Source organism: Cupriavidus alkaliphilus, from assembly GCF_014191175.1.
GTDB lineage: Bacteria > Pseudomonadota > Gammaproteobacteria > Burkholderiales > Burkholderiaceae > Cupriavidus > Cupriavidus alkaliphilus.
The window spans coordinates 286386-512630 of the sequence record NZ_JACHWE010000005.1 but is presented as its reverse complement, the minus strand read 5'-3'; the positions used below and the strand labels follow the sequence as shown (position 1 = coordinate 512630).

Here is a 226245-nt window from a genome sequence, read left to right as displayed (position 1 = left end):
GCGGTCGCGTACAAGGCCAATTTCAACGGCATCGTGGTCGGCGCCACCTACAGCTTCGGGCGCGATGCGGTCAACGCCGGCCCCAGCCCCGCCGGCACCAACTGCGCCGGCGAGAACCCGGCCGACAAGAAGGCATGCCGCGAATGGTCGGCCATGATCGGCTACGACAACAAGAGCTGGGGCGTGATCGCGGCCTATGACTCGCAGCGCGGCGGCCCCGGCGCCTTCGGCGGCCTGACCGGCAGCAACCTGACCGACGACCGCCTGTCGCTGGGCGGCTACATGCTGCTGAAGAACACCAAGCTCGGCGCCGGCTGGATCCGCCGCGACAACGAGGGCAGCCCGACGCCGGTCAGCGACCTGTACTACGCCGGCGTCTCGCACGACATCACGCCGGCGGTCAACCTGGCCGGGCAGGTGTACTTCCTGAACTACCACGGCAGCGACAACCAGGCCATGCTGTACGCGCTGCGCGCGACCTACAGTTTCAGCAAGCGCACCTCGGTCTATGCCACCGCGGGCTTTATCAACAACGGCGGCCAGCTGGCGATGTCGGTCAGCGGCGGCTCGCCCGGTTCCGCTCCGCGCCCGGGCGAGAACCAGTGGGGCTCGATGCTCGGCATCAAGCACATCTTCTGAGTCCGTCCGATCCATCCGAGCCGCCGACGCGCGCCGGTTCCACGCAACGCGGCACCGCCCCCTGGGCCGGTGCCCGGTTTTACCGAGGTCTGAAGATCATGAAGTCCGCACGACGCCACCTCCTGGCCACGCTGGCCGCCGCCATGCTCGCTCCCGCCGCCCTGCTGGGCGCCGGCAGCGCGCTGGCACAGGGTTCGTACCCGAGCAAGACCGTCACCATCGTCGTCGCCTACCCCGCCGGCGGCGACGTCGACGTGCTGGCGCGCATGCTGGCCGAGAAGCTGGCCCCGCGCCTGAAGCAATCCGTGGTGGTGGAAAACCGCACCGGCGCCGCCGGCACCATCGGCAGCGCCTACGTGGCGCGCGCCAACCCGGACGGCCACACGCTGCTGCTCGCGCCCAACACCGTCGCGATCGCGCCGCTGGTGCTGCGCGCCGGCACCGGCGCCAGCTACGACGTGCAGCAGGACTTCACGCCGATCAGCCAGATCGGCACGCAGTCGCTGTTCGTAGTGGTGAACAAGGGCACCGGCATCACCAAGGTCAGCGACCTGGTGGCGCGCGCCAAGGCCGGCAAGGTCGAGACCTATGCCACCCCGGGCAACGGCTCGCCGATGCACATCATGGGCGAGCTGTTCAACAAGTCCGCCGGCATCAAGATCAGCCAGGTGCCATACCGTGGTCTGGCGCCCGCCATCGTCGACGTGATCGGCGGCCAGGTGCCCGTCACCTACATCACCTATGGCGCGATCTCGCAGTACGTCGGCAACGGCAGCCTGGTGCCGCTGGCGGTGGCCGACCAGAAGCGCTCGCCGTTCGCGCCCAACGTGCCGACGCTGGCCGAACTGGGCTACAAGGATGTCGAGATCGGTGCCTGGCAGGCACTGCTGGGGCCGAAGAACATGCCGGCCGAGGTGGTGCGCACGCTCAACGCGCACGTCAACGAGATCCTGAAGATGCCCGACGTGGTCGCGCGCATGGCCACCATCGCCGTCACGCCTTCCGGCGGCGAGCCGGCGGTGCTGTCCAGGCTGATTGCCAGCGATACCTCGCGCTATACCAAGGTCGTGAAGGAGTTCGGCATCCAGGCCGACTGACCGTGGTTTGCAGGCACGGCCAGCGTGGCCGGTCCGTGCCTGTAAGAATTACCATTCGATACCTGCGATATAGCGGCGCCGGCGCCACGGCGCGGCCCCTCCATGCTGTGCTGCGGCTGGCAAGAAAGTTGCGGCGTTGCCGGCATGGACTTTTCGATCGACTGGCGCGAAGCGCTCTTCTTCACCGTCTCGCCGCTCGAAACCATCGTGCGCGGCACGGTCATGTACTGGTCGCTGTTCCTGCTGTTCCGCTTCGTGGTGCGGCGCGACATCGGCTCGATGGGAATCGCCGACCTGCTGCTGATCGTGATCGTCGCCGACGCGGCGCAGAACGGCATGGCGGGCAAGGGCGAAGGCGTGGCCGACGCCGTGCTGCTGGTGATCACGCTGATCGTCTGGAACCGGCTGATCGACTTCCTGGCTTACAAATACCCCGGCTTCCAGCGCTTCGCCGAAGCGAGGAAGGTGCTGCTGGTGCGCGACGGGGTCAAGCTGCACGAGAACATGCGGCGCGAGAACATCACCGACGAGGAACTCGAAGCCAAGTACCGCCAGCATGGCGTCGATTCGATCGAAAGCGTCAAGGCGCTTTATCTGGAAGCCGACGGCAAGATCAGCGTGATCAAGAAGGAATAAGCGTCCGGGCTGGCACCGTCGGAAAAAAGCCCGCCGGGTTGCGGCGGGCTTTTGTCTTGCTGCGGCGGGCGTCAGTTCACCTGCCGGTTCATGCCCTCCCAGAAGGGCTCGCGCAGCTTGCGGCGCAGCAGCTTGCCCGACGGGTTGCGCGGCAGGGCGTCGACGAAGTCGATGCTCTTCGGCACCTTGAAACCGGCCACGCGCTGGCGCGTCCAGGCGAGGATGGCATCGCGGTCGGCCGCCTGCCCCGCTTTGAGCACCACGATGGCCTTGACCGCCTCGCCCCACTTCTCGTCCGGCACCCCGATCACGGCCACGTCGGCCACCTGCGGATGGCCGTAGATGGCGCTCTCGACCTCGGCCGGATAGACGTTCTCGCCGCCGCTGATGATCATGTCCTTGACGCGGTCATGGATGTACAGGTAGCCGTCGGCATCCATGTAGCCCGCGTCGCCGGTGCGCAGCCAGCCATCGGCATCGATGGTACGCGCGGTCTCTTCGGGCTGCTTCCAGTAGCCGGCCATGTTGTGCTGCGAGCGCACCACCACTTCGCCCACTTCACCCGGTGCCAGCTGGCGTCCTTCGTAATCGACCACCTTCAGCTCGACCCCCGGCAGCGCCTTGCCCGCCGCGCGCATGCGCGGCACCTCGTCGGTGGTGTGGTCCTCGGGCGGCAGCGCAACGATGGTGCCGGTGGTCTCGGTCATGCCGTACTGCTGCACGAAGCCGCAGCCGAACACTTCGATGCCTTCGCGCAGCAGCGCCGCGGGAATCGGCGCGGCGCCGTACAGCAGGTACTTCAGGCGCGAGTAGTCGACCTGGGGCGCGCGCGGGTCGCGCAGCACGATCTGCATCGCGGCCGGCACCAGGAACAGCTTGCTGACGCGCTCCTTCTCGATGAAGTCGAGTACCGCGCGCGGATCGAACTCGCGCGCGACCACGCCCTTGGCGCCGGACAGCAGGTTGCGCAGGCCCCAGCCGGAACCGCCGATATGCGCCACCGGCATCGCCACCAGCGAAATATCGTCGGGCACCCAGTGCGACCAGGCCAGCTGTTCGCGCTCGCTGACCTCGGTGCCGATGGTCAGGTTGCGGTGCGTCAGCATCGCCCCCTTGGGCCGGCCGGTGGTGCCCGACGTGTACAGCTGCAGCACCACGTCGTGCGCGGCCGGCTCATGCGCCGGCGGCGTGGCCGGATGCGCGTCGCGCCAGTCGGTGTAGCAAGGCCAGTCGCCCTGGCCGTCGCAAGGCTCCATCACCACCACCTTGCGCACCAGCGGCAGCGCCGGCAGCAGGTTGCGCGCCAGCGCCGCCGACTCGGCGCCGACAAACAGCACCACGGCATCGCAATGCGCGAGGATGAATTCCACCTCGGGCGGCGCCAGGCGCCAGCTGGCCGGCGCCATCACCGCGCCGGTCTTGGCCGCGCCCAGCAGCAGCTCGAAATAGTGGTCGCTGTTCTTGCCGATATAGCCGATGCGATCGCCCGCGCGCACGCCTTCGGCCAGCAAGGCCTGCGCCACGCAGTCCGTGTTGCGCTCGAACCCGGCGTAGGTGGTCTGCCGGCCTTCGAACGAATACGCCACCGCCTCGGGCCGCAGGCGCGCGAAATGGCGCACCGCGTGAGGCAGCGTCGTCAGATAGCTGAAATCCATCCGCGTCTCCCAAAGATTTCATGCCAGGTGCGGACGCGCGTGACGCGCGTGCGCACCCGGCGACTGGCCGGTGGTGAGTTCAGCGCGGCGCCATGCGGATGGCGCCATCCAGGCGCACCGACTCGCCGTTGAAATAGCCGTTGCGGCACATCTCGACCGCCAGCGAGGCAAACTCTTCCGGCTGCCCCAGGCGCTTCGGGAACGGCACCGACGCGGCCAGCGCGGCCTTGACGTTTTCGGCCGCGCCCTGCAGCAGCGGCGTATTGAAGATGCCCGGCAGGATGGTGTTGACGCGGATGCCCTCGCCCGCCAGGTCGCGCGCGATCGGCAGCGTCATGCCGACTACGCCGGCCTTCGACGCCGAGTACGCCGCCTGCCCCATCTGCCCGTCCTGCGCCGCCACCGAGGCGGTGTTGATGATCACGCCGCGCTCGCCGCCGGCGGTGTCCAGCGTCAGCATGCCGGCGGCCGAACGCGCGATGCAGCGGAAGGTGCCGATCAGGTTGATCTGGATGATGCGCTCGAAGGCATCGGACGGGAAATGCTTGATCTGGTCCGGCGCCTCCTTGGCGCGCGAGGCGGTCTTGATGGCGTTGCCGGTGCCGGCGCAGTTGACCAGGATGCGCTCCTGGCCGATGGCGGCGCGCGCCCTGGCAAAGCCCGCCTCGACCTCGGCCTCGGAGGTCACGTTGACCTGGCAGAACACGCCGCCGAGTTCACGCGCCAGCGCTTCGCCCTTCTCGGCGTTCAGGTCGAACAGGGCCACGCGCACGCCCTGTGCCGCCAGTGCCCGCGCCGTCGCCGCGCCCAGCCCGGAAGCGCCACCCGTCACCACTGCCGATACCGATGCATTGAGTTCCATGCCGTCTTTCCTTTGTCTCTTGTGCCGTGTGGCCGGCGTTGCGCGGCCGCGTTCTGGTTGAAGTCGGGTTGAAGCCGGCAGGCGCGCAAACGCCGGTACCGGAGTGGGTTCGAGATTCGGGGATCGGGGCCGCCGATGCATCGTCTGAAGCGACGAATGCGACGATTGCGCCCAATGCGCGCGCCAGGGCGCCCGCCCGGCACACCGCGCGACCGATGCGTTACAGTGGCGCGATCGATGGCCATTCCGGCGCCGGTGCCAGCCGGCAGACGTTCTCCCGCCATGCGCAAACCCGACCCTCACGCCTTCGCCCGACGCCGCCCGCCAGCCGCCCTGGCCACGGCACTGGCCTTGCTGGCCAGCCTGCTGGCGTTGCTGTGCGCCATGCCGGTGCGCGCCACCCCCGCCGGTCCGCTCGCCGAGCTGCTGGCGCCGGCGGAAAAACAAGGGGCGCCCGCCAGCGGCGCTGCCGCCAGCATGCCGCTGGCGCAGTCGCTGGACCAGGTCATCACCACGCTGCAGGACGACGGCGAGCGGCGCGCGCTGGTGCGCCAGCTGCAAACCCTGCGGCAAGGTCTGGCGGCGTCCGCGGCCACGGCGGCGCCGGCCGCCGCTTCGGCGCCAGGGCTGATCGGCGCCGTGGCGCAGGTGCTGGACGAAGTCGACTCGCACCTGCGCGAAGACCGTGGCCCGTGGCAGTACTGGGGCTGGCGCACGCGCTTCGCGGCCGAGGAATGGCGCGCCGCGCTGACGCAGGGCGGCACGCGCCCGGCACTGGACTCGCTGCGCGAGTTCGCGCTGGTGCTGGCGGCATGGGGTGTTTGCGGCTGGCTGCTGCGCGAGGCCGGACATCGGCTGCGGCGGCGGCGCACGGCCGGCGCCGCGCACGTGCCGCGCGGCAAGCTGCCCGACCTGCCGTCGTGGGTCGACGTCGGCACCTACATGCTGCGCCATATCGGGCCGTGGGTGGTGGCGTTCGGGCTGACGCTGCTGCTGGCGCGGCAGCTGTTCGCGCAATCGCCGGCCAGCGTCGCCGCCGTGCTGCTGGCCTACGCCATCGTCGCCGGCGCGGTCGCGGCGGCGGTGTGCCAGGTCATCTTCGCGCTGTTCCGGACTGCGCACCGGCAACTGGCGGTGCGGCAATTGCTGGCGCGTTCGCCGTGGCTGCTGTTCTGCACCGGCGCGCTGGCCGCGCTGGGCAACGGCGCCGCCGACGGCCGCGTGGTCGCGGTGCTGGGCGGCAACCTGTGCGCGCTGGTCGCGACCCTGGCCAATATTGCCGCGGCGCTGGGCATCGGCGCGTTCGCGCTGGGTTTTCGCCGCCAGGTCGGCCAGCTGATCAGCCAGCGGCCGCTGGCCTTCCGCCAGGCCCATCCCGCCGTGACCGACCTGCTGCGCCTGGCCGGCCACGCCTGGCACCTGCCGGTGCTGGCCGTGGTGGTGGCATCGGTGATCGGCACGGTGCTGGCCACCGGCCATGCCGATGTGTTCCTGCGCCGCACCGTGGCGTCGGTGGCGCTGTTCGTCGCCGCGCTGCTGCTGACCATGGTGCTGGGGCGCTCGCCCAAGGCCGGCGCGCGCGCGCCGCGCATCCGCGACCGCCGCCGCTCGGCCTACCTGCAGCGCTTCGGGCGCTTCGCGCTGGCGCTGGTGCGGGTGCTGGTGTGGGCGGTGTTCGTTGAAATGGTCATGCGCGTGTGGGGCTCGTCGCTGGTGCGGCTGGCCGAATCGTCCGCCGTCGGGCGCCACCTGACCGAGACCGCGTTCCGCGTCACCAGCACCGTGCTGCTGGCCTGGCTGGTCTGGCTGCTGATCGACACCGCCATCATGCAGTCCCTGTCGCCGGCGCACGCGCGCGCGGCGCAGCCCAGCCTGCGGGCCCGCACCATCCTGCCGCTGGTGCGCAATGCGTCGTTCATCGGCCTGCTGGTGCTGACCGTGATCGCGGTGCTGGCCAACCTGGGCGTCAACGTGACGCCGCTGCTGGCCGGCGCCGGCGTGGTCGGCCTGGCGATCGGCTTCGGCGCGCAAAGCCTGGTGCAGGACCTGATCACCGGCCTGTTTATCGTGGTCGAGGATTCCATCGCCATCGGCGACTCGATCGAGCTGCCCGACCACGCCGGCGTGGTCGAGGCCATGACCATCCGCACCGTCAAGCTGCGCGACGGCCGCGGCGCGCTGCACACGCTGCCGTACAGCCAGATCAAGGCGGTCAAGAACCTGTCGCGCGGCTACGGCTACGCCGTGCTCAGCATCGGCATCAGCTACCAGAGCGACCTGGACCAGGCCCTGGAACTGATCCGCACCACCGGCGCCGAGCTGGCGCGCGACCATCGCTACGGCCGCAAGCTGATGTCCGGGCTCGAGATCCTGGGCCTGGACCGCTTCGACCCGAGCGGGCCCGTGGTGATGGCGCAGATCAAGACCCGGCCGCTGATGCAGGCGGAAATCACGCGCGCCTTCAATGCCCGGCTCAAGCGCAATTTCGACGCCAGCGGCATCCGCATGGCGTCGCCGAACCTGACCATCCAGGTCGATGGCGGCACGGTGGAGTTGCCCGCCGGGGCACTGGCGCCAAAGGCCGCGCCCCGGTGACCGCCTGCTATCCGGCCGAGCGGCCGAGGTTGCCTTGGGCCAGCGCGTATCCGTCTCCGACAGCGCCGCTACCTAAGGCCTGATGAGAATTTTTTGCGCCGCACAATCGGGGGTTTCCCCCCCCAACACGGGGTATAAAACATACAACATTGTTTGGCATGATTGCGGCACGGCAAGCGCGACCGACGAGGCGCTGCCGGCAGCAGCCGTATCGGCGCCACTACAGAACGCCAGAACGGAACCGATAATACGAAGGGATGTGGCCACTTGCCGTGGCGCAGAGCAAGAGGCGTTTGCCACCGGGGGGATCTGAACATGGGCGAACACCCGACAACGGACGAGGACTTCCATCGTCTGGTCGACTCCATCTATGAGTCCGCGCTGGACGTCGCGGCCATGCCCGCCGCCCTCGACCTGTTTTCACGCTACACCTGCACCGTCAGCCCGCGCTACCTGATCTGGGACAAGCTGGCCGGCCATGCCCGGCTCGGCGTGACCCCGCACGGCTGCTTCACCGGCGGTGCCAGCCTGCCGGATCGCCTGCCCGGGACGCTCGACGGCGCCTGCCACGGTGCCGGCCCGGCCCTGCTCGATGCGGCCGCGATGTGCTGCGACGGCGCCGCGACCGCCGCGAGCGCCGCGACCGATGCCGCGGCGCTGGCTTGCAGCGAGCTGGAGCAAGGCATCCGCCTGGTCGAGAACGCCGAAGTCTGCGTGCTGATGAGCGGCACCAATGCCGGCAGCATCAGCACCGGCCAGCGCGAACGGCGCCTGTCCCACGTCATGCCGCACTGGGTGCGCGCCGCGCGCATGCAGCAGCGCAACTTCGAACTGAGCGGGCTGGCCAGCCTGGGCCTGGCCGGGCTCGATACCCTGGACTTCGGCGTAATGGTGCTGCAGGCCGACCTGCGCGTGCGCTACGCCAACAGCTGGGCCGAAGCGCTGGTGCGGGCCGACAGCCACCTGTCACTGCAGGACGGCGTGCTGCGCGCCCACAGCGACACACTGCAGGCGGTGCTGCGCAAGCTGCTCGACGGCGCCATGCGCGGCCGCGGCGCCGAGGCCGCGTCGGGCTCGTGGATGCATATCACCTCGGGCGGGCAGCCGGTGCCGCTCATCGTCACGCCGCTGGTCTCGCGCCAGCCGGTGGAGGGGCCGTGGCAGCTGCCGGCGGCGATGCTGCTGCTGGGCAACTCCGAATCGCGCTCGGTGCTCGATGCGGGCGTGCTGACGTCGCTGTTCGGGCTGTCGCGCAAGGAGAGCATCATTGCCATCCGGCTCGCCGCCGGTGAAACCCTGAACGAGATCGCCGAGCGCGAGTTCCTCTCGCCCCATACCGTGCGCGTGCATATCCGCGACACGCTGCGCAAGACCGGCACGCACCGCCAGTCCGAACTGGTGCGGCTGCTGCACCTGCTGCCCGGCGTCAACCTGGAGCGAGCCGGCGTGACTCCGGCGATCCGGCCGCGCGCTCCGCGCCCCCGCGCCGCCTGACGCCGCCCGGCTACTGCACCGCGGCCTGCGCCGCCGCCAGGAAGCGCTGCACCTGGCGGTCGCCGTCATCGGGCCGCGCCGCCAGCGCGATGCCGATGCGGCCCGCCGGCCGCGGGCTCGACAACGGCAGGAAGCGCACGCGCCGGTTGGCGTAGCGCGCCGCCACGCTCGGCACCAGCGCCACGCCCAATCCGCTTTCCACCAGGCTCACCTGGGTCTGCACCTGCACCGCCTCCTGCGTGACGCGCGGCACGAAGCCCGCCTGCTGGCACAGCATCATCGCCACGGCATGCAGGTTGGGCACCTGCGCCGCCGGATACATGATGAAGGGCTCATCGGCCAGCGTGCGCAGCGCGATCGCGTCCGCGCGCGCCAGGGGGCTGTCGGCCGGCACCGCGGCGACAAAGACATCATTCTCCAGCGGCGTCAGCGCATAGCCGCCGCTGCTCAGGATCGGGAAGCGCACCAGTCCGGCATCGATCTGGTGCTTCTCCAGCCGGTCGAGGATCGCGGCGGTGGTGGATTCGTGCAGGATCAGCTCGATGCCGGGATGCGCGGCGCGGAACGCCGGGATCAGCTTGGGCAGCAGCGCATAAGTGGCCGAGCCGATAAAGCCGATGCGCAACGCGCCGCGCTCGCCCTGCCCCGCCGCCATCGCCGCGGCGCGCGCCTGCTGCGCGTGAAACAGCGCCCGGCGCGCGTCATGCAGCGCGGCCTCGCCCGCCTGCGTCAGCCGCACCCCGCGCGAGGTGCGCACGAACAGCGCCGTGCCGAGCTGCTCCTCGAGCTTGCGGATGGAGATCGAAAGCGGCGGCTGCGCCATGTGCAGCCGCTCGGCGGCGCGGTGGAAGTTGCCGGTCTCGGCCAGGGCGACGAACTGCTGCAGTTGGCGCAGGTCCATGGTCTGCAATATCCAATGAATATCAATTGCTAAAAAACTAATATTAGACCAGCCCGCCCCCCCTGATCTACCCTGTGGCCCACAGTACAAAAGATCGGAGACACTATGCTGCCGCTTGCAGGCATCCGCGTGGTCGACCTGTCCACGGTGGTGATGGGGCCGTATGCCAGCCAGTGGCTGGCCGACCTGGGCGCCGAGGTGATCAAGGTCGAGCCGCCCGAGGGCGATTCCACGCGCCGCACCGGGCCCGCCGCCGAACCCGGCATGGCGGCGATCTTCCTGGGGGTCAACCGCGGCAAGCGCAGCGTGGTGCTGGACCTGAAGCAGCCCGCGGCGCAGGCCGCGCTGGAGCGCGTGCTGGAGCGCGCCGACGTGCTGATGCACAGCATGCGCCCGCAGAAGCTGGCGGCGCTCGGACTGGACCCCGACGCGGCGCGGGCGCGCCATCCGGACCTGGTCTTCGTCAGCCTGCTGGGCTTTGCCGGGGACGGGCCCTACGGCGGCCGGCCGGCCTACGACGACATCATCCAGGGCCTGTCGGGCAATGCCGCGCTGATGGCGGCGCAGACCGGCGACAGCCGCTACTTCCCCACCATCGCCGCGGACAAGACCAGCGGGCTGGTGGCGGCGCTGTCGGTGTGCGCGGCACTGGCCGGGCGCGCGCGGCGCCAGGCCGATGGCCGCGCCGGCGCTGGCACGCTGGTCGAGGTGCCGATGTTCGAATCGATGGTGGCGTTCAACCTGGTCGAGCACTTCTACGGCCACCACTTCGAGCCGCCGCGCGGCCCGAGCGGCTATCCGCGCGTGCTGGCGCCATTGCGCCGCCCCTACCGCAGCGCCGACGGCCACGTCTGCATGATGCCGTACACCGATGCGCACTGGCGCGACTTCTTCCATGCCGCCGGACGGCCCGAGCTGGCTGCCGATGCGCGCTTTGCCGACATCGCCGCCCGCACCGAGCATATCGAGACCCTGTACGAGCTGACCGGCGAGATCGTGCAGGCGCACAGCACCGCGCACTGGGTGGCGCTGTGCGAACGGCTGCAGATCCCGGTGGCGCGCATCAACGCACTGGAAGACCTGCCGCACGATCCGCACCTGGTCGCCACCGGCTTCTTCGAGACCGCCGACGATCCAGCCATGGGCAAGCTGCGTTTTCCCGGCGCGCCGGTGCGTTTCGACGGCCAGCGCGCGCCGCTGGCGCTGCCGCCGCGGCTGGGCGAGCACACCCGCGAGGTGCTGGCCGAGGCCGGCCTCGCTGACGAACAGATCGCACAACTGCAACAGAGCGGCGCCGCGCGCTGCGCCGCCTGCACGGAGACACCATGACGCATGCCGAACTGCCCCGCCTGGGCCAGGGCTTCTACTGGCAAGACCTGCACGAGGGCCAGGCCTTCCGCACCTTCGCCCGCACCGTGACCGAGACCGACCTGGTCAACTTCATCTCGGTCACCGGCATGGTCGAGGCCATCTTCATTGAAGCCGGCTACGACGGCGGCGCGATCCAGGGCCGGCCGGTGCCGGCGGCGCTGACCTATACGCTGATCGAGGGCTTCATCCTGCAGACCATGATCCAGGGCACGGGGCTGGCGATGCTGGAGCTGACGCAGCAGATCCACGGCCCGGTGCTGGTCGGCGACACCATCCACGCCACCGTGACCGTGACCGGCATCCGCCCGACCTCGCGCAGCGGCCGCGCCGTGGTGGATTCGCGCATCGAGGTGTTCAACCAGCGCGGGGAGCAGGTCATGACCTATACCGCGCGCCGGCTGCTGGCAGGACGGTGACGCCGCGCGGCATCCATGGAGGAGACAGAAAAATGAAGGCAAAGACTTTCATCGCCACATTGGCCGCGGCAGCGGCCACGGTGCTGCTGGCGCAACCGGCGGCGGCGGCCGATGCCGCCGATGCCGCTTACCCCGCGCGGCCAATCCGCCTGGTGGTGCCGTTCCCGCCAGGCGGCCCGACCGACCTAGTCTCGCGCGTGATCGCACGGCGCATGAGCGACGAACTGGGCCAGCCGGTGCTGGTCGACAACCGGCCCGGCGCCAATGGCAATATCGGCGCCGAAATCGTCGCCAAGGCGCCCGCCGACGGCTATACCGTGCTGTACAACACTTCATCGATCGCGTTGAGTCCCGCGCTCTACCGCAAGCTCGGCTATGACGTGACGCGGGATTTCGCGCCGGTGGCGCTGACGGCGATGGTGCCGCTGGTGCTGGAAGTCAACGCACAACTGCCGGTGCATGACGTGAAGGCCTTTATCCAGTACCTGAAGGCCAACCCGGACAAGCTCACCTACGGCTCGGCCGGCAACGGCAACGTGACCCACCTGGCGGCGTTCATGTTCCTGCAGGCGCACGGGCTGTCGGCGGTGCATGCGCCCTACAAGGGCAGCGCGCCGGCGCTGACCGACCTGGCCAGCGGCCAGGTGCAGTTCATGGCCGACACCATCAATTCCTCGCTGCCATTCATCCGAGACAAGCGCATGCGCGCGCTCGCCGTCACCAGCGCCACCCGCAGCGCCCTGTTGCCGGACGTGCCGACGCTGGCCGAGACCGTGCAGCCGGGCTTCGAGGTCGGCGCCTGGCAGGGGATGATGGTGCCGGCCAGGACACCGCCCGAGCTCGTGCGCAAGCTCAACGCCGCCGCCCTCAAGGCCCTGGCGCACCCCGATACCCGCGCCAGCCTGGCCGCCCAGGGCGCCGAGCCGCGCGGCTCCACGCCCGAGGCCTACGGCGCCTACCTTGGCGCGGAAATGACGCGCTGGCGCAAGGTGGTCAAGGACTCGGGCGCGACGCTGGACTGAATCCAATCAAGCGACAGGACGCTATCGTGACCGCATTGCTCTCCACCTTCCGCCTCACCACACTGCCGCCGCACGCCCTCGCGTTCCGCGCCGAGGTGCGGGCCTTCCTCGATCAACACCTGCCGGCGCTGCCGCCGGAAACGCGGGCGCGCTCGTGGATGGGGTTCGATGCCGGCTTCAGCCGGGCGCTGGCCGCGCGCGGCTGGGTCGGCATCACCTTGCCCGCGCAATACGGCGGCGCGGGGCTGGATCCGTTCTCGCGCTTCGTGCTGGTGGAAGAGTTGCTGGCCTGCGGCGCGCCGGTGTCGGCGCACTGGATCGCCGACCGCCAGAGCGGCCCGCTGATCCTGCGCTACGGCAACGACGCGCAGAAGGCGCGCTACCTGCCCGCGATCAGCCGCGGCGAGGCCTTTTTCTGCATCGGCATGAGCGAGCCCAATTCCGGCTCGGACCTGGCCAGCGTGGCCACGCGCGCGGTGCTTCAGCCGGATGGCAGCTGGCGCCTGAACGGGCGCAAGATCTGGACCACCAACGCCGACCGCTGCCACTTCATGATTGCGCTGGTGCGCACCTCGGGCACCCCGCAGGACCGTCAGGCCGGGCTGTCGCAGTTCATCGTCGACCTGCATGCGCCGGGCGTCACGGTGCGGCCGATCCGCGACCTGGCCGGCGATGCGCACTTCTCGGAAGTGACCTTCGACGACGTGGCGCTGGCCGCGGATGCGCTGGTCGGCAACGAAGGCAGCGGCTGGGAGCAGGTCAACGCCGAGCTGGCGTTCGAGCGCAGCGGCCCGGAACGGCTGTATTCCAGCGTGGTGCTGTTCGACACCTGGCTCGACGCCCTGCGCCGCCTGCCGCCGGCGCGGCGCGACACCGTCACCGCGGGCCGCCTCGCCGGCCACCTGGCGGTGCTGCGCGCGATGTCGCTGGCGGTCACGGCGCGCCTGGCCGCGGGCGAAAGCCCGGTGGTCGAGGCCGCGCTGGTGAAGGACCTGGGCACCACCTTCGAGCAGTCGGTGCCTGCGCTGGTGGAAGCCGCGCTCGGCGACGAACCGGCACTCGCGGCCGATGGCGCGCTGTACCGCACCCTGGCCTATGTGACGCAGATCGCGCCGTCGTACTCGCTGCGCGGCGGCACCCGCGAAATCCTGCGCGGCATGATCGCGCGCGGGCTGGGCCTGCGCTGATCCGACCCCGCCGACCGCCATCCTGAACGAGATTGCCCATGCATAACGCCTACTCCGATGCCCTCGACGCGCTGCTGCGCGACTGCTGCACGCCCGCCACGGTGCGCGCGCTGGAACAGCAGGCCGACCCGCAGCCGCTCTGGCAAGCGCTGCAAGACAGTGGCTTCGCCGACTGCCTGTTGCCCGAATCCGCCGGCGGCGCCGCGCTGCCGCTGCGCGAGCTGGCGCCGGTGTTGTTTGTCACCGGCCGCCACGCCCTGCCGCTGCCGCTGGCGCAGACCGTTTTTGCGCGCGCGCTGCTGCATGCCAACGGCGTCGCGCTGCCAGACGGCCCGATCGCGCTGGCAAGCCTTGACGACGGCGCCGCCGCCACGCTGGTGGCGGACGCCCGTCATGCGCAGTGGTTCCTGGTGCAGGACGGCGAGCGCTGCCTGCTGCTGTCCGCCGCGGCGGCGCGCGCCGAGGCCACCGGCGCGCACGGCGACCTGACCCTGCGCGTGCCGCGACCGGACGCCGCCGCGCCCGCGGCATTCCAGCTGCCGGCCGGCACCGTGCGCACGCTGGGCGCGTGCCTGCATGCGGCGCAACTGGCCGGGGCCCTGTCGCATGTGCTTGACGTTACGCTGCAATACGCCAACGACCGCCAGCAGTTCGGCCGCGCCATCGGCAAGTTCCAGGCGATCCAGCACCAGGTCAGCGAGATGGCCGAGCAGGTCGCCGCGGCGCGGGTGGCGGCGCAGCTGGCCTGCGACAGCGACGGCGCCACGCCCGACCCGCTGCGCGCGGCGATCGGCAAGCTGCGCGCCAGCGACGCGGTCACGCCGGTGGCCGCGACCGCGCATGCCGTGCACGGCGCCATCGGCATTACCGAGGAATATGACCTGCAGCTCTATACCCGCCGGCTGCATGCGTGGCGTGTGGCGGACGGGTCGGAACGCTGGTGGAGCCGGGTGCTGGGCGAAGCGGTGCGCGCCGTCGACGGCCGCAAGGCGGTGGAACTGGTGCGCGACTGGTGCGAGCCGGCGCCCGCCGCCTGAAGCGGCGGGGCCAGGGACGCCGCCTGCCGGTCAGGCGGCCAGGCTCAGCCCGCTGCCGTGCGGGCGGCGGTGGCGGCGCTCAGGCTTGCATTCGTACTTGAGCTCGGTGCGGCCGTCTTCATAGGCCACTTCCAGCCGCACGGTAAAGCCCCACAGCCGGGTTACGTGCCGCACCACCTCATCGAAGTTGTGCGCCAGCGGACGCCGGTCGTTCTGCAGGTGGCGCAGCGTCAGCGAGCGGTCGCCGCCGACATCGACGTTGGTGACCTGGATGTTGGGCTCCATGCTGGACAGGTCATACTGCGCCGCCATCAGCTGGCGGATCGCGCGGTAGCCCTCGTCGTCATGGATCGCGGTCACGCGCAGCTTGCCCTCGCGGTCATCGTCCAGCACCGAGAACAGCTTGAGCTCGCGGATCACGCGCGGCGACAGGAACTGCAGCAGGAAGCTCTCGTCCTTGAAGTTGCGCATGGCGAAGTCCAGCGTCTTGCGCCAGTCGGTACCGGCGATCTCGGGCGCCCAGCGATAGTCCTCGTCGGTCGGGTTCTCGCACATGCGGCGCAGGTCCTGGAACATCAGGAAGCCTACCGTGTAGGGGTTCATGCCACTGTAGTAGGGGCTGTGATACGGCGGCTGGTAGATGACGTTGGTGTGCGCCTGCAGCAGCTCCATCATGAAGGCGTCGTTGACCAGCTTTTCCTCGTACAGCTGATTGATGATGGTGTAGTGCCAGAACGTGGCCCAGCCTTCGTTCATGACCTTGGTCTGGCGCTGCGGGTAGAAGTACTGGGCAATCTTGCGCACGATGCGCACGATCTCGCGCTGCCACGGCGCCAGCTTGGGCGCGTTCTTCTCGATGAAGTAGAGCAGGTTCTCCTGCGGCTCGGGCGGGAACGGCACATCCGGCTCGGCCGTTTCGTCTTCCGACGCCAGCGCGTGCGGGCGGTGCTTGGGCAGCGTGCGCCACAGGTCGTTGACCTGCATCTGCAGGTAGTTCTCGCGGTCGGCCTGGCGCGCCTTCTCCTCGGTGATCGACAGCTTCTTGGGCCGCTTGTAGCGGTCCACGCCGTAGTTCTGCAGCGCGTGGCAGGAATCCAGCAGCAGCTCCACCTCCTGCTCGCCGTAGCGCTGCTCGCACTCGGCCACGTAGTTCTTGGCGAACAGCAGGTAGTCGACGATGGCGTCGGCGTTGGTCCAGGTGCGGAACAGGTAGTTGCCCTTGAAGAAGGAGTTGTGGCCGTAGCAGGCATGCGCGATCGTCAGCGCCTGCATCGGCATGGTGTTCTCCTCCATCAGGTAGGCGATGCAGGGATTGGAGTTGATGACGATCTCGTAGGCCAGCCCCATGTGCCCGCGCTGGTAGCTGCGCTCCGATGCCAGGAAGTGCTTGCCGTAGGACCAGTGGCTGTAGCCCACCGGCAACCCCGCCGACGCATAAGCGTCGAGCATCTGCTCCGCCGTGATGATCTCGATCTGGTTGGGATAGGTATCCAGGCCGAATTCGCCGGCGATGCGGGAAATCTCGCGGTCATACCGGTTGATCAGCTCGAAGGTCCATTCCGAACCCGTGGACAGATAAGCCATCTTCGCCCCTTTCGTCCGCGCAAGCCAGGCAGGCCGGTGCTTGCGGCACGGGCGCGCCGCCAGGTCCCCTGTCTTGCCAAAATTGCCCTTCTTCACCGCGGCTTGCCGGCGATCGGCCGGCCAGCACTGATTATGCCGCGCGTTTCTGGAACAGGTCGTGCAGCACCGGGTAGATCTCGTCCGCGCCGATGATGCGCTGCATCGCAAAGTGATCGAACTGGCTCTTCACCGTCAGATACTCTTCCCAGAGGTTCTGCGGCTCTTCCGATGCTACCTCCACATAGGCGTAATACTGCACCAGCGGCAGGATCGACTCGCGCAGCAGCCGCCCGCACAGCTCGGAATCGCCGGCCCAGTTGTCCCCGTCGGAGGCCTGCGCGCAATAGATGTTCCACTGGCTGGGCGGGTAGCGGTCGTGGATGACCTCCACCATCAGCTTCAGCGCGCTCGACACCACGGTGCCGCCGGACTCGCGCGAGTGGAAGAAATCTTCCTCTTCGACTTCCTTCGCCACGGTGTGATGGCGGATGAACACCACGTCGATGCGCTCGTAGTTGCGCTTCAGGAACAGGTACAGCAGCATGAAGAAGCGCTTGGCCAGGTCCTTGCGGCTCTCGTCCATCGAGCCGGACACGTCCATCAGGCAGAACATCACCGCCTGCGCCTGCGGGCGCTTCTTCAGCACGCGGTTGTTGTAGCGCAGGTCGAGCTTCTCGATAAAGGGAACGCGGTCGATGCAGGCGCGCAGGTGCCGCATCTTCTCCATCAGCTCGAGCGTGCCCTCGGCGTACGGTCCGTCCTTCTCCAGTGCCTCGGCATAGGCCAGCTCCAGCTGGCGCAGGCGCTTCTGGTAGGGGCTGGACAAGGCGATGCGCCGTCCCAGCGAACTGCGCATGGTGCGCAGGATCGACAGGTTGGACGGGGTGCCGTCGATGGAATAGCCGGCGCGCACCTTGCGCACCTCGGCAATCTTGGCGAGGTGGCGCTTGGCCAGGTCCGGCAGCGCCATGTCCTCGAAGAAGAAATTGAGGAAGTCCTCGCGCGACAGCGTGAAGACGAAATCGTCCTCGCCCTCGCCGCTGTCGCTGGCCCGCGAACCGGTCCCGCCGCCGCCCTGCTGCTGGCGGTCGAAGGAATCACCCTTGACGAACTTCTTGTTGCCGGGGTGAATCCACTCGCGCCGCCCGCCCGGGCCGTGGTGGAAGATCGGTTCGCTGATGTCCTTGACCGGAATGGACACCTGTCCGCTCTGCTCGATGTCCATGATCTTCCGGCCGGACACCGCCTTTGCCACCGCTTGCCGGATCTGCTCGCGGTAGCGCTTGATGAAGCGTTGCTGGTTGACGGCACTCTTGTTGCCGCCGTTTTCGCGCCGATCGATGACCGTAGCCATATGTTGCCCTCGTTGAGAGACCCGTTCCGCGGCGCCGTTACGATGACTTTCTTACGCGCAGATACCACTCCACCAACAGTCTCACTTGCTTGGGCGTGTACCCCTTCTCGACCATGCGGTTGACGAAGTTCTCGTGCTTGTCCTGGTCTTCGCGGGAAGACTTGGCGTTGAACGAGATCACCGGCAGCAGGTCCTCCGTGGTGGAGAACATGCGCTTCTCGATCACCATCCGCAGCTTTTCATAGCTGGTCCAGACCGGGTTCTTGCCACCGTTGTTGGCCCGCGCCCGCAGCACGAAGTTGACGATCTCGTTGCGGAAGTCCTTGGGGTTCGAGATACCCGCGGGCTTTTCCACTTTCTCGAGCTCGTCGTTCAGCGCGTTGCGGTCGAGGATTTCGCCGGTGTTGGGATCGCGGTACTCCTGGTCCTGGATCCACAGGTCGGCGAACACCACATAGCGGTCGAAGATGTTCTGCCCGTATTCCGAATACGACTCCAGGTAGGCGGTCTGGATCTCCTTGCCGATGAACTCCACGAACGGCGTGGTCAGGTACTCCTTGATATACGACAGCAGCTTGGCTTCCTGTTCCGGCGGGAACTGCTCGCGCTCGATCTGCTGCTCGAGCACGTACAGCAGGTGCACCGGGTTGGCCGCCACTTCGGTGTTGTCGAAGTTGAAGACCTTGGACAGGACCTTGAACGCGAAGCGCGTCGACAGCCCGTTCATGCCCTCGTCGATGCCGGCGTAGTCGCGGTATTCCTGGTACGACTTCGCCTTCGGGTCCACGTCCTTCAGGCTCTCGCCGTCGTAGACGCGCATCTTCGAGAAGATGTTGGAGTTCTCGGGCTCCTTGATGCGCGTGAGCACCGCGAACTGCGCCATCATCTTCAGCGTGTTGGGCGCGCACGGGGCGGCCGACAGCGAACTGCTGCGCAACAGCTTGTCGTAGATCTTGACTTCGTCGGACACGCGCAGGCAGTACGGCACCTTGACGATATAGATCCGGTCGAGGAAAGCCTCGTTGTTCTTGTCCGCCTTGAAGGTCTGCCACTCGGCCTCGTTCGAGTGCGCCAGGATGACGCCGTCGAACGGGATCGCGCCGAAGCCTTCCGTGCCCTTGTAGTTGCCTTCCTGGGTCGCGGTCAGCAGCGGGTGCAGTACCTTGATCGGCGCCTTGAACATTTCGACGAACTCGAGCAGGCCGCGGTTGGCCAGGCACAGGCCGCCGGAATACGAGTACGCGTCCGGGTCGTCCTGCGGGAAGTCCTCGAGCTTGCGGATATCAACCTTGCCCACCAGCGACGAGATGTCCTGGTTGTTCTCGTCGCCCGGCTCGGTCTTCGAGATCGCGATCTGCGACAGCACCGACGGGCGCAGCTTCACCACCTTGAACCTGGTGATGTCGCCGTTGAACTCGTGCAGGCGCTTCACTGCCCATGGCGAGGCAATGGTATTGAGATAGCGCAGCGGGATGCCGTAATCCTCTTCGAGGATCTTGCCGTCTTCTTCCGGGGAGAACAGACCCAGGGGCGACTCGTGGATGGGCGAACCCTTCAGCGCGTAGATGGGGATCTGTTCCATCAGCGCCTTGAGCTTCTCCGCGAGCGAGGACTTGCCGCCGCCGGGAGGCCCGAGCAGATACAGGATCTGCTTGCGCTCTTCCAGGCCCTGCGCGGCGTGCTTGAAGAACGAGACGATCTGCTCGATCGTGTCCTCCATGCCGTAGAAGTCGCGGAAGGCCGGATAGATGCGAATGACCTTGTTGAAGAACAGGCGGGACAGCCTGGGATCATGGTGGGTATCCACCAGCTCAGGCTGACCGATCGCGGCGAGCATGCGTTCGGCAGCGGTCGCGTAGGCAGTCGGATCCTTCTTGCAGATCTCCAGGTATTCCTGGATGCTGTATTCCTCTTCCTTGCGAGCTTCGAACCGCGTAGCGTAATGGCCAAAAATGTCCATACCTCACTCCCGTCAGAGTTCACGTCCGAGGCGTAGGTAGTGCTACCCCAAAGGCTTCGCGCAACGTTCGCGGTACACCACCCCGGCCTGGCGACCTGTCATGTTGCGAAGTCTTTACTTCATCATAGTCAAATAACGGCGATGGTGGAGTCCGAGTTGACGACGCTGGCATCGATGCAACGGATGTTTCGGTGCTGCCTTCCCGCTGCATTTCCTCCGGATGTTGCTGTCAGCTTTTGGCTGATTTTGACTCGGGCTTCGCCCCCGCGCGCGACGGGCCATTGACCATGCTTGTGACAAACCTTACACCTTTCCCGCGATCCGTGCACATCCGGTTTTGTAACCATAAGCACAAAAGCCGGAACGGGTGCCGGCCTTCATTTTTGGGCAGGTTCTTATGCGTTTTGCACGGCTTGCGCGCACTAGCACACAGACAGTGCTGATAGCGCAGCGCCGGTGCAGGCGGCTCAGAGCGTGCGCGCGACCAGCTCTTTCATGATCTCGTTGGAGCCGCCGAAGATCTTGCTGACGCGTGCGTTCGCATACATGCGCGCGATCGGGTATTCCAGCATGTAGCCATAGCCGCCGTGCAACTGCAGGCACTCGTCGATGACCTGGCAGTTCTGTTGGGTACACCACCATTTGGCCATTGCCGCGGTCGCCGCGTCGAGCTGGCCGTCCATCAGGCGCTGCATGCAGTCATCGACGAAGGTGGCGGCAATGGTGGCGACGGTCTTGCATTCGGCCAGCTTGAAGCGGGTGTTCTGCAGGTCGCCGAGCGGCTGGCCGAACACCTTGCGCTGGCGCACGTAGTCGGCGGTCAGTTCGATCGCGCGCTGCATGGTGGCGACCGCGCCCAGCGCAATGATCATGCGCTCCTGCGGCAGCTGCTGCATCAGCTGGTAGAAGCCCTGGCCCTCCTGCGTGCCGAGCAGGTTGTCGCACGGCACCAGCACGTCGTCGAAGAACAGCTCGGCGGTGTCCTGGCCCTTCTGCCCGATCTTCTCGAGGATGCGGCCGCGCCGGAAGCCCGGCAGGTCGCGGGTTTCCACCATGACCAGCGACACCCCGCGCGAGCCGGCTTCCGGATCGGTCTTGGCCACCACGCAGATCAGGTCGGCGTGGTAACCGTTCGTAATAAAAGTCTTGGCGCCGTTGATGCGATAGCACTCTCCGTCGGGGGTCTGTTCCCGCAGCGCGCGGGTGCGTATCGCTTTGAGGTCGGAACCGGCGCCGGGTTCCGACATGGCGATGGCAGCCACCAGTTCGCCGCTGGCCATCTGCGGCAGCCACTTCTGCTTCTGCGCTTCGGTGCCGTAGCGCAGCAGGTAATGCGCCACGATGCCGCTGTGCACGTTGTTGCCAAGGCTGGTGCAGACCGCGCGCGACATCTCCTGGGTGATGATGGCCTCGTGGGCAAAGGTGCCGCCGCCGCCGCCGTATTCCTCGGGGATGCTGGCGCACAGCAGGCCGATCTGGCCGGCGCGGCGCCACACGTCGCGGTCAATGTAGCCTTGCCCGGCCCAGCGGGCCTCGTGGGGCGCGAGTTCGCGCTCGACGAAACGGCGCACGGTGTCCTGGAACATTTCCAGCTCTTCGTTCATCCAGGGGGTCTGGCGGGCGGCAGGCGCCGCGTATTGGTCTTGGGATCCCATAAGTCGTGCTGGTATCAGGGTAAACGTGAAGAATGAAGCGGCAGGCTTCGGCCGATGCCGGACACCTGCCTATATAAGTAAGGGCCAACGCCGGGGGCGGTGCCGATGCTGCAGGGCAGCACGCGCCGCCGCGCCCGTCAGTCCGGCCAGCGGTAGCGCAGCGGCTGCTTGGCCATGAAGCGGTCGGCGGCCTCGCGGCGGTAGCCGGTGGAGAAGGCGATGCCCTGCGCGTCGGCCTCCATCGCCAGCATCGTGCCCAGGTCCTGGCCCAGCGATGCGTTCAGCGCCTGCTTGGTCAGGCTGAGCGCCACCGGCGAGGCCTCGGTGAACGCCTGCGCGAGCGCCCGCGCGCGTGCCTGCAGGCCGTCGGCCGGGACGATTTCCATGACGATGCCAAGGTCTTGCGCGGCCTGGGCGTTGAGCTCGCGCATCGAGAACATCAGCGCCTTGGCCCGCTGCAGGCCGATCATCCGCGGCAGCGTGTAGAACACGCCACAGTCCGGCACCAGGCCCATGCGCAGGAACGGCAGCCCGAAGCGCGCACGCGGCGTGGCCAGGATGATGTCGGCCGTCAGCGCCAGGCTGAAGCCTGCGCCATAGGCCGCCCCGTCGACCGCGGCGATGACCGGCACGTCCAGCTGGATCAGGTCTTCGAGCCAGCCGTGGAGCTTGCGCAGGCGCTTGCGGCCCTGCCCGGCGCTGATCTCGACCTGCATCGAGCTGATGTCGCCGCCCGACGAGAAATCGGTGCCGGCCGCGGTCAGGACCAGGACGCGCACGCTGTCGTCGTCCCGTATCCGGCGAATCACTTCGCCGATCTCCTCGCGCATCGGCAGCGACAGCGCGTTCTTGCGCGCCGGCGCGTCCAGCGTCAGCGTGGCGACGCCGTCCTCGACGGCAAAGCGGATGGTTTCCATGACGAGGCCTCCGGTGCGGTGTCAGTCCAGCTGGATGTTGGCGTCGCGCACGATCTTCGCCCACTTGGGCGCGTCGCCCGCCACCACGGCAGCCAGTTCCTGCGGCGTGGACCCGACCGGCTGCAAACCCATGCCCGCCAGCTTCTGCGTCACCTCGGGCAGGCGCACGATGCGCGCGGTCTCGGCGGCCAGCTTTGCCGTCACGTCCCTGGGTGCGTTGCCCGGCAGGAACAGCCCGAACCAGCCATTGGGCTCGAACCCCGCCAGGCCCAGCTCGGCGAAGGTCGGCACATTGGGCAGCGCCTTGTAGCGCTGGGTCCCGGTGATGCCCAGGATCCTGAACTTGTTGCTGCCGAGGTGGGGATTGGCCGAGGTCACGTCGACAAAGGCGCTGTCCACCTGGCCGCCCAGCAGGTCGCTCATCAGCGGCGCCGCGCCCTTGTACGGGATATGCGCGATCTCGATGCCGGCCTGCTGCCGCAGCAGTTCGCCGTGCAGGTGCGACGAGGTGCCGTTGCCGTACGAGCCGTAGCTGAGCTTGCCGGCCTTGGCCAGCGCCAGGAACTCGCGCATGGTGCTGGCGGGCACGCGGTTGGGCACCACGAACAGGTCGGACGACTTGGCGATCAGCGAGACCGGGGTGAAGTCTTTGGCCACGTCGTAGGGGGTGCGCTTGTACAGCGCCGGCGACTGGATCAGCGCGGTGATCGCCAGCAGCACGGTGTAGCCGTCGGCCGGCGCCTTGGCGACAGTGTCGTTGCCGAGCATGCCGCTGGCGCCGGGCTTGTTTTCGACGACCACCGGCTGGCCCAGGCTTTCGGCCAGGCGCTGGCCGATCAGGCGGCCCACGGTGTCGGTGCCGCCGCCGGCCGGATACGGCACGATCATGCGGATCGGCTTGGCGGGGTACGGCTGCTGGGCGAAGGCCTGGCCCATGCCGCCGAGGACGGCCGCGCCGGCCAGGGTGCCGGCCTGCGCCAGCCAGTTGCGTCTGCTTTGCTGCATGCTGTCTCTCTCTTTGCTGAAGGTCCCGCCGGCGTCAGGCGCGCGGGTTGCTTGCCTGCATCTCGCGCTCTTGCAGGGCGCGCCACAGGATCTTGCCGGTGGCCGACTTGGGCAGCGCGTCGACCACGTCGACGATGCGCGGCACCTTGTACGCCGCCATGTGCTCGCGGCACCAGGCCATGATGCGTTCGGGCTCGGCTTCGGCCGTGCCGCGCGCGCCGGGGCGCAGCGCCACCACCGCCTTGACGGTTTCGCCGCGGCGCTCGTCGCGCGCCGCGATCACGCAGGCCTCGTGGATGGCCGGGTGGCCGTACAGCATGTTTTCCACCTCGGCCGGCCAGACCTTGTAGCCCGATGCGTTGATCATGCGCTTGAGGCGGTCGCGCATGAAGAAGTAGCCCTCTTCGTCCATGAAGCCGAGGTCGCCGGTGCGCAGGAAGCGCTTGCCGTCGAGCTCGATGAAGGTGGCGGCGTTGGCGTCTTCGTTGTGCCAGTAGCCCTGCATCACCTGGCCGCCGTGGACCACGATCTCGCCGGTCTCGCCGTGGGGCAGTTCGCGCAGCGTCTCGGGGTCGACCACGCGCGCGTCCACGCCGAAGGTGGCGATGCCCAGGCATTCGCGCTTGGGCTGGTTGCGCGGGTTCGACAGGATGAAGGCCGCGGTCTCGGTCATGCCGTAGGCCTCGACATAAGGCAGGCCGAAGCGCTCCTGCAGCATGTTGGCCACCGCTTCGGGCATGGCCGCGCCGCCGCCGCCGACGTAGGCCAGGCTGGACAGGTCGCGCGCCTCGATGCCGGGCTGCGAGAAGAAGTCCACCATCATCGCCGGCGGCGCGCCCCACACCGAGACGCGGTAGCGCTCGATCAGGTCGGCGGCCAGCGCCCGCTCCCAGCGCGGCATCAGCACCACCGTCGCGCCCAGGTAGAGCGGCGAATTCATGCAGTTCTGCATGCCCAGCAGGTGGAACATCGGCGCCACCGCCAGCACCACCGATTCGGGCGTGGCGCCGCGCCAGATCACCGAGCCGGCGGCCGCGGTCATCAGCGTGCCATGGGTATGCATGCAGCCCTTGGGATTGCCGGTGGTGCCGGAGGTATAGGCCAGCATGCACAGCGTGTCGTAGCCGGCCTGGTGCGGCTGCGGCCGGTGTCCGGCGTGGCTGGCCGCGTCCCAGGCCACCGGCATCGCGCCCGAGGGTGCGGCCTGCGTTGCGGGCGGCGCGGGCGGCGGCTCGCGCAGCCAGTCCGGCACCGGCAGGCCGCCGTCGTCGCGCAGCATGCCCGCGTAGTCGTGCAGGATCACGTGGCGCAGCGCCGGACCGTGCAGCGGCGCCATGCGCGGGTACAGCTCGCTGCCGGCGAAGGCCGCGACCGCGCCGCTGTCCTGCACCACGTGAGCCAGTTCGGCTTCCAGCCACATCGGGTTGGCGGGCACCACCACGCCTTCGGCGCGAAGGATGGCGTAATAGGCAATGATGAACTGCGGGCAGTTCTGGCTGAACAGCACCACCCGGTCGCCCGGCTGGATGCCGCAGGCCTGCTGCAGGTAGCCCGCCATCCGTTCGATCTCGTCGCGCAGCTCGCCATACGAGATCGCGGTGCCGAAATACTGGATCGCGGTCTTGTCCGGATAGCGCTGCGCCGCGACCTCGACGTTGTAGAACAGGCTGGTGCGCGGCGTATGCAGCGTGGCAGGCAGGCCGGGCGGCCAGGCGGGCGAACGGAACGGCTGGGTGGTGCGTGTGGCAGGCGTCATTGCAGCAATTGGTGGGTCGAATGCGAGTTCAGATACAGGCCAAGCGAAGAAGGCTCAGTCCAGGCGGATATTGCGCGTGCGGATCACCTTGCCCCAGCGCACGTAGTCGGCCTGGATGGTCTGGGCAAACGCATCCGGCGTGCTGCCGGTCAGGATCACGCCAAGGTCGTTCATGCGCTTGCGCACGTCGGGCTGGGCCAGCACGCGGTTGACGTCGGCGGAAAACTTCTCGACGATCGGGCGCGGCGTGGCGGCCGGCAGCAGCAGGCCGAACCAGCCCATCGCGTCCATGCCCTCGATGCCGGCCTCGCGGAAGGTCGGCACGTCCGGCAATTGCGGCGCGCGCGCGGGTCCGGTCACCGCCAGCGCGCGCAGGCGGCCGGTGGCGACATGGGGCTTGGCCCCCATCACCGAGATCACCGCGGCCGGCACCTGGCCGCCGAGCAGGTCGTTCAGTTCCGGCGCCTCGCCCTTGTACGAGACATGGAGCATGTCGATCTTGGCGGCGTCGTTGAAGACCTCGCCATACAGGTGGCCGCTGGAGCCCGCGCCAAACGAGCCATAGGAGAACTGCCTGGGCTTGGTGCGCACCAGCGCGATGAAGTCCTTCAGGTTGGTGGCCGGCACGGCGCTGGTATTGACCGCGAACACCAGGTTGGTGGTGCCGAGCTCCGACACGGCGGCAAAGTCCTTTACCGGGTCGTACGGCGCGCGGGCGTACAGGCTGGGCGCCTGCACCAGCGGCGTGATCGTCAGCAGCGCGGTATGGCCGTCGGCCTCGGCACGGGCGACCACTTCGGCGCCCAGCATGCCGCTGGCGCCCGGGCGGTTTTCCACCACCACCGGGCGCTTCCACTGCTTGCCCAGGCCCTCGGCCAGGGCGCGCGCCAGTACGTCGGTGGCGCCGCCGGCCGGGAACGGCACCACCATGCGCACGGTGCGTGCCGGGAATTCCTGCGCGTGCGCCATGCCCGCGCCGAGCATGCCGGCGGCCAACCCGCTCCACGCCAGCAACCCCGCGCCCAGGCGGCCGAGGGTACGGCGACGCGGACTACGCTCCCCACTACGACGATCTGCCTGCATGTGCTGTCTCCTTTGGTTTTTCCCGTGGGCGGGCACGGGCTTTTTGCCGCGTTGCCTGATCCGCCCGGGCCGGTGGGCCGGCCTTGTAGAGGTGCTTGCCGGAGAGTGCGCGATGCTGCGGTGCGTGGACAATGACCAGACGCGCCAAAATGATTGGCCGAATCGCTCAGGCGGAAGGCAGGCTTTGGCAAATCCCGATTGTGCGGCGCCGCGCGGGCTTGCTAAGGTGGCGCCATGATGTGGCCAGAGGCCCGCAACAGCCGGCAAGCGCTTGGAAAAAGCGGCACCGGCGCGTCGCCGTGACGAGGAGACCCATGCAAACAGCCGTTCTGCCATCGCTGCGCCCGCCGATGCCGGGCAAGCCGCACATTTCCGGCCACGCGCTGCCGGGGGCGCGCCTGCGCGACGCCGGCAGCCGGGGCGCGTCGGGCACCTCGGGCATGTCGGTTGAGTCCGCCTCGCCCGCGCCGGCCCGGCACACCATCGCTATCCAGCATGTGACCCACATCCTGCAGGGCGCGCGGCGGCTCGGCTACGACATCGATGCGCTGCTGCGCCGCGCCGACATCTCGCCGGCGCTGCCGGCCTCGCCCAGCGCGCGCGTGACGCAGGGCCAGTACGCGGCGCTGATCCGCACGCTGCGCCGGGTCACGCGCGATGAACTGTGGGGCCTGCTGGACCGGCCCGTGCCCCCCGGCGTGTTTGCGCAGGTGTGCCGCAGCCTGGTCCATTGCGCCACGCTCGAGGACGCCATCCGCACCGGGCTGCGCCTGTACCGGCAGCATATCGACGCCTTTGCGCCGCGCCTGCATGTGGGCGCCGACGGCAAGACCGCGGCGGTGGTGCTGCATCCGCGCGCGCCCGCGTCGGCGTGCCGCAGCTTTGCCGAATCCACCTTCGTGTTCCATGCCTATGCACTGGTCAGCTGGCTGGTCGCCGGGCAGATCCCGCTCGCGCGGGTTGACCTGAGCGCCGCCGCGTCGCCGGGCCGCACCGATACCGAGCGCGTGTTCCAGGCCGCGGTCAGCTACGGCCAGCCCGTCACCGCCCTGCACTTCGACGCCGCCTCGCTGCGCCTGCCGGTGATGCAGGACGCCGCCAGCCTGCGCGACTTCCTGCGCGAGACCCCGCGCAACCTGCTGATCCGCTACCGCGACAACAGCTGCCTGGCGGAACGCATCCGGCAGCACCTGCGCTCGCACCTGGACGACGAGCTGCCGTCGCTCGAGCAGATGGCGCAGTGGCTGCGGCTCACGCCCCAGACCCTGCGCCGCCGCTTGCGCGACGAGGGCCGCGGCTACCAGAGCATCAAGGACAGCCTGCGGCGCGACGTGGCCATCGGCATGATGGAGCGCCCCGGCATGACGCTGCAGGACGTGGCGCTGCGGCTCGGCTTTTCCGAGCCGAGCACGTTCCACCGCGCGTTCAAGAAATGGACCGGCGTGGCGCCGGGAGAATACCGGATGCGCGGCATGCGCAAGGACGGCGCGCCGGCGGCGTAGCCGGCGTGGTGCCGCCGCCGGCTTACTCGAGCCGGATCTCGCCGTCGAAGCGCGCCTGCAGCTTCACCGCCGCCAGCTCCAGCGTCACCGACACCGGCAGGTGTTCGTTGCCGGCCAGCGTACCGTCGGCCACGGCCCGGGCGATGGCCTGCTCGATCTCGCGCTGGGAATTCACGCCGACCACCTTCAGGAACTTGCGGATGCTGAGGTTGAAGGTTTCTTCGTCCATGGCTGTCTCCGGGAAGAATGCGGCATGCGGCCGCTACCCGGACAGCCTACGCCAGTGGCGGCATCCGTGCAGCGGCGCTGGGCCGCCACGTCATCCACGCGCTTGAATCAGTTTTCCCCCGCAAGCGGGAGAGACCAAAGCACGTTTGTACGTGCCGACTTCCCTTCCAGTAACCGTGGGTTGTCGTCCCCGCGCAAGCGGGGACCCAGTGGCTCTACGTCCCCCTTCGGGGGACTTCAAAGACGCTGGATTCCCGCCTGCGCGGGAATGACGGTGAAATTTGATACTCCGGTGGTGCTAACAAAACCAATCCGTTAGCAACGGTTACTGGGTAGGGGCGCAAACCAGCGGGAAAAAAAAGCCTTTGGGCTGTCCCGATCGCCCTTAAATGACGCCCTGCTCGCGCATCTGTTCAATGCGCTCGGCCGACAGCCCCAGCACCGTCTGCAGCACCTGCTCGGTATGCTGGCCCAGCCGCGGCGGCGGCGCATCGTATTGCACCGGGGTGGCCGACAGCCGCAGCGGGCTCTTGACGGTCGGGCACAGGCTGCCGTCTTCGCGCACCAGGTCGACCTGCAGCTCGCGATGCCGCACCTGCGGATCTTCCAGCACCTGGCCGTAGTCGTTGATCGGCCCGCACGGAATGCCCTGCGCTTCCAGCGCCTGCACCCAGTGCGCGGTCGGCCGCGTGCGCATATGCGCTTCGAGCAGCGGCACCAGCGTGTCGCGGTGGATGATGCGGCCGGGGCCGGTGGCGAAGCGTTCGTCGGCGGCCAGGTCGGGACGCTCGACGCCGCGGCAATACGCCTGCCACTGCCCGTCATTGCCGGCCGCGACGATCATGTAGCCGTCGGCGGTGGCGAACACATGGTAGGGCACCATGTTGGCGTGCGCGTTGCCGTAGCGCGGCATGGCCTGGCCGGTGACGCGCTGCGCGATGATGGGGGTGGCGCCGACCGCCACCACCGCATCGAGCAGCGCCATGTCGATATGCTGGCCCTCGCCGGTGCGTTCGGCATGGCGCAGCGCGGCCAGCACGGCCACGGTGGCGTACATGCCGGTCAGCATGTCGACCACCGCCACGCCCACCTTCTGCGGCCCGCCGCCGGGCAGGTCGTCGCGCTCGCCGGTGACGCTCATCAGGCCGCCCAGGCCCTGGAAGATGAAGTCATAGCCCGGCTTGTGCGCGCTCGGTCCGGTCTGGCCATAGCCCGTGATCGAGCAATAGACCAGCGCCGGGTTGACGGCCTTCAGGCTGTCATAGTCCAGCCCGTAGCGCTTGAGGTCGCCGACCTTGTAGTTCTCCAGCACGATCTGCGACTTCGCGGCCAGCTCGCGCACGATCTGCTGCCCCTGCGGGCTGGCGATATCCAGCGTGACCGACTGCTTGCCGCGGTTGGCACCGGCAAAGTAGGTGGCGTCGCGCGACGGCTGGCCGTCCGCGCCAGGCAGCCACGGCGGCCCCCACGAACGGGTATCGTCGCCGGCGCCGGGGCGCTCCACCTTGATCACCTCGGCGCCCAGGTCCGCCAGGTTCTGCGCGCACCACGGGCCGGCCAGGATGCGCGACAGGTCCAGCACGCGCACGCCGGCAAGCGCGCCGCGCGCCGGGGCTTGGCCGCCCGTCATCAGATCGGGTCCCAGCTGATCACGTCGGGCGAGCGCTCCAGCTTGAAGAAGCTGCTGCGCATCGCCGGCATGGCGACCTCGCCCACCGACTCCGGCGTCCAGCCTTCGCTCATGTGGACCGAGCGCACCGGACGCGGCTGGCTCATCAGGATGATCTCGTTGGCGCGCACCGCGAAGATCTGGCCGTTGACTTCGCTCGCCGCCGGGCTGGCCAGGTAGACCGCGACCGGCCCGATCTTGCCGGCTTCCATCTTCTGCAGCTTGGCCACGCGCGCCTTTTCTTCCGGGGTCTCGGCCGGAATCGAGCTGGTCATGCGGCTCCACGCGAACGGTGCGATGCAGTTCGAGCGCACGTTGAAGCGCTGCATGTCCAGCGCGATCGACTTCGACAGCGCGGCGATGCCCAGCTTGGCCGCCGAATAATTGGCCTGGCCCAGGTTGCCGATCAGGCCCGAGGTGGAGGTCATGTGCACGTAGGCGCCGCTCTCCTGGTCCTTGAAGTAGTTGGCCGCGGCGCGGCTGACGAAGAAGGTACCGTTCAGGTGCACGTCGATCACCGAGCGCCATTCTTCCTCGTTCATCTTGAAGAACATGCGGTCGCGCAGGTTGCCGGCGTTGTTGACCACGGCGTCGATGCGGCCGAAGTTGTCGAGCGCGCATTGCACGATGGCGTTGGCGCCGGCCCAGGTCGACACGCTGTCGGTGTTGGCCACGGCTTCGCCGCCGGCGGCGCGGATTTCCTCGACCACGCGCTGCGCGGGGCCGGCGTCGCCGCCCTCGCCGGACATCGACACGCCCAGGTCATTGACCACCACCCTGGCACCGGCGGCCGCCATGGCCAGCGCGATGCCGCGTCCGATCCCACCCCCGGCGCCCGTCACCAGCGCAACCTTGCCTGCCATCAAACCGCTCATTGCATGTCTCCTCTGAATACATTTTGTGCGGTCACCGACCGCAAACCCGGTGAAGCAGCCCCCGCGCAGCGGGCAACGCCCGCCGGTGCGGTCAATCCGGATGTCCACGCCGCAGCGGATACGATAAATTGACACCCGACCCTTTGGAATTCACGAATCACAAAACTGGCCTTTGGCCTGACAGAAGCCCATGCATTACGACCTGACCGACCTCCGCCTCTTTCTGAATGTCGGCGAGACGGAGAACCTGACCCGTGCCGCCGAGCGCAGCTTTCTGTCGCTGCCCGCCGCCAGCACGCGGATCAAGCAGCTGGAAGAGGCGTTCCAGACACAATTGCTGATCCGCCAGGTCAAGGGCGTGCGGCTCACGCCGGCGGGCGACGCGCTGCTGCGGCACGCGCGCGAGGTCTTCCGCGAACTCGAATGCCTGCACGCGGACCTGCGGCCGTATGCCAAGGGCGTGAAGGGCCGCGTGCGGCTGCTGGCCAACACCACCGCGACCAACTCGTTCCTTGCCACCGGCGTGTCGCGCTTCCTCAGCGAGAACCCGGACGTGGACATCGAGCTGGAAGAGCACCTGTCGCAGGAGATCGTGTCGGCGATCAGCGCCGGCGCGGCGGACCTCGGCATCGTCGCCGGCGAGGTCGCCACGCAGGACCTGGATGCGATGCACCTGTGCAGCGACGCGCTGATCGTGATCGCTCCCGTCAACCATCCGCTGCCGACCTTCAAGCGGCTGCATTTCGCCGACCTGCTCGATACCTGCCGCTTTGTCGGGCTGAACCAGTTCAGCGCGATCCAGTCCTTCCTCGACCGCATTGCCGCCGGCATGGGCAAGCGCATCAGCCTGCGCATCCAGGTGGGCAGCTTCGATGCGGTCTGCCGCATGGTCGAGGCCGGCGCGGGCATCGCCATCGTGCCCAACAGCTGCGCGCGCCGCTATGCCAGCCGCAAGGTGCTGCGCTTTATCCCGCTGGAAGACGAATGGGCCAGGCGCGAGCTGCGCCTGGTACGCCGGCCGGGGCGCGAGCTGCCGCAGTTCGCCGAAACCCTGATCCAGTACCTGGTCGACGCCGCGCGCGAGCCCGTGTAGCGCGGCGCGCGGATTTCAGCCGGCGCCCGGCGCGCCGCCCTGGACCATCAGCGCCGCCAGCGGACGCAGCGACACCACCATCACCAGCAGCAGCAACCCCATGGCAAAGACGCCCGGCCAGCTGGTGCGGCCGCGGCGCTCCAGCGAGTCGTTCACCAGTTCGGGCGAGTAGTGGTACTCGCGCACATGCCGGATGGTGGCCTCGGCGTGCCAGCGGTACAGCTCGTTGCCGTAGAGCCCGAGCAGCAGCGCCATCGCATACAGCAGCGGCCGGCCCGCCATCGGCAACTGCAGGCCGAACCACGCGTGCAACAACGGTTCGGTGCCGACGATCAGCGCATAGACGCCCACCTGCCAGTACATGCGCCGGTACGCCATCCAGAATGGCCCCAGCAGGCACGCCGCCCAGTTCCACGAGATGCCGCCGTGGGTTTCCGCCGCCGACCAGCGCTCGCCGTAGTACGGAAATCGCGGCCCCACGAATGCGGCCAGCGCCGCGTCGTCACGGATCGATGCATGCATGCCAACCTCCCCTCTGCTGCGTCGGCAGCGCCCTGGCTTCCCGGCGCGGCCTGAACCACAGCATAGGGCGCGCGGGGCCCTGGCTGTGTGCGCCGGCGCGCATTCGGCGCGCGTTGGCCCCACCAACGCCAAGGAAAAGGGGTGGATTGGCGCGCAAGGGCACAGACCGGCGCACCGGTCCGGGTCCCGGCGACGCTACTTCCAGCGCTGCAGGATCTGCAGGATGACCAGCGTGAACACCGTGGCGATCACCGCCGTGGTGTCGCGCCCGAGCCCGGCCGCCACGCCGATGGCCGCCACCATCCAGATGCTGGCCGCGGTGGTCAGGCCCTTGATATGGGCCTCGTCGTTCTGCTTGAGGATGGCGCCCGCGCCAAGGAAACCGATGCCGGCGATCAGCCCCTGCAACACCCGGCTCATGTCGGCCAGGGGCACGCCCGCCTGCAGCGGCACCAGCACGAACAGCGCCGAGCCCAGCGCCACCAGCATATGGGTGCGCAGCCCCGCCGCCTTGCCGGAAGACTCGCGCTCATAGCCGATCAGGCCGCCGAGCAGCACCGCCATGCACAGCCGCACCATGATGCGGGTTGCCTCGGCCGCGTCCGGCACATCGGCAAATTCCGCGCGAAAGGTACGAAAGATATCGGTCCAGACAGACTCCATCGCCAGCCTCCGGGGACTAGGGTGCAGGCCTGAGCGTAGCACGCCACACCTGGACCGCGGCAAGACTCGTGCGCCACATCGGCGGGCCGTCCGGCCTGCGCGGGGCCTGTGCGGCGGCGTCCTACACGGCAAGCGGAAGCTCCCCGACAGTCCCGCCGGCGCGGCATTCCTATATTGGAATCACCAACCACAGTCCTCCATGGAGTTGCACCATGCCCTATATCCTCGCCTGGCTACTTGGTGTTCCGGCCTTTGTCCTGGTCCTGATCTGGCTCTTCGTCCACTGACGGCAGACGGTGCCATGGCACCGGCCCACCCTCCACCGGCGCCCCGCGCGCCACCCCTGCACGCCCGGTTCGCCGGGCGTCTTGCATGATGGCACGGCCCCGCTGCGACGCTTGCTGCCCACCTAAGCCGCCCCTAAGCCGCTCTTTCGCAAATCCGAATTTCGGCGTGCAGGGGGCTCGGGAATAATGGCCTCCAGTTCCAATCGACCCGGCGACCATGCACGCAGACCAGGATCCCGACCAGCTGTACCCCGAAATCCGCGAGGCCGTGCGCAGCCTGTGCGCGGGCTTCGATTCGGCGTACTGGCAACGGGTGGAAGAGCAGGAAGCCTTTCCCGAGAGCTTTGTCCAGGCGCTGACGCAGGCGGGCTGGCTGTCGGCGCTGATCCCGGAAGCCTATGGCGGCTCGGGGCTGTCGCTGACCGCGGCCTCGGTCATCATGGAAGAAATCAACCGCAGTGGCGGCAATTCCGGCGCCTGCCACGGGCAGATGTACGTAATGGGCTGCCTGCTGCGCCATGGCTCCGACGCGCAGAAGCAGCGCTGGCTGCCGGCGATCGCGTCGGGCGAACTGCGCATGCAGTCGATGGCCGTGACCGAGCCCACCACCGGCACCGACACCACCAAGCTCAAGACCACCGCGGTGCGCCACGGCGACAAGTACATCGTCAATGGCCAGAAGGTCTGGATTTCGCGCGTGCAGCACTCGGACCTGATGCTGCTGCTGGCGCGCACCACGCCGCTGGACCAGGTCAAGCGCAAATCGGAAGGCCTGTCGGTATTCGTGGTCGACCTGCGCGATGCCATCGGCAAGGGCCTGACGGTCAAGCCGATCCGCAACATGGTCAACCACGAGACCAACGAGCTGTTCTTCGACAACCTGGAAGTCCCCGCCGATAACCTGATCGGCGAGGAAGGCAAGGGCCTGAAGTACATCCTCGACGGCCTCAACGCCGAGCGCATCCTGATCGCCGCCGAGTGCATCGGCGACGGCTACTGGTTCGTCGAGCGCGCCGGCAACTACGCGCGCGACCGCATCGTGTTCGACCGCCCGATCGGCCAGAACCAGGCCGTGCAGTTTCCGATCGCGCGCGCATACGTCAACGTCGAGGCCGCCAGCCTGATGCGCTACAAGGCGGCGCGGCTGTTCGACGCGGGCAGGCCGTGCGGCAAGGAAGCCAATATCGCCAAGCTGCTGGCCGCCGACGCCTCGTGGGAAGCCGCCAACGTCTGCCTGCAGACGCACGGCGGCTTCGGCTTCGCCGCCGAATACGACATCGAGCGCAAGTTCCGCGAGACCCGCCTGTACCAGGTGGCGCCGATCTCCACCAACCTGATCCTGTCCTACGTGGCCGAGCACGTGCTCGAGTTGCCGCGTTCGTTCTGAGAACCTTACATGTCTCACTCCTCCCAAGGCATCCGCCCGCTCGACGGCATCCGCGTGGTCTCGCTCGAGCACGCCGTGGCCGCGCCCTTCGCCACGCGCCAGCTGGCCGACCTGGGCGCGCGCGTGATCAAGGTCGAGCGGCCCGGCGTGGGCGACTTCGCGCGCGGCTATGACCAGTCCGTGCACGGCCAGGCCTCTTACTTCGTCTGGCTCAACCGGGGCAAGGAAAGCCTGGCGCTGGACCTGAAGGACAATGAAGCGCAGGCCATCCTGCACCGGCTGCTGGCCGACGCCGACGTGCTGGTGCAGAACCTCGCCCCCGGCGCCGCCGCCCGCATGGGCCTGGATTTCGACACCCTGCACGGCAAGTACCAGAAGCTGATCGTGTGCGACATCTCCGGCTACGGCGATTCGGGCCCCTATCGCGACAAGAAGGCCTACGACCTGCTGATCCAGGCCGCCGCGGGCCTGGTGGGCCTGACCGGCGGCCCCAACGAGCCGTCGCGCGCCGGGGTGTCGATCGCCGACATCTCGGCCGGCATGTACGCGTACAGCGGGATCCTGTCGGCGCTGCTGCAGCGCGGCCGCACCGGCAAGGGCCTGCGCGTGCAGGTAACCATGTTCGAGGCAATGGCGGAGTGGATGAACCAGGTGCTCTATTTCGGCCACTACGGCGGCACGACGCCGGCGCGCGTCGGCGCCTCGCACCCGACCATCGCCCCGTATGGCGTGCATCGCACCAGCAATGGCAGCGTGATCTTCAGCGTGCAGAACGAACGCGAGTTCGCCAATTTCTGCGAGATCGTGCTGGGCGACCGCGCGCTGGCGCAGGACGAGCGCTATTCCAGCAATACCGCGCGCGTGCGCAACCGCCCCGAACTGACCGCGCTGATCGAAGCCCGCTTTGCTGCGCTGACGGTGGCGCAGGCCGAGGCGCTGCTGGACCAGGCGCAGATCGCCAATGCGCCGATGAACGACATCGAAGCCGTCTGGAACCATCCGCAGCTGCAGGCACGCCAGCGCTGGCGCGAAGTCAATACGCCGAACGGCCCGATCGGCGCGCTGCTGCCGCCGGCCAACCTGTCGGGCGTGGAACCCGTTATGGGCGACGTGCCGGCGCTGGGCGCGCACAGCCGCAGCATCCTGGCCGAACTGGGCTACGGCGCGGGCGATATCGACGCCCTGGCGGCCAAGCGCACCATCTGAACCCGACCCCAGCGTCCGGGCACACCGGGCGCCATTCTCTTTCCGCAAGCACTGTTCAATCTCCGGAGCCGGCATGAGCCAAGCCGCAGACACCACTTACCCGACCCGCCAGCTTTGCGAATTCCTGGCCAACCTCAAGCTGGCCGACGTGCCCGTGCCCGTGATCGAGCGCACCAAGGACCTGTTTCTCGACTGGATCGCCTCGGCCATCGCCGGCAAGGACGCCCCGGCCGTGCGCAAGCTGCAGGAATTCGCCGCGGCCATGGGCCCGTCGGACGGCGGCGCCGAAGTGCTGGTCGACCGCCGCCGTACCTCGCCCTACTTCGCCGCGCTGATCAACGGCGCGTCTTCGCACGTGGTCGAGCAGGACGACGTGCACAACGGCTCGGTGCTGCATCCGGCCGCGGTGGTATTCCCCGCCGTGGTCGCGGCCGCGCAGGCCGAGGGCAAGACCGGTGCCGAGGTGCTGCTTGCCTCGATCGCCGGCTATGAAGCCGGCATCCGCATCGGCGAATTCATGGGCCGCTCGCACTACCGCGTGTTCCACACCACCGGCACCGTCGGCACGCTGGCCGCCGCCGCGGCGGTGGCCAAGCTGTTCGGCCTCGATGCCGAAGGCATCAACCAGGCACTGGGCTCGGCCGGCACGCAGGCCGCCGGCCTGTGGGAGTTCCTGCGCGACGCCGCCGACTCCAAGCAGCTGCACACCGCCAAGGCCGCCGCCGACGGCCTGCAGTCGGCCTGGCTGGCGCGCGCCGGCTTTACCGGCGCGAAGCAGATCCTCGAAGGCGCCCAGGGCATGGCCGCCGGCATGTCGAGCGATGCCAATCCCGCCTGCCTGACCGACGGCCTGGGCACGCGCTGGGCCACCGCCGAGACCTCGTTCAAGTTCTTTGCCTCGTGCCGCCACACCCACCCGGCCGCCGATGCGCTGAAGGCACTGATGCAGCGGGAAGGCGTTGCCGCCGACCAGATCGCCAGCGTCACCACGCACGTGCACCAGGGCGCCATCGACGTGCTCGGCCCCGTGGTCAATCCCGCCACCATCCACCAGGCCAAGTTCTCGATGGGCACGGTGCTGGGACTGGTGGCCGTGCATGGCCATGCCGGCCTGGGCGAATTCGAGCAGCATGCGCTGCAGGACCCCGCGGTGGCCGCGTTCCGTGGCAAGGTCGACATGGAACTGGATGCCGAGGTCAACGCCGCCTACCCGCGCCAGTGGATCGGCCGCGTGACCGCCACAACCACCGACGGCCGCACGCTGGCCGCGCGCGTGGACGTGCCCAAGGGCGATCCCGACAACACCCTGTCGCGCCCGGAACTGGAAGCCAAGGCGCTGCAGCTGGGCGCGTTCCGCCAAGGCGCGAGCGAGACCGAGATGCGCGCCATCATCGCGCGCGTGTGGTCGCTGGAGCAGGCGCCCAACGTCAACAACTGGCTGCCCGCCGCGCGCTGAGGATTCCCATGTCAACTGCCGTCACTTACCTGTTCGTGCCGGGCGACCGGCCCGAGCGCTTCGACAAGGCCGCCGCCGCCGGCCCCGATGTGATGATCCTCGACCTCGAGGACGCAGTCCATCCGGACGCCAAGGCCGCCGCGCGCGCAGCCATCGCCGCATGGCTGGCCGGCCGGCCCGGCGCCCACGCCTTCGTGCGCATCAACGACAGCGCCTCGCCCGCCTTTGCCGCGGACCTGGCCTGGCTGCGGGCCTTGCCTGCCGGCACGGCGCTGGCCGGGCTGCTGGTGCCCAAGGCCGAGGATGCCGCCGCGCTGAGCACCATCGCGCAAGCCCTGCAGGCGATCAACCCGCGGGGCGAGCTGGTCGCCATCATCGAGACCGCGCTCGGCCTGCACCAGGTCGATGCCGTGGCATCGGCCGATGGCGTGGCGCGCCTGGCGTTCGGCTCGCTCGACTATGCGGTCGACCTGGGCTGCAGCCATACCCGCGACGCGCTGGCGTTCGCGCGCGCGCGCATCGTGCTGGCCTCGCGCGTGGCCGGGCTGCCGCCGCCGGTAGACGGCGTGACCACCGCGTTGAAGGATGAAGCCGTGCTGGCCAGCGACGTCGCCTACGCACGCGAACTCGGCTTTGCCGGCAAGCTGTGCATCCATCCAGCGCAGCTGGGCGCGGTGCGCGCCGGCTTCCTGCCCGGCGAGGAACAGCTGGACTGGGCCCGCCGCGTGCTCGACGCCACCGCCAGCGGCAGCCATGCCGTGCAGGTCGACGGCAAGATGGTCGACCGGCCCGTGATCGAGCAGGCCAGGCGCCTGCTGGCGCTGGCGCAATAGCACGGCATCCGACTCCCCTCATGCATCCGAAGGCCACCTGCCATGACTGACGCAAACCCTGAACTCGAACGCCTGCGCGGCTGGATCGGCCGCAGCGAATCGCGCACCGAAACGCTGTCGCCGGAACCGGTGATCGGCCTTGCCGCCACCTTCGACCTCGACGCCGAGGCCATTGCCGCGGGCCCGCTGCCGCCGCTGTGGCACTGGCTCTATTTCCTGCCGCGCGCCCCGCAGCACGAACTGGGCCGCGACGGCCACCCCACGCTCGGCGGCTTCATGCCGCCGGTGCCGCTGCCGCGCCGCATGTGGGCCGGCAGCGAGCTGAGCTTCAGCCATCCGCTGCATATCGGCGATACCGTCACGCGTACCTCCACCATCGCCGACGTGCAGTACAAGACCGGCCGCAGCGGCGAACTGTGGTTCGTTGCCGTCGACCATGAACTGACCGTCAACGGCAAGACCGCCGTCAACGAGCGCCACGACATCGTCTACCGCGCCATGCCGGACCCGTCCAAGCCGCAGCCGCCGCGCCCGCGCCTGGAACACACCGCGCAATGGCAACGCACGCTGCAGGCCGACCCCGTCATGCTGTTCCGCTATTCCGCGCTGACCTTCAACGGCCACCGCATCCACTACGACCGCAGCTATACCCGCGATGTCGAAGGCTATCCCGGGCTGGTGGTGCATGGCCCGATGCAGGCCATGCTGATGCTGGACCTGGTGGCGCGCGAGCAGCCGCAGGCGCGCGTGAAGCGCTTTGGGTTCCGGGGGCTGGCGCCGCTGTTTGATCAGGACACCATCACTGTTGGTGGCGCCGCCGATTCGGCGCAGCCGGGGCGGTTGGTGCTGTGGACGGGGGATGATGCTGGCGGGCAGGCGATGCAGGGGTGGGCGGAGGTGGAGGGGTAAAGCCAAGGGCGGCCAGGGATGCTGCGGGCGGACTCATGCATCCGTTTGCCAGCTTTGCGCCGCCTCGCTAATGCGCGCCCCAGGCTTACGTTATTGCCCGATCGCCAGGCGAACGGGCTTGCCAATACGGCTCAACATCTCGACCAGTGTGTCGATGGTGAACTTGGACGCCTTTCGGTTCACCACGTCCGACACGCGCGGACGAGACACCATCAGGATTTCGGCAGCGTCCGCCTGTTTCAGCTGATGCTGCTCTATCCATGCCGCCAGCTCGTCCATGAGCTGTTCCTTCAGCTGCTTGGTGTCGTTGATCTGCTTTTTCGACGCAGCCTGCAGCCGCTTGGCTTCCGCGGGCGGAAAACCAAGTTCCAGGAACAGGTTGGCGCCCGGCTTGGTGACGTGGCGGATCTGGGTGTCGATCTTCATGGTTTGCCTTTCCTCGCGTTGGCGATAGCTCGAATCCGCGGCCCGCTTCATGCCGGGCGGCACGAAGCCTCGTGGGCCGCGATTGATTAACCGACCATCGCCTCCTCAATTCCCTCCGCGACGTCTTCTACCCTGTCGGCCAGCAGTCCAAGGGAGGCCCGACAGAGCTCTCGCAAGACATCCAACGTAGCCGCCTGCAAGGCTACGCTTCCCTCTTCCTGTGCATCGCATTCGCTGTGGGTCACCAACGTCAGCATGCATGCAGTCCCTCGCGCAATCGCATCGGCCTGGTCCAACAGATTCAACAACAAGAGTTGCCGGGGAACAGGCAGCGCGTCCTCGCGCGCTGCACGGCGGGTTTCGGGACTGAACCGGGAGAGGGAATCATCAAGTCGAGGCGGGATGAAGACGTCGGATTCGATGTTGGACTGATGCATTGCTGACCTCCGTATCGTAGATGTGGAGGCCCGCCGCTCATTCTCACCTGAGGTGGCGGGCCAGACAACGGGGGTGAGAAAACCGGACGATACGGCCGGCCCAGCCGAAGCTAGCCCCGCCCGGCCCGCCGTAAAGTGAAGGCGCACACAAGCGTAACGGACTTGAAAATTGCCGCTTGCGCGACCGTCCGCTGTATCGTGAACCGGGTTCTCACGCCCGACTCCTGTTGATCAGGAGCCAAGCCAGTCTAGAGAACCCTGTCGTTCACAATCAAGGAGCAGATTGTGAAGGATGGATACGTCGAGTCAATCGTAGAAGTTGGCAAACTTCACGTAGCGCTCAGAGAAATCCGGGTTCCAATCCTGCCAGCCAAGGCCACGTGCATACCTCGAGCACCGTTGGCCGATTGTCCAACAACTGTTGGACAATCGCGGGGTCGGGCCAGTCATGTCAATCGCTTAAGAAATTTCGCGCGGGACGGGCTTCGCGAACCGGACGGCTTTACTTTGTTGAAGCTCCGGCCCTCTCCCCCGCCCCTCTCCCGCAAGCGGGAGAGGGGAGCAAACCGGCAGCGGCAGCAATCTCTCAGCGCGTTCATTTGCCTCCGGCTTTCAAACTCCCACTTGCGTACTCCCTCTCCCGCAAGCGGGAGAGGGGAGCAAACCGGCGGCGGCAAGCAAGCGCTCAGCGCGTTCATTTGCTCCGACTTTCCAACTCCCGCTTGCGTACTCCCTCTCCCGCTTGCGGGAGAGGGTTGGGGAGAGGGCGGGAGTATCAACGAAGTGAAGGCTATCGCTATTGCCACTGCTTTCAGCGGCAGCAGCGCTACGAAATGCGACCAGTCAATTGTCGTGACAGCGTCACGACAATTGTCTCTTGCGTAATCACGGACAAGCTGCGTAGCCCGCAACCGTCTCCGAAAACGAAAAAGCCGGCGTTTCGCCGGCCCTTCCGCAACATCCACAAGCGTTCAATCCGCCTGTATCCCCGCCTTCTTCACCACCCCACCCCACAACGCCAGCTCCCGCTGAATCCGGTCCCCAAGGGCCTTGGGCGTACTGATGTTGACGTCATAACCGCCGGCCGTCATCCGCTGCCGGAAGGCAGCATCCTCCCCCACCGCCTTCTGCGCCTTGACCAGCTTGTCGACCACATCGGCCGGCAGCTTCTGCGGACCCACCAGCGCATACCAGCCGGTCAGGTCATAGTCCTTCTGCCCGGACTCGATCATGGTCGGCACCGTGGGCAGCGCGGGATTGCGGGTCTTCGAGGTGACCGCCAGCGCGCGCACCTTGCCGCCGTTGATATGGCCGATGGCCGTGCCGGTGATATCGAACATGAAGGTGACCTTGCCGCTCATCACGTCGGCCATCGCGGGCGCGTTGCCCTTGTACGGCACGTGCAGCATCTTCACGTTGTTCATCTGCGCCAGCAATTCCGCCGACAGGTGGTTGGACGCGCCCACGCCCGCTGAGCCGAACGACACGCCTTCAGGATTCTTGCGCGCGTAGGCAACCAGCTCGCCCACGTTCTTCGCCGGGAAATCCTTGTTCACCAGCAGCACGTTGGTGTAGTCGGTGATCAGCCCGATGTAGGTGAAATCCTTGGCCGGATTGAAGTTGACCGAGTGCTGGATCAGCGGCGTCATGGTCATGGTGGGGCTGGCGACGAAATACAGCGTGTAGCCGTCCGGCGCCGCCTTGGCGGTCATGTCGGCGGCGATCGCGCCGCTGGCGCCGGCGCGGTTGTCGACCACCACCGGTTGCTTGAGCACGCGGCCGAGCTGCTCGGCGTAGATGCGCGCGGCGGTGTCGACCGGGCCGCCGGGGGCGTAGCCCACCAGAAGCTTGACCGGGCGCGACGGATAAGCGTCGGCGGCCCATGCCGCGCCTTGCAGCAACAGCGTGGCGGTCAGCGCCGCCAGCGTCTTCCATGTTTTCATTTGTGTTCTCCTCCAGAATGGCTGTGATTCCCGGGGCAGCGTGCCCCCGGGGGCTTTAGTCGAGCATGGCGCGCAGCGGCTGCTTGAGCAGCTTGCCGCTCGCCGTGGTCGGAATCACGTCGACGGTGCGGACTTCGGCGGGCCGCTTGTACGGCGCGAGGCTCTCGCGCAGGTAGGTGTCCAGCGCCTTGCGGTCAAGCTCGGCGCCTTCCTGCAGTTCGATGAAGGCCACTACCTCTTCGTTGCCGTCGCCCGTGGTGCGCCCCACCACCGCGGACTGGCGCACGCCGGCAAAGGCGTTGATGACCGACTCCACCTCGATCGGGTACACGTTGAAGCCGGAACGGATGATCAGGTCCTTGGAGCGGCCGGAAATAAACAGCGCGCCATCGGCGTCGAGATAGCCGAGGTCGCCGGTATTGAGCCAGCCGCCGGGCAGCAGCGCCTCGGCCGTCTGTTCGGGATTGCGGTAGTAGCCGACCATGACGCCCGGGCCGCGCACGCGGATCTGGCCGCGTTCGCCCGCGGGCAGCGGCTTGCCTTCGGCGTCGGTGATGGCGATCTCCACGCCTTCGACGATATAGCCGGCCGAGCAATCCGCGCGCGGCGCGTCCATGCGCGTGATGAAGAGCGAGCCGGCGTATTCGGTAATGCCGTAGCCGTGGTGCAGCGGCTGGCCGAACAGCGTTTCGACGTCGCGCTTGAGCGTGGGATCGAGCGGCGCGCCGCCGGTATAGAGGTAGCGCAGGCGCGGATAGGCGCCGGGCTTCGCGCCCAGCGCGGGCGCCACCGCCATGATGCGCGTGAACATGGTCGGCACGCCCTGCAGGATGGTGACGCCCGGCGCAGCCAGGGCCTCGAACACTTCATTGGCGTCGAAGCGCGGGCGCAGGAACAGGCCGGCGCCGGCGTACAGCGTGGCCATCAGCACCGTGGCGATGCCGAAGATATGCGACATCGGCAGCGCGCCGTAGGCCACATCGGCCGGGCCCATGTCGCGCGAGGTGGCAGAGATGCGCGCGAACTGGGTCAGGCCGGCGTGCGGCACCATCACGCCCTTGGGCGCGCCGGTGGTGCCCGAGGTATAGATCAGCGTGGCGACGCGGCGCGCCAGTTCGGCAGGCTCGCGCTGCGGCGCAGTAGCTGCAAGGCAGGCGACCATGCCATCGTCATAGACCGCGCAGCCGGTGGCCTGCGCGCCCAGCCGCTCGCCGTGCACCGCGGCCACGTCGGAAACATGGCCGGTGAACAGCACCAGCGCCGGCTGCGCGTGGTCGCGGATATTGTCGATCTCGCGCGCGGACAGGCGCGCGTTGACGTTGATCGGCCAGGCGTGCAGCAGGCTGCAGGCGAACAGCGTCACCACCATCTCGTTGCAGTTCTCGCCCACGACCATCACACGGTCGCCCTCGCCTACGCCCTGTCCCGCCAGCCAGTCACGCGCGGCTTCGATGCGCCGCCACAAATCGCCATAGCTGATGACGGTGCCGTTCTCGTACAGGCATGGTGCCTGCGGTGTCTGCGCCGCCCAGTGGGCGGGGATCTCGTGGATGAATTGGGGGCGGAAGGAAGACATGGTGCTGGGGGGTTTCTCGAATGCGAGCTGAGTCGGATATGCGGCGGAATGCACCCCGCCACACCAAAACTGGCTGCATCAGTTTGCGGCAAGCCCCGCGCCGCAGCCATTTGGAATTCACTAAGGTCGTGTTCGTCCACGCCGCGGTCCGCACGCTGGCGCCCATGGCAGGCGTTGCCGGGTGCGGCTGGTTCCACCTGCGCGAAGGACGCCTTCCGGATTGATAAAGCAACGAATCCCGGCCCGCCAATACAATCGGCCGGCACAGCAAGGGCTTGCGCCATGACGCGCCGCACCACCCGGCAACACCGCCGGTTCGCGCGCCGGCACCGCGCAGCCCGCGTACCACAGGGGACATTCAGATGGATTTGCGTTTCACCGCCGAGGAACAGGCCTTCCGCGAGGAAGTCCGCGCTTTCGTGCAGGCCAACCTGCCGGAAGACATCCGCAACAAGGTGCTCAACCACCAGCGCGTGGAGAAGGACGACTACGTCCGCTGGCACCGCATCCTGCAGGCGCAGGGCTGGGGCGCCCCGACCTGGCCGAAGCAGTGGGGCGGCACCGGCTGGACCGCGCTGCAGCGCCTGATCTTCGAGATCGAGACCTTCCGCGCCGGCGCGCCGCGGCTGCTGCCGTTCGGGCTGACCATGATCGGCCCGGTGCTGATGAAGTACGCCAGCCCCGAGATGCAGCAGCGCTTCCTGCCGCGCATCCCGGGCGTGGAAGACTTCTGGTGCCAGGGCTATTCCGAGCCGGGCTCGGGTTCCGACCTGGCCTCGCTGAAGACGCGCGCGGTACGCAAGGGCGACAAGTACATCGTCAACGGCCAGAAGACCTGGACCACGATGGCCCACTTTGCCGACTGGATCTTCTGCCTGGTGCGGACCGATCCCGAGGCCAAGGCGCAGGAAGGCATCTCGATGCTGCTGATCGACATGAAGTCGCCCGGCGTGACGGTGCGCCCGATCACCACGCTCGACGGCGGCCACGACGTCAACGAGACCTGGTTCGAGGACGTCGAAGTGCCGGTCGAGAACCTGGTCGGCGAAGAGAACCGTGCCTGGACCTATGCCAAGTACCTGCTCGGCCATGAGCGCACCGGCATCGCCGGCATCGGCCATTGCCACCGCGAGCTGCGCCAGCTCAAGCACTACGCCGCGCAAGCCACCGATGGTGCCGGCCGCCCGCTGATCGAGGACGTGCGCATGCGCGACAAGATCGCGCGCGTCGAGATGGACATCATGGCGCTGGAAATGCTGCTGCTGCGCGTGGCCACGCAGGCCGCCGGCACGCCCGGGCCCGAGGCGTCGATCGTCAAGATCCGCGGTTCGGAAGTGCAGCAGGACCTGGGCATGCTGATGATGGAAGTGGCCGGCCCCAACGCCTGGCCGTACTCGCCGGACTGGCTCGAGCCCGGCGCGACGCAGCCGGTTTCGGGACCGGAGTGGGCCGCACCGGCCGCCTCCACCTACTACGACATGCGCAAGACCTCGATCTACGGCGGCGCGACCGAAGTGCAGAAGAACATCATCTCCAAGATGATCCTGGGTTTCTGAAGGGATAGCTGACATGGACTTCACCTACAGCGAAGAGCAACAGATGCTGGCGGACAGCCTGCGCCGCTTCATCGATACCGAATACACCTTCGAGGCCCGCCGCAAGAGCGCGCGCCAGGGCGAAAGCCTGGACCGCGGCGTGTGGAACAAGCTGGCAGAGATGGGCGTGCTGGGCCTGACCGTGCCGGCCGACTTCGGCGGCTTCGGCGAAGGCCCGGCCAGCCAGCTGGTGGTGCAGCGCGAGCTGGGCCGCGGCCTGGTGCTGGAGCCGGTCACGCCCAGCGGCGTGATGGCGGCCGCCGTCCTGTCGGCCCACGGCAGCGATGCGCAAAAGCAGGAATGGCTGCCGGCGATCGCCTCGGGCGAGCGCATCGTCACGCTGGCCTACCTGGAGCCGACCACGCGCTACCGCCCGGAATCGGCCCGCGCCAGCGCCGAGCGCAGCGGCGACGGCTACGTGATCAGCGGCACCAAGAGCGTGGTCTGGCACGGCGCCGCCGCCGACGCCTACCTGCTGACCGCGCGCGTATCGGGCAGCAACGAGATCGCGCTGTTCCTGGTGCCGCGCGACAGCAAGGGCCTGGGCGTGACCGCCTACCCGACCATCGACGGCCTGCGCGCCGCCGACCTGTCGCTGCAGAACGTTGCCGTGCCGGCCAGCGCGCTGGTGGGCCAGCCCGCCGACGGCCTGGCGGCGCTGGGTGTCGGTTTGGAGCATGGCATCGCCGCGCTGTGCGCCGAGGGCGCGGGCGCGATGGAAAAGCTGATCCAGATCACCGGCGAATACCTGGGCACGCGCCAGCAGTTCGGCAAGCCGCTGGCCAGCTTCCAGGCGCTGCAGCACCGCATGGCCGACATGCTGGTGCAGAAGGAGCTGGCGCTGTCGATGGCCTACGTCGCCGCGCAGGCGCTGGACGAAACCGACCCCGCCGCGCGCCGCCGCATGCTGTCGGCCGCCAAGGTGACGGTGGCCCGCGCCGGCCGCTTTGTCGGCCAGCAGGCGGTGCAGCTGCACGGCGGCATGGGCATGACCGACGAGCTGTCGGTGGGCGACTACTTCAAGCGCCTGACCATGCTGGACCAGTTGCTGGGCGACAGCGACTACCACCTGCAGCGTTTTGGCGAAGTGATGGAAGCCTGAGCCTGACAAAGGCCGATTGTTGTCTCCCCTCTCCCATTTATGGGAGAGGGGAGCAAACCCGCGACACACGACAAGCTGTCAGAACTCCGGAGGCCGGGCACTTGCCCGGCCTTTTTTTTGCCTGCTCAGTAGCCTAGGGGAAATCCACTAGTCCGTTCCAACGATTCCCGGCCGCGGCGCCGTCACTACCCTGTGTCCACAGGCACGGACGTCGCCGGCCATTCCCAAGGAGCGAGACTGCAATGACATCCACTACACATCGACTGCTGCGCGGCGGCCTGCTGGTGACCAGCATGGCACTGGCCGCAGCATCGTGGGCGAAGGTCACACCCGAAGAACTCAAGCAGCTTGACGGCAACCTCACGCCGATGGGCGCCGAGCGCGCCGCCAGCAAGGACGGCGATGTGCCGGCGTGGAGCGGCAAGTGGCTGGGTGCGCCGCCCCACGTCAAGTATCAGCGCGGTGACCGCTATCCGGACCCGTATGCCGACGAGAAGCCGCTGTTCGTCATCACCGCGCAGAACATGGCGCAGTATGCCGAGCGGCTGACCGAAGGCCAGAAGGCGCTGTTCAAGAAGTACCCCGACACCTTCAAGATGCCGGTGTACCCCAGCCATCGCGACTTCCGCTTCGAGGACGCCGCCTACAAGGACATCCGCACCTACGCCACCACCGTCAGCATGACGAGCGATGGCAACGGCCTGAAGGACGCCGGGCCCCAGGTCCCCTACCCGATCCCGAAGACCGCCATGGAGTTGCTGTGGAACCAGCGCTTCTCGGCGGCCATCGGCACCGAGAAGGCGCAGTACGACCAGGCCGTGGTCTATCCGAACGGCTCGATCGCCTGGGGGCGCGTCTCCTACAGCATCTTCTCGCCGCGCAACCACGGCAAGTTCGAGCCCAACAACCCCCTCAACGAGCGGACCTTCTTCCGCACCGCCACCGACCTGCCCCTGCGTGACCGCGGCCAGGTGATCGTCGGGTATGCCGTCTGGGACCAGGAAGGCTCGGATACCAACCGCACGTGGATCTACAACCCGGGCACCCGGCGCGTGCGCCAGGCGCCGGAATTCGGCTTCGACCAGCCCCAGGGCCCCGGCGGCTTCCGCACGGTGGATGACGACCGCCTGTTCAACGGCTCCGGCGAGCGCTACAACTGGAAGATCGTCGGCAAGAAGGAGTTCTACGTCCCGTACCACAGCTACAAGCTGATGAGCGCAGCGGTCAAGTACAAGGACCTGCTGACCAACGGGCACGCCAATCCGGACGTCATGCGCTACGAACTCCATCGGGTATGGATCCTGGAGGCCACGCTGAAACCCGGCTTCCGCCACCAGTATGCGAAGCGCGTGCTGTATCTCGACGAAGACACCTGGCAATCGGTTGCCGCCGACAATTACGACGGCCGCGGCCAGCTGTGGCGCACCAACCTGCAGGCGCTGGTCTACGCCTACGATGCGCGCCGCTTCTCCGCCGCTACGGTGTTCTACCATGACCTGATCTCGGGCGCCTACCTGGCAGACCGCCTGACCAACGAAGGGCCGATGGCAAAGCTGAACAACAGCCCCGAGTTCAACGAGGCCTTCTTCTCGCCCGACGCGGCGCGTGGGTCTGGAACCTGATTGGATCGCAACGGGAAGGGGCGCTCCTTTGGGGCGCCCTTTTTTTTGGTTCTTTTCGGTTTCAATGCCGCCCACATCAAGGAGCCGGCAAATCCTCCTCCACCCGTTCCAACTTCGTGGATGCGCTGGCCCTCACCCCCGCCCCTCTCCCGCACGCGGGAGAGGGGGGAGCACACAGGCGGGAGAGAAAAGCCGTTGGGCAGGCCCGCGACAGCGCCGTGCGAGCGCAGCGACGCACTCCGCGCCAGAGCAGTAGACCTGAGATTGGGAGCGCGCGCAGCGCAGCCGTAGGCGTCCCACCAATAACGTCGTTAGCAGGCTGCCACCGACCTAAAGTCGGGTTCGTCCATCCGACCCCGAACGCCAGGCACATCCAGGTAGCGTCAGCAGGGTGGAACCACCGACCGCCTGACCGTGAGTCACCACCGCGGGAATCACCAACGCCGCCTTAGCCAGCCGCTCAGGCGACGCGTTTTTTGGTTACTTTTTGGCGCTCGGCCAAAAAGTGACTCGCCGGCTGCGCCGGCGAAACAGCCACGCCAGTCAAGCATGACAACCGACCGCAGTGCTGAAGCCCCCCGCAAGAAACCGTTCCAGAACCGCCTACCCGCAAGCCTCACCGCAAATCAAGCAGAACCCTATCAATACGCCCGCCGGTAAAAGCATAACCAGGCATCGCCTCGGCAGGATATTCCCCCGCCGCCGAGCCGTGATCGATGCCGACATCGAAGGTCTCATCGATGGTGTAGAAGCCCGGCGGGCTCGCCGGCAAGCGATCCCGGCCAACCGCTTTGCCATCCACCAGCAACCGCACCGCGGCGCCCTTGCCGTAGCCGCCGCCGTCATAGTCGAAATCGAAGCGCAGCTCATGGCGCCCGGCCGTCAGCGGCGCCGGTCCGCGCAGCGTCACGGTCTTCAGGTTGAACAGGCGGTAGCTGAACACCGGAACGCCAGCGCCATCCAGGTAGAGCGACCATCCCGCGCTGTGGCCGCCCAGCGTGGCGATCACGCCCCGCGCCCGCTCGTCGGTATCGACGATGGCCGACACGCTCCAGGAGCGGTTATAGGTCTTGGGCAATGCCGACTCGGGCACGCCGACAGCGCCGTGCCTGAAGGTCATGCTGGTGCGGCCCGCGGACAATGACGGCAGTGCCGCGGCCTGGGCCGGCGACATATTGCGCAGCGGCAGCACCTGATTGCGCTGCGCCTCTTGCAGGAACAATGCCTGCATCCGCGCCAGCCGCGCCGGCTCGCGTTGTGCCAGGTCATGGGCCTGCGAGAAATCGCTGTTCAGGTCATAGAGTTCCCAGGCGTCGTCCTCGAACTTCTTCTGGCCATAATCGATCACGGTCCACGGACGCCGGCTATGGAAGGCCGACGCCATCCAGCCGTCCTGGTAAAGCGCGCGATGGCCGAATACCTCGAAGTATTGCGTGGTATGGCGCGTGGCCGCGCTGCCATCGGCGAAGCTGTAGAGCAGGCTCACGCCATCGATTGGCTTCTGCGCGACGCCGTTGACCACGGCGGGCGACGGGATCTGCGCGGCTTCCAGGATGGTGGGAACGATGTCGTTGACGTGGCCGAACTGGCTGCGCAGCTCGCCGCGCGGCGTGGCGTGCTTCGGCCACGTCACCACCATCGGATTGCGCGTGCCGCCCAGGTGAGACGCCACCGCCTTGGTCCATTTGAACGGCGTGTCCAGCGCCCACGCCCAGCCGGCCGGATAGTGCGGATAGGTGCCGGGCCCGCCCAGCGCATCGAGCTGCGCCAGCCGCGTGGCATCGCTTTCCGGCAGTCCCTGCACCGGCGCGAAATAGCTCGCGCTGCCCAGCAGGCCGCCTTCGGCGCTGGCACCGTTGTCGCCGACGATGTAGAAGAACATCGTATTGTCGAACTGCCCGTTCGCCTTCAGCGCCTCGATCAGCCTGCCGACCTGTGCGTCGGCGTGCGCCAGGAAGCCGGCATAGACTTCCATCAGCCGCGACGCGACCCGCTTCTGCTCCGCCGTCAGCGTGTCCCATGCCGGCAGGTCCGGCATGCGCGCGGTCAGCTGCGTATTGGACGGGATCACGCCCAGTGCCTTCTGCCGGGCGAAGATCTCTTCGCGCAGCTTGTCCCAGCCCTGGTCGAACTTGCCGCGGTACGCCTCGATCCAGGCCTTCGGTGCCTGCAGCGGCGCATGGGCGGCCCCCGGGGCAAAGTACAGGAACACCGGCTTGTCCGGCGTGACCGCGCGCTGCACGCGCAGCCAGTCGATCGCCTTGTCGGCGAGGTCCGCGGTCAGGTGGTAGCCGCGCCCCGGCGGCCGCATCACCGGCGTCGTGCCGTCATAGAGGGAGGGCTCGTACTGGTCCGTCTCGCCGCCATGGAACCCATAGAAGCGCTCGAACCCTTCCCCGGTCGGCCAGCGGTCGAACGGGCCGCTTGGCGACAGCTCCCAGTCCGGCGTCTGGTGCCATTTGCCGAACGCCGCCGTGTTGTAGCCGTTCTGGCGCAGCACCTCGGCGATGCTGGCGGTGTCCTTGGTGTGGAAACTGCTGTATCCCGGGCGCTCGTCCGCGACGTTCGCCACCGAACCGATTCCGGTCGCGTGCGCATTGCGGCCGGTCAGCAGGGCCGAGCGCGTGGGCGAGCAGATCGCCGTGGTATGGAAGTTGTTGTAGCGCAGCCCCTCGCGCGCCAGCGACTCCAGCACCGGCGTCTGCACCGGCCCGCCGAAGGTAGAGGCCGCCCCGAAGCCGACATCGTCGAGCAGCACGATCACCACGTTGGGGGCGCCCGCCGGTGCCTTGACCTGGTAGGCCGGCCGGTCTGCAGCGCCGGCAACGGCCGGGCCCTGCTGCGTGGATGCCGGCATGGCGGCTAGCGCCAGGCATGTGACGATGAGCTTGCGGGTCAATTGCATGGGCGTCCTGCGATATCGGTGGGCCGGCGCGGCGGCATGTCCCTGGCGCCCCGCATTGTTTCCATGACGCCGCGCCGCGGGCATCGTCCGCGCGGACTATCCGGTCCGGGCGGATCAGCGCCGGCCGGGATGCCGCTAGGGCTCTGCCGGCGTGACGTCGCCCAGCTGCCATTTGCCCCCGTACAACGCCTCGGTAGGCGCGTACAGGCGGTAGAGCAAGAAGAAGCCGCGCCCCGCCACGGTCTGGATCCAGTTCGAGGCCATGCCCGCGGGAGCCCTGGGGCCGAAATACAGGTCGACGGAACCATCGGCGTTCCGCTTCAGGTCTTTGAGCGAAGACAGCGACGGACGGCGCTGGTCGGCCTGCACGAAGCTGAAGGTGTCTGCGTCGTAGGCCGATACCGACCAATAGTCCTGGACGGGCACATTGGCCGGCACGTGCAGGCGATAGGTGGCGGAACCGTTCAGGAAACTTCCGCCGGCATCGCGATAAGTGGTCGCATAAACCGCACCTTTCCCTACCAGCGGCTTGTAGCCCGGGGCAAGGAACTTGTGCATGCCGAAGCCGAACCGGAACAGTGCCGCGCGTTCGTCGATCTGCGTGCGCGTGCCCAGTTCCTGGGTGTAGTGCGACATGCCCGTCGCCGCTCGCCACTGCGTGTCCTTGAACATCCGGCCGCGCGGCGTGCGCGGATTGAATTCCAGGTTCGCGACCATCAGGCGTCCGGTGCGTGCGGCGCGCTCCAGGATGGCGGACAGCCGCGCGTCCGGCGCGAACGGCTTGCCTGGCTCGATGCCCAGCGTGGCCAGCATGCCGAGCATCACGCGGTCGCGCTCCTCGCCCGGCTCCTCCGCCACACGCTGCGCCAGCAGCCGGAAGAAGTCCAGGCCATGGGGCGTGAGGCCGTCATAGTCATCCAGGCCCATGCGCCGCATGCGCAGCGGCGGTGGCGCGGCGTGTGCCGCGTAGGGGTAGAGATTCGCCTTTGCGAGCCGCGCCACCGCAGCTTCGACGGGTTCGCCGGGCCTGCGCACCGCACGCAGGAACAGCATGCCGTGGTGGGTCGGCGACCGGCGCACCAGATACCCGTGTGCCGGCAATTCACCGCGATAGCCGGGCGGCACCAGCAGGTAGCGGCCGCCATTGCCGGCGTCCGGCCCGATCCGGCCGACATCCTCGATGGGCCGCTGCCACGCATCCAGCATCACGCCGTACTGGTTGCCGGCCGGAATCTCCACCACTAGCGGGCCGCTGTCGCGCAGGTTGAAGTAGCTGAACGAATAGACCACGTCGTCGTTGCCCGTCTGCAGCCGCTGGTTGACCTGTTCCAGCTGATCGAACACAAACAGCTCCATCGGCCGGACCCCGATCCGGCGCGCGCCCTCGGCCATGGCACCGAGCCCGACCAGCGGCTGTCCCCAGATATAAGCCTGCACAGCGCGCTGGTAATCGAGCTCGTCATAAAGCCGTATTGCCGTGTCGCCCTCGGGATAGTGGGAGGCCGCGAAGGCCAATGCGCTATCCGGCATGGCCGCGGTGGCGCCGGCTGCCTGGGCAAGGCCGCTCGCACCGGCAAGCATGGCTGCCGCCCACGGCGCTGATATTTGCCATCTCATTGCCATCTCCTCAGTCCTGCCGCACCAGCTGCGGCATGGCGTAAGTGCCGTCGACCAGCGGTGCGGTCGGCCCATAGAAACGTGCCGCCAGCCGGAATGGCCCGTTGGCGGGCAGCGGCATCCAGTTGCGCGCGTGCGCCGCGTCGGACGGCTTGTCGCGCTGGAAATACAGTGTGAGCTTGCCGTCCTTCACCGCGAACTGGCCGGCCGCGACCTGGTAGCTAGTCACGCTGTAGCGATCGATCGGGTTATCGACGAAATAGCCGCTGTCGTCGTAGACCGGCAGCTCCCAGAACTCGGTGACCGGCGGCAGATTCTTCAGGTCCAGCGTCATGGTGTAGCGCCGGGCGCTGTCCAGCGGCTTGCCATGCGCGTCCGTCATGGCGTAAGCGATCGTATGCGACTGGTATGGCACAGGGCTGCCCCAGGCGATGTCCGCGGCGCCGGCCCTGACCTTGTAGTCGTTGCGGTCGTAGAACAGGCTGCTCTGCAGCTTCCAGCCGCTCATATCGACCTGTGCGGCGCTGAATGCCGCGCGTGCCTCGGCGCGCGCGGCGTCGAAGCCCTGGTGCACGGCGCGGCGCTGCGCGGGCGTGAGCCGCTGCGGATCGAACTGCACGCCCTTGCGCAGGCCCAGCGGCGCCAGCGCGCGCAGCGTGTCGCGCTCGGTCACCGAGTCCCTGCGCTGGGTCAGGGTGTCGTCATTGATCACCAGGCTGGCCAGTTGCAGGTAGTCGGTCGCCGTCATCGAATTGGCCACATCCGGGATCTGCGCCATGCGCGCAAAGGTGCGGTAGTTGGCCGGCTGCCTGGGCACCTCGGCCAGCGGCACCGGCTTGCCGCCGTTGCGCTGCCAGCGCTCCAGCGGCTCGACGCTGACGCCGTCCATCAGCCGGTGCGCGGCCGCGAAGTCGGCATGGTCGCGCGTGGTGACCGCCACGCGCAGCGTGATCGAGAACGCGTTGGAAGGCGCCCGCACCACCTCCGTGCCGCGGAATCCCACAGGCAGGGTGCCCTTCCAGTCCGGCCCGACGATCAGGTAGCGCTGCGCCGCGTTGCCGGTGAACTGGCTGCCCACCATGAAAAACCAGTCGGCGTACTGGTCCAGCGCCTGGATGCTCCAGTAGCGGCCATCGTCGACCTTGGGCGAGGTGACCACCACCGGCTGTTGCGACAAGTCGAAGAAGCCGCCCGAGTACAGCGTCGAGGCGTTCGGGGTGGTGGCAAAGCGCTCCCTCGCGGTGAAGAGCTGGCGGTTCTGCGCCAGGCGGTTGATGCCGCGGTAGGCCGGCATCTGCTGCGCCTGCGTGAAGACGTAGCGCAGCTCGTAGAAGCCGGTCTGCTGCAGGCCCCAGAAGTAGGCCTGCCGCGTCAGCGCTTCGATCTGTGCCGGCGTCAGCCGCGCATCGATGCCCACGGGCGCGAGCGGCGCCGGCTGGGCGTGTGCCTGCAGGCAGGCCGCGCCTAGCGCGGCGGCAAGGACAGCGGTGCGGACATGCCGCCACCGGTTGGCATTCATTGACGTGCTCCCTGTGTTCTGGCAGGCGGCACGATGCGCCTGCCATGCACGTCAGTGTCCCGGCCCTGCCGGGTGCCGGCATCGTCTGGCCAGGTAACCACGGCCTACTCCAAATATGGGTGGCGCCGCGGTGCGATGGCTGTCCGGCTCAACTGAGCGGCAGCACGCTGTTGAGCAGCGTGCGCACCAGCTCCGCCTGCCGCGTGACGCCCGCTTTCTGGAAAATGGCGCGCAGGTGGGCGCGCACGGTGTTGCTCTTGACCTTCAGCGAGCGCGCCGCGTCTTCCAGCGACGAACCGTTGGCCATCAGCAGCGCCAGCGAGGCCTCGGTCGGCGTGAAGTCGAACAGCTGGCGCAATACCTCGACCGAGGTCTGTGCGCTGCAGGCGGGGTCGCGGATCACCACCACGCAGGCCGGGCACCACTTGTTCTCGTCCGACCACTCGCGCATGGGGATGGCGCGGATCAGCACCTCGAGCCGGCCGGTGCCAGAAGGCCTGGCCAGCGACATCGCTTCTACCATTGGCGCGGCAGCCCCGTCGTCCATCGCGATCGAATCGATCGAGCGCCGCAGCAGTTCGCGGAAGCGGCTGCGGTCGCGCGTGTCCGCCAGCTCGAACCTGCCGCCGCGCAGGCGGATGCCGTCGTCCTCGCCCAGCAGCGTGCGCGCCGCGGTATTGGCCTTGAGCACCATGCCCTGGTCGTCCAGCACCACCATGCCGATCAGCATGCGGTCTACCGCATGTTCGTAGAGGCTGCGTTCGGATTCGGCCACGTCGATGCGGGAATACAGGTCTACCGCGCGCTTGATATGCGGCAGCAGCGCCAGGCAGATGGCCAGATCCCGCTCCGAGAAGTCGTGCGCGTCATGGCCCCGGCACAGGCGGAAGCGGCACACCACGCCGTCCGCGGTCTGAATATCCGCGCCGAGCACATAGCGCATGTCCAGGCCCTTGAGCAGTTCCTGGTAGATGGGGCTGCGGCACCATGCCTCCGAGCCGACGAACCTGTCCACCGTGGTCACCATGCCTGGCGGAATATCGACGAAAGGGTCCAGCGAATGGTAGTGGCTGTTGTAGGTGACGCCGGTGCGCCCAAAGGTTTCGCGCGGCGGCATGTTGAACATCGCGCCGGGACGGTCGAGCGTGGGCGGGCGCAGGATCAGCGTGGCGACGCAGGCACCGAGCAGCACGCGCAGGGATTCCAGCGCGCCCGACCATGGCGATGCCTCGAGCGGCCCGCGATAGATGCCATCCAGCAGTTCGCCAAACTGCGCAACGGTAAAACCCGCCAATGCATAGATGGAAGGCTCCACCAGATGCCCGGATGCCGCCATCGATCCATCCCTTTCGTAGCCCGGCTAAAATCGCCGGCCGCATTGTTCCATGCGCGCCGGCGCGGGCGCTATTGGCGTTCACCCGAAGCCAGGGAGCATCGGCGCATCGTACACCTGCGCGATGGCCGACTTCAGAAGTTCAGCGGCCGCTGCGCGGCATCCAGCCCGCCGTCGATGAACAGCACGCTGCCATGCAGGTAAGCCGCCTGCGGCCCACACAGGAAAGCGATCAGCGCAGCCACCTCCTGCGCCTGCGCACGGCGCCCCAGCGGCGGCAGGAATTGGCGGATGGCATCGCCGTAGCGCGGGTCCGCCAGCCCCGCCTGCAGCAGCGGCGTTTCCACCGCGCCCGGGGCCACCACGTTGAGGCGCACGCCAGCCTGGCCCCAGGCGGCGGCACGCTGCCGGGCCGCCGCCGTCACCGCATGCTTGGAGCTGGCGTAGGCGATGTATCCGGCCTGCTCGCGCGTGGCTTCGGCCTGCGCGGCAGCGGCCAGCATGGCCAGCACCCCGGCCTCGTCATTGGCGAGGTAGGCATCGCGCAGCGGACTGCCCTCCCATGACTGCAGCGTCGCCGAGCTGGAAGACACCACCACGGCGCACGGCTCGGCGCCCTGGCCCAACGCATCGAACAAGCCATCCAGCAACGCCACCACGCCGAAGTAGTTGACCGACGCCACCAGCGTGGCGGGATCGACATGCGGGCCCAGCCCGGCGCAGCAGACCAGCTGGTCGATGCGGCCGCCCGACTGCGACAGCACGGCAGCGATCGCCGCGGCGCGGCCCTGCGCGGTGGACAGATCCGCCAGGACGTCCGCGTCGCGCAGGTCGACGCCGATCACGCGGCAGCCGTCGGCCAGCATGCGCTGGCGCACCGCCGCGCCCATGCCGGACGCGGCGCCGGTCACGACCACGGTTCTCATGGTCAGTCCTCGAACACGTGGCGCAGCACCGGCGCCTCGATGTTGGCGACGTTCATCTCGACCACGCGCCGCGCCACGCTGGACGGGCGCACCTGCTCCACGTCGGTATAGAACTGCTGGTACCAGTCGCGCATCTGGTACATCGGCCCGTCGCCTTCGCACAGCAGCGGGTTGTCGATGCGGATCTTGCTGTCCCAGATCGCCACGTCCTCGTAGAACGCGGCGCGGGCCTGGTCCACATAGGCTTGCGCCATGGCCCGGTTTTGTTCATCGGACAGCCCGGGCACCTTCTTCACCAGCACGCCGTAGCGCAGCACGAAGCTGTTCAGGTCGATCGGCACGTGGCAGTTCAGCAGCACCGAGTGGATCTCCTGGTCGCCCATGCGGCCGCTCATGTCGGTGATGTGGTAGGCCGGCCCGAAGTACGTCGACAGCGCCGTCAGCTGCGAGTCGCCGGAGAGCCGGGCGCTGCGCCCGATCATCAGCTGCGTGGCCTTGTGGTCTTCGAACAGGTTGGCGAAGTAGTCCACCGGCGCGCCATGGACCACGCCGAAGTGCGCCATGTCGGAGATGTTGTCGACCAGCTCGCGGCAGTTGGTGCGGATCACCATCTCGTCCATGGCCCAGTCGGACCACTCGTCCGAGAAGCAGGCATCAATGCGCGGAATGGCCACTTCCGGCGGCGCCGGCCGGCCTTCGGGATCGTGCCAGATAAACAGCAGGCGGTTCTGCTCGCAGGTCTCCCAGGCGCCGATGCGCGCCTTGGGCGGCACCCGCTTGCAATAGGGGATGGACTTGCAGGCACCGTCGCCGCCCCATTGCCAGCCGTGGAACGGGCACACCAGGTTGTCGCCCTGCACGGTGCCGGTGCTGAGGTCGGCGCCCATGTGCGGACAGTGGCCGTCGATCACGCGAATCGCGCCGGTCGAGTCGGCAAACGCCGCCAGGCGCCTGCCGAAGATGTCCAGCGTGTGCGGCATGCCGTCGCGGTAGCTGTCGGCCAGACCCAGGCAATGCCAGCCGCGCGCGTAGCGGGCCTCGGGCGGGCGCGATTCGATCTTGTAGCCTTGTACGCTCATGGCGTCTGTCTCCTTGAAATCCCGTGGGACCTTCAAGATAGGGGCGTCCGGCTCGGGCCTCATCGTCCCATCGGACTACTGCAGCGCAACCATGCGGGTCAGTGCCGGGTCGTTGCCCGGGCCGTGCACGCAGCTGACGCCGGCGGGATCGTAGATGCGCGCCACGCAGCCGTTGCAGCTGTCACAGGCCGAACGCTGCAGCGTGCCGGCGCGCCAGCCTGCGACCAGCGCCGGGTCATGGATCAGCGCACGCGCCAAAGCCACGGCGTCGAAGCCCTCCCCCATCAGCTGCGCCACGTTGCCGAGCGACTTGACCCCGCCGATATAGGCCAGCGGCATCCGCACCGCCTGGCGCACCACGCGCGAGGCTTCGAGGAAATACAGTTCGCGGAAGGCCAGGTCGCGCGGCGTGCGCCGTTCCAGCAGGGCGATGCCCAGGCGCGCCAGCGCGGTCGGCGCGGCGGCCTTCATCTGCGCGGTCGGCATCGGGCTGCCGAACAGCGCCCATGGGCTTTCCACGTTGCGCCCGCCGCTGAGCGTCAGCAGGTCGGCGCCCTCGGCTTCCAGCAGGCGCGCGGTCAGCGCCGAGTCGGCGGCCTGGTTGCCGCCCGGCACGCCGTCGCTGACGCTGAGCTTGCAGCACACCGCAAGCCCGGCGCCGACCGCGTCCTTGACCCGGCGCAGCACCGCGGCCGGAAAGCGGGTCCGGTTCTCCACGCTGCCGCCGAAGGCATCGCGCCGCCGGTTGCTCAGCGGCGACAGGAACTGGTTGAGCAGGTAGCCGTGGCCCATGTGGATTTCCACCGCGTCGAAGCCGGCGTCGCGCGCCAGCCGCGCCGCCGCGGCAAACTGGCCGGCCACGCGCTCCATGTCGGGCGCGCGCATGGCGCGCTGGAAATACACGCCGTGCATCATGCCGAAGGCATTGAGGCCCGACGAGGCACTGCCCGGCGCCCGGCTGCCGCCGTGGCGCATGGTGGTGAACGAGCCCGCGTGCGTGATCTGCAGGCAGGCCGCCGCGCCTTCGCGATGGACCGCGTCGGTCAGCACGCGCAGGTGCGGCACCTGCTCGGCGCGCATGCTGAGCTGGTGCGCGAAGGTCAGCCCGTCGTCGGCGACCGCCGCGTAGGCCACCGTGGTCATGCCCACGCCGCCCGCGGCCAGGTCGCGATGATGCTCGACCAGCGCCCGGGTCGGCAGGCCCTGCGGCGTCATGCCTTCATTCGCGCCGGCCTTGATAAAGCGGTTGCGCAGCGTCAGCGGGCCGATGCGAAGCGGCGTGAAGGCCGGCGCGGCGGAGGTCTGGATCGCGGGCATGCGTTCTCTCCGGCAGCGAGGTTCAGGCCGTGTCGGACTTCAGGCCGTGCGTCACCGGGCTCGGCTCGGCCCCGGCGGCAGCCCCGGCCGGCCGCGCGGCAGCGCCGCGGGCGCGGGCGCGCTCTTCCTGCTCCACGCCCAGCCAGGCCGCCAGCGCCGGCAGCAGCGACACCGCGCCGAACAGGTTCACCAGGAACATGAACGCCAGCAGGATGCCCATGTCGGCCTGGAACTTGAGCGCGGCAAAGGCCCACGTGCCCACGCCGATGCACATCGTCAGGGCGGTGAACAGCGCCGCCGAGCCGCGCTGGCGCATGGCCTCGGCAAAGGCCTGCGGCAGCGCCTGCCCTTCCTCGCGGATCTGGTGCTGGATGCGCTCGTACAGGTAGATGCCGTAGTCCACGCCCACGCCCACGCCGAGCGTGATCACCGGCAGCGTCGACACCTTCAGGCCGATGCCCAGGCGCGCCATCAGCGCATTGCACAGTACCGACACCAGCGTCAGCGGTACGATGATGCACAGCACCGCGCGCCACGAGCGGAACGTCAGCAGGCACAGCAGCGTGATCGCGCCGAAGATCGCCAGCAGCATCGCCACTTCGGCCTCTTCCACCGCCTCGTTGGTCGCCGCCATCACGCCGATATTGCCGCCGGCCAGGCGGAAGGCCACGTTCGGGGTCTTGTCGCTGGCATTGAAGCGGCGGATCTCGCGGATGATGTGGGCGATGGTCGCGCCTTCGTGGTTGGCGGTGTAGATCAGCACCTGGATCGCCTGGCAGTTCGGCGTATTCATGCCGTTGTCCGGGTCGAAGGCCTTGGCGCCCTGGCTCAGGCCGGCGCTGTTGCGCGGCAGTGCCTCCCAGCGCGGGTTGCCCTCGTTGTACGCGCCGATCACCACCTTGGCCAGCGACGACACGCTCACCACCGACTGCACGCCGGACACGCCGCGCATATGCATCTCGAAGCGCTCCACCGCGCTCATCACCGGATAGTGCAGGCAGCCGTCGTCGAAGCCGGTGGGCTCGACCACCACGGTCAGCGCATCCGAACCGATGTTGTACTGGCTGACGATGCTGGCGCTGTCGCGGTTATAGCGCGAATCCGCGCGCAGCTCCGGCGCGCCGGTGCCGACATCGCCGATCTTCAGGTCGCGCGACTCGATCGCGCCGAAGGCCAGCAGCGCCAGCGCCGCGACGAACACGCCCAGCGCCGGCGCCGGGCGCGCCAGCGCGCCGAACTTGTGCCACAGGCTTCCCTGGCCCCTGGCGTGCGCTGCACGCGACGCGCGCGCCAGCGCCGACGGCTCCAGCCGCGTGTACGACAGCAGGATCGGCAGGAACACCTTGTTGGTCACGATCATCAGCAGCACGCCCAGGCAGGCGGTGATGCCGAGCTCGCGCACGATATCGATCTCGATGCGCATGATCACCATGAAACCCAGCGCATTGGTCAGCAGCGCCACGGTACCGGGAATGAACAGCTTGCGGAACGCCGCGCTGGCGCTGTCGGCCGGGCCATGCCCCTGCGCCACCTCCTGCTTCCACGCATTGGTCATCTGCACCGCATGCGAGACCCCGATCGAGAAGATCAGGAACGGCACCAGGATCGACATCGGGTCGATGCCGTAGCCAAGCAGCGGCAGCAGCCCCAGCAGCCAGCCCACCGGCAGCAGCGCCACCACCAGCGCCAGCGCGGTGATGCGCAGCGAGCGCGTGTACAGCCACAGCAGCAGCGCGGTGACGGCGAAGGCCAGCGCGAAGAAGCCCATCACGCCGGCGATGCCTGCCTCGACATCGCCCACCAGCTTGGCGAAGCCGACGATATTGACTTCGACATCGGTGCCGCCGAACTGCGCGCGGATCTTCTCGAGCTGGCGTGCCACCGAGCCGTAGTCGATGGTCTTGCCGGTGGCCGGATCGGTCTCGCGCAGTTCCGCGCGGATCAGCGCGGACTTCAGGTCATTGCTGACCAGGCGGCCGATCTGGCCGGAACGGGCCACGTTGCGCCGCACCTTGTCGAGCTCGTCCGGCGCGCCGGAAAAGCGGCCCGGCACTACCACGTCGCCGCGGAAGCCGGCTTCGGTGACCTCGGTGTAGCGCACGTTGGGCGTGAACAGCGAGAACACGCGCGAGCGGTCCACGCCGGGGATGAAGAACACTTCATCGGTGGCGTGGCGCAGCTTGTCCATGAAGGCGGCGTTGTAGATGTCGCCGTCGCCCTTCCAGCGCAGGCTCACCAGCACGGTATTGGCACCGGAGAAGGTGCTGGCGTACTTGGTGAACACCTGCATGTACGGGTGCTGCAGCGGGATCATCTTGTTGAAGCCGGGATCGAGCCGCAGGCGCGTGGCGGAAAAGCCCAGCGCCACGGTCACGGCCAGGCACAGCAACAGCAGCAGGCGACGCCTGCGCATCAGCACGCCGGCGCAGGCATCGACGAAGTGGCCCAGGCGGCCGGAGGATTGGGGGCGGGTCATGATGGTTCGCGTCCGGTCGGTCGAATTCAGTGATTGGCGGCAAGCGTGGCGCCGGCCAGGCCGCCGTTGCCGCCGAGCGCCAGCGTGTCCTTGCCGGTGGCCGCCAGCGCGGCCAGGGTCTGCGGGCTGCCCGCCGGCAGCACCGCGAAGCGGCGCCCGCCGTCGGCGGACATCACCAGCACGCCGCCCTGCCCGGCCAGCACTATACGGCCATCGGCAAGCTCGGCGGCGCCGAAGAACGAGGTCCTGAGGCCGGTCTCCGCCGCGCGCCAGGTGGTGCCGAAGTCTTCGCTGCGCAGGGCGTTGCCGCGCATGCCGTAGGCCAGCCAGGCGCCGTCGCGCAGCGGCAGCACGCCGTAGAGCGAGCCTTCATAAGGGGTCTTGACCGGCTCCCACTGGCTGCCGCCGTCGGTCGAGCGCAGCACCAGCCCGGCCTCGCCGACCAGCATCAGCCGCCCCTGCCCGTCGCTGGCGATGGCGTTGAGGTGGCGGTCCTGCATGGCCTTGCCGCCGGCTTCTTCCCAGTGCCGGCCCTGGTCGCGCGACACCAGGAAACGGCCGAAGCTACCCACCGCGAACCACGGTCCGCTGGCCTGCGCCAGCGCTCCGAGCAGCGGATCCGACGATTCCGGATCGAACGCGACCTGCTGCCAGTGCGCGCCGCCGTCTTCGGTGCGCAGGATCTGGCCGCTGTGCCCGACCGCGATGCCCCGGCGGCTGTCGGCAAAGGCGACCTGCGTCAGCGTGGCGCCTTGCGGCTTGTCCACCGCAGCCGGGCGCCAGTTGCGCCCCAGGTCATCGCTGAACAGGATCTTGCCGCGCTCGCCGACGGCGACCAGGCGCTCGCCGGCGCGGGCGATGCCGTTGACCTGCAGGCCGTCCGGGCGCAGCGCGGTGGCCGGGAACGGCGGCAGCGGACGCGGCGCGAAGGCCCATACCGCGGTGGCCAGCACGGCCAGCGACATGGCAATGCCGATCAGTCGTTTCATGATGTCTCCTCCGTTTTGGAGTGATGTTGTTTGTCTGCTCCGCTCTGCCGCTTGCGGCAGAGCGGAGCAGACCAGCGGCTCTTACAGGACGTCGAACAGCGCCGCCGCCCCCATGCCGCCCCCGATACACATCGTCACCACCGCCTGCTGCACGCCGCGGCGGCGGCCTTCGATCAGCGCGTGCGCGGTCATGCGCGCGCCCGACATGCCGAACGGATGGCCGATCGAAATGGCGCCGCCGTTGACGTTCAGCCGCGCATCGGCAATGCCCAGCTTCTGCTGGCAGTACAGCACCTGGCAGGCAAAGGCCTCGTTCAGCTCCCACAGGCCCACGTCCGCCACCGTCATGCCATGGCGCGCCAGCAGCTTCGGTACCGCGAACACAGGGCCGATGCCCATCTCGTCCGGCGCGCAGCCCGTCACCGCCATGCCGCGGTAGCGCCCCAGCGGCCGCAGGCCGCGGCGGCGCGCCTCGTCGGCGCTCATCAGCAGCACCGCGGCGGCGCCGTCGGACAGCTGCGAGGCATTGCCCGCGGTGATGTGCTCGCCCGCGGCGACGGCCTGCCCACCGCTCCAGACCGGCTTGAGCGCCTCCAGGCTGGCAGCCGTGGTGTCGGGCCGGTTGCATTCATCCTGCGCCAGCCGCACGGTCTCGTGGCCGGTCAGCGCGCCGGCCTTGTCGAACAGCGCGCGGCGCGTTTCCAGCGGCACGATCTCGTCATCGAAGGCGCCGCGCCGCTGCGCCTCGGCGGTGCGCTGCTGGCTGCGCCAGGCGTAGGCGTCCTGCTCGGCGCGGCTGATGCCATAGCGGCGCGCCACCACCTCGGCGGTCTCGATCATCGCCATGTAGGCGGCCGGCTGGCGCGCCAGCACCGCTTCGGACTGGGCGCGATAGCTGTTCTTATGCTTGTTCTGCGTCAGCGAGATCGACTCCGCGCCGCCGGCGACGATGATGTCGGCCTCGCCGCACTGAATCGCGCGCGCGCCCGCCGCGATCGTCATCAGGCCGGAGCCGCACATGCGGTCCATGGTCATGCCGGGGACGCTGTCGGGCAGGCCCGCCGCCACCGCGCACAGGCGGCCCAGGTTGTAGCCCTGGGTGCCCTGCTGTGCGGCCGCGCCGATCAGCACATCGTCGACCTCGGCCGGGTCCACGCCGGCGCGCTCCACCACCGCGCGCACCACGTGGCCGCCCAGCACCGGGGCTTCGGTATCGTTGAAGGCGCCGCGAAAGGCCTTGCCGATGGGGGTGCGCGCGACGGCGACGATGACTGCGTCTTTCATGCTGTGTGTTCCTGTTCAGAAGTAGTAGCGGCTGATGGTTTCAGCCACGCAGGCGGGCTTGGGCTCGCCTTCGATTTCCACGGTCATGCGCACCACCGACTGCACGCCGCCATCCAGGGTCTCGGCGCGCACCACCTCTCCCACGCCGCGCACGCGTGCCCCGACACGCACCGGCGCCGGGAAGCGCACCTTGTCGCAGCCGTAGTTGACGCCGAACTTCATGCCTTCGACGGCGACCAGCTCGGGCAGGAACTGGTTGACCAGCGCCAGCGTCAGGTAGCCGTGCGCGATGCAGGCGCCGTAGGGGCCCTGCGCGGCGCGTTCGGGGTCGACGTGCAGCCACTGGTGGTCGCCGGTGGCATGGGCAAACTGGTCGACCTGTTGCTGGGTGATGCGGGTCCAGGCGCTGGCGCCGAGGTGTTGGCCGACGGCGGCGTGGATGTCTTCGGCGCAGCGGAAGATTGTTGGCATGGTTTTTCCTGTGATGCCTGTGCCCATTGGCGCGGGGACATACCGACAACTTCCCCGATCCCACTTGCTTGCTCCCCTCTCCCGCTTGCGGGAGAGGGGCCGGGGGAGAGGGCAGGCATTCGCAATCGCGACGCCCTTCACTTCGTGGAAGCTCCGGCCCTCTCCCCCACCCCTCTCCCACTTCGCGGGAGAGGGGAGCGAATGCGAAGGGGTGGTGGCAAGCACCAGCGCATTCGCATATCGCAGGCCCCTCAAGCCCGCTGACTACTCACTGGCAACACCTCCCCGGTCATATACGACGCATAATCGCTGGCCAGGAACACCATCACATTGGCCACCTCCCACACCTCCGCCGCGCGCCCGAAGGCCTCGCGCTCGCTCAGTTGCCGCAGCAGATCCGCCGGCGCCGACTTCTTCAGGAAGTCGTGCAGCGCAATGCTCGGCGCCACCGCGTTGATGCGCACGCCAAACTCGGCGGCCTCCATCGCGCTGCAGCGCGTCAGCGCCATCACCCCGGCCTTGGCCGCGGCATAGTGCGACTGCTCCTTCTGCGCCCGCCAGCCCAGCACCGAGGCGTTGTTGACGATGGCGCCGCGGCGGCGCGCCTGCATGTGCGGCAGCATCGCGCGCGTCATGCGGAAGGTGCCGGTGAGGGAAATATCGATGACGCGCGACCACTCGGCATCGTCCATATCAACTAGGCGGCGCGAGCCGCCCAGGCCGGCGTTGTTGATCAGCACGTCGGTGCCGCCGAGTGCCTCCTCCGCCGCGGCCACGAGTGCGCGCACCTGCGCTTCGTCGGACACATCGCACCGCTGGCCATGGATGGCCTGCAGCCCGGTTTCCGCGCGCAGGCGCTCGACCGCCTCGTCCAGCCGCTTGGGATGGATGTCGGAGATCATCAGCGCGCGGCAGCCTTCCTCGGCGCAGCGGCGCGCGGCGGCAAAGCCGATGCCGGCGCCGGCGGCGGCGGTGATCAGCACGCTCCTGCCGGCGAGCAGTTGGTGACCCGGCACATAGGCCGGGGCGCTGGGGATTTCTGCATGAAGGGTCATAACTGTCCTCGGGCCTCGCGCGGCATGCCCAGCCCGCGTTCGGCGATGATGTTGAGCTGGATTTCGTTGGTGCCGGCGTAGATGGTGTCGGCGCGCGAGAACAGCGCCATCTGCTGCAGCCGCGTGCGGCGCGTGTCGGCCGGGTCCAGCACGTTGGCGAGCGGGCCCAGCACGTCCAGCGCCAGTTGCCCGAGGTCGCGGTGCCAGTTGGACCAGTAGTACTTGTAGATCAGCGCCTCGCGCTGCAAGGCAGTGCCGCCGTCCTGGCCGGCCTGCGCGGCGCCGGCCAGCATGCGCAAGGCGTTGGCGCGCATCACGCGCAGGCCCGCCCAGGCGCGCGCGATGCGCTGGCGCACCAGCGCGTCGCGGCTGCTGCCGTTGTCGCGCGCGGCCTGCGCCACCCATTCCAGCTCATGCGTGAACTGCATCTGCTGGCCCAGCGTGGAGATGCCACGCTCGAAGCCGAGCAGCGCCATGGCGATGCGCCAGCCGTCGCCGGGCTCGCCCAGCACGTCGGCAGCCGCGGCGCGCGCGCCGTCGAAGAAGACCTCGTTGAACTCCGCACCGCCGCCCATCTGGCGGATCGGGCGGATTTCGATGCCGGGCTGGTCCAGCGGCAGCATCAGGAAAATCAAACCCTTGCTGCCGCGCGAGCCGGGCTCGCAGCGCGCCAGCACGAAGATCCAGTCGGATTCGTGCGCCAGCGAGGTCCAGACCTTCTGCCCGCTGACCAGCCAGTCGCCGCTGGCGGCATCGCGCACCGCGCGCGTGCGTACGTTGGCCAGGTCCGAGCCCGCCCCGGGTTCCGAATAGCCCTGGCACCAGAACGTGGTGCCGTTAAGGATGCCGGGCAGCAGCCGCGCCTTCTGGTCCTCGGTGCCGAAGGCGATCAGGGTCGGGCCGATCAGCCCCTCGCCGATATGCCCCATGCGGCCCGGGCCGCCGGCACGCGCGTATTCCTCGTGGAAGATCACCTGCTGCATCACCGGCAGCTCGCGCCCGCCATGCGCGCGCGGCCAGCCCAGCCCGGTCCAGCCGCCTTCGGCCAGCCGCCGCTCCCACGCCTTGCGCAGCTCGGGATAGGCTTCTTCGTCGCCGGGGCCGCCGCGGTGTTTGAGGCATTCGAATTCGCCAGCCAGGTTCCCGGCCAGCCACCCCGCCACCTCGGCGCGGAATGCCGACTCGTCATTCGCTTTCATGCTGTCCTCCATGCCTGCGGGCCATTGGCGGCAACGTAGGCAAGCGCGGCACCGGCACCGCCGAGCCACTGGCCGGCGGCCTGCGCGCGCTTGAAATAGAGTTGGGGGTCGTATTCCCAGGTGAAGCCGACCCCGCCATGCAGCTGGATGGCTTCCTGCGCGCAGAAGCGCAGGGCGTCGTCGGCGGCGACGGCGGCAGCGCAGATCTCGAGCCGCGCGTCGGCGACAGCCGCCGCCTCCCACGCCTGCGCCGCGCCATACACGGCCGAGCGCGCCGCCTCGACCAGCACCATCATTTGCGCGCAGCGATGCTTGACCGCCTGGAACGAGCCGACGGCGCGGCCGAACTGGATCCGCTCCGAGGCATAGGCAACGGTCAGGTCCAGGCATTGCTGAGCCGCGCCGAGCTGCTCGGCCGCCAGCATCAGCTTGCCGTGCCACCACGCCTGGGCCAGGCCCTGGACGGCGGCGTTGCCTCGCGCCAGGCAGGCGCCTGCGGCAACGGCCAGGCCGTCGAGCCGCAGCGACGCCAGTGGCCGCGTGCGGTCGAGCGTATCCAGCGGCGCGATAACGAAGCGCGCGTCCTGCGCCAGCGCGGGCGGCTCCAGCAGGAACAGCGCCGGCTCGCCGTCATCGAGCCGCGCCGGCACCAGCAGCCAGTCGGTGCCGGCGACATCGGCCACCTGGGCGGCGCTGCCGCGCAGCACGAAGCCGTCTGCGCCGGCCCGCGCAGTGATCGGGACACTGTCGTAGTGCCAGCCGCCATCGTCCGGCAGCACCGCCGCGGCGCGGCACTCGCCCGTGGCCAGCCGCTCCAGCCACGGCCCGCTGTGGCCGACGCTGCCTTGCAGCCACGGCGCCACCACGCATGCCGTCGACCAGAACGGCACGCACGCCAGGCGCTGGCCCAGTTGCTCCTGCAGCAGCACCAGACCGGGCGCGCCCAGGCCGGCACCGCCCACGGCTTCGGGCAGCGCGATGCCGCACCAGCCAAGCTCGCCCGCGATCGCACGCCACAGCGCGTCGTCGTGAGCCGGCCCGGCCTCGGTCACGCGCCGCACCGCCGCCGAATCGCTGTGCGCGCCGAGGTAGTCGCACGCGCTGTCGCGGACCATCTGGTGTTCGACTGAAAGGGAAAAATCCATGGCCGTCGCGCTCAGCTGCCGTACACCGCCTGGGGCGGCTGCGCCTGTGCCAGCAGCCCCGCCACTGCCGCGCCGACTTCAGCCGGTTGCCAGCGCCCGCCCTTGTCGGCCTTGGGGCCGGTGCGCCAGCCGTCTGCCACCGACACCATGCCGCCGGCCGCCTCGAACATGCGCCCGTTGACCTGCGCGGAGCCGGCGCTGCCCAGCCACACCACCAGTGGCGCGACATTGGCCGGGTCGTAATAGTCGAAACCGCCCTCCGGCGCCTTCATCATGTCGGCGAACACGTCTTCGGTCATGCCGGTGCGTGCGGCCGGCGCGAGGGCATTGGCGGTGATGCCGTAGCGGCCCAGTTCCGCGGCCTGCACCAGCGTCAGCGCGGCGATGCCGGCCTTGGCGGCGGCGTAGTTCGACTGCCCCACCGAGCCCTGCAGGCCCGCGCCGGAGCTGGTGTTGATGATGCGCGCGTCGACCGCGCGGCCTGCCTTGGCCGCATCGCGCCAGCGCCGCGCCAGCAGGTTGGCCAGGCAGAAGTGGCCGCGCAGGTGCACGCGCATGACCTCGTCCCAGTCCGACTCGGTCAGGCTGACGAACATGCGGTCGCGGCAGATCCCGGCGTTGTTGACCAGCACATGCACTTCGCCATAGGCCGCGACCGCGGCATCGACGATGCGCTGCGCGGTGGCCAGCGTGGTGATGTCGTCATCGCTCGCCAGCGCATTGCCGCCGGCGGCGCGGATCTCCGCGCAGACCGCCTCGGCCGCGTCGCGCCGGATGTCGTTGACGACCACGTTGGCGCCCTCGGCGCCGAAGGCCAGCGCATAGGCACGGCCCAGCCCGCCGCCGGCGCCGGTGATGATGACGGTGCGTCCGTCGCAAATGCCCATGATGTGCTCCTTACAACCGTTCGATGATGGTGACGTTGGCCAGCCCGCCGCCTTCGCACATGGTCTGCAGGCCGTAGCGGCCGCCGGTGCGCTCCAGTTCGTGCAGCAGCGTGGTCATCAGGCGCGCGCCGGTGGCGCCGAGCGGGTGGCCCAGCGCGATGGCGCCGCCGTTGGGGTTGGTGCGCTCGGGTGCGTAACCGGTCTCGGCCAGCCATGCCATCGCCACCGAGGCGAAGGCCTCGTTGATCTCGACCACGTCGATATCGGCCAGGCGCAGGCCGCTGCGCTCCAGCGCGCGCTTCGTTGCCGGAATCGGCGCGGTCAGCATCCACAGCGGGTCGTCGCCCAGCACGCTCATATGCGCGATGCGCGCGCGCGGCGTCAGGCCGTAGCGCTTGAGCGCGTCCTCGGACACGATCAGCAGCGCGGCGGCGGCATCGGCGGTCTGGCTGGACACGGCAGCGGTCAGCGAACTGCCCGGCATCAGCGGTTCGAGTGCGGCCATCCTGGCCAGCGTGGTATCGGGACGCGGGGTTTCGTCCCGGGTCACGCCTTCGCACGGCACGATCTCGCGCGCGAAGCGGCCGCCCTCGATCGCCGCGGCCGCGCGCTGGTGGCTCTCCAGCGCATAGGCCTCCATGGCCTCGCGCGACAGCTTCCAGTGCTCGGCAATGCGCTGCGCCGCGTGGAACTGCGACACCAGCGCATCGCCGAAGCGCGCCTGCCAGCCCTTGCTGCCCGAGAACGGGTCGGCAAAGCCGAGCGCCTGCCCGGCCAGCATCGCCGACGAGATCGGGATCTGGGTCATGGTCTGCACGCCGCCGGCGATCACCACGTCCTGCGTGCCGCTCATCACCGCCTGCGCGGCGAAGTGCACGGCCTGCTGCGACGAGCCGCACTGGCGGTCCACCGTCACCCCCGGCACCGTCAGCGGCAGCCCGGCCGCCAGCCACGCGCTGCGCGCGATATTGCCGGCCAGCGGGCCAATGGTGTCGACGCAGCCGAACACCACGTCGTCATAGTCTTCTGCGGGGATGCCGTTGCGGCGCACCAGCTCGGCCAGCACGAAGCCGCCCAGGTCGGCGCCGTGCAGGTGCGACAGTCCACCCTTGCGGCGCCCGGTGGGGGTGCGCAGGGCATCAACGATATAGGCGTTGTTCATGGTCTTGGTTCTCCTTGGGATCGGGCGATTCAGGCAAAGGTGGCGCCGGCGCCGATCGCGTGCTCGCCGTCCAGGATGTGCGCGCCCAGGCGTGCCTTGTGGAAGGCGCGGTCGCCCCAGCTTCCCGCCAGGGCCCAGGCGCGCTTGGTGAAGATCTGCAGGTCCAGCTCCCAGGTGTAGCCCATCGCGCCATGCACCTGGATCGCCTGGCGCGCCGCGCTCCACGCGCAACGCGCGGCGGCGACCCGGGCATGCGAGACATGCAGCCCCGCCTGCGGCAGGTTGTGTGCCAATGCGGCAGCGGCGCGCAGCAGCACCGGCTTGGCAAACTCCAGCTGGATCGCCACGTCCGCCAGCAGGTGCTTGACCGCCTGGTAGGCGCCGATGGCCTTGCCGAACTGCTTGCGCTGCGCGCTGTAGTCGATCGCCAGGTCGAGCATGCGCTGGGTCAGGCCCAGCTGCTGCGCGGCCACGCCGAGCGCGCCGCGGTTCAGCGCCGCGTCCCACAGGCCAGCGCCGGCCGCCACCGGGACCAGCCGGTTCTCGGCGCCCGGCGTCCACGCCAGCTCGAACAGCCGGCGCGACGGATCCAGGCCCGTGCGCGCGGTCAACCTCGCCTGGTCCGGCCGCAGCAGGTGCACGGCCCCGTCATGCGCGCACAGGACGGCGTCGGCGACATGGGCGTCCGCCACCAGCCGGTCCTGCGGGTGCGCGACCGCCACGCGCGCCTCGCCGGCGGCGATGCGTTCCAGCAGCGCAGCGCAGCGCTCGCGCGTCGCGGCGTCGGCCGCGGCATCGAGTGCATCGCGCAGCAGCCCGGCCGCCACCAGCGCGGTGTCGAGCAGCGGCTCAGGCAGCGCGAAATAGCCGCACGCCTGCGCCAGCGGCGCCCATTCGAGCTCGGCCAGCCCGAGCCCGCCCTGCTCCGCCGGCACCATCACGGCGGTCATGCCCTGGTCGGCCAGTTGCCGCCACAGCGCATCGGAGCGGCCGGTCTCGGTCGCCCACAGCTCGCGCGTCAGCTCCGGCGTCATCTCGGTCATCAGGAAGCGCCGGATCGCCTCGGCAAACTGTTCCTGCTCTTCGGTCAATGCGAAATCCATGTGTATTCCCCGGGTGCCGTCATGCGCGCGGCATGCCGAGCAGGCGCTCGGCGACGATGTTGCGCTGGATCTCGTTGGTGCCGGCGTAGATCGGCCCGGCCTGCGAGAACAGGAAGCCATCCAGCCAGTGGCCGAGCGAACCCGGCGGCTGGCCGGCGGGCGCGACTTCGGCGGCCTGCCCCAGGATGGCCAGCGCGGTATCGTGCATATGGATGTCCAGCTCGGACCAGAACACCTTGTTGGTGCTCGATTCCGCGCCGATGTGGCCGCCCTTTACCAGCCGGCTCGCGGTGGCGTAGGTCGACAGCGTGTAGGCCTCGGCATCCATCCACGCGCGCAGCACCGCTTCGCGCAGCGACGGGTCGCGGTCCGCGGCCTCGCGGTTGGCCTGGTACAGCCGCACCAGCGCGCGCGCGGTTTCCTGGAAACGCGCGGGCGAGCGCAGCATCAGGCCACGCTCGAAGCCGGCGGTGGCCATCGCCACCTGCCAGCCGGCGCCTTCGGCGGCCAGGCGGTTTTCCACCGGCACGCGCACGTCGTCGAAGAAGATCTCGGCAAAGCCGGTCTGGCCGTTGAGCTGGCGGATCGGGCGCACGGTGATGCCGGGCGTGTCGAGCGGCACCAGCACGAAGGTCAGCCCGTGGTGGCGCGTCGACGCCGGGTCGGTGCGGAACAGCCCGAACAGCCAGTCGGCCCACACCGCGCGCGTCGACCAGATCTTCTGGCCGTTGATCACATAGTCATCGCCGTCGCGGATCGCACTGCAGCGGATCGCGGCCATGTCGGAGCCGGCGTTGGGCTCGGACCAGCCCTGCGCCCAGATATGCTCGCCGGCGGCCATGCGCGGCAGGAAGCGCGCTTTCTGCGCCTCGGTGCCGAATTCCATCAGCGTGGGGCCGAGGAGGAAGATGCCGTTCTGGTTCACGCGCATCGGCGCGCCGGCGCGCCAGTACTCTTCCTCGAAGATCAGCCATTCGATCAGGTCGCAGCCGCGCCCGCCCAGTTCTGCGGGCCACGTGACCATGCTCCAGCGGCCCCGGTTGAGGGTGGCCTCCCAGGCGCGGTGCTGGGCAAAGCCGGCTTCCGTGTCGAAGCTTTCCAGCGGCGTGCGCGGCACGTGCGCGGCCATCCAGTCGCGTACCTCGGCGCGGAAGGCGCGCTGGGCGTCGGTATATTCAAGCTGCATCGCGTGCTCCCTGCGCAAAGGAAGCTTCGCGGCCTTCGACGAACGCGGCGCGCGCCTCGCCAGAGTCGGCGCTCATGTACGCCTGCAGCGTGAAGCCTTGCTCCCAGCGGTACTTGTCTTCCAGGTTGCCGTCTTCCACGCCGTTGAGCGCTTCCTTGGCCAGCTGCAGCATGGCCGGGCTCTTGGCCGCGATCTGGCGCGCCAGCGCCATGGCGGCATCGCGCAGTCCGGCGCGCGGCACCACGCGCTCGACCGCGCCCAGGCGATAGGCTTCGGCGGCGTCGATCATCTCGCCCGTGAAGTACATGGCCCTGACCTTCTGCACGCCGAACATGCGCTGCAGGTGCGCGCCGCCGCCCATGGCGCCGCGGTCGATCTCGGGCACGCCAAAGCGCGCGCACGCCGACGCGACGATGATGTCGGCCGCGCCGCAGATGCCGATGCCACCGCCCAGCACGAAGCCGTGCACGGCGACGATGACCGGCTTGGGATTGCGGTGCACGGCACGGAAGGTCGCGTAGTTGCCGGCGTTGACGTCGACGATGCGTTCCGGGTGCGCCGACAGTTCCTTGATATCGACGCCCGCGCAGAAGCCGCGGCCTTCGCCGCGCAGCACGATCACGCGCACGGCGGGATCGGTGCCGAGGCGGTCGATGGCCGCGGCCAGCGCATGCCAGCCGGCGTTGTCGAGCGCGTTGACGGGCGGGTGGTCGATCACCAGTTCGGCGATGCCGTCGGCGGTGTCGATGCGGAAGGGTTGGTGCGTCGGTTTCATGGTGGGTTGGCTTGTCATGGTTGTTTGTGCGTTGGGTCGGCTTTCCAAGGCTCGCTGCGATGGAAACGCCGGCCCTCTCCCCGGCCCTCTCCCGCGTGCGGGAGAAGGGCTGGGGGAGAGGGCGGGCGCGTCAACGAAGTCCGGCCTCCCGCATAGCCAGCGCCTCCATCCGCGCCAGCGCTTGCCTGGCCATCCCCGCCACGATCTGCTCGCACGACTCGATCGCCCCGATCGCCGCGGCCGCCTGCCCGCTGGGCAGCACCCCTTCATCCGGGCACCCCTCCACCATCGCGCGCTGGATCAGCACTGGCGCATTGGCGGCCATCAGCGTCTGCGCGGCGCTGTAGTCCTGCTCGCGCATCGCGCGCCAGGCCGTCGCCAGCAGCTGCATGCTGCGCATGCCGGTGCGCGCCTGCCATTTGCGCGCGGCCGCCAGCGCCAGCCAGGTGCGCCGCAACGGGCCGGCCTTCTCCAGCCCGACCAGCAGGTCGTTGTCGATCATTCGCTGCGGCAGCCCGTCAATGGCCAGCGACACCCGGATCTGCCCGGGGTCGCGCACCTTGACGTAGCGCTCCAGCGTCTGCGCCGGCACCGGCGACTCGGCCGACATCAGGAAGCGCGTGCCCATGGCCACGCCGGCCGCGCCGTAGGCCAGTGCCGCGGCCAGCCCGCGGCCATCGAAGAAGCCGCCCGCCGCCACCACCGGCACGCTGACGCTGTCCAGCACCTGCGGCAGCAGCAGCGTGGTCGGCGTGCCGCCGGTATGGCCGCCGCCCTCGCCGCCTTGCACCGTGACCACGTCCGCGCCCATCTCCACGGCCTTGGCCGCATGCTTGGCCGCGCCCACCGTCGGCATGCAGACCACGCCCGCGGCCTTGAGCCGGCCGACCATCTTCGCGTCCGGCCCGCGCCCGTAGCTGACCGCGCGCAGCCGGTGGCGGATCGCCATCTCGATGACCTCGTCGGCGTTGGGCTGGAACATGTGGAAGTTGATGCCGAACGGCCGGTCGCTGAGCGCCTTCACGCGCAGGATCTCCTGTTCGACCTCGCCGGGCGGAATGGTCGCGCCGGCAAGAAAGCCGAAGGCCCCGGCGTTGCCGCTGGCAGCGACCAGCTTCGCGTCCGCCACCCAGCCCATCGCCGTCTGCACGATCGGGTAGCGGCAACCCAGCAGGTCGCACAGCACTGTGTGCAGGCTCGCGTTGCTCATGCCTTGTCCTCGCCGCCGGTGCGTTGCGACGCCGCCATCGCGCGCGCGTCGTAGCCGCCCAGCTTGTCGCCGCTGACCAGCTCGTTGTGCGCGTGGGCAAAGTGGTGCCAGGCAAAGACCGCATCCATCGCGGTGCGCTTGCCCTGCAGGTCCTCCACATGGTTGACGGCCTGCTTGGTCAGCGTCAGGCCCAGCCGCGGCATCTGCGCGACCTTGCTGGCCATGCCGTAGACGGTGTCCTCCAGCGCCTCGCGCGGCACCACGCGGTTGACCATGCCCATGCGCTCGGCGCGCTCGGCGCCCATGCGCTCGCCCAGGAACAGGAATTCCTTGGCGATGCGCGGGTGCAGCTCATACGCATGCGCGAAGTACTCGACGCCGGGAATCCCCATGCGCACCACCGGATCGGCAAAGAAGGCATCGTCGGAGGCCACGATCAGGTCGCACACCCAGGCCAGCATCAGGCCGCCGGCGATGCAGGCGCCGTGCACCATGGCGATGGTGGGCTTGGGCAGCTCGCGCCAGCGCCGGCACATGCCCAGGTAGACCTCCTGCTCGCGCGCATAGAGGAACTCGCCGCCGGGCTTGTTGACGTGGTCATACCAGAGCGAGGCGCGCTCGAAGGTCTCGTTGATATCGCGCCCCGGCGTGCCGATGTCGTGCCCGGCCGAGAAATGCTTGCCGGCGCCGCGCAGCACGATCACCTTGACCGCGTCATCGGCGGCGGCGCGCCGGTAGGCCTCGTCCAGCGCATACGTCATCTTCGAGTTCTGCGCGTTGTGGAACTGCGGCCGGTTCATGGTCACGGTGGCAATGCCGTCCGCGACCTGGTAGAGCACTTCGGCGTTGGGGCCCAGTTCGATGGCTTCGGTAGCTGGCGATGTCATGGCTTGGATCTCCGTGTCACGCGCGTCCGGCAGGATTGCCGCGCACGATCGTGGCGCGCAGGTTGTGCGGATCGAGCTGCGCGATCAGCCGCAACTCTTCCGGCGTCGGCGCCGCCGTCTCCGGCAGCGCTTCACCGGGCGCGTTGGCCAGCGCGAAACCGGTGGCGGCCTGCACCTGGTCCAGGCTCACGCCGGAGTGCAGCGAACGCACGCGGATGGCATGTTCCGGCCCGCCGAAGTCCATCACGCACAGGTCGGTGACGATCACGCGCAGGTCGACGAAGCTGCGCATGCCCTCGATCCGGCGCGCCGGGTTGTAGCCGACGCTGCAGACCATGTCGACTTCGCCGGCGACAAAGGCGCGCGTGCTGTGGCCGGGCACGAAGAAGGAATTGGCGTGGTGAATGCTGTTGCCGGGGAAGCCACGGGCGCCGAGCAACTGCGTCTTGGGCTGCGCATGGGTGCCGCCCAGGCAGGAGATATTGGCCTGGCCGAAGCGGTCGATCTGCGTCGGCATCACCAGCGCGTGGCGGCGCCCGCCCCACAGGCAGTCGAACACGCGCGCATAGCCCATCCAGCCGCTCGCGCGCACCTGGTAGTCCGGTTCGCGCGGGCCCAGCGGCACCGGCGTTTCGACCAGGTAGGCCTCGCCGTCGGTCAGCAGCAGGCCGGGGTTGTGCGCAAGCCGCGCCAGGCCGGCGGCGATGCGCGGGCCGGTGCCGATGCCGGTGGCCAGCACCTCGCCGTCGTCGCGCCAGGCGCGGGCGGCGACGGCAATCATCAGCTCGGCGCGGGTGAATTCATAAGTGGCGCTCACAGTCGCTCCTTGGTGATCAAAGTACGGGCAGCGGCAGGTCGTGCACGTGGCCAAGGCCGCCGATGCACGCCAGGTAGTGCGCCTCGCTGTCGCCCACCACCTCGTCGCGGTAGGCGCGGAATCCGTCTTCCGCGTCGGCGCTGGCGCAGTAGGACTTCAGCGCCGGCAGGTCCCAGCCATAGGCCGGCGCGCACGAAGTGGGATGGGCTCCCGCCGGCGCGTGTACCACGCCGCTCACCAGCGCGCGCTCGAACGGGTTGTTGCGGGCGCGCGCCAGGTCGGTGTCTTCGAGGCGCGGGTGCAGCGTTTCGCAGCTGACATAGCAGCGCTGCGCGGCGCGCGCGAACCACTCATCGAAGAACGGATCGGGGCCATCGATGCGGGTGTTGCCCAGCACATCGCTTTCATTCACGTGCAGCAGCGCCGCATCCAGCGGGATCGCCGGCATCGCCAGCAGGACTTCGCCATCGTCGTACGGCGAACGCACGGTCTTCAGGTGCGGGTTGCGGTCCAGCACATCGGTGCCCAGCGCGGCGCGCGTCGGCAGGAACGGCAGGCGCGCCGCCGCGGCGCGCAGGCCCAGTTGCAGCATGCCTTCGTCCAGCTCGGTCACCGCCAGCAGGCCGCGCTCGCGCGCCTGGCGGAAGTACGGCTCGAGCGGGATCACGTCGAGCGAGACAAAGCCGAACACCAGCCGGCGCACCTTGCCGGCGGCGCACAGCATGCCCACCTCGGGGCCACCGTAGGCGACCACCGTCAGGTCTTTCAGCGGCGAGCGCAGGATCTCGCGCACCAGCGCCATGGGCTTGCGGCGCGGGCCCCAGCCGCCGATGCCGATGGTCATGCCGTCGGCGAGCTGGCCGACCACGTCGGCCGTGCTCATGGTCTTGTCGATCGTCTTGGTCATAGGTCTGTGCCGCGCTTAGCGGTATCCGATGCTGAAGTCATGGCCCCACAGGCTTACCCGCGTGGCCTCGTAGGCGGCGTGCTGGCTCCAGTCCACCGCCAGCCCGCCGTGCCCGAACTCGAGGTCGAAGCCGCCGGGGGTCTTCATGTAGAAGGAAGTCATGCGGTCATTGCAGTGCTGTCCCAGCGTGGCCGACAGCTTCACGCCGTGCTGCTGCACGCGGTCCAGCGCGCGGCCCACCTCGGCCATGTCGGGCACCTCGGCCATGACGTGGATGCAGCCGGCTTCGGACGGCATCTCGAAGATCGCCAGGCTGTGGTGGCGGGCGTTGGCGCAGTGCAGGAAGTGGATGCGCTTTTCCGGCTCGTTGGGGTCGCTGGTGAAGCGCACGCGGAAGATGTCGGACAGGCCGAAGCCCATCACGTCGCGCAGGAAGGCATAGGTCTGGTCGAAGGCCGGTGCCGGCAGCACGGTATGCCCCGCCCCCATCGGGTCGGTGATGAAGCGCGGCACGCCGACCGGCGAGACGAAGCGCAGGAAGTCGGAGCGCATGCCCCACGAGACCTCGTGGCGGTTGCCGGACGGATCGGCAAACCACGCCATCGCCTGCACCCGGCGCTGCGCCAGTTCCGCGGAGCTGGCGGGCACGACTTCGACGTTGGCCTGGCGCAGCGTCTCGAGCGCATGGCGATAGGCGGGCTCGTCGGCCAGCTCCCAGCCCGATGCCAGGTAGCGATCGCGCGCACCGGGCACCACCAGGTAGCGGTAGTCGCGCTCGTCCATCTTCACGTACAGCGCACCGCCGGGCGCGCCGGAACAGGCCATGCCGAGCACTTGTTCGGCATAGCCTCGCCACTGCCCGATGTCGGTGGACTCGACCACGATGTAGCCAAGCGCACGAATATCCAACATGCCGGTCTCCTCAGGTTCGATGTGGGTGTCGAAAGCGGCTGCGGCGCGGCTGCAGCCTGTCGATGGGACCGATTCTTTCGTGTACGGGCACTTGCTGCATCGTCCTGGCGGACTAGCCGGTATCGCCACGCGGGCCTTGCCGGCCGGCCCGCGGGCGCGGCCCGGGGTAGTCCGAACGAGTGATGTGCGGGCGGTGCGCTGGCCGCACCCTCTGCGCGGGACAGACCCCTACACAGAGGAGCAAAGATGACGGAATCAGGACAAGCCTGCGTCGCCGTGGTGACCGGCGCATCGCGCGGCGCCGGCCGCGGCATTGCGCTGGCGCTGGGTGCGGCCGGCGCCACGGTGTATGTCACCGGCCGCACCGAACAGGAAGGCAGCGCGCCGCTGCCCGGCACCATCCACGCCACCGCGCGCGAGATCGATGCCCTCGGCGGGCGCGGCATCGCGGTCGCCTGCGACCACGGCGACGACGCCCAGGTCGCTGCGCTGTACCGCCGCGTGCGCGAAGAGGCCGGGCGCTTGGACATCCTGGTCAACAACGCCACCTTCCTGCATGACCAGCTGATCCAGCCGGGGCCGTTCTGGGAGAAGCCGCTGGAGATGGCCGGCATCCTCGACGTGGGGCTGCGTTCCGGCTACGTGGCCAGCTGGCACGCCGCGCCGCTCATGGCCGCGCAGGGGCGCGGGCTGGTCGTGTTCACCTCGTCCTTCGGCGCCAACTGCTATATGCATGGGCCGGCCTACGGCGCGCAGAAGGCCGGCATCGACAAGTTCGCGCACGACATGGCGGTGGACCTGCGGCCTTACGGCGTGGCCGCGGTGTCGCTATGGATGGGACCGCTGCGCACCGCGCGCACGCTGCGGGTATGGGAGGAGCATCCGGACAAGTACGCGGCATTCGCGCCGGTGGCGGAAACGCCGGAGTTCACGGGGCGCATCATCGACGCGCTGTACCGGGACCCGGCGATGATGGACAAGTCCGGGCAGGTACTGATCGGGGCGGAAGCGGCGCTGGCCTATGGCATCGTCGACGCGGAAGGCGTGCAGCCGCCGTCGTACCGGCAGGCGCTGGGCGGCCCGCCGGCGGTGCATCCGGCGATTGTGGAATAGGGTTGAACTAGCCATCACCCTTCGAATACGCTCCCCTCTCCCGCTTGCGGGAGAGGGGAGCAAACCGCGCGCGGCATCATTTCCTCGAGCTTCCAAACTCCCGCTTGCGTACTCCCTCTCCCGCTTGCGGGAGAGGGTTGGGTAGAGGGCCAGAGCATCAACGAAGTGAAGGCCGTCGCTATTGCAAACGCCCGCCCTCACCCCCGCCCCTCTCCCGCAAGCGGGAGAGGGGAGCAAACCCGCAGGGTCAAGATTCGCCCCAGGTCTTCCAAACTCCCGATTGCGTACTCCCTCTCCCGCTTGCGGGAGAGGGTTGGGGAGAGGGCCAGAGCATCAACGGAGTGAAGGCCGTCGCTATTGCAAACGCCCGCCCTCACCCCCGCCCCTCTCCCGCAAGCGGGATAGGGGAGAAAACCCGCAGGGTCAAGATTCGCCCCAGGTCGTCCAAACTCCCGCTTGCCTACTCCCTCTCCCGCTTGCGGGAGAGGGTTGGGTAGAGGGCCAGAGCATCAACGAAGTGAAGGCCGTCGCTATTGCAAACGCCCGCCCTCACCCCCGCCCCTCTCCCGCAAGCGGGAGAGGGGAGCAAACCCGCAGGGTCAAGATTCGCCCCAGGTCGTCCAAACTCCCGCTTGCGTACTCCCTCTACCGCTTGCGGGAGAGGGTTGGGGAGAGGGCCAGAGCATCAACGGAGTGAAGGCCGTCGCTATTGCAAACGCCCGCCCTCACCCCCGCCCCTCTCCCGCAAGCGGGAGAGGGGCGAAAACCCGCAGGGTCAAGATTCGCCCCAGGTCTTCCAAACTCCCGCTTGCCTACTCCCTCTCCCGCTTGCGGGAGAGGGTTGGGGTGAGGGCCAGAGCATCAACGGAGTGAAGGCCGTCGCTATTGCACGCGCCTGCCTTCTCCCCCGGCCCCTCTCCCGCAAGCGGGAGAGGGGAGCAAACCCGCAGGGTCAAGATTCGCCCCAGGTCTTCCAAACTCCCGCTTGCGTACTCCCTCTCCCGCTCGCGGGAGAGGGTTGGGGTGAGGGCCAGCGCCTCAACGAAGTGCAGACCATCCCCCGTCACGAAGCCCGCAACTGATACTTCAGCACCTTGCCCGCCGCACTGACCGGCAGCGACGTCACGAACAGCACCTCGCGCGGCACCTTGTAGTTGGCCATGTGCCGGCGCGCCCAGGCGATCAGCGTGTCGGCGTCGACGCGCGCGCCGTGGCGCAGCACCACGTACGCGCGGCCGACCTCGCCGAGGCGGTCGTGCGGCATGCCCACCACCGCCACCTGGGCCACCGCCGGATGCGCCACCAGCAGCTTTTCCACCTCGGCCGGGTAGCAGTTGAAGCCGCCGACGATAAACATGTCCTTGATGCGGTCGGTAATGCGCAGGTAGCCGCGCGCATCGAGCGTGCCGATGTCGCCGGTATGCAGCCAGCCGTCGCTGTCGACCGCTTCGGCGGTGGCTTCCGGCAGGCCGAAATAGCCCTGCATCACGTTGTAGCCGCGCACCAGCACTTCGCCCGGTTCGCCGGTGGCCACCGGCTGGCCCTGCGCGTCGATGCAGCGGATCTCGATGCCCGGCATCGCGCGGCCGGAGGTGCCGGCAACGGTCTCGGCGTCGTCGCCGGCGCGCGTGAGCGTGGCGAAGCCGCACGACTCGGTCAGGCCGTAGCCGGTGATGATGGTGTCGAAGCCCAGTTCGTCGCGCATGCGCTGGATCAGCGCCGGGGCGATCGCGGAGGCGCCGGTCACCGCCACGCGCAGCGAGGACAGGTCGAACTCGCGCAGGCGCGGCGCATTGAGCAGGGTCTGGTACAGCGTAGGCGGACCGGGCAGCACCGTGATGCCTTCGTTCTCCACGCGCGTCATCACGGCCTCGGCGTCGAACACCAGGTGGGGCAGCACCGTGGCGCCGCGCGACAGCGCCGCCAGCCATCCGGCCTTGTAGCCGAAGGTATGGAAGAACGGATTGACGATCAGGTAGCGGTCCCCTGCCCGCACCCCGGTGATGGCGGCCCAGCCGTCGATGGCGCGCAGGTTCTGCGCGTGCGCGGTCATCACGCCCTTGGGCCGGCCGGTGGTGCCCGAGGTGAACATGATGTCCATCGGCGTGTCGCCGCGCACGCCGGCTTCGCGCGCGGCAAATGCCGCCGGCTCGGTGCGCGACGCCAGCGCCAGGAAATCGTCCCATGTCAGTTCGTCCGCGCCGGCGGCCCGGCCCTGTCCCGGGCGCAGGATCACCAGCCGCTCCAGCGTGCCGGGGCGATGCGGCGCCAGCATCTGCGGATAGCTTTCGCCGAGGAAGCCGTCGACGCAGAACAGCAAGCGCGCGCCGCTGTCGGCCAGCACCGCGCCGGCTTCGGCCCCTTTCATGCGCGTATTGAGCGGCACCAGCGCCGCGCCCACGCTGTGCGTGGCCAGCGCCGCGATGATCCATTCGGAGAAGTTCGGCGCCCACAGGGCCACGCGGTCGCCGGGCTGCACGCCGAGCGCCATCAGCGCGTGCGCCGCCCGGATGCGGCTGTCGTCGAGCGCGGCGTAGCTCAGGCGCAGCCCGTCTTCCTGGATGGCGATGCGCTCGCCGTGGCGGCTGGCAGCGCGCCGCAGCAGCTCGGGAATGGTCTCGGCGATGCTGTCGTTTGCCGCGGCTTCGATGCCGGCCGGTGCCACAATGGCGTCGAGGGTGTCAGATGGAGTCATGTCAATCCGGGAACTTCAGGTGGATCTCGCTGCTGGCCGGGCGCGCCTGGCAGGCCAGGGTCCAGCCCGCCTCCAGGTCGGCGCGGTCGAGCACATGGTTTTCGCCGAGCGTCACGTCGCCCTGCGTCACCTGGCACATGCAGGCGCCGCACAAGCCGGCGCGGCAGGAGTTGGGCGCGGCCACGCCGGCGCGCTGCAGCGCGTCGAGCACGGTTTCGTCGGACGCCACGCCAACCTGGTGGGTCGCGCCGTCCAGCTGCACGGTGAGGGCCGCGCCGCGCATCGCAGGCGCGCGGACGGCAGGTTCGGTCACGGCCACGCTGGCTGGCGCCGTCGCCGCCGGCGCATCGGGCAACGAGACGAAGCGCTCCACGTGCAGCTGGCCGCGCGGGACGCCCAGCGCCTGCAGTGCGGCCTGGGCGCCGTCCATGAACGGCCCGGGACCGCAGACAAAGCACTGCGCCATGCTCCACGGCCGCACCAGTTCCTCGATCTGGCGCTGCGTGGGCGGGCCCTGCACGCTGTCCAGCCAGTGGATCACGCGCAGGCGGCCGGGATGGCTGCGCGCCAGTTCCGCCAGCGCCTCGCGAAAGATGATGGAGCGTTCGTCGCGGTTGGCATACACCAGCGTGACCGCACCGCGCCCGTGCCGCAGCGCCGCCTTGGCGATCGACAGCACCGGCGTGATGCCGCTGCCGCCCGCCAGCAGCAGGAAATCGCCCTGCAGCGCTGGCGGCGTGAACACGCCGGCGGGCGGCATGGCCTCGACCGTATCGCCGGCGCCGAGATGGTCGCAGATCCAGTTGGAGACGCGCCCGCTCTGCACGCGCTTGACGGTCACGCGCAGCGCGCCGTCAACGCCCGGCGAGCTGGACAGCGAATAGCAGCGCTGCAGCGGCACGCCGTCGACGGGCACGCGCAACGTCAGGAACTGGCCCGGCCGGTAGGCGAAGGTCTCGCGCAGCCCCTCCGGCAGCGCGAAAACCAGTGAATGCGCCTGGTCCGTCTCCGCGACCACTTCGGCAATCTGCAGCCGATGGAATTGCACTGGCGCCATGATGTCCTTCTCTGCGGTGAGCGCGCTCAGGCCACGCCCATGATGGTCTGGGCGTTGTCGATGCGCAGTTCCGCACCGTTGATGAAGCGCGACTCGTCCGACGCCAGGAACAGCACCAGGTTGGCCACGTCGCGCGGATGGCACATGCGCTGCATCGGCTCGGCGCCGCCGACTTCCTCGGGCAGCGCGGTGGCGCCGCCGGGCAGGAAGGCCGCGGTCATCGGCGTCAGGATGCCGTCCGGATGGATCGAATTGCAGCGGATGCGGTAGCCGCTCTGCTTGCAATGGCCCGCCACGGCGCGCGTCAGCGCGGCCACCGCGCCCTTGCTGGCGCTATAGGCGCAGAACGCGCCCATGCCGCCCAGCGCCGCCACCGACGACATATTGACGATGCTGCCGCCGCCCGCCTTCATCGCCGCCACGCCGTACTTGCAGCCCAGGAAGTAGCCGTCGGCGTTGATGCGCATCACGCGCTGCCACTGCTCGAGCGTGGCTTCCTCGACCGTCCCCAGCATCAGGATGGCGGCGTTGTTGACCAGCACGCTGGGTGCGCCGAAGCGCTGCTCGGTGCGCGCCATCACCTGTTGCCAGCCGGCTTCGCTGGCGATGTCGTGCGGCACGAACAGCGCGGTCTCGCCGATCTCGCGCGCCAGCGCATGGCCCGCTTCCTCGTTCACATCGGTCAGCACCACGCGCGCGCCTTCGCGCGCCAGCAGCAAGGCGTCTTCCTTGCCGACGCCGCTGGCGGCTCCGGTGACGATCGCAATCTTTCCTTCAGTACGTCGGCTCATGGGTAGTCTCCTGGTGGGTATGCGCCTGCCGTCCGTCAGCAGGCTGTTGTGCGAGATGGCGGCCCGCGTTGCGCCCCGACCAGATGCAGTCGGCAAGCGACAGGCCGCTTACGTAGTGATTGGATGCGATGCCGACGGCCGTGCGGCCCACCGCATAGAGGCCCGGTATCGGCGCGTCGCCCGCGGCCGCCAGCACCCGGCCGCTGGATTCCTCCACCGCCAGCCCGCCCAGCGTGATCGCCGGACACGGGAAGACCCGGCTGCCGGCCGAGATGTCGATGGCCAGCCACGGGCCGGCCTCGAGCGACGCGCACATGGCCGCTGACTTGCCGGCCGGATCGGGCCTTTCGCCACGCGCCGCGGCGTTATAGGCGTCGAGGGTCGAGCGCAGCGCCTGCCCGGGCATGCCGAGCTTGCCGGCCAGCGCCTCGATGCTGGCGGCGCGGCGTGCACCGGCCAGCATCAGCAATGCCGCGGGCAAGGCCTGGAACGCCCACAGCCGGCCGCCCAGGCATTCGCGCAGGGCTTCGCGCGCCAGCGCGCGGTTCAGCACCAGCCAGGCGCGCCCGCCGTGCCGCTCGCAGATGGCGTGGCCGAGGGTGGCGCCATAGGTTTCCTCGTTGCCGATGCGTGTGCCGTGCGCATCGACCACGCAGCCGCGCGCCCACGCGAACGGCGGATTGATAAAGCGCCACGCCGACACGCGCTCCAGGTGCCGGGTGGCGCCGCCGGCCGACTCGCCGAGGCGGATGCCGCTGCCGTCGCAACCGGTCGCGCCCAGGCGCCAGGCCTGCTGGTACTTGCCGGCATGGCGCGCCACCATGGCACGGTTGAAGATAAAGCCGCCGGTGGCCAGCACCACCGCGCCGGTGCGCACCGCCACCGGTTGCGCGTGGCGCAGCTCCAGCTGCAGCACCTGCGCGCGCAGCCGGTCGGCCAGCGCCGGCATGGCGTTGTGCAGGCGCTCGGCCAGGCGCGCCAGGCGCGCATGCCGCTTCTGGTGACGGCCCGGCGGCAGCTGCCACAGTTCGACGCCGACGACCGCGCCGTCGCGGTCCACGATCAGCCGCCGCGCCGCGCACTGGCGCATCACCGTGATCTGCCGGTTGTCTTCCACGGCGCGGCGCAGCACGCCATACAGGGTGCGGCCGGACATGCCGGGGCCCTTGACGCGGTGCCCGCGCGGTGCGGGCGCGGCATGCTGCGCGTAGGCGGGCACCGCTTCATTGCCGGAGTAGTACAGGTAGTAGGGCTGCGCCGGATACGAGGTCTTGCGCGGCGGCACGGTGGCGGCAAAGCGCACGCCCAGCGCCTCCAGCCAGCCGAGCATCGCGCGGCTGTTCTCGCAGAAGTCCTGCAGCGTGGCGTCGCTGACCACCCCTCCGGTTTCCTGGCGCAGGTAGCCGGCCATGGCCTGCGGGGTATCGTCATAGCCCGCGGCGCGCTGGTAGGGCGTGCCGCCGCCGGCATAGACCACGCCGCCGCTTCTGGTGCTGGCGCCGCCGCCTTCGAAGCGTTCCGCCACGATCACGCGCGCGCCGCCAAGTGCGGCTTCCAGCGCGGCGCAGGCGCCGGCGGCGCCGAAGCCGACCACCACGGCATCGCAGGCGGCCTGCCAGGGATGCGCGTCGGGATCATCGAGCCGCAACGGGGCGTGGACGGGGGTGACGGCGTCTTGAGCCATGCTGGCGCTTGCTCCGGGTCAGGCCGAACACAGCGCGCCCAGCGGCGCGGAGGTGGTATAGGCGCCGTCGACGTAGACCAGCGGCGAGACCTCGCCCGCCAGCCTGACCTCGCGCAGCCGGCCGATAAAGACCGCATGGGTGCCGTAGTCGAAGCGGCCGTCCTGCTGGCAGAACAGGTTGGCCTGGGCATCGCGCAGGGACGGCACGCCCAGCAGGTCGTCTTCCCACTCGCCGCTGGTGAAGCGCGCTTCGCCCTTGAGCCGGCCGCTGCAGTCGACCGCGATATCGCGATGGTCGGCGGCGAGCAGGTTGATGCAGAAGTCCGCGCCGGCATCGAGCGGCGGGTAGATCGACGCATTGCGGTTGATGCAGATCAGCAGCGAAGGCGGATCGGCCGACAGCGAATCGACCGCGGTCACCGACATCGAATAGCGGCGCTCGCCGTGGCGGCAGCTGATCACGGCGACGGAGCGGGCCATGCGGCGCATCGCCTTCAGCATGTCATCGCGCAGCGCGCCAACGGCTTCGGCGCTAGGTTCGGGTCTGGCGCTCATAGAGCCTCCTGTACAGGTTGAGCGGGGTGCGTGGCGGCGGGTTGCCGCGCATGCTGCGAAATCACGTCCGCGGCGATCATGCCGAAGGTCATCGCCGGGCCCAGCGTGGAGCCGGCGCCGGGATAGCTGGTGCCCATCACCGCGGCACTGGTATTGCCGATGGCGAACAGGCCGGCGATGGCGCTGCCGTCATCGCGCAGCACGCGCGCGCTGGCGTCGGTCACCAGTCCGCCCTTGGTGCCGATATCGCCGGCGTCGAGCCGCACCGCGTAGAACGGGGCCTTGCCGATCGGCGCCAGGCAGGGATTGGGCCGTACCGCCGGGTCGCTGTAATAGGTGTCGAACAGGTTGTCGCCCTTGCCGAACTCCGCGTCCACGCCGGTGGCGGCGTAGTCGTTCATGCGCGCGACACTGGCGGCCAGGCCATCGGCATCCACGCCGATCTTCTGCGCCAGCTGCGCGAGCGTGTCGGCGCGCACCAGGATGCCCGACAGGCTGGCGGGGATGCTGCGGTCCGGCATCACCGAGCCGGGCAGGATCGGCCCGCATGGGTACTTGTGGCGGAAGGTGGCGTCGAACACCATCCAGGCCGGCACGCTGCATCCGGTCTGTTCGTGGTCGCGGTACATCGCCGGCACGAACTCGGAATACGGCGCGGCCTCGTTGACGAAGCGCCGGCCCTGCCCGTTCACCACCAGGCAGCCCGGCATGGCGCGCTCGATAAACAGCGCGCGCTGTTTTTCCTCGCCCTGCACCTGCACCGTGGGCGCGCCCCAGACGTGGGACATCAGCGCCACACCGGCGCCGGCCGCCTGCGCGGCGCGGATGGCGTCGCCGGTATTGTTGGGCGGCGTCGCGCTCCAGGCGGCACGGGTGGGCTGCGGCAGGTATTGTTCGCGCATGGCCTGGTTGCGCTCGAAGCCGCCCGCGGCAAGGATCACGCCGCGCAGCGCGCGGATCTCCACCACGCGTCCCTCCTGCACGGCGCGCACGCCGCGCACCGTGCCGTCCTCGACGATCAGGTCCTGCAAGGCGGTATCGAGCCACAACGGGATCGCACGATCCATCATCGCGCGCCGCAGGCCGCCCACCAGGCTGTTGCCGAGCGTGAGGCGGCGGTCCCGCCGGGTCTTGCGGCGCCAGCCCAGGTCGAGCCAGTATCGGGCGAACTGGCGCACCGCCAGCCCGAGCCAGCCGGGCGAGCGGCACAGCAGCGCGTGCGCCTCGCCGGAGGTGACGGCCACGCGGCCGCCCACCAGCGTGCCCGGTGAGGGCGGACGCAGCCGGTCGAACTCCTCGCGCAGCTGCGCGCCGTCGAACGGCATCGGGTCGAGCGCGCGGTAGCCCGGCATCGCCCCCGGCAGCTTCTGGAAGTAGTCGGCGTAGCGCGGCAGCGTGTAGTAGTGCACGCCGGCCTGCTGCTCCAGGTACTGCAGCATGCGCGGCGCCTGTTCGAGATAGGCGCGGATGCGCTGCGGGTCGCCGTGCTCGCCGGTGCAGGCGAGGATGTATTCCAGCGCGCTGGCGTAGTCGTCGTGCCCGCCCGCCGGCGCGATATGGTGGTTCAGCGGAATCCAGATGCCGCCGCCGGACACCGCCGAGGTGCCGCCATACTGGCTGCTCTTCTCCAGCACCACCACCGACAGGCCGCGATCGGCGGCGCGGCAGGCGGCCAGCATGCCGCCGGCGCCGGAGCCAACCACCACCACGTCAAACTCGCCGGGCTGCATGCGCGCTCTGCTCTGGCTCATGTTGGTTCCTCGTTGCCAGCGCGGCTCAGATAAAGAAGTCCGTATTGGCGCGGCCCATCATCACGCCGCCCAGGTTCTGGCCAAAGCGGTCCAGGTTGTTGGCGTAGTGGGCGCGCGCCGCGTGCAGGTCGAGGAAACGGCGCACCATCGGGTTGCTGCGGTAGATGCCGTTGCCGCCGGCATAGCGCAGCAGGCCGTTGGCCAGCTCCGCGCAGCGCTGCGCCACCTGCGCCGACTGGAAGCGGAAATGCAGCCGGCGCGGCGTGTCGACCTGGCCGCCGTCGCGCGCTACCGCCAGCAGCTCGTCGAAGTTGCGCTCCAGGATGGCCCGCATCTCGTCGATGGCCACCTGCGCGCTGGCGCACGCCATCTGCGCGCCGCCGTCTTCGGCGGTCTTGCCGCCGCCATTGCTGCTGACGCGGCCGTCGGCGTAGGCGACGAAGTCGTCCAGCGTGCCTTCGAGCGCGCCGATGCAGGCGGTACAGACCGCGCGCACGAAGATCTGCGCGAACGGCAGCCGGTACAGCGGCACGTCATTGACGGCCAGCCCCGGGCTGGTGCCCATGGCGCCATCGACGGCGCGATGGGTGCGGTAGTCCGGCACGAACACGTCGTCGACCACGATGTCGTGGCTGCCGGTCGCGCGCAGGCCCAGCACGTCCCAGTTGCGCACGATCTTGTAGTCCGAGCGCGGCAGCAGGAAGGTGCGGTAGTCATAGGCACCGCCGGGCTCGGCGGGGGGAACCAGGCCGCCTAGGAAGATCCAGTCGCACAGCTCGCTGCCGCTGGAGAACTTCCAGTGGCCGGAGAAGCGGTAGCCGCCTTCCACCGGCGTGACCTTGCCGACCGGCATGTAGGTCGAGGCGATCAGCGTGGCGGGATCGTTGCCCCACACTTCCTGTTGCGCGCGTTCGTCGAACAGCGCCAGCTGCCAGTTGTGCACGCCGACCACGCCGTAGACCCAGGCGGTGGACATGCAGCCGCGGGCCAGGGCCATCTGGATGCGGAAGAAGGTCTGCGGGTCCAGCTCATAGCCGCCGTGGCGGCGCGGCTGCAGCACCTTGAAGAAGCCCGCGGCCTGCATCTCGGCAATGGTCTCGGCGGGAATGCGCCCGTCGGCCTCGGCCTGCGCGGCGCGCTGGGCCAGGGCCGGGATCATCTGCTCGGCACGCGCGATCAGGCGCGCGGCCAGTTCCTTGGGATTGTTGTCGTGATGCACCGCGGTCTCCTTGTTGGCCTGGTTTTGTGGCTGGCATCGATGTTTGCACCGGCGCGGCGGCGTGCCATCGTCTGTTGGGACTAGCTGCTTTGCTCGCGATCTGGCGTGCCGCACTTCCTGGATGCGCCGGCCCTCTCCCCCGGCCCCTCTCCCGCAAGCGGGAGAGGGGAGCACCCCCCAGGCAAGCCAGTGCCATCTCGACTCAGGCCAGCGCCCGCAGCTTCCTGCCCTGCTTGCGGAAATGCGGAATCACGTGCTCGCCGATATTGCGGATGGTCTCCAGCTGCGCCCACTGCGGCACCGTGCCCATCTGGCAGATGAACAGGATTTCATCGGCGCCGGCATCGATCAGCCGCTGCACGTAGCCGATGCAGTCGTCCACCGTGCCGTAGGCGTGGTTCGGGTTCAGCATCATCATCGACGGATCGCTGAAGTCCACCGACACCTTCTCCGACGCAAACTTCGTGTTGATCACCGCCTTGCCCTGCGCATCGGTTGCCGTGACATGCTCGTCGTCCCAGGCCGACGGATCGGGACGCTCGCCGCCGGCATACCAGTACGACAGCGACTCCATGAAATAGCGCTGCCCCTTGATGCCGATCTTGCGTGCGGCCAGGCCGTCTTCCAGCACGATGGTCGGGCACAGCGCCGCCAGGTGCTGGTGCGGGCGGAAGCCGACCTGGTCTTCCGGCTTGCGCGTTTCCCAGGCGGCGCGGTAGATCTCGTTCTTCTTGGCCACATCCTCCGGTCCGCCGAAGCCGAGCACCAGCGCGCCCATGCCGCGCGCGCCCGCGCGCTGCAGCGTGTCGGCGTTGGTGCAGGCCAGGTACATCAGCGGGTGCGGATCCTGGCGCGGCTTGGGATGGATCGGGCGGCGCGGGATCTTGATGAACTCGCCGTCGTGCTCGATCTCGTCCTGCGTCATGATCTTCGGGATCAGGTACATCGATTCGTCGATCATCGGGTGCAGGCTGTTCAGGTCGTAGCCGAAGGTGCCGGCCTCCTGCTGGGTGCCGCCCTTGCCGACGCCGAAGTGCACGCGGCCGCCGGACAGGATGTCGAGCGTGGCGATGCGCTCGGCCACCTTCACCGGATGGTTCATCGCCGGCGGCAAGCACACCACGCCGTGGCCGATGCCGATGCGCTGGGTGCGCCCGGCGACGAAGGCCAGGAAGGTTTCCGGCGCGCTCATGTGCGCGTAGTTGGTCAGCGCGGTGTGCTCGACCGCCCATACCACGTCGAAGCCCATGTCCTCGGCCAGCACCACCTGTTCCATGATTTCATCGAACACCTTGTGGTCGCCGGCGCGCGAGGCATCGACGGTCTGGGCTTCATAGATCAACGAAAAACGCATTGCAGTCCCCTCTCGCTTGGTCGGTACAAGACCGCATCCGGGGCACTGCGAGGCGCTGCGCCTTGGGCCGGAAGCGGCCTGCGTGATCGCAGTGTGGTCGGCGCAAGACGTCGCAACATCGTCTGATTGGATTATGAGCCGCGCCGGGCGCGTCCCTATCATGGGCACCGGGCAATCCGCCCGCGCCTATCGAAAGGAACTGACACCATGCAAGCCAGGCTGCTGCTTTACCCCGTTGCGGACATCGACGCCGCGCTGCCGTTCTTCACCGAAGCACTGGGACTGCCGGTCAAGTTCCGCGACGCCGACCGCTATTGCGCGCTCGACGCGGGCGCGCTGACGCTGGCGCTGGTGGCCGGCGAGGAACGGCTGGTGGACCAGCCGGCGCTGGCCTTCAAGGTGGACGAGGGAGTCGGGATTGCCGCGGCGATGGCGCGGCTGGTGGCGGCTGGCGCCAGCGTGGCGCAGCCCGCGGCGCAGGGACCGCACGAGACGCGCGCGGTATTGCGCACGCCCGAGGGCTTTGCGCTGGTGCTCAGCGCAAAGCCCTGACGCCTTGCCTTAGCCCAGCGAAATCACGCTGCTCAGCAGCATGCGCACCAGCGTGGCCTGGCGGGTCACGCCGGTCTTGGAGAAGATCGCGCGCAGGTGCGCGCGTGCCGTGTTCTTGCTGATGCCGAGCTCGTCCGCGGCTTCATCGAGCGTGAGGCCGTTGGCCAGCTGCAGCGCGAGCTGGGTCTCGGCGGGGGTGAAGTCAAACAGCTGGCGCACCACCTCGTGCGAGGCCTGCGAGCGGCGCTCGGGGTCGCGGATGAAGACCACGCAGGCGGGGCGCTTGCGGTTGTCCTCGGACCACTCGCTCAGCGGGATGGTGCGGATCAGCACGCCCAGCCTGGCGCTGCCGGACGGGCGCGTGATCGACATCGCTTCCATCAGCGCCGGCGCGGTGCCGAGGTGGCCCATCATGGCCTGGCGCAGCAGGCGCTGGAACTTGCGGTTCTCCTGGCCGTACTCGACATCCAGGCCACCCTTGGCGACACGGATACCATCCTTGGCGCCGAGGATCTCGTCGGCGGCGGCATTGGTCTTGATGATGGTGCCCGACTCGTCCAGGATCACCATGCCCACCAGCATGCGGTCGATGGCGCTGGCGTAGACGGTGCGCTCCGACTCGACCACATCCAGGCGCGAGTGCAAATCCACCGCGCGCTTCAGGTGCGGCAGCAGCGAGGTGCACAGCGCCTTGTCCGCGGCGGAGAAGTCGGGGCCGTCATGGTCGCGGCACACGCGGAAGCGGCATTCCACGCCGTCGTCGGTGCGCAGGTCGGCGCCCAGGATGTAGCGGATGCCGACATCCTTGAGGAACTGCAGGTACAGCTCGCTCTTGCACCATATGCCGGGGCCGAGATGCTCGTCGATGGTGACCACCCGGTCCGACGGCAGCCCGATGAACGGATCCAGCGCGTAGTAGTAGTTGTTGTAGGAGGTCTCGCCCGGCAGCGTCGAGCCATGCTCGGAGGCGTTGATCATCAGCCCGGGACGATCGGTGGCCGGCGAGCGCAGGATCAGCGTGGCGTAATTGGCATTGAGCTGGCGCCGGATCTGCTCCAGCGCCTTGCCCCATGGCACCTGCTCCATCGGGCCCTGGTAGATATTGCCCAGCAATGCGCTGAACTCCGACAGCGACACCGTCGCCTGCGCGAACAGGTGTGCGGCCGCCTGGCTCTGGCTAACCTCCATCAGCATTTTCCTCTGTCTCCATTGTGGCGTGCTCAGCGCTCCGGGCGAGCCGGGCCGCTGGCTTGTGCGGGCTCTGTGGCCCTTTTTTTGTGCCCCGATTATAGGGACGGCTAAGGGGTCGCGGCTTGCCCCCCGCCTTCATGGTTTGCCCTAGGCAGCCTGGCCGCGCAGGTGGGTCGCACAGGTGGGTCGCACATGCGGGCCACACATGCCGGCCGGACTAGTCCCGCGGGACAGGCCCATCGTCACGCGGCGGCGGCGCAAACACATACTCCAAACAGACTAAGGACAGACCCATGCCCGCCCGCCAAGGGCAAACCCCTATGCAACCGGTAGCGCAGGCGCGTCCTACCCAAACAGACGATGCCCGCGCGCCGCGCCGCCGCTACAAGAAGCCATGCGCGGCGATCGGCGCCGCCGTTTTCAGGAGACTTCCACCATGGCGGCAAACCCGCGGCAGCAGGCCGCAGTCATCACCGGGGCAGCCGGCGGCATCGGGCTGGGGCTGGCCCACGCGCTGGCCGCGCAAGGCTACGCGCTGGCGCTGGCCGATATCGATGCCGATGCGCTCGAAGCCGCACGCGCGGCGCTGGCACGCGACGGCGCCACCGTCATCGCCGTGCCTACCGACGTAGGCGACGCGCGGCAGATCGCGCACCTTTGCGACGAGAGCTTCCGCCAACTGGGCCGTGTCGACCTGCTGTTCAACAACGCCGGCGTGCTTGCCACCGGCCGCTGCTGGGAATTGCCGCCCGAAGTGTTCGACAAGGTCATGCGCGTCAACCTGTGGAGCGTGCTGCATGCGCTGCGCTGCTTCGTGCCGCGCATGGTGGCACAGGGCTCGGGGCATATCGTCAACGTGGCCTCGATGGCGGGGCTGGCCGTGGGACCCTGGCTGGCGCCTTACACCCTGTCCAAGCAGGGCGTGGTGGCGCTGAGCGAAGGGCTGGCGCTGGAGCTGCAGGCCGCGGGCCTGCCGATCAAGGTGTCGGTGGTCTGCCCCGGCCCGGTTGCCACCGGCATCGCGGCGGACCTGGACGGCGCCGCGCCGCAGGAGGTGCACCAGATGAACGGCGCATTGCGCACGGGCATCGCCGCCGGCCTTGCGCCGGACCAGGCCGCGCGCGCGATCCTGGAGGGCGTGTCGGCCGGCCGGTTCTGGATCCTGCCGCACGAACAGGCCGCGCACGCGGCGCTGGCGCGCGCGCAGGGCATTGCCGCCGGCAGCGCGCCGTCGTTTGCGATGCAGCTTTGATCGCCCGCCTGATTTTTGCCTGAATTTTTCGCCTGAATTTTTTGCCTGATACCCCCCGCCATCCAGGAGACACCATGCCGCTCGATCCCCAGGCCCGTGCCATGCTTGATGCCATGGCAGCCATGCCCAGCCCCGACTTCTCCACGCTGCGCGCCGCCGACTACCGCGCCGCGCTGGCGGCCATGCCCGGCTTCGCCCCCGGCGATGCCGTCGCCGCGCAGCAAGACCTCACCCTGGACGGCCCGGCCGGCCCGCTGCAGGCACGCTTGTACCGGCCCGATGCGCCCAGCCAGGGCCAGGGCAACGTGGCGCTGCCGCTAGTGATCTTTTTCCACGGCGGCGGCTTCGTGTTGTGCGGCCTCGATTCGCACGACAACATCTGCCGCAGCCTGGCGCGCCGCAGCGGCGCGCTGGTGCTGTCGGTCGACTACCGCCTCGCGCCCGAGGCGCGCTTCCCGGCCGCCGCCGACGACGCCGTCGCCGCGGTGCGTTGGGCCGCCGCGCATGCGGCACAACTGGGCGCCGACCCGTCGCGGCTGGCGGTGGCCGGCGACAGCGCCGGCGGCAACCTGGCCGCCGTGGTGTGCCAGCAGCTGCGCGGCAGCGGCATCGCGCTGCGGCACCAGTTGCTGCTCTATCCCTGGGTGGACTGCAGCGATGCCGCCGCGGGCAGCGCCAGCTACCGGGAATGCGCGCAGGGCTATTTCCTCGGCGTCGCGGAACTGGCGTGGTATCGCGCCCAGTACCTGGCCACGCCCGCCGACGCCGGCGATGTCCGCGCCAGCCCGCTGCACCAGCGCGATCTGCGCGGACTGCCGCCGGCCACCATCATCACCGCCGAATTCGATCCGCTGCGCGACCAGGGCGAGGCCTACGGCGAAGCGCTGCAGCGCGCCGGCGGCAACGCGGCCGTGCGCCGCTGGCCCGGCCAGATCCATGGCTTCGCCAGCATGCAAGGGGTGATGGATGCCGCGAGCCATGTGCTGGACGCGGCCGCGGCGGCGCTGCGCCAGGCGTTCGGCGCAAGCAGCCGGCAGGAGGCAGCATGAGCGCGGCCAGCCTGCTGGCGCCGATGGCCGAGGTGCTGGCTGCGCTCGCCGCGGGCGAGCGCGTGGTGGTGCTCGAAGATGAGAGCGCGGAAGCCACCGGCTGCGTGCTGGTGGCCGCCGAGCGCGCCACCGAGGCCGACGTCAACTTTATGGCCGCCGAGGCGCGCGGCCTGGTGTGCATGGCCATCACCGAGGCGCGCCGCGCGCTGCTGCAGCTGCCGCCGATGGCCGCCAGCCAGCGCCAGCGCGAGCGCTACACCGTGTCGATCGAGGCCGCCAGCGGCGTCAGCACCGGCATCTCCGCCGCCGACCGCGCGCTGACGCTGCGCGTCGCGGCGGCGCCGCGCGCCCGGCCGCATGAGCTGGTCCAGCCAGGCCATGTCTTCCCGGTGGTGGCGCAGCCGGACGGGGTGCTGCGCCGCGCCGGCTTTGCCGAAGCATGTTCCGACCTGCCCCGGCTGGCGGGACGCGTAGCGGCCGGGGCCTATGCGCTGGTGCTCGACGACGACGGCGAGCTGATGCGCGGACCGGCCCTGCTCGACTTCGCCAGACGCCACGGGCTGCCGGCCGTCTCGGTCAGCGCACTGATCCACCACCGCCTGCTGACCGAGGGCGCGCTGCGCCGCACCCGTTCGACCGAACTGGCGACGCCGTTCGGGCGCTTCACCGTGCACGCCTACCATGACGCGCCGGTGGACGCGCTGCACCTGGCGCTGGTGCTGGGCCAGCCCGACCCGCACACGCCCGTGCTGACGCGCGTGCAGGCGGTGGAGATGCAGCGCGACGTGCTGGCCTTCGGCACACCCGCGCAGCCGGCGTGGAACCTGGAGCGCTCGCTGGAGAAAATCGGTGCCGAGGGTTGCGGCGTGCTGGTGCTGCTGGACGAACGCGAATCGCCGCAGCAACGGCTGGAGCGGCTGGCCGCTGCGGCCGCCGCCGCGCCCGCGCCGGCTTTCGCGCAGCGCGCGCTCGGCGTCGGGGCGCAGATCCTGCGCGACGTGGGCGCCCACAAGCTGCGCCTACTGAGCCATCCGGTGCCCTACCGCGCCGTCACCGGCTTCGACCTGGAGGTGACGGAGTTTGTCCCGCCGGGCTGAGCGGCGCGCCGAAGCAGTCGGCAAAGCTGCGCGTAAAGCGCTCCACGTCGGCGTCGGGCAGGTGGTTGATGCCGCCGGCCAGGCGCCGGCCGCCACCGGTCTCGAAAGCGCGGCAGAAATCGGCCGCGCCGGTAGCACTGTGCGCCGGCACCCGCACGCTGACCGCAAAGCCGCCGCCGGACCTGGGCGACAGCAGGCCGATCGCATCGCCGGGACGCCCGCGCACCAGCTCGTTGGCGAGCACGCCGATCGCGCGCCGTGCCCACGGTGCGTCGGGCAGCACCAGCAGCGCGGCGCCGGGCACTTCATGCAGGGGCGAAAGGCGGCGCGCCCGGGCCATGTCGTCGTCGTAGCCGTCGCACAGCAGCGCGTAGGTGGCGCACTGCGCGGCGAAGTCCAGCGGGTCGGAAAACGGCAGCATGTGCTGCGCCAGCGCGGCGGGGTCGCAATGCAGGTCGGCCACGCACTCGCCGTACGCGTTGTAGTTCAGGCAGGTGCCGAGCCGTTCCAGCACCGCGGTCTGGCCTGCATCCAGCCCGAGCTGCGCCGCCATCGCGCGCGCCACGTCGCCGAGGTTGTCGCCAAAGGCTGCGGTGACCGCCCAGCGCCGGTGGCGTCCGTCGAGGTGGCGGTCGACCAGGATGCTGGTGCAGACCTGCGCCGCCTCGTCGATATGCGCGCGCAGGCCGGCATGCGCCGGCACGTCGCCGGCGTGGTGGTGGTCGAAGTAGTGCACCTCCACCCCGGCGTCGAGCAGCCGCAGCAGCCCGTCGCGGTTCTGCTCGAGCGAGATGTCGAGCGCCGTCACGATATCGCCGGCGCGAGCGTCGATGCGCTCGAGCAGCCGGATATCGCGCTTGACGCCGGTAACCAGCGTGGCGTCGCCCGGGTGCAAGCGATGGGCCAGGCGCAGCTGCTGCAGGGCGCACAGGCCGTCGGCGTCGCCGTTGAAGGCAAAGTAGCGTGTCATGGCATGCGGTGCTGTGGGCTCAGGGCATGAAATCGCCACCGTTGGCGTCCAGCGAGGCGCCGGTGATGGCCCTGGCGTAGTCTGACACGAGAAACAGCGCTGCGCGCGCGCAGTCGTCGTCGGTCGGCATGCGGCCCAGCGCGATCTGCGCCGTAACCGGCGCGATCACCGCGTCTTCGCTCACGCCCTGCCCGGCGGCGGCGTGGCGCACATAGCCCTGCACCGGCGCACCCCACATCCAGCCCATGAAGATGCTGTTGGCGCGGATGCCATGCGGCCCCAGTTCGCGCGCCAGGTACTTGACCGCCACCGCCAGCGCACCTTTGGACGCGGCGTAGCCGGATTCGCCCGGCATCGGCTTGCGCGTGGCCTGGGTGTTGATCATCACGATGGCGCCGCCGCCCTGCGGCTTCATCAGCGCCGCCACCTCCTGCGTCAGCGTCATGGTGCCGAAGACATTGGTGTCGAACACCTGGCGCCACACGTCCAGGTCCGCCGCTTCCACCGGCTCGGGGAAATTGCCGTGCTGGAAGGCGCTGTTGACCAGCGCGTCGATGCGGCCGAAGCGGCGCAGGGTCTCGCTGGCAAGGTGGCGCGACTGGGCGCGGTCGGTGATGTCGGTCACCACCTTCAGCACCTCGCAATCGGCGCCCAGGGCATCGATGCGGGCCTGCGCCTCGTCCAGCTTCGCCTCGGTGCGCGCGGCGATGGCCACGGCGCGGGCGCCCTCGCGAGCGGCCTCAACGGCCAGCTTGATGCCCAGACCCGGGCCGATGCCGGATACGATGACGATCTTGTCTTTCAGCAGCATGGGGTGGTCTCCTGTTTTCGATTTATTGAGAGCCGGTCAGAAAGGCCGAGTGATTGCTCCCCTCTCCCGCATGCGGGAGCTGGAAAGCCTGAGGTGATTGATGGCGCCGCCGATCATTCCGCTGCCTTGCGCTCCCGGATGTGCCGCGCGCGGTAACCGGCGAAATCGCGCTCCAGCTGCGCCTGGCTCAGCCCGAACCGTTCAGGCGTATAGGCGTGCGCCGCGCGCTGGTTGCGCGGATTGCTTTCCATCCAGGCCCACATGCCGGCGCGCGCGGCCTCGGTCAGCGGCATGCCGGCGAAGCGGTAGACCGCCTGCGCCACGCCGAAGGGATCGCGCACCGTGTCCTCGAAGCGCACGTCGAGGAAGCGCCCGGCGGGCATGGCGTCGCGCACGGCCATGGCGTGCTCGGTACCGCGCCGCATCTGTTCGCTCCACTGGCGGCCCACCGCAAGCGGATCCGGGTCTTCGGCGTACAGCTTCCACAGCGTATGCGCCATGCTCGCCATCGACGGGATGGTCTGGACCGGATCGCGGTGGGTCAGCACCACCTGCGCGCCTGGGAACACCCGGAACAGCACCTCCAGCGTATGCAGGTGCTGCGGGGTCTTCAGCACCCAGCGTTGTGCCGGCAGCGTCGAGGTCTCACCGTGCTGGCGCTTTTGCCACTGCAGGAACTGCAGCATGGTCTTCAGGCAGGCATAGACCTCGGTGTGGTCCTGCTGCGCCAGCCAGCCGGTGTAGGCCGGCACATTGGCGTAGGAATCCATCGCGCACAGGAACGAATGCTCCATCAGCATGAATTCCTCGTCGGCGGCCATCGCGTCGAGCGGGTGGATGGCGAGGATGTCCGGGATGAGCTGGATCATCTGCGCCACTTCCTCGCGCGCCGCGGCGATGCGCCGGCCGGGGTCGCGCACGTCCTCGCCCGGCAGCGGGGCCGGATAGCGGGTCTCCCACCACGCCGCCGAGCTGAAGCGCGCGTCGGTGGCCAGCATGCGCTGCAGCAGCGTGGTGCCGGTGCGCGGCAGGCCGACGATGACCAGCGGGTCTTCCACGCGCTCCTGCAGGATCTCCGGATGGCGCCGGCAGTAGTCCTGGATCACCAGCCGGTTCACCAGCTGGGCCTGCAGCTTGCCTTCCAGCATGTGCGCGCCTTGCGGCGACAGGTTGGCCTCGCGTGCCAGCGAGTCCGACAGCACCCGCAGCGCCTCGCGATAGTTGCCCGGGCCGAAGTCAGCCAGGCCGCCGGCGCGCTCGCTCGCCTGCGCCAGCAGGCGTTCCACGTTGATGGCATTCATGCGTTGTTCTCCGCGAGGGGTGCACTGAGCGATGCAAGCTTGACCACGCGCGTGCGCGGATGCGAGGGCTGCGCCGCGCCGACCCAGCGCCAGCACATGGTGCCGTTGTGATGGCCCGCGGTTTCCAGCCAGTTGGGCAGGCCCGGGTCGTGCGCGCTGAGGATCACGGTGACGCCTCCGCCGGCGTTGAGCCGGGCACCGTGCTGGTTGAGGCAGATGTCGTGGTAGCGGTAGTCGAGCGATTCCATCCAGTAGTTGTTGATCTGGAAGTTCCAGAACTCGCACTCCGGCACCCGGTCGACCTCGACCACCAGCGCCTCGTCGTCCGCGAGCCGCCAGCAGGAGTGGTAGTAGTAGATGTTGGGATCGCCGCCGGCCGCCTGGCAAACCGCCTGGTCCGCTGGCGGCAGGGCGTTGACGTGGCCGCCGTAACCCTGGGCCCAGTCGGCAAAGATGCGCGCGGTGCCCTCGACAAAACCAGCGGCGCGCAGCAGGCCGGCGTGCAGGCGCTCCGCGCTCAGCGCCGGCGGCTTGCCGTTGGCGTCGATGCGCTCGATCTGCAGTTCGGCGGGCGTCTCCGCCTTGCGGTCGAGAAAGGTCTGGCGCACCACCAGGGCATTGGTGGCCGGCTCCATGCGCACCCAGTTTCCCGGTTGCGGCTGGGCGCTGAGCGTGATCTCGAAACTGCCGTCCGGTTCCACGGCAAGCTTGTTGCTGTCGATAAAGCCGGTCTGGACCATGCGCCCGTCGGTTTCGTAGCCGCCCTTCTGCGTGCCGAAGCTCAGGTACGCCACCGTGCCGCGCCGTCCGCGGATGCGGTACGCCGCGCTGCCGTCCAGCCGCGCGTAGCGGTACAGGTTGTCCGGATTGTCGGCGCCGATCTTGGCGGTCTCGTGCGACGGCGCGAACAAGCCGGGGAACGCCGGATCGGCAAATTCCACGTGCATTTCCAGCGCAATGCGCAGCAAGCGGCTCAGGTAGCGGAAGCCCTCGGCGCGCGTGAGCGCGTCGGTCGGCGCTTCCGGGCGCAGGATCTGCTGCCCGCTGCGCTTGAGCACGTCACAAAACTCGGCCCAGGTCTGGCCGCTCAGCAATTGGTCTTCGGCGGATATCGCCATCTGCCTGCTCCCGTGGTTGGTCGGCGCAGCAACGATACCCAGCGCAGGGCGGCGCCTTCCTCGTCCGGGTGGACTAGGAAATGCGCGCCGCGGCCCGCGATTTCTTAGTCCGCCCGGACGAAGTGGCGCGGGCCCCCGGCTCGCTACCTTCTGTCCCATGCCGGATGGCCGCGACAACCCTGCGCGGCACCGGCAAACCCAGAAGACCAAGCGTAAAAAGGAGACCCCGATGTTGACCCACCTGGAGCAACTGGAGGCCGAGAGCATCCACATCATGCGGGAGGTGGTGGCGGAATGCGAGAACCCCGTCATGCTCTATTCGATCGGCAAGGACAGCGCGGTGATGCTGCACCTGGCGATGAAGGCCTTCCATCCCGCGCGGCCGCCGTTCCCGCTGCTGCATGTCGATACCACCTGGAAGTTCCGCGAGATGATCGCGTTCCGCGACCAGACCGCAGCCCGGCTGGGCCTGGACCTGCGCGTGCACATCAACCCCGAAGGGCTGGCGCGCAATATCAGCCCGCACGAGCATGGCTCGGCCGTCCACACCGACGTGTGGAAGACGCAAGGCCTGAAGCAGGCGCTGGACCACTACGGCTTTGACGCGGCCTTCGGCGGCGCACGCCGCGATGAAGAGAAATCCCGCGCCAAGGAGCGCGTGTTCTCGGTACGCACCGCGCAGCACCGCTGGGACCCCAAGATGCAGCGCCCCGAACTCTGGCGCCAGTACAACACGCGCAAGCGCAAGGGCGAGAGCCTGCGCGTGTTCCCGTTGTCGAACTGGACCGAGCTCGATATCTGGCAATACATCTACCTGAACGAGATCCCGATCGTGCCGCTGTACTTCGCCAGGGTACGTCCGGTGGTGGAGCGCGACGGCACCTTGATCATGGTCGACGACGAGCGCCTGCCGCTGCGTCCGGGCGAAACCCCGCAACTGCGCAAGGTGCGATTCCGCACGCTGGGCTGCTACCCGCTCACCGGCGCGATCGAGAGCGACGCCGACACGCTCGGCGGCATCATCCAGGAAATGCTGCGGGCGACCACGTCGGAGCGCCAGGGACGGCTGATCGACAGCGATTCGGCCGGTTCAATGGAAAAGAAGAAGCAGGAGGGATACTTCTGATGGAAACCCTGATCGACAACGCGCCGGCGACGGCGCAACCCGCGGGCGCGCAGAACGAGATCGCCCGGTATCTTCGTGCCCAGCAAAGCAAGAGCCTGCTGCGCTTTATCACCTGCGGCAGCGTCGACGACGGCAAGAGCACGCTGATCGGCCGGCTGCTGTATGAATCGAAGATGCTGTTCGAAGACCAGCTGGCGCAGCTCGAGGCCGACTCGAAGAAGATGGGCACGCAGGGCGAGGACCTGGACTTCGCCCTGCTGGTGGACGGCCTGGCCGCCGAGCGCGAACAGGGCATCACCATCGACGTGGCCTACCGCTTTTTCGCCACCGACAAGCGCAAGTTCATCGTCGCCGACACGCCGGGCCACGAGCAGTACACCCGCAACATGGTCACCGGCGCCTCCACCGCCGACCTGGCCATCCTGCTGGTCGATGCGCGGCGCGGCGTGCAGACGCAGACGCGGCGCCACAGCTACCTGGTGGCCACGCTGGGTATCCGGCGCGTGGTGCTGGCCGTCAACAAGCTCGACATGGTGGACTACTCGCGCGACGTCCATACGCGCATCGAGAAGGAATACCGCGAGTTCGCGCGGCAGATCGGCCTGACCGATATCGTCTGCATCCCGATGTCCGCGCTGCGCGGCGACAATATCACCGAACCCAGCGCCAATACGCCGTGGTACCAGGGTCCGACGCTGATGGACCATCTGGAGAGCGTGCCGATCGACCACGCGCCCGCGCAGGACGAGGCGTTCCGGCTGCCGGTGCAATGGGTCAACCGCCCCAACCTGGATTTCCGCGGCTTTGCCGGCACGGTCGGCGCCGGCGTGGTCCGGCGTGGCGACCGCGTGCGCGCGCTGCCCTCCGGCCGCGAAAGCCGCGTGACCGCCATCGTCGGCGCGGGCGGCGAATGCGAGCAGGCCATGCGCGGCCAGGCGGTGACGCTGACCCTGGCCGACGAGATCGACATCAGCCGCGGCGACGTGCTGGCCTGCGCCGAAGACCCGCCCGCGGTGGCCGACCAGTTCGAAGCGACGCTGGTATGGATGAACGAGGACGCCATGCTGCCCGGGCGCCCCTACCTGCTCAAGCTCGGCACGCGCACCGTGGGCGTGACCGTGGCGCAGCCAAAGTACAAGGTCAACGTCAATACGCTGGAGCACCTGGCCGCGCGCACGCTGGAGCTGAACGAGATCGGCGTGTGCAACCTGCACCTGGACCAGGCGGTGGCCTTCGACCCGTACGCGCGCAACCGCGAACTGGGCGGATTTATCCTGATCGACCGCCTGACCAACAACACGGTCGGCGCCGGCATGCTGCACTTTGCGCTGCGCCGGGCGCAGAACGTGCACTGGCAGGCCATCGACGTCGACCGCCGCGCCCATGCCGCGCTCAAGCACCAGTCACCGCGCATCGTCTGGTTCACCGGCCTGTCCGGCGCGGGCAAGTCCACCATCACCAACCTGGTGGAAAAGCGCCTGCACGCGCTCGGCCACCACACCTACCTGCTCGACGGCGACAACGTGCGCCACGGCCTGAACAAGGACCTGGGTTTCTCCGAAGCGGACCGCATCGAGAATATCCGGCGCGTGGCCGAAGTCGCCAGGCTGATGCTGGATGCGGGGCTGATCGTGCTGGTATCGTTCATCTCCCCCTTCCGCTCCGAACGCGAGATGGCGCGCGCGCTGGCCGGCGACGGCGAGTTCATCGAAGTCTTCATCGACACGCCGCTGGCCGTGGCCGAGCAGCGCGACCCCAAGGGCCTGTACCGCAAGGCGCGCCGTGGCGAACTGAAGAACTTCACCGGCATCGACTCGCCCTACGAGCCGCCCGAGCATCCGGAAATCCGCATCGACACCACCGGCGACACCGCCGAGCAGGCGGCAGAGAGGATCGTGGCCTGGCTGCGGGACAGGCCTTAGGCCGAATGGACGATGAGGCGGCGGCGGGGGTAGGTACGATGGGCAAGACCGGCATTCTGCCGGCCCTGCCCCAGGCCAACGCGCTTCCACGACCGGCGGCGTACTCCCTCTCCCGCAAGCGGGAGAGGGGAGCAAACCGGCAGTCCACTGAAACGCCTCGATCATGCTGCCAGCTTCCCTCCCTGCCGCCGAGCTTAGCGCCCTGCTCGCCCAGCTCTACCAGGGTCCCACCGAAACCGTCCCCTGGGCCGGCTTCCTCGAAAGCCTCCGCCAGCGACTGGCCGCCACGTTCGTCACGCTGGTGCTGCGCCACCCCGCCACCGACCGCCCGGGCCTGATCGTCAACGCTTCCGGCTACGGCCCCCACCTGCCCGGCGAGCCGTCATACAGCGAGCAATACTATGCGCTGTGCCCCTTCCTGGACCTGCACCCCGACCGGCTCTTCAGCGCCGACGAACTGTTCGGCGAACCCGGCTGGCTGGCGCATCCGTTCTACGTGCAATACCTGCAGCCGCTCGGCTTGCGCTACATCCTGGCAGCGAACCTGGTCACGCCGGATGGCGTCGAATGCGCGCTGTTCATCAGCCGCACCGCGGCCGGACAAGACTTCACCAACCCCGACAAGGCGCTGCTGCTCGACTTGCTGCCCCACCTGAAACGCGCCGTCGACCTGCATGCCGCGCTCGACGTGCTGGCCTCCGAACGGTCGCTCTACGCCGATGCGGTCGACCGCATGCAAGTGGGCACGGTCATACTGGACGAGCACGGCCGCTGCATCCGCAGCAACGACGTCGCCGGCCGCCTGCTGCGTGCCCACGACGGCCTCTACCTGGCGGACGGCGCGCTGCACGCGCACTGCCCGATGGAAAACCGCAGGTTCCGCAAGATTCTGGAGAGCGCCGCACAGGCCCATGCGCTGGCCACGCCACGCAGCGAAGTCACCACGCTCAGCCGGCCCGCCGCGCCCACGCCGCTGAGCGTGCTGGTCCGGCCCATCCCGCTCAGCTACCGCAGCGAGGACAAGGCCCGCCGCCCCGCGGTGGCGGTCTTCATCCGCGATCCCGCCGGTTCGCCGCGCAACACCCACGCCAGCCTGCGCAAGCTGTTCCAACTGACCCCCACCGAGATCGAACTGGCCCTGCTGATGGTCGACGGACTGACCCTGGATGAGGCCGCGGCGCGGCTGGGCGTGAAGAAGAACACGGCGCGGGCGCATTTGCGGGGAATTTTTGCGAAGACGGGGGCAACGCGGCAGGCGGTGTTGGTGAAGATGTTGCTGTCCAGTGTGGTGGGAATGGGGTGAGGCAGGTGCGGGGCCTTCGCGCGTCCACGGCCCAGCGTTTCCGTCAGCGTGATTCCCGCCTGCCTTGCGGGATCACGTCGCCGGCACGGCGCCTGCTGTCAGGGTGCCATACAACGCCTGCGCGGCAGGCTGCAATGGCCGGTCATGGCGCCGTATCAGGCCAAGGACCCGGTCTACGGAAGGATCCACCAGCGTCACGCCGCAAAGCCGGGGATGATCGTGCGGCAGCGCCATGCCGGGCAGCACTGCCATGCCCAGGCCGGCCTCGACCAGCGCCAGCACCCCGACCACGTGGTTGGCTTCGTAGTGGATGGTCGGGCGTCGCCTGAGGTGGGCGATGGCATTCTCGATCAAGGCGCGGTTGCCGCTTTGCTTTGAGACGCCCACCATCCGCTGCCCTGCTAGTTCATCCCAGGCGATGGCATCCCGCCCCGACCAGGGATGGTCGCGCGGCATCACCAGCCGGTAGGGCTCGGCGCGGATTGCGCGAAATTCGATGTTCGGCTCCTGGGCACCCATGAAATTGAGCCCGAAATCGGACTCCCCGGACATCACGCTGGCCAGCACGTCGTTGGCGTTTTCGTCGATCACCCGCACGCGCACCCCGGGGTGCCGGGAGCCGAACTCATGAATGGCGTCGGGCAGGAAATGCAGCACCGACGACGGTATCGCGGCCACGGTCACAAGGCCGCGCTGGAGCGTGACCTCGTCACCGAGCCGCAGCACCGCGCTGTCGAGGATGGCCAGCGCTCCACGAGCCTCCTCCAGGAACTGCCGGCCAATGTTGGTCACCTGCACGCGTCGCGTAGTCCGTTCAAGCAGGCGGGAGCCAAGCGTCCTTTCCAGTTTGTCGATGCGCCGGCTCAGGGCGGGCTGGGAAATGTGCAGCGCCTCCGCGGCCATGCGGAAGCTGCCTTGTTCCGCGGTGGCGACAAAGGCCTGCAGATCTTCCAGTCCGAAATTAATGCGCGGCATGCATCAGCTCTTGAATAAGTTGCAATTCACAGATTAATACGCTGCCCATATGCTGGCAATGCCTCGACGAGGCGCCATGACGTGCAGTGAAGCGCATAAATCCAGAGCCAGCCTTGGCCAGGGAGACGATATGAAATCCGCAACCTCTGCCGCCCGGCATACCGTTCTGATCTTGTTGCTAGGGTTGGGTGGTCCAGCCTGGGCGGATGACATCCGTGTCATTACCTCGGGCGGATTTACGGCGGCCTACCAGAAACTCGTCCCGCTTTACGAGGCCGCCACGCAGGATCGCGTCATCACCGCCTACGGCGCATCGATGGGTAATGCGCCGGACTCCATCCCGAGCCGGCTGGCGCGCGGCGAGACCTTCGACGTGGTCATTCTGGCGGATGCCGGACTCGAGAAACTGGCCGCCGAAGGCAAGGTTCTGCCCGGCAGCCGCGTCGACCTCGCGCGTTCGCTGATCGGCATGTCGGTGCGCAAGGGGACGCCCCGGCCGGATATCAGCAACACCGCCGCCTTCAGGCAGACGCTGCTCAACGCCCGGACGATCGCCTACTCCGCCAGCGCCAGTGGAACCTATTTGTCCAACGAGCTGTTTCCCCGGCTCGGCGTCGCGGACCAGATCAAGGACAAGGCCCACAAGATCTACAGTGAGCGCGTCGGCGCCGTGGTGGCGCGCGGCGATGCGGAAATCGGCTTCCAGCAGGTCAGCGAACTGCTGCCATTCCAGGAACTGGATTACGTCGGCCCCTTGCCTGACGAGCTGCAGCAGAAAGTCTTCTTTTCGGCCGGGACGATTGCAGGCCGGCAAACAGCGGCCACCTCGCGTTTCGTTGGTTTCCTGGCCTCGCCTGCCGCGGCTGCAATCGTGAGCAGCACCGGACTGGAACCGGTGGCGACGCCACTGCCGCCACCGGCACCGCCGAAGCTGGGGCAACCGGCGAAACCCTGATGCCGGGCTTTGATTACAACTTTGCAACGATCAAGGGTGGCGGTCTGGGCCGCGCTGGCAAATCAAAGACCGACCGGTCGGGCTAACAAGCCATGGGGGATAGCGCTCTGCCAATTTGCTCGGGCACCGCATCAGAGCCGATGGGACCCATGCAGAAAATACTGCAGACCGTCGACAAGGACATTGAAGCCCCGGTGATGGGCACCTAAGATGGAGTTTCTGGCGCGAGCGGCAAGCCTGCCGTCGCCAGGATGTGGTCTGCGATGACTGGACCCTCCGATCCAGGCGGACCTGCGGTGTAGTGTAGTCCCGTAGCAAGAATAGACCTATAGCTTGGGAGACAACTGTGCTGAGTCATCATGAAATCGCCACGCTGGTCCTCGTGAACGACCACTCGGACGCCATCGAGCTGGACGACGCAGACATGCAGGCACTGCTCGAGAAGCAGTTCGTCACGCTCGAACGCCTTGGGCCAACCGTTGCGCAGCCGCGCGTCACGATTCAAGGCTACGCCTTTCTCAAAGCGGTCGGTCGTGTTCGCGCAAGCGACGGCAAGGCACGCCAGCAAACCGCCTGCAGGACCTTGCTTTAAGCCCTTCGGTACCTGTCGACTTCTCCGGCCTGCTTTCGCGGCAAGCGGCAGCCGGCATTGCCAATGTGGGCATGGCAATCGTCGTGCCTTGACCCTCCGCTCCGCGCAGCACGGGTCTCGCGACCGTTGCGCGGGGCGGAACTTATCTGGAGACGCAAAATGACAAAGTGGTCGCCTGAGCAAATCAGCAAGCTTCAGATTACCGGCATCGACGCCTGGGCGGGGCTGGCCAGCAAGTCGCTGGAATGCATCGCCAGGTTGGTGGACCTGAATCTCCAGACCATGAAAACAACCCTGGAAGACGGGCAGGAGTGCGCCAGGAAGGCGTTGTCGACCAAAGACCCGCAAGAACTCGCTGAGCTGCAAGCGGACTTGTTCCAACCCACGGCCGAAGCGATGTTGGCGTATCGACGCCGTGTGCAGGACATCGTTGCCGATGCACAAGCCAACGTCGAGAAGGTGCTGGAGGTGCAGTACGCCGCCGGCAAGCGCGAGGTACAGGGATTCATGGAAACCGCGCTGAGCAACGCCCCGACCACCTCGATGACGCCTTTTGTCGCCTGGCAGGAGGCGCTTAACGCCACGACCGCGCTCTTCGACTCCATGCAAGCGACGGCAAAGCAGGCGATGCAGATGGCCGGGAGCAGCCTGGATTCCGCCGCCGAAGCCACATCCAAGGGCGTACGACGCCGCCCCGCACCCGCCCAGCACACGGCGGAGTAATACCGCCGGCCGCGTTTGTCGGCGCCGGCGGCAGGCCGCTTGCCGTACCGATGCGGGACAACGCCCGGAGCCGTGGCGTAGTCGACCCGGCGCCTGTCCCGCATATCTCAGACACAGGGGATCGCAGACATGACAAATAAAATCGCCATCGTGACAGGTGGCATGGGCGGGCTTGGCGAAGCGATCAGCATCCGACTACAGGACGCAGGTTGCACCGTCGCGGTCACGCATTCGCATGGCAACAGCGGCGTCGACGCCTGGCTGGCGAGAATGGAAGAAGGCGGGAGAAAATTCCATGCCTATCCCGTAGACGTTGCCGACTACGCGTCCTGCCAGCTGTGTGTTGCAGCCATTCACGAGGAACTGGGCGCCACTGACATTCTGGTCAACAACGCCGGTATCACACGCGATGCCAGTTTCAGGAAGCTGGACAAGGTCGATTGGGACGCGGTCATGCGCACCAACCTCGACTCGGTATTCAACATGACCAAGCCGGTGTGCGAAGGCATGGTCAAGCGCGGCTGGGGCCGCATCATCAATATCTCGTCGATCATTGGTTCCAAGGGCGGCTTCGGACAGAGCAATTACGCAGCGGCCAAGGCCGGCATGCATGGATTCACCAAATCGCTGGCGCTCGAAGTGGCCAGGAGCGGCGTGACGGTCAATACCGTGTCGCCGGGCTTTATCGCCACCAAGATGGTAACGGCGATCCCGCAAGAGATCCTCGACACCAAGATCATTCCGCATATCCCCGTCGGCCGCCTGGGACAGCCGGACGAAGTGGCGGCGCTGGTCGCCTATCTTTGCTCGCATGAAGCCGGCTTCTTGACCGGCGCGAACATTGCGATCAACGGCGGACAGCATTTGCAGTGAAGCCGCGCTGCTCCGGCCGGCGCGATGTTGACGCAGCAATGCGTGGGCATCGCGTGGCGGGTCGCAGCGTCGGCGCATGAGCAAGACGGAAGCTCCGTGCCGGGGCGGCGTGCTAGCATGAACGCCTCCGCTCTCCTCCGCCCCGCTTCCCATGACCACGCTCTACGCGACGCTTGGCGTACAGGCCGATGCCACCCTGGATGAGATCAAGCTTGCCTATCGCCGTGCGGCAATGAAATGGCATCCGGACCGCAATCCCGGTCGCGAAGCCGAAAGCCATGCCGCGTTCCAGCAGATTCGCGATGCCTATGCGATCCTGTCCGACGCCGAGCAGCGCCAGGTCTACGACGACGTCTTCGAACGCGAAATGCGCAGGTGGGAAGCCGAGCACGCAGCACAAGAGGCCGAGCAACGCCAGGCCCAGGAGCAGGCGAGACGCGTCGCGCAGGAGCATTACGAGAAGATGGTTGCCATCGCGATGCGCTTTGCCGACGAAGGGCATTCGCGCGACGTCCTGTTCGGCATCCTGTTGGGCAAGGACTGCGAGACGGAACTCGCCGGACGAATTGCCGACAGCGTTTATGCACTGCACGAGTCGCGCCACGCATGCGCCGAGGGCGAGGCCGTAGCGCCGGCACATGCCGGCACGGCGCGCACCGAGATACCCGTCAGCCCGTTCGACGCATTCTGGCAAGGACTGTTCAGGTTTCGCTAGCAGGCGATTCCACACCCCCACTTTGGTGGGGTGTTGGCGCTGCAAAATTGAATCTCCGTTAACCGCCGTTTGATATAGATTGTAAAGACATTTAGAGCCACCGGTTCGCATAGCAGGGCCTGGCCGCAGTTCATCTTTGGTATCAGCCGTCGGCGAAGACCACGATCTGGTGGTGACCGCCGGCGAGCCGGGGGGAGACAATCTTGCGCCTGGTGCTTGCGCGCATGCGGAGCCCGCTTGGACGCCTTGGGTCGCGTTCCATCACGGCGGGCACGGTGCTTCTTGGAGCGCTGACGACGGCTGTCGTCTATGCGTTCTGCACCGATCTGCTGGAACGGGATGTGCGGCTGCGCTTCGAGAGCGATACCGGCGACGTGGTCCAGCAGATCGATACGCGGATCCGGCTCTATACCGACGTGCTGGTCACGATGCAGGCGCTGTTCGGTGCCAGCGGCGATGTCTCGCGCGGCGAGTTTCGCGACTTTGTCGTCGGCCTGAACCTGCCGCAGCGCTACCCCGGTTTCCAGACCCTGAACTACGCGCCCTACGTGCCGGCGCCGGAGGTCGATGCGTTTATCGCCCGGCAGCGCAATGATCCGATCCTGCGCGAGGCCGGCGTAACGTTCAGCATCCGGCCTCCCGGCCCGCGGCCGGGCTACTTCGTCCTGACCTATGTCGAGCCGCTCGACACCAACCTGCGGTCCATCGGCGTCGACATGGGTGCCGAACCGCGCCGTCTCGCCGCGCTGGAGCGCGCCCGCGATACCGGGCACCCGGTGAGCAGCGGCCGGCTGATCTTCAGCGACGCCAAGGATCCTCATGTGGGGATTGCCCTGCGCCTGCCGGTATATCGCAGGGCGCTGAACCTGGATTCCGTGGAGGCGCGCCGCGCCGCTTACGTCGGATCGGTCGGTGCCGGCATTCGCGTGGCGGATTTGCTCAAGGACCTGGTCAACAACCAGAACCTGCGCCCGATCCGCTTTCGCGTCTATGATGCCGGCGACATCTCGGCGCCAGCCGATGCCCTGTCCGCCAACAACCTCCTTTACGACAGCCGCACGGGGTTGGCGACGCCGCGGCCGGGCCGTGCCGCGCAAGGCCGCGCAGCGCCTCGCGCGGGCACGCCGGCGGCCGAACCGGCGGCCAGCCGGGACGACCTGGCCAAGAGCGTGGAGCGCAACTTCGGCGGACGGCGCTGGGTCATTGCCTTCGCCGCCGACTCGACCGCAAGCGGCGGCCCGCAACGCTATCTGCCGACGCTGGTGATCATTTCCGGGATGATCATCACCGTGCTGCTGGGCTGGCTGGCCTACGCCTTGTCCAGTTCGCGTGCACGGGCCGTAGCCGTAGCCGACCAGATGACGCACAGCCTGCGCGACAGCCAGGCCGCGCTGGCCGAGGCGCAGCAGATAGCCCAGCTCGGCGACTGGCGCATCGACCTGGGCAAGGACGTCGCCCACTTTTCACGGGAGATGGGTCGCCTGCTGGGCTGGCGCGGCCACAGGCCGACACCGGACACGCTGTTCCAGGCGATCGAGCCCAGCCATCGCGCGGTGTTGCGGGAACGGATGGAAAAAGCCGCGCGGGACCTTCAGCCGTTCGAGCTCGAGTGCCCTTACCGTTCGCAACGTGGACAGCGCGGCTGGTTGCACCTGATCTGCCACGCGCAGGGTCCGGCGGGCAGCAGTACTGCCTTGCGCGGCACGGCGCAGGATATCAGCCAGCGCAAGTCGGCCGAACAGGCCCGCGCGCAAGAGCACCAGATCGCCCTGCACCTGGCCACGGCCGACAGTGAAGCCGAAGTGCTCGAGGACATCGTCCACACGCTGCTGGAAGGCATGGAATGGGAGGCCGGGGCATTCTGGCCGGCCGACGAGGGCCATGGCAACAAGCTGCCGCAGGTACGCCTGAGCCGCGCCAAGGCGCTCGAGCCATGGCTCGCGTCGCGCCCTGCCCGTGCGCCGGATGCCACGGCCATCACGGCGCCACAATGGTATGCGGGGCTCCATGACGTGGCCAGCCATGCGCAAGCCGGTTGGCTCGCAAGTGGTGGCATCCGCACGGTATTCGCCTTTCCGCTGAGCCGGGGTCACGTCACCCTTGGCGTGGTCGAACTCTATTCCCGCACCCGGCGCAGCGTCGATGTCCATGCGCTGGCGATGGCCCGCGGCATTGCCAGCCAGACCGGGCATTTCCTGCTGCGGCGGCAGGCCGAGGAAAACCTGCGTTTCATCGCCAATCACGATGCCCTGACCGGCCTGCCCAACCGGCTGATGTTCAAGGCCGAGTTCGAAAAGGCCCTGGCACGCGCCCGCGCCGGCGGGCAGGCGCTGCACGTGATTTTCGTCGACCTGGACGAATTCAAGGTGGTCAATGACACCATCGGCCACAACGCCGGAGATGCCGTGCTCCGCGAAATGGCCGAGCGGCTTCGCCAGGGCCTGCCCGAGGTGGAGCTGATTACACGCTTCGGCGGCGACGAGTTTGTCGTGCTGCTCGACCCCAAAGGCGATTCGGCGATTCTCGCCCGGACCATCTCGCAGCTACAGGCCGTGCTCACACCCGCCTTTGTCATCAATGATTCCGAAATGCGGATGACCGCCAGCATCGGCATCAGCTCGTTCCCCGAAGACGGCGACGACTGGCAAACCCTGCTCAAGCATGCCGACCTGGCCATGTACGGCGCCAAGCAGCTGGGCAAGAACGGCTATCAGTTCTATTGCCGCGGCATGAGCACGACCTTGCAGCGGCGCATCGACATGGAGTCGCACCTGCACCGGGCGCTCGAGAATGATGAGTTCGTGCTCTATTACCAGCCGCGTATCGCGCTGGCATCCGGAACCTGCACCGCAGTCGAGGCACTGATCCGCTGGCGCCACCCGGAGCTGGGCCTGGTCATGCCCGCCGACTTCATTCCCTTCGCCGAGCAAAGCGGCGCCATCGTAGAGATCGGGGCGTGGGCGTTGCGCGAAGCGTGCCGCCAGAATGCCACGTGGCTGGCCCAGGGCCTGCCGCCGGTCAGGGTCTCGGTCAATCTCTCCGCCCGGCAGTTCGCCGACAAAGCGCTCAGGCTGACCATCATCGATGCGCTGCGCCAGGCGGCCCTGCCAGGCAACCTGCTGGAGCTGGAGCTGACCGAAAGCATGGTCATGCGCGATGCCGAACAGGCGTCGAACTGGTTGTCGCGCCTGAAGCGAACCGGCGTGCGCCTGGCCATCGATGATTTCGGTACCGGTTATTCCTCGCTCGCCTACCTGAGCCGCTTCCCCATCGATACGGTCAAGATCGACCGCAGCTTTGTCCGCTATGTCCCGGAGAGCCGCAGCGACACGCAGATCACCAGCGCGGTGATCGGCCTGGGCCACCGGCTCGGCCTCGAGGTCGTCGCCGAGGGCGTGGAGAACGAGGCACAGCTTGAGTTCCTGCGCCGCGAAGGCTGCGACGAAGTGCAGGGCTACTACTTCAGCCATCCCTTGCCGCCGGCGAAGATCACTGCCTTCCTCGCCAGCCGCATGGAGCATGGCCCCGATTTCGCACGGGGCCAGGAACCGATGCGCGCCTGACCGAGGCCAGGCGCGCGTTCGTGTCGTCGCAATGCAGGCAGTCCAAGACCAGCAAAAAGAGAGGAAACTGAATCATGCATGAACGTACTGTGCAAGCCATGTGGCAAGACATCGATGCCCTCGATTTCTCGAGGATGAAGGCCAAGCTGCTGCACCAGCAGCATCGGGACTGGACCCCGGCGTCCCTGGAGCAGGCCGAGGACGGCTACCGCCAGTTCCTGAAGCTGGCTGCGAAGTATCCGGAAACACCGGCCGTGCCCAGCGAGCTGGTCGATGCCTTCTGGCACGCCCACATCCTGGATACCCGGCGCTATGCCGACGACTGCGTGCGCATCTTCGGCCGCGTCCTGCATCACGATCCCTACGTCGGCATCGATGGCCCGGAAGACGAGGCGCGCCTGATGGCGATGGCCGCCTCGAGCGATGCGCTGAACCTGCGCGAGTTCGGCAACCCGCTCACCTCCGCGGCGTACTGCGCCCGCGCTGCAACCGACAACGCCGCGTATTGCGCGCGCATGAGCGAAAAGCAGGATGCCGCGTACTGTGCGCGGCTGGCTGAAAGCAAGGATGCCGCCTACTGTGCTCGCCTGGCGATGGACAAGGCTGCCTATTGCGCGCGGGAAGCGGAAAGCGGGCTGGGACGAGTGCACTCGGCCACTGCGAAGCCCGCATATTGCGCGGTGACTTCGTCGCGTGGTGTTGCTTGACATCGGATGAGAGGGCACTCATCACATTAGCCCGAGGGTACATATAGCGACCACTGGTACGACCTGCAGATTGCTCCCCGTTATCTGTCAGGTGATTGTCAATGCGCGGCTCTGCCGCGCATTTTTTTCAATCAGTCGGCGAAATCCATGGCTTCGGACTGGTCATGTCTTCAGGGCAGCGCCACGCTCATGCCCCCGTCCGCCATGACAACGGCGCCGACCATGAAACTAGCCTTTTCCGAGGCAAGAAATGCGATCACCTCGGCAATTTCCCTCGGCTGGGCTGCGCGGCGGATGGGCGCCTTCTTGCCGTGCTCCGCAAGGAATGCCTGGCCGTCGGCATGGATGTGGTTGGTAATGTTGGTGATGACATCGCCGGAGCCCACCGCGTTGACGCGAATGCCATGTTCGATGGCTTCCAGCGAGAGCGCTCGCGTCAACTGCGCCAGTGCGCCCTTGGACGCCGCATAGGCCGCGATCAGCGGAAACGCCTGATAACACGCGTAGGAGCCCACGTTGACGATGGCGCCAGTCTTTGCCGGCACCATCGCGCGCATGGCTTCTCGCGAAAACAGGAACGCGCCCGTGGCGTTGACGGCCTGGATGCCATTCCAATCCTCTAGCGACATATCCACGAGCGGCTTGTTGATGATGACCGCCGCGTTGTTGACCAGGATGTCGAGCTTGCCAAACCGCTCGATCGCGGTGGCCACGGCCTGCACGGCGCTTTCCTCGCGCGCCACATCGGCGACGACGGGAACGAGACCGGGACGAGCCAGCGCTTCCACCTTGCTGCTGCGCTCAACGGCAATTACATTCGCGCCTTCGGCGTGGAGCAGTTCCGTCGTGGCCAGGCCAATGCCACTGGCCGCACCGGTAACGATGGCGACCTTGCCTGCGAAAGCGCCACTGGCTGGGTTGCGTGATGTCATGAGGTTCTCCTTGATCGGGTTGCGTAGTACGTATCGGTTGGGTCAGTACGGGCTGGCGGTGGGGCGTACGACGATCTCGCTGACGTCGACGTCGGCGGGCTGCCCGACCGCGTAAGCAATGGCGCGGGCGATGGCGTCGGGCGTGATGGCGATGCGGCGGAACTCCTGCATCGCCGTGCGCGCGGTGTCGTCGGAGATCGTGTCGGCCAGTTCGGATTCCACAACGCCCGGGCAGATCACTGTCACGCGGATCTTGTCGGTTTCCTGGCGCAGCCCGTCCGAGATGGCGCGAACGGCAAACTTGGTGGCGCAGTAGACCGCGGCAGTCGGCGACACGGAAAGGCCGCCAATCGAAGAAATATTGATGATCTGGCCGTGACCTTGCGCTTCCATCGCCGGCAGCACCGCCGCAATGCCGTGCAGCACGCCGCGGACGTTCACATCGATCATCCGGTTCCACTCCCCTATCTTGAGGGCGTTGAGCGGCGAAAGCGGCATCACGCCTGCGTTGTTGATCAGCACGTCGATGCGGCCGAAAGCGTCGAGCGCGAAGCGCGCGAATGCCGCCACGTCATCAGCCGAAGTCACGTCGAGTTCGCGATAGCGAACCATGCCCCCGGACGCTGCAATCGATTGCGTCAGCCCGGCGAGCCTGTCGGTGCGGCGCGCGCCAATCACGAGGCGGTGTCCTTGCGCGGCAAGCAAACGGGCCGCGCCCTCGCCAATGCCGCTGCTGGCGCCGGTGATCAGAATGACTTTCGATTCGCTGGATGTGTTTGCCATCTTGCATACTCCTATTGCTGGTTCGGATCGGGCCGCCGGTGTCCACGCTTTTCCGCGGCACCTTCCCTGCCCGGTTACGGCTCTCAATGATGCGAAATGGTTCGTCGGCCGGTGAGTGAATGATAGGGATGACGGGTCTTCAGGCGAAGACACGGATCGATGCCGTTATTGCCTATTCCTATCAAGTGCACTGGCACCTCTCGCGAGGCAGGGCTACAATGGCGCCTGTAGCGAACAACAGGAGACTGCGGTGTCGAAGTTCCGCTCCCCCGCTTCCGTCAGGATGGTCCGCCTTATCGAGACGCTGGCGCCTAACGAGGGATACACCCAGTCGGCGCTGGAAAGTGTCCGGCTGATGCGTTCCGACCGGCCGCTCGGGCGCACGCCGGTGCTGTACGAGCCGAGCATCGTGATCGTTTGCCAGGGCCGCAAGCTGGGCTTTCTGGGCAATCAGGTCTATGTCTACGACGCACAGCACTATCTCGTGCTCTCCGTACCGCTGCCGTTTTCGACGGAAACCCAGGCCTCGCCAGAGGAACCCATGCTCGCGGTGTCCATCCGCCTCGACCTCATCGAACTCAGCGAGCTGATCACGCAGATCGGTGCAGTGGGTCATCTTCCTGACGAGCCGCCCAATGGCATGGTGTCTACCCGGCTTGACGAGAATCTGGCCGGCGCAACAGTCCGGTTGCTGGAGGCCTTGACGGTGCCAATGGATGCGCAGATCCTGGGCCCGAGCCTGGTGCGGGAGATCTGCTACCGCGTACTGACGGGCGCGCAGGGCGGCGCGATGCGTGCCGCGCTTGCCCACCACGGACGTTTCGGTCGCGTCGCGAAGGCGCTGAAGCGGATTCACACCGACTATGCGACGCCACTCAATGTGACGTGCCTGGCCGAAGAAGCCGGCATGAGCGTGCCGGCATTCCACGCCAACTTCCGCACCGTGACGCAAACTTCGCCGATCCAGTACATCAAGTCCACCCGCCTTCACCAGGCGCGGCTGATGATGATTCGCGACGGCGTCACCGCCGCGGCAGCTGCGGGACGCGTCGGCTACGAAAGCACCTCGCAGTTCAGCAGGGAGTTCAAGCGCCTTTTCGGGAGGACGCCGGTTGAGGAGGCGCGCGACATGCGCGAGTCGTTCACCCTTTCGCCGGCGGTTCGCTTCGGAGGCTAGGCAAGCCCTACCGGCCCACGTCCACGACGACCTTGCCTCTCACGTGGCCTCCCATGCTGTGGCCAAGCGCCTGGCCAGCGGCTGGAAGAGAAAAGACCGAATCGATGTGGGTGCGCAGGTCGCCCGATGCGTGGAGCGCTGCCAGCTTCTCAAGCAGCGGCCCATCGCTACGGGTCGCAAAATGTCTGCCGACCGCCTGCGCATTCCTGGCACGTGCCGCGTCAGGTGGGGCCACGGTCGAAACCAGCGTGCCGCCGGATTTCAGTACCGACCATGACCTCTGCTGGGTTTCGCCACCGATCAGGTCCAGCACCAGGTCTACCCTCGGGACATGCCTGGCGAAATCCTCGGCACGGTAATCAATGAACGCATCCGCGCCAAGGCTTCCCACATAGTCGCGATTCCCGGCCGAGCCGGTGCCGATCACACGGGCGCCGGCCAGCCTGGCGAGCTGCACGGCTGCACTGCCCACGCCGCCCGCCGCACCGTGTATCAGGACGGATTGACCGGCTTGCAGGTTCCCATGCTCTTGCAGCGCCTGCCATGCCGTCAGCGACGCTGCGGGGATCGCAGCGGCCTGCGCGAAAGTCAGGGACGCAGGCTTGCGCGCCAGACGGGCCGCTTCCACGACAGCGCGGGTGGCGAAGGCTCCGACGATGCCGATGAAGCCCATTACTTCATCCCCCGGCTTCAGTGTGGTCACGTTGCGCCCCACCGCAATGACAGTCCCTGCGGCATCCACACCGGGCGTAAATGGCAGGGCAAGGGGAATGAAGGCCTGCATGGCGCCGCTGACGATCTTCCAGTCGATGGGATTTACCGAGGCCGCCGCAACCTCGATCAATACGTCATTGTCGCCGGGCACCGGGTCGTCCATCTCGACCAGAGTCAGGCGCTCGGGGCTGCCATAGTCAGTCACTCGAATGGCTTTCATCAAATGCTCCTGGAAGAGACGCCCACCACAGGGGCATCGAGGGCAAGCGCGGCCTGGACGGGGTCGAAATACTCGCGCAGATGCAAGATCCGGCCGTCACGGGCGGTCAGGAACACGACATACTCCTGGCGGTAAGTGCGGCCAGTCGCGGCAATCGTGCCCTCTCCACGGACCCGTGCGATCGCATGCAGGGGGTCGTCGGTCGCCGTCACGATGGCATCGAAGAAGTGAAAGTTCCTGACCGCCCCCGCGAACCAGCTCGCGTGCCGCAGAACGGATTCGCGGCCTTCGAGCCTTAGCGGATGGCCCAGGCTGGGGGCATAGGGCAGGTCCCATACGATGTTCTCGGCGATCAATTCCTGCCATTGCTGCGGCTCGTCCACCAGCCATTGGAGGTGTTGCTGCAGAAGCGTTGTTGCGATGGTCATGAGGTTGTCTCCGTTAATGCAATCGTCAGGCGACCGCACGCCCGGACGGCGCGCGACGGTTGTCAAGGCTGAAGGCCCCCGGGCCAAATGCGACCACCTGCAAGAGGCCACCTGCCATCGCCAGGTTCTTCAGGAAATGGAACATCTGGTTCTGGTCGGCGAGAGCGTGGTGAAAGATCAGCGCGGTTGCGACAGCGTAGACAGCAAGCAGGAGTGCAGCCAGGCGCGTCTTGTAGCCGACGACCAGCAGCGTGGCGCCCGCCAGCTCCAGCGTCAGTGCGCCAATCAGTCCGAGCATTGGTGCGGGCAGACCAAGCGATCCGATATAGGCCATCGTCGCGCCGGGGGCCAGGATCTTGCCGATGCCGCTAATGAAGAAGATGGCTGCAATGAGCGCCCGGCCAGCGGCCGCAAGCGCCGGGTTCGCGTTTAGTGAGGCGTTGAGGTTCGAGTTCATGGTGATCATCCTTTCAAGAGAGTGGATGACCGGAGATTAGGGCCTTGACATGTATCAAGGAAGCCTATATTTCTAGATACAATCCATCTATTCCATAGATACATGCTCGACGCCGTCTCGCTGGACCAGCTTCGCACCTTCATTGCCGCCGCCGACGAAGGCAGCTTCTCCGCCGCTGGCCGCAAACTGCGACGCGCACAGTCAGTGGTCAGCCATACGCTGGCCAACCTGGAGGGCCAGATCGGCGTACAGCTCTTCGATCGGACCGGACGCTACCCGCGGCTGACCGACGAAGGCGCAGCCTTGCTCGCGCAGGCGCGCCTGGTGGTAAGCGGCATGGACGGTTTCAAGGCCAAGGCGCGCGTGATATCCGATGGACTCGAACCCGAACTGTCCGTGGTGGTGGACGTGATGTATCCGATGGCGTCGTTGACCGACGCCGTAGGCGCGTTCCGAACCGAATTTCCGCACACGCCATTGCGGCTTTACGTCGAGGCGCTTGGCGCCGTCATGCAGCCTGTACTTGCGCAGGCGTGCCGGCTCGGCATCAGCGGCTCGATGCCATCGGTGCCGGAGATTCTCGATGCCGAGAAATTGCTGGATGTGCCAATGATCACGGTCACCGCGCCGTCACACCCCCTGGCATCAAAGAAGGGGATCATCCGGCCGGCGGATCTCAAGGGACATGTGCAACTGGTGCTGACCGACCGCACCGCACTGACGGAAGGCAAGACTTTCGGCGTCTTCTCTCCACAGATATGGCGACTTGCCGATCTGGGCGCCAAGCATGCATTTCTACGCGCCGGATTCGGATGGGGCCATATGCCGGTGGCAATGGTCCAGGATGACCTCGACTCCGGAAACCTCGTGCCCTTGCGGCTCGAAGCCTTCCATCCGTACACACCCCCTATCGCCATGTTCGCTGTGTATCGGAAAGACACGCCGCCGGGTCCCGCCGGCCGCTGGTTCCTTAAACGGCTTAAGACCGCGCGCGATGTCGACTAGCGTTGACTGTCTGGTTCGCGTCTTGTTCTCACCGTTTTCTGGTCACAGACAGTAATGACGCGATAGACCGATATGGACGAGGCAGCGCCGACCGGCGCCCCTCACGCCCCGCCTGTCGCCCGTCCAGCGCCAATTGTTGCGGTTCGCTCAACATACTGACGGCCTTCGCGACGCTACTGGCAATCGCTCCCCCTGCCTAGAATCGGTTGCAACGATGGTCGCACGGAACGCGCGACGGTCGAGAAGGATGTCCGCGCAACGCTGCGGAACACGCCTGCCGCCCAGTGCGGTTTTCCCACCCATTGACAGGACCCCGATCATGAGCGAAACAATCCGCAATGTGCAGCCGGTTACCGCCAACCTTGGCAAAGACAGTGCCGGCGAACTCGTGCCCTCCCGCTACGCCGTGCGCGTGGGCGACGTCGATGTCGTGCTGATCAGCGATGGCATTCTGCCGCTGCCGACCTCGACCATGTCCACCAACGTGAGCCCGGCGGACCGCAACGAATGGTTCGATGGCCGCTTCCTGCAACGCGACACGTTCGACTGGGCGCTGAACATCGCGCTCGTGCGCAGCGGCGAACGCCTGATCCTGATCGACTCGGGCGTGGGCGACGGCTTCGAGTACTTCACGCGCGCCGGCCGGTCGGTGATGCGCCTGGAATCGGCGGGCATCGACCTGGCTGCGATCACCGATATCGTGATCACGCATATGCATATGGACCACGTCGGCGGACTGAACGTAGATGGCGTCAAGGCCAAGCTGCGGCCGGACGTGCGCATTCACGTAGCGGCCACGGAACTGGAGTTCTGGAAAAATCCGGACTTCAGCAAGACGGTCATGCCGGAAGCGGTGCCTCCCGCGCTCCGCAAGGCGGCTGCAAAGTTTGCGCAAAGTTACAGCGAGAACATCGTGCCGTTCGATCAGACCGTGGACATCGCGGCGGGCGTGTCGGCACGCGTGACCGGCGGCCACACGCCGGGTCACTGCGTCGTGGATGTTGCATCGAAGGGCGAGAAGCTGACCTTCGTCGGCGACGCGATCTTCGAAGTCGGCTTCGAGCGGCCCGAGTGGCAGAATGGCTTCGAGCACGATCCCGAAACCGCCACGGACGTGCGTATCGCGCTGCTCAACGAGGCCGCGGAAACCGGCGCCCTGCTGGCCGCGGCGCATGTCGCGTTCCCGTCGATCGGGCATGTTGCGAAGCACGGCGCAGGCTTCCGGTTCGTGCCGGTGACATGGGACTATTGATCCAGGGTCGACTATCGGCAGTAGTCGTATAGATTGCACTGGCCAGCCCGTCGCCGCCCTGCCGACGGGCATCAACGCCCTTGCGCTTCCGTAACCTCCCGCTGCGCCGCAGCCATTTTCCGGGGCCAGGTACTTTTGATATACGCCAGCACGGCAACGATGTCTTCGTCGGACAGCGATTGCCCGAATGCCGGCATATCGCTGACATACCCCTCCGGAGCCGTCACTCCGGCTACCAGCCCATTCTTGGTAATCGCGAACAGCACGGCGTCGGGATGATGCCAGGTATGGCCGGAAGCATCATGCGGGGGTGCCGGCATCCGGCCGTTCGGTAGCCGCTCGCGCCAGTTGGGCTGGCCTTCCAGGTTGGCACCATGGCATGCGGCGCATTGCTGTGCGTAGATCTTGCGACCTTGCGCGACGCTGGCCGCATCGGTGGCATCGATGCGCAGCTGCCGCAGATCGCGTGTCTTGCCGGCATCGGAGGGCGTATCAAGGTACCGCCTGGTCTGCAGTGCAACGGCGGTGGCAATCACCCCGCCGAGCACAAGCAGCACCACGATCCGCCAGCGTGGCTTGCCTGATTTGTTCATGTCGTGCCTGCACCAATAAGCTTCATCACTACACCTGACTCCCGACAAACTAAAAGGGTCACCCCGTATCCACCCGTTTCCGCCTTACGAAGCAGCGCCCGAAGTCGCCAGCCTGGACCTTCCCATCGTTGTCAGGTCAAGCGCAACGGGGCAGTATTGGTCTCTTTCAGATTGCCGGGCCGGGGAACTCGTCTCTCACCAGAACATTACGCAACCATTACATCCCGGTAAGCTGGAACCCTGGACGTCATCCCTGGCGCGAAATGCCCACGCGGCGATGATGACGGACGGATGTACCGCAGGATGCCCCCCAACCGGCATATGCCGCAAGAAGTCAAACGCTGCTACCATTCCCGCAACCTGTGCCTCTCCCGTGCGTACTTCTTTCCGTCGGCTCTGGCTTGCCGCATTCCTGCTGAGCGCTTTCCTGACAGTACAACTGGCAGCGGCGGCGTATGCCTGCGACGGCAGCCGGTATTCGTTAGGCGCGACGGAAGAAATGGCGGGCATGACCGAAGCTTGCCCCGACATGGCAAGCGAACACGCCGGGGCGGGCGTACATGATGGTCTTTGCCAGGAACATTGCCAGCTCGGCTCGAAGTCGGCCGACCATGCCACGCCTCAGATTCCCGCGTTTCATCCGGTGCTGGTCAATGTCGTGGTGCCCGCGCCGATACCGGTACTCGCGCATCGCATAGCCACGCCCCGCGATGCGATTCCCCGGGCCCCGCCACGCCCCCTCCCCATCCTTAACTGCTGTTTCCGAACGTAGCCTCCGAAGCAACGCCTGTTGTCCTGCCCTGAGCCATGGTCTCCAGGGTGGTCGTTGCTTTGCGGAGGCTTTATGCATTTGCGCTTATCCCCCCAGTGCGGGCGCCGGCTGGCGCTCGCCCTTACGCTGCTTGCCGTGATCCGTCCGGCATGGACGCAGCCCGCGCCGGCCCTTTCCTTGCAGGAAGCGCTCGCGCTCGCCACGTCGCGTTCGGCCGATGCCGAGACCTCGCGCTCGGCAGTAGAGTCGGCCATCGAGATGGCAGTGGCTGGCAGGCAGATGCCGGATCCGGTGCTGAAGGTCGGCGTCAACAACGTCCCGGCGAATGGCCCGGACCGGTTCTCGCTGGGCACGGATTCGATGACCATGAGGTCGATCAGCCTCATGCAGGAATTCACACGCCCGGCGAAGCGCCAGGCCCGCGCAGAGCGCTTCGAGGCCGAGGCGTCGTCGGCCGGGGCCCAACGTATGGTGGCGCTGGCCAACGTCCAGCGCGGCACCGCCACGGCGTGGCTGGAGCGCTGGTACGCTGAGCGCGCGCACGCGGTGCTTGCCGAACAGGCGCAATCGATCAAGCTGATGATCGATGCGGCACAGGCTGCCTACCGCGGCAACCGCGGCTCACGCGCCGAGATCCTGGCCGCCCAGATCGAATGGCAGCAACTGCAGGATCGCGAAGACGAAGCCCGCGCCGCGGTCGCCTCGTCCCGGGCGACGCTGCGTCGGTGGGTCGGCGAGGCTGCAGCGCTGCCGCTGGCCGAGCGCCCCGAATTCGATGCGCCGGCCTGGCTCGAGACCCTGGATGTTGCCGGGGCTACGCAATTGCCCGATGTCGTGGCCGCGCAGGCGCAAGCCGGCGTGGCCGAGGCCGAGAGCCGCGTCGCGCGCGCGAACAAGGTGCCGGATGTCAGCGTCGAGCTGATGTACAGCCAGCGCGGCCCCGCCTACTCGAACATGGTGTCGCTGAACGTCTCGCTGCCGGTGCCCTGGGACCAGGGCAACCGCCAGGACCGCGAACTGTCCGCCAGGGTGGCGCAGGCCGATGCCGCGCGGGCGCAGGCCGAATCGGTACGCCGTGGCCTGATCGGACAGCTGCGCGGCAAGCAGGCCGAACTGCAACTCGGCCAGACGCGCCTGGACCGCTATCGCAACACCACGTTGCCACTGGCGAAGGCACAAACCGAGGCGGCCCTGGCCGCCTATCGCACCGGTGCCGGCAGCCTGGCAGCCGTGGCGGACGCCAGCCGCAAGGCGCTCGAGCTGTCGCTCGAACGGCTCAGGCTGGAGGCTGCGACCGCCAGGCTCTGGGCCGAGCTCACGTTCCTGATGCCGTTGCCGACCGCCGCGCAAGCCATCCCGCCGCAAGGAGCCCGACCATGAAGCAGACCACGATTGCACGGACCCTGGTGGTTCTGCTCGTGCTGGCGAGCGCAGGTTCAGCCTACTATCTCGGCCATCAACAGGGGCGGCGGCAGATCACCGCGTCGGACACGCCGGCCAGCGGCACCGGTGGGGCGAACCTGAAGGCCGGCGATATCGATCCGGGCACAGGCAAGCGCATCCTCTACTGGCATGATCCGATGGTGCCGGGCCAGCGCTTCGACAAGCCCGGCAAGTCGCCCTTCATGGATATGCCCTTGTCGCCCGTGTACGAGGAAGCCGGCGGCGGCGCAACCGTGACGGTTGACAGCCGCGTGGCGCAGAACCTTGGCGTCCGCACGGCGGAGGTGAAGGCGGGCCGGCTGGCCTCCGCATTCGAAGTCCCGGGCAATGTTGCGATCAACGAGCGCGGCATCGCAGTGCTGCAGGCCCGTACCAGCGGGTTCGTCGAGCACGCGTATGCCAGGACCACGCTGGATCCGGTTCGCAAGGGCCAGCCGCTGGCGCAGATCTACTCGCCGGAATGGGTCACCGCGCAAGAGGAATACCTGGCGGTGGTCCGCACCGGCGCGAGCCTGCAGGGCGATTTGCGCGAGGCCGCGATCGCCCGCATGCGGCAGGCCGGCATGACCGACAGCCACATCCGCCTGGTGCAGGACACCGGCAAACTGCAGCCGCGGCTTGTCATCACCAGTCCCGTGGACGGGATCGTCACCGAGATCGGTGCGCGCGACGGCATGACGGTCTCGCCCGGCACGACACTCTTTCGGCTTGCCAGCCTGGCGACGGTATGGATACTGGCCGAAGTGCCGGAGACCCATGTCGCACGGCTACGGCAGGGACAGGCGGTGTCAGCGGTCGCGGCCGCGCTGCCGGGACAAACGCTGAGCGGCAGGGTCGACGCCATCCTGCCGGACATCAACTCCGGCACCCGTACGGTCAGAGTGCGGATCGAACTGCAGAACAAGGGCCGCCAGTTGATGCCGGGCATGTTCGTGACTGCCCGCTTCGATGCCGCGCCTGGCCCGGACCGGTTGCTGGTCCCGACCGAGTCGCTGATCCGCACCGGAACGCGCACCCTCGTCATGGTGGAAACCGGCCCCGGTGGGTTCCGACCGGTCGAGGTCAGCACCGGCGCCACCTCGGGCGGCCAGACCGAAGTGACCGAAGGCCTCGAGGCCGGACAGAAGGTCGTGGTCTCCGGCCAGTTCCTGCTCGATTCCGAAGCCAGCCTGCGCGGCACCGCACAGCGCATGGCCGCGGCGCCGGCCGCGCCGGCGGCCGCCGCCGCCGGGCCCGAGCACGAAGGCAGCGGACGCGTGGAGGCGGTCAGCGCGGAAAGCATGACGATTTCCCACGAGCCGATCCCGTCCGCCAATTGGGGCGCCATGACCATGGACTTTGCCGCACCCCCTTCCGGCATGCCGCAAGGATTCACGCCTGGCGACCGTATCCGCTTCCGCTTCCACCTGGACCGCGACGGTGCGGCAACACTGTCATCGGTGGAACGCGCAGCCCCTGCAGCGGGAGCCAGGCCATGATCGCGCGGCTTATCCTGGCTTCGATCCGCAACCGCTTTCTGGTGCTGCTGGCCACGGTCATGCTGACCGCGTGGGGCTTGTGGGCCGCGCACAGCACGCCGCTCGACGCGCTTCCGGACCTGTCCGACGTGCAGGTGATCATCCGCACGCCGTTTCCCGGCCAGGCCCCGCAGATCGTCGAAAACCAGGTCACCTACCCCCTGACCACGACGATGCTGTCCGTGCCCGGTGCCAGGACCGTGCGCGGCTATTCGTTCTTCGGTGACTCCTATGTCTATGTGTTGTTCGAGGACGGCACCGATCTCTACTGGGCGCGCTCGCGCGTGCTGGAATACCTGAACCAGGTGCAGTCGCGCCTGCCCGCCGCGGCCAGCCCCGCGCTTGGCCCGGATGCGACCGGCGTAGGCTGGATCTACGAGTACGCCCTGGTCGACAGGACCGGCCAGCACGATCTTGGCCAGTTGCGCGCATTGCAGGACTGGTTCCTGCGCTTCGAGCTCAAGTCGCTGCCCAATGTGGCCGAAGTCGCGTCGCTGGGCGGCATGGTCAGGCAGTACCAGGTTGTGCTGATGCCGGACCGGCTGCGTGCCTATAACCTGTCGCAGGGCAAGGTGCTGGCGGCGCTCAGGGGCGCGAACCGGGAAACCGGGGGCTCGGTGCTGGAACTGGGCGAAGCCGAGTACATGGTACGCGCCAGTGGCTACCTGAAGACGCTTGACGACTTCCGCCAGATTCCGCTGGCCACCAGCGATACCGGCATCCCGGTACGTCTGGGAGACGTTGCCACCATTCAGCTGGGCCCGGAAATGCGGCGCGGCATCGCGGAACTCGACGGCCAGGGTGAAGTCGCGGGCGGCATCATTGTGATGCGCTCCGGCAAGAATGCGCTGGAGACCATCGACGCGGTCAAGGCCAGGCTCGCCACCTTGCAGGCGAGCCTGCCCAAGGGCGTGGAGGTGGTGACGACCTATGACCGCTCAGCGCTGATCAAGCGCGCCGTGGATAACCTGACAGCCAAGCTCATCGAGGAATTCATCGTGGTGGCGCTGGTATGCCTGGTGTTCCTGTTCCACTTGCGGTCGGCGCTGGTTGCCATCGTCTCGCTGCCGCTCGGCGTGCTGGCAGCGTTTCTGGTGATGCGCTACCAGGGCGTGAACGCCAACATCATGTCCCTTGGCGGTATCGCCATCGCCATTGGCGCCATGGTCGATGCGGCGGTGGTGATGATCGAGAACGCCCACAAGCACCTGGAACGCTGGCACGCCGACCATCCCGGACGGCAACTGACCACGCAGCAGCGATGGCGCGTCACAGGCGAGTCGGCGGCGGAGGTGGGCCCGGCCCTGTTCTTCTCGCTGCTGATCATCACGCTCTCGTTCATTCCCGTTTTCACGCTGGAGGCGCAGGAGGGGCGGCTGTTCTCGCCGCTGGCGTTCACCAAGACCTATTCCATGGCGGCTGCCGCCGGCCTGTCGGTCACGCTGGTACCCGTCCTGATGGGGTACATGATTCGCGGCAGGATTCCGTCGGAACAGGCCAATCCGCTCAGCCGGTGGCTGATCCGAGGCTACCAGCCCTTGCTTGCCAGAGTGCTCTCGTATCCCGGGACCACCATTGCGGTCGCGGTACTGCTGCTGGCGGCAACCGCCTGGCCCATCATGCGCATCGGCGGGGAGTTCATGCCGCCGCTCGATGAAGGAGACTTGCTGTACATGCCATCGGCGCTGCCGGGCCTCTCCGCCGGCAAGGCGGCGCAGCTGTTGCAGCAGACCGATCGGCTCATCAAGACCGTGCCCGAGGTGGCGACAGTCTTCGGCAAGGCCGGCCGCGCCGATACCGCCACCGACCCGGCGCCCATCGAGATGTTCGAGACCACCATCCAGTTCAAGCCCCGGGACCAGTGGCGGGCAGGCATGACGACCGACAAGCTGGTGGAGGAACTGGATCGCGTGGTCAGGGTGCCTGGCTTGTCGAACGTCTGGGTCCCGCCGATACGCAACCGCATCGACATGCTCGCCACGGGGATCAAGAGCCCGGTCGGCATCAAGGTGGCCGGCACGGACCTGAAAGAGATCGACAGGCTCGCCACCAGGATAGAAGAGGCGGTCAAGACAGTACCGGGAGTCACGTCGGCGCTTGCCGAACGTCTCACCGGCGGCCGCTATATCGATGTGGATATCGACCGTGGCGCCGCCGGCCGGTACGGCCTCAACATCGAGGACGTGCAAAGTATCGTGTCATCGGCGATCGGGGGCGAGAATGTCGGTGAAGTGGTCGACGGACTGGCGCGCTTTCCGATCAACGTCCGCTATCCGCGCGACTATCGCGATTCCATCGAGCAATTGCGTGCCCTGCCTATCGTCACCGACAAGGGACTGCAGGTCACGCTTGCGGACGTGGCGCGCATCGAGGTCGTGCAAGGCCCGCCGATGCTGCGCAGCGAGAATGCGCGCTTGTCCGGCTGGATCTATGTCGACATTCGCGGACGTGATCTCCGTTCAGTCGTGCGCGAGATGCAGGCCGTGGTGGCAAAGGCGGTGCCGATGACCGCGGGGTATTCGCTGAGCTGGTCCGGTCAGTTCGAGTACCTGGAACGGGCATCGGCCAGGCTCAAGCTGGTGGTGCCATTCACGCTGCTGATCATCTTTGTGCTGCTCTACATGATATTCGGCCGCCTGGATGAGGCGCTGCTGATCATGGGCACGCTGCCGCTTTCGCTGATCGGCGGCTTCTGGCTGCTCTATCTGCTGGGCTACAACCTCTCCGTGGCTGGCGTCGTCGGTTTTATCGCGCTGGCCGGCGTGGCGGCGGAGTTCGGTGTCATCATGCTGCTCTATCTGAAACAAGCCTGGAGCGAACGCGAAAAACGTGGCGAAACCACGCAGTCGGCACTTCTCGACGCGATCCAGGAGGGGGCAGTGCAGCGCGTGCGCCCCAAGGCAATGACGGTCGCGGTCATTCTCGGCGGCCTGGTTCCCATCATGTGGTCGCATGGCACCGGCTCGGAAGTGATGCAGCGCATTGCCGCGCCGATGGTCGGCGGCATGGTGACCGCCCCATTGCTGTCCCTGTTTGTCGTGCCGGCGGTGTATTGGCTGTTACGCCGTCGTCAGACCCGAGTTCCCCCAGTCCCTACCCACCCTTCACTTCAGGACGAATCGCAATGAAACCCGGCAAGACTCTCGCACTCGCGCTCGCCATCGTCGCCGCCTCCACCGCTTCCACTGCATTCGCAGCGGGATCCATGGACGGCCATCCTATGCATGGCATGGACAACAAGGCAGCCGCCGCGTCGAAGCAGGCCGCTGAACCTGTGCCAGCCGAGATCAAGAAGATCGATGCGTCGACCGGCAAGGTCACGCTCAAGCACGGCCCCATCGCGAACCTTGGCATGTCAGCCATGACCATGGCGTTCCCGGTCAGGGACCGCGCCTCGCTGAAGAACTTCAAGGAAGGCGACTCGGTTTCCGTCACCTTCGACAAGGTCGACGGCAAGCCGACCGTCATCGACATGCAGCGCAAGTGAGTGGACTCGGCCGCCTGTCGCCGTTTCTGGCGGCGGCAGGCCAGCTTGAGCGGCCCGTGCAAAACCTCCGGCGCGCCAGCGGTGCCTGTACCGAGGCCGCCACGGGCAGCAACTGTCGCAAATTACCTTGCGGCGGAGCGGCGGCGCTTGCCGGTTGCGACCGCCCCGTCCTCGCGGAGGCGGTCCAGCACCCACTGAGCCTTGTCTGAGCAACCCAGGTCTGCCGGCCGGTTTTCGATATTCCTGATGGCGGCGAGCAGATGGGCCCGGTTCTGCTTCAGGCGTTTTTGCATCTCCTCGATCTCGGCGACCTTCCGCTTGAGGGCATCCAGCAGTTCATCATGCTGCCAGTCCCCCGAACCGAGCGGCAACAGATGACGGATCTGGTCGAGCGAGAAGCCCGCCTCCTGGGCGCTGGCAATAATCTCCAAAATCCACACCGCCTCCGCAGAGTAGTCGCGATAGCCGTTTGCCGTGCGCTCGACGGCTGTGATCAGGCCGGCCGCCTCGTAGAAGCGGATGCGGGAAGCCGTCAGGCCACTGAGCTTTGCCAGTTCTCCGATTCTCATACACAAAAAAAGTTGACCTTGAGGTGAGCTTCAATCCTACAGTGAATGTCGGCCAGGGCGCAGCCCGTGGATTCCCGTCCGCGGGCACCGCCCGACAACGGCATGCCAGTGCCGGGCCGGCGGATTCTTCAATGGCAGTCTTCATTGGCACCACATAGGAGAAGCGAACATGGGATACGTAACCACAAAGGATGGCGTTGACATCTTCTACAAGGACTGGGGACCACGCGATGCGCAGGTGATCTTCTTTCATCACGGCTGGCCGCTCAGCGCTGACGACTGGGACGCCCAGATGCTCTTCTTCCTGGCGCAGGGCTTTCGGGTCGTGGCCCATGACCGCCGCGGCCATGGACGGTCCAGCCAGGTCTGGGACGGCCATGACATGGACCACTACGCGGATGATGTGGCGGCGGTGGTCAGCCATCTCGGCGTGGAGAAGGCCGTCCACGTTGGCCATTCCACGGGCGGCGGCGAGGTCATCCACTACGTCGCCCGCCATGGGGAGGATCATGTCGCCAAGGCCGTGCTCATCAGCGCTGTTCCGCCGTTGATGGTCAAGACGGAAAGCAACCCGGGCGGCCTGCCCAAGGATGTCTTCGACGATTTCCAGGCCCAACTCGCGGCCAATCGCGCGCAGTTCTACTACGACATAGCCGCCGGCCCGTTCTACGGCTACAACCGGCCCGACGCGAAACCGTCGCAGGGTGTCATCTGGAACTGGTGGCGGCAGGGCATGATGGGCAGCGCCAAGGCGCATTACGACGGTATCGTGGCCTTCTCGCAGACCGACTTTACCGAGGACCTGAAGCGCGCCACGATTCCCGTGCTGGTGATGCATGGCGATGACGACCAGGTCGTTCCCTACGCTGACTCGGCACCGCTCTCGGCGAAGCTGCTCAAGCACGGCACCCTGAAGACCTATCCGGGCTTTCCGCACGGAATGACGACCTCCAACGCCGATACGATCAATGCCGATCTGCTGGCGTTTGTGCGCAGCTAGCCGCTCCGCCAGCATCCGCCAGCCTTCCTCGTCACCATTCGCCACGCGCGATTCCGCTGCGCGGAAGTGAAGCTGTTCAGTACGGCCCGCCCATTCGAGGCGGGCCGTTTGCATTTTGCGAACAGCCGGCGCAGCAAAAAAATACCTTGACCTTAAAGTTAACTTCAATCTTACAGTCGATTCACGATCCAACGGGGTGACCTCATGAACGTGTTCGACAAACTGATTCTGCGCAACGGTTCAATCGTTCCAAACCGCATCGCCAAGGCTGCCATGGAAGAGAACCTGGCGGATGAAGACCACGCGCCATCCGAAGCACTGATACGCCTGTACAGCGCCTGGGCGGCGGGCGGCGCAGGCCTGCTGATCACTGGCAACGTGATGGTCGACGGCCGTGCCATGACGGGCCCCGGCGGCGTGGTGCTGGAGAACACCCGGCATCTGGACCGGTTCCGGCGCTGGGCGCAGGCCGGCCGGGCCAACGGCGCGCAGCTGTGGCTGCAGATCAACCACCCCGGTCGCCAGATGCCGGCCAGCCTGGGGCAGCCCACCTGGGCGCCCTCTGCGGTGCCATTGCAGCTGGGCAAACTGTCCAGGCACTTCAGCGCGCCAAAGGCGATGACGCACGACGTCATCGAAGACGTTATCCGCCGCTTTGCCCGTACCGCTCAACTCGGCGAGCAGGCAGGCTTCACCGGCGTCGAAATTCACGCGGCACACGGCTATCTGCTGAGCCAGTTTCTCTCGCCCTTGACCAACCATCGAAGGGACCAGTGGGGCGGCTCGCTGGAACACCGCGCCCGCCTGCTCATCGAGATCGTCAAGGCCATACGCGCCGTGGTTTCGCCGGGATTCGCGGTTGCCGTCAAGCTGAATTCCGCCGACTTCCAGCGGGGCGGCTTCAGCGCCGACGATGCCCGCCAGGTCGTGAAACTGCTCAACACGCTGGACGTCGACCTGGTCGAACTGTCCGGAGGAAGCTATGAGGCCCCGGCCATGCAGGGCGACGCCCGCGACGGCAGCACCCTCGCCCGCGAGGCCTACTTTGTCGAGTTCGCCCGGGACATCCGCGCGGTGGCGAAGATGCCAGTGATGGTCACGGGCGGCATCCGCCGCTGGCCGGTAGCCCAGGCAGTGGTCCAGAGCGGCGTGGACATGGTTGGCATCGGCACCGCCCTGGCGATCGATCCCGATCTGCCGCGCGCCTGGCGTGCCGGCAAGGACAGCGCGCCGACGTTACGGCCAATCGACTGGACCAACAAGCCGCTGGCCTCGCTGGCCAACATGGCGACAGTCAAGTTTCAACTGCGCAAGCTCAGCCGCGGCAAGGCCACCAATCCGAAGGTGTCACCGCTGTGCGCACTGATCCTGCAGCAGGCGTCCGACGCATGCCGCGTCCGTCAGTATCGGCGCTGGATCGCCCAGCGCCGCAGCGGCTGATAGCAGGCCTTCGCCTTTCTCGACTCAACCACTCGATCCATTCCTATGAAGATCAGCAAACTTGCGGCTGCAGCCGGGGTACTCCTGAGTACCCTCCTGAGTGCTGCGTGGGCAGATGACACATCCGCCAACCAGCAAGACGGCAGCACGACCATCAGTATCGCTGGCCACAAGGTCCCTGTTGTCAAAGGCGGATTGTATGACCGCTACCGGTCCAATCCTCCCCTTTCCGTCATTGAGGCGGAAGCGCCAGGCGTCGACCTGAGCTGGTTCAAAAACCTCAGCAAAGACAAGGTAGATATTGGCTTCGAATCCTATTCGCCAAACTTCTACTACCAGAACAGCAGGGTGACAGCCATCTTCACCGCCGACCTGGACAGGCTGCGGGAATTGATGCCAGCCGAGGTATTGGCAAAGGTTCAACCGCTGCAGGTCTGGCCCGGCAGGGGCCTGGTCGCACTCACCGCCTACGCCTATCACTATTGCGACAACGACAGCTACAACGAGATCGGCTTGTCGGTCGTCACCAACCGGCCAGGCAGTTCCAACCTTGGACCGCTCAGCCTGATAGGCCAGGCGATGTCGGACGACTTCTGGGGCTACGTACTGAAGCTGCCGGTCAATACGGAGCTGGCCAGGGTACGAGGTGTGGTCGGCTACAACCTGCCAAAATGGCTGACCGGCATCAGTTACCGCGAAACCGACAAGTCGGTCGTCGTCCAGATCCTGGATAGCGAGACGGGCACGGTCGATGTCACCCTCGAAACCAGAAAGCTGGGCGACCTTTCCAGCAATATTTCCATGGTGACCAACAGCTTTACCAACGTCGACCAGCGTGGGCAACTGACCACTGGCTATGCCATTTCCCGCCAGCTCAGCCATGCCTCCAGCACAAGTGCGCAAGCCGTCAGCCTTGGCCTGACGGAAGGTACGCTTTCAACGTTCATCAAGTCACTGAAGCTCGGCAAGATGCTCAAGTACGAGTACGTGCCCCAATTCCAGAGCGCACTGTACTCGCCCAGGCCGCTTTGATGGTTTTGCGCGGCCGGCGGCGCGGTGCTGGCTGTGGCGTACATGGCATTCCCTTCCATCGTCACGTGGCCAGGCAGTGTGCAGGCTTCGGTTTCGTGCCGGCGCAATGGGATGACTGATGGATGGCCGACGACCACCAGCGTCGCATGGACCCGGAGCCACGGCAGGTTCTCCGCCCGCACGGCGGAGAACCTGAGGCGCCGCCGCTAGTGGACCGACCCCGGCTGCAGTTCGACCTTGATCCAGCCGGGCTGGCGCTGGCCTGATCACCCAGTCCCGGCCAGACATCAATTACCCGCGTCGTTCAGGGCGTCTTCTTGCCGCACCGGCCACGCCCTTTCCTGCATTCAGCAATGGAGCGGCTTTCCTCGCAGTCTCGCTGGCCTGCTGCTTGACACCAGCGATGATCAGTTCCAGCCCCGTACTGAACCGCGCATCGAAATCGGTAGAAAAGATGGACTCCTGAGCAGCCCAATTCCTCGGATAGCTGCGCTTCGCCAACTCCTCGAAGGCAGTCTTGCGTGAAGTGACATCGAACGCGCTGTGGGGTCCGAGTGCCTGTTCTTCCATCACAAAACCCAGGATGTAGTAGAGAACGCTGAAGGAATACGTCGATGCACAGGACACATCGACGCCGGCCAACGCGAATGCTTCCAGCATCGCCTCGCTAATGCGCAGCACGTTGTCCGACACTACATAAGTGCCGGCAAAAACACGGGCACCATCACGGTGCTGCAATAGCGCCTGCCGCAGCTCCGCGGCAATTTGCCTGAGCCGGCTGTCCCATGGCTGATCCGGGCTCTGGGGCAGGACAACATTCATGACGAGCGCATCCGCTACGGCATCAATAAGTTCTTGCTTCCCGCTGAAATGCCAATAGAGCGAAGGTGCCTGTATGTCGAGTGCCAGCGCCAGCTTGCGCAGCGTCAATCCATCAAGACCCTCCTGATCCAAAAGGTCTAACGCAGCCTGAATGACCTGATCACGTCGAATTTTTGGGGTTTTCATTCACATCTGTGTTTGCAAACTAACACCGTTAGTGTACCATCGATCGTGATTGCCTAACACCGTTAGGTTTCATCCCCCTGATTCACGCCGTCCATACGAACGCCCCGCTGAGCGGGAGATGACAGGACAACCAAAGGAGGCAACAGATGAAACATGAGGACCGGAAGAGCTTCACGGATGATCAGGTCAGACGGTTGGCCAGCGGCCTTCAACTCGGCGCTTGGACGGAAGAGGAGAAAATCGCGCTCGCATGTCGCATGCTGGCGCTCGAAGGACACTCACGCTCGCTCGCGGGGCAAATTACGGTGAGAAGTGCCGACGGCACGTTCCTGACAACACCATTGGCGGTGGGTTTCGACGAGGTCGACGCCGACCAGATCATTCGCATCGACGAATCGATCAACGTCATCCAAGGCAGGGGCGCTGCCAATCCAGCGATCCGGTTTCACCTTTGGATATACCGCGAGCGTCCCGACGTCAATTGCATCATCCATACACATCCGCCATACGTATCGGCCCTGTCCATGACCGGGATGCGCTTGCGTGTGGCCCACATGGATGCAACGCCGTTTGCCGATGACTGCGGCTTCCTCGCTGAATGGCCTGGACTTCCAATCGCCGACAGCGAAGGAAAGATCATTGCCACAGCACTCGGCCAAAATCGAAGCGTGCTGCTCGCCCATCACGGCTTTCTCTGCGCCACCGGGTCCATAGAGGAGTCGGCTTATTTGTCGATGCTGATCGAGAACGCTGCACAGCTCCAGCTGATTGCTGAGTCGACCGGTTCCGTTGCCGAACTCGATCCTGACCTTGCACGGGAATCCCATGACTTTCTGCTACGCCCGGAAATCGTCCAGGCGAGCTTTGCAATGTTCGCCCGACGGGCAGTCCGCGCCAGTTTGCCAACGCCATGGGGTAGCCGTACTTCCTGAATATTCGTGATCCGAGACTGACGGAACCGATTTCCCGGTCTGCAACACGTCGGCAATCGCCACGCGCAACGACCTTCGATCCAAGAACCAATTTCTTCGAGAACAAAAAGGATGGTTATGAAATATCAAGTCGTCATTTCCGGTGCTGGTCCGGTAGGGTGCTGGCTCGCGGGAGAATTGCAACTCGCAGGAGTCTCGACCCTGGTTCTGGAACAAAGCGAATCGATTGATCCACAGTCGCGAGCTTTGACGGTACATCCACGCACTATCGAGACCTTCGCATCGCGAGGCGTCGAAAAGGCGTTTCTCGATGAGGGTGTGGCAATCCCTGCCGGGCATTTCGGACTTCTGGACTATCGGCTCAACTTCCGTCCGCTTGAGTCGCCGTATCCCTTTACCCTCGCCATTCTTCAGGCGCGGACAACCGAGTTGTTGCAACAGCGCGCACGCAATCTCGGCGCCGAGATCCGACGCGGGCACAAAGTCCAGTCATTTACGGAAACCGACTCCACGGTCACCGTCGCGGTGCAAGGTCCAAGTGGGCCGTATTCGGTGGACACCGAGTACCTTGTCGGCTGCGATGGCGTGCGAAGCACGGTACGGAACTGCGCCGGCATTCCCTTCCCCGGCACCGATGCCACCGTCTACGGATGGTTGGGTGACGTCATCCTGGACTCCCCACCCGACGACATTGCCCTCAACAAATGGACGTCCGCTGGCGCGATTGCGGTAGTCAAGCTCCCGGGGGAGCGTCATCGGCTAGTCGGTATTTCACCCGATGACGTCCGAACGGATCGTCCCGGAGAGTTCACGCTCGATGAACTGCGGGCAAAAACTGTCGCCATCATGGGGACTGACTATGGCATGCACAGTCCTTCGTGGCTGTCGCGTTATAGCAATACCGCCCGGCAGGCAGAGGCTTACCGGAAGGGACGCATCCTGCTCGCCGGCGACGCTGCGCACCAGCATATGCCGGCCGGCGGCGTCGGCCTTAACGTCGGCATCCAGGACGCCATGAACCTTGGCTGGAAGCTGGCAGCAACCATCAATGGCTGGGCGCCGGCGGGACTGCTCGACAGCTACCACGCCGAACGCCATCCGGTCGGCCAGAACCTCCTTGAGCACACTCAGGCGCAGACGCTTCTGATGAGCGTATTCACCAATGAATGCCGGGATCTGCGTTCATTGCTGCAAAAGTTGATCCAGGAGAACCCGGCGCTCGAGATAAGCCTGGTCAAGCGGCTGACTGGCCTGTCGGTTGTCTACCCTTCCGCCGATCCCGCACATGCTCTGGTCGGACAGCGTGTTCCAAACCTGATGTTCCAGCATTCAAGCGAAGGCATCTTCCAGAAGCTTCACAACGGGCGCCATGTCATGCTTGATCTGAGAGCCAATACGGCGTTGTCCAGCCCACTAAGCGGCGATGACCTTGGTCCTCACAGCAGCTCCTTGGTGGACATGCATGTTACGGCGTTGACACCCTGTGCACCCGCTCCCTGGTCCTGTCTTACCGCCATGCTGGTGCGTCCGGATGGCTATCTTGCCTGGGCGAGCGAGGACCACGATACCGCGGCGCTGAAAGCCGAGTTAGCCAAGGTAGGCAGCGCAACGTTTGCCCCGGCCTTGGCAGCCTCGATCACAGCGGAGGTCCACTGATGAACTCGGACTCCGCGCAACCGCGCAAGACCAACGACGGCTCAACGGTCTTGCCCGACTGTATGCTGATTGACGGCGTCCTGGTTAAAGGCGCCGCCACCATGGACGTAGTCAATCCAGCCACTGGAAGGATCTTCGGTGTCGCGCCGCGCGCATCCGCCAACCAGGTTGAGCAGGCCATAGCGAGCGCAAAATCAGCGCTGGCGAAGTGGTCGCGCAGCGATCTGACGCACCGGCGCAGTGTGCTGCGGGACATTGCCGAGGTCGTCGATGCGAATGCCAGCCAGCTTGCATGCATGCTCACGCAGGAACAGGGCAAACCCATTGCCGATGCGATGACGGAAGTCCAGGGCACAGCCGCGTTCTTTCGGTACGTCGCCGCCGCCGAACTGGGGCCGATTTCCCTCGAACACAGTGAGGTCCGCCAGGTCGAGCTGCATCGACGTCCGCTGGGTGTGGTCGCGGTGATCGTGCCTTGGAATTTCCCGTTGCTGCTGATGGCCTTCAAGGTTCCTGGCGCGCTCCTGACGGGTAACACCGTCGTGATCAAGCCCGCCGCGACGACCCCGCTGACGACACTGATTTTCGCCCGGCTGGTTGCCTCCATCGTTCCGGCCGGCGTTCTCAATGTCATAACAGACAGGAACGATCTCGGCAGCATTCTGACCTCGCATCCGGATGTCGCAAAGGTGTCGTTTACCGGGTCCACGGCAACCGGGTACTCGGTGATGGCCAATGCGGCGAAGACGCTGAAGCGTGTCACCCTCGAGCTAGGCGGAAACGACCCGGCCATTGTGCTTGATGACGCCGTTCCTGCGGACATCGCACCGGGCATCTTCCGTGCCGCCTTCTTCAATGCAGGTCAGGCGTGCATTGCCATCAAACGCCTGTACGTCCACGCATCCATCTACGACGAACTTTGCGCTGAGCTGGCCAGGCTTGCCACAGGCGTCACTGTTGGCGACGGCTTGGACAGCCGGACGACCATGGGGCCGCTCCAGAACCGTGTCCAGTATGAAAAAGTCAAGGCCATTCTGGCGGACGCCGCAACGAAGGGGCGGATCGTAACCGGCGGTCAAATTGATGATGGCAAAGGCTACTTCATCCGTCCGACCATTGTCGCTGACATCGAGGAAGGCGCCCGGTTGGTCGACGAGGAGCAGTTTGGCCCGGTGCTTCCGCTCATTCGTTATACCGATCTCGACGATGCCATTCGGCGCGCAAATGCCAGCGAATACGGTCTCGGTGCGTCGGTGTGGTCCTCGGATGTGAGCCAAGCCCGAGATGTAGCGGAACGACTGGTATGCGGCAGCGTCTGGATCAATCAGCATCTTGATCTGGCACCGCATATTCCTCAGGCGGGCGCAAAGCAGTCTGGATTCGGCGTCGAACTTGGCGGCGAAGGCCTTCTGGAGTTCACCCAGATTCAAGTCGTCAACATCCGAGGCGACAAGGTACAAGAGGAGCTGCGTTGATGGGAAACAGTGTACGCAGGATTAACCCAAAGGGGCTTCCGAAACTAGAGAACGTGATCTCCCACGCGATCATCGTGGAGCCGGCGGGCTTGATCTATACCTCAGGCCAGCTTTCATGGGAGGAGAGCGGTGCCTTGATCGAAGGAACGATGATCGAGCAGTTTCGCCGGGCCTATGCCAACATAGATCTCGTACTTCAGGCCGCAGGATCTTCGCGGGAAAAGATCGTGAACGAAGTGATCTACCTGGTCGACTATTCGCCTGATAGCGCGGGCGAACTGGTTTCAGCTCTCGCATCGGAACGGCCCCCAGGGGCGGTTCCGCCCACGAGTACCGTCGTTGGGGTCCAAACGCTTTTCGCGCCTGGTTTCCTTGTCGAGGTGCAAGTCGTTGCAACGACCTGAGCCGGTCCCGCCCGCGGGGGTCTCGCGGGCAACGGAAAGGCGTCGGTCGGCGTCGACGGTACACATTGATATAGGGCAGCACGGCAACAAGCACCGAGTGACGGCAACACTAGCCGGAAACGGCGTACGGACTCCGCGATCGCACTCGAAGACGTCGTCACCTTAGAGCTTCCTATCGTTGCAAGGTCAAGGGCAACGGGCAGTACTCGTCTCCTTGTAGCCGCGATCGACCGCATGCCGTCGCTTCCGGTGGCCGCAAGCTTGGCCGAGTGCCCGCTGCGCGCCCATCGGTGTGCTCAGACTTCCGACACCGCGGAGCGGGCGGGCACTCCTGCCCTGGTCTGCGGCTAGTGGACCGAACCGGGCTGCAGTTCGACCTTGATCCAGCCGGGCTGGCGCAGGTCAAAGGCCTGGTAGGCCTCGATCGCCGAGGTCATCGGCTCGCGCCGCGTCAGGATGGCGGCCGGATCGACCGCACCGGTGCGCACCAGCTCCACCAGCCGAGGGATATAGGCGCGGTGGTTGCAGTTGCCCATGCGCACCGTCAGGTTCTTGTTCATCGCCGCGCCGATCGGGAAACTGCGGTCGGTGGGCGGATACACGCCGATGATCGACAGCGTGCCGGCCTTGGCCAGCGCGCGGATGGCCCAGTCCAGCGCCTGCGCCGGCGCGTCCCCCGGAACCCAGTTGCCCTGCGCCGACGGCTGGGCGTTCGGCGCCAGGCGCTCGGCCTCCTTTTCGCTTTCCGGGATGGACGGATCCTGCGCCGCCGGTCCGTGGTGCGCATGCATGGCATCGACGCCAACCGCATCGATGGCCCGGTCCACGCCGATGCCGCCGGTCAGCTGCACGATGGTCTCCACCGGATCTTCGGCATCGAAGTTCACCACCTCGGCACCCTGCTGGCGCGCCATGTCGAGCCGGTCTGCCACCGCATCCACGGCAAAGATGCGGCCCGCTCCCATCAGCTTCGCCGACGCGATCACGAACTGCCCTACCGGACCGCAGCCGAACACCGCCACCGTGTGGCCGGGATGGATGCTGGCGAGATCAGCGCCGAAATAGCCGGTCGGAAAGATGTCGGAGAGCATGATCGCCTGCTCGTCGCTGATGTTGTCCGGCAGCTTGACCAGGTTGACGTGGGCGAACGGCACGCGTGCCTTCTCTGCCTGCAGCCCCTGGAACGGGCCGGTCTGCTCCGGCCCGCCATAGAAGGCGGTGCCGGCCTGCTTGCCGTGCGGATTGGCGTTGTCGCACTGGGCGTAGTAACCGGCGCGGCAGTACGAGCAATAGCCGCAGGCAATGGTGGAAGGAATCACGACCCGGTCGCCCACGCTGAAGTTGCGCACGCCGTCGCCCAGCGCCTCGACCACGCCCACGCCCTCGTGGCCCAGCACCGTGCCCGGCGCCAGCCCTTCCATGGTGCCCCGCACGAAATGCAGGTCGGTGCCGCAAATGGCACTGGCGGTCAGGCGCACGATGGCGTCCGTGTCCTGCTCGATCACCGGTTCCGGCACATCATCCAGCCGGATGTCGCCGATTCCGTGAAACACAACAGCTTTCATGGTGTCCTCCAGATGAAGCCGGAGCCACCTCCGGCGAGGTCATTCGGAGTACCGAAGCTGCAAGGAACATTCCCACGGGCGAACCCCTTGCGTCGGCGCGAGGAATGGGAGGCCAGAAGCTTCCGCCTGGCAAATTCTGCTACGCGCCTTGCAATCCATTCCGGCGCGCGCAGGCACCGGTCGACCAGGCGACTGACACGCTTCGCCGCCGTGATTGCGTGCGTCGGAGTCCGGCAACCAGGCGGAAAGAAATGGCTTGGGCATGTCGATTGCTAAATCACCCCTGACGTCCTGACCCTGGCGCACATTACCAAGGAGGCACCCCATCATGAAGCTGTACTACGCTCCGGGCGCATGTTCACTGGCGCCACATATCGTCCTCATCGAGACCGGCCTGCCCTTCTCCACCGAGCGCGTCGACTTGCGCGCCGAGCCGCACAAGACCGAGAGCGGCGCAGACTACAAGACCATCAATGCCAAGGGCTATGTGCCGACGCTGGCGCTCGAGAGCGGCGACCGGCTGACCGAGGCGGCCGTGGTGATCCAGTACATAGCCGACCAGGCCCCGGAAAAAGCGCTTGCGCCGGCGTGCAATACGCTGGAGCGCTATCGGCTGCAGGAATGGCTGAACTTCATTTCATCAGAACTGCACAAGGGTTTTGGACCGTTCTGGAAACCCGGTACGCCGCAGGAGCAGAAAGACGCGACGTGGACGCGCCTGTCGCAGCGGTTCGACTGGCTGGCGCCGCAGCTCGCGGACAAGGATTACCTGATGGGAGAGTTCACTGTCGCGGATGCGTACCTGTTCACCATCCTGAGATGGCCTGATCATTTCAAGCTGTCGCTTGAGCGCTGGCCTGCGCTGCAGGCGTATCGGTCGAGGGTTGGTGAGCGGGCGGCGGTGAAGCGGGCGTTGAAGGATGAGGGGATTGGGTGACCTGCGGCAATTCCGCCTCATTCGCGATGCGGATGGTCGGGCGTGCCACCGATGGATGGCTAGTTGAACCGGCTGCTCTGTTGGTCTGATCAATCAAGAGGAGGCGCGAGACCAGCTGACTCGCGCCGTTTGCCGCACGCTGGCGTATCACATTGGCTTGACTATGCTGAGACCTTTCTATCCACTGTTTCCGCTGTTCATCCGGGCCTTCCCTTCTTTGTTCACTACCTTCACCGACTAGGTGTGCAGGAATCGCGAGGTGGGCCGAATGCGGTCAACGTCGCTCTCCGAGCGTTCTCCAATGCCTCCGGGTATCCCCTCACCACGAAGTGCTCATTATTGACAGTCTGGACGATACCGGCGAGCGCAGAATTCGCTTTCCCCGCTTCGCCGGCGGGAGGCTACGTCCAACAACCAAGTGATGGAGACCTGCATGAGCACCCCACAAGAACCAAGCCGACTGCAAGGACTTCGCGAACGTATCGTACGCGATCATTTTGCCGATGAAGTCAGACAGGACTTTGATGCGGTTTTGTCGACGTTTCCCCATCCTCACTATGAACTCATTCCGACCGGAAACGTCTTTGACGGGAATGACGAGGTTCGCCGCTACTACAGCCAGAGCCGCCAGGCATTTCCAGATCAGCGCAGCGAGATTATCCAGCTTCGCCACACTGACGATGCCGTGATCGTCGAGTTTTGGCTACTAGGCACACATCGCGGCACGCTGAACGGGCTCCCGGCAACAGGCAACGCATTTCGCTGTCGCATGATCGCCCTCTTCCTCTTCGAGGGCGAGACGTTGATCTGTGAGCGAATCTATTTCGACTCGCTGACAATGATGCAGCAACTGCTCTCCGGTTTGCCCGCCGAGTTGCAGGCACGGGCAGTGATGGGCATGCTTTCTCCGAAAGAAACTTCGGCACCTGCAAGCGTCGGGACGGTTGCGAAGGAGCCGAGCACGCTGCTCCCCCCTGCTTCGACACAGCAGGACCGTCTGCTCACCCTCAACACCGACACTGCACCCCGCTTGCCTACGGAGGTGCCCGGGGTCACCATCACACCGCTCTTCCTTGACCGCGAGCATGGCACCTGGGTGCTATATGGGCGATTCGAGCCCGGCACCATTCTGCCGAAGCATTTCCACACTGGAACCGTGCATTTCTACACGACACGGGGCATGTGGCAGTACGCGGAGTATCCTGACGATCCTCAGACTGCAGGGAGCTACCTCTATGAGCCGGGCGGGTCGATCCATACGTTCACAGTGCCCGCGGATGCTACCGAGGCCGCCGAAGGTTTTATGGTGGTGCACGGCGCCAATGTCAATTTTGTGGGCGACAACTACCACAGCATCATGGATGCGGGCGCCATCGAAACGGCAATTCTGGGCGCGGTAAGTGCCGGGATGATGCCCATGCCGCGCTATATCCGTCCGAATGGCGGCGCTGCGTTCTCCGCACCACCAGCCTGATCCAGGCGCGCCCCCTCAGGCCAGACGCCGCAAGGCGTCCTGGTCCAGCACCGTCACCCGTCCATACTCGAGCCGCAGCAGCCGTTGGGACTCCCATTCCTTGAGCTGCCGGTTGATGCTCTGCCGCGATACACCAAGCATCTGACCAAGGTCTTCCTGCGACAGGCGCAAGGCTGATCCGCTGTCCTCCGGGGCGGACAGCAGATGGGCATGCTGCGCGGCCAGCAGCCGGCGCGCAAGCCGCACCGGTAGCGGCTGGAGGATGGTCTCGTCGATCCATTCCAGCGCCCAGCGGTAGCGCCTGCAGATCAGGCGGATAAATTCCATCAGGAAGTCCGGACGCCCATCGACAATCTCGTGAAATGCCTTCGCCGGCACCACAAGCAGTTCGCTGTCGACAATGGCGCGCGTGTCATAGACACGCGGCGCGTCGATGAACAGCGAGACCTCGCCAAACCATTGGCCCGGCTCCAGCATACTGACCACGGCTTCGCGGCCGTTGGATGCCGTCACGCTGACACGAATCATGCCCCTGCCAACGCAGAACAGCGCATCGGGTGACGATCCGTAAGTGAACAGCACCTCGCCCTTGACCAGGCGCTTGCGCATGGCCTGGGTACGCAGCAATCGTTCAAGCTCGGGGGACAGAAGTTCCGGGGCGGGACTGAGGTCTTGCGCGGTGCGTGGCATCTTGAGTTGCAAGCTGAGCAGGGGCCGCAAGAGCATAGCAAGTACGCAGCGCTACCGGCCAATTCCCATGCAAGGGTTATCCCCCTCCTGCGATTGCCAAAAGGCGACAGTCTCAGGAATTGCCCACTCCTGATAATTGTCGCCAACGCACCGGCTGTCACGGCGCAGGATAACGAGAGGAGAGGACAGATGACAAGGATGGCCCCCAGTTCAACGACCGGCAAGACCGACGATCGGCTGTTTCGCAAGATCAGTTGGCGACTGCTTCCCGTACTTTGCCTCTGCTACGTCTTCAATTACCTGGACCGTACCAACGTCGGCTACGCGCAATTGCAGATGAAAGAGCATCTCGCGTTCAGCGACGCCGTTTTTGGTCTCGGTGCCAGCATCTTCTTCGTCGGTTATGCACTATTTGAGGTCCCGAGCAACATGCTCCTGGCCCGCATCGGCGTGCGGGCCACGCTGCTGCGCATCATGGGGCTCTGGGGTCTGGCCTCGGCCGCGATGATGTTCGTCACAACGCCCACGCAGTTCTACATCCTGCGCTTCCTGGTCGGCGTATTCGAAGCCGGCTTCGCGCCAGGCGTCCTGTATTACCTGACCCTATGGTTCCCACGCCACCGGCTCGCCCAGGCAACCGCCCTCTTCTTCATGGCCTTCAGCGTGGCACCGATCGTCGCGGGACCCACGGCGGGCGCCATCATGACGTGGCTCGATGGCGCTCACGGCCTGCGCGGCTGGCAGTGGCTGTTCGTTCTCGAAGGCATTCCATGCGTGCTACTGGGCATCATGGCCTTCGCCACGCTGCCGGACCGGCCCGGCCAAGCGGCATGGCTCGACGATACCGAACGCGACCGGATCGCGCACCTGCTCCGGACTGACGCCCCGGCGTCCACCACCCACGGCGATGGTGGCGTGCGTGCAGCGAGCCGCGATGCGCGCGTCTGGGTGCTTGGATTGGTGTCGTTTCTGGTTATTCTGGGCATCTATGCGTTGGCGTTCTGGAAGCCAACGCTGCTCAAGGGAATGGGCCTGTCCATCATGCAGGTAGGGTTGGCGGCGACCCTTCCCGCAGCCTGCGGCGTGGCCGCCTCGGTGTTGGTCGGCCGCCACTCCGACAGGACAGGCGAACGGCGTTGGCACTTCGCCATTGCCGCGCTGGTCGCCGCAGTAGGGTTGATGCTGACGACGCTGTTTCCAAAGGATCCTTTGCCTGCCATCCTGTGCCTGACGCTCGTCAGCATCGGCACATCGAGTGCCTTCACGGTACTTTGGTCAATGCCCGGCGGCATCCTGTCCGGCCCGAGTGCGGCGGCGGGAATCGCCATCATCAGTACCGTCGGCGGCAGTGCCGGCGTGGTGGCGCCCGCCGCAGTCGGTGCGATCAAAGCGGCAACGGGCAGCTTTACGCTCAGTCTCTACCTCCTGAGCCTGGCGCTGGTACTGGCGGCGGTAATTCTGGTCACGTGGTTCCGGCCGCGCGATGCGGGATCGGTGGCAGTGGCTCCGATCGAAGCACGCTGAGCGTCCGTGCGATGGCGCGCTCAGGCCATGCCAGCGGGAGGCGGTGCACAGGACTCGCGCAGGACGATCTGCGTGGTCAGTCGCACTTCCTGCCCCCCTTGCGCCTTCGCCTGGCTGCGGCCCTCGCCGCCGCCAATCGCTCGAAGCAGGATTTCGGCGGCGGCTGTGCCCACTGCCTCGAGATCCCAACTGATCGCGGTAATCGCCGGCGAATACAGTTGAGGAAGATCGCCGTCACCGACGCAGATCAGGCTCACATCGTGCGGCACGCGATGGCCGGTTTGTCGCGTTGCCTGCAGTACGCCCGACAGGATACGCGTGCCCAGGCAAATAAATGCCGTGGGCCGAGACTTGGCGGAAAGCAGGGCCAGCGCGTCGCTGAACGACAAGTCCATCGCGGAGCGGCTCGCGCGCACGAGCGTTTCGTCCACCGCCAGCCCGCGTTCGGCCATCGCCGCGCGATATCCGTCGATGCGTTCACGCCCGGGCCGCAAGGCTCCGTCGGATGTCATCAGGGCGATGCGCGTATGGCCAAGGTCGAGCAGGTAGCGGCAGGCCTCGTAGGCGCCGCGGAAATGATCGACGTGAACGCCAGAGCCCTGCGCGCCAAAGTCGCGATCCATCGCCACGACGGCAAGATCACGCGACACCTGGTCGAGGTAGTCTGCGCGCTCCACTTCGCAGGGGCCAAGAATCAGCCCATCGACCCGTCGCCGGCGGAACAGGTCCACCATCAGTTCTTCCTGTGCCTTGCTGTTGTGCGTATTGCCAACCACCATGGCATAGCCTTCGCGCTGCAGGCGGATCTCCACCGCGGTGATGATGCGGGCATACAGCGGGTTGGCCAGATCGGAGACCAGCAGGCCAACCACTCCCGAGGTTCCCGTACGCATGCTTTGCGCGATCGGATCGGGCGCATATGCCAGGGCCTTCGCCGCCCGCTCCACGGCCTGGAGGGCCGCCTCGCTTACAGGACCACTGCGATTGAGGGCCCGCGACGCAGTGCCCAACGACACGCCGGCAGCGCGCGCCACGTCGCGAATCGTGACGCGCGCGGGCGTATCGGGACTGGTGGTGCGCGTTCGGCTGCTCATCTGTGATCCTGAAGGGAAATGCGGGCGGATGACGGGCGGGCCCGCAACCAACTCGTCGATGGGGATTATCGCCGAATTTCCGGCCCTCCCAGTCCTGGCCTCAGTACATGGCGCGCCCGCCGCTGATGTCGAATACCGCGCCGGTGCTGAAGCTGCAGCGCGCGGAACACAACCAGGCCGCCATCTCCGCCACTTCCTCGACGCGGACAAAGCGCTTCATCGGTACGCGCTCAAGCAGGCGCGATTGCAACTGGGCGCGCTGGGCCTCGTCGTACACGCCGAAGATGTCGGTATCAGCTGCGCTGGGCGTGATGCAATTGACCAGCACTCCCGTTTCGGCCAACTCCTTGCCCAGGCTCTTGGTCATCGATATCAGCGCAGCCTTCGATGCCGCGTAGGCCCCGGCAAAGGGATTACCCTCCTTGCCGGCAATCGACGCCACGTTGACGACACGGCCGTAGCCACGGGTCACCATCGCCGGCACCACCGCTTGCAAGCACTGCAATGCCCCGAAGACATTCACGTCAAAGACTCGCCGCCATTCGTCCAGCGAGGCGTCAAGCGTGGGGCCGCTGCGCCCGAGAATGGCGGCATTGTTGACGAGCACGGCAGGCCCGCCGAGCACGCCCGTAGACTGCGCAAGTGCACGGTCTACCTGTGCACGGTCTGTAATGTCGACCGGGACGGGCAGCACCTTTGCGCCGCTCGCACGCAGCGATTGCGTGGCCTCGTCGAGCTGTCCGGCATCCCGATCCCACAATGCCACCGCGAAACCGTCGGCGACAAGCCGAGCGCCGATCGCCAGCCCGATGCCGCGCGCGGCTCCAGTCACCACCGCCACGCGCAGTGCCGGCTCCTTGCTCTGCGTGGCGTTCATTGCGGCGCTCCAATCCGGCGGATCGGATCAGCGCCGTCCCAGCCCTTGGCGGCTGCGGCGATCATTGCGAAGTACTCACCCTTGCCGCCGGCCAGCTCCGAAATTTCCACAATGTTGCCCGGCAGGTCCGCATGCACGTAGTAGGCAAACCGACCGCGCATTCCCATGCGGCCACCGTGCCCCTCCACATAGCCACGTGCCCGCAGTACCTCGGCATATTCGTCGAACCTGTCGTCAGTCCAGTAGGCGACGTGCTGCATGCCTTCGCCCGCGTGCTTCAGCGAATCCAGATACAGCGACGGCGCGTCGTTGCGTTGCTGGATCAATTCGATCTGGACACCACCTGAATTCGCCAGCGCGATGGACAGGTCTGGCAATGAGGATGCTTGTTGGTAGTAGCGGAACTCCGTGGTCCCGACGGATTCCTTATAAAACCAAGGCCCGACGCCGAGCACGTCACTCCAGTGACGCATGGCCTTCTCGATATCCCGTACAACGTAGCCGATCTGGCATACACCACCGAACAGCAAGCTCATTTTGCCCCCCTTAAGTTCACTGGAAACGTTTCCATATTCATAGTGTAGCCGGCGTGGCAAAGCTTCCGCGCATAGCGTTAACCATGATTGAAGTCTTTTCGCTGCTCCACGAAACTTTTATGGAAACGTTTCCACTGAAGAAGCGCACTCAACCCCGCCCGCCTTGGCGGCCCCATGGAGACACCATGTGCAAATACCTCGCGAGCGCCCTGCTCGCCCTTGCTGCCACCGGCGCCCATGCCGGCGACGCTGCCTACCCCGATCGCCCCGTCCGCATGTTGCTGCCCTTCTCCGCCGGCGGGGGTGGCGACATTCTGGGGCGCCTGCTCGCGGAGCGCTTCGCAGCACAGCTCAAGCAGCCAGTGGTCGTTGAAAACAAGCCTGGCGCGGCCGGCACCATCGGTACCCATGCTGTGGCCACCGCCGCGCCGGATGGCTACACGATCATGATCGGCGGGATGTCCACTCACCAGTTGGCACCGGCCACCTACGCCAAGCTGCCGTACGACCCTGTCCGCGACTTCCAGAGCCTCGGCGCAATCGGCAGTTCGTCAATCGTCATGATTGCAGCCAACCAGTACCAGGCCAACAACCTCAAGGAACTGATCGCGCTGTCGCGCAAGGACAAGACGCCGATCCAGTATGCAAGCTGGGGCGCGGGATCGACCGGCCACTTCTGCGGCGAGGTACTGAGCCAGAAAACCGGAATCCCGCTGCAGCATGTCCCATACAAGGGTACTTCGCAGATCGTGACAGACATCCTTGGCAACCACATCTCGGTGGGATTCGTCGACATGGTGACCGCCACACCTTTCGTGAAGGAAGGCAAGGTCAAGGCGCTCGCTGTGTGCACACGGCGTTCGCCGAGCTTGCCGGGCGTCGCCAGCTACAAGGAGCAAGGCGTGGACTTCGACCGCGAGCTGACCTGGGTCATGTATGTGCCTGCCAAGACGCCGAAGCCCATCGTGGACAAACTTTCCCGCGCACTGGAAACCACACTCAAGGAACCGGAGGTTGTGAATAAGCTGCTGTCGTTAGGCATCACGGCCAAATACGTGCCGGGGCCCGAGCAACAGGCCATCAACGCCCGCGACATTCCTATGTGGAAAGGAATCGCCACGCAAGCCCGCATCAATCTGGACTGAGCCACTGGCCTTTACACAGCCACCCGATTATTCGAATTCCCACTATTCACCATCAGAGACTCTCTTCATGTCCACTACGCTCGACGCCGCACGCATCCAGACCGTGCGCGACCACATGGCCTTGGAATGCGTGCACGACTGGGACGCCGTCATCAACACGTTTGCTCACCCCCGCTACGAAATGCATGGCAGTGGTGTCGTCTTCGACGGCGAAAAGGAGGTACGTGGATACTTTGATTCGTCGCGTATCCCGTTCCCCGACCTCAAGAACGAGATCATTGCCATCGCCGCAGCCGACGAAACGGTGCTGGTCGAGTTTTGGCTGCAAGGCACGCATCTCGGTCCGCTCCAAGCCATCGGCAAGACGTTTGCACCAACGGGTCGCACCTTCCGCGTACGTATGGCCGCCACGTTCGAGTTCGCGCCAGGGTCGGACAAGATCATCTGCGAGCGCCCGTACTCGGCGCCAGATGCCAAACTGCGCGCACTCGGCCTGCTCTGAGGGTACACGGATGAGAAGTCCAGAACTCGCAACATGACCGGACACGGGCGGCTGGCCGGCAAAGTCGCCATCGTCGTGGGCGGGGGCTCCAGTGGCGCGGACTTCAGCAATGGTGGCAGACCGTATCTCCGAGCTCCCCATTTTCGAGACAAACATTGAACCATATCGACCACCGTACCTGTCAGCGCATCTCAGCATGCGGTCGTCGGCCCAGGAGATTTGCATCATGGCATTGCCCAAGGTCTTTACCCATCAGGATCGTCTGCTGACCGTCAACATTAACGATGCCGTGGAGTTTCCCGGCTCCGAAGCCGGTTCGACCATCGTGCCGCTCTTCCTCGACCGTGAGAACGGTGTCTGGGTGCTGTACGGCAAATTCGAGCCCGGCACGACGTTGCCGCCCCACTTCCACACCGGAACCGTCCACTTCTTCACGACGAAGGGCGAATGGAACTACGTCGAGTACCCCGAGGATCCCCAGACCGCTGGTAGCTATCTGTACGAGCCAGGCGGTTCCATCCACACGTTCTCGGTGCCTGCCAACGCCAAGGAGCCGGCCGAGGGATTCATGGTGGTCTATGGCGCGAACGTCATTTTCAAGGACGACGAATACCAGGCCGTGCGCGACGCCGGTACGATCGAGGACGGCATCCTGAACGCGGCCAGGGCCATGGGCCTGCCAATGCCGCGCTACATCCGTCCCAACGGCGGCGCTACGTTTTCCCGCGACTGAATTTCAAACAGGACGCCTGGAAAAATAGAAGAGTCGACGGAGACACGATCAATGGATGCGAAGCGACGCAAGTTGCTACAGGCATCGGCTGCTACGGATCTGCCGGGCGTGCACCCATTGACGACTGCCAAAGGCGAATGGCGTGCGACGCGCCCAATACAGCTAATCGTTCCCGGCCAGGCGGGCGGCATGTCGGACGTCAGAATCACTGTCTGGGCGGGGAGTGCCTTGTCGGCCATGAACGGTCGTTTGCGATTTGATCCGCGAAGGACCGTTCACGAAGGAAGTACCGACTGTCGAGGGCCCAGCCAAAAACGGCAGGCCTTTTTGCCGGAAAAACTTACTACGACGCTACGGCTGTAATGCCTTCCAGCGCGATAATCCTTGTCGTCGCACATCTTTCACGGATCGCCTTAAGGCGGCCGTACTCTGGCGAGTCATACCATGCCATCAAGGAATCCATATCCGGGAATTCGACAATGACGAGACGATGCGGCTGCCAGTCACCTTCGAGAACCTTGGCTCGACCACCACGGCCTAAATATTTTCCACCGTAGCGCGCCTCAGTAGCCGGTACTTCTCGTTTGTACTCTTCAAAAAGGGCGGGATCTGTTACGTCGACATCGGCAATCAGGTATGCAGACATGGCGCGCTCCTTTCCGAGGTAGCCTTACGGCCCATTGTCATTGCATGATTGTAGGCGGCGCTGCCGTGAAGTCGAGGATGGCCATGCGGGCGAAATTGTGGGTGAGCATTACTCGCTCGGCACGGGGTAACGCTGCCCCGTGGGACTGACGCAGTGACGTGCACATAATGCTCGATGCCATGCCCCTCGCTATGACAATCATCCTTCAATAGCGTGCGTGAATGGATTTTCGCAGCACCGGCTCTACCCGAACGCCAGCATTCGCCCCGCCAGCATCACCGTGGCCCACAGCCCAAGGGAAAACAGCCCGGCGAACCTGGCATGGTGTCCATTCAACTGCCGGAACGACGCAAACTGCAAGACCATTGCATTGAGAGCGGCCACGCCCATCAACGCCAGCTTGGCCGCAAACCATGGATTCGACTGATATTCGCGCGCCGCTGGAGCAAACAGCAGCAGGCCTGTGAGTGCAGCGAGCATGAAGCCGCCAAGCGATAGCGGCACCAGCGTCCCGCGCACTGTTGCCTCCTCGAGCCGCAGCAATGCCCCGGCCAGCCGCAGATCGACGACCGCGATGGTTCCGAACAGCAGGCCAATACCGAGCAGATGCAGCCAGCTGACCAACGGATAGGCCCACGTCGATGCACGCAGTGCTACCACCGGGTGCCATGTCTCGATTGCTGCGAGCAAAGCGTCCCACGTTTCCATGTTGTCACTTCCGCTCAGCCGCGCGGCGCACCGCTGCATCCCGCGGGCAGCGCGACCGATTGCTGGCGCACGCCAACGCCGTCCAGAACGATCAACGCTGGTCTCGCGGCATGGCGGTCGTTGCAGGAAGGAAACCCGATGGCCTCGAGCCGGTCGCCGGGTCGCGGCTCGCGCGGCATGCCCCATCGTTCGAGCCGGTTGATCGGCGCCAGGTCCAGGGTCCAACGGCCGGGCGGGGCCGATGCGCGTACTGCCGCCAGTGTTCTGCAAAAGCCCAGTTCGGCGAGTTCTGGCGGAATGGGTAGAGCATTCCAGTTACGCGGCAAGGTATTGGCTTCGACTTCGATAGTCACCTGCGGATGCGGGTTGCGCCATGTCACCGTGACCACGCGGCCCGAGAAATAGAGCGGCGTGGCAGTGTCGTAGTATCCCCACCCGTGATGCGCCAGCGCAGGCCATCCGAGCGTCATCGCGACGCCCGAGAGCGCTATCGCAACCCATCGTGTCATGGTTCGCTTCATTCGATACCTCCTCAACTGGTCGTGGTGACGATAACCGTCGCCAATTCATGCATCAATAACCGAAAATGGCATCATTCGATACGATGCGAGGTATCAATGGAATTCCAGCAACTGAAGCTTTTCCTGGCCGTTGCCGAGGCCCTGCATTTCGGCCGGGCGGCGCAGCAGGTCGGCATGGCACAACCGCATCTGAGCCGCGCGATTGTCAGGCTGGAAGACGAAATCGGCGTGCGCCTGTTCGACCGCACCAGCCGCCGCGTCGCCCTGACGGCCGCCGGCGAGTGCTTGCGCGAGGAAGCCATCGCCCTGCTGCAAGCGCAACGGCGTGCGCACGAGACCACCCGCGCCGTGGGACAGCAACGGCGATGCCTGCGCATTGCTTATGTGTCGGCCGCGCTGTATCTGGCGTTGCCTGCGGCGCTGCGGACGCTGTCAGGCGGACAGGAACGGGTCGAGTTTGCGCTGCAGGAAGCGACCACCAATGAACAGTTGTCCCTGCTCGCGGCCGGTGAGATCGATCTGGGCATCGGTCACCCGCCCTTCGAGACGCATGCGCGCCTGGACAGCCTTCTGCTCTCGAATGACCGCTTCGACGCCGTGCTGCCTGCTGACCACCGGCTCGCCAACCGGGACGCCACCCCTTTTGCCGAACTGGCCGGCGAGCCCCTGGTGTTGTTTCCGGAGGCGCAGGGGCCGGCGTTGTATGCAGCGATACGCGATCGTTGCCGTGTCGCGGGCCATGCGATGCGGGTGGCAGCGACCGCGCCTCGTCTGCATGGACAGTTATCGCTGGTTGCCGCGGGCCTGGGCATTGGACTCGCCCCGACGCAGTCGCGCAGCCTGTCGGTGGCAGGCACGGTCCGCATGCCGATCCAGCCTTACCCCGCCGCGCTGGTGCTGACGCTGAAGGCCCTCTACGATCCGCGCTCGCGTCATCCGGCATTGCCGCTCGCGCTGACGGCTTTGCGGCGCGGCGTTGCGGCAGGTAAGCGGTCCCGTCGATACGCTGAGTAGCTGACAAGCAACTGGCCATCCGAGACGGCAGCATTCAGCCGGAGCATTATTGACTGGCCGTTCAAAAACCTGCACACTCGCGTTATTGAACAATCGTTCCATAACTGGCGAATGGGTATCGCATGGCTAGGCCAAGGACGTTCGATGAAGACGTTGTGATCGCCCGCGCGGCGGAGGTTTTCGGTCGTATCGGCTACAACGCCTGCTCGGTCGACGACCTGGTGGAGGCAACGGCGTTGCATCGAGGCAGTCTGTACAAAGCATTCGGTTCCAAGCGCGGTCTATTCGAAAAGGTGCTGGACCAAGTCCTTGTCGGCGAATGGTACCGGGACCCGGCCGCGCTCGACCTCCTCATCACCGCCCTGCGCGAACTCGCGCCAGCGGATCTGCCAATCGCTGCCCGTTGCCGCGACGCCTTGCAAGCTTATGGAGAAGGCGCTGCCGAACTGCTCGGCGCGCGTCTGCTCGATCACCTGCCCAGTCACGATCCCAACAAGGAGTAGCGATGCCTCGACTCGAACTGACCGACCGCGAACTCGTTGTCCACCTGACACCGTGGGAATCGATCTGGTCGCTGCGCCGCGGCTTTCGCGTGCCGCTTGCGCAGGTTCGCGGCGCTACCGAGGACAATGGCTTTGATAGCAGAGCGCTAGGCCTGCGCCTTCCGGGCACCTACTTCCCGGGCCTGATCGCCGCCGGCACCTTTATCAAGGGCGGCGACAAGCAGTTCGTCTACACCTCGCGCAAGCTGCAGACCATCGTCATCGAACTGGCCCGAAATGACTGGGCCCGCCTGGTGATCGGAGTGCCCGATGCGCGCGCCGAGGCAGCGCGAATCAACGCCGCCGTCGCCAGCCGCCGGTAGCATCCAGAACGGACGCAGGACCAAGTCGACGTCCAGGCGTCGGCAGCGCGCATGAAGGATGTTGTCTGCTTTGGGTCGGCTGCCCTGCCCTCCATGATGAAGCGTCCGCAGTCCTGCACTACCAGCGGCGTCCCGCTGGCCGGCCATCCGCTCGGCTTCTGACTGCTGGTGGCGCTGGTCGCCAGCTTCGCCGTGCTGTCGGGGCGTTGGGATGTTCCTCAAGCAGGCAGGTTAGAGGCGTGCCGACAGGGCTGGCATGCCGCCAGCGTCTGCCGGATGCCCTCGGCGTACGGCGTCTTGCGGATCGGTCCGATCAGCCGTTGTAGCGCGGCATCGTCCAGGATCAGCGGATCAGTCATCAGGTAGTGCATCTCTACCAGTTCGCGCATGAACGGGTTCAACAGCCCGAGCAAGCGCAGCATGCCCTTGCCGGCGATGCGCAGCTTCAGCTTGCGGCCGGTCTGTGTTTCCATGTGCGACACCAGTTCGCGCTGAGTCGTGACACCGGCGCCGGCCAGGTGCCAGATCCTGCCGAAGGCCGCCGGCGTGTCGGCCAGGCGGGCGACAACCGGACCGACGTCCGGCACATACACGAACTCGTGCGGCGCATCGATCGGTCCGATCAGGTCCGCGGTGCCGCCACATGCGGCAGCCTGCGCGGCGCGGTGCAGCAGGCTGGCCTGCACGCCCGGACCGTAGAAGTCGGGCAGCCGCAGCACCGTGGCGCGGATGCGGCCGGCTGCGTCCGCCTGCATCAGCACGTCTTCCTGTGCCTTGCGCATGCGGCCCTTGAAGGTATGCGGCGCGCGCGGGTGGTTCTCGCTGACCGGATTGCCGCCCTGCACGCGTCCATACGGGTAGACCGTGCCGATCAGGACGAATTGCCTGACGCCCGCAGCGACCGCGCCATCCAGTGTCTTGCGCAGCAGTTCCGGGTGCAGGTCGAAGCGCCAGTAGTCGACGCCGACCATGTAGACCAGCGTGTCGATGCCGCTCGCCGCGGCCCGGACGGAGGCCGGCGAGTCGGGATCCCAGGTGACGATCTCGGCGAGCGGGTCGGCCCCGAAGGCCTGGCGCAGGCGCGTGGCATCGCGGCCTACCACGCGGTATGGCTGGCCCCGGCTTGCCAGCGCGGCGGCAACGCTGTGGCCGATGGCGCCGGCGGCACCAAAGAGCGCGATCGTGGACATGGGGTTCTCCTTTGCATGGGTAATTGCCGTGGTCTGATACGGGCCAGTTTGTGGCCATCCTGGCAAAAAGAAAATTATCTATAATCGGCTGGTCGCTAAACAAAAACGCATAGCATGGCCGGCGAACCAAACTGGGAGTGGTACCGCACCTTTCTCCGCGTGCTGGAAACCGGGTCGCTATCGGCCGCCGGGCGCGCCATGGGGCTGACGCAGCCGACCGTCGGCCGTCATATCGACAGTCTTGAGGCTGCGCTGGGTCTCAAGCTCTTCACACGCTCCTTCGACGGCTTTGCCCCCACCGACGCCGCCCACACACTGCAGCCCTATGCCGCCGGACTGGCCGCCACGGCCGCGGCCATGCGGCGCGCCGCCAGTGGGCACGGCGCCGGCGTGCGCGGCACGGTGCGGTTGTCGGCGAGCGAAGTCGTCGGCGTCGAAGTGCTGCCGCCGATCCTCGCTGCGCTGCGTGAAGCCCACCCGGCGCTGGAGATCGAACTGGTGCTGTCGAACCGCGTCGACGACCTGTTGCACCGCGAAGCCGATATCGCCGTGCGGATGTTCCGGCCCGAGCAGGATGCGCTGGTGGCGCAGCGCGTCGGCGGCATCGAACTGGGGCTGCATGCGCATGAGCGCTACGTGGCCGCGCACGGTGTGCCGCAATCGCTGGAGGAACTGCCGCGGTTTGCCGTGATCGGTTTCGACCGCGAGACGCCGTTCATCCGCCGCTTGCTGGAGCGCTTTCCGGCTTTGTCGCGCCAGCGCCTGGCCTTTCGCGCCGACAGCGACCTGGCCCAGCTGGGCGCGATCCGCGCCGGATTTGGCATCGGCGTGTGCCAGTCCGCGCTGGCGGCGCGCGAGCCGCGGCTGGTCAGGGTGCTGCCCAGCGAGTTTTCCGTGGCGATGGATACCTGGGTAGCGATGCATGAGGACTTGCGTGCCAGTGCGCGCTGCGCGGTGACCTTTGCCGCGGTGGTGGTCGGGCTGCGCAGCTACGCGGAAGGGACGTAGCCGCAGCGCCGATGGGCCTTGCTGCGGCATCGTCAGCGTCAGTCGCAAGCTCGGCGCGTGCGGGCCGCCCGCCCGGACCTTGCGCAAGCGCAGCAGCGAACAGCGTACGGCACCGCGTTGATCACCGACGGTGCCGCCGTGCAACAGCAGCAATGGTCGGTGCCAGGGGCGACCGCCACGACCAGCCTGGCAACAACTGTCGGCATAGGGGCGGCCGGGCGTTATCTCGAGCCACCGGCCACTACTGCCCCATAAGCATCAAATCCAGGTTCTGCACCGCAGCGCCCGATGCCCCCTTGCCAAGGTTATCGAACACCGCGGACAGCAGCACATGCCCGTTTTCGACGTTATGAAATACGCTCAGCTGCATGTCGTTCGTACCGTTCAGCGCTTGCGGATCCAGATGAGTCAGGGCGCCTGATTCGTGCAGCGGCAAGACCCGTACGTAAGTTGCCCCGGCATAGTGGCGCGCAAGGCAGGCGTGTAACGTGGCGCCATCCGCGCCGGGCGCCAGTTGCCGCAGCGCCAGCGGCACCGTCAGTACGATGCCCTGGCGGAAGGCTCCGTACGCCGGGACGAAAATGGGACGCTGCGCAAGGCAGGCGTGCTGCTGGATCTCGGGCGCGTGCTTGTGCGCAAGTTCCAGGCCATAGACCTGGTATGACGGCGCCTTGGCGGCGCCCGGCCCCTCATATTCCTCCACGCCGACACGCCCACGTCCGGAGTAGCCGGATACCGCATGCACGCTGATCGGGTAATCGGCCGGGATGAGCCCGGCCTGTGCCAGCGGACGCAGCAGGCCAACTGCACCGGTCGGATAGCAACCGGGATTGGTGACCCGAGATGCGTTGGCAATCTTCCCGGCCTGCTCCGGCGCCATTTCCGGAAACCCATAGGTCCAGTCCGCGTGTGTGCGATGAGCGGAGCTGGCGTCGATCACCCGCACGGCGGGATTGACAATGGCGCCCACTGCCTCGCGCGCGGCGGCATCGGGCAGGCAGAGGATGGCGATATCGCAGCCGTTGATGGCTTCTGCGCGACGCCGCGCATCCTTGCGCTCCGCAGCGGGAAGTGTGAACAACCGGATGTCGGTCCGGCTGCGCAGCCGCTCGTGGATCTGCAGCCCGGTGGTGCCTTGGTCGCCGTCGATAAAAACTACGGGAGAGCTCATGGGTGGTTGACTCCGCTGCCTGTGGGATTGAACAAGTAAAACCGAGCCCCTATGTTGCGCGGGGGACTAGAATAGGGAAAGTTGAATTTCATAACTACGACATTCAGCTTTTCTGAATCTGGATTTCGTCATGCGAGAGATCAGCCTGGACCGCCTGCGCACTCTGGTCGCCGTTACCGACCGTGGTTCCTTTGCCGATGCGGCGCGCGCCTTGCACCTGGCGCCGCCAACGGTCAGCCTTCACATCGCCGAACTCGAAGACCGCATCGGGTCTCCACTGCTGATACGCAAGCGCGGCCATGTGGGACCGACGCCTATCGGCGAGGTGCTGGTGGAGCGCGCGCGCCGGCTGCTGGCCGACGCGGAGCAGGCGCTGGATGATATTCAACGCCAGGTAGACGGGCTCGAAGGGCGTGCGCGTATCGGCGCGTCAACGGGCGTGATCGCGCACCTGCTGCCGCAAGCGCTGGAGGTCCTGCGCGAGCACCATCCCGCCATCGACATCCAGATTGCCGTGCATACTTCGGAAGAAACCCTGTCCCGGCTGGTGGATGGAACGCTGGATATCGGGGTGGTTGCGCTGCCTCAGCCCCCGGTGGCCGGACTGGTGATAAAACCCTGGCGCCGCGACCCGGTGATGGCCTTTGTGCCGGCGCACTGGCGGTGCCCGGCCCGCGTTACCCCCGCATGGCTCGCCGCCCAACCGCTCATTCTCAATGACGCGACCACGCGTCTGTCGCGCCTGACGGCGGAGTGGTTCGCGACCGGAGGGCAACACCCGGCGCCGCGCATTCAACTCAACTACAACGACGCGATCAAGAGCCTGGTAGCGGCAGGTTACGGCGCGGCGCTGTTGCCCCATGAGGCCACTACGCCATTGCCCGACAGTCGCATTGTCATGCGCCCGTTGCGGCCTGCGTTGTGGCGACGGCTCGGTATTGCCTATCGTGCGGGGTACGTTGAGCGCTCCACGCAACACGTGCTGGACGTGTTGTGGGATTTGAGATTGCCGTAGGCGTTGCCTGCGGAACGAACGCCGGTCTTTCCACTTCTGCGCCGCCGGTAACGCCGCAGCATCTCAGTCTTAAATTAAGTTCATATTGCCTGCCCCGTCGCCGCTGACTAGTATTCTGAGACAAAAAACACAGGGGGGACTTCCATGCGGCCAATTCAGGTTTCCCTCGCAGGCAGGCGACGCTCCGGCAACTGGTTGCATGCACTGGCCTGCCCCGTCCTGCCGATCCTGCACGACGCCCCCGCGGCGTCACGCTGCCGACGGCCTCATCGCTACCGACACCCCCAGCCCGCCGCCTGATCCAGGCCGGCAGCGCCGCGGCGCATGGCGTGCGCAGACAGCGCGCCGGCACCGCAGCCACTGCCGATGATCTCCCTTTCGTGCGGGGGCTGAAAAGGCGAGATATTGGGAAAGTCCCCGGTGGCCGGCGGCGAACCGCGCTTCGCGCGGGGCCGGCCTGGGGTGCGGGATCAGGCGAAGCGCGCTTCGCTGCCCGGGCGCAGGCTGGAAGGCAGGACCGGCGTGGACTTCCGATGCGGCGTGGCGCGACCTGCCCACGCCGTCACCGGCTTCACGCCGCCTGCTGTCTGCGCAGGAGATGGCGGCAGGAGACCATGCCCCCGCCGCCGCTTCCGCCTACTTGATGCAGGCGAGGTTCACGGCAAGGCCGCCCCAGTCGGTAGCCTGGTTGTTGTCGACCTGTACCTGCAGCTTGTCGCCATGAGTGACCGCCCCGGCCTGCACCTCCTTGCTGCAGTGCTGCTGGCCATTGGTGATCTTGCAGCTCAGGTCGCTGACCGGTGCGAGCACGACCGAAGCGCCGGCACCGGTCACCTTGTACACCGAGATGTCGAGCGTGCCCTGCACCTTGCCCAGCGTGCTCGCCGTGAGCGCGACGCGCGTGCAATCGTAGGGGATCACGACCCCGAAGTCCGACGGCAGCGGTACCGCCCCGCCGGCGCCGGTCATGGCATAGCGGCCGCGGCTGAGCGTATCCGGCACGTTGAAGTTGCCGTTGTAGACGGTGCCGTTTGCCATGGTCACACCCGTGGTTGGCCACTTGCCGCCCTGCTTGGGACCGTACATCGTCCACGTGGTGGTGTCGAAATAGAAGTCGCCGTCCACGCCGATGTCGTCGGTCGGTGCGCCGCTGCCGTACAGGACATGGCCGCCATTGCCGACCGTGGTGCCGCCGGTGCCGCCCGTGCCGCCGCTGCCGCCTGGCTGGCTGACCAGCGAGACCCCTGCCGGCCAGACGCCGTCTGCCTTCGGCCCGTACAGCGTCCAGGTGCTGGTGTCGAGGTAGTAGTCGCCATTGTTGCCGAGGCTGTTCGCCGGCGCGCCGGTTCCCGACAGCACCGTGCCGCCGCTGGGTGGCGGCGTGCCGGTGGCGCTGCCAAGCGGCACTCCCGCCGGCCACGTGCCGTTCGCCTTGGGACCGAACAGCGTCGAGGTCGAGGTGTTGATGTAGTAATCGCCGTTGTTGCCGACGCTGTCGGTCGGATCGACCGAGCCGGACAGGATGGTGCTCCCCGCCGCACCGGTATTGCCGCCGGGACCCGCCAGCGAAACCCCGGCGGGCCACACGCCATTGGCCTTGGGCCCGAACATCATCCACGTCACGGTGTTCAGGTAGTAGTCCCCGTCCTTGCCGATCTCGGGCCCCGGGTCCGTAGTGCCGGACAGCATCGCACTGCTGGTCGCAGCGGCCGGCGCGGGCGACGAAGGCGCGGCCGGTGCCGGGTTGGCGGGCGACGTGCCTGGCGAGGTGCCCGCTGAAGTGCCAGGGCTGGCGGTGGCGCTGGTGGAGGCCGGTTCGCCCCCTCCGCCACCGCCGCAGCCGGCGAGCGTGATGACAAGGCAGGCGAATGGCACGGCGGCCAGCTTGATGTGGGCGTTTTTCATGGGCTCCCCTTCCTCTGACTCTGCGGTCGTAAAGGTCGACGGCAGCGAAGGCGCCATCGATGCACCCAATCTAGTTGGCGGAAATGGAATGGAATATCGGCTCGATGGATGACCGAGGTATGTGTCCGGGATGAAACACTGCCGGCGATGCACGCGGGCCCGCCGGTACCGCCATGCCCTCTCCGGCTCATCCGGACGAGGCTCTTATTCTTGAAACAAGCTCAAAAGTATTTGACCGATACAAGGCTTACTCAACAAATATAAACCGCGCAAACTGCGGTCCATCGAAGCACCCCCGGCACGCCGCGGCCACGCAGCCGACGGCAGTGCCCTTCCTGATCGAGGTCCTCAAATGACTCTGCTGTTCAAGCCCTTCACCCTGGGCGGGCGCCAGCTCGCCAACCGGATCGCCATGGCACCGCTGACCCGTTCCCGCAACCCGGACGGGGTGCCCAACGACCTCAACGCGCTCTATTACAGCCAACGCGCCGACGCCGGATTGATCGTGACCGAAGGCACGGTGATCTCTCCCAGCGCGCAGGGCTTCCTGTTCAACCCCGGCCTTTACACCCCGCAGCAGGTGCAGGGCTGGCGCAAGGTCACGGACGCCGTCCATGCGAAGGGCGGTACCATCTTCACCCAGCTCTGGCATGTCGGCCGCGTCAGCCATGTGTCGATCCAGCCCGGCGGCATCCAGCCGGTCAGTGCCACCAGCCAGGTCGCGAAAGACACCAAGGCCTGGGGCTATACCGCCGACGGCACGCCCGGTGCGGTCGATGCCTCCGCGCCCCGTGCGCTGACGACCGGGGAGGTCTATGGGGTGATCGCCGATTTTGCCGAAGCGGCGGCCAATGCGGTCGAGGCCGGCTTTGACGGGGTCGAGCTGCATGGCGCCAATGGTTACCTGATCGAACAGTTCCTGAACCCGACCGTGAACGACCGCACCGATGAATTCCGCGGCGACACGCTGGCAAGCCGCACCCGTTTCGCACTGGCCGCCATCGATGCGGTGGTGGCGCGCATCGGTGCGCATCGCACCGCCATCCGGCTGTCTCCCTATGGCGGCCTCGGCGACATGGGCAACTATGCCGACCTCGAGGACACCTACCTCCATCTGGCTGATGAACTCTCGCGGCGGAAGATTGCGTACGTCCACCTGATGGACCAGAGCACGCGCGGCAGCTCGGCCATGCCGGACGATTTCCTCGCCAGCTTCCGCCGCCGCTTCAAGGGCGTGCTGATCCTCGCGGGTGGCATGACGCGCGCGCGCGCCGAGGCATTCATCGCCGATGGCGTCATCGACATGGCGGCATTCGGCGAGCCGTTCATCGCCAACCCCGACCTGGTCGCACGGCTGCGGAACGACTGGCCGCTGGCCGCGTCGATCCGCGCGCTCCACTACGGCGGCGGTGCCGAGGGCTACACCGACTATCCCACCTACGACGGCCGCGCCGCGGCCTGATCGGGTTGCCACGATGAAATCCAATACCGCACTGCTTGCGCTGGCCATCGGTGCCTTCGGCATCGGCACCACCGAGTTCGCGCCAATGGGCTTGCTCCCCGTGATCGCGGAAGGCGTCGACGTCAGCATCCCCACGGCGGGGATGCTGATTACCGCGTATGCGATTGGCGTGATGGTCGGCGCGCCGGTGATGACGCTGCTGTTCAGCCGCTTCGGCAAGCGGGCCGCACTGATGGCGCTGATGGCGATCTTCACCATCGGCAACCTGCTGTCGGCGCTCGCGCCGGGATACGCGACGCTGCTTGCGTCGCGCCTGGTCACCAGCCTGAACCACGGCGCCTTCTTCGGACTCGGTGCCGTGGTGGCGGCAAGCGTGGTGCCGAAGGACAAGCAGGCCAGCGCCGTGGCCACCATGTTCATGGGCCTGACCATCGCCAACATTGGCGGCGTGCCGGCGGCAACCTGGATCGGGCAGCAGGTCGGCTGGCGCCTGGCGTTCGCCGGCACCGCCGTGCTGGGACTGGTCGCCATGGTCGCGCTCTGGCTGGCCCTGCCGCAAGGCGAGCGGGGCACGCCGCCGGATGTGCGCCGGGAACTGGCCGTGCTCACCCGTCCCAATGTATTGCTGGCGCTGGCGACAACGGTGCTGGGCGCGGGTGCGATGTTCACGCTCTACACCTATATCGCGCCGGTGCTGGCCGAGCTCACTGGTGCTTCCGGCAGCTTTGTTACGTTCGCGCTGGTGCTGATCGGGATTGGCTTCACCATCGGCAACCACGTGGGCGGGCGGCTTGCCGACTGGTCGCTCGATGGCGCGACCAAGATCGTGCTGTCGGCGCTGGCCGTCATCATGCTGTTGCTGCCCTTCGCCTTCACGCACCACGTCACCGCGGCGCTCGGGCTTTTGCTGTGGGGCGCCGCCACCTTCGCCGTGGTGCCGCCCGTGCAGATGCGGGTGATGGAAGCCGCGGCGCAAGCGCCGGGCCTGGCCTCGTCGATCAACGTCGGCGCCTTCAACCTTGGCAATGCCCTCGGCGCCGCACTGGGTGGCGGGGTCATCAGCCTGGGGCTCGGCTATCGGGCCGTGCCAGTCGCCGGTGGCCTACTGGCCGCGGCCGGATTGCTGCTGGTGTGGCGCGGCAGGGCCAGCCGGCGCGCGCTTGCCGCTTCGTAGGGCCACTGCCCGCAATAAGCAAGGCAAGGCGAAGCACCGCAGCCCCTCCAGACACCGATTGCGTACCCCCCTCTCCCCTCTCGGGCGCGGGCCGGGGTGAGGGCGGGAGTATCAACGAAGTCCCGCATCAACACAGCAACGACAACGCTCAAAAAAAAGCCGGCCATCGCCGATGGCCGGCACCAAGCTCACAGCAGATGGAGAATGCGGCCCCGCCGCGCATCGCCGCCGCCGGACAGCGCGAGCGCGGGGCCGAGGCTCAATTTGCATCACCGCGATGGCGTCGCCTTCGTCCACCCGGACTCGTCCGTTCGGGGTATGCGGGGCGCCGGCGGGTGGCTCTAGTGTTTCCCTTCCCAATGACTTTGATGAAGGAGGAGACCATGGCCAAGGCCGAGAATCTGGTGACGTCGATCCGGGTAGAGATCGATGCGCCGGTAGCGCTGGTGTGGGAAGTGCTGACCGACTTTGCGCGCTACAACGAATGGAACACGTTCTGTCCCGGGCTGGAAACCACCGGGCGGCTCGGCGACATGGTGCACATGCAGGTGCGCATTCCCGGCACCGAGCAGGTGATCCCGGTCAACGAGTACCTGGTGGCGTGGGAACCGGAGCAGCTGCTGTCGTGGGAGCAGCGCCCGACCGACGAGAACAAGGACGCCGCGCGGCGCGACCAGTACCTGGAAGCGATCGGCCCGGGACGCACCCGCTACTTCACCACCGACCTGTTCCTGGGCCTGAACGCCGAGACCATCATGCGCGAGCACGGCGCGTGGGTGAAGCAGGGTTTCGACCAGGTGGCACGCGACGTCAAGGCGCGCGCGGAAACGCTGCAGGCGCAGCGGCAGGCTAGCCGCAACTGAGCAGGCGGCACGTGACCGGCCCGGGGCCCGGGCCGGTCGATACGCATTGCGTTACTGGGGAGGACGCTGGCTAAGCACCACCAGCGCCGCCGCGCCGCGACTGCGCACGCAGGCGTCGTCGCAGCGCTCCAGCGCAGCTGCCGCGGCCGGCAGCGTCGCCGCGGGCCGTTCCTCCTGGCTGGCATCCACCGCCAGCCCCCAGGCCACGCCCATGGCGGCGCCAGCCCCGACCAGGCATGCCGCCCAACGCAATCCGAGCCGCTTCATCGCTGTCTCCTCCGCTTGCCCTGCTTTTATCCGGGCTATTGAGAGCATCGTAGTCAGCGGCGGGCCGGACCTCTTCGTCCGAGCAGACTAAGGGGTATCCCGCATCGGCGCGGGGTCGGAAGTGGCGTGGGATCGACAAGAAGCGCGCGCGGCGGGCAGCGCCGCATGGTGCTGGTACAGCCGGGCCAGCGCCGCGGCGCTGCCCGACAGCCCGGCGGGAGCCAGGTGCATTGCATGCGCGCCCAGCAGGCCCCACAGGTGCGCCAGCAGCAGGCCGGTCAGATCCGGGCTCGGCAACAGCATGGCGAACGTGACGCGCAGCGATTCGACGCCGCGCAGCACGCGCTCGCGCAGCGGGCACAGTTCGCACGCTTCGCCGCACTTGTGCTGCAACAGTGCGGCAATCAGGCTGACATGGCGCGCCAGTTCATCGCCGTGCAGGACGGCCTGCAACGCCTGCGCCAATGCGTCCGGCGTGGCGCCACCCTGTGCCAGCGGTGCAAGCCGCGCGGCGAAGTCGGCTTCGGCGCAGGACAGCAGCGCGCCCAGCAGTTCGGCGCGGGAACGGAAGTGCCCGTAGACGGCGCCGCGCGTCATGCCGATGGCGCGCGCCACGTCGTCGACGGTGACGCAGTGCAGGCCGCGGTGGCGGATCAGCTGCTGCGCGCTGGCGAGGATGCGCGCGCGCGTAACGGCGGCATCCTCGCGGGTGTGGCGGGCCATCGGCGCGGCGCGCTTACACGAAATGGACGTCGTCCGGCCCCCAGTGGGCGCGCATGCTGCGGATGCGGCCGTCGTCGCCGAAGCTCATGATGTCGGTCACGTCGATGCGCGCCGGCCGCCCTTCCAGGCGCGCATGCACGGCGAAGGTCAGCGCGGCGGCGTTGCCGTGCGAGCCGCGCGGCGGCGCCACCACCTCCAGCCGCGCGCCCAGCGCGGTGGCGTGCTGGTAGAACGCCAGGATCGCGGGCTTGCCGGCGATGGGCTGCGCGCCGACCGGGTCTTCCACGGTGGCGTCGTCGGCATAGAGCGCGGCAACGCCCTGCGCGTCGCCGGCATTGAAGCGCTCCACGTAGGCGAGCAGTGTCGCCTTCATCGCGGCGCTGTCGGGATGGGGGTTGGGTCCCTGAGACATGGGATGCTCCTGGTGGTGGGTTTCAGCGTGCGGTGTAGCCGCCGTCGATCACCAGCTCGGCGCCGGTGACGTAGCGCCCCGCGTCGGACACCAGGTACAGGATGCCCGCCGCGATGTCGCGCGGCTGTCCCACCTTGCCCGCGGGCGTAAGGCCGCCCAGGTAGTGGAACAGCCCCTCGCCCTGCCCCGAGGCCTGGGCCACGTGTTCCAGCATCGGCGTGCGGATAAAGCCGGGATGGATCGAATTGGCGCGGATGTTCTTGCCGGCGTACAGCAGCGCATCGGTCTTGGCCATCATCCGCACCGCCGCCTTCGACGCGTGATAAGGCGGCACGTCCGGCCCGCCGGCGATGCCGTACATCGACGACACGTTGACGATGGCGCCGCCGCCGGCGCGCTCCATGTGCGCGATGGCGTGCTTGGTGCACAGGAAGGTGCCGGTCACGTTCACCGCCATCACCTGCTGCCATTGCTCCAGCGCCAGCTCATGGGTGGGCGCATTGGGCCCTTCGATGCCGGCGTTGTTCACCAGGATGCCGAGCCCGCCGAAGCGCTCGGCGATCTCGGTGAACACGCGCGCCACCTCGTCTTCGCGGGTGACGTCGAGCTTCCAGAATGCGGCCTCGCCGCCGGCCGCGCAGATCGCTTCGGCCGTGGCCTTGCCGTCTGCTTCCAGCACGTCGAGCACGGCCACCCTGGCACCAGCGGCGGCGAGCATGCGCGCGGTCTCGGCGCCGATGCCGCGCGCGGCCCCGGTGATGGCCGCCACCTTGCCACGCAGGCCGAACAGGTCATACGGGTAATCCATGATGTCTCCTTGGTATTGATCTATTGGGCGGAGGCAATTATGCCGCGCCGCCCGGGGCGGTGTCGGCCAGGAAGCCCAGGCATTCGCGGTTGAAGTACGCCGCGTGCTCGACCATCACCCAGTGGCCGCAGCGGTTGATCATGACAAAGCGCGCATCGGCGCAGCCGCTAAGGAACTTCGTGGCCCCCGAGGCGGGATTGAACCGGTCCTCGGTGCCCCAGAAGCCCAGCACCGGGCAGCGGATCTCGCCCAGCCGCGCGGTCAGGTTGGGCACCTTCATCGTCGCCAGCACCTCGCGCGGCTGCTCGCGGCATACCGCCATGCGCTCGTCGACCAGCGCGTCGGTGACCAGGCTGGCGTCGTGCACCAGCAATTGCAGCAGCTGGCGCATGGTGTCGGGGTTCATGTGGCCGCCGGTGAACAGCGACACCATGCGCTGGATGCCTGGCATCTCGAAATAGGTCTCGCGCTCTTCCACGCCGCCGGGCGCCATCATCACCAGGCGGCTGACATGCTCGGGGTAATCCAGCGCGTACTGCAGCGCGATGGCGCCGCCCAGCGAATTGCCCACCAGCACGCAGCGCGGCAGTTCCAGCGCCAGCAGTTGCTCGCGCAGCGCGGCGACGAAGAAGTCCAGCGTGTATTCGACATCGTCCGGCTTGGTCGACAGCCCGTAGCCCGGCAGGTCCACCACCACGGTGCGGAAACCCGCCGCGGCAAACGCCGGCACGTTGTGGCGGAAGTTGCTGTGCCCGCTCGCGCCCGGCCCGCTGCCGTGGATAAAGACCACCGGCTCGCCGGCGCCGGCATCCAGGCAGTGCAGGCGCAGGCCCCTGGCGGTGGTGATAAAGCGGCCCACCGGCAGGTTGGGGTGGAGCGAGGCGGGGGGTGTCGAGGACGTGTGCTGCGAGGTAGCGGACATGAGGGCGTCTCCCTTGGTTTGCCAGCATCTTGCGCAGCGCCACCGCCCCGGGCATCGTTCATTCGGACTACGAGCCGCCGCGCCACTTCTCCTACGATGGGCGCTCCATGCAAAACGGGGCAAGCCCATGACAGGATTCGCAGCATTCGATTACACCGGCCAGACCGTGCTGGTCACCGGCGGCATGCGCGGCATCGGCCGCGCCATCAGCGAGGCCTTCCTGCGCGCCGGCGCGCAGGTGTTCGTGTGCGGCCGCACCGCGCCCGCCGACGACAGCGAACTGCCGGCCGCAAACGGCCGCAGCGCCCGCTTCATTGCCGCGGACATCCGCGACCTGGAACAGGCCGACGCCATGCTGGCGCAGATCGCGCAGGCCAGCCCGACGCTGGACGTGGTGGTCCACAACGCCGGCGGCGCGCCGTTCGCGCTGGTGGCGGATGCCTCGCCGCGGCTGCTCGAGTCGGTGGTCCGGCTCAACCTGGTGGCGCCGCTGCAGCTGGCCCAGCGCTGCAATGCGCGCATGCAGCAACAGGCCGGCGGCGGCACCCAGTTGTTCGTCGGCAGCGTCAGTGCGCTGCGCCCTTCGCCCGGCACCGCGGCCTACGGCGCCGCCAAGGCCGGCATCCTCAATGCGGTGCGCACGCTGGCGGTGGAATGGGCGCCGCGCGTGCGCGTGGCCGCGGTCAGCCCGGGCATGGTGCTGACCGATACCTCGCAGCAGCAGCACTACGGCGACCCCGCGGCGTTGCGCAGCATGGCGGCGACGGTGCCGCTGGGCCGGCTGGCGCTGCCGGACGACATCGCCGACGCCTGCCTGTTCCTGGCATCGCCGCAGGCCTCGTACGTGAGCGGCGCCAACCTCGTGATCGACGGCGGCGGCGAACGGCCGGCGTTTCTCGACGCGGCCTCGGTCAATCGCAACTGAGCCGCACCTGAGCCGCACCTGAGCCGCCCCCCGTAGGGAAACCGCCTAGTCCGTTCTGCCGATTTGTGCGTGGCTCCCCCTCTCTACGCTTCTCGTCCAGGCGAGCGCCGATCGAAGTGCCAGGCAATGAACCAACACCGATTCCACGGGGAGACCACCATGCACCAACCACCACGCGGGCCACAGCAGCGCCGCAACCGGCTGCGGCCCATCGCCGCAGCGGCGGCCCTGACGGCGCTGGCGCTGCTTGCGCAGCCCGCGCAAGCCGGCGACACCATCGACCTCGGCCACGACACCACGCTCGATTACAGCGTCACCGCCTCCTACGGCGCGGCGCTGCGCACCGGCCGCCAGAGCGACGCGCTGCTGAGCCCGGCCAATATCAACGGCGACGACGGCGACCGCAACTTCAAGCGCGGCGACATGATCGCCAACCGCGTTTCGCTGCTGGGCGAGGCCCATCTCAAGCGCAACGCCTTCGGCGTACTGCTGCGCGGCAGCGTGTTCTATGACTGGGCCTACAGCGGCACCAACTCCAACAACGCGCCGTTCACGGTCAACCACAACGGCCCGTTCAACCAGTTCACCAGCTCCGCGCGCGACTATCACGAGCACCGCGCGCAGCTGCTCGACGCCTACGTCTACGGCGCCACCCCCATCGGCGGCACGCAGCTGAGCTTCAAGCTGGGCAACCAGGTGGTGGCCTGGGGCGAAAGCCTGTTCTTCGCCAACATTGCCGGCGCGCAGGGCCCCGCCGATGCGACCAAGGCCTTCGTGCCCGGCGCCGAGGTCAAGGACATCCTGCTGCCGGTGCCGCAGGCATCGCTGCAGCTGCAGGTCACGCCGTCGTTCAGCGTGATGGGGTATTACCAGTTCACCTACAAGCCGAACCAGATGTTCGCCCCGGGCAGTTATTTCAGCACCACCGACGTGGTCGGTCCCGGCGCCGAGTTCATCATCGGGCCCGGCTTCAATATCCCGCGCGGCCCGGATATCCGCCCGTCCGACTGGGGCCAGTGGGGCGTCGGCGCCCGCTTCCGCGTGTTCGAAGACACCGAGATCGGGATCTACCAGCTGCGCTACCACGACAAGAACCCGAGCGTGGTTACTTCGCTGTTTCCCACGCTGCAGTACCAGCAGAAGTTCTACGGCGGCATCAACCTGACCGGCGCGAGCTTCTCGACGCAGCTGCTGGGCGCCAACGTCGCCGGTGAAGTCAGCTACAAGGACGGCGTGCCGATGCTGGTGGACGTGGCCGGCTCCCCCACCGCCACGCGCGGCAAGGCGCTGCAGGGCCAGCTGTCGGCGATCTATTCGGTGGGACCGACCTTCCTGGCCGACTCGCAGTCGCTGCTGGGCGAAGTGTCGTACCTGCATGTGCTGGATGTGGATCCGGTGATGGGCTTCAGCAAGCTGTCGAACACGCGCAACTCGGCGGCGTTCCAGGTGGGCTGGTCGCTCACCTACAACAACGTGTTCGACGGCTGGGACGTCACCGTGCCGCTGACCTACGCGCAGCAGTTCAGCGGCAGGTCGGCGGTGGCCGGCGCCTTCGGCACGCTGATGGGCTATGGCGACAAGCGCGCCAGCGTCGGGCTGACCTTCAAGTACCTGAACAACCTGGAGCTCAACCTGACCTACGCCGCGTTCATCGGCGGCGCCAACATCGTCAACCGCCCGCTGGCCGACCGCGACTACGTGGCCTTCAACGCCAAGTACTCGTTCTGACCCTCGTTCCGGTCCGCGCCGCCTGCATGGCCGCGCGGACCGCCCATTTTCCCAGTCATGAATGCCGACCTGATCACCACGCTCAGCAACGAACTCCACCAGGCGCTGGTCACGCGCACGCCGGTGCCGCCGCTCAGCGGCCGCGGCCTGGCGCTGGATGTCAGCGCTGCCTACCGCATCCAGCAGGGCTTTGTCGCCCACCGGCTGGCGGCCGGCGACCGCGTCACCGGCAAGAAGATCGGCGTGACCAGCGCCGCCGTGCAGCAGATGCTGGACGTGCACCAGCCCGACTTCGGCATTTTGCTGCAGAGCATGCACTACGCCGCCGGACAGCCCATCCCGACCGCGTCGCTGATCCAGCCGCGCGCCGAGGGCGAGATCGCCTTCTTCCTGCGGCGCGACCTGCGCGGCCCGGGCGTCACGCGCGACGACGTGCTCGACGCCACCGAGGCGGTGGCGGCCTGCTTCGAGATCGTCGATTCGCGCATCCGCGACTGGCGCATCCGCATCGAGGACACGGTGGCCGACAACGCCTCGTGTGGCGTCTATGTGCTCGGCGACGAGCGCGTGAGCCCGCATGCGCTGGACCTGGCCGCCTGTGCGATGACGCTCGACAAGAACGGCGAGTGCGTCGCCACCGGCCTGGGCAGCGCCGCGCTGGGCCACCCCGCCGACGCGGTGGCGTGGCTGGCCAACACCCTCGGCAGCTACGGCATTCCCCTGCTGGCCGGCGAGACCATCCTGTCGGGCTCGCTGGCGGCACTGATTCCCGTGCAGGCGGGCGACCGCCTGTCCATGCATATCACCGGCATCGGCGGCTGTGCCGCCGTGTTCTCCTGACTGTCTGACCCTGCAACGCGAGACCCCATGAAGAAGATCCGATGCGCCCTGATCGGTCCCGGCAATATCGGCACCGACCTGCTCTACAAGCTGCGCCGCAGCGACATCCTGGAACCGGTCTGGATGGTCGGCGTGGAGCCGACCTCCGAAGGCCTGGCGCGTGCGCGCGAACTGGGGCTGAAGACCACCAGCGACGGCATCGACGGCCTGCTGCCGCACCTGGAGGCCGACGATATCCGCATCGCCTTCGATGCCACCTCGGCCTACGTCCACGCCGAGCATTCGGCCAGGCTCACGGCCCGCGGCGTGCGCGTGATCGACCTGACGCCGGCGGCGATCGGGCCGTTCTGCGTGCCGCCGGTCAACCTCGAGGCCCATATCGGCAGCAACGAGATGAACGTCAACATGGTCACCTGCGGCGGGCAGGCCACCATCCCGATGGTCTATGCGGTGTCGCGCGTGCAGCCGGTGGCGTATGGCGAGATCGTGGCGACGGTGTCGTCGCGCTCGGTCGGGCCCGGCACGCGCCGCAATATCGACGAATTCACGCGCACCACCGCGGGCGCGATCGAGGCCGTCGGCGGCGCGCGCCAGGGCAAGGCGATCATCGTGATCAACCCGGCCGAGCCGCCGCTGATCATGCGCGACACCATCCACTGCCTGACCGAAGACGCGCCCGACGTTGCGGCGATCACCGCGTCGGTGCACGACATGATCGCCGAGGTGCGCAAGTACGTGCCCGGCTACACGCTGAAGAACGGCCCCGTGTTCGACGGCAAGCGCGTCTCGATCTTCCTCGAGGTCGAGGGCCTGGGCGACTACCTGCCGAAATATGCCGGCAACCTCGACATCATGACCGCCGCGGCCGCCCGCACCGCCGAATGCATCGCCGCCGCCATGCGCGCCGGCAGCCCTGAAACCGCCACTGCCTGAGGAGCCCGGCCATGGCCCAACGCATCACCCTGCACGACATGACCCTGCGCGACGGCATGCATCCGAAGCGCCACCAGATTTCGCTGGAGCAGATGAAAGGCATTGCCCGCGGGCTCGATGCCGCCGGCGTGCCGCTGATCGAAGTCACCCACGGCGATGGCCTGGGCGGCGCCTCCGTCAACTACGGCTTCCCCGCGCACAGCGACGAGGAATACCTGCGCGCGGTGCTGGGCGAGCTGAAGCAGGCGCACGTGTCGGCGCTGCTGCTGCCCGGCATCGGCACCGTCGACCACCTGCGCATGGCGCACGAGATCGGCGTGCAGACCATCCGCGTGGCCACGCACTGCACCGAGGCCGACGTCTCGGAGCAGCATATCGGCATGGCGCGCAAGCTCGGCATGGATACCGTCGGGTTCCTGATGATGGCGCACATGGCGCCGGTGCAGACGCTGGTGCAGCAGGCGCTGCTGATGGAAAGCTACGGCGCCAATTGCCTGTACATCACCGATTCCGCCGGCCACATGCTGCCGCACGACGTTACCGAGAAGCTCACCGCGGTGCGGCAGGCGCTGCGCCCCGAGACCGAGCTGGGCTTCCACGGCCACCACAACCTGGCCATGGGCGTGGCCAATTCGCTCGCGGCGATCGCCTGCGGCGCCACCCGCATTGATGCCGCGGCGGCGGGGCTGGGCGCCGGCGCCGGCAACACGCCGATGGAAGTGCTGGTGGCCGTGTGCGAGCGCATGGGCATCGAGACCGGCGTCGACGTGTTCCGCATTGCCGACGTGGCCGAGGACCTGGTGGTGCCGATCATGGACCACCCCATCCGCATCGATCGCGACGCGCTCACGCTGGGCTATGCCGGCGTGTATTCGTCGTTCCTGCTGTTTGCCAAGCGCGCCGAGGCCAAGTACCGCATTCCCGCGCGCGAGATCCTGGTGGAGCTCGGCCGGCAGCGGCTGGTGGGCGGCCAGGAAGACATGATCGAAGACACCGCGATCACGCTGGCGCGCGCGCGCGGCCTGCCCGTCGCGTAAGCACGCTTTCGCGTCCGGCCCGGCACGCCGGGCACTGCTTTCATCACCCACAAAGAAAGAGGAGACAGGTACCCATGTTCAGACTTCGTGCCCGCCCGCGGCTTGCCGGCTTCGCCTTTGCTGCCATGGCACTGGCCGTCGCATCCAGCCCCGCCCACGCCCTCAATATCCTGCTGACCAATGACGACGGCTGCGCCGCGCCCGGCATCACCGCGGTGCGCAAGGCCCTGCAGGACGCCGGCCACCGCGTGATCGCGGTCGGCCCCGCCACCAACCAGAGCGGCTCGGGCGCGGCCTATGCCGTGCCCGACGGCCGCACCCGGCTGGTGGTGGACCCGCTCGCCGGCAGCGCCGATACCTTCTGCGTGCACCGGGTCAAGCCCGCCTTTGTCGCGGGCAGCCCGCTCAACAGCACCAATCCGGACTACATCGGCACCGGCTCGCCGGTCGACGCCACCGCCATGGGCCTGAAGATCGTCGCGCCGGAAAGCGGCTTCACGCCGGACCTGGTGGTCTCGGGCGCCAACTTCGGCGAAAACCTGTCGGATTCCATCCCGCATTCGGGCACCGTGATGAACGTGCTGTTCGCCGCGCGCCGCGGCGTGCCCGGCATCGCGCTGAGCGTGGGGGTGGACTTTGCCGAGACACGCTCAGGCTTTCCCAGCACCATCGCCGCATTCCCCAAGGCCGGCGCCTTCCTGGCCCGCGTGGTGGCCAGCCTGGAAGCCACCCGCGCGGCCGGCCAGCCGCTGCTGCCCGTGGCCCATCCGCTCAGCATCAACTACCCCGTCGGCGCGCCCCCGGCCGGCGTGCGCCTGACCGTGCCCGGCACCGTTGATTCCTTCACCACGGCCTACAAGCGCAACGCCGACAATACGGTATCGATCGAAGCCGGCCCGGCGGAGACCGAACTGGCCGCGCTTGCGCGGACGGCCGAGACGCCGGCCTTCCTGGCGAAGTACATCACCATCTCGCCGCTCGACGTCGACTTCCGCCCCACGCCGCTGGCGCGCGGCCTGTTCAACCGCTCGCGCCGCGAGCTGGCCAACCTGGCTCCGTGAGCACCGATACCATGGGCAAGCAACTTCGACACTGGCGCCACCTCGTGCTCGCATGCGGGGTCGTGGCCGTCGCGGCATGCGGGGATGACCAGACGCAGGAAGTAAGCGGCACCGCCGCCGTCGGCGCGGCACTGGCCGGCGCGACCGTGCAGGTGCGCGACACGCAAGGACAGGTGCGCCACGCAACGGCCGATGCCAGCGGCGCATTCCGCCTGTCCGGCGTGCCGGATGGGGCGCTGATGGTCCGCTGCGAAGGCGGGCTCGTAAGCGGGCTCGTAAGCGGGCTCGAAAAAGGCGAACCGAACCGGCAGCGGCTGCATGGCGTGGTGCTGGGCGGGCGCACCGTGAACTGCACGCCGCTGACCGAACTGGCGCTGTGGCAGCTGACAGGCGGCCCGCCGGCCCAGGCCTTCGACGGTTTCGGCGCGGCAACCGCCAGAGGGCTGTCAGCCGAAGCCCTGGCCGAAGCGGAAACCGCCGTGCTGGCCGCGCTGGCCGCCGGTGCCGGGGTCGACATCGACCCCGCCGCCGTACCGCGGCGCTGGCATGACACCCCGCTGCAAGCCGGCAATGCCGGCGATCCCCACGATGCCGCGCTGGACGCGCTGCGCGAAGCCATCGCCGACCAGGCTGCGATGGACTTCATGGGCGAGATGGTGGTGCACGGGCTGTGCGTGGCGGACGGGAACTGCGGGTGAGCCAGGTGGTGCGGGAGAGGGGCCGGGGGAAAGGGCCGGGGGCGGCAATAGCGACAGCCTGCACTTCATGGAAGCTCCCGCCCTCACCACAACCCCCTCGCGCAAGCGGGAGTTCTGGAAAGCCCGAGGCAATGATTGCGCTGCGGGCTTTCTCCCCTCTCCCGCTTGCGGGAGAGGGGCCGGGGGAGAGGGCCGGCGGTGGCAATAGCGACAGCCTTCACTTCGTGGAAGCTCCACGGTCCGGCAGCTGCCGTCATCGCTCCGGACGCAGCACGGTCAATTCCAGCCCCGCGCTTCCCCTGGCTTGCCGCAGCACAGCCAGCTCGCCAGGGACCTCGAACCACGCCGCGAGGCAGCCCTCCAGTTCATGCAGCAAGGCTTCTCCCTGTGCCGCATCCTTGCCGCCGTCCAGAACCCACTCGCGATAACGGCTCTGGATCGCCATCACGTCTTCGGTGATCTTCCGCTTCATGGAATGCTCCCCCGTCCCGTTGTGGTTTGTGCGTGCCACGCAACGACTCGAATGCAATGGCCGCGTTACACCGATGGTAGCCAGACGACGTTCGATGCCGTATCGGACAAAGGGATGTTTCAGAAGTGAACGGAAGGACCGGCTGGGAAGCGCCGCGCCGGCAGGGCCGCGCAGCGCCGCTTTCAAGACCCCGCCGCCGGCAACATCTCGCACACCGGCAGCCGGAACATGAATTCGCTGCCGCCGCTGCGCCGGTTGCGGACTTCCAGCGTGCCGCCATGTGCCTCGATAATGGAGCGGCAGATGGCGAGGCCCATGCCCATGCCGTCTTCCTTGGTGGTGAAGAACGGCTCGAACACTTGGCCCAGCACGTCGTCGGGGATGCCCGCGCCGTGGTCCTGCACGCTGACGACGACGTTGTCCTGCTCGCGGTACGAGGTCACGATCAGCTCGCGCTGCGCGGGCGGGGTCTGCGCCATGGCGTCGAGCGCGTTGGTGATCAGGTTCAGCACCACCTGCTGCAGCTGGACGCGATCGGCTTCGACCACGGCGGATCCCGCCGCCAGGCGTGCGACGACCCTGACGTCGTGGGCATCGATGTCCAGGCGCGCCATTTCCAGCACCTCGCGCAGGACATCGTCGGGATGCAGCGGCGCCAGCACCGCCGGCGCCTGCCTGGCCAGCGCGCGCAGCGCACGGATGATGTCGGCGGCGCGCAGCGCGTACTGCTTGATGTCGGTGAAGCCGTCGAGCGCCTCGGCCACCTCCGGCCTGGGCCGGTTCAGCCAGCGCAGGCTGGCGTCGACGGTGGCGACGATGGCGGTGAGCGGCTGGTTGACTTCATGCGCGATCGATGCGGCCAGGCCGCCCATCACGGTCAGGTGCGAGGTGCGCGCCAGTGCCGAGCTGGCGCTGCGCAGCCGCATTTCGGCGGCGACGCGGCGGTTGCTTTCGTCGATCAGTTGTTCGTACAGGCGCGCGGTCTCGAGCGAGATGGCCACCTGCGGCGCCAGCACCTCGAGCTCCGCGATCCGGGTGGCGTCGAACACTGCCGGCGCCAGGCTGTTTTCCAGGTAGAACACGCCGGCCAGGCTGCCGCCGCGCAACAGCGGCAGGCACAGCACCGAGCGCAGGCCACTGGCAATCGCACCCCTGGTGCCGATCGACGGCGCGTCGACCATGGCGTCGTCCAGCGCCAGCGTCTGCCGGGTGCGCAGCACGCTGTTGAGCACCGCCAGCGGCAGCGCCTGCTCGGTCGGCACCGCGCTGCCGAGCGTCACCGCCACCTTGCCATCGGCCACGCGTGCCGAGGCCTCGATCATGGGCTGGCCGCCGCGCATCAGCAGCAGCAAGCCGTACTGCGCGCCGGCATGGACCACCACATGGGTCATCAGCGTTTCGATCAGCCGGTCCATCACGATCTCGCTGGACAACGCCCGGGCCGTCTTCATGCCCAGCTCCCAGCGCTGCGCGCTGAGCTTGCCGTCGGCGCCGCCGTGGTCGTGCCCCGCGGCTTCGAGGTGCGGATGGCGCGCCTCCAGCAGCATTGCCTTGTGGTCCGCGCCCCAGCGCCGGTAGCCGGCACGGGCCAGGCGCCAGTGCTGCGCGGCCGCGGTCGGCAGGCCGCGCGCCTCGCACAGCATGCCGGCCAGCTCGTGCGCGAGCGCCGCCTCATGAACGAACCCGGCCGCGGCGGCGGCCGCCGCCGCCTGCTCGTAGCCGGCGAGCGCCTGGAGCGGATCGCCGCACAAGCGCGCCAGCTCGGCATCGACCAGCGCCAGCTTGCCGCGGAAGGTCAGCGTGTTCAGTGCCGCCCAGCGCGCAAAGCAGTCGCGATGCGCGGCCAGCTCGGCCATCGCGTCGTCCGAGGCCGCGCCGGTAGTCGCGTGTGCCAGCGCAATGGCCAGATACAGCCGGCAGTCCGCGACGTTGATATGGGCCGGCGCCGACCAGATCAGCGTCTCGGCCTCGCGCAGGCTGCGCACGGCGTGCTCCCATTCCTGCCGGAACACCGCCGCCATGCCGTCGTAGAGCCAGATCCAGAACCGGGTCGGCAGCGAGTTGGCGCGCTCCAGCCGCTGCGCCGCGCTCATCTGGTGCACGGCCTCGCCTTGCGGCGGCGCTTCGTCGCCGCTGCGCAGCCGGTGCAGGAAATGGTGCTGCGAATACAGGATCAGCTCGATATCCCGGTACTGCACCAGCCGCGTCAGCGCCAGCCCGCGCCCGATCTCTTCCTCCACCAGGCGCAGGTGCTCGCCCATGGCAAGCAGGTCGGACGCGATATGGTTGCAGGCATAGCACGCCATGCCGATATCGCCGGAGGCGCGGCCCAGCGTGACCGCGCGCTGCGCATGCGCCAGCGCGTAGGACAGCGGCCGGGTCCAGGCGCTGACCTGGTCGACCGCCACCAGCGTGGCGATGCGCTCGGCCTCGTAGCCATGGCGGTCGGCCAGGTCCATCGCCGCCAGCCCGTAGGCCAGGCCGTCCTCGTATTCCTCATACAGGCTGGCGATAAACACGCCGAACCACGACAGCCCGTATGGCGATTCCGCGGTGGCGCCGTGTTCCAGCGTCAGCTCCACCATCTTGGCCACGTGCAGGAAGCTGATGCCGTCGCGCACGAACAGCGACGAGATCAGCGTCGACAGCAGCCCCATGATGGTCTGGATGCGTATGTCTTCGGTCGCCGGCAACCGGCCCAGGCTGTCGATGGCGCGCCCGCCCAGCGCCTGCTTCACCGCGTCACAGGCCGCGCGCATGCGCGCCGGGCTGGGCCCGCGCTCCAGGTGGATATCGAGCAGCGCCAGCCCCGACAGCGCGGCGTTGATCGCGCCCTCGTAGTCAGAACGCACGGTCTGCAGGCTGGCCTTGAGCCGATGCACGGCGGCCTTGTCCACCGGCGGCAGGTCGCGCGCGAGCAGCGCGTCGATCTCCTCCGAGGCCGGCTCCAGCCGCGCCTGCGCCAGCAGGCATTCGCAGTGCAGCACGCTGGCGGCGTAGGCCAGCGCGCAGTGCGTCGTCCACCATGACGGCTGCATCAGCGCGAACGCCGCGTCGGTATAGCGCGTCGCCTGCGCCATCGCCGCGCTGCGCCTGGCGCGCCTGGCCGCGACCAGCAGCACCTGCACGAACGCCACGCGTTGCGGCTCCGGCAGCGGCTGGCCGGCGGCGCGCTCGATCTGGTTGCCGATCTCGAAGGCATGCGCGGCCAGTTCGCCCTGCCAGTGCCCGATCATGATGCCCGCGATGCGCGCATGCGCGGCCGGGCGCTCGCGCGGCGCGATCATGGCGTACGCGGCTTCCAGCACGCGGTCGTGCTGGAACGCGTAGCTGTCCGCGGTCCGTACCAGCAGGCCGGCATCGACGAAGGGGCGCAGCCGCTCGCCGAGCTGCGCCGCGCCGAGTTGCGCCACGCATGCAAGCAGGCTTTGCTCGCAGCGTATGCCCACGCACGCCAACTGCGTGAGCAGCTCGGTGCCCGCTTCCGGCAGCCGCGCGAAGCGGCGGGTGATCAGGTCGGTCACGCTGTCGGTGTAGCGATGCTGCGCGGCGTCGGCCTCGTCCCAGTGCCAGCCGGCGCGCTCGTCTCGGTAGGCCAGCACGCCGTCGTCGACCAGGGCGCGCAACAGCTGGTACGAGAAGAAGGGATTGCCGCCGGTCTTCGCATGCACCAGCTGCGCCAGTGCCTCCACGCGCGGCGCCGGCTCGTTGAGGGCGGCCGCCACCAGTTCGGTCAGTTCCCACACGGCCAGGGGTCGCACGGCGATGCGCGTGACCGGCAGAGCGTCGGCACGGCTGGCGTGCAGCAGCCACGAGAAGCGCTGCTCGACATCGTTGCCGTGGTCGCGATAGGCGGCGATCAGCAGCAGGTTGCCCGGGCGCTGCGTGGTGAAGGCTTCGAGCAGCGCGATGGTCGACGCATCGGCCCATTGCAGGTCATCGAAGCACAGCACCAGCGGCGCGCCCTGGTCGGCAAAGGTGGAGAAGGTAGCAAGGATGGCCTGCTGCGCACGCGCCTGCGCCTGCTGGGCCGGCACCTCGGCCAGCGGCGCGGTGCGTCCCAGCACGTGCGCGGCCTCGGGCACCAGCACGGCAATGGCCCGGCCCTGCCCCGCGAGCGCGCGCAGCCAGCGCTCGCGTACCGGCGCCAGCGCGGCTTCCGGCTCGCCCAGCAGCGGCAGCGTCAGCGCACGGATCATCTGTGCGACCGGCGCGTACGGAATGTCGAGCTGCAGCTGGTCGCTCTTGCCGCTGGCAACGCGCATGCCGTGCTGCCCCGCCTGGCACGACAGCCACGCCGCCAGCGCCGACTTGCCGGTGCCGGCGGCACCGGCGATCAGCACCAGCTCGGACTGGCCGCTGTGGCGCACGCGCGCCAGCGCATCGGCAAGCTGCGCGGTTTCGCGGGCGCGGCCAAAGAGCTCGCCGGACACGTTCAGCGTGGCGGTCGGGCCTGCGGCATCGAGCGTGAACGGCGCGATCTCGCCGCGTTCGCGCCAGTCCGCCTGGCAGCGCAACAAGTCGGCGAGCAACGACATGGCGCCGGCATAGCGGTCGACCGGGTCCTTGGCCAGCAGCTGAAGCACGATCGCCCCCAGCAACGGCGCGATGCCGGGTGCGCGCGCGTGTGGCGGCACGGGTTCGACGGCGAGATGGGCGTGCTGCCACGCCGCCGGCGAATCGCCGGTGAACGGCAGCGTGCCGGTCAGCATCTGGTAGAACGTCACGCCGAGCGAATACAGGTCCGAGCGGGCGCTGGTGCGCGCCTGGTCGGCGCGGGCGACTTCGGGCGACTGGTATGGCCACGATGCTGGGCCGGGGCGCGGCACCACGGGCGGCATCGCGTCCAGCGCGGTGGCATGGTCGAAGCCGGTCAGGCGCACCCCGGCGCTGTCGTCGGAGCTGGCATCGACGAGCAGGTTGTGTGGCCGGATATCGCCATGCAGCAGGCCGTGCGCATGCGCGCCCGCCAGCGCGCGCGCGCTGCCGATGGCCAGTTCCAGGAAGCGGGCGACGTCGAGCCGGGTATCGCCAAGCGTCGCGGCGAGGGTCGATGCGAAAGCGCCGCCATACACCACCACCATGCGTTCTGCGCTGCGCAGCGTGGCCACCGGCACCGCGGCCCAGTCCGCCTGCAGGCGCCGGGCCAGCCGGGCCTCGTCCTGCAATGCCCCGCTGTCGGCCAGCGGCGCACTCCTGGCGAAGCAGCGCAGTCCGGTGTCGGGGTCGGACAGTTGCAGGGAATCGATGCCGTCCGACACATGCAGCACGGTCTGCGCGGCCCGCGCCAGCCAGGCGTCGTCAAAGGCCGGGGCGGGGCTTCGCTGCGCGGGAATGCCAGGCGTCATGAGGGCGGGAATGATGGGAGGCTCGGCGCCGCGGCGCACTCAGCCGCCGACCTTGCACAGGCCGAGCTGCTGCGCCATCAGCACCAGCTCGGCAAAGGTGCGCGCCTTCATCTTGCGCATGGCCTGGCCGCGGTGGATCTTCACCGTCACCTCGCTGATGCCGATCTGAGCGGCGATTTGCTTGTTGAGCAGGCCCGCCACCGCCAGGCCCATGACCTCGCCTTCACGCGGCGTCAGCGACTGGTAGCAGGCCCGCAACGACTCGAGCTGGCGCAGTCCCTCGCGCCGCAGCCGGTCTTTCTCCAGCGCGGCGGCGACCGCGTCGAGCAGGTCCTGGTCGCGGAACGGCTTGGGCATGAAGTCTTCGGCGCCGGCCTTCATGGCCGCGACCGTCATGGCGATATCGCCGTAGCCGGTCATGAAGATGATGGGGATGTGCACGCCCAGCTGGCCCAGCCGCGCCTGCAGGTCGAGTCCGCTCTGCCCGCGCAGCCTGACATCGAGCAGCAGGCAGCATGGCGTATCGGGCAAGGGCGTTGCCAGCAGCTCGGCGGCCGAGGCAAACAACGCCACGTTCAGGCCGACCGAGCGGAACAGGTTGCCCAGTGCCCGGCGCAGCGCGCCATCGTCGTCGACCACCAGCACCGTCGCGTCATCGTTCGCACTGGTGTCGGCTGGCTCCAGGCTCGGTGATGTCACGGTCAGATCTCCAGTGCGCTCGGAAAGGTGTTGCGGATTATAACCAGCGGGCATGTCATCGCAAGGACCGGCATGGGGTCACGGCAGTGATGCGCCGGGCACACATACCATGGTGTTAGTCGCGGACGCATGCGGCGACGGCGTGTACGCCGCGCACGGTGCACCATCCCTGGGCACCGGCGCCGCCGCCGGGTAATACGAATATACGATTTGCGTTGGGGCCGGCACCGACTAGTCTTCCCTCCGGCAGCGCTGCGGTCACGCGACCACGCCGCCCTGCTCCGCCCCCTCCCGCGTTACGGCCTTGCATTGAAGCAAGGACCGCACCCGGGCTCAACCCTGTTCCCAAGGAACGACACCATGTCCAACCCGAAGCTCGAAGTCCTTACCCCGCAGAACAGCCAGCTGATCATCATCGACCATCAGCCGCAGATGGCCTTCGGCGTGCAGTCGATGGACCGGCAGGCCATGAAGAACAACGTGGTCGGCCTGGCCAAGGCGGCCAGGATCTTCAACATCCCGACGACCATCACCACCGTCGAGAGCGAGTCGTTCTCGGGCTTCACCTATCCGGAGCTGCTCGACGTGTTCCCGGACCAGAAGACCCTGGAGCGCACCTCGATGAACTCGTGGGACGACCAGAAGGTGCGCGACGCGCTCAAGGCCAACGGCCGCAACAAGGTGATCGTCGCCGGCCTGTGGACCGAGGTCTGCAATACCACCTTCGCGCTGTGCGCCATGCTCGAAGGCAACTATGAGATCTACATGGTGGCCGACGCTTCGGGCGGCACCAGCAAGGAAGCGCACGACTACGCCATGCAGCGCATGGTGCAGGCGGGCGCCGTGCCGGTGACCTGGCAGCAGGTGCTGCTGGAATGGCAGCGCGACTGGGCCCACCGCGACACGTATGACGCCGTGATGAAGCTGGTCAAGGAGCATTCGGGCGCCTACGGCATGGGCGTCGACTATGCCTACACCATGGTCCACAAGGCCCCGCAACGCACCGCCACGCCGCACGAGTCGGTCGCGCCGGTACCGGCCCGCTAAGCCTGGCGATCTCGCCGCCTGTCGTCCTCCTCCATCGCAAAGGTGAACCATGAGCTTTATTGCTAGCAAAGACGGTACCCGGATCTTCTACAAGGACTGGGGCTCGGGCCGCCCGGTCGTGTTCTCGCACGGCTGGCCCCTCAATGCCGACGCCTGGGATGCGCAGATGCTGTTCCTGGTGCAGCAGGGCTTCCGCGTGATCGCCCATGACCGCCGTGGCCATGGCCGCTCGGACCAGCCCGCGCAGGGCAACGACATGGACACCTATGCCGACGACCTGGCGGCGCTGCTGGACGCGCTGGACCTGCAGGATGCGACGCTGGTGGGCCACTCCACCGGCGGCGGCGAGGTGGCGCACTACCTCGGCCGCCATGGCACCAAGCGCGTGGCCAGGGCGGTGCTGATCGGCGCGGTGCCGCCGCAGATGCTGAAGTCCACGGCCTACCCCAACGGCCTGCCGATGGCGGTGTTCGACGGCATCCGCAAGGGCGTCGCCGACAACCGCTCGCAGTTCTACCGGGTCCTGGCGGTGCCGTTCTTCGGCTTCAACCGCGACGGCGCCGAGGTCTCGCAGGGCACCATCGACGCATTCTGGGCCCAGGGCATGGCCGGCGGCATCGTCGGCCAGTACGCCTGCATCCGGGAATTCTCGGAGGTGGACTACACCGAGGACCTGAAGAAGATCGACGTGCCGACGCTGATCCTGCATGGCGACGACGACCAGATCGTGCCGATCGGCAATTCGGCGCGCCTGTCGGCCGAGATCGTGAAGGACGCCACGCTGAAGATCTACCCCGGTGCTTCGCACGGCATGTGCGTGATCAACGCCGACCAGGTCAATGCCGACCTGCTGGCCTTCCTGAACGCCTGAGCCTCATGTCAGTTTCCCGCCGGCAATTCATCGCCTCCGCCGCCGCGCTCGGCGCGGCCGCCTCCTCGGAGATCTTCGCCATGTCACCAGGCACCCCCGACCTCATCCTCGTCAACGGCAAGTTCGCCACGCTCGACAAGTCCAACCCGCAGGCCGATGCCGTGGCCGTGCGCGACGGGCGCTTTGTCGGCGTCGGCACGCGCCAGGACATCATGAAGCTGGCCGGGGCGCAGACGAAGGTCATCGATCTGAATGGCCGGCGGGCCATTCCCGGGCTGATCGACAGCCACATGCATATCATCCGCGGCGGCCTGAACTACAACATGGAGCTGCGCTGGGACGGCGTGCGTTCGCTGGCCGACGCGATGCGGATGCTGAAGGACCAGGTCGCGCGGACCCCCGCGCCGCAATGGGTGCGCGTGGTGGGCGGCTTCACCGAGCACCAGTTCGCCGAGAAGCGCCTGCCGACCATCGAGGAACTGAACGCCGTGGCGCCCGATACGCCGGTGTTCATCCTGCACCTGTACGACCGCGCCATCCTGAACGGCGCCGCGCTGCGCGCCGTGGGCTACACCAGGGACACGCCCAACCCGCCGGGCGGCGAGATCGTGCGCGATGCGCGCGGCAACCCCACCGGCCTGCTGCTGGCCAAGCCCAACGCGACCATCCTGTACGCGACGCTGGCAAAGGGCCCGAAGCTGCCGCCGGAGTACCAGAAGAACTCGACCCGCCATTTCATGCGCGAGGTGAACCGCCTTGGCGTCACCGGGGTGATCGATGCGGGTGGCGGGTACCAGAACTACCCCGAGGACTACAGCATCATCGAGGAACTGCACAAGGAAGGCCAGTTGACGGTGCGGCTCGCCTACAACCTGTTCACGCAGAAGCCCAAGGAAGAGCTGAGGGACTTCAAGACCTGGACGTCGACCGTCAAGCCGGGCCAGGGCGATGACCTCTATCGCCACAACGGCGCCGGCGAGATGCTGGTCTACACCGCCGCCGATTTCGAGGACTTCCGCGTCGAGCGACCCGACCTGGCGCCGTCGATGGAGGCCGACCTGGAGCCGGTGATCCGCCTGCTGGCGGAAAAGCGCTGGCCGTGGCGGCTGCATGCCACCTATGACCAGACCATCTCGCGCGCGCTCGACGTCTACGAGAAGGTCGCCAAGGAGATCCCGTTCGATGGCCTGAACTGGTTCTTCGACCACGCCGAGACCATCTCCGACCGCAATATCGACCGCATTGCCGCGCTGGGTGGCGGCATTGCCGTGCAGCACCGCATGGCGTACCAGGGCGAGTACTTCGTCGAGCGCTACGGCGCGCGCGCGGCCGAAGCGACGCCGCCGGTGAAGAAGATGCTGGAGAAAGGCGTCAAGGTCGGCGCCGGCACCGATGCCACGCGCGTGGCCTCGTACAACCCGTGGGTGTCGCTGTACTGGCTGACCACGGGCAAGACCGTCGGCGGCATGTCGATGTACCCGCAGGCCAACCTGCTCGACCGCGAGACCGCGCTGCGGCTGTGGACCGAGGCCAATACCTGGTTCTCGTCGGAAGTGGGCAAGAAGGGCCAGATCAAGGTGGGCCAGCTCGCCGACCTGGCGGTGCTGTCGGCGGATTACTTCAGCGTGCCGGGCGACGAAATCCAGGACATCGCCTCGGTGCTGACCCTGCTCGGCGGCAAGGTGGTCTATGGCGACGGCGACTTCAGCAAGCTGTCGCCGCAGCTGCCGCCGCCGATGCCGGACTGGTCGCCGGTGCGCCATGTGGGCGGCTACCAGCCGCGGCCGCAGGCACGCACACTGGCGATGAACACCGCGTGTGGCTGCGCCAGCAGTTGCGGCGTGCACGGGCACGCGCATGCCAGGGCCTGGACCTCCAGCGTGCCGACCTCGGACGAAAGCACGTTCTGGGGCGCGCTCGGCTGCTCGTGCTGGGCGTTCTGATCCCGGACGCCACACCCACACCCACGCCCACACCCGCCACGCCCCGACCCGGAGACCGGCCATGCCTGAACCGACCACCACGCTGACGCCGGCCTCCGCCGGCGCTGCCACGCCACTGTTGCCGCGGTGGCTGCACTGGCTGGCGCTGTTGCTGCTGTGCGCGGCCTACCTGCAGGGCGGCCTGGTCAAGCTGGCCGACTTCCGCGGCGCGGTCGCGGAGATGCAGCACTTCGGCCTGTCGCCGGCGGTGCCGATGGCGCTTGCCACCATCGTGCTGGAGCTGGGCGCCTGCGCCATGATCCTGCTCGGCTGGCGCCGCTGGCTGGGCGCCCTGGCGCTGGCGGCGTTCACGCTGGCCGCGACCTTCGTCGCCAACCGCTTCTGGCAGGCGCCGCCCGAGGCCAGGTTCATGATGGCCAATGCCTTCTTCGAACACCTGGGACTGGTGGGCGGGTTCCTGCTGGTGGCCTGGCATGACCTGCGCGAACGCGCACGGCGCACGCAAGCTGCGCAAACCAGACGGTGACCGGCATGGCCGAACAAGCACTGCACCCCGCCCCCTCGCCCGCCAACGGCGGCACCTTCGCGCCGCTGGCGCAGGCCACCTTCGCGGTGCTGTGGGCCGCGACCATCCTCGGCAATATCGGCAGCTTCATGCGCGACGTGGCCAGCGCGTGGCTAGCCACCGACCTGTCCACCTCCCCCGCTGCGGTCGCCACGATCCAGGCCGCGGCCACGCTGCCGGTGTTCCTGCTGGCGATTCCGGCCGGCGTGCTGTCCGACATCCTTGACCGCCGGCGCTTCCTGATCGCGGTGCAGGTGGGCCTGGCCATGGTCAGCGGCACGCTGATGGTGCTGGCCTGGCGCCAGGCGCTGACGATCGAGATCCTGATCGGCATGGCCTTCCTCGGCGGCATCGGCGCGGCGATGATGGGGCCCACCTGGCAATCGATCGTGCCGGAACTGGTGCCGCAGCAAGAGCTGAAGCGCGCGGTCGCGCTCAATGCGCTCGGCGTCAACATCGCGCGCGCGATCGGCCCTGCCGCCGGCGGCCTGCTGCTGGCGGCGTTCGGCGCGGCCACGACCTATGGCGTGGACCTGGTCAGCTATGTCTTCGTGATCGCCGCACTGCTGTGGTGGAAACGCCCGCAGCACCCCGCCGATCCGCTGCGCGAGCACTTCCTGGGCGCGTTCCGCGCGGGGCTGCGCTTTACCCGCGCGCATAGCAAGCTGCATGTGGTGCTGGCGCGCGCGGCGGTGCATTTCGCCTTCGGCAGCAGCATCTGGGCCTTGTTGCCGCTGGTGGCGAAGCAGCTGCTGCACGGTGGCGCCAGCCTCTATGGCGTGCTGCTGGGCGCGGTGGGCCTCGGCGCGATCCTCGGCGCGCTGACGATGCCGCGGCTGCAGCGGCGCCTCGATGCCGACGGCATGGTGCTGCTGTCGGCCGTGGTCACGGCCGTGGTGATGGCGGTGCTGTGCATCGCGCCGCCGGTGTGGCTGGCGCTGCCGCTGCTGCTGTTCCTCGGCGCGGCCTGGATCACCGCACTGACCACGCTGGGCGGCGTGGCGCAGGCGATCCTGCCCAACTGGGTGCGCGGACGCGCGCTGGCGGTCTACCAGATGGTGTTCAACGGCGCGATGGCTGCCGGCAGCCTGGTGTGGGGCTTCGTGGCCCAGGCGCTGGGCATCTCCGGCGGGCTGCTGGTCGCCGCCGGCGGCTTGCTGGCGGCGGCGCTGCTGCTGCACCGGCTGCGGCTGCCGCGCGGCGAGGAAGACCTCGGCCCCGCCCGGCACTGGCCTGAGCCCGAAGGCGCCGACGAGATCGCGCATGACCGCGGCCCGGTGATGGTGCTGATCGAGTATTGCGTCCGCGCGGAAGACCGCGATGCCTTCCTGCGCGCGGTGCACAAGCTCTCGGAAGAACGGCTGCGCGACGGTGCCTTCAACTGGGGCGTGATGGAAGACCCCGCCGATCCGGAGCTGCTGACCGAGTGGTTCCTGGTCGAGTCCTGGGCCGAGCACCTGCGCCAGCACCGGCGCGTGCCGCACGCCGATGCCGACCTGCAGCGCGAAATCACGCGCTTCCACGCCCGCGAAACGCCGCCGCGCGTGCGGCACCTGCTCGGCGTCGGGATGCCGGAAGCGCCGACAGCGCCGCACTGACCTGCCAACCTCACCGGGAATCCCCATGAAGCTCTACCTTGTCTCCCTGGCCGCCGGCATCCTCGTCGGCGTCATCTACGCGCTGATGCTGGTCCGTTCACCCGCCCCGCCGGTGGTGGCGCTGGTCGGCCTGCTCGGCATGCTGATCGGCGAACAGGTGGTACCGCCGATCAAGCGCATGCTGGCCGGCGAGCCGGTGACCGCCGCGTGGTTCCACGCCGAGTGCATGCCCAAGATCACCGGTACCCCCGGCCCGACCTTGAACGCCGCCAGCAAGACTCCCGCCGACGATGCCACGCACTAGCCCGGCCGTCCGCGCGCTGCTGGGTGTGTGCTGCGCAGTGCTGTGCGGGCCTGCGCTGGCGACGGGCAGCGTCACCGTCTACGGCCGCCTGAACACGTCGATCGAGTACAGCCACGCCAGCACCGCGACCGACGGCACCGGGCCCGGCAGTGTCGTGCGCCTGAACAACAACCGCTCGGTATTCGGCCTGCGCGGGGAAGAAGACCTGGGCGGCGCGCTCAAGGCCGTGTGGCAGGTCGAAAGCGCGCTGTCGCTCGATTCCGGCCAGGGCCAGATCGCCAGCCGCAATTCGCGCATCGGCCTGCAGGGCGGCCATGGCCTGCTGTTCCTGGGTCACTGGCACACGCCCTACACCGAGGCCACCATGGGCTACGACCCGTACTACCCGACCACCGCCGGCTATATGGCGCTGATGGGCAACGGCTCGGCCTCGAGCACAAACAATGTCGAGAACACCAGCTCGTTCGACCGGCGCCAGAAGAACATCGTGCAGTACCGCTCGCCGCGCTGGGCCGGCGTCAGCCTGTGGCTGGGCTGGGGCTTGCCCGAGGAGAAGACCACCGTCGCGCGCAATCCCGCGCTGTACTCGGTGGCGGCGGTCTATGAGCACGGCCCGCTCAACGCGACGCTGGCCTGGGAGCGCCACCAGCACTACCAGGCCGCCGGCCGCAACGACGACGCGCTCAAGGCCGGCGTGGCTTGGCAGCTGCTGCCCGGCACGCGCCTTGCCGCGGTGGTAGAACACCTGCACTACCGCACCGATACCGGCGACCTGCAGCGCAATGCCTACTATGCCTCGCTGGTGCAGCAGGTCGGGACGGGCAGCGTGCGCGTCGGCGTGGCCTATGCGGCCAACGGCACCGGATCGTCGACGGACACCATCGGCTTCTTGCGCAGCGGCGCGCAGACCCACGCCACGCAGTTCACGGTCGGCTACGACTATCCGCTGTCGCGGCGCACCGCGCTGTATGCCTACTACAGCCGCATCGACAATGCGGCCAACGCGGTCTACGACTTCGCCATCAACGACCTCGGCATCCGCGCCGGCGCCGATCCGCAGACGTTTGCGCTGGGGTTGCGGCACACCTTCTAGTGCCGCCAACGCAGCAAGGGGGCGTGCGTGACCCCTGCCACCGCGCACGCCTGTTCAAGGAGTTCGCGTGAATGCCACGCCCGTGATTGCCATCGTCGACGACGACGCTGCCGTGCGGCGCGCCATGGGACGGCTGCTGCGCGCCTTCGACCTGGCCGTGGAGCTCTACCCCGGCGCGGCGGCGCTGCTGGAGTCGCCGTCGCTCGACGGCATTGCCTGCGTGATCGCGGACGTGAAGATGCCGGGCATGGACGGCTTTGCGCTCAGCGCCGCGCTGCGCGCGCGCGGCCTGCGCATGCCGGTGATCTTCATGACGGCCTTCGACAAGCAGGGATATGAAGCGCGCGCGCAGGCGGCGGGGGGGGCGTGCTTTATCGGCAAGCCGTTCGAGGATACCGAGATCGTTCGGTGCATCGAACGGGCACTGGGGCTGCCGGGCAACACGCGGTAGGCGGGCCGCGGTGCCATAGCTTGCCGGGAAAGACCCGATCACGCCATCGCCACCCTCAGAACAAATGCCGGATTCCGAGCCTGAACCTCACCACGACAAGATCATCGATGCGATCGCGCGCCACGATGCCGAGGCCGCGGCGGAGATCGTCCGGTCGCATATGGACCTGTCGCGCGGGCGCATGACGGAATATGTCGCGCCGGTGGGGGTTCCGATCGTGCTTTAGCGGGGCGCGTTTGCCAGGCGTTGATGGGGTCGGGCCCGGCGCCCCTGCGGGTCGACCCCGGGCAAGCTGCCAGCCAGGTCGCGGGCACCGCTAGAATGCACGTAACGGCGCGGCGGTGCGCGCCGGTCTGACTCCAGGAGCCGGCATGGAACCCCTCTCTTTTGAATTCGTCACCGTCGAGGAAGCCAGGAAGATCCTGGACGGCGAGCCGCCGGTGCAGGCAGCGCCGGACTGGAAGGAGCTGCGGCGCGCGCCGTCGCCGCAAGATGTGGTGCTGTCGGACGCGGCCATGCGCTGGCTGGTGTCGCTGCCGGCCGAGGCGCGTCCGCTGGTGCTGTGCCGGCGTTACCCGCGCATCGGCAACCAGCTGGCGGCGCTGTCCGCCAATCCGGCCGCGCTGCATGCGTTCCTGGTCGAGTTACTGATCGACAAGCGCGGCGGACGGCAGGGGTTCCCGGATGGCATCGCGCTGGAACTGTCGCGCTTGCATGAATACGTGGTCCGGCAGTTGCCCCACGCCGACGATGCGCCGGGCTGGCCGGACCTGACGGACTGACACGCCGGCCATTCCGCTTTGCCGGGATGCGCGGCGGGCGCACCGGCCCGCCGCGCCCGCGCTCAGATCACCAGTTCGATCACGAACGGCCCCTTGCGCGCGTTGGCCATGCGGAACAGGTCGGCGAAGCCTTCCATGTCGGTGGCCTGCGCCCCTTCCACGCCCATGCCGCTGGCCAGTTTGACCCAGTCCAGGTCCGGGTTGCCGATGTCGAGCATGTCGAGCGCGGTCTTGCCGGGGTTGGCCCCGACACCGGCCAGTTCGCCCAGCAGGATGGCGTACTTGCGGTTGGCCAGCAGCACCACGGTAACGTCGAGCTGTTCGCGCGCCATGGTCCACAGCGATTGCAGCGTGTACATGGCCGAGCCGTCGGCCTGCAGCGCCACCACGCGCCGCCCGGGTGCCGCCACCGCTGCGCCAAGCGCCAGCGGCAGGCCGGCGCCGATGGCGCCGCCGGTCAGCTGCAGCCAGTCATGCGGTGCGGCGTGAACCGTGCCGGGATAGAAGGCGCGGCCAAAGCTGACGCTTTCTTCCACCACGATGGCCTGCTCGGGCAGCAGCGCCGTAAGCGTGCGCGCCACCGCTTCGGAGGTGACCGCGCCGCGCGCGGGCTCGACCGGCGCGGCAGCGGCTGCGGCAGGCAGCTGCGCATGGCGCGCGCCCAGTTCATCGGCCAGCCGCGCCAGCGCTTCGGCCAGGTCTTCTTCCGGGCGCGCCAGCACATGGACCGCGGCATCCTCCGGATACGGGCGCGGCGACTTGCCCGGATAGGCAAAGAAGGTCACCGGCGCCGGCGCACCCACCAGGATCACGTTGCGGATACCCGCGAGCTTGTCGCGCGCGGCATCCCCGGAATACGGCACGCGGTCCACCGCCAGGCGGCCGCGCCCGCGCGCCACGCGCGCGTTGGACATGGGCGAGATCAGCCGCGCGCCGGTGGCGGCGGCGATACGGTGTGCGTCGGCCAGCGGCGCCTCGCGCAGCGCGCTGCCGGCCAGCACGATCAGCGTGGGCTGGCCCGAGCGCAGCACGCGCGCGGCCTGCTGCACGGCATCCGGCGAAACCGTGGGCACCGGCAGCGCCGGCAGCGGCGCCGCGACCACGCCGCCCGCATCCCAGCACACATCGGACGGCAGGATCAGGCTGGCGACGCCGCCCGGCGCGGCACAGGCGGCCTGCACCGCGGCCGACGCATCGGCCCCGACCGCAGCCGCCCGCGTGGCGGTGCGCGTCCACACCGAGACCGGCCGCGCCCAGCCTTCGGTGTCGGCCGTCAGCGGCGCATCCAGCGGACGGTGGTAGGTAGCCTGGTCGCCGATGAGGTTGACCACCGGTGTCTGCGCGCGGCGCGCGTTGTGCAGGTTGGCCAGGCCGTTGGCCAGCCCCGGCCCGCAATGCAGCAGCGTGGCGGCGGGCTTGCCGGCCATGCGCGCGTAGCCGTCGGCGGCCCCGGTGACCACGCCCTCGAACAGCCCCAGCACGCAGTGCATGCCGGGAATGCGGTCCAGCGCCGCGACGAAATGCATCTCGCTGGTGCCTGGGTTGGCAAAGCAGGTGTCCACGCCATTGGCCAGCAGGGTCTTGACCAGGCTCTCGGCGCCGTTCATCGGTTGTGCGTTGTCCATCTGGGGTCCGGTGGTTGGAAGGTTGGGGGTGGGCATAGCTTGCCGGTCAGTCATGCCGGATGCGGGCGCGCGGCCAGCAGGTCGAAATCGAGGCAGACGAACTCGGTGGGGAATTCAATCCGGGCGAAATAGACAATGCGCTCCGCGCCGGTCGCCGTGATCGACGGCACGCAGGCATAGCGGCGCAGCTCGGCCACCGGCGCACCGCTGGAGAGGGGGTCCGGCATGGGAAGGTTGCCCGGAGGGCAGATTTAGGCGCCCGGGGGGCGGGTGCGGGACAGTATAAAAAGTCCATGTAGGTAGAACACTAGGGTTTACCTTGGTGAGAGGCGTTTGCACGTGCGTGGCGCGCGGATTTCATCGCGGCTACTGACATGCTGTCGGCTTTTGGACCGCCTGGTTCCGCCCTCCTGGGCGGGTCACTTTTTGGCCGAGCGCCAAAAAGTGACTCGCCGGCTACGCCGGCGAAACAGCCACGCCCGCCAAGCACGAAGACGTCCCCAAAACCCCCAAAAAAAAGCGCCCGAAGGCGCTCTGCAAAAACCGTTGTGCAGCGACTTACCACCGCACATCCCGTTCCCACTCCTTCATCTCTTCCTCGGCCTGCTCCTTGCTGTAGCCATAACGTTCCTGGATGCGGCCGGCGAGCTGGTCGCGCTTGCCGTTGATCTGCGTAATATCGTCGTCGGTCAGCTTGCCCCACTTCTCCTTGACCTTGCCCTTGGCTTGATCCCACTTGCCTTCGATCTGATCCCAGTTCATGTCGTGCTCCTAGTGTTGAGGCAAGGGGGCGCCGCCTGCGGCGTCCCCTTGCGAGTGGTGCGGTGGACGGCCCACCCTTGACCGGGTCGGACCGTGCTGAAGCGGCTTACTTGCCGTACTTGGCCTTCACGTCGGCCTGGCACTTGTCCTTGGAATCGCCGGACAACGCGTCGCAGCGTTCCTTGTCAGCCTTGTAGGCGGCGTCGGTAGTGTCCTTGCGGGCATCGGCGCGGGCTTCGGCCACGTCGCTGCGCGAACCGGTTGCCGCGGCCTTGTCTACCTTGGCGGCGGTCAGGGCCTTTTCATGCGCGGCCTTGGCGTCCTTCTTGCAGACGTCCTTATCGTTGCCGGTCTTGTCGTCGCACATTTCCTTGGCGACGTCATAGTCGCGGTCGGCCTTGGTCTTCTCGGCCTTGGCCATCGACTTTTGCGTGCCGTCGCGACGCGCTTCGGCCTGTGCCTTGGCCACGTCGCGGTCGCGCTTGGCCTCGGCCTTGCAGACGTCCTTGGCGTTGTCCTTCATGCCATCGCACTTGGCAGAGGCAGCCTTGTAGTCCGCGTCGGCCTGCTTCACCGCGGCGTCATAGTCGGCCCTTGCGCCGGTTGCAGCCGTTCCGGCCGTCGTTGCCGGTGCCGTCGTCTGCGCCAGGGCGAAGCCTGCGGGGGCGGCAACCATCATCGAACACACTGCTGCGGTCAGCCATTTCTTCATCATGTCGAGCTCCTTTCCGGGTGATTGCGTAAGGGTACGCATGAGAGGCCGGCGGCTATGCTGCTGGCCATGCCGTATGTACAGAGTAGGTCCGGGGGGATAGGGTCAGCAGGCGTTGGGCTCCGAAAGGAACGTCAGACTATTCCGACATAGATCCGTGCGCAGCACATGCATGGCTGCATCGGGTTGCGCAGTGCTTGTGGATTGCGCCTCGCCATGAAAAACGCCGCCCGCCAACGGGCGGCGCCAGGCAGCGCCATGTCTGCGATGCCAGACAGCCGGCGCGGGGCGTGCCCGCGCGGCGCTGTCATCAGCCTGAAATCGAAGGCGTGATCCGGTTGTCGCCAGGCGCGGCGGCATCCTCGTCCGGCCAGTTCCGGCCCACCATCCATTCATAGAGCGTGGGCAGCACGATCAGCGTCAGCACGGTCGCGGTGATCAGCCCGCCGATGATGACGATGGCCAGCGGCCGCTGCGTTTCCGAGCCGATGGCGCGCGAGATCGCCATCGGGAACAGCCCCAGCATGGCCAGCAACGCGGTCATCAGCACCGTGCGCAGCCGGTCCATCGAGCCGGTCAGCACGGCCTGGCGCACCGGCATGCCCTCTTCGCGCAGCTGGTTGAAGTAGGTCACCATCACCACGCCGTTGAGCACGGCCTGGCCGAACAGCGCGATAAAGCCGATCGCCGCCGACACCGACAGCGGGATGCCGGTCAGCAGCAGCGCGAACACGCCGCCGATCAGCGCGAACGGAATGTTGGAGATGATCAGCGTGGCGCTCTTGAACGACTTGAACGCATTGAACAGCAGCAGGAAGATCACCAGCACCGACAGCGGCACCACGATCGACAGCCGCGCCATGGCGCGCTCCTGGTTCTCGAACTCGCCCGACCAGCTGATCTTGACGTCGTCGGCCCTGACGTTCTTCGCCACCAGCTTCTGCATGTCCTTGACCACGCTGCCCATGTCGCGGTCATGGATGAAGATGCCGATCGAGGTGGTGCGCTGGCCGTTCTCGCGGCTGATGTTCATCGCGCCGGAGGCGGCGCGGAAGGTCACCAGCTGCGACAGCGGCACCTGCGCGCCGTCGGCGGTCTGCATGAAGATATTGGGCAGGTTGGGCAGCGCGCGTTCCGACGGCTTCAGGCGCACCGCCACGCTGAAGTGCTTCTCGCCCTCCCACAGCTCGGTGGCGGCCTTGCCCGCCAGCGCGGTTTCCATCAGCTCCTGCACGTCGGCCACGTTGATGCCGTAGCGCGCGGCCTGGGCGCGGTCGAATTCCAGCACGTACTGCGGCAGCTCGCCGTCGCGGTCGATAAAGGCGCGCATCACGCCCTTGACCGACTGCACGTTGGCCAGGATCTGGTCGGCCACCTTCTTGTTCTGCTCCAGGCTGTCGCTCTGCACCTTGATCACGATCTGGCCCTTGATCTGCGAAATGCTCTCGAGGATGTTGTCGCGCACCGGCTGCGAGAAATTGGGCTCGATGCCCGGCAGCCGGCGCAGGTTGCGGTCGATCTCGCCGATGATGGCGCGCTTGTCGAGGCCGGCGCGCCATTGCTTCTCGGGCTTGAGGTCGACCAGGATCTCGACGGTGTTGATCAGCTTGGGGTCGGTGCCGTCGTCGGGGCGGCCCACCTTGGAGATGGTGGTGTTGACCTCCGGCGTGCGGCGGATCACGCTGCGCAGCAGCCGCGCCTGGTCGCGCGCCTCGTCGATCGAGACCGATGCCGGCAGGTCGAAGCTGACCCACATCGAGCCTTCGTCCAGCTCGGGCAGGAACTCGCTGCCGAGAAACCTGCCGGCGCCCGCGGTCACCACCAGCAGGCCCAGCGCCGCGCCCACCACCAGCTTCTTGTGGTCGAGCGCCCAGGCCAGCATCGGCGCGTAGAGCCGCTTGCAGTGGCGCACCAGGAAGTTGTCGTCGTGCGCGATGTTCTTCTTCAGCAGCAGGTGGCACAGCAGCGGCACCAGCGTCAGCGACAGGATCAGCGAACCGATCAGCGCGCCCGTCACCGTGTAGGCCATCGGCGCGAAGATCTTGCCCTCGTGCCGCTGCAGCGTAAAGATCGGGATGTGCGCCGCGATGATGATGACCATCGAGAACACGGTCGGGCGGCCCACCTCGGTGGTGGCCTGCAGGATCGCGTGCAGGCGCGCGCGGCTGTCCTGGATCTGCTGCGCCTTCAGCTCGCCCAGCCGCCTGAAGATGTTCTCGACCACGATCACCGCGCCGTCGACGATGATGCCGAAGTCCATCGCCCCCAGCGACAGCAGGTTGGCCGGAATCCCCACCCAGGTCAGGCCGATGAAGGTGGACAGCAGCGCCAGCGGGATGATCAGCGCCACGATCGCCGCGGCGCGCACGTTGGCCAGGAACAGGTACAGCACCGCCATCACCAGCAGCGCCCCCTCGACCAGGTTGCCGAACACCGTGTGCAGGGTCTTGTCGATCAGCGTGGAGCGGTCGTAGTACGGCACGATCTTCACGCCCTTGGGCAGGATCTGGTCGTCCAGCAGCGCGATCTTCTGTTTCAGCGCATCCAGCACCAGCGACGGGTTTTCGCCCTTGCGCATCACCACGATGCCCGAGACGATGTCGTCCTCGTCGTCCTGGCCCATCAGGCCTTGCGGCGGCGCGCTGCCGACGCGCACCTCGGCGATGTCCTTGACCAGGATCGGGGTGCCGTTGTTCTCGGCCACCACCACGTTGGCGATATCGGCCGAGGTGCGGAAGCTGCCCAGCGAGCGCAGCAGGAACTGCTGGCGCCCGTGCGCCACCGCGCCGCCGCCGGCATTCGAGTTGGCCCGCTGCAGCGCGGTGAACAGCTGCGACAGCGAGATCCGCGCGTCGCGCATGCGCGCCAGGTTGGGGTTGACCTCATACTGCTTGATGGTGCCGCCGATGGTGACCAGGTCGGCCACGCCCGGCACCTGGCGCAAATTCTTCTCGACCACCCAGTCCTGCAGCGTGCGCAGTTCCTGCGGCGTATAGCCCTTGCCGGTCAGCCGGAAGCGGTAGATCTCGCCGATCGCTGTGGACAGCGGCGCCAGGTCCGGATGCACGCCGTCGGGCAGGTCGACGCTGCGCAGCCGCTCCAGGATCTGCTGGCGCGCGGCCACGTCGGTGGCGCGGTCGTTGAAGGTCACCATCATGAACGACAGGCCGAACTGCGTGTGCGAGAACACCCGTACCGCGTTGGGCGTGCCCGCCAGCGCGGTCTCGATCGGGATCGTGACCTGGCGCTCCACTTCTTCGGCGGCGCGGCCCGGGTACAGCGTGATGACGTTGACCTGGATGTCGGACACATCCGGGAAGGCCTCGATCGGCAGGTTCTTGAACGCGGCGATGCCGCCACCGACGAAGAGGATCAGGCCCAGCCAGACGAACAGCTTCTGGTGCAGGGCAAAGCTGACGATGCGCGAAATCATGGGCGATCGTCCTCAGTGCTTTTCCGCCGCGCGCGCCGCGTTCACCGCGGTGGCATCGCGCAGGATGTCCTGCAGGTAGAGGTTGCCTTCGCTGACCACGGTCTCGCCGTCCTTCACGCCATCGAGCAGCTCGGTGGTGCCGGGCAGCGTCACGCCCACGCGCACCAGGCGGCGTTCGAAGGTGTTGGGCGCGGTGCGCACGAACACGTAGTTGCGGTTGTCGGCCAGGAACACCGCCTTGGACGGCACCGCGATGCCCTGGAACGAGGCCGCCGGCAGCCTGGCGGTGACGAACATCTCCGCCTTCAGGCGGCGTTCGGGATTGGGCACGTTCAGCCGCACCTTGATGCTGCGCGCGGTCGGGTCGACATAGTCGGCAATCTTGACCACGGTGCCGGCAAAGGTTTCGCCGGGCCAGGCGGCGGTGGCCAGCTGCACTTCGACTCCGGGCTTGAACAGGCTAAGGTCGGCCTCGCCCGCATCGACCTGCGCCCACAGTGTGGTCGGATCGGTCACCAGGAACAGCGGCGCGACCGGGGGCTGGTCGGGGCGCAGCTCCATGCCGAGATTGATGTTGCGCTCGACCACCAGGCCGTCGATCGGGCTGCGCAGCGCAAAGCGCTGGTTGACACCGCCCGCGCCTGCCGCGCCCGCGCCGTATTGGGCGAGCGCCGCCTGGGTGCGCTGCAGGTCCGCCGCGGCACGCGCGGCATCGGCCTGGGCCTGCTCCAGTTCCTTTTGCGCGATGATGCCGGCACCGTACAGCTCGCGCTGGCGCGCCAGCGCCTTGGCCGCGACCGCGCTGTCGGCGGCGGCCTTGCGCGCATCGGCCTGGGCCACGCCGAAATCCGGCGAGGTCAGCGCCGCCAGCGGCTGGCCGGCCTTGACGGTGGCGCCCGGCTGCACCAGCACCTCGGTCACGCGACCGGCAAACGGCGTCGCCACGCGCACGGTCTTGTCCTCGTTCCACACCAGCCGGCCGGGCAGGCTAAGCATGCGTTCGCCACCGGTGGTCGCGGCTTCGCCGGCGATGCCGGGCAGCGTCTTCACGCTGGCAGGGAAGCGGATGGTATTGCCGCTGACGGTGGGATCGTCATCGGCCCGCGGGGCGTCGGACCTGCCGCACGCGGCCAGCGCCAGCGCGCACAACGACATGGCGAACAGCACGGCAACGCGTGCCGGCAAAATGGCGCGGGAGGATGACATGCGACGAGACATGGGTGACAGGAAACTCATGAGGGGATCGCGGCAACGGCGGTTCAGGGGCGCGCGGCGGTGCCGGCAGCTTGGGTGGGCGTAACGGTGGTCGAGGTCTGCAACGCGGCGCGGTACGCCGACAGCGCCTTGGCGTATTCGCCCTGCGCGACCACCGCGTCCAGCCGGGTCTGGCGCAGCGCGCGGCGCGCATCGAGCAAATCGAGCACACCGGTGGCGCCCTTGCGGTAGGCGAACTCCGCGCTGCCGGCGACGCTTTCCGCGGCGGGCAGCACCTCGTCGCGCATCTGCCGCAGCGACTGGCGCGCGCTCTCGAGCTGGCTGCGCAGCCGCTCGATCTCGTTGCCGGCCTCCAGCATCACGCGGTTGCGGTCGTCGAGCGCCGCGTAGTAATCGACCTCGGCGCGGCGTGCCTCGCCGCCGTTGCTGTGGCGCACCGGCAGCGGCATCTGCAGGAACACGCCAAAGCTGTTCCCCGAGCCGCCACTGTTGGCGGGCGAGACCGGATAGTGCTCGGCCTGCGCGCCGATGGTCACATCCGGCACGCGCCCCGCGCGTGCCAGGTCACGCGCTGCCGCGGCGGCGGCCAGGCGCGCCTCGGCCGCGGTCACGTCGGGGCGGCGCTGCAGGGTATCGGGGTCCGGCGGCGGCACGGCGGCATCGAGCGCCGGCCAGTCGGCCACCAGCCGGTTGTCGGCGAGCGTGCCGGGCACGCCCATCGCCTGCGCCAGCAGGGCCTTGTCGCGGTAATGGTCGGTGACGGCCTGGCGCAGGTCGTTCTGCGCGCGCAGCGCATCCAGCTGCAGCCGGGTCACCTCGGCGCGCGCCACGTCGCCGGCCCTGAGGCGCGTCTCGCTGGCCTGGCGGGTGCGCGCGTACAGCGCCAGCGTTTCCCGCAATACGGCGACGCGTTCCTGGCTGGCCAGGGCATCGAAGAAGGCCTGCTCCACCATGCCGGCCTGTTGTGCCACCACTGCCTGCATCGACTCGCCGGCGGCGTCGCTGGCCTTGCGCGCGGCGTCGACGCGGAGGCCGCCCTTGTTGGCGGTCTCGATCAGCTGGTCCACGCGCACCGTGGAATCCACGGTCTTGCTGCGCAGGTTGCCCGCGCCGATGCCGGCATGCGGGTTGATGTTCTCGACGCCCAGGCTCAGCACGGGGTTGGGACGCTGCGACGCAATCTGGACATCGGCCTGGCTGGCTTCCACGCCGCGGCGCGCGGCGATGACGGTGCGGTTGCAGCGCAATGCGTCGAGGCGCGCCTGCGCCAGCGTCAGCGCAGCGCCCGCCGGCGGGGGCGTGCAAGGGCCATCGGCCGGGGCGACTTGCGCGGAATCAGCGGAGGAAGCTAGAGCGGCGGGACGTTCGGCGGCCAGGCTCGCCACGGCCGCCAAACCCAGCAGGGAACCTACTGTAATACGGGATAAGACAACAGGCACGGTCAGTCGGGCTCGGTTCGAAAACGGTCTGCGGCGAAACGACCGTGCCCGCCGAACGGTTCCACCGCGGCGCAAGAACATCATCCTGCGCCATGGTCCGCGATGCGGTCGCGCGGCGTGGCTGTCTTGGTGCGCCCTCGCCCGCTGCCCAGATGCGGTTCACGTCATCGGGACACGATCTCCCGCCCGCATTCAAACCGAACCGTTTTACAAACGGCTTTCATTCCCCTGACAAAAACCTTTAACCGCGCGAATTTACTGAACCGTCGGAAAAAACGACAAACGGCACGGCCGTTGCCGGCCGTGCCGTCGGAACATTCGTGACTGCGTTTATGCCTTCACCCGGTCATCCAGCCCCAGGCCGCGGCCGATGATCTCCTTCATGATCTCGCTGCTGCCGGCATAGATGCGCGAAATGCGCGCATCGGCATACATGCGGCAGATGCGGTATTCCTCCATATAGCCGGCGCCGCCGTGCAGCTGCACGCCCTCGTCGACCATGCGTCCCTGCAGCTCGGAGGTCAGCAGCTTGGCCGACGCCGCGGTCTCCACCGTCAGCGTGCCGGCATTGTGTTGCAGCACGCACTGGTCGACAAAGGTCTGCAGCGCATCCAGCTGCGCGCGCAGTTCGGCCAGCTTGAAGCGCGAGTTCTGGAACGTGCCGATGGCGCGCCCGAAGGCCTTGCGCTCGCGCACGTAGTCCAGCGTGATATCGAACGCCACCTGCGCCGACGCCATGTAGCCGCAGGCCCCGATCAGGCGCTCCTCGGCCAGATGGCGGGTGAGGTAGCGGAAGGCCTGGCCGGGCTCGCCCAGCACGTTGGCCTTGGGCACCTTGACGTTGTCGAAGAACAGTTCCGAGGTGTCCTGCGAGTGCAGGCCCAGCTTGCGCAGCTTGCGTCCGCGCTCGAAGCCCGGCATGCCGCGCTCGACGATGAAGAGCGTCAGGCCATGGCTGCGCTCCGGGTCGGTGCGGGCCACCACGACCACCACGTCGGCCAGCTGGCCGTTCGAGATATAGGTCTTGGCGCCGTTCAGTACCCAGTGGTCGCCATGGTCCTCGGCGCGGGTGCGGATGCCGGCCAGGTCGGAACCGGTCTGCGGCTCGGTCATGGCCACGGCAAAGATCGACTCGCCGCGCGCGGCCGCGGGCAGCAGGCGCTGGCGCTGCTCTTCATTGCCGATGCGGCCGATGTAGGGTGCCACCAGGCGCGAGTGCAGCGTGCCGAAGAAGCCGGAGTCGCCGTGGCGCGCGTTTTCCTCGATCAGGATCTGCTCGTAGCGGAAGTCCTGCACGCCGGCGCCGCCGTATTGCTCGTCGGCCCACATCAGCAGGTAGCCCTGCTCGCCGGCCTTGCGGAACACCTCGCGGTCCACGCAGCCCTGCTCGCGCCAGCGCTCGCCGTGCGGGCCGACCTCGCGCTGGTAGAAGCGGCGGGCGGATTCGCGGAAGGCATCGTGTTCGGCTTCGAAGATCAGGCGTTGCATGGCGGGTCTCCTTTCTCGTGTCTCTTGGGTGGGATCAGGCTAGTGTCTGCCTGGCGGCGCCCCCCAGATTCGTCGGAATGGATGATTTTCTGCGGCGGACAGGATACTCAGCGCAGGCCCAGCAGCATCTCCACGTTGCGCGCCAGTGTCACCAGCCGCGGCGCCACGTGCTTCTCAAGCGCGGCAAACCTGCCGGGCTGCGCGCGCACCCCGCAATTGAACACGAACAGCTGGGAGTCGACCAGCCGGCACAAGGGCACGGCAAAGCCGAAGACGTCATCCCGCCATTCGGCATGGTTGACGCAATACCCGCGCTGATCAAGGCTCGCGCGCGCCGCGGCAAGCTGCGCAACGGCGCGCCCGAAGCCCTCCGGATCCTGCAGCCGCAGCCGGTTCAGCACCGCCTCGCGCTGCACCGCCTCTGCCCTGCACAGCCAGGCCTTGCCGATCGCCGTGGTCAGCATCGGCAGCGCCGCGCCGATATCGGGGGGTATCAGCAGGTTGTCGGTGGAGCGCGCGGTTTCCACATACAGCATCTGGGTCCGGTCGCGCACGCCCAGCGACACCGCGCCGCCGACGTGATCCGCCAACTCCTTCATCAGCGGCCGCGCGATCTGGCGGATGTGCATGCTGGCCAGCAGCGGATAGCCGGTGGCCAGCACCGGTGCGCCAAGCCGGTACTTGCCCAGCGCCCGGTCATGCCGCAAGTAGCCCAGTTCGGTCAGCGTATGCGTCAGGCGTGCCACCGCGGATTTCGACAAGCCGGTGCGCTGCACGAAATCCTTGTTGCCCAGCAGCGCTTCGCCGGCGCGGAACGCCAGCAGGATCTGGATGCCGTGAGCCAGGGTGCTGGCGAACTGCCGGTCCTTCTCCGGGGCCGCGTCGTTGCCGGGATGCATGGTCAGGCTCCGGCCAGCGCGGCTTCGATGCGCGCGACCAGCCGCAACAGCTTCGGCCCCATCTCGCGCTCGAGCTTGCGCGGCGTCATGCGCACCGCCGGCACGCCGCAATTGAAGACCAGGATCTCCCCGTCGGTCACGGTGCGCATCGGCACCGCCACCGCATGCACGTCCTGCTGCCAGTCGCCGCGCGAGCGGCAAAAGCCCAGTGTGGCAAGGTCTTCGAACGCCGCTTGCAGGGCGCCGGCATGCTGCTGCCAGAACACCGGTTCGTGTTCGCGCAAGGCGGCCAGCACCGGTTCGCGCTCGGTGGCCGGTGCCTGGGCCAGCCACGCCCGGCCCATGGCCGTCGCCAGCATCGGCAGCGAGGCCCCGATGTCAGGCCGGAACGCAATGGCGTCGTGGCCCCGGCTGGTTTCCACGTACACCATCCGCAGGCGGTCGCGCATGCCCAGCGACACCGACCCGCCCAACTGGTCCGCCAGCTGCTTCATCCACGGCCGCGCCAGCTGGCGCACGCGCAGGCTGGCCAGCAGCGGGTAACCCAGCGAGAGCGCGGTGGAGCCCAGCCGGTAGCGCCGCAAGCGGGTGTCATAGAGCAGCAGTCCCTGCGCCGCCAGCGTATAGGTAAGGCGGCTGATGGTGGCCCTGGACAGGCCGGTGCGCTCGGCCAGTTCCTTGTTGCTGAGCACCGGCTCGCCGACCCGGAAGCATTGCAGCAGGGCCAGCCCATGGGCCAGCGTGGTGGCGAAGGCGGGGTCGGGGTGGTGCAGGCGCGAGGACATGGAAAGCCGGCGACGGCATGGGGACAATGACCTCCATCTTACCCATTCCTGCACCGCTAAATCCGCTTCATGTTCAAGATAGCAAAACATCAGTGCGGCATTCGGACCGTCTTTGCTACGCTGGCTTCGTACTGAAAGACAACCAGACAGAGCGAGACAGATGATCAGGCACCCCGAGGGATTCGATATCTTCCTGGCCGGACTGCGGCGTTTCGTGCGCGAACGGCTGGTGCCGCGCGAGGCCGAAGTCGCCGCGCGTGACGAGGTGCCGGGCGCGCTGGTGGACGAGATGGCCGCGCAAGGCATGTTCGGCTACTCGATCCCCGAGGCCTACGGCGGCGCCGGCCTGACCACCGAAGAGCTGGTGCTGGCCGCGATCGAACTGTCGCAGTGCTCGGTGGCCTTCCGCGCACGCGTGGGCACCAACACCGGCATCGGCTCCGAGGCGCTGGTGGCGGACGGCACCGCGGCACAGAAGCAGCGCTACTTGCCGCTGCTGGCCAGCGGCGAGCTGACCGGCGCCTTTGCGCTGACCGAACCGGAAGCGGGGTCGGACGCCACTGCGCTGACGACTTCCGCGCGGCTTGAAGGGGACCACTATGTGCTGAACGGCACCAAGTGCTTTATCACCAACGCCCCCATCGCGGGCCTGTTCACGGTGATGGCACGCACCGATCCCGCGCGCGCCGGCGCCGCCGGCATCTCGGCGTTCATCGTCGAACGCGGCACGCCTGGCCTGTCAACCGGCGAGCCGTACCAGAAGATGGGCCAGGCCGGGTCGCCGGTCTCGGAAGTGCACTTCAATGATTGCTGCGTGCCGGCCGCCAATCTGATCGGCGGCGAGGAAGGGCAGGGCTTCCGCACCGCGATGAAGGTGCTCAACAAGCAGCGCATCCACCTGGCGGCGCTGTGCACGGGCCCGGCCATCCGCATGCTGGACGAAGCCGTGCGCTTCGTGTCGGGGCGCAGGCAGTTCGGCCAGGCGCTGTCCGACTTCCAGCTGGTGCAGGCGATGATCGCCGACTGCCAGACCGATATCCACGCCGCGCGCGCGCTGATCCTGGAAACCGCCCGCCAGCGCGACCGCGGCGAGGACGTGACGATGCAGGCGTCGATCTGCAAGTACTTCGCCTCCGAAATGTGCGGCCGCGTGGCCGACCGCTGCGTGCAGATGTTCGGCGGCTACGGCTACATCGCCGACTTCGGCATCGAGCGCTTCTATCGCGACGTGCGCCTGTTCCGTCTGTACGAGGGCACCAGCCAGATCCACCAGCTCAATATCGCCAAGCGCACGCTGGCGCTGGCGGCTGCGCACTGAGCGGCGCCCCGCACTGCCCTCACATGAAGAAGCCCGCCACCAGTGCGGGCAACCGGAGACCATCATGCTGAAGTCCATCCTTGCCGCCGCCCCCTTGTTGCTGGGCCTGGCATTCCACGCACAGACCGCCGGCGCCCAGGCGCCCTATCCCAGCAAGGTGATCCGGCTGGTGGTGCCATTCACGCCCGGCGGCTCCACCGACACCCTGGCGCGCCTGCTGGCGGACCAGCTGCGCGAAGAACTCGGCCAGACCGTGATCGTGGAGAACAAGCCAGGAGCGGGCGGCAATATCGGCGGCGAGGCCGTCGCCCGCGCCGCGCCCGACGGCTACACCGTCCTGGTGGCGGCGGCCGGCCCCACGGTCATCAATCCCAGCCTGTACCCGAAGATGCCGTACAACCCCGTGCGCGACCTGGCGCCGGTCACCCTGATTGCGCGCGAGCCCAACCTGATCGCGGTCAACGCCGCGCTGCCGGTGCACAACGTGAAGGAGTTCATCGCCTACGCCAAGGCGCGCCCGGGCCAGCTGACATTTGGCTCGGCTGGCAACGGTACGCCGGCGCAGCTGGCGGGCGAGCTGCTCAACCAGACCGCGGGCCTCACGCTGCAGCACGTGCCCTACAAGGGCACCGGCCCCGCCGTGGCAGACCTGATCGCCGGGCATATCACAGTGGTGATCGACAACATGCCGCCGCTGTTGCCGCACGTGCAGTCGGGCAAGCTGCGCGCGCTGGCCGTGACCGGCGACAAGCGCGCCTCGGCTACGCCCGATCTGCCGACTGCCGAGGAAGCCGGCCTCAAGGGTTACGTCATCACCGCCTGGAAGGGCCTGATGGTGCCGGCCGGCACGCCGCGCGCAGTGATCGACAAACTGAACGCGGCCACCGTAAAGATCGTGGCCAGGCCGCAGATGCGCAAGCGCCTGATCGACCTTGGCGCCGAGCCCGTCGGCAGCACGCCCGAGCAGTTCGCGCAGCAGATCCGCACGGATGCGAGCTGGTGGGCCGCGCTGGTCAAGTCGACCAATACCAGGCTGGACTGACCAGCGACCAACCGAGCCCGACCATGCACAAGAGCCTGACCGAACTGCGCGAAGCCGTGCGCGCCTTTGTCGAACAGCACGCCATCCCTCGCGAAGACCCGGCGCTTGCCCACGATGTCGCGCGCCTCGATGCCGTGACGCGCGAACTGCAGGCGCTGGCCCGCGAGGCAGGCATCTATGCCCCGCACCTGCCGCCGGAGGTAGGCGGGCTCGGCCTCGGCTGGCTGGAGCGCGCCGAGATCCTGGAGGAAGCCGGGCGCAGCTTCCTGGGTGCGCCCGCGCTCAACTGCGCGCCGCCGGACCAGCCCAATATGGTCAACCTGCTGCGCAACGGCACGCCGGCGCAGCGTGAGCAGTATCTGATGCCGCTGGTGCGCGGCGAGGTCCGCTCATGCTTTGCCATGACCGAGCCGGCACCCGGCGCCGGCTCCGATCCTGCCATGTTGCGCACCAGGGCCGAGCGCCTGCCGGGCCAGCCCGGCAAATGGGTCATCAACGGTCACAAATGGTTCATCAGCGGCGCGGTGGGTGCGGACTTTGCCATCGTGCTGGCGCGCACCGGCGATGGCGCCACCATGTTCCTGGTCGACGCCGGCAATCCCGGCTACCGGCTGGTGCGCAATATCGCCGGCATGGACGGCTACCAGATTGGCGGCCACGGCGAGATCGTGCTGGAGCACTGCGTGGTCGGCGACGATGCCGTGCTGGGCGAGCCCGGCCAGGGCTTTGTCTACGCCCAGGCCCGGCTTGAGCCCGCGCGGTTGTCGCACTGCATGCGCTTCGTCGGGCGGGCCTCGCGCGCCATGGAGATCGCACAGCAATATGCCGCGCGCCGCGAATCGTTCGGCCAGCGCCTGGCCGACCTGCAGCAGGTGCAGGCGATGGTGGCGGACTCCCATATCGACCTGCATGCCAGCCGGCTGATGGTGCGCGACTGCGCCCGCCGCATGGATGCGGGCGAATCGGTCAAGCATGATTCGGCCATGACCAAGATCTTCGTGTCCGAAGCGGTCTGGCGCGTCGCCGACCGCGCCGTGCAGATCATGGGCGCGCTGGGCATTTCCGACGACACGCCGGTGTCGATGATCCAGCGCGAACTGCGGCCGTTCCGCATCTACGACGGCGCTTCTGAACTGCATCGCGCCACGCTGGCGCGCCGCATTTTCCAGCACGGCATGCGGCCCTGAGCCGCGCCCGCGCCCGCCACCCCTCCCCTGCAAGAGATTTCGCATGACCCACGCCAATTCCGCCGCGCACGACAGCCGGCACAGCCCGCTTGCCGGCATCCGCATCCTCGACATGGCCACGGTGGTGGCAGCGCCGTTCTCCAGCACGCTGTGCGCCGACATGGGCGCAGACGTGGTCAAGCTGGAACTCCCCGACGGCACCGATCCGCTACGCGGCCTGGCGCCGGTCAAGGGCGAGCTTTCGCTCTACTGGAAGGTGACCAACCGCGGCAAGCGAGGCATCACGCTCGACGTGCGCAAGCCGGCCGGGCGCGAGCTGTTCCTGAAGATGCTGCCGGAGTTCGATGTGCTGGTGGAGAACTTCCGCACCGGCACGCTGGAGCGCTGGGGCCTGGACCTTGCCACCCTTCATGCCGTGAATCCTCGCCTGACGGTGCTGCGCCTGACCGGCTTCGGCCAGACCGGGCCGTATGCCGCCCGCGCGGGCTTCGCGCGCATCTTCGAAGCCATGAGCGGCTTTACCAACCTGGCGGGCGAGCCGGCGGGTTCGCCGCTGCACATGAACTACCCGGTAGGCGACATGGTGGCGGGCCTGTTCGGCGCCTTTGCCATCGCCAGCGCCATGGCGGAGCGCCGCCGCCCCGGCTGCGCGGACATGCCCGGCCGCGAAATCGACCTGTCCGCGACCGAAGCGCTGTTCCGCCTGCTTGAGCCTTTGGCGGTGGAGTACGAACAGCTCGGCGTGGTGCGCCAGCGCGCCGGCAACCGCGCCACCTACACCGCGCCCTCCAATATGTACGCGACAGCCGACGGCCAGTGGGTGTCGCTGGTGGCCTCGTCCGACCCGATCTTCCGCCGCCTGTGCCAGGCCATCGGCCAGCCGCAGATGGCCGACGAACCGCGCTTCGGCACCAACCCGGACCGCACTCGCAACCTCGAAGCGCTCGACGACGCCATCGCCGGCTGGTTTGCCGCCAACACTTATGACGAGGTGGCGCGCGCGCTGGCGGCCAGCGAGATTCCGTTCAGCAAGATCTTCACCATCGCCGACATCGTGGACGATCCGCACTTCCAGGCGCGCGGCGCCATCGTGCGCTTGCCCGACCCTGAACTGGGGAGCATTCCCGCGCCATGCACGGTGCCGCGCTTCTCTGGCTACCAGCCAGCGCCGCCCCGCAGCGGACCGGGAGTCGGCGAGCACAACCGCGAAGTCTATGGCGCGCTGGGTCTGACTCCGGCAGACATCGCAGCGCTGCGCGAACAACGCGTGCTGTAGGCAGTAACGAGCGACTTTCGCCGTCGCTCGCCGTTCACTGCAAAAATATTGATATGAACGGAAGATAACTTTCATTAATCCCTCCCACCCGTTTGCGTCGATACTGGATACAGCGATGAATCAACGGGGAGCAGGAAATGGAAGTCGCCTTATGGGAAATCGCCCTCTGGATCGGCCTGGTGCTCGGCCTGATGGCCGTCGGTGTCGCCGTCACCTCTCTGATCGGCAGCTCCGTGCCCGAACCGGTGTTTGCGCAGGCGCAGCGGCATGGCAGGTATGCCGACCTGGGCGCGGCGCCTGACCGGCGTGGCGGACCGCGCAGGCGCTTGCGCCGGCCACCGGCGCTGCCCGCTGCGCGCACGGCAAGGCTGATGCCGGTCCATATCAAGACCTAGGGCCAGACGCCCTTTCAGACCGGAAAATCCCAGCGCTGCGACCAGTCGGATTCTTCACGCACAATGTCGTGGAGCGTCCGGACTGCGTCATGCAAGGCCGTGCTGCCTGCCAACTGGGGATGAACCAGGTAGACCGGGTACGAGAACTCCGACGCCCCTTCTACGCGCGCCAGGGCCCCGCTGTCCAGGTAGCTCTGCACTACGCGCGTACGGAAATAGCCGCTGCCGCCGTACTGCAGGATGTACTGCAACGCCAGCGGCCCCAGGTTGAAGTACAGCGACGCGCGCGCATGCTCCGGCAACGCGCTGTCATGCTGGCGGCGGAACTCCGGGCCCCAGTCGACATAGACATAGCCGCCGTCGCGCTGCGTCGAGCGGATCAGCACCAGCTTCTCTTCCATCAGCGCTTCCACGTGCATGCCGGGCGCGTATTCCGGCTGGTACACCAGCGCGGCATCGAGCGCGCCCGACTGCAGCCTGCGCTGCAACTCCGCCCCCTCGCCCACTTCCGCCCGCACCGCCTGCGCCGGCATGCGCTGGCGCAGGCGCGTCGCCCATAGCAGCACCAGCGGATTGCCCAGGCTGATCTCGGTGCCATAGCGGAACAGGCTGGCCAGCCCCGTCGGCAACGGCAGCTCGCGGCACGCCGCCTCCCAGGTCTGCACCAGCTGGCTGGCGTAGCCCAGAAAGCGCTGCCCGTCCGGCGTCAAGCGTGCCCCGGCCTTGTTGCGCTCGAACAGCCGGCAGTTCAGCTGCGCCTCCAGGCTCTTGATGCGCGCAGTAACGGCGGTCTGGGTGACATGCAGCTTGTCGGCGGCGGCCAGCAGGCTGCCGTCGCGCACGACTTGCAGGAAGGTGCGGGCGAGTTCGATGTCCATGGCGGTGAAGGTTGCATGGCGATGTGGCGTATTGTAGGCAAGCACCCCAAATTAAGAATCGGGACCTACAGACGAGATCCGCAGCGTGCACGGCGCGCCTTGCAGGCGCTGATCGCGCGCGTGCCGGTGTTGCCACTCAGTGCGGCGGCGGCGCGCGCTTACGGAACGTTTGCTCAGCGCTCCGGCTGTGCCCGCCCCCTCGCCGGCATGGCAACCGGCACGGCGTCCGCCACCGGCGCCACCGGCACGCTGCGCGCCTCGCGAGGCGGCCGCAGCGGCACGATGCCTTCCGGCTCCTGCCACGCCAGGCCATTGTCATAGCCGGTTGCGGCGGCCTCGAGGTAGCCGGGCGCAAACTTGCGCTCCGGGGTCACGGCCTGCACGGCGGGCGCCGTGGCGGCCTGCGGCGCCTCGGACTGCGCGCAGGCGACGCTGTTAAGGCATAAGCCCAGCACGCGCAGCAGCACCATGGCCTGGCGCGAACGGTGTCGGATGGCGGACGGGCGCGACGCGGCCTGCCCGTTCTGGCATGGGGATCGGGTATTCATCGGGACTCTCCGGGAAGCCATTGCTGGCAGGTGGCACAACGAGCCGCGGCGCCGCGCTCGCTGTCCATTGCGCAATGACCGTGCCACCGGCTAACAGCGGCTACGGAGAGGATTGCGGCACTTTCCGGGCGTGGAGTGGTGGGACCGGGCCGACGCTAGCCCCACAGGTGTCGGCCGGCGTCCAACATCCTTGGCTCAGGGCTTGACCGCCGCCGCCAGCACCGCCGGCATCGGCACCTCGAAGCCGCTGCCACGCATATAGCCGGCAACCGTGCCGCGCAGCACGGCGCGGATTTCGTCGCGGGCCTTGGGGGTCTGGGCGCGCAGCGTGGCGGCGGCCCGCACGGTGCCCTGGGCCAGCGCATCGAACAGCTGGTCGGGCGTGGAGAAGCGCCAGACCTGCGGCACGCTGCGGCAGGTCGGCATGACAAAGCCGGCCTGCTGCAAGGCGCTGCGGCAATGGCCGGGATCGCTGAACAGGAAGAAATTCGGCCCGACCGGGATATCGACATCCATCGACCCATAGGCGCGGATCGCAGCATAGACCGCGCCGAAGCCGACCGCGCGCTCGGGCGTATCCCATACCGTGAAGGCGATGCGCCCGCCCGGGCGCAGTACGCGGAAGGCCTCGGCCAGCGCCGCGTCCGGATCGGACATATGGCACAGGCCAAAGCCGTTGACCACGGCGTCGAAGCTGGCGTCGCCGAATGGCAGCGCCTGCGCGTCGGCCTGCTCGTACTGGACTTCGGGATGCAGCTTGCGCGCCAGTTGCACTTGCGCCAGCGCGAAATCGATGCCGACCGACTCGGCCCCGCGCTGCACCGCCCCCGCCGCGACGTAGCCGGAGCCGGACGCGACATCGAGCACGCGCTGCCCGCCGGCCACATGCGCGGCGTCCAGCAGGGCCTCGACCGATTGCCGGGTCACGTGCGACAGATGCTCCTGGTACCGGCTGACGACTTCCGGGTCTTCCCAGCCAGCCAGTTCGAAGGCGCGAAACGAATCTGCGGTGTGGTCCATGCCTACTCCTCGGCGTCGATGTCCAGACGGGCGGGCGTGTATTGGTGATGTTGGTGTGCGGACGCAGCGCAGATGCGTCCTGAGAACCCGGTCAAGCCAAGTATAGACAGCGCCGCGCACAGACAGTGGCCAGGCGCTCAGGCAAGCACCCTTGCGTGGCGCTTCACCCGTTCAGGCGAAGCGCGGTGTGGCCACGCCGGCGGCAATCAGGCAGGCTGCGACCGCCTGCCCCCGCTCAAGCGGCCTCATCTTGCGCCGCTGACCCGCCAGACCGTATTGCCGACATCGTCGGCCACCAGCAAGCCGCCGCGCTTGTCGATCGCCACGCCCACCGGTCGCCCGCGCGCCTTGCCGTCGTCGTCGACAAACCCGGTCAGCACGTCGAACGGTGCGCCCTGCGGCCGGCCCTGGCTGAACGGTACGAAGATCACCTTGTAGCCAGCCAGCGGGCGCCGGTTCCACGAACCATGCAGGCCGACGAACATGCCCTCGCTGAAGCGCGCCGGCAGGCTGTTGCCGCCGGCCGCGGCCAGGCCGAGCGCGGCGGTGTGCGCGCCCACGGCATAGTCGGGCGCGATGGCCCTGGCCACCAGGTCCGGTGCCGGCGGCTTCACGCGCTGGTCCACATGCTGGCCGTAGTAGCTGTAGGGCCAGCCGTAGAAGCCGCCGTCGCGCACCGAGGTGATGTAGTCCGGCACCAGGTCGCTGCCGATCTCGTCGCGCTCGTTGACGGCGGTCCACAGCATGCCGGTGACCGGCTCCCACGCCATGCCATTGGGGTTGCGCAAGCCGCTGGCAAAGATGCGGTGCGAGCCAGTCCTGCGGTCGACCTCCCAGATCGCGGCGCGGCCGACTTCCTTGTCCATGCCGTTCTCGCCCACGTTGCTGTTCGAGCCCACGGTCACGTACAGCTTGCTGCCATCGCGGCTGGCGATCAGGCTCTTGGTCCAGTGATGGTTGAGCGGACCGCCGGGCAGGTCGACCACCTTCTGCGGCGCGGCGGAGATTTCGGTCTGGCCCGGCTGGTAGGGGAAGCGCAGCAGCGCGTCGGTGGCGGCGACGTAGAAGTCATTGCCGACCAGCGCCATGCCGAAGGGCGAATTCACATCCTTCAGGAACACCGAGCACTGGTCGGCGACGCCGTCGCCGTTGCTGTCGCGCAGCAGCGTGATGCGGTTGGCGCTGGGCGTGCCGGCCCCGGCGCGCTTCATCACCATCTTCATGATCCAGCCCTTGAGGCCCTTGCCGTCGTCGGGCTTGGGCGGCGCGTTGCTCTCGGCCACCAGCACGTCCCCATTGGGCAGCACATAAACCCAGCGCGGATGGTCGAGCTTGTCGGCGAAGGCCGTCACCGCCATGCCTTCGGCCGGCACCGGGCGCTGGCCCGGGGCCCAGCCGATGGCCGGCGCGATCTTGACGGTGGGGATGGCAGTCTCGTGGGGCGGCGGCAGCTGCGGCGTGGGTCCGAAGCCGGCTTCGGAGGGCAGCTTGGCGGATTCGCCGCAGGCGGCGAGCGTGGCGATCACGGGCACGGCGCCCGCCAGCATGGCGGTGCGCAACAAGCGCAAGGGGGTCGGCATCGGCATGGTCCGGGCTCCTCAGGCCACGCAGGGCCGCGCGCCTGTGCCTGGACTATAGGACGTAGAGCGACCGGCGCTCTGTAGGCGCCGCGGAAGGCACCGTGTAGGACGATGCCCGACCCCGGCGCGGCACCGTGCCCCGGCGCGCTCAGCCCCGATGCGGCGTATCCAGCCCCTTCACCACCGCCGGACGCTGCACGAAGGCATCCAGCACGCGCCGCACATTGACGAGGTCCTTGAAGCCGACCAGGTCGCCAGCCTCGTAGAAGCCAACCAGGTTGCGCACCCACGGAAAGGTCGCGATGTCGGCAATGGTGTACTCGTCGCCCATGATCCAGGCGCGGCCTTCCAGGCGCTGCTCGAGCACCTTGAGCAGGCGCCGGCTCTCCGCCACGTAGCGGTCGCGCGGGCGCTTGTCCTCATAGTCCTTGCCGACAAACTTGTGGAAGAAGCCCAGCTGGCCGAACATCGGGCCGATGCCGCCCATCTGGAACATCACCCACTGGATGGTCTCGTAGCGAAGCGCCGGATCGGCGGGAATCAGCTTGCCCGACTTGTCGGCCAGGTACAGCAGGATCGCGCCCGACTCGAACAGCGCCAGCGGCTTGCCGCCCGGACCCTGCGGGTCGAGGATGGCCGGGATCTTGTTGTTCGGGTTCAGCGACAGGAATTCCGGCGACAGCTGGTCGTCGGTGTCAAAGCGCACCAGGTGCGGCTCGTACGGCAGGCCGGTCTCTTCCAGCATGATCGACACCTTGACGCCGTTGGGCGTGGGCAGCGAATAGAGCTGGATGCGGTCGGGATGCTGCGCCGGCCATTTGCGGGTGATGGGGAAAGCGGACAGATCGGGCACACAGGCTCCTGGTTCGGGCACTTCCACGCCATGGGGAAGCTGCCGCACAACGAAAGAGCCCGATCATAAACCGGTGTCGCCGCGCTTGCTGGGCACCCGGACCTGCAGGGCCTTGCAAAACAAAAGGGGCCCCGCGGGGCCCCTTTCTCATGCCAGCTTGCTGCGGCAGCTTACACCGTCACGCCGTCGGCCACTTCCTTGAAGTCCTCGATCTGGTCGAAGTTCATGTACTTGTAGATCTTGTCGCCATTCTGGTTGATGACGCCAATATCGGCCATGTACTCGTCCTTGGTCGGGATGCGGCCCAGGCGCGAGCAGATTGCCGCCAGTTCGGCGGAACCCAGGTACACGTTGGTGTTCTTGCCCAGGCGGTTCGGGAAGTTGCGGGTGCTGGTCGACATCACCGTCGCGCCTTCGCGCACCTGTGCCTGGTTGCCCATGCACAGCGAGCAACCCGGCATTTCGGTGCGGGCACCGGCGGTGCCGAACACGCCGTAGTGGCCTTCCTCAGTCAGCTGCTTCTGGTCCATCTTGGTCGGCGGGGCCACCCACAGCTTGACCGGGATGTCGCGCTTGCCTTCCAGCAGCTTGGACGCTGCGCGGAAGTGGCCGATGTTGGTCATGCACGAACCGATGAAGACTTCGTCGATCTTGGCGCCGGCCACGTCGGACAGGGTCTTGACGTCGTCCGGGTCGTTCGGGCAGGCCACGATCGGCTCATGCACGTCGGCCAGGTCGATCTCGATCACGGCGGCGTATTCGGCGTCGGCGTCCGGCTCCAGCAGCTTCGGATCGGCCAGCCATGCTTCCATGGCCTTGATGCGGCGCTGCAGGCTGCGCGGGTCTTGATAGCCCTGGGCGATCATCCACTTCAGCAGCGTGATGTTGCTGTTGATGTATTCGATGATCGGGTCCTTGTTCAGGCGCACCGTGCAACCGGCGGCCGAACGCTCTGCCGACGCATCCGACAGCTCGAACGCTTGCTCGACCTTCAGGTCAGGCAGGCCTTCGATTTCCAGGATGCGGCCCGAGAAGATGTTCTTCTTGCCTTGCTTGGCCACGGTCAGCAGGCCTTGCTTGATCGCGTACAGCGGGATCGCGTTGACCAGGTCGCGCAGGGTCACGCCCGGCTGCATCTGGCCCTTGAAGCGCACCAGCACCGATTCCGGCATGTCCAGCGGCATCACGCCGGTGGCGGCGGCAAAGGCGACCAGGCCCGAACCGGCCGGGAAGCTGATGCCGATCGGGAAACGGGTGTGCGAGTCGCCGCCGGTGCCGACGGTGTCGGGCAGCAGCATGCGGTTCAGCCACGAGTGGATCACGCCGTCGCCCGGGCGCAGCGAGATGCCGCCGCGGGTGCTGATGAACTCGGGCAGGGTGTGGTGCGTCTTGACGTCGACCGGCTTCGGATAGGCGGCGGTGTGGCAGAACGACTGCATCACCAGGTCGGCCGAGAAGCCCAGGCAAGCCAGGTCCTTCAGCTCGTCGCGGGTCATCGGGCCGGTGGTGTCCTGCGAGCCCACCGAAGTCATCTTCGGTTCGCAGTACGTGCCCGGGCGGATGCCCTTGCCTTCGGCCAGGCCACAGGCGCGGCCGACCATCTTCTGGGCCAGCGTGAAGCCCTTGCCGGTATCGGCCGGGTTCTGCGGCAGGCGGAACAGCGTCGACGGGGCCAGGCCCAGCGCCTCGCGCGCCTTGGCGGTCAGGCCACGGCCGACGATGAGCGGAATGCGGCCGCCGGCGCGGACTTCGTCGAACAGCACGTCGGACTTGACCTTGAACTCGGCGATCACGGCGCCGTTCTTCAGGGCCTTGCCTTCGTACGGGCGCAGTTCGACCACGTCGCCCATTTCCATCTGCGACACGTCCAGCTCGATCGGCAGCGCGCCGGCGTCTTCCATGGTGTTGTAGAAGATCGGGGCAATCTTGTTGCCCAGGCACACGCCGCCGAAGCGCTTGTTCGGGATGAACGGGATGTCTTCGCCGGTGAACCACAGCACCGAGTTGGTGGCGGACTTGCGCGAGGAACCGGTACCGACCACGTCGCCCACGTAGGCGACCAGGTGGCCCTTTTCCTTCAGCGATTCGATGAACTTGATCGGGCCGCGCTTGCCGTCTTCTTCCGGCTGGAACGCCGCGCCCTCGCGCTTGTTCTTCAGCATCGCCAGCGCGTGCATCGGGATGTCCGGGCGGGTGGTGGCGTCCGGCGCCGGCGACAGGTCGTCGGTGTTGGTTTCGCCGGGCACCTTGAACACGGTGATGGTCAGGCTTTGCGGCACTTCCGGACGGCTGGTGAACCACTCGGCATCAGCCCAGCTTTGCAGCACGGCGCGGGCATTGGCGTTGCCCTTGTCGGCCTTCTCCTTCACGTCGTGGAAGGCGTCGAACATCAGCAGGGTCTTCTTCAGCGCGTCGGCGGCGACGGTGCCGACTTCGGCGTCGTCCAGCAGCTCGATCAGCGGCGAGATGTTGTAGCCGCCCAGCATGGTGCCCAGCAGCTCGGTGGCCTTGGCACGCGAGATCAGCGCGCACTGTTCCTTGCCCAGCGCCACGGCGGCCAGGTACGAGGCCTTGACCTTGGCGGCGTCGTCGACGCCGGCGGGAACGCGGTTGGAGATCAGCTCAACCAGGTTCTGTTCTTCGCCGGCGGGCGGGTTCTTCAGCAGTTCGATCAGCTCGGCCGTCTGCTTGGCGGTCAGGGGCAGAGGGGGGATGCCAAGCGCGGCGCGCTCGGCCACATGTGCGCGATAGTTTTCAAGCATGGGAACCTGCTGAGTAATTAGGTTTAGAAAGACTCGGTACGTCGCGATTGTAGTCCGAAGCGGCTCCTGGGTCAAATGTCTTATATCTTATATAAGAGTGTTGAAACAAAATCCCATATCAAACAATGACTTGGAGAATGGATGAGTTGTTGTTTTGCATGGACGGCTACCCGAGTAGCGTAGTAGGGAATGCGCAAGACAGCGCGCCGGCCAGCCGCCGCAGGGCCGGCCATAGCGTCCACCCCGACCGGCGATGTTGCGCGTCATCGCGCCGTCCCCTGCCCCGCCGCCCTCAAGTTCCCCGACCAAGCTGCGTTAACCAGCCTGCAGGCGCGCAACACAAAGGCGCCCGCTCGCGTAGCCGTGCCTGCTCCCTTTCCGCTCAAATGGCCAAGCTGAAAGGGTTTCCCCCTTTTTTTCGGCCCTTTGCTGGCCTGCGATTCCGGAAGAATGGCAGGCATTCCGATACAGGCTTCTCATGGCGAACACGGCTTCCCCTCCCCGGACTGGCAACACAGGCAAGCGCGGCCGGCTGCTGCTGATCGGCGCCGGCGTGCTGGTTGTGGCACTGGGTGCCGGAGGCTTCGTGCTGGGCAGCGTGCTGAGCAACCGCCAGCCGGCGGCGCCCGCAGCGCCCGCCGCTCCGGTCATTCCGCCGCCGATCTTCGTGCCGCTGGACGCGTTCACCGTCAACCTGCGCAGCGAGGACGGCGACCGCTTCCTGCACACCGGGCTGTCGCTGAAGGTGGCTGACGCCGCCACCCAGGCGCGCCTGGCCCAGTACCTGCCCGAAGCACGCAGCCGCATCCTGCTGTTGCTGTCCGCGCGGCAGCCGGCCGAGCTGGCCACCGTCGACGGCAAGCGCAAGCTGGCCGACGACATCCGCGACACCATCAGCAAGCCGTTTGCCAGCGGCCTGCCGGCGCAACACGTGCTGGACGTGCTGTTCACCTCGTTCGTGGTGCAGTAAGCGAGAAGCCAGGGCAGCACGTTTCATCCATAACGCCGCACAAGGGGCAGGACACTAGATGGCCTACGACAAGTTCCTCTCGCAAGACGAGGTAGACGAGCTGCTCAAGGGCGTATCCGGCGAGGCCGATACGCCCAAGGCCAGCGAGACTGCGCCCGACGAGGGCGGGGTACGCCCCTACAACCTGGCGACGCAGGAACGCATCATCCGCGGCCGCCTGCATACGCTGGAAATCATCAACGAGCGCTTTGCGCGCTCGCTGCGCACGGCGCTGTTCAACTTCATCCGCCGCGGCGCGGACATCTCCGTGGGCAGCGTCAGGATCGAGAAGTTCGGCGATTTCGCGCGCAACCTGCCGATGCCGACCAACCTCAACCTGGTCCACCTGAAGCCGCTGCGCGGCACCGCGCTGTTCGTCTACGACCCCAACCTGGTCTTCCTGGTGGTCGACAACCTGTTCGGCGGCGACGGCCGCTTCCACACCCGCGTGGAAGGGCGCGACTTTACCCAGACCGAGCAACGCATCATCCAGCGCATGCTGGAGCTGACGCTGACCAGCTACGGCAATGCCTGGCGCACCGTGCATCCGATCGAGACCGAGTACATCCGCTCGGAGATGCACCCCAAGTTTGCCAACGTCGCCACGCACAACGAGGCCGTGGTGACCACCGCCTTCCACATCGAGCTGGGCGCCGTCGGCGGGCAGCTGCACGTATGCCTGCCGTACGCGATGATCGAGCCCCTCAAGGACCTGCTGATGAATCCGCTGCAGGACGAGAAAGAGGTCGACAAGGGCTGGGTCACGCAGCTGTCCACGCAGCTGCGCGCGGCCGAGGTCGAGCTGGTGGCCGAATTCGCGCACCTGCAGAGCACCGTCGCCGAAGTGCTGGCGATGCGCGCCGGCGACGTGCTGCCGATCGAGCTGCCCGAGAAGGTGTTCGGCAAGGTGGACGGCGTGCCCGTGATGCAATGCGGCTTCGGCACCATGAACGGCCAGTACGCGCTGCGGGTAGAACGAATGATCAATCACCAGGACGGCGATTCCCACCTGGATACCGAGGACACCGATTATGACTGACGGCATCGAGGACAAGCCGGTCGACCCGATGGACGACTGGGCCAGCGCGCTGGCCGAGCAGACCAGCGCCACTTCCGCCGAGATCCCCGCCGCTGCCGCGCCCGCCGCCACGCCGGCGGCGGCCACGGTCTTCCCGCCGCTGGCCAAGGAAGCGCCGAGCGGCTTCCGCAACGATATCGAGATGATCCTCGATATCCCGGTGCAACTGACCGTGGAACTGGGCCGCACCAAGGTGCCGATCAAGAACCTGCTGCAGCTGGCGCAGGGCTCGGTGGTAGAACTCGACGGCCTGGCCGGCGAGCCGATGGACGTGCTGGTCAACGGCTACCTGATCGCGCAAGGCGAAGTGGTGGTGGTCAACGACAAGTTCGGCATCCGCCTGACCGACATCATCACGCCGTCCGAACGCATCCGGAAGCTGAACAAATGACAGCTGCAACCCGCGCCCTGCTGGCTGCGCTTGCCGCGCTTCCCTGCGCCGCAACCGCCGCCGAAGGCACGCAGGCGCCCGCCATCGGCGGCGCGGCCAGCCTGGCGCAGGCCGGGCTGGGGCTGTTTGCCATCATCGCGCTGATCCTGGGCCTGGCCTGGATGGCACGGCGTGCCGGCCTGGTGCGGCACGCCACCGGCGGCGCGATGAAGGTGGTCGGCAGCACCATGCTGGGCGCACGCCAGCGCCTGGTGCTGGTCGAGGTCGGCGATACCTGGCTGGTGCTGGGCGTCAGCCCCGGCGAAATCCGGCCGCTGCACACCATGGCGGCAGGATCGCCGGCCGCCGGCCAGACCGGCACGCACGTCGTCGCCGCACCGTCGCAACCGCCCACCGGCGGCAGCTTTGCCGAGAAGCTGCTGCGCTCGATGCAGGCCCAATTCAAATCATGACTTCCCCGCTTGCCACGCCGTGGCAACTGCTGCCGCGCGCAGGTCGCGCCGCGCGCCCGGCCTCGTTGTTGCCCTCGCCGCTGCTGGCCCGGCTGTCCGTGCTGGCGCTGCTGCTGGCCCTTGCCGCGCTGGCGCCCGCGCAAGCGTGGGCCCAGGCGCTGCCCGGCGTGATCAGCAAGCCCGCCCCGGGCGGCGGCCAGATCTGGTCGCTGCCGGTGCAGACGCTGGTGCTGCTGACCTCGCTGTCGTTCCTGCCCGCGGCAATGCTGATGATGACCGGCTTCACCCGCGTCATCATCGTGCTGGGGCTGCTGCGCAACGCGCTGGGCACGGCCACCTCGCCGCCCAACCAGGTGCTGGTGGGCCTGTCGCTGTTCCTGACCTTCTTCGTGATGGCGCCGGTGTTCGACCGCGTCTACAACGACGCCTACAAGCCGCTGTCCGAGAACAAGCTCAGCCTCGAAGCCGCCGCGGCCAAGGCCGCCGAGCCGCTCAAGGCCTTCATGCTGCGCCAGACCCGCGAGAAGGACCTGGCCATGTTCGCGCAGATGGCCAAGGCGCCGGAGATGCAGGGACCGGAGGAAGTGCCGCTCAGCATCCTGGTGCCGGCCTTCGTCACCAGCGAACTGAAGACCGCGTTCCAGATCGGCTTCACCATCTTCATCCCGTTCCTGATCATCGACCTGGTCGTGGCCAGCGTGCTGATGGCGATGGGCATGATGATGGTGCCGCCGGCCACCATCTCGCTGCCGTTCAAGCTGATGCTGTTCGTGCTGGTCGACGGCTGGCAACTGCTGCTGGGCTCGCTGGCACAAAGCTTCATGAGCTGACGCCGGCCGCCAGCGCCAGCCTTTCCTTCGCAAGATCCATGACCCCAGAGACCGTAATGACCATCGCCACCCAGGCGATGAAGATGACCCTGCTGCTGGCCGCCCCGCTGCTGCTGGTGGCGCTGGCCGCCGGCCTGGTGGTCAGCCTGTTCCAGGCCGCGACCCAGATCAACGAGATGACGCTGAGCTTCATCCCCAAGTTGATCGCCCTGTTCGCCACCATGGTGCTGGCTGGCCCGTGGATGATCAACGCGATGGTCGACTACATGCGCGAGGTGTTCCAGAGCATCCCCGCGCTGGCGCACTGACGGCGGCCGCCGACGCCGCCATCCGCCGCTGTCCGCCACCGTTGCCATACTTCACCCCGCCTGCCCGCTGACCCGCCGCCGTGATCGAGTTCACCTCAGCCCAGCTCTACGGCTGGCTCGCGGCTTTCCTGTGGCCGTTTTTCCGCATCCTGGCGCTGCTCGGCACCGCGCCGCTGTTCGGTGAATCGACCATCCCGCGGCGCGCCAAGATCGTACTGTCGGCGATGATCGCGATGGTGGTCTCACCCACCATTGCCCAGCTGCCGGTGGTGCCGGTGTACTCCTTCGACGGGCTGCTGATCATCCTCAATGAAGTCGGCATCGGCCTGGCCACGGGCTTCGTCATGCGGCTGGTCTTTGCCACCGTGCAGCAGGCCGGCGAGATCATCGGCCTGCAGATGGGCCTGTCGTTCGCGTCCTTCTTCGACCGCGCCGCCGGCGGCCAGACCATGGTGCTGTCGCGCTTCCTGAACCTGATCGCGGTGCTGCTGTTCCTGGCGCTGGACGGCCACCTGCTGATGCTGGGCGCGCTGGTCGACAGCTTCAACAGCCTGCCCATCGGCGGCACCCCGCTGTCCGCCGGCGGCGCCATGGCCGTGGCCCGCGCCGGCGGCATGGTGTTCGCCTCCGGCCTGCTGCTCGCACTGCCGATGATCGCCGCCTTGCTGATCCTGAACCTGGCCATGGGCATCCTCAACCGCGCCTCGCCGCAACTGTCGATCTTCGCGGTGGGCTTCCCGGTGACGCTGTCGGGCGGGCTGCTGGTGCTGATGCTGGTGATGCCGCAGATGGGCAGCTACATGCAGCACATGATCGAGGCGGGGCTTGAGGCGGTGGGGACGGTGCTGGGGCAGTTTGGGCGGTAGCACGTCGACATGCCTGCGCCGGCATCCCATATTCTTAGACGTCGAATATTCCTTGACAGGGCCTTACAAGGCGCTAGTATTACGCCATGTACTTCGATCTCTAAGATTATCGGGGTACCGACACCCATCGTTCAGGAGCCCTACATGTACGACCTCTATGCGACCGACAAGCTGATCGACCTCTGGCTGACCGAAGATATCGGCATCTGCGATCTGACCGTTCATACCATGATCGAACCTGGTGAGACCGGCACCTTCTGCATGAATGCCCGCGAGCCGATGATCATCGCCGGTATCGACGTGGCGGCACGCATCTTCAGCCGTTACGATCCAACCCTGTCCGTCGACGTGCGCGTGGCCGACGGCGACAAGGTTGGCAAGGGCGCGGTGCTGCTGAACGTGAGCGGCAATGCGCGCAGCGTGCTGACGGCCGAGCGAACCGCGCTGAACATCATGCAGCGGCTGTGCGGCATCGCCAACCAGACCGCCACCTATGCGCAGGCCATTGCGCATACCCGGGCGCGCCTGATCGACAGCCGCAAGACCACGCCCGGCTTGCGCGCCCTGGAAAAGCACGCGGTGACCTGTGGCGGCGGCCTGAACCACCGGCTGAGCCTGGACAACGGCGTGATGATCAAGGACAACCACATCGCCGTTTGCGGCAGCATCGCCGCCGCGGTGGAACGCGTGCGCCGCAAGCTGCCGGTGCTCACCAAGCTGGAAGTGGAATGCGATCGGCTGGAGCAGGTGCACGAGGCACTGGCCTCCGGCGTCGACGTGATCATGCTGGACAACATGTCGGTGCCCGACATGAAGGAAGCGGTGCAGATTGTCAATGGCCGCACCAAGGTCGAGGCTTCGGGTGGCATTCGCCTCGAAACGATCCGGGCCGTGGCGGAAACCGGCGTTGACTACATCTCCACCAGCCGGATCACGCAGTCCGCACCGGCCGTGGATATCGGGCTGGACGAAGCCTGAAAGCCAGGCCCTGAAGCCCGGCGCCTGCCCACGGCGGCGCTTGCACACTGGTTTCACGCCTTCTACCCAAGGCATTCCCCCTCGCCTGCCGCGCCGGCGGGGGCTTTTTCATTGGCAGTGGCCGCCTCGGGCTACAGGTCCGACAGCAGCCGCCCCATCTCCTGCGTGGACGGCACACGCCTGCCATGCTCCGCCGAGGCGATCTCATCGGCGACAAGGCGCTTGGCGATGGTGATCAAGACGCGGCGCGTGGTCAGCACATCCTCCTCGCTCACTCCCTCCACGCTCAGTTCATTGACCTCGGTGGCCAGCGGTTCGAGCTTGCGGCGCAGCGCGCGTCCGCTCTTGCTGAGGAATACGTGCACCTTCTTCTTGTTGCCGGGCAGGTGCGTGCGTTCCACGTAGCCTAGCGCCTCCAGCGCCTTCACCGCCGCAAACGTAGTCGGCTCGGTCACGCCGGCGCGCTCGCTCAGTTCGCGCTGCGACAGGCCGTCATGGCGCCACAGAATACGCAGGATGGTCCAGTGGCCATATGACACCGAATGTTCCGCCAGGCGCAGTTGCAGGGCCCGGATATAGGCGCGCGCGGCGTCTTTCACCAGGTGGGCAAGCCGCTCTTCATCGGCTTCATCCGGTGGGGTGATCGTGACCGGAGCATCCGGCTTTCTTGTGGCCATAGTGGTAAGCGGGAAGTGAAACGCATCCATGCGGCACCGGACCCGCGGTGCCCGCAACAGCGCACATGATAGCGCTTCCGTCGCACGCGCGGCGCCGCGGTGCGCCGGCGTTCCCCACCGCCGGCGTTGCGTCCACTCCTTCGGTGCACCCTGCGCGCAATCGAAGCACAAAGCACCGCGAGCGCGCACCCCGCTTACCCCGTGTTTTCCCCTACGGATGCGCGAATCCCGCGCACACGCTGGATTTGCGGGCGCTGGCCCGCTGCTTGCATTACCTTAGACATCGAACTTTCCTTGACAGTACCAGAGCCGGTGCTAGCATTTCCAAATAACTTCGACATCTAAGGTATTGGCATGAGCACGAGCGGCACGTTCTTCTTTGTGGTGGGCCCCAGTGGCGCGGGCAAGGATTCGTTGATGGACGGGGCACGGGCAGCGCTCGATGACAACTACGTGTTCGCCCGGCGCGTGATCACGCGCCCCGATGGGGCTGCCGGCGAGGCGCACGAAGCTGTCTCGGAGGCAGAGTTCGCCCGGCGCCAACGCAGCGGCGAGTTCCTGGTAACGTGGGATGCGCACGACCTGCACTATGGCTTGCCCCGTTCGCTGATGTCGGAACTGGAACGGGGACGCAACGTCGTCGCCAACGGCTCGCGCGCCGTGATCGCGGAACTGGCCAGGCGCCTGCCGCGCTTCGTGGTCGTCCTGGTGACGGCGCCGCATGACGTGCTGGCCCGGCGCATTGCCGCGCGCGGGCGCGAATCGGGCGAGCAGGTCGCCAGGCGCGTGGCGCGGACCGGCGCGACGCTGCCGCCGCATGTCACGTGCATCACCGTGTCGAACGACAGCACGCTGGAGGTGGGCAGGGCCCGTTTCGTCCAGGCGCTGCGGCACGGCACGCGCGTATCCGGCAACGGAGCACCGGCCAGCCGCACCAACCTGATGGCCAAGCTCCGCGGCGAGCCGCTCGACGAAGCGGCCTACGTTGCCGTGCTGCGGGACGCCATTGAGGGACGGTACACCGAAGCCGAGCTGACCGCGTTCCTGGTTGCCGCCACCCGCTCGCTGGGCAACGAGGAAGTGGTGGCACTGGCACGCGCGCGAACCGCATTCACGCCGCGCATCGAGTGGGACGAGCCGATCGTCGTGGACAAGCATTCCATCGGCGGCGTGCCTGGCAGCCGCATCACGCTGATCGTCGTGCCGATCGTCGCGGCGTACGGGCTGGCCATGCCCAAGACGTCGTCGCGCGCTATTACCTCCGCCGCCGGCACCGCCGATGCCATGGAAACCGTGGCGCGCGTCGATCTGGCCCACGAAGACGTGCGCCGCTGCGTGGCGGAGGCGCGCGCCTGCATCGCATGGAACGGCCGCCTGAACCATTCCGTGGTCGACGACGTGATGAACGCGATTACGCGTCCGCTGCGCCTGGATTCGCGGCGCTGGTCGGTAGCGTCGATCCTGTCCAAGAAGTACACCGCCGGGGCCACACACGTCATCGTCGACCTGCCCTTTGGCCCGCAGACCAAGCTGGCCACGCACACCGACGCCGAGGCGCTGGGCAAGATGTTTGAGCACGTCGGCAAGGGACTCGGCATGCACGTGCGCGCGCTGGTAACGGACGGCAGCCGTCCGATCGGCCGCGGCGTTGGCCCCGCACTGGAAGTGCGCGATGTCCGCCAGGTTCTTGCCAACGATCCCCGCGCGCCCGCGGACCTGCGCGAGAAGGCCCTGCGCTTCGCCGGCGAAATCATTGCCTTCGATCCACGCGTGGGCTCGCCCGGCGAGGGCTTGCGCATTGCAACGTCGCTGCTGAGCGCAGGCGAGGCAAAAGCCGCATTCGATCGCATTGCCGCCGCGCAGGGCAAGCGTGCCGATCCCGTGGCGCCCAGTGCGCTGACCTGCGTGGTGAACGCACCCGTTCATGGCCGCGTGGTGGCCATCGATGGACAGCAGATCTCCGGCGTCGCACGCGCCGCCGGAGCGCCGCTCGCCCCTGATGCGGGCGTCGACCTGCTATGCGAAATCGGGACCAGGGTGGAGCAGGGACAACCTCTCTACCGCATCCATGCCGGCAGCGAGGCGGCGCTGGCGACGGCAGCCGCACTGGCACGCGCAGGAGGCGAGCGCGGCGAGGCGGTGCGTATAGATCCCGATTGACCGGCTTTCCCCCTTCCTCCACCCTAACCGACGAGGCATATCAATGAGACCCCTATCCGTCGTCCCCAGTCTGGCATCGCTGCTCTTTGTCGCGAGCAGCCTGGCAACCGCTCCAGGTCGCGCCGAGGCGAACATCGCAAGTACCTTCCCGCAGAAGCCCATCCGCATGGTGGTGACCTTCCCGGCCGGAGGAGGGACCGATTCATTGGCGCGATTGCTTGGGGCTGACATCAGCAAGTCGCTGGGCCAACCGGTAGTGGTCGACAACCGCCCCGGCGCCAGCGGCAATATCGGCGCGGAGTTCGTCGCCAAGAGCCCGGCCGACGGCTACACGCTGCTAATCGTCAACAGCAGCTTCGCGATCAACCCAAGTGTATTCAAGAAGCTGCAATTCAATCCCAGGTCCGATTTCAGCGCCGTCATCACCTTCGCTTCGGTACCGTCGGTGATCGCTGTGCCCTCGCATTCGAAGCTCCGCACCTTCGGCGACCTGATGGCCCTCGGCAAGAGCGGCTCGCCACCGAGCTATGCTTCGTGCGGAAACGGCACGCCGCAGCATCTGGCGGGCGAGTTGCTGAAGGCCTCGGCAAAGGTGGACATGCTGCATGTGCCGTACAAGGGGTGCGCCCCCGCCCTCGCTGATGTGCTGGGCAACCAGGCCGACGTCAGTATTAACACGCTTACCAATACCATCCCCTACCTGAAGAGCAACAAGCTGCGCGCGCTGGCCGTCACGTCGAAGGCCCGCTCGCCGTTCCTGCCGGACGTGCCCACTGTCAGCGAGCTTGGCGTGGTCGGTTATGAAGTCGACCAGTGGTTCGGCATTCTCGCCCCGGCCAATACTCCCCCCGAGATCGTGCAGCGGTTAAACGCGGAAATCGCCAGGGCCATTGCCAAGCCGGAGATCAAGGCATCGCTGACGCAGCTGGGCTTTGCCACGACCACCAGCACACCCACTGAATTCCAGAAGCTGGTGAACGCCGACATCGATCGCTGGCAGAAATTCACAGCCAAGATCAGCCTGCGCGTCGATTGACATCCAGAGCACCGCCGACGCCTGCGCTACCCCTTCACGCACACCACCTGCCGCAGCGTATGCACCACCTCCACCAAATCCGCCTGCGCCGCCATCACCGCATCGATGTCCTTGTACGCCATCGGGATCTCGTCGATCACGGCGGCGTCCTTGCGGCATTCCACGCCTTGGGTGGCCTGCTTCTGGTCGGCCACGGTGAAGCGGCGCTTGGCTTCGCTGCGGCTCATGGTGCGGCCGGCGCCGTGGCTGCAGGAGCAGAATGACTCCGGATTGCCCTTGCCGCGCACGATGAACGAACGCGCGCCCATCGAGCCCGGGATGATGCCCAGCTCGCCGGCGCGCGCGCTGACCGCGCCCTTGCGCGTGACCAGCACGTCGGCGCCGAAGTGGTGTTCCTTCTGCACGTAGTTGTGGTGGCAGTTCACCGCCTCGAGCCGGGCCTGGAACGGCTTGCGCAGCACCCGCTGCGCGGCGGCCAGCACCGCCTCCATCATCAGCTCGCGGTTGCGGCGGGCATAGGCCTGCGCCCATGACACCGCGTAGATGTAGTCCTCGTAGTGCGAGGAGCCTTCCACCAGGTAAGCCAGGTCGCGGTCCGGCAGGTTGGCCAGGTGCTGGCGCATGTCCTGCTGCGCCAGCGTGATGAAGGTGGTGCCGATGGCATTGCCGATACCGCGCGAGCCGCTGTGCAGCATGAACCAGACCGACTGCGCCTCGTCCAGGCACACCTCGATGAAGTGGTTGCCGGTGCCGAGCGTGCCGAGGTGGCTGCGATGGTTGGCGCGCGCCAGGTGCGGGTATTTGTCGGTGATGCGGCGAAAGCCCGGCGCCATCTCGGCCCAGGCGGCGTCGACATGCGCCGGCGCATTGCCCCAGGCGCCCTGGTCGCGCCGCCCGCCCTGCGCGCTGCGGCCATGCGGCACGGCGTGCTCGATCGCGCTGCGCAGCTGGCCCAGGTTGTCGGGCAGGTCGGCGGCGGTCAGGGAGGTCTTCACCGCCATCATGCCGCAGCCGATATCGACGCCTACCGCCGCGGGAATCACGGCGCCGACGGTCGGAATCACGGAACCGATGGTCGACCCCTTGCCCAGATGTACGTCCGGCATCACCGCCAGATGGCGGAAGATGAACGGCATCCGGGCGGTGTTCACCAGTTGCTCGCGCGCGGCGCCCTCCACCGGCACGCCGCGCGTCCACAGCTTGACCGGCTTGCCGGCGCCGGTGTCGAGTACGTCGTATTGATGCTTGTCCGCCATGTCAGCCCTGCCCCTGTCGTCACGCTTTGCAGCTTAGAGGCCGGGGCTTGCCAAGGATTCCCTAGCGGCCGCCCTGTCCGACAAAGCCGGCAAACGCCCCCAGGTCCACATTCCCGCCCGACACGATGATGCCCACGCGCTTGCCCTTCACATCGAGCTTGCCATGCAGCACCGCGGCCGCGGCAAGGCAACCGGTGGGCTCGGCGACTATCTTCATGCGGCCGGCGAAGAACTTCATGGTCTCGACCAGTTCGGCGTCGGACACGGTGGCGATATCCGTCACCAGCTCGCGGATCACGGCGAAGGTATGGTTGCCCAGGTACGGCGTCTGCGCGCCGTCGGCAATGGTGCGCGGGGTGTCGATGCGGACGATCTCGCCGCTGCGCAGGCTGCGCTGGCCGTCGTTGCCGGCCTCGGGCTCGACACCGTACACCGCGCAGCCGGGCGACATCGCCTGTGCCGCAACCGCGCAGCCGGACAGCAGGCCGCCTCCGCCCAGGCACACCACCAGCATGTCCAGCGGGCCGGTTTCCTCGAACAGTTCCTTGGCCGCGGTGCCCTGCCCGGCCATCACGTGCGGATGGTCGTAGGGCGGGATCAGCGTCATGCCCCGTTCGCTCGCAATGCGCCGGCCCAGGGCCTCGCGGTCATCCCGGTAGCGGTCGTACAGCACCACCTCGGCGCCATAGCCGCGCGTGGCCTCGATCTTGATCGCGGGGGCGTCCTGCGGCATCACGATCACCGCCTGCACGCCCAGCAGGCGCGCCGACAGCGCGATGGCCTGCGCGTGGTTGCCGGAAGAGAACGCCAGCACCCCGCCCGCCTTCTGCTGCGGCGTGAACTGGGCAATGGCGTTGTAGGCGCCGCGGAACTTGAAGGCGCCGATGCGCTGGAAGTTCTCGCACTTGAAGAACAGCTGCGCGCCGGTGGCGGCGTCGGCGGTGGCCGAGGTCAGCACCGGGGTGCGGTGCGCCGCCGCGCGGATCCGTTCGTGGGCAGCGGCGACGTCGTCGAAAGTAATCGGCAGGGCTGTCATGGCGTTGGCAATAAGGGGGCGGGACCGGCCAGTTTACCCGCCCCGGCGCCCGCGCGCAGCCATGCGCGCCGGCGGCTATGCGCTGGCCAGCCGGTGCGCCGTGCGCCGCGGCGCGGCCAGCGTGCCGGCGCCCGCCGCCACGGTCCCGGCTTCGCCGGGCAGGCGGAAGAACGCCACCACCTCGCTCAGCTCGCGGCCCTGCTCTTCCAGCGCGCGCGAGGCATTGGCCGCCTCGCTCACCAGCGACGCGTTCTGCTGCGTGACCTGGTCGATCTGCACGATGGCCTGGTTGACCTGTTCGATGCCGCGGGTCTGCTCGGCCGACGCCGTGGCAATTTCCTCGACGATGCCGGTCACGCGCGCCACTGCCTGGGTCACCTCGGCCATGGTCTGGCCCGCCTCGCTGGCCAGCGACGAACCATCCTGCACCTGCCGGCCAGACGCCTCGATCAGTTCCTTGATCTCCTTGGCCGCGCTCGACGAGCGCTGCGCCAGCCCGCGCACCTCGCTCGCCACCACGGCAAAGCCGCGGCCCTGCTCGCCGGCGCGTGCCGCTTCCACCGCGGCGTTCAGCGCCAGGATATTGGTCTGGAAGGCGATGCCCTCGATGATGCCGGTGATCTCGGCGATCTTGCTCGAACTGGCGCTGATGTCCTGCATCGTGCCGACCACGCGCTGCACCGTGGTGCTGCCGCGTTGCGCCACATCGGCGGCGCTGCGCGCGAGCTCGCTGGCCTGGCGCGCGTTCTCGGTGTTCTGGCGCACGGTCTCGGTCAGTTCCTCCATGCTGGCCGCGGTCTGCTCCAGCGAGGCCGCCTGCTCCTCGGTGCGGCTGCTCAGGTCGGCATTGCCGCGGGCGATCTCGCTGGTGCTGATGGCGATATTGCCACTGCTGGCGCGCACGCTGGTCACGGTGGCGGTCAGGCGCTCGTTCATGTCGCGCAATGCCGCCAGCAGGCGGCCGGTCTCGTCATGGCGATCCACTTCGATGCGCGCGCCCAGGTCGCCGCCGGCGACGGTGCCGGCCACCTCCACGGCGCGCTGGATCGGGCGCGTGATGGCACGCGTGATCAGCACGCCGCCAGCGAGCGCAATGACCGCGGACACCAGCGAGATCAGGATCAGCAGGTTGCGCTGGCGCTCGTAGTCTGTCTCGAGCCTGCGCTCCATTTCCTTCTGGCGGGCCTTGGTGAACTCCGCATAGGCATCGGTCGACCTGATCAGCGCCGCCAGCAACGGACGGCATTGCTTATCGATCCGGCCGACGGCCTCCTCGATCTTGCGCTCGACCGCCAGCCCGACAATGCCGGTGGCAACCGGACCATACTGCGCCTCGACCCTGGCGACGTCCTCGACCAGCTTGCGCGCCTCATCGCTGACGCCAGGCTGGCGCACCATCTCGCTGAGCCGCGCCAGCCGGGCCTGCACGTCTTCGTGCGCGCGCAGGGCGTCGGCCTTCTCGCGCTCCAGCTCCGCCGCATCCGTCACCAGCACCAGGTTGCGCGCCGCGATGGCACGCCGGTCGACCGCGTTGCGCACCTGCGCGGCCATGTCCGCCCGGGCGTTCAACCCGTTCAGGTAGTCATTGAAACCCGCCGTCGCCTCGCCAAGCGCATGCAGCGAGTACGCCGACACCACCAGCACCACGCCCGCCAGCGTGCCGAACCCGGCCAGCAGCCGCGTGCGGATAGACAGACTCCTGAAAAAACTCATGATCACTCCCCTTACCGTCCAAGAAGACGTATGCGCTTCCGTTGTTATGGTTCTAACCGTGTTGCATGCCCGACTGCGGCATGCCACTGCGCGCCCGTTCCTGCCGGTCGACACGATATGCGGCATCGCCAGGGCGCATGGCCCTGGCTGGCATTCGTGCTCTTTGTTGCGGGGGCTAACGGTAGGGAGGCGGAGAACTGTTCCCTACTGGAGTGGGGATGGGAGAAAGACGGTATCTATGCCGTGCCGTCGGTGCGCGGCGATTCCCTTGCGGGTGATCAGGGCCGCTCAGTCCGCCCGGATACCCCGCTGCCGGATCAAGGCGCCCCACTTGTCGGTTTCCTTCGCCAGATGCTCGCGCAAGCCGGCCGGCGAACTGCCGATCGGCTCCGCGCCGATCAGCGCCAGGCGCTTCTGCACCGCGGGCTTGCGCAGCGCCTCGAGCATGGCGCGGTTGAGCGTGTCGATCACCGGCTGCGGCGTCTTTGCCGGCACGAAGGCGGCGAACCAGGGCGACAGCTCATAGCCCGGCAGGCCGGCTTCCGCCACCGTCGGCACATTGGGCAGCGCGCTGGAGCGCTTGCTGGTGGTGACCGCGATCGCCGTCAGCTTGCCCGATTCGATATGGGGACGGGCCGAGGTGATGCTGTCGAACATGTAGTCGACCTGACCGCCCAGCAGGTCGGTCATGGCCGGGCCGCTGCCCTTGTAGGGGACATGCAGCATGTCGACGCCGGCCATCGACGTGAACAGCTCGCCCGCGAGGTGGATCGAAGTGCCGTTGCCGGCCGAAGCGTAGGTGTATTTGCCCGGCGCGGCCCTGGCATGCGCCACCACCTCCTTGATGGTGCTTTCCTGGCGCCTCGCCTTGTTGGCCACCAGCACGTTGGGCACCACCGCCAGCAGCGAGACCGGGGCGAAGTCCTTGACCGGGTCGTAGCTCAGGCGGCCGTACAGCGCCGGATTCACGGCCATGCCGTTGGCGACGATGATCAGCGTATAGCCGTCGGCTGGCGCGCGCGCCA

General features: G+C 67.6%; 201 protein-coding genes and 1 pseudogene (2 of these 202 running past the window's edge). 96 read left to right on the top strand and 106 right to left on the bottom strand.

The window, feature by feature from the left end; genetic code table 11:
- From FHX60_RS19910 to FHX60_RS19900, 3 genes are all read left to right on the top strand, one after another.
- On the top strand, positions 1–639 hold the 3' portion of the coding sequence (locus tag FHX60_RS19910) for a porin (protein ID WP_112774902.1). 465 nt of this gene lie to the left of the window's left edge; only the last 639 of its 1104 coding nucleotides appear in the window; its start codon lies beyond the left edge, outside the window; it ends in the stop codon at positions 637–639.
- A 98-nt stretch (positions 640–737) separates the two neighbouring features.
- Positions 738–1736 carry a Bug family tripartite tricarboxylate transporter substrate binding protein gene (locus FHX60_RS19905; RefSeq protein ID WP_112774901.1) on the top strand — a complete coding sequence of 333 codons (999 nt, stop codon included), beginning with the start codon at positions 738–740 and terminating at the stop codon, positions 1734–1736.
- Positions 1737–1880: 144 nt separating this feature from the next.
- Entirely contained in the window at positions 1881–2372 is a 492-nt protein-coding gene (locus FHX60_RS19900; protein WP_092311395.1) for a DUF421 domain-containing protein, read from the top strand.
- A gap of 71 nt (positions 2373–2443) precedes the next feature.
- On the opposite strand, the gene FHX60_RS19895 is transcribed toward FHX60_RS19900, so the two are convergent.
- Positions 2444–4027: a fatty acid--CoA ligase gene (locus tag FHX60_RS19895; protein WP_183284332.1), complete on the bottom strand. Its 1584-nt coding sequence runs from the start codon at positions 4025–4027 to the stop codon at positions 2444–2446.
- Positions 4028–4106: 79 nt separating this feature from the next.
- Positions 4107–4889, bottom strand: coding sequence for an SDR family NAD(P)-dependent oxidoreductase (locus tag FHX60_RS19890; RefSeq protein WP_092311401.1), 783 nt, complete (start codon positions 4887–4889; stop codon positions 4107–4109).
- Between the two features lie 282 nt (positions 4890–5171).
- Between FHX60_RS19890 and FHX60_RS19885 the strand changes: the two genes are divergently transcribed.
- Together FHX60_RS19885 and FHX60_RS19880 are read left to right on the top strand one after the other, a co-directional pair.
- On the top strand, positions 5172–7484 hold the full coding sequence (locus FHX60_RS19885) for a mechanosensitive ion channel family protein (protein ID WP_183284331.1): 2313 nt from the start codon (positions 5172–5174) through the stop codon (positions 7482–7484).
- A 315-nt stretch (positions 7485–7799) separates the two neighbouring features.
- Positions 7800–8978, top strand: a complete 1179-nt coding sequence (locus FHX60_RS19880) for a helix-turn-helix transcriptional regulator (protein WP_183284330.1) — start codon at positions 7800–7802, stop codon at positions 8976–8978.
- A gap of 10 nt (positions 8979–8988) precedes the next feature.
- Here FHX60_RS19880 and FHX60_RS19875 read toward each other — a convergent pair whose 3' ends face one another.
- Positions 8989–9879, bottom strand: coding sequence for a LysR family transcriptional regulator (locus tag FHX60_RS19875; protein WP_112774897.1), 891 nt, complete (start codon positions 9877–9879; stop codon positions 8989–8991).
- Between the two features lie 105 nt (positions 9880–9984).
- On the opposite strand from FHX60_RS19875, the gene FHX60_RS19870 reads away from it, so the two are divergent.
- From FHX60_RS19870 to FHX60_RS19850, 5 genes are read left to right on the top strand one after another with little or no spacing between them, the layout of a single operon-like run.
- Positions 9985–11208: a CaiB/BaiF CoA transferase family protein gene (locus tag FHX60_RS19870; protein ID WP_112774896.1), complete on the top strand. Its 1224-nt coding sequence runs from the start codon at positions 9985–9987 to the stop codon at positions 11206–11208.
- The gene (locus FHX60_RS19865) at positions 11205–11666 is read left to right on the top strand and encodes a MaoC family dehydratase (RefSeq protein ID WP_112774895.1); all 462 of its coding nucleotides are present in this window, start codon (positions 11205–11207) and stop codon (positions 11664–11666) included. Before FHX60_RS19870 ends, FHX60_RS19865 begins: the two co-directional genes overlap by 4 nt.
- Positions 11667–11698: 32 nt before the next feature.
- Entirely contained in the window at positions 11699–12688 is a 990-nt protein-coding gene (locus FHX60_RS19860) for a tripartite tricarboxylate transporter substrate binding protein (protein WP_183284329.1), read from the top strand.
- A 26-nt stretch (positions 12689–12714) separates the two neighbouring features.
- Positions 12715–13875 (top strand): acyl-CoA dehydrogenase family protein, encoded by a 1161-nt coding sequence (locus tag FHX60_RS19855; RefSeq protein ID WP_183284328.1) that lies wholly within the window; start codon positions 12715–12717, stop codon positions 13873–13875.
- 38 nt (positions 13876–13913) lie between these two features.
- Positions 13914–14912, top strand: a complete 999-nt coding sequence (locus FHX60_RS19850) for an acyl-CoA dehydrogenase family protein (protein ID WP_183284327.1) — start codon at positions 13914–13916, stop codon at positions 14910–14912.
- A 30-nt stretch (positions 14913–14942) separates the two neighbouring features.
- On the opposite strand, the gene FHX60_RS19845 is transcribed toward FHX60_RS19850, so the two are convergent.
- The 8 genes from FHX60_RS19845 to FHX60_RS19810 all read right to left on the bottom strand — a co-directional run bounded on the left by FHX60_RS19845 (position 14943) and on the right by FHX60_RS19810 (position 26265).
- Positions 14943–16496 (bottom strand): SpoVR family protein, encoded by a 1554-nt coding sequence (locus tag FHX60_RS19845; protein WP_092312262.1) that lies wholly within the window; start codon positions 16494–16496, stop codon positions 14943–14945.
- 130 nt (positions 16497–16626) lie between these two features.
- On the bottom strand, positions 16627–17889 hold the full coding sequence (locus FHX60_RS19840; protein ID WP_012355395.1) for a YeaH/YhbH family protein: 1263 nt from the start codon (positions 17887–17889) through the stop codon (positions 16627–16629).
- A gap of 37 nt (positions 17890–17926) precedes the next feature.
- Complete coding sequence (locus tag FHX60_RS19835; RefSeq protein WP_112774892.1) at positions 17927–19849, bottom strand: PrkA family serine protein kinase; 1923 nt, start codon at positions 19847–19849, stop codon at positions 17927–17929.
- 467 nt (positions 19850–20316) lie between these two features.
- On the bottom strand, positions 20317–21504 hold the full coding sequence (locus tag FHX60_RS19830; RefSeq protein WP_183284326.1) for an acyl-CoA dehydrogenase family protein: 1188 nt from the start codon (positions 21502–21504) through the stop codon (positions 20317–20319).
- Between the two features lie 137 nt (positions 21505–21641).
- Positions 21642–22421 carry an enoyl-CoA hydratase/isomerase family protein gene (locus FHX60_RS19825; RefSeq protein WP_183284325.1) on the bottom strand — a complete coding sequence of 260 codons (780 nt, stop codon included), beginning with the start codon at positions 22419–22421 and terminating at the stop codon, positions 21642–21644.
- 21 nt (positions 22422–22442) lie between these two features.
- The gene (locus tag FHX60_RS19820) at positions 22443–23426 is read right to left on the bottom strand and encodes a Bug family tripartite tricarboxylate transporter substrate binding protein (protein ID WP_112774889.1); all 984 of its coding nucleotides are present in this window, start codon (positions 23424–23426) and stop codon (positions 22443–22445) included.
- A gap of 34 nt (positions 23427–23460) precedes the next feature.
- The gene (locus FHX60_RS19815; RefSeq protein WP_183284324.1) at positions 23461–25182 is read right to left on the bottom strand and encodes a long-chain fatty acid--CoA ligase; all 1722 of its coding nucleotides are present in this window, start codon (positions 25180–25182) and stop codon (positions 23461–23463) included.
- Positions 25183–25236: 54 nt separating this feature from the next.
- The gene (locus tag FHX60_RS19810; RefSeq protein ID WP_112774887.1) at positions 25237–26265 is read right to left on the bottom strand and encodes a Bug family tripartite tricarboxylate transporter substrate binding protein; all 1029 of its coding nucleotides are present in this window, start codon (positions 26263–26265) and stop codon (positions 25237–25239) included.
- 314 nt (positions 26266–26579) lie between these two features.
- On the opposite strand from FHX60_RS19810, the gene FHX60_RS19805 reads away from it, so the two are divergent.
- Positions 26580–27767 carry an AraC family transcriptional regulator gene (locus FHX60_RS19805; protein ID WP_183284323.1) on the top strand — a complete coding sequence of 396 codons (1188 nt, stop codon included), beginning with the start codon at positions 26580–26582 and terminating at the stop codon, positions 27765–27767.
- Between the two features lie 22 nt (positions 27768–27789).
- Here the strand turns inward: FHX60_RS19805 and FHX60_RS19800 are convergent, their stop codons facing one another.
- The 3 genes from FHX60_RS19800 to FHX60_RS19790 all read right to left on the bottom strand — a co-directional run bounded on the left by FHX60_RS19800 (position 27790) and on the right by FHX60_RS19790 (position 30539).
- Positions 27790–27996: a DUF6494 family protein gene (locus FHX60_RS19800; RefSeq protein WP_062802625.1), complete on the bottom strand. Its 207-nt coding sequence runs from the start codon at positions 27994–27996 to the stop codon at positions 27790–27792.
- A 384-nt stretch (positions 27997–28380) separates the two neighbouring features.
- Entirely contained in the window at positions 28381–29625 is a 1245-nt protein-coding gene (locus FHX60_RS19795) for a CaiB/BaiF CoA transferase family protein (RefSeq protein WP_112774885.1), read from the bottom strand.
- Complete coding sequence (locus FHX60_RS19790) at positions 29625–30539, bottom strand: SDR family NAD(P)-dependent oxidoreductase (RefSeq protein ID WP_025583346.1); 915 nt, start codon at positions 30537–30539, stop codon at positions 29625–29627. Before FHX60_RS19790 ends, FHX60_RS19795 begins: the two co-directional genes overlap by 1 nt.
- Positions 30540–30729: 190 nt before the next feature.
- On the opposite strand from FHX60_RS19790, the gene FHX60_RS19785 reads away from it, so the two are divergent.
- Positions 30730–31632, top strand: a complete 903-nt coding sequence (locus FHX60_RS19785; protein WP_012355383.1) for a LysR family transcriptional regulator — start codon at positions 30730–30732, stop codon at positions 31630–31632.
- A gap of 15 nt (positions 31633–31647) precedes the next feature.
- Here FHX60_RS19785 and FHX60_RS19780 read toward each other — a convergent pair whose 3' ends face one another.
- Both FHX60_RS19780 and FHX60_RS19775 read right to left on the bottom strand, forming a co-directional pair.
- Entirely contained in the window at positions 31648–32154 is a 507-nt protein-coding gene (locus FHX60_RS19780; protein WP_116601450.1) for a DUF2628 domain-containing protein, read from the bottom strand.
- A 195-nt stretch (positions 32155–32349) separates the two neighbouring features.
- Positions 32350–32817 (bottom strand): MgtC/SapB family protein, encoded by a 468-nt coding sequence (locus tag FHX60_RS19775; RefSeq protein WP_092311450.1) that lies wholly within the window; start codon positions 32815–32817, stop codon positions 32350–32352.
- A 504-nt stretch (positions 32818–33321) separates the two neighbouring features.
- Between FHX60_RS19775 and FHX60_RS19770 the strand changes: the two genes are divergently transcribed.
- From FHX60_RS19770 to FHX60_RS19750, 5 genes are all read left to right on the top strand, one after another.
- Positions 33322–34491 carry an acyl-CoA dehydrogenase family protein gene (locus FHX60_RS19770; protein ID WP_183284322.1) on the top strand — a complete coding sequence of 390 codons (1170 nt, stop codon included), beginning with the start codon at positions 33322–33324 and terminating at the stop codon, positions 34489–34491.
- Between the two features lie 9 nt (positions 34492–34500).
- Positions 34501–35697, top strand: coding sequence for a CaiB/BaiF CoA transferase family protein (locus tag FHX60_RS19765; protein ID WP_183284321.1), 1197 nt, complete (start codon positions 34501–34503; stop codon positions 35695–35697).
- Positions 35698–35770: 73 nt separating this feature from the next.
- Positions 35771–37153 (top strand): MmgE/PrpD family protein, encoded by a 1383-nt coding sequence (locus FHX60_RS19760; RefSeq protein WP_183284320.1) that lies wholly within the window; start codon positions 35771–35773, stop codon positions 37151–37153.
- 8 nt (positions 37154–37161) lie between these two features.
- On the top strand, positions 37162–37986 hold the full coding sequence (locus FHX60_RS19755) for an HpcH/HpaI aldolase/citrate lyase family protein (protein WP_183284319.1): 825 nt from the start codon (positions 37162–37164) through the stop codon (positions 37984–37986).
- Between the two features lie 42 nt (positions 37987–38028).
- Positions 38029–38895 (top strand): HTD2 family dehydratase, encoded by an 867-nt coding sequence (locus FHX60_RS19750; RefSeq protein ID WP_183284318.1) that lies wholly within the window; start codon positions 38029–38031, stop codon positions 38893–38895.
- A 90-nt stretch (positions 38896–38985) separates the two neighbouring features.
- Here FHX60_RS19750 and FHX60_RS19745 read toward each other — a convergent pair whose 3' ends face one another.
- From FHX60_RS19745 to FHX60_RS19730, 4 genes are all read right to left on the bottom strand, one after another.
- Positions 38986–39321, bottom strand: a complete 336-nt coding sequence (locus tag FHX60_RS19745; RefSeq protein WP_183284317.1) for a helix-turn-helix domain-containing protein — start codon at positions 39319–39321, stop codon at positions 38986–38988.
- Positions 39322–39407: 86 nt separating this feature from the next.
- Positions 39408–39758, bottom strand: coding sequence for a hypothetical protein (locus FHX60_RS19740; RefSeq protein WP_183284316.1), 351 nt, complete (start codon positions 39756–39758; stop codon positions 39408–39410).
- Between the two features lie 971 nt (positions 39759–40729).
- Positions 40730–41701, bottom strand: coding sequence for a Bug family tripartite tricarboxylate transporter substrate binding protein (locus tag FHX60_RS19735; protein ID WP_116601444.1), 972 nt, complete (start codon positions 41699–41701; stop codon positions 40730–40732).
- A gap of 55 nt (positions 41702–41756) precedes the next feature.
- A complete protein-coding gene (locus tag FHX60_RS19730) occupies positions 41757–43277 on the bottom strand; it encodes a class I adenylate-forming enzyme family protein (RefSeq protein WP_183284315.1) in 1521 nt (506 codons plus the stop codon).
- Positions 43278–43639: 362 nt separating this feature from the next.
- Between FHX60_RS19730 and FHX60_RS19725 the strand changes: the two genes are divergently transcribed.
- The 3 genes from FHX60_RS19725 to FHX60_RS19715 all read left to right on the top strand — a co-directional run bounded on the left by FHX60_RS19725 (position 43640) and on the right by FHX60_RS19715 (position 47596).
- On the top strand, positions 43640–44833 hold the full coding sequence (locus tag FHX60_RS19725) for an acyl-CoA dehydrogenase family protein (RefSeq protein WP_183284314.1): 1194 nt from the start codon (positions 43640–43642) through the stop codon (positions 44831–44833).
- A gap of 13 nt (positions 44834–44846) precedes the next feature.
- Positions 44847–45974, top strand: a complete 1128-nt coding sequence (locus FHX60_RS19720; RefSeq protein ID WP_183284313.1) for an acyl-CoA dehydrogenase family protein — start codon at positions 44847–44849, stop codon at positions 45972–45974.
- Between the two features lie 242 nt (positions 45975–46216).
- A complete protein-coding gene (locus FHX60_RS19715; protein ID WP_092311492.1) occupies positions 46217–47596 on the top strand; it encodes a DUF1329 domain-containing protein in 1380 nt (459 codons plus the stop codon).
- 616 nt (positions 47597–48212) lie between these two features.
- Here the strand turns inward: FHX60_RS19715 and FHX60_RS19710 are convergent.
- From FHX60_RS19710 to FHX60_RS19595, 24 genes are all read right to left on the bottom strand, one after another.
- Positions 48213–50501, bottom strand: a complete 2289-nt coding sequence (locus FHX60_RS19710; RefSeq protein WP_183284312.1) for an arylsulfatase — start codon at positions 50499–50501, stop codon at positions 48213–48215.
- 135 nt (positions 50502–50636) lie between these two features.
- Positions 50637–52118, bottom strand: coding sequence for a DUF1254 domain-containing protein (locus FHX60_RS19705; protein WP_183284311.1), 1482 nt, complete (start codon positions 52116–52118; stop codon positions 50637–50639).
- A 10-nt stretch (positions 52119–52128) separates the two neighbouring features.
- Entirely contained in the window at positions 52129–53637 is a 1509-nt protein-coding gene (locus FHX60_RS19700) for a DUF1254 domain-containing protein (protein ID WP_183284310.1), read from the bottom strand.
- A gap of 148 nt (positions 53638–53785) precedes the next feature.
- Positions 53786–54973 carry a helix-turn-helix transcriptional regulator gene (locus tag FHX60_RS19695; protein ID WP_183284309.1) on the bottom strand — a complete coding sequence of 396 codons (1188 nt, stop codon included), beginning with the start codon at positions 54971–54973 and terminating at the stop codon, positions 53786–53788.
- Positions 54974–55104: 131 nt separating this feature from the next.
- A complete protein-coding gene (locus FHX60_RS19690; protein WP_183284308.1) occupies positions 55105–55896 on the bottom strand; it encodes an SDR family oxidoreductase in 792 nt (263 codons plus the stop codon).
- 2 nt (positions 55897–55898) lie between these two features.
- Positions 55899–56975, bottom strand: a complete 1077-nt coding sequence (locus FHX60_RS19685) for a 3-ketosteroid-9-alpha-monooxygenase, oxygenase component (RefSeq protein ID WP_183284307.1) — start codon at positions 56973–56975, stop codon at positions 55899–55901.
- A gap of 75 nt (positions 56976–57050) precedes the next feature.
- Positions 57051–58292 carry an NADH:flavin oxidoreductase gene (locus FHX60_RS19680; RefSeq protein ID WP_183284306.1) on the bottom strand — a complete coding sequence of 414 codons (1242 nt, stop codon included), beginning with the start codon at positions 58290–58292 and terminating at the stop codon, positions 57051–57053.
- Between the two features lie 22 nt (positions 58293–58314).
- Positions 58315–60768 (bottom strand): efflux RND transporter permease subunit, encoded by a 2454-nt coding sequence (locus FHX60_RS19675; RefSeq protein ID WP_183284305.1) that lies wholly within the window; start codon positions 60766–60768, stop codon positions 58315–58317.
- 26 nt (positions 60769–60794) lie between these two features.
- Positions 60795–61757 carry a WD40/YVTN/BNR-like repeat-containing protein gene (locus tag FHX60_RS19670; protein WP_112774865.1) on the bottom strand — a complete coding sequence of 321 codons (963 nt, stop codon included), beginning with the start codon at positions 61755–61757 and terminating at the stop codon, positions 60795–60797.
- A gap of 81 nt (positions 61758–61838) precedes the next feature.
- Complete coding sequence (locus tag FHX60_RS19665; RefSeq protein ID WP_112774864.1) at positions 61839–63041, bottom strand: acetyl-CoA C-acyltransferase; 1203 nt, start codon at positions 63039–63041, stop codon at positions 61839–61841.
- A gap of 15 nt (positions 63042–63056) precedes the next feature.
- Positions 63057–63512 carry a MaoC family dehydratase gene (locus FHX60_RS19660; protein WP_112774863.1) on the bottom strand — a complete coding sequence of 152 codons (456 nt, stop codon included), beginning with the start codon at positions 63510–63512 and terminating at the stop codon, positions 63057–63059.
- Positions 63513–63763: 251 nt separating this feature from the next.
- Positions 63764–64567 carry an SDR family oxidoreductase gene (locus tag FHX60_RS19655; RefSeq protein WP_112774862.1) on the bottom strand — a complete coding sequence of 268 codons (804 nt, stop codon included), beginning with the start codon at positions 64565–64567 and terminating at the stop codon, positions 63764–63766.
- Positions 64564–65766, bottom strand: coding sequence for an acyl-CoA dehydrogenase family protein (locus FHX60_RS19650; RefSeq protein ID WP_183284304.1), 1203 nt, complete (start codon positions 65764–65766; stop codon positions 64564–64566). Before FHX60_RS19650 ends, FHX60_RS19655 begins: the two co-directional genes overlap by 4 nt.
- Positions 65763–66911, bottom strand: coding sequence for an acyl-CoA dehydrogenase family protein (locus tag FHX60_RS19645; RefSeq protein WP_183284303.1), 1149 nt, complete (start codon positions 66909–66911; stop codon positions 65763–65765). Before FHX60_RS19645 ends, FHX60_RS19650 begins: the two co-directional genes overlap by 4 nt.
- Positions 66912–66922: 11 nt before the next feature.
- Positions 66923–67798, bottom strand: a complete 876-nt coding sequence (locus tag FHX60_RS19640) for an SDR family oxidoreductase (RefSeq protein WP_112774859.1) — start codon at positions 67796–67798, stop codon at positions 66923–66925.
- Positions 67799–67808: 10 nt separating this feature from the next.
- Positions 67809–68960 (bottom strand): acetyl-CoA C-acetyltransferase, encoded by a 1152-nt coding sequence (locus FHX60_RS19635; protein WP_183284302.1) that lies wholly within the window; start codon positions 68958–68960, stop codon positions 67809–67811.
- 29 nt (positions 68961–68989) lie between these two features.
- Positions 68990–70063, bottom strand: coding sequence for an acyl-CoA dehydrogenase family protein (locus FHX60_RS19630; RefSeq protein ID WP_183284301.1), 1074 nt, complete (start codon positions 70061–70063; stop codon positions 68990–68992).
- Between the two features lie 19 nt (positions 70064–70082).
- Complete coding sequence (locus tag FHX60_RS19625; RefSeq protein ID WP_112774856.1) at positions 70083–71249, bottom strand: acyl-CoA dehydrogenase family protein; 1167 nt, start codon at positions 71247–71249, stop codon at positions 70083–70085.
- Positions 71239–72024: an enoyl-CoA hydratase family protein gene (locus FHX60_RS19620; protein WP_112774855.1), complete on the bottom strand. Its 786-nt coding sequence runs from the start codon at positions 72022–72024 to the stop codon at positions 71239–71241. The genes FHX60_RS19625 and FHX60_RS19620 overlap by 11 nt, the downstream gene beginning before the upstream one ends.
- A 130-nt stretch (positions 72025–72154) precedes the next feature.
- Positions 72155–73234 carry an NAD(P)H-dependent flavin oxidoreductase gene (locus FHX60_RS19615; RefSeq protein WP_183284300.1) on the bottom strand — a complete coding sequence of 360 codons (1080 nt, stop codon included), beginning with the start codon at positions 73232–73234 and terminating at the stop codon, positions 72155–72157.
- A complete protein-coding gene (locus FHX60_RS19610) occupies positions 73231–74121 on the bottom strand; it encodes an enoyl-CoA hydratase (protein WP_183284299.1) in 891 nt (296 codons plus the stop codon). Before FHX60_RS19610 ends, FHX60_RS19615 begins: the two co-directional genes overlap by 4 nt.
- A 16-nt stretch (positions 74122–74137) precedes the next feature.
- Positions 74138–74938 carry a CoA-transferase subunit beta gene (locus FHX60_RS19605; RefSeq protein WP_183284298.1) on the bottom strand — a complete coding sequence of 267 codons (801 nt, stop codon included), beginning with the start codon at positions 74936–74938 and terminating at the stop codon, positions 74138–74140.
- Between the two features lie 16 nt (positions 74939–74954).
- The gene (locus FHX60_RS19600) at positions 74955–75845 is read right to left on the bottom strand and encodes a CoA transferase subunit A (RefSeq protein WP_112774851.1); all 891 of its coding nucleotides are present in this window, start codon (positions 75843–75845) and stop codon (positions 74955–74957) included.
- Positions 75846–75860: 15 nt separating this feature from the next.
- Positions 75861–76757: a VOC family protein gene (locus FHX60_RS19595; protein WP_112774850.1), complete on the bottom strand. Its 897-nt coding sequence runs from the start codon at positions 76755–76757 to the stop codon at positions 75861–75863.
- A 246-nt stretch (positions 76758–77003) separates the two neighbouring features.
- Between FHX60_RS19595 and FHX60_RS19590 the strand changes: the two genes are divergently transcribed.
- On the top strand, positions 77004–77870 hold the full coding sequence (locus FHX60_RS19590) for an SDR family NAD(P)-dependent oxidoreductase (RefSeq protein ID WP_183284297.1): 867 nt from the start codon (positions 77004–77006) through the stop codon (positions 77868–77870).
- Between the two features lie 1063 nt (positions 77871–78933).
- On the opposite strand, the gene FHX60_RS19585 is transcribed toward FHX60_RS19590, so the two are convergent.
- The 8 genes from FHX60_RS19585 to FHX60_RS19550 all read right to left on the bottom strand — a co-directional run bounded on the left by FHX60_RS19585 (position 78934) and on the right by FHX60_RS19550 (position 88976).
- On the bottom strand, positions 78934–80565 hold the full coding sequence (locus FHX60_RS19585) for a FadD3 family acyl-CoA ligase (RefSeq protein ID WP_183284296.1): 1632 nt from the start codon (positions 80563–80565) through the stop codon (positions 78934–78936).
- A gap of 1 nt (position 80566) precedes the next feature.
- A complete protein-coding gene (locus FHX60_RS19580; RefSeq protein ID WP_183284295.1) occupies positions 80567–81622 on the bottom strand; it encodes a ferredoxin--NADP reductase in 1056 nt (351 codons plus the stop codon).
- A gap of 26 nt (positions 81623–81648) precedes the next feature.
- Positions 81649–82413: an SDR family oxidoreductase gene (locus FHX60_RS19575; protein WP_018009071.1), complete on the bottom strand. Its 765-nt coding sequence runs from the start codon at positions 82411–82413 to the stop codon at positions 81649–81651.
- Positions 82397–84097 carry an FAD-binding protein gene (locus tag FHX60_RS19570; protein ID WP_183284294.1) on the bottom strand — a complete coding sequence of 567 codons (1701 nt, stop codon included), beginning with the start codon at positions 84095–84097 and terminating at the stop codon, positions 82397–82399. The genes FHX60_RS19575 and FHX60_RS19570 overlap by 17 nt, the downstream gene beginning before the upstream one ends.
- A gap of 18 nt (positions 84098–84115) precedes the next feature.
- A complete protein-coding gene (locus FHX60_RS19565) occupies positions 84116–84652 on the bottom strand; it encodes a flavin reductase family protein (RefSeq protein ID WP_183284293.1) in 537 nt (178 codons plus the stop codon).
- Positions 84649–86403: an FAD-dependent oxidoreductase gene (locus tag FHX60_RS19560; protein ID WP_183284292.1), complete on the bottom strand. Its 1755-nt coding sequence runs from the start codon at positions 86401–86403 to the stop codon at positions 84649–84651. Before FHX60_RS19560 ends, FHX60_RS19565 begins: the two co-directional genes overlap by 4 nt.
- A 25-nt stretch (positions 86404–86428) precedes the next feature.
- Complete coding sequence (locus FHX60_RS19555) at positions 86429–87622, bottom strand: flavin-dependent monooxygenase (protein ID WP_183284291.1); 1194 nt, start codon at positions 87620–87622, stop codon at positions 86429–86431.
- A gap of 202 nt (positions 87623–87824) precedes the next feature.
- Entirely contained in the window at positions 87825–88976 is a 1152-nt protein-coding gene (locus FHX60_RS19550) for an LLM class flavin-dependent oxidoreductase (protein ID WP_183284290.1), read from the bottom strand.
- Between the two features lie 207 nt (positions 88977–89183).
- On the opposite strand from FHX60_RS19550, the gene FHX60_RS19545 reads away from it, so the two are divergent.
- On the top strand, positions 89184–89528 hold the full coding sequence (locus FHX60_RS19545; protein WP_112774840.1) for a VOC family protein: 345 nt from the start codon (positions 89184–89186) through the stop codon (positions 89526–89528).
- Positions 89529–89537: 9 nt separating this feature from the next.
- Here FHX60_RS19545 and FHX60_RS19540 read toward each other — a convergent pair whose 3' ends face one another.
- Complete coding sequence (locus FHX60_RS19540) at positions 89538–90722, bottom strand: helix-turn-helix transcriptional regulator (RefSeq protein ID WP_092311598.1); 1185 nt, start codon at positions 90720–90722, stop codon at positions 89538–89540.
- 433 nt (positions 90723–91155) lie between these two features.
- Here FHX60_RS19540 and FHX60_RS19535 point away from each other — a divergent pair, with 433 nt between their 5' ends.
- From FHX60_RS19535 to FHX60_RS19525, 3 genes are all read left to right on the top strand, one after another.
- Complete coding sequence (locus tag FHX60_RS19535) at positions 91156–91971, top strand: SDR family NAD(P)-dependent oxidoreductase (RefSeq protein WP_183284289.1); 816 nt, start codon at positions 91156–91158, stop codon at positions 91969–91971.
- 74 nt (positions 91972–92045) lie between these two features.
- Positions 92046–93020: a LipP1 family hormone-sensitive lipase gene (gene lipP1 / locus FHX60_RS19530; RefSeq protein ID WP_183284288.1), complete on the top strand. Its 975-nt coding sequence runs from the start codon at positions 92046–92048 to the stop codon at positions 93018–93020.
- Positions 93017–94117 (top strand): 3,4-dihydroxy-2-butanone-4-phosphate synthase, encoded by a 1101-nt coding sequence (locus tag FHX60_RS19525; RefSeq protein ID WP_183284287.1) that lies wholly within the window; start codon positions 93017–93019, stop codon positions 94115–94117. The genes lipP1 and FHX60_RS19525 overlap by 4 nt, the downstream gene beginning before the upstream one ends.
- Here the strand turns inward: FHX60_RS19525 and FHX60_RS19520 are convergent.
- The 4 genes from FHX60_RS19520 to FHX60_RS19505 form a co-directional block, all read right to left on the bottom strand.
- Entirely contained in the window at positions 94071–95087 is a 1017-nt protein-coding gene (locus tag FHX60_RS19520; RefSeq protein WP_112774836.1) for an acetyltransferase, read from the bottom strand. The two genes, FHX60_RS19525 and FHX60_RS19520, sit on opposite strands and share 47 nt — an antisense overlap.
- Positions 95088–95106: 19 nt before the next feature.
- Positions 95107–95898, bottom strand: coding sequence for an SDR family oxidoreductase (locus FHX60_RS19515; protein ID WP_112774835.1), 792 nt, complete (start codon positions 95896–95898; stop codon positions 95107–95109).
- A gap of 113 nt (positions 95899–96011) precedes the next feature.
- The gene (locus FHX60_RS19510) at positions 96012–97199 is read right to left on the bottom strand and encodes a sulfotransferase family protein (protein WP_183284286.1); all 1188 of its coding nucleotides are present in this window, start codon (positions 97197–97199) and stop codon (positions 96012–96014) included.
- Complete coding sequence (locus FHX60_RS19505) at positions 97196–98317, bottom strand: DUF1214 domain-containing protein (protein WP_183284285.1); 1122 nt, start codon at positions 98315–98317, stop codon at positions 97196–97198. Before FHX60_RS19505 ends, FHX60_RS19510 begins: the two co-directional genes overlap by 4 nt.
- A 157-nt stretch (positions 98318–98474) precedes the next feature.
- On the opposite strand from FHX60_RS19505, the gene cysD reads away from it, so the two are divergent.
- The 3 genes from cysD to FHX60_RS19490 all read left to right on the top strand — a co-directional run bounded on the left by cysD (position 98475) and on the right by FHX60_RS19490 (position 102668).
- Positions 98475–99443, top strand: coding sequence for a sulfate adenylyltransferase subunit CysD (gene cysD / locus FHX60_RS19500; protein WP_260164178.1), 969 nt, complete (start codon positions 98475–98477; stop codon positions 99441–99443).
- Positions 99443–101365, top strand: coding sequence for a sulfate adenylyltransferase subunit CysN (gene cysN, locus FHX60_RS19495; protein WP_183284283.1), 1923 nt, complete (start codon positions 99443–99445; stop codon positions 101363–101365). Before cysD ends, cysN begins: the two co-directional genes overlap by 1 nt.
- A 163-nt stretch (positions 101366–101528) precedes the next feature.
- Positions 101529–102668 carry a helix-turn-helix transcriptional regulator gene (locus FHX60_RS19490; RefSeq protein ID WP_183284282.1) on the top strand — a complete coding sequence of 380 codons (1140 nt, stop codon included), beginning with the start codon at positions 101529–101531 and terminating at the stop codon, positions 102666–102668.
- A 72-nt stretch (positions 102669–102740) separates the two neighbouring features.
- Here the strand turns inward: FHX60_RS19490 and FHX60_RS19485 are convergent, their stop codons facing one another.
- Positions 102741–103643, bottom strand: a complete 903-nt coding sequence (locus FHX60_RS19485; RefSeq protein ID WP_112774829.1) for a LysR family transcriptional regulator — start codon at positions 103641–103643, stop codon at positions 102741–102743.
- A gap of 130 nt (positions 103644–103773) precedes the next feature.
- Here FHX60_RS19485 and FHX60_RS19480 point away from each other — a divergent pair, with 130 nt between their 5' ends.
- From FHX60_RS19480 to FHX60_RS19450, 7 genes are all read left to right on the top strand, one after another.
- Positions 103774–104598, top strand: a complete 825-nt coding sequence (locus tag FHX60_RS19480; RefSeq protein ID WP_183284281.1) for a substrate-binding domain-containing protein — start codon at positions 103774–103776, stop codon at positions 104596–104598.
- Positions 104599–104944: 346 nt separating this feature from the next.
- On the top strand, positions 104945–105190 hold the full coding sequence (locus FHX60_RS19475; RefSeq protein ID WP_112774827.1) for a hypothetical protein: 246 nt from the start codon (positions 104945–104947) through the stop codon (positions 105188–105190).
- A gap of 159 nt (positions 105191–105349) precedes the next feature.
- On the top strand, positions 105350–105913 hold the full coding sequence (locus FHX60_RS19470) for a phasin family protein (protein ID WP_112774826.1): 564 nt from the start codon (positions 105350–105352) through the stop codon (positions 105911–105913).
- A 129-nt stretch (positions 105914–106042) separates the two neighbouring features.
- Entirely contained in the window at positions 106043–106786 is a 744-nt protein-coding gene (gene phbB, locus FHX60_RS19465; RefSeq protein ID WP_112774825.1) for an acetoacetyl-CoA reductase, read from the top strand.
- A gap of 151 nt (positions 106787–106937) precedes the next feature.
- Complete coding sequence (locus tag FHX60_RS19460) at positions 106938–107501, top strand: J domain-containing protein (RefSeq protein ID WP_183284280.1); 564 nt, start codon at positions 106938–106940, stop codon at positions 107499–107501.
- A 224-nt stretch (positions 107502–107725) separates the two neighbouring features.
- On the top strand, positions 107726–111064 hold the full coding sequence (locus FHX60_RS19455; protein WP_260164174.1) for a bifunctional diguanylate cyclase/phosphodiesterase: 3339 nt from the start codon (positions 107726–107728) through the stop codon (positions 111062–111064).
- 74 nt (positions 111065–111138) lie between these two features.
- Positions 111139–111771, top strand: a complete 633-nt coding sequence (locus FHX60_RS19450) for a glycine-rich domain-containing protein (protein ID WP_183284278.1) — start codon at positions 111139–111141, stop codon at positions 111769–111771.
- A gap of 170 nt (positions 111772–111941) precedes the next feature.
- Here the strand turns inward: FHX60_RS19450 and FHX60_RS19445 are convergent, their stop codons facing one another.
- Together FHX60_RS19445 and FHX60_RS19440 are read right to left on the bottom strand one after the other, a co-directional pair.
- On the bottom strand, positions 111942–112703 hold the full coding sequence (locus FHX60_RS19445; RefSeq protein WP_092311647.1) for an SDR family NAD(P)-dependent oxidoreductase: 762 nt from the start codon (positions 112701–112703) through the stop codon (positions 111942–111944).
- A gap of 42 nt (positions 112704–112745) precedes the next feature.
- Positions 112746–113486, bottom strand: a complete 741-nt coding sequence (locus FHX60_RS19440; protein ID WP_183284277.1) for an SDR family oxidoreductase — start codon at positions 113484–113486, stop codon at positions 112746–112748.
- Positions 113487–113769: 283 nt separating this feature from the next.
- On the opposite strand from FHX60_RS19440, the gene FHX60_RS19435 reads away from it, so the two are divergent.
- Complete coding sequence (locus FHX60_RS19435; RefSeq protein WP_183284387.1) at positions 113770–114663, top strand: AraC family transcriptional regulator; 894 nt, start codon at positions 113770–113772, stop codon at positions 114661–114663.
- Between the two features lie 7 nt (positions 114664–114670).
- On the opposite strand, the gene FHX60_RS19430 is transcribed toward FHX60_RS19435, so the two are convergent.
- Genes FHX60_RS19430 through FHX60_RS19420 form a run of 3 tightly spaced genes read right to left on the bottom strand, consistent with a single transcriptional unit; the run spans position 114671 to position 116482 of the window.
- Positions 114671–115597, bottom strand: a complete 927-nt coding sequence (locus FHX60_RS19430; protein WP_112774821.1) for an NADP-dependent oxidoreductase — start codon at positions 115595–115597, stop codon at positions 114671–114673.
- The gene (locus FHX60_RS19425) at positions 115597–116025 is read right to left on the bottom strand and encodes a nuclear transport factor 2 family protein (protein ID WP_183284276.1); all 429 of its coding nucleotides are present in this window, start codon (positions 116023–116025) and stop codon (positions 115597–115599) included. The genes FHX60_RS19430 and FHX60_RS19425 overlap by 1 nt, the downstream gene beginning before the upstream one ends.
- 25 nt (positions 116026–116050) lie before the next feature.
- Entirely contained in the window at positions 116051–116482 is a 432-nt protein-coding gene (locus FHX60_RS19420) for a DoxX family protein (protein ID WP_260164169.1), read from the bottom strand.
- A gap of 102 nt (positions 116483–116584) precedes the next feature.
- Here FHX60_RS19420 and FHX60_RS19415 point away from each other — a divergent pair, with 102 nt between their 5' ends.
- Both FHX60_RS19415 and FHX60_RS19410 read left to right on the top strand, forming a co-directional pair.
- The gene (locus FHX60_RS19415) at positions 116585–117487 is read left to right on the top strand and encodes a LysR family transcriptional regulator (protein WP_183284274.1); all 903 of its coding nucleotides are present in this window, start codon (positions 116585–116587) and stop codon (positions 117485–117487) included.
- Positions 117488–117806: 319 nt separating this feature from the next.
- Complete coding sequence (locus FHX60_RS19410) at positions 117807–118739, top strand: MBL fold metallo-hydrolase (protein WP_112774818.1); 933 nt, start codon at positions 117807–117809, stop codon at positions 118737–118739.
- 71 nt (positions 118740–118810) lie between these two features.
- Here FHX60_RS19410 and FHX60_RS19405 read toward each other — a convergent pair whose 3' ends face one another.
- Positions 118811–119332 carry a c-type cytochrome gene (locus FHX60_RS19405; RefSeq protein WP_112774817.1) on the bottom strand — a complete coding sequence of 174 codons (522 nt, stop codon included), beginning with the start codon at positions 119330–119332 and terminating at the stop codon, positions 118811–118813.
- A 373-nt stretch (positions 119333–119705) separates the two neighbouring features.
- Between FHX60_RS19405 and FHX60_RS19400 the strand changes: the two genes are divergently transcribed.
- The 5 genes from FHX60_RS19400 to FHX60_RS19380 all read left to right on the top strand — a co-directional run bounded on the left by FHX60_RS19400 (position 119706) and on the right by FHX60_RS19380 (position 126551).
- On the top strand, positions 119706–120104 hold the full coding sequence (locus tag FHX60_RS19400) for a copper resistance protein (protein ID WP_183284273.1): 399 nt from the start codon (positions 119706–119708) through the stop codon (positions 120102–120104).
- 72 nt (positions 120105–120176) lie between these two features.
- On the top strand, positions 120177–121484 hold the full coding sequence (locus tag FHX60_RS19395; protein ID WP_183284272.1) for a TolC family protein: 1308 nt from the start codon (positions 120177–120179) through the stop codon (positions 121482–121484).
- Positions 121481–123025, top strand: a complete 1545-nt coding sequence (locus FHX60_RS19390; protein WP_183284271.1) for an efflux RND transporter periplasmic adaptor subunit — start codon at positions 121481–121483, stop codon at positions 123023–123025. Before FHX60_RS19395 ends, FHX60_RS19390 begins: the two co-directional genes overlap by 4 nt.
- Entirely contained in the window at positions 123022–126192 is a 3171-nt protein-coding gene (locus FHX60_RS19385; protein WP_183284270.1) for an efflux RND transporter permease subunit, read from the top strand. Before FHX60_RS19390 ends, FHX60_RS19385 begins: the two co-directional genes overlap by 4 nt.
- Complete coding sequence (locus tag FHX60_RS19380) at positions 126189–126551, top strand: copper-binding protein (protein WP_112774812.1); 363 nt, start codon at positions 126189–126191, stop codon at positions 126549–126551. Before FHX60_RS19385 ends, FHX60_RS19380 begins: the two co-directional genes overlap by 4 nt.
- Before the next feature lie 122 nt (positions 126552–126673).
- Here the strand turns inward: FHX60_RS19380 and FHX60_RS19375 are convergent, their stop codons facing one another.
- Positions 126674–127120, bottom strand: coding sequence for a MerR family transcriptional regulator (locus FHX60_RS19375; protein WP_183284269.1), 447 nt, complete (start codon positions 127118–127120; stop codon positions 126674–126676).
- Between the two features lie 169 nt (positions 127121–127289).
- Between FHX60_RS19375 and FHX60_RS19370 the strand changes: the two genes are divergently transcribed.
- The 3 genes from FHX60_RS19370 to FHX60_RS19360 all read left to right on the top strand — a co-directional run bounded on the left by FHX60_RS19370 (position 127290) and on the right by FHX60_RS19360 (position 130592).
- The gene (locus FHX60_RS19370; RefSeq protein WP_183284268.1) at positions 127290–128120 is read left to right on the top strand and encodes an alpha/beta fold hydrolase; all 831 of its coding nucleotides are present in this window, start codon (positions 127290–127292) and stop codon (positions 128118–128120) included.
- 204 nt (positions 128121–128324) lie between these two features.
- Positions 128325–129560, top strand: a complete 1236-nt coding sequence (locus FHX60_RS19365) for an NADH:flavin oxidoreductase/NADH oxidase family protein (RefSeq protein WP_183284267.1) — start codon at positions 128325–128327, stop codon at positions 129558–129560.
- A gap of 45 nt (positions 129561–129605) precedes the next feature.
- The gene (locus FHX60_RS19360; protein WP_183284266.1) at positions 129606–130592 is read left to right on the top strand and encodes an acetoacetate decarboxylase (ADC); all 987 of its coding nucleotides are present in this window, start codon (positions 129606–129608) and stop codon (positions 130590–130592) included.
- A gap of 291 nt (positions 130593–130883) precedes the next feature.
- On the opposite strand, the gene FHX60_RS19355 is transcribed toward FHX60_RS19360, so the two are convergent.
- Positions 130884–131600 carry a TetR/AcrR family transcriptional regulator C-terminal domain-containing protein gene (locus FHX60_RS19355; RefSeq protein ID WP_183284265.1) on the bottom strand — a complete coding sequence of 239 codons (717 nt, stop codon included), beginning with the start codon at positions 131598–131600 and terminating at the stop codon, positions 130884–130886.
- A 146-nt stretch (positions 131601–131746) separates the two neighbouring features.
- Between FHX60_RS19355 and FHX60_RS19350 the strand changes: the two genes are divergently transcribed.
- The 4 genes from FHX60_RS19350 (at position 131747) to FHX60_RS19335 (ending at position 136067) form a co-directional block, all read left to right on the top strand.
- Positions 131747–132532 (top strand): aldolase, encoded by a 786-nt coding sequence (locus FHX60_RS19350; RefSeq protein ID WP_112774807.1) that lies wholly within the window; start codon positions 131747–131749, stop codon positions 132530–132532.
- Positions 132533–132649: 117 nt separating this feature from the next.
- Positions 132650–134188 carry an FAD-dependent monooxygenase gene (locus FHX60_RS19345; RefSeq protein WP_183284264.1) on the top strand — a complete coding sequence of 513 codons (1539 nt, stop codon included), beginning with the start codon at positions 132650–132652 and terminating at the stop codon, positions 134186–134188.
- A complete protein-coding gene (locus tag FHX60_RS19340; protein ID WP_260164161.1) occupies positions 134188–135663 on the top strand; it encodes an aldehyde dehydrogenase family protein in 1476 nt (491 codons plus the stop codon). Before FHX60_RS19345 ends, FHX60_RS19340 begins: the two co-directional genes overlap by 1 nt.
- Positions 135663–136067 (top strand): RidA family protein, encoded by a 405-nt coding sequence (locus FHX60_RS19335; protein ID WP_183284263.1) that lies wholly within the window; start codon positions 135663–135665, stop codon positions 136065–136067. The genes FHX60_RS19340 and FHX60_RS19335 overlap by 1 nt, the downstream gene beginning before the upstream one ends.
- A 347-nt stretch (positions 136068–136414) precedes the next feature.
- Here FHX60_RS19335 and FHX60_RS19330 read toward each other — a convergent pair whose 3' ends face one another.
- Complete coding sequence (locus FHX60_RS19330) at positions 136415–137632, bottom strand: zinc-dependent alcohol dehydrogenase (RefSeq protein WP_112774805.1); 1218 nt, start codon at positions 137630–137632, stop codon at positions 136415–136417.
- Positions 137633–137960: 328 nt separating this feature from the next.
- On the opposite strand from FHX60_RS19330, the gene gstA reads away from it, so the two are divergent.
- Both gstA and FHX60_RS27780 read left to right on the top strand, forming a co-directional pair.
- Positions 137961–138569, top strand: a complete 609-nt coding sequence (gene gstA, locus FHX60_RS19325) for a glutathione transferase GstA (protein WP_183284262.1) — start codon at positions 137961–137963, stop codon at positions 138567–138569.
- Positions 138570–139002: 433 nt separating this feature from the next.
- Positions 139003–140043, top strand: a complete 1041-nt coding sequence (locus FHX60_RS27780; protein ID WP_244981386.1) for a cupin domain-containing protein — start codon at positions 139003–139005, stop codon at positions 140041–140043.
- Positions 140044–140058: 15 nt separating this feature from the next.
- Here FHX60_RS27780 and FHX60_RS19310 read toward each other — a convergent pair whose 3' ends face one another.
- Positions 140059–140733, bottom strand: a complete 675-nt coding sequence (locus FHX60_RS19310; RefSeq protein ID WP_112774802.1) for a Crp/Fnr family transcriptional regulator — start codon at positions 140731–140733, stop codon at positions 140059–140061.
- Positions 140734–140922: 189 nt separating this feature from the next.
- On the opposite strand from FHX60_RS19310, the gene FHX60_RS19305 reads away from it, so the two are divergent.
- Positions 140923–142257: an MFS transporter gene (locus FHX60_RS19305; protein WP_183284261.1), complete on the top strand. Its 1335-nt coding sequence runs from the start codon at positions 140923–140925 to the stop codon at positions 142255–142257.
- A gap of 20 nt (positions 142258–142277) precedes the next feature.
- Here FHX60_RS19305 and FHX60_RS19300 read toward each other — a convergent pair whose 3' ends face one another.
- From FHX60_RS19300 to FHX60_RS19290, 3 genes are all read right to left on the bottom strand, one after another.
- Positions 142278–143351, bottom strand: coding sequence for a LacI family DNA-binding transcriptional regulator (locus FHX60_RS19300; protein WP_183284260.1), 1074 nt, complete (start codon positions 143349–143351; stop codon positions 142278–142280).
- A gap of 100 nt (positions 143352–143451) precedes the next feature.
- Positions 143452–144228 carry an SDR family NAD(P)-dependent oxidoreductase gene (locus FHX60_RS19295; protein WP_112774799.1) on the bottom strand — a complete coding sequence of 259 codons (777 nt, stop codon included), beginning with the start codon at positions 144226–144228 and terminating at the stop codon, positions 143452–143454.
- Positions 144225–144764, bottom strand: coding sequence for a VOC family protein (locus tag FHX60_RS19290; protein ID WP_112774798.1), 540 nt, complete (start codon positions 144762–144764; stop codon positions 144225–144227). Before FHX60_RS19290 ends, FHX60_RS19295 begins: the two co-directional genes overlap by 4 nt.
- An 83-nt stretch (positions 144765–144847) precedes the next feature.
- Here FHX60_RS19290 and FHX60_RS19285 point away from each other — a divergent pair, with 83 nt between their 5' ends.
- The 3 genes from FHX60_RS19285 to FHX60_RS19275 all read left to right on the top strand — a co-directional run bounded on the left by FHX60_RS19285 (position 144848) and on the right by FHX60_RS19275 (position 147144).
- Positions 144848–145909 carry a Bug family tripartite tricarboxylate transporter substrate binding protein gene (locus FHX60_RS19285; protein WP_260164152.1) on the top strand — a complete coding sequence of 354 codons (1062 nt, stop codon included), beginning with the start codon at positions 144848–144850 and terminating at the stop codon, positions 145907–145909.
- A gap of 67 nt (positions 145910–145976) precedes the next feature.
- On the top strand, positions 145977–146411 hold the full coding sequence (locus tag FHX60_RS19280; protein WP_183284259.1) for an ester cyclase: 435 nt from the start codon (positions 145977–145979) through the stop codon (positions 146409–146411).
- Positions 146412–146637: 226 nt separating this feature from the next.
- Positions 146638–147144, top strand: coding sequence for a 2,4'-dihydroxyacetophenone dioxygenase family protein (locus FHX60_RS19275; RefSeq protein ID WP_183284258.1), 507 nt, complete (start codon positions 146638–146640; stop codon positions 147142–147144).
- 343 nt (positions 147145–147487) lie between these two features.
- Here FHX60_RS19275 and FHX60_RS19270 read toward each other — a convergent pair whose 3' ends face one another.
- The 3 genes from FHX60_RS19270 to FHX60_RS19260 form a co-directional block, all read right to left on the bottom strand.
- Positions 147488–147790, bottom strand: coding sequence for a DUF1330 domain-containing protein (locus FHX60_RS19270; protein WP_183284257.1), 303 nt, complete (start codon positions 147788–147790; stop codon positions 147488–147490).
- A gap of 243 nt (positions 147791–148033) precedes the next feature.
- Positions 148034–148498 carry a hypothetical protein gene (locus FHX60_RS19265; RefSeq protein WP_183284256.1) on the bottom strand — a complete coding sequence of 155 codons (465 nt, stop codon included), beginning with the start codon at positions 148496–148498 and terminating at the stop codon, positions 148034–148036.
- 14 nt (positions 148499–148512) lie between these two features.
- Positions 148513–149019, bottom strand: a complete 507-nt coding sequence (locus tag FHX60_RS19260) for a DUF6152 family protein (protein ID WP_183284255.1) — start codon at positions 149017–149019, stop codon at positions 148513–148515.
- A gap of 96 nt (positions 149020–149115) precedes the next feature.
- Here FHX60_RS19260 and FHX60_RS19255 point away from each other — a divergent pair, with 96 nt between their 5' ends.
- The 3 genes from FHX60_RS19255 (at position 149116) to FHX60_RS19245 (ending at position 150898) form a co-directional block, all read left to right on the top strand.
- A complete protein-coding gene (locus FHX60_RS19255) occupies positions 149116–150033 on the top strand; it encodes a LysR substrate-binding domain-containing protein (RefSeq protein WP_183284254.1) in 918 nt (305 codons plus the stop codon).
- 155 nt (positions 150034–150188) lie between these two features.
- Positions 150189–150536: a helix-turn-helix domain-containing protein gene (locus FHX60_RS19250; RefSeq protein ID WP_258396858.1), complete on the top strand. Its 348-nt coding sequence runs from the start codon at positions 150189–150191 to the stop codon at positions 150534–150536.
- A gap of 2 nt (positions 150537–150538) precedes the next feature.
- Positions 150539–150898, top strand: a complete 360-nt coding sequence (locus FHX60_RS19245; RefSeq protein ID WP_183284253.1) for a hypothetical protein — start codon at positions 150539–150541, stop codon at positions 150896–150898.
- A 218-nt stretch (positions 150899–151116) separates the two neighbouring features.
- Here the strand turns inward: FHX60_RS19245 and FHX60_RS19240 are convergent, their stop codons facing one another.
- A complete protein-coding gene (locus tag FHX60_RS19240) occupies positions 151117–152088 on the bottom strand; it encodes an NAD-dependent epimerase/dehydratase family protein (protein ID WP_183284252.1) in 972 nt (323 codons plus the stop codon).
- 114 nt (positions 152089–152202) lie between these two features.
- On the opposite strand from FHX60_RS19240, the gene FHX60_RS19235 reads away from it, so the two are divergent.
- Positions 152203–153096 (top strand): LysR family transcriptional regulator, encoded by an 894-nt coding sequence (locus FHX60_RS19235; protein WP_183284251.1) that lies wholly within the window; start codon positions 152203–152205, stop codon positions 153094–153096.
- 241 nt (positions 153097–153337) lie between these two features.
- Here the strand turns inward: FHX60_RS19235 and argC are convergent, their stop codons facing one another.
- Entirely contained in the window at positions 153338–154267 is a 930-nt protein-coding gene (argC, locus tag FHX60_RS19230; RefSeq protein ID WP_183284250.1) for an N-acetyl-gamma-glutamyl-phosphate reductase, read from the bottom strand.
- Positions 154268–154397: 130 nt separating this feature from the next.
- On the opposite strand from argC, the gene FHX60_RS19225 reads away from it, so the two are divergent.
- The gene (locus FHX60_RS19225) at positions 154398–155282 is read left to right on the top strand and encodes a LysR family transcriptional regulator (protein WP_183284249.1); all 885 of its coding nucleotides are present in this window, start codon (positions 154398–154400) and stop codon (positions 155280–155282) included.
- A gap of 636 nt (positions 155283–155918) precedes the next feature.
- Here the strand turns inward: FHX60_RS19225 and FHX60_RS19220 are convergent.
- Positions 155919–157187, bottom strand: a complete 1269-nt coding sequence (locus FHX60_RS19220; RefSeq protein WP_112774785.1) for a hypothetical protein — start codon at positions 157185–157187, stop codon at positions 155919–155921.
- A gap of 352 nt (positions 157188–157539) precedes the next feature.
- Between FHX60_RS19220 and FHX60_RS19215 the strand changes: the two genes are divergently transcribed.
- The 3 genes from FHX60_RS19215 to FHX60_RS19205 all read left to right on the top strand — a co-directional run bounded on the left by FHX60_RS19215 (position 157540) and on the right by FHX60_RS19205 (position 160686).
- The gene (locus FHX60_RS19215) at positions 157540–158649 is read left to right on the top strand and encodes an alkene reductase (RefSeq protein ID WP_183284248.1); all 1110 of its coding nucleotides are present in this window, start codon (positions 157540–157542) and stop codon (positions 158647–158649) included.
- Positions 158650–158662: 13 nt separating this feature from the next.
- Entirely contained in the window at positions 158663–159823 is a 1161-nt protein-coding gene (locus tag FHX60_RS19210) for an MFS transporter (RefSeq protein ID WP_112774783.1), read from the top strand.
- Positions 159824–160206: 383 nt separating this feature from the next.
- Entirely contained in the window at positions 160207–160686 is a 480-nt protein-coding gene (locus FHX60_RS19205) for an SRPBCC domain-containing protein (protein ID WP_183284247.1), read from the top strand.
- Between the two features lie 51 nt (positions 160687–160737).
- On the opposite strand, the gene FHX60_RS19200 is transcribed toward FHX60_RS19205, so the two are convergent.
- The 5 genes from FHX60_RS19200 to FHX60_RS19180 all read right to left on the bottom strand — a co-directional run bounded on the left by FHX60_RS19200 (position 160738) and on the right by FHX60_RS19180 (position 163818).
- Entirely contained in the window at positions 160738–160953 is a 216-nt protein-coding gene (locus FHX60_RS19200; protein ID WP_112774782.1) for a hypothetical protein, read from the bottom strand.
- 87 nt (positions 160954–161040) lie between these two features.
- Positions 161041–161676, bottom strand: a complete 636-nt coding sequence (locus FHX60_RS19195) for a TetR/AcrR family transcriptional regulator (protein ID WP_183284246.1) — start codon at positions 161674–161676, stop codon at positions 161041–161043.
- A gap of 13 nt (positions 161677–161689) precedes the next feature.
- Entirely contained in the window at positions 161690–162088 is a 399-nt protein-coding gene (locus FHX60_RS19190; RefSeq protein WP_092311804.1) for a nuclear transport factor 2 family protein, read from the bottom strand.
- 22 nt (positions 162089–162110) lie between these two features.
- Entirely contained in the window at positions 162111–162896 is a 786-nt protein-coding gene (locus FHX60_RS19185) for an SDR family NAD(P)-dependent oxidoreductase (RefSeq protein ID WP_116384425.1), read from the bottom strand.
- A gap of 37 nt (positions 162897–162933) precedes the next feature.
- Entirely contained in the window at positions 162934–163818 is an 885-nt protein-coding gene (locus FHX60_RS19180; RefSeq protein WP_183284245.1) for an alpha/beta fold hydrolase, read from the bottom strand.
- A 127-nt stretch (positions 163819–163945) separates the two neighbouring features.
- On the opposite strand from FHX60_RS19180, the gene FHX60_RS19175 reads away from it, so the two are divergent.
- The 7 genes from FHX60_RS19175 (at position 163946) to FHX60_RS19145 (ending at position 171040) form a co-directional block, all read left to right on the top strand.
- Complete coding sequence (locus FHX60_RS19175) at positions 163946–164743, top strand: SDR family oxidoreductase (RefSeq protein ID WP_183284244.1); 798 nt, start codon at positions 163946–163948, stop codon at positions 164741–164743.
- 159 nt (positions 164744–164902) lie between these two features.
- The gene (locus FHX60_RS19170; RefSeq protein WP_183284243.1) at positions 164903–166471 is read left to right on the top strand and encodes a DUF1302 domain-containing protein; all 1569 of its coding nucleotides are present in this window, start codon (positions 164903–164905) and stop codon (positions 166469–166471) included.
- Positions 166472–166528: 57 nt separating this feature from the next.
- On the top strand, positions 166529–167311 hold the full coding sequence (gene dmpE / locus FHX60_RS19165; protein WP_183284242.1) for a 2-oxopent-4-enoate hydratase: 783 nt from the start codon (positions 166529–166531) through the stop codon (positions 167309–167311).
- 27 nt (positions 167312–167338) lie between these two features.
- Complete coding sequence (locus tag FHX60_RS19160; protein ID WP_183284241.1) at positions 167339–168244, top strand: acetaldehyde dehydrogenase (acetylating); 906 nt, start codon at positions 167339–167341, stop codon at positions 168242–168244.
- A gap of 11 nt (positions 168245–168255) precedes the next feature.
- Entirely contained in the window at positions 168256–169281 is a 1026-nt protein-coding gene (dmpG, locus tag FHX60_RS19155) for a 4-hydroxy-2-oxovalerate aldolase (RefSeq protein ID WP_183284240.1), read from the top strand.
- Between the two features lie 74 nt (positions 169282–169355).
- The gene (gene surE / locus FHX60_RS19150) at positions 169356–170342 is read left to right on the top strand and encodes a 5'/3'-nucleotidase SurE (RefSeq protein ID WP_183284239.1); all 987 of its coding nucleotides are present in this window, start codon (positions 169356–169358) and stop codon (positions 170340–170342) included.
- Complete coding sequence (locus tag FHX60_RS19145; RefSeq protein ID WP_311729921.1) at positions 170339–171040, top strand: hypothetical protein; 702 nt, start codon at positions 170339–170341, stop codon at positions 171038–171040. Before surE ends, FHX60_RS19145 begins: the two co-directional genes overlap by 4 nt.
- A 253-nt stretch (positions 171041–171293) precedes the next feature.
- Here FHX60_RS19145 and FHX60_RS19140 read toward each other — a convergent pair whose 3' ends face one another.
- From FHX60_RS19140 to FHX60_RS19130, 3 genes are all read right to left on the bottom strand, one after another.
- Positions 171294–171512 (bottom strand): hypothetical protein, encoded by a 219-nt coding sequence (locus FHX60_RS19140; RefSeq protein ID WP_112774772.1) that lies wholly within the window; start codon positions 171510–171512, stop codon positions 171294–171296.
- 182 nt (positions 171513–171694) lie between these two features.
- The gene (locus tag FHX60_RS19135; protein WP_183284238.1) at positions 171695–176860 is read right to left on the bottom strand and encodes a trifunctional serine/threonine-protein kinase/ATP-binding protein/sensor histidine kinase; all 5166 of its coding nucleotides are present in this window, start codon (positions 176858–176860) and stop codon (positions 171695–171697) included.
- A gap of 39 nt (positions 176861–176899) precedes the next feature.
- Complete coding sequence (locus FHX60_RS19130; RefSeq protein ID WP_183284237.1) at positions 176900–177559, bottom strand: response regulator transcription factor; 660 nt, start codon at positions 177557–177559, stop codon at positions 176900–176902.
- 360 nt (positions 177560–177919) lie between these two features.
- Here FHX60_RS19130 and FHX60_RS19125 point away from each other — a divergent pair, with 360 nt between their 5' ends.
- From FHX60_RS19125 to FHX60_RS19080, 10 genes are all read left to right on the top strand, one after another.
- Positions 177920–178606, top strand: coding sequence for a hydrolase (locus tag FHX60_RS19125; protein WP_092311840.1), 687 nt, complete (start codon positions 177920–177922; stop codon positions 178604–178606).
- Between the two features lie 49 nt (positions 178607–178655).
- A complete protein-coding gene (locus tag FHX60_RS19120; RefSeq protein WP_183284236.1) occupies positions 178656–179477 on the top strand; it encodes an alpha/beta fold hydrolase in 822 nt (273 codons plus the stop codon).
- An 80-nt stretch (positions 179478–179557) separates the two neighbouring features.
- Complete coding sequence (locus tag FHX60_RS19115) at positions 179558–181420, top strand: amidohydrolase (protein WP_221210063.1); 1863 nt, start codon at positions 179558–179560, stop codon at positions 181418–181420.
- Positions 181421–181481: 61 nt separating this feature from the next.
- A complete protein-coding gene (locus FHX60_RS19110) occupies positions 181482–181946 on the top strand; it encodes a DoxX family protein (RefSeq protein ID WP_183284234.1) in 465 nt (154 codons plus the stop codon).
- Between the two features lie 5 nt (positions 181947–181951).
- Positions 181952–183583: an MFS transporter gene (locus FHX60_RS19105; RefSeq protein ID WP_183284233.1), complete on the top strand. Its 1632-nt coding sequence runs from the start codon at positions 181952–181954 to the stop codon at positions 183581–183583.
- A gap of 25 nt (positions 183584–183608) precedes the next feature.
- Positions 183609–183887, top strand: a complete 279-nt coding sequence (locus tag FHX60_RS19100) for a XapX domain-containing protein (protein WP_183284232.1) — start codon at positions 183609–183611, stop codon at positions 183885–183887.
- Positions 183874–184980 carry a porin gene (locus tag FHX60_RS19095; RefSeq protein WP_183284231.1) on the top strand — a complete coding sequence of 369 codons (1107 nt, stop codon included), beginning with the start codon at positions 183874–183876 and terminating at the stop codon, positions 184978–184980. The genes FHX60_RS19100 and FHX60_RS19095 overlap by 14 nt, the downstream gene beginning before the upstream one ends.
- Before the next feature lie 67 nt (positions 184981–185047).
- Complete coding sequence (locus tag FHX60_RS19090; protein WP_112774759.1) at positions 185048–185431, top strand: response regulator transcription factor; 384 nt, start codon at positions 185048–185050, stop codon at positions 185429–185431.
- 64 nt (positions 185432–185495) lie between these two features.
- Complete coding sequence (locus tag FHX60_RS19085) at positions 185496–185657, top strand: hypothetical protein (RefSeq protein WP_375790543.1); 162 nt, start codon at positions 185496–185498, stop codon at positions 185655–185657.
- Between the two features lie 145 nt (positions 185658–185802).
- A complete protein-coding gene (locus FHX60_RS19080) occupies positions 185803–186213 on the top strand; it encodes a hypothetical protein (RefSeq protein ID WP_112774757.1) in 411 nt (136 codons plus the stop codon).
- Between the two features lie 62 nt (positions 186214–186275).
- Here the strand turns inward: FHX60_RS19080 and FHX60_RS19075 are convergent, their stop codons facing one another.
- From FHX60_RS19075 to FHX60_RS19030, 10 genes and pseudogenes are all read right to left on the bottom strand, one after another.
- Positions 186276–187820, bottom strand: coding sequence for an acetolactate synthase large subunit (locus FHX60_RS19075; RefSeq protein ID WP_183284382.1), 1545 nt, complete (start codon positions 187818–187820; stop codon positions 186276–186278).
- Between the two features lie 68 nt (positions 187821–187888).
- Positions 187889–188053, bottom strand: a pseudogene (locus FHX60_RS19070) (GntR family transcriptional regulator); the annotation flags it as partial.
- 343 nt (positions 188054–188396) lie between these two features.
- Positions 188397–188600, bottom strand: a complete 204-nt coding sequence (locus FHX60_RS19065) for a CsbD family protein (protein ID WP_112774756.1) — start codon at positions 188598–188600, stop codon at positions 188397–188399.
- Positions 188601–188706: 106 nt separating this feature from the next.
- Complete coding sequence (locus FHX60_RS19060) at positions 188707–189315, bottom strand: hypothetical protein (RefSeq protein ID WP_112774755.1); 609 nt, start codon at positions 189313–189315, stop codon at positions 188707–188709.
- A 307-nt stretch (positions 189316–189622) separates the two neighbouring features.
- The gene (locus tag FHX60_RS19055; RefSeq protein WP_183284230.1) at positions 189623–192745 is read right to left on the bottom strand and encodes an efflux RND transporter permease subunit; all 3123 of its coding nucleotides are present in this window, start codon (positions 192743–192745) and stop codon (positions 189623–189625) included.
- Between the two features lie 12 nt (positions 192746–192757).
- The gene (locus FHX60_RS19050) at positions 192758–193951 is read right to left on the bottom strand and encodes an efflux RND transporter periplasmic adaptor subunit (RefSeq protein ID WP_183284229.1); all 1194 of its coding nucleotides are present in this window, start codon (positions 193949–193951) and stop codon (positions 192758–192760) included.
- A gap of 53 nt (positions 193952–194004) precedes the next feature.
- Complete coding sequence (locus FHX60_RS19045; RefSeq protein ID WP_260164246.1) at positions 194005–195354, bottom strand: TolC family protein; 1350 nt, start codon at positions 195352–195354, stop codon at positions 194005–194007.
- A 375-nt stretch (positions 195355–195729) separates the two neighbouring features.
- Positions 195730–196887 (bottom strand): acyl-CoA dehydrogenase family protein, encoded by a 1158-nt coding sequence (locus FHX60_RS19040; protein ID WP_111520052.1) that lies wholly within the window; start codon positions 196885–196887, stop codon positions 195730–195732.
- Positions 196888–196994: 107 nt separating this feature from the next.
- Complete coding sequence (locus FHX60_RS19035; RefSeq protein WP_183284227.1) at positions 196995–197786, bottom strand: IclR family transcriptional regulator; 792 nt, start codon at positions 197784–197786, stop codon at positions 196995–196997.
- A 2-nt stretch (positions 197787–197788) separates the two neighbouring features.
- Positions 197789–198571 (bottom strand): IclR family transcriptional regulator, encoded by a 783-nt coding sequence (locus FHX60_RS19030; RefSeq protein ID WP_183284226.1) that lies wholly within the window; start codon positions 198569–198571, stop codon positions 197789–197791.
- A 160-nt stretch (positions 198572–198731) separates the two neighbouring features.
- Between FHX60_RS19030 and FHX60_RS19025 the strand changes: the two genes are divergently transcribed.
- The 5 genes from FHX60_RS19025 (at position 198732) to FHX60_RS19005 (ending at position 203789) form a co-directional block, all read left to right on the top strand.
- A complete protein-coding gene (locus FHX60_RS19025; protein WP_183284225.1) occupies positions 198732–199889 on the top strand; it encodes an acyl-CoA dehydrogenase family protein in 1158 nt (385 codons plus the stop codon).
- A 64-nt stretch (positions 199890–199953) separates the two neighbouring features.
- Positions 199954–200931, top strand: a complete 978-nt coding sequence (locus FHX60_RS19020) for a Bug family tripartite tricarboxylate transporter substrate binding protein (protein WP_183284224.1) — start codon at positions 199954–199956, stop codon at positions 200929–200931.
- A gap of 23 nt (positions 200932–200954) precedes the next feature.
- Complete coding sequence (locus FHX60_RS19015) at positions 200955–202118, top strand: acyl-CoA dehydrogenase family protein (protein ID WP_183284223.1); 1164 nt, start codon at positions 200955–200957, stop codon at positions 202116–202118.
- 43 nt (positions 202119–202161) lie between these two features.
- Entirely contained in the window at positions 202162–203394 is a 1233-nt protein-coding gene (locus FHX60_RS19010; RefSeq protein ID WP_183284222.1) for a CaiB/BaiF CoA transferase family protein, read from the top strand.
- A 137-nt stretch (positions 203395–203531) separates the two neighbouring features.
- Positions 203532–203789, top strand: a complete 258-nt coding sequence (locus tag FHX60_RS19005) for a hypothetical protein (protein ID WP_183284221.1) — start codon at positions 203532–203534, stop codon at positions 203787–203789.
- Between the two features lie 14 nt (positions 203790–203803).
- On the opposite strand, the gene FHX60_RS19000 is transcribed toward FHX60_RS19005, so the two are convergent.
- From FHX60_RS19000 to acnB, 6 genes are all read right to left on the bottom strand, one after another.
- On the bottom strand, positions 203804–204667 hold the full coding sequence (locus FHX60_RS19000; protein WP_183284220.1) for a LysR family transcriptional regulator: 864 nt from the start codon (positions 204665–204667) through the stop codon (positions 203804–203806).
- Between the two features lie 173 nt (positions 204668–204840).
- A complete protein-coding gene (locus tag FHX60_RS18995; protein WP_183284219.1) occupies positions 204841–205215 on the bottom strand; it encodes a hypothetical protein in 375 nt (124 codons plus the stop codon).
- 195 nt (positions 205216–205410) lie between these two features.
- Positions 205411–206235, bottom strand: coding sequence for a class I SAM-dependent methyltransferase (locus tag FHX60_RS18990; RefSeq protein WP_112774749.1), 825 nt, complete (start codon positions 206233–206235; stop codon positions 205411–205413).
- Between the two features lie 245 nt (positions 206236–206480).
- On the bottom strand, positions 206481–207821 hold the full coding sequence (locus tag FHX60_RS18985) for a PQQ-dependent sugar dehydrogenase (protein ID WP_183284218.1): 1341 nt from the start codon (positions 207819–207821) through the stop codon (positions 206481–206483).
- Between the two features lie 142 nt (positions 207822–207963).
- Positions 207964–208668 (bottom strand): glutathione S-transferase N-terminal domain-containing protein, encoded by a 705-nt coding sequence (locus FHX60_RS18980; RefSeq protein ID WP_183284217.1) that lies wholly within the window; start codon positions 208666–208668, stop codon positions 207964–207966.
- Positions 208669–208838: 170 nt separating this feature from the next.
- Positions 208839–211430, bottom strand: a complete 2592-nt coding sequence (gene acnB / locus FHX60_RS18975; protein ID WP_112774746.1) for a bifunctional aconitate hydratase 2/2-methylisocitrate dehydratase — start codon at positions 211428–211430, stop codon at positions 208839–208841.
- Between the two features lie 478 nt (positions 211431–211908).
- On the opposite strand from acnB, the gene fliL reads away from it, so the two are divergent.
- The 8 genes from fliL to nadC all read left to right on the top strand — a co-directional run bounded on the left by fliL (position 211909) and on the right by nadC (position 217342).
- Positions 211909–212400, top strand: coding sequence for a flagellar basal body-associated protein FliL (gene fliL, locus FHX60_RS18970; protein ID WP_092311914.1), 492 nt, complete (start codon positions 211909–211911; stop codon positions 212398–212400).
- A 58-nt stretch (positions 212401–212458) separates the two neighbouring features.
- Positions 212459–213478 carry a flagellar motor switch protein FliM gene (gene fliM / locus FHX60_RS18965; RefSeq protein ID WP_012355214.1) on the top strand — a complete coding sequence of 340 codons (1020 nt, stop codon included), beginning with the start codon at positions 212459–212461 and terminating at the stop codon, positions 213476–213478.
- Complete coding sequence (fliN, locus tag FHX60_RS18960; RefSeq protein ID WP_092311917.1) at positions 213471–213908, top strand: flagellar motor switch protein FliN; 438 nt, start codon at positions 213471–213473, stop codon at positions 213906–213908. Before fliM ends, fliN begins: the two co-directional genes overlap by 8 nt.
- The gene (gene fliO, locus FHX60_RS18955) at positions 213905–214360 is read left to right on the top strand and encodes a flagellar biosynthetic protein FliO (RefSeq protein ID WP_183284216.1); all 456 of its coding nucleotides are present in this window, start codon (positions 213905–213907) and stop codon (positions 214358–214360) included. The genes fliN and fliO overlap by 4 nt, the downstream gene beginning before the upstream one ends.
- Positions 214357–215190, top strand: coding sequence for a flagellar type III secretion system pore protein FliP (gene fliP, locus FHX60_RS18950; RefSeq protein WP_260164132.1), 834 nt, complete (start codon positions 214357–214359; stop codon positions 215188–215190). Before fliO ends, fliP begins: the two co-directional genes overlap by 4 nt.
- Positions 215191–215228: 38 nt before the next feature.
- Entirely contained in the window at positions 215229–215498 is a 270-nt protein-coding gene (fliQ, locus tag FHX60_RS18945; RefSeq protein ID WP_012355210.1) for a flagellar biosynthesis protein FliQ, read from the top strand.
- An 80-nt stretch (positions 215499–215578) separates the two neighbouring features.
- Positions 215579–216364, top strand: a complete 786-nt coding sequence (gene fliR, locus FHX60_RS18940) for a flagellar biosynthetic protein FliR (protein WP_183284215.1) — start codon at positions 215579–215581, stop codon at positions 216362–216364.
- A 144-nt stretch (positions 216365–216508) separates the two neighbouring features.
- The gene (gene nadC / locus FHX60_RS18935; RefSeq protein ID WP_183284214.1) at positions 216509–217342 is read left to right on the top strand and encodes a carboxylating nicotinate-nucleotide diphosphorylase; all 834 of its coding nucleotides are present in this window, start codon (positions 216509–216511) and stop codon (positions 217340–217342) included.
- A gap of 131 nt (positions 217343–217473) precedes the next feature.
- Here nadC and FHX60_RS18930 read toward each other — a convergent pair whose 3' ends face one another.
- The gene (locus tag FHX60_RS18930; protein WP_183284213.1) at positions 217474–218019 is read right to left on the bottom strand and encodes a MarR family winged helix-turn-helix transcriptional regulator; all 546 of its coding nucleotides are present in this window, start codon (positions 218017–218019) and stop codon (positions 217474–217476) included.
- A 354-nt stretch (positions 218020–218373) separates the two neighbouring features.
- On the opposite strand from FHX60_RS18930, the gene phnN reads away from it, so the two are divergent.
- Together phnN and FHX60_RS18920 are read left to right on the top strand one after the other, a co-directional pair.
- Positions 218374–220179, top strand: coding sequence for a phosphonate metabolism protein/1,5-bisphosphokinase (PRPP-forming) PhnN (gene phnN, locus FHX60_RS18925; RefSeq protein WP_183284212.1), 1806 nt, complete (start codon positions 218374–218376; stop codon positions 220177–220179).
- A 43-nt stretch (positions 220180–220222) separates the two neighbouring features.
- The gene (locus FHX60_RS18920) at positions 220223–221215 is read left to right on the top strand and encodes a tripartite tricarboxylate transporter substrate binding protein (protein WP_112774740.1); all 993 of its coding nucleotides are present in this window, start codon (positions 220223–220225) and stop codon (positions 221213–221215) included.
- Positions 221216–221241: 26 nt separating this feature from the next.
- On the opposite strand, the gene FHX60_RS18915 is transcribed toward FHX60_RS18920, so the two are convergent.
- The 4 genes from FHX60_RS18915 to FHX60_RS18900 all read right to left on the bottom strand — a co-directional run.
- A complete protein-coding gene (locus FHX60_RS18915; protein WP_183284211.1) occupies positions 221242–222471 on the bottom strand; it encodes an RtcB family protein in 1230 nt (409 codons plus the stop codon).
- 61 nt (positions 222472–222532) lie between these two features.
- Positions 222533–223507 carry a threo-3-hydroxy-L-aspartate ammonia-lyase gene (locus tag FHX60_RS18910; RefSeq protein ID WP_112774738.1) on the bottom strand — a complete coding sequence of 325 codons (975 nt, stop codon included), beginning with the start codon at positions 223505–223507 and terminating at the stop codon, positions 222533–222535.
- A gap of 75 nt (positions 223508–223582) precedes the next feature.
- Complete coding sequence (locus tag FHX60_RS18905; RefSeq protein WP_183284210.1) at positions 223583–225220, bottom strand: methyl-accepting chemotaxis protein; 1638 nt, start codon at positions 225218–225220, stop codon at positions 223583–223585.
- Positions 225221–225508: 288 nt separating this feature from the next.
- On the bottom strand, positions 225509–226245 hold the 3' portion of the coding sequence (locus FHX60_RS18900; protein ID WP_183284209.1) for a tripartite tricarboxylate transporter substrate binding protein. The gene runs 259 nt beyond the window's last position; 737 of the gene's 996 nt are visible here — the last part of the coding sequence; its start codon lies off the right edge, out of view; its stop codon occupies positions 225509–225511.

What these genes read in the sequence shown, in the direction of transcription:
- FHX60_RS19060 (WP_112774755.1), bottom strand. Translation starts at nt 189,315, where the DNA reads ATGATGAAGAAATGGCTGACCGCAGCAGTGTGTTCGATGATGGTTGCC.
- FHX60_RS19200 (WP_112774782.1), bottom strand. Translation starts at nt 160,953, where the DNA reads ATGAAGCGGCTCGGATTGCGTTGGGCGGCATGCCTGGTCGGGGCTGGC.
- FHX60_RS19695 (WP_183284309.1), bottom strand. Translation starts at nt 54,973, where the DNA reads ATGGCGGCATCCGGGCATCTGGTGGAGCCTTCCATCTATGCATTGGCG.
- FHX60_RS19220 (WP_112774785.1), bottom strand. Translation starts at nt 157,187, where the DNA reads ATGAAAAACGCCCACATCAAGCTGGCCGCCGTGCCATTCGCCTGCCTT.
- FHX60_RS19890 (WP_092311401.1), bottom strand. Translation starts at nt 4,889, where the DNA reads ATGGAACTCAATGCATCGGTATCGGCAGTGGTGACGGGTGGCGCTTCC.
- FHX60_RS18930 (WP_183284213.1), bottom strand. Translation starts at nt 218,019, where the DNA reads ATGGCCACAAGAAAGCCGGATGCTCCGGTCACGATCACCCCACCGGAT.
- phnN (WP_183284212.1), top strand. Translation starts at nt 218,374, where the DNA reads ATGAGCACGAGCGGCACGTTCTTCTTTGTGGTGGGCCCCAGTGGCGCG.
- FHX60_RS19895 (WP_183284332.1), bottom strand. Translation starts at nt 4,027, where the DNA reads ATGGATTTCAGCTATCTGACGACGCTGCCTCACGCGGTGCGCCATTTC.
- FHX60_RS19100 (WP_183284232.1), top strand. Translation starts at nt 183,609, where the DNA reads ATGAAGCTCTACCTTGTCTCCCTGGCCGCCGGCATCCTCGTCGGCGTC.
- FHX60_RS19080 (WP_112774757.1), top strand. Translation starts at nt 185,803, where the DNA reads ATGGAACCCCTCTCTTTTGAATTCGTCACCGTCGAGGAAGCCAGGAAG.
- FHX60_RS18910 (WP_112774738.1), bottom strand. Translation starts at nt 223,507, where the DNA reads ATGACAGCCCTGCCGATTACTTTCGACGACGTCGCCGCTGCCCACGAA.
- acnB (WP_112774746.1), bottom strand. Translation starts at nt 211,430, where the DNA reads ATGCTTGAAAACTATCGCGCACATGTGGCCGAGCGCGCCGCGCTTGGC.
- FHX60_RS19285 (WP_260164152.1), top strand. Translation starts at nt 144,848, where the DNA reads ATGATTGAAGTCTTTTCGCTGCTCCACGAAACTTTTATGGAAACGTTT.
- FHX60_RS19160 (WP_183284241.1), top strand. Translation starts at nt 167,339, where the DNA reads ATGAAGAAGATCCGATGCGCCCTGATCGGTCCCGGCAATATCGGCACC.
- FHX60_RS19255 (WP_183284254.1), top strand. Translation starts at nt 149,116, where the DNA reads ATGGAATTCCAGCAACTGAAGCTTTTCCTGGCCGTTGCCGAGGCCCTG.
- FHX60_RS19540 (WP_092311598.1), bottom strand. Translation starts at nt 90,722, where the DNA reads ATGCTGATGGAGGTTAGCCAGAGCCAGGCGGCCGCACACCTGTTCGCG.
- FHX60_RS19525 (WP_183284287.1), top strand. Translation starts at nt 93,017, where the DNA reads ATGAGCGCGGCCAGCCTGCTGGCGCCGATGGCCGAGGTGCTGGCTGCG.
- FHX60_RS19520 (WP_112774836.1), bottom strand. Translation starts at nt 95,087, where the DNA reads ATGACACGCTACTTTGCCTTCAACGGCGACGCCGACGGCCTGTGCGCC.
- FHX60_RS19560 (WP_183284292.1), bottom strand. Translation starts at nt 86,403, where the DNA reads ATGAGCCAGAGCAGAGCGCGCATGCAGCCCGGCGAGTTTGACGTGGTG.
- FHX60_RS19335 (WP_183284263.1), top strand. Translation starts at nt 135,663, where the DNA reads ATGGGAAACAGTGTACGCAGGATTAACCCAAAGGGGCTTCCGAAACTA.
- FHX60_RS19630 (WP_183284301.1), bottom strand. Translation starts at nt 70,063, where the DNA reads ATGGATTTCGCATTGACCGAAGAGCAGGAACAGTTTGCCGAGGCGATC.
- FHX60_RS19835 (WP_112774892.1), bottom strand. Translation starts at nt 19,849, where the DNA reads ATGGACATTTTTGGCCATTACGCTACGCGGTTCGAAGCTCGCAAGGAA.
- FHX60_RS19660 (WP_112774863.1), bottom strand. Translation starts at nt 63,512, where the DNA reads ATGCCAACAATCTTCCGCTGCGCCGAAGACATCCACGCCGCCGTCGGC.
- FHX60_RS19460 (WP_183284280.1), top strand. Translation starts at nt 106,938, where the DNA reads ATGACCACGCTCTACGCGACGCTTGGCGTACAGGCCGATGCCACCCTG.
- FHX60_RS19585 (WP_183284296.1), bottom strand. Translation starts at nt 80,565, where the DNA reads ATGACTCCATCTGACACCCTCGACGCCATTGTGGCACCGGCCGGCATC.
- FHX60_RS18915 (WP_183284211.1), bottom strand. Translation starts at nt 222,471, where the DNA reads ATGGCGGACAAGCATCAATACGACGTACTCGACACCGGCGCCGGCAAG.
- FHX60_RS19865 (WP_112774895.1), top strand. Translation starts at nt 11,205, where the DNA reads ATGACGCATGCCGAACTGCCCCGCCTGGGCCAGGGCTTCTACTGGCAA.
- FHX60_RS19755 (WP_183284319.1), top strand. Translation starts at nt 37,162, where the DNA reads ATGTCAACTGCCGTCACTTACCTGTTCGTGCCGGGCGACCGGCCCGAG.
- FHX60_RS19905 (WP_112774901.1), top strand. Translation starts at nt 738, where the DNA reads ATGAAGTCCGCACGACGCCACCTCCTGGCCACGCTGGCCGCCGCCATG.
- FHX60_RS19780 (WP_116601450.1), bottom strand. Translation starts at nt 32,154, where the DNA reads ATGCATGCATCGATCCGTGACGACGCGGCGCTGGCCGCATTCGTGGGG.
- FHX60_RS19310 (WP_112774802.1), bottom strand. Translation starts at nt 140,733, where the DNA reads ATGCCACGCACCGCGCAAGACCTCAGTCCCGCCCCGGAACTTCTGTCC.
- cysD (WP_260164178.1), top strand. Translation starts at nt 98,475, where the DNA reads ATGCCGGATGGCCGCGACAACCCTGCGCGGCACCGGCAAACCCAGAAG.
- FHX60_RS19055 (WP_183284230.1), bottom strand. Translation starts at nt 192,745, where the DNA reads ATGATTTCGCGCATCGTCAGCTTTGCCCTGCACCAGAAGCTGTTCGTC.
- FHX60_RS19175 (WP_183284244.1), top strand. Translation starts at nt 163,946, where the DNA reads ATGACAGGATTCGCAGCATTCGATTACACCGGCCAGACCGTGCTGGTC.
- FHX60_RS19565 (WP_183284293.1), bottom strand. Translation starts at nt 84,652, where the DNA reads ATGAGCGCCAGACCCGAACCTAGCGCCGAAGCCGTTGGCGCGCTGCGC.
- FHX60_RS19275 (WP_183284258.1), top strand. Translation starts at nt 146,638, where the DNA reads ATGGCATTGCCCAAGGTCTTTACCCATCAGGATCGTCTGCTGACCGTC.
- FHX60_RS19430 (WP_112774821.1), bottom strand. Translation starts at nt 115,597, where the DNA reads ATGAAAGCCATTCGAGTGACTGACTATGGCAGCCCCGAGCGCCTGACT.
- FHX60_RS27780 (WP_244981386.1), top strand. Translation starts at nt 139,003, where the DNA reads ATGAGCACCCCACAAGAACCAAGCCGACTGCAAGGACTTCGCGAACGT.
- FHX60_RS19450 (WP_183284278.1), top strand. Translation starts at nt 111,139, where the DNA reads ATGCATGAACGTACTGTGCAAGCCATGTGGCAAGACATCGATGCCCTC.
- FHX60_RS19375 (WP_183284269.1), bottom strand. Translation starts at nt 127,120, where the DNA reads ATGAGAATCGGAGAACTGGCAAAGCTCAGTGGCCTGACGGCTTCCCGC.
- FHX60_RS19665 (WP_112774864.1), bottom strand. Translation starts at nt 63,041, where the DNA reads ATGAAAGACGCAGTCATCGTCGCCGTCGCGCGCACCCCCATCGGCAAG.
- FHX60_RS19435 (WP_183284387.1), top strand. Translation starts at nt 113,770, where the DNA reads ATGGTCCGCCTTATCGAGACGCTGGCGCCTAACGAGGGATACACCCAG.
- FHX60_RS19185 (WP_116384425.1), bottom strand. Translation starts at nt 162,896, where the DNA reads ATGGATTACCCGTATGACCTGTTCGGCCTGCGTGGCAAGGTGGCGGCC.
- FHX60_RS19425 (WP_183284276.1), bottom strand. Translation starts at nt 116,025, where the DNA reads ATGACCATCGCAACAACGCTTCTGCAGCAACACCTCCAATGGCTGGTG.
- FHX60_RS19675 (WP_183284305.1), bottom strand. Translation starts at nt 60,768, where the DNA reads ATGACCCGCCCCCAATCCTCCGGCCGCCTGGGCCACTTCGTCGATGCC.
- FHX60_RS19815 (WP_183284324.1), bottom strand. Translation starts at nt 25,182, where the DNA reads ATGACGCCTGCCACACGCACCACCCAGCCGTTCCGTTCGCCCGCCTGG.
- FHX60_RS19140 (WP_112774772.1), bottom strand. Translation starts at nt 171,512, where the DNA reads ATGAAGCGGAAGATCACCGAAGACGTGATGGCGATCCAGAGCCGTTAT.
- FHX60_RS19370 (WP_183284268.1), top strand. Translation starts at nt 127,290, where the DNA reads ATGGGATACGTAACCACAAAGGATGGCGTTGACATCTTCTACAAGGAC.
- FHX60_RS19245 (WP_183284253.1), top strand. Translation starts at nt 150,539, where the DNA reads ATGCCTCGACTCGAACTGACCGACCGCGAACTCGTTGTCCACCTGACA.
- FHX60_RS19575 (WP_018009071.1), bottom strand. Translation starts at nt 82,413, where the DNA reads ATGAGCCGACGTACTGAAGGAAAGATTGCGATCGTCACCGGAGCCGCC.
- FHX60_RS19395 (WP_183284272.1), top strand. Translation starts at nt 120,177, where the DNA reads ATGCATTTGCGCTTATCCCCCCAGTGCGGGCGCCGGCTGGCGCTCGCC.
- FHX60_RS19760 (WP_183284320.1), top strand. Translation starts at nt 35,771, where the DNA reads ATGAGCCAAGCCGCAGACACCACTTACCCGACCCGCCAGCTTTGCGAA.
- FHX60_RS19680 (WP_183284306.1), bottom strand. Translation starts at nt 58,292, where the DNA reads ATGCCCGCGATCCAGACCTCCGCCGCGCCGGCCTTCACGCCGCTTCGC.
- FHX60_RS19300 (WP_183284260.1), bottom strand. Translation starts at nt 143,351, where the DNA reads ATGAGCAGCCGAACGCGCACCACCAGTCCCGATACGCCCGCGCGCGTC.
- FHX60_RS19385 (WP_183284270.1), top strand. Translation starts at nt 123,022, where the DNA reads ATGATCGCGCGGCTTATCCTGGCTTCGATCCGCAACCGCTTTCTGGTG.
- fliO (WP_183284216.1), top strand. Translation starts at nt 213,905, where the DNA reads ATGACAGCTGCAACCCGCGCCCTGCTGGCTGCGCTTGCCGCGCTTCCC.
- FHX60_RS18990 (WP_112774749.1), bottom strand. Translation starts at nt 206,235, where the DNA reads ATGGACCACACCGCAGATTCGTTTCGCGCCTTCGAACTGGCTGGCTGG.
- FHX60_RS19725 (WP_183284314.1), top strand. Translation starts at nt 43,640, where the DNA reads ATGGATTTGCGTTTCACCGCCGAGGAACAGGCCTTCCGCGAGGAAGTC.
- FHX60_RS19795 (WP_112774885.1), bottom strand. Translation starts at nt 29,625, where the DNA reads ATGACGGGCGGCCAAGCCCCGGCGCGCGGCGCGCTTGCCGGCGTGCGC.
- FHX60_RS19050 (WP_183284229.1), bottom strand. Translation starts at nt 193,951, where the DNA reads ATGTCATCCTCCCGCGCCATTTTGCCGGCACGCGTTGCCGTGCTGTTC.
- FHX60_RS19580 (WP_183284295.1), bottom strand. Translation starts at nt 81,622, where the DNA reads ATGGCGCCAGTGCAATTCCATCGGCTGCAGATTGCCGAAGTGGTCGCG.
- FHX60_RS19715 (WP_092311492.1), top strand. Translation starts at nt 46,217, where the DNA reads ATGACATCCACTACACATCGACTGCTGCGCGGCGGCCTGCTGGTGACC.
- FHX60_RS19595 (WP_112774850.1), bottom strand. Translation starts at nt 76,757, where the DNA reads ATGTTGGATATTCGTGCGCTTGGCTACATCGTGGTCGAGTCCACCGAC.
- FHX60_RS19750 (WP_183284318.1), top strand. Translation starts at nt 38,029, where the DNA reads ATGACTGACGCAAACCCTGAACTCGAACGCCTGCGCGGCTGGATCGGC.
- FHX60_RS19065 (WP_112774756.1), bottom strand. Translation starts at nt 188,600, where the DNA reads ATGAACTGGGATCAGATCGAAGGCAAGTGGGATCAAGCCAAGGGCAAG.
- FHX60_RS19410 (WP_112774818.1), top strand. Translation starts at nt 117,807, where the DNA reads ATGAGCGAAACAATCCGCAATGTGCAGCCGGTTACCGCCAACCTTGGC.
- FHX60_RS19810 (WP_112774887.1), bottom strand. Translation starts at nt 26,265, where the DNA reads ATGCAGGCAGATCGTCGTAGTGGGGAGCGTAGTCCGCGTCGCCGTACC.
- FHX60_RS19880 (WP_183284330.1), top strand. Translation starts at nt 7,800, where the DNA reads ATGGGCGAACACCCGACAACGGACGAGGACTTCCATCGTCTGGTCGAC.
- FHX60_RS19280 (WP_183284259.1), top strand. Translation starts at nt 145,977, where the DNA reads ATGTCCACTACGCTCGACGCCGCACGCATCCAGACCGTGCGCGACCAC.
- FHX60_RS19765 (WP_183284321.1), top strand. Translation starts at nt 34,501, where the DNA reads ATGTCTCACTCCTCCCAAGGCATCCGCCCGCTCGACGGCATCCGCGTG.
- surE (WP_183284239.1), top strand. Translation starts at nt 169,356, where the DNA reads ATGTTCAGACTTCGTGCCCGCCCGCGGCTTGCCGGCTTCGCCTTTGCT.
- FHX60_RS19295 (WP_112774799.1), bottom strand. Translation starts at nt 144,228, where the DNA reads ATGAACGCCACGCAGAGCAAGGAGCCGGCACTGCGCGTGGCGGTGGTG.
- fliP (WP_260164132.1), top strand. Translation starts at nt 214,357, where the DNA reads ATGACTTCCCCGCTTGCCACGCCGTGGCAACTGCTGCCGCGCGCAGGT.
- FHX60_RS19535 (WP_183284289.1), top strand. Translation starts at nt 91,156, where the DNA reads ATGGCGGCAAACCCGCGGCAGCAGGCCGCAGTCATCACCGGGGCAGCC.
- FHX60_RS19015 (WP_183284223.1), top strand. Translation starts at nt 200,955, where the DNA reads ATGCACAAGAGCCTGACCGAACTGCGCGAAGCCGTGCGCGCCTTTGTC.
- FHX60_RS19355 (WP_183284265.1), bottom strand. Translation starts at nt 131,600, where the DNA reads ATGAAAACCCCAAAAATTCGACGTGATCAGGTCATTCAGGCTGCGTTA.
- FHX60_RS19830 (WP_183284326.1), bottom strand. Translation starts at nt 21,504, where the DNA reads ATGGGATCCCAAGACCAATACGCGGCGCCTGCCGCCCGCCAGACCCCC.
- FHX60_RS19330 (WP_112774805.1), bottom strand. Translation starts at nt 137,632, where the DNA reads ATGAAAGCTGTTGTGTTTCACGGAATCGGCGACATCCGGCTGGATGAT.
- FHX60_RS19210 (WP_112774783.1), top strand. Translation starts at nt 158,663, where the DNA reads ATGAAATCCAATACCGCACTGCTTGCGCTGGCCATCGGTGCCTTCGGC.
- FHX60_RS19270 (WP_183284257.1), bottom strand. Translation starts at nt 147,790, where the DNA reads ATGTCTGCATACCTGATTGCCGATGTCGACGTAACAGATCCCGCCCTT.
- FHX60_RS19705 (WP_183284311.1), bottom strand. Translation starts at nt 52,118, where the DNA reads ATGAGATGGCAAATATCAGCGCCGTGGGCGGCAGCCATGCTTGCCGGT.
- FHX60_RS18995 (WP_183284219.1), bottom strand. Translation starts at nt 205,215, where the DNA reads ATGAATACCCGATCCCCATGCCAGAACGGGCAGGCCGCGTCGCGCCCG.
- FHX60_RS19840 (WP_012355395.1), bottom strand. Translation starts at nt 17,889, where the DNA reads ATGGCTACGGTCATCGATCGGCGCGAAAACGGCGGCAACAAGAGTGCC.
- FHX60_RS19290 (WP_112774798.1), bottom strand. Translation starts at nt 144,764, where the DNA reads ATGAGCTTGCTGTTCGGTGGTGTATGCCAGATCGGCTACGTTGTACGG.
- fliN (WP_092311917.1), top strand. Translation starts at nt 213,471, where the DNA reads ATGACTGACGGCATCGAGGACAAGCCGGTCGACCCGATGGACGACTGG.
- FHX60_RS19635 (WP_183284302.1), bottom strand. Translation starts at nt 68,960, where the DNA reads ATGAACAACGCCTATATCGTTGATGCCCTGCGCACCCCCACCGGGCGC.
- FHX60_RS19215 (WP_183284248.1), top strand. Translation starts at nt 157,540, where the DNA reads ATGACTCTGCTGTTCAAGCCCTTCACCCTGGGCGGGCGCCAGCTCGCC.
- FHX60_RS19360 (WP_183284266.1), top strand. Translation starts at nt 129,606, where the DNA reads ATGAAGATCAGCAAACTTGCGGCTGCAGCCGGGGTACTCCTGAGTACC.
- FHX60_RS19265 (WP_183284256.1), bottom strand. Translation starts at nt 148,498, where the DNA reads ATGGAAACGTGGGACGCTTTGCTCGCAGCAATCGAGACATGGCACCCG.
- dmpE (WP_183284242.1), top strand. Translation starts at nt 166,529, where the DNA reads ATGAATGCCGACCTGATCACCACGCTCAGCAACGAACTCCACCAGGCG.
- FHX60_RS19405 (WP_112774817.1), bottom strand. Translation starts at nt 119,332, where the DNA reads ATGAACAAATCAGGCAAGCCACGCTGGCGGATCGTGGTGCTGCTTGTG.
- FHX60_RS19545 (WP_112774840.1), top strand. Translation starts at nt 89,184, where the DNA reads ATGCAAGCCAGGCTGCTGCTTTACCCCGTTGCGGACATCGACGCCGCG.
- fliM (WP_012355214.1), top strand. Translation starts at nt 212,459, where the DNA reads ATGGCCTACGACAAGTTCCTCTCGCAAGACGAGGTAGACGAGCTGCTC.
- gstA (WP_183284262.1), top strand. Translation starts at nt 137,961, where the DNA reads ATGAAGCTGTACTACGCTCCGGGCGCATGTTCACTGGCGCCACATATC.
- FHX60_RS19135 (WP_183284238.1), bottom strand. Translation starts at nt 176,860, where the DNA reads ATGACGCCTGGCATTCCCGCGCAGCGAAGCCCCGCCCCGGCCTTTGAC.
- FHX60_RS19020 (WP_183284224.1), top strand. Translation starts at nt 199,954, where the DNA reads ATGCTGAAGTCCATCCTTGCCGCCGCCCCCTTGTTGCTGGGCCTGGCA.
- FHX60_RS19195 (WP_183284246.1), bottom strand. Translation starts at nt 161,676, where the DNA reads ATGGCCCGCCACACCCGCGAGGATGCCGCCGTTACGCGCGCGCGCATC.
- FHX60_RS19420 (WP_260164169.1), bottom strand. Translation starts at nt 116,482, where the DNA reads ATGAACTCGAACCTCAACGCCTCACTAAACGCGAACCCGGCGCTTGCG.
- FHX60_RS19590 (WP_183284297.1), top strand. Translation starts at nt 77,004, where the DNA reads ATGACGGAATCAGGACAAGCCTGCGTCGCCGTGGTGACCGGCGCATCG.
- FHX60_RS19770 (WP_183284322.1), top strand. Translation starts at nt 33,322, where the DNA reads ATGCACGCAGACCAGGATCCCGACCAGCTGTACCCCGAAATCCGCGAG.
- FHX60_RS19105 (WP_183284233.1), top strand. Translation starts at nt 181,952, where the DNA reads ATGGCCGAACAAGCACTGCACCCCGCCCCCTCGCCCGCCAACGGCGGC.
- FHX60_RS19645 (WP_183284303.1), bottom strand. Translation starts at nt 66,911, where the DNA reads ATGGATTTTTCCCTTTCAGTCGAACACCAGATGGTCCGCGACAGCGCG.
- FHX60_RS19870 (WP_112774896.1), top strand. Translation starts at nt 9,985, where the DNA reads ATGCTGCCGCTTGCAGGCATCCGCGTGGTCGACCTGTCCACGGTGGTG.
- FHX60_RS19700 (WP_183284310.1), bottom strand. Translation starts at nt 53,637, where the DNA reads ATGAATGCCAACCGGTGGCGGCATGTCCGCACCGCTGTCCTTGCCGCC.
- FHX60_RS18920 (WP_112774740.1), top strand. Translation starts at nt 220,223, where the DNA reads ATGAGACCCCTATCCGTCGTCCCCAGTCTGGCATCGCTGCTCTTTGTC.
- FHX60_RS18905 (WP_183284210.1), bottom strand. Translation starts at nt 225,220, where the DNA reads ATGAGTTTTTTCAGGAGTCTGTCTATCCGCACGCGGCTGCTGGCCGGG.
- cysN (WP_183284283.1), top strand. Translation starts at nt 99,443, where the DNA reads ATGGAAACCCTGATCGACAACGCGCCGGCGACGGCGCAACCCGCGGGC.
- FHX60_RS19170 (WP_183284243.1), top strand. Translation starts at nt 164,903, where the DNA reads ATGCACCAACCACCACGCGGGCCACAGCAGCGCCGCAACCGGCTGCGG.
- FHX60_RS19445 (WP_092311647.1), bottom strand. Translation starts at nt 112,703, where the DNA reads ATGACATCACGCAACCCAGCCAGTGGCGCTTTCGCAGGCAAGGTCGCC.
- FHX60_RS19720 (WP_183284313.1), top strand. Translation starts at nt 44,847, where the DNA reads ATGGACTTCACCTACAGCGAAGAGCAACAGATGCTGGCGGACAGCCTG.
- FHX60_RS19005 (WP_183284221.1), top strand. Translation starts at nt 203,532, where the DNA reads ATGGAAGTCGCCTTATGGGAAATCGCCCTCTGGATCGGCCTGGTGCTC.
- FHX60_RS19485 (WP_112774829.1), bottom strand. Translation starts at nt 103,643, where the DNA reads ATGCCGCGCATTAATTTCGGACTGGAAGATCTGCAGGCCTTTGTCGCC.
- FHX60_RS19390 (WP_183284271.1), top strand. Translation starts at nt 121,481, where the DNA reads ATGAAGCAGACCACGATTGCACGGACCCTGGTGGTTCTGCTCGTGCTG.
- FHX60_RS19885 (WP_183284331.1), top strand. Translation starts at nt 5,172, where the DNA reads ATGCGCAAACCCGACCCTCACGCCTTCGCCCGACGCCGCCCGCCAGCC.
- dmpG (WP_183284240.1), top strand. Translation starts at nt 168,256, where the DNA reads ATGGCCCAACGCATCACCCTGCACGACATGACCCTGCGCGACGGCATG.
- nadC (WP_183284214.1), top strand. Translation starts at nt 216,509, where the DNA reads ATGTACGACCTCTATGCGACCGACAAGCTGATCGACCTCTGGCTGACC.
- FHX60_RS19820 (WP_112774889.1), bottom strand. Translation starts at nt 23,426, where the DNA reads ATGCAGCAAAGCAGACGCAACTGGCTGGCGCAGGCCGGCACCCTGGCC.
- FHX60_RS19480 (WP_183284281.1), top strand. Translation starts at nt 103,774, where the DNA reads ATGAAATCCGCAACCTCTGCCGCCCGGCATACCGTTCTGATCTTGTTG.
- FHX60_RS19640 (WP_112774859.1), bottom strand. Translation starts at nt 67,798, where the DNA reads ATGGGCATTTGCGACGGACGCACCGTCATCATCACCGGCGCCGGCGGC.
- FHX60_RS19115 (WP_221210063.1), top strand. Translation starts at nt 179,558, where the DNA reads ATGTCACCAGGCACCCCCGACCTCATCCTCGTCAACGGCAAGTTCGCC.
- FHX60_RS19305 (WP_183284261.1), top strand. Translation starts at nt 140,923, where the DNA reads ATGACAAGGATGGCCCCCAGTTCAACGACCGGCAAGACCGACGATCGG.
- FHX60_RS19350 (WP_112774807.1), top strand. Translation starts at nt 131,747, where the DNA reads ATGAAACATGAGGACCGGAAGAGCTTCACGGATGATCAGGTCAGACGG.
- FHX60_RS19610 (WP_183284299.1), bottom strand. Translation starts at nt 74,121, where the DNA reads ATGACATCGCCAGCTACCGAAGCCATCGAACTGGGCCCCAACGCCGAA.
- FHX60_RS19025 (WP_183284225.1), top strand. Translation starts at nt 198,732, where the DNA reads ATGATCAGGCACCCCGAGGGATTCGATATCTTCCTGGCCGGACTGCGG.
- FHX60_RS19740 (WP_183284316.1), bottom strand. Translation starts at nt 39,758, where the DNA reads ATGCATCAGTCCAACATCGAATCCGACGTCTTCATCCCGCCTCGACTT.
- FHX60_RS19455 (WP_260164174.1), top strand. Translation starts at nt 107,726, where the DNA reads ATGCGGAGCCCGCTTGGACGCCTTGGGTCGCGTTCCATCACGGCGGGC.
- FHX60_RS19730 (WP_183284315.1), bottom strand. Translation starts at nt 43,277, where the DNA reads ATGTCTTCCTTCCGCCCCCAATTCATCCACGAGATCCCCGCCCACTGG.
- FHX60_RS19345 (WP_183284264.1), top strand. Translation starts at nt 132,650, where the DNA reads ATGAAATATCAAGTCGTCATTTCCGGTGCTGGTCCGGTAGGGTGCTGG.
- FHX60_RS19550 (WP_183284290.1), bottom strand. Translation starts at nt 88,976, where the DNA reads ATGCGTTTTTCGTTGATCTATGAAGCCCAGACCGTCGATGCCTCGCGC.
- FHX60_RS19085 (WP_375790543.1), top strand. Translation starts at nt 185,496, where the DNA reads ATGCCGGATTCCGAGCCTGAACCTCACCACGACAAGATCATCGATGCG.
- FHX60_RS19120 (WP_183284236.1), top strand. Translation starts at nt 178,656, where the DNA reads ATGAGCTTTATTGCTAGCAAAGACGGTACCCGGATCTTCTACAAGGAC.
- FHX60_RS19235 (WP_183284251.1), top strand. Translation starts at nt 152,203, where the DNA reads ATGGCCGGCGAACCAAACTGGGAGTGGTACCGCACCTTTCTCCGCGTG.
- FHX60_RS19030 (WP_183284226.1), bottom strand. Translation starts at nt 198,571, where the DNA reads ATGTCCTCGCGCCTGCACCACCCCGACCCCGCCTTCGCCACCACGCTG.
- phbB (WP_112774825.1), top strand. Translation starts at nt 106,043, where the DNA reads ATGACAAATAAAATCGCCATCGTGACAGGTGGCATGGGCGGGCTTGGC.
- FHX60_RS19000 (WP_183284220.1), bottom strand. Translation starts at nt 204,667, where the DNA reads ATGGACATCGAACTCGCCCGCACCTTCCTGCAAGTCGTGCGCGACGGC.
- FHX60_RS19380 (WP_112774812.1), top strand. Translation starts at nt 126,189, where the DNA reads ATGAAACCCGGCAAGACTCTCGCACTCGCGCTCGCCATCGTCGCCGCC.
- FHX60_RS19785 (WP_012355383.1), top strand. Translation starts at nt 30,730, where the DNA reads ATGCATTACGACCTGACCGACCTCCGCCTCTTTCTGAATGTCGGCGAG.
- FHX60_RS19510 (WP_183284286.1), bottom strand. Translation starts at nt 97,199, where the DNA reads ATGAATGCCATCAACGTGGAACGCCTGCTGGCGCAGGCGAGCGAGCGC.
- FHX60_RS19490 (WP_183284282.1), top strand. Translation starts at nt 101,529, where the DNA reads ATGCTGCCAGCTTCCCTCCCTGCCGCCGAGCTTAGCGCCCTGCTCGCC.
- FHX60_RS19800 (WP_062802625.1), bottom strand. Translation starts at nt 27,996, where the DNA reads ATGGACGAAGAAACCTTCAACCTCAGCATCCGCAAGTTCCTGAAGGTG.
- FHX60_RS19190 (WP_092311804.1), bottom strand. Translation starts at nt 162,088, where the DNA reads ATGTCTCAGGGACCCAACCCCCATCCCGACAGCGCCGCGATGAAGGCG.
- FHX60_RS19625 (WP_112774856.1), bottom strand. Translation starts at nt 71,249, where the DNA reads ATGCAGCTTGAATATACCGACGCCCAGCGCGCCTTCCGCGCCGAGGTA.
- FHX60_RS19040 (WP_111520052.1), bottom strand. Translation starts at nt 196,887, where the DNA reads ATGCAACGCCTGATCTTCGAAGCCGAACACGATGCCTTCCGCGAATCC.
- FHX60_RS19775 (WP_092311450.1), bottom strand. Translation starts at nt 32,817, where the DNA reads ATGGAGTCTGTCTGGACCGATATCTTTCGTACCTTTCGCGCGGAATTT.
- FHX60_RS19710 (WP_183284312.1), bottom strand. Translation starts at nt 50,501, where the DNA reads ATGCAATTGACCCGCAAGCTCATCGTCACATGCCTGGCGCTAGCCGCC.
- FHX60_RS19240 (WP_183284252.1), bottom strand. Translation starts at nt 152,088, where the DNA reads ATGTCCACGATCGCGCTCTTTGGTGCCGCCGGCGCCATCGGCCACAGC.
- FHX60_RS19735 (WP_116601444.1), bottom strand. Translation starts at nt 41,701, where the DNA reads ATGAAAACATGGAAGACGCTGGCGGCGCTGACCGCCACGCTGTTGCTG.
- FHX60_RS19365 (WP_183284267.1), top strand. Translation starts at nt 128,325, where the DNA reads ATGAACGTGTTCGACAAACTGATTCTGCGCAACGGTTCAATCGTTCCA.
- FHX60_RS19225 (WP_183284249.1), top strand. Translation starts at nt 154,398, where the DNA reads ATGCGAGAGATCAGCCTGGACCGCCTGCGCACTCTGGTCGCCGTTACC.
- FHX60_RS19875 (WP_112774897.1), bottom strand. Translation starts at nt 9,879, where the DNA reads ATGGACCTGCGCCAACTGCAGCAGTTCGTCGCCCTGGCCGAGACCGGC.
- FHX60_RS19745 (WP_183284317.1), bottom strand. Translation starts at nt 39,321, where the DNA reads ATGAAGATCGACACCCAGATCCGCCACGTCACCAAGCCGGGCGCCAAC.
- lipP1 (WP_183284288.1), top strand. Translation starts at nt 92,046, where the DNA reads ATGCCGCTCGATCCCCAGGCCCGTGCCATGCTTGATGCCATGGCAGCC.
- FHX60_RS19650 (WP_183284304.1), bottom strand. Translation starts at nt 65,766, where the DNA reads ATGAAAGCGAATGACGAGTCGGCATTCCGCGCCGAGGTGGCGGGGTGG.
- FHX60_RS19035 (WP_183284227.1), bottom strand. Translation starts at nt 197,786, where the DNA reads ATGCATCCCGGCAACGACGCGGCCCCGGAGAAGGACCGGCAGTTCGCC.
- FHX60_RS19260 (WP_183284255.1), bottom strand. Translation starts at nt 149,019, where the DNA reads ATGAAGCGAACCATGACACGATGGGTTGCGATAGCGCTCTCGGGCGTC.
- FHX60_RS19205 (WP_183284247.1), top strand. Translation starts at nt 160,207, where the DNA reads ATGGCCAAGGCCGAGAATCTGGTGACGTCGATCCGGGTAGAGATCGAT.
- FHX60_RS19505 (WP_183284285.1), bottom strand. Translation starts at nt 98,317, where the DNA reads ATGGCGATATCCGCCGAAGACCAATTGCTGAGCGGCCAGACCTGGGCC.
- FHX60_RS19845 (WP_092312262.1), bottom strand. Translation starts at nt 16,496, where the DNA reads ATGGCTTATCTGTCCACGGGTTCGGAATGGACCTTCGAGCTGATCAAC.
- FHX60_RS19415 (WP_183284274.1), top strand. Translation starts at nt 116,585, where the DNA reads ATGCTCGACGCCGTCTCGCTGGACCAGCTTCGCACCTTCATTGCCGCC.
- FHX60_RS19125 (WP_092311840.1), top strand. Translation starts at nt 177,920, where the DNA reads ATGTCCAACCCGAAGCTCGAAGTCCTTACCCCGCAGAACAGCCAGCTG.
- FHX60_RS19805 (WP_183284323.1), top strand. Translation starts at nt 26,580, where the DNA reads ATGCAAACAGCCGTTCTGCCATCGCTGCGCCCGCCGATGCCGGGCAAG.
- FHX60_RS19515 (WP_112774835.1), bottom strand. Translation starts at nt 95,898, where the DNA reads ATGCTGCTGAAAGACAAGATCGTCATCGTATCCGGCATCGGCCCGGGT.
- FHX60_RS19685 (WP_183284307.1), bottom strand. Translation starts at nt 56,975, where the DNA reads ATGAGCGTACAAGGCTACAAGATCGAATCGCGCCCGCCCGAGGCCCGC.
- FHX60_RS19615 (WP_183284300.1), bottom strand. Translation starts at nt 73,234, where the DNA reads ATGAGCAACGCGAGCCTGCACACAGTGCTGTGCGACCTGCTGGGTTGC.
- fliQ (WP_012355210.1), top strand. Translation starts at nt 215,229, where the DNA reads ATGACCCCAGAGACCGTAATGACCATCGCCACCCAGGCGATGAAGATG.
- FHX60_RS19670 (WP_112774865.1), bottom strand. Translation starts at nt 61,757, where the DNA reads ATGAAACGACTGATCGGCATTGCCATGTCGCTGGCCGTGCTGGCCACC.
- FHX60_RS19110 (WP_183284234.1), top strand. Translation starts at nt 181,482, where the DNA reads ATGCCTGAACCGACCACCACGCTGACGCCGGCCTCCGCCGGCGCTGCC.
- FHX60_RS19470 (WP_112774826.1), top strand. Translation starts at nt 105,350, where the DNA reads ATGACAAAGTGGTCGCCTGAGCAAATCAGCAAGCTTCAGATTACCGGC.
- FHX60_RS19600 (WP_112774851.1), bottom strand. Translation starts at nt 75,845, where the DNA reads ATGACCAAGACGATCGACAAGACCATGAGCACGGCCGACGTGGTCGGC.
- FHX60_RS19790 (WP_025583346.1), bottom strand. Translation starts at nt 30,539, where the DNA reads ATGAGCGGTTTGATGGCAGGCAAGGTTGCGCTGGTGACGGGCGCCGGG.
- fliL (WP_092311914.1), top strand. Translation starts at nt 211,909, where the DNA reads ATGGCGAACACGGCTTCCCCTCCCCGGACTGGCAACACAGGCAAGCGC.
- FHX60_RS19440 (WP_183284277.1), bottom strand. Translation starts at nt 113,486, where the DNA reads ATGGCAAACACATCCAGCGAATCGAAAGTCATTCTGATCACCGGCGCC.
- FHX60_RS19690 (WP_183284308.1), bottom strand. Translation starts at nt 55,896, where the DNA reads ATGAGAACCGTGGTCGTGACCGGCGCCGCGTCCGGCATGGGCGCGGCG.
- FHX60_RS19010 (WP_183284222.1), top strand. Translation starts at nt 202,162, where the DNA reads ATGACCCACGCCAATTCCGCCGCGCACGACAGCCGGCACAGCCCGCTT.
- FHX60_RS19180 (WP_183284245.1), bottom strand. Translation starts at nt 163,818, where the DNA reads ATGTCCGCTACCTCGCAGCACACGTCCTCGACACCCCCCGCCTCGCTC.
- FHX60_RS19095 (WP_183284231.1), top strand. Translation starts at nt 183,874, where the DNA reads ATGCCACGCACTAGCCCGGCCGTCCGCGCGCTGCTGGGTGTGTGCTGC.
- argC (WP_183284250.1), bottom strand. Translation starts at nt 154,267, where the DNA reads ATGAGCTCTCCCGTAGTTTTTATCGACGGCGACCAAGGCACCACCGGG.
- FHX60_RS19620 (WP_112774855.1), bottom strand. Translation starts at nt 72,024, where the DNA reads ATGAAACCGACGCACCAACCCTTCCGCATCGACACCGCCGACGGCATC.
- FHX60_RS19850 (WP_183284327.1), top strand. Translation starts at nt 13,914, where the DNA reads ATGCATAACGCCTACTCCGATGCCCTCGACGCGCTGCTGCGCGACTGC.
- FHX60_RS19860 (WP_183284329.1), top strand. Translation starts at nt 11,699, where the DNA reads ATGAAGGCAAAGACTTTCATCGCCACATTGGCCGCGGCAGCGGCCACG.
- FHX60_RS19570 (WP_183284294.1), bottom strand. Translation starts at nt 84,097, where the DNA reads ATGGCTCAAGACGCCGTCACCCCCGTCCACGCCCCGTTGCGGCTCGAT.
- FHX60_RS19340 (WP_260164161.1), top strand. Translation starts at nt 134,188, where the DNA reads ATGAACTCGGACTCCGCGCAACCGCGCAAGACCAACGACGGCTCAACG.
- FHX60_RS19655 (WP_112774862.1), bottom strand. Translation starts at nt 64,567, where the DNA reads ATGACCCTTCATGCAGAAATCCCCAGCGCCCCGGCCTATGTGCCGGGT.
- FHX60_RS19075 (WP_183284382.1), bottom strand. Translation starts at nt 187,820, where the DNA reads ATGAACGGCGCCGAGAGCCTGGTCAAGACCCTGCTGGCCAATGGCGTG.
- FHX60_RS19825 (WP_183284325.1), bottom strand. Translation starts at nt 22,421, where the DNA reads ATGGAAACCATCCGCTTTGCCGTCGAGGACGGCGTCGCCACGCTGACG.
- FHX60_RS19900 (WP_092311395.1), top strand. Translation starts at nt 1,881, where the DNA reads ATGGACTTTTCGATCGACTGGCGCGAAGCGCTCTTCTTCACCGTCTCG.
- FHX60_RS18985 (WP_183284218.1), bottom strand. Translation starts at nt 207,821, where the DNA reads ATGCCGATGCCGACCCCCTTGCGCTTGTTGCGCACCGCCATGCTGGCG.